The organism is Flavihumibacter sp., assembly GCF_036676075.1.
Classification (GTDB): Bacteria; Bacteroidota; Bacteroidia; order Chitinophagales; family Chitinophagaceae; genus Flavihumibacter.
The window spans coordinates 173,015-403,700 of sequence record NZ_JAKFDQ010000007.1 but is presented as its reverse complement, the minus strand read 5'-3'; the positions used below and the strand labels follow the sequence as shown (position 1 = coordinate 403,700).

The 230,686-nt window shown below is 43.1% G+C and carries 189 protein-coding genes, 1 tRNA gene and 1 pseudogene (2 of these 191 cut by a window edge); 106 read left to right on the top strand and 85 right to left on the bottom strand.

Translation table 11 applies throughout. The annotated features are described in order from the left end of the window. Positions 1 to 815 carry the 3' portion of a gamma-glutamyltransferase family protein gene (locus tag V6M43_RS04535; RefSeq protein WP_332732842.1) on the top strand. It extends 1,099 nt beyond the left edge of the window, so the window shows 815 of its 1,914 coding nt (coding positions 1,100-1,914); its start codon lies beyond the left edge, outside the window; the stop codon is at positions 813 to 815. On the opposite strand, the gene V6M43_RS04530 is transcribed toward V6M43_RS04535, so the two are convergent. Together V6M43_RS04530 and V6M43_RS04525 are read right to left on the bottom strand one after the other, a co-directional pair. Further along, entirely contained in the window at positions 797 to 1,888 is a 1,092-nt protein-coding gene (locus V6M43_RS04530; protein ID WP_332732841.1) for a sensor histidine kinase, read from the bottom strand. The genes V6M43_RS04535 and V6M43_RS04530 overlap by 19 nt on opposite strands. Before the next feature lie 31 nt (positions 1,889 to 1,919). Continuing rightward, positions 1,920 to 2,609, bottom strand: coding sequence for a response regulator transcription factor (locus V6M43_RS04525; protein ID WP_332732840.1), 690 nt, complete (start codon positions 2,607 to 2,609; stop codon positions 1,920 to 1,922). A 144-nt stretch (positions 2,610 to 2,753) separates the two neighbouring features. Here V6M43_RS04525 and V6M43_RS04520 point away from each other — a divergent pair, with 144 nt between their 5' ends. From V6M43_RS04520 to V6M43_RS04445, 16 genes are all read left to right on the top strand, one after another. Beyond that, entirely contained in the window at positions 2,754 to 4,952 is a 2,199-nt protein-coding gene (locus tag V6M43_RS04520; protein ID WP_332732839.1) for a hypothetical protein, read from the top strand. A 35-nt stretch (positions 4,953 to 4,987) separates the two neighbouring features. Next, positions 4,988 to 6,766: an ABC transporter ATP-binding protein gene (locus tag V6M43_RS04515; protein ID WP_332732838.1), complete on the top strand. Its 1,779-nt coding sequence runs from the start codon at positions 4,988 to 4,990 to the stop codon at positions 6,764 to 6,766. Between the two features lie 77 nt (positions 6,767 to 6,843). After that, positions 6,844 to 7,944 carry a F0F1 ATP synthase subunit A gene (atpB, locus tag V6M43_RS04510; RefSeq protein WP_332732837.1) on the top strand — a complete coding sequence of 367 codons (1,101 nt, stop codon included), beginning with the start codon at positions 6,844 to 6,846 and terminating at the stop codon, positions 7,942 to 7,944. 44 nt (positions 7,945 to 7,988) lie between these two features. Beyond that, the gene (atpE, locus tag V6M43_RS04505; protein ID WP_039127029.1) at positions 7,989 to 8,237 is read left to right on the top strand and encodes an ATP synthase F0 subunit C; all 249 of its coding nucleotides are present in this window, start codon (positions 7,989 to 7,991) and stop codon (positions 8,235 to 8,237) included. A 108-nt stretch (positions 8,238 to 8,345) separates the two neighbouring features. Next, the gene (gene atpF, locus V6M43_RS04500) at positions 8,346 to 8,849 is read left to right on the top strand and encodes a F0F1 ATP synthase subunit B (RefSeq protein WP_332732836.1); all 504 of its coding nucleotides are present in this window, start codon (positions 8,346 to 8,348) and stop codon (positions 8,847 to 8,849) included. A 25-nt stretch (positions 8,850 to 8,874) separates the two neighbouring features. Continuing rightward, the gene (atpH, locus tag V6M43_RS04495; RefSeq protein ID WP_332732835.1) at positions 8,875 to 9,438 is read left to right on the top strand and encodes an ATP synthase F1 subunit delta; all 564 of its coding nucleotides are present in this window, start codon (positions 8,875 to 8,877) and stop codon (positions 9,436 to 9,438) included. Between the two features lie 30 nt (positions 9,439 to 9,468). After that, positions 9,469 to 11,046, top strand: coding sequence for a F0F1 ATP synthase subunit alpha (gene atpA, locus V6M43_RS04490; protein ID WP_039127039.1), 1,578 nt, complete (start codon positions 9,469 to 9,471; stop codon positions 11,044 to 11,046). A gap of 292 nt (positions 11,047 to 11,338) precedes the next feature. Continuing rightward, the gene (locus V6M43_RS04485) at positions 11,339 to 12,052 is read left to right on the top strand and encodes a hypothetical protein (protein ID WP_332732834.1); all 714 of its coding nucleotides are present in this window, start codon (positions 11,339 to 11,341) and stop codon (positions 12,050 to 12,052) included. 36 nt (positions 12,053 to 12,088) lie between these two features. Then, entirely contained in the window at positions 12,089 to 12,535 is a 447-nt protein-coding gene (locus V6M43_RS04480; RefSeq protein ID WP_332732833.1) for a hypothetical protein, read from the top strand. 304 nt (positions 12,536 to 12,839) lie between these two features. After that, positions 12,840 to 15,071, top strand: coding sequence for a TonB-dependent receptor (locus V6M43_RS04475; protein WP_332732832.1), 2,232 nt, complete (start codon positions 12,840 to 12,842; stop codon positions 15,069 to 15,071). Positions 15,072 to 15,109: 38 nt separating this feature from the next. Continuing rightward, entirely contained in the window at positions 15,110 to 15,751 is a 642-nt protein-coding gene (locus V6M43_RS04470) for a hypothetical protein (RefSeq protein WP_332732831.1), read from the top strand. 50 nt (positions 15,752 to 15,801) lie between these two features. Next, entirely contained in the window at positions 15,802 to 16,476 is a 675-nt protein-coding gene (locus V6M43_RS04465) for a hypothetical protein (RefSeq protein ID WP_332732830.1), read from the top strand. Continuing rightward, complete coding sequence (locus V6M43_RS04460; RefSeq protein WP_039127061.1) at positions 16,469 to 16,759, top strand: winged helix-turn-helix domain-containing protein; 291 nt, start codon at positions 16,469 to 16,471, stop codon at positions 16,757 to 16,759. Before V6M43_RS04465 ends, V6M43_RS04460 begins: the two co-directional genes overlap by 8 nt. 66 nt (positions 16,760 to 16,825) lie before the next feature. After that, positions 16,826 to 17,761, top strand: coding sequence for an ABC transporter ATP-binding protein (locus V6M43_RS04455; protein WP_332732829.1), 936 nt, complete (start codon positions 16,826 to 16,828; stop codon positions 17,759 to 17,761). After that, positions 17,739 to 18,578, top strand: coding sequence for an ABC transporter permease (locus V6M43_RS04450; RefSeq protein ID WP_332732828.1), 840 nt, complete (start codon positions 17,739 to 17,741; stop codon positions 18,576 to 18,578). The genes V6M43_RS04455 and V6M43_RS04450 overlap by 23 nt, the downstream gene beginning before the upstream one ends. A gap of 1 nt (position 18,579) precedes the next feature. Beyond that, positions 18,580 to 19,272 carry a LolA family protein gene (locus tag V6M43_RS04445; protein WP_332732827.1) on the top strand — a complete coding sequence of 231 codons (693 nt, stop codon included), beginning with the start codon at positions 18,580 to 18,582 and terminating at the stop codon, positions 19,270 to 19,272. Positions 19,273 to 19,295: 23 nt separating this feature from the next. On the opposite strand, the gene pdxA is transcribed toward V6M43_RS04445, so the two are convergent. Next, the gene (gene pdxA / locus V6M43_RS04440) at positions 19,296 to 20,396 is read right to left on the bottom strand and encodes a 4-hydroxythreonine-4-phosphate dehydrogenase PdxA (RefSeq protein WP_332732826.1); all 1,101 of its coding nucleotides are present in this window, start codon (positions 20,394 to 20,396) and stop codon (positions 19,296 to 19,298) included. 72 nt (positions 20,397 to 20,468) lie between these two features. On the opposite strand from pdxA, the gene rsmA reads away from it, so the two are divergent. The 9 genes from rsmA (at position 20,469) to V6M43_RS04395 (ending at position 30,723) form a co-directional block, all read left to right on the top strand. Further along, complete coding sequence (gene rsmA, locus V6M43_RS04435; RefSeq protein WP_332732825.1) at positions 20,469 to 21,230, top strand: 16S rRNA (adenine(1518)-N(6)/adenine(1519)-N(6))-dimethyltransferase RsmA; 762 nt, start codon at positions 20,469 to 20,471, stop codon at positions 21,228 to 21,230. After that, positions 21,223 to 22,146, top strand: coding sequence for an NAD(P)-dependent oxidoreductase (locus V6M43_RS04430; RefSeq protein WP_332732824.1), 924 nt, complete (start codon positions 21,223 to 21,225; stop codon positions 22,144 to 22,146). Before rsmA ends, V6M43_RS04430 begins: the two co-directional genes overlap by 8 nt. Before the next feature lie 144 nt (positions 22,147 to 22,290). Further along, complete coding sequence (locus V6M43_RS04425; protein WP_332732823.1) at positions 22,291 to 25,530, top strand: SusC/RagA family TonB-linked outer membrane protein; 3,240 nt, start codon at positions 22,291 to 22,293, stop codon at positions 25,528 to 25,530. A 30-nt stretch (positions 25,531 to 25,560) separates the two neighbouring features. Next, on the top strand, positions 25,561 to 26,997 hold the full coding sequence (locus V6M43_RS04420; protein ID WP_332732822.1) for a SusD/RagB family nutrient-binding outer membrane lipoprotein: 1,437 nt from the start codon (positions 25,561 to 25,563) through the stop codon (positions 26,995 to 26,997). A gap of 32 nt (positions 26,998 to 27,029) precedes the next feature. Next, the gene (locus V6M43_RS04415; RefSeq protein WP_332732821.1) at positions 27,030 to 28,028 is read left to right on the top strand and encodes a DUF1735 domain-containing protein; all 999 of its coding nucleotides are present in this window, start codon (positions 27,030 to 27,032) and stop codon (positions 28,026 to 28,028) included. A 172-nt stretch (positions 28,029 to 28,200) separates the two neighbouring features. Next, entirely contained in the window at positions 28,201 to 28,674 is a 474-nt protein-coding gene (gene greA / locus V6M43_RS04410; protein ID WP_332732820.1) for a transcription elongation factor GreA, read from the top strand. Positions 28,675 to 28,818: 144 nt separating this feature from the next. Further along, a complete protein-coding gene (locus tag V6M43_RS04405; RefSeq protein ID WP_332732819.1) occupies positions 28,819 to 29,526 on the top strand; it encodes a hypothetical protein in 708 nt (235 codons plus the stop codon). Beyond that, a complete protein-coding gene (locus V6M43_RS04400) occupies positions 29,523 to 29,921 on the top strand; it encodes an HIT family protein (RefSeq protein WP_332732818.1) in 399 nt (132 codons plus the stop codon). The genes V6M43_RS04405 and V6M43_RS04400 overlap by 4 nt, the downstream gene beginning before the upstream one ends. A 244-nt stretch (positions 29,922 to 30,165) precedes the next feature. Beyond that, positions 30,166 to 30,723 (top strand): hypothetical protein, encoded by a 558-nt coding sequence (locus V6M43_RS04395; protein ID WP_332732817.1) that lies wholly within the window; start codon positions 30,166 to 30,168, stop codon positions 30,721 to 30,723. Positions 30,724 to 30,735: 12 nt separating this feature from the next. Here V6M43_RS04395 and ruvC read toward each other — a convergent pair whose 3' ends face one another. Beyond that, positions 30,736 to 31,305 carry a crossover junction endodeoxyribonuclease RuvC gene (gene ruvC, locus V6M43_RS04390; protein ID WP_332732816.1) on the bottom strand — a complete coding sequence of 190 codons (570 nt, stop codon included), beginning with the start codon at positions 31,303 to 31,305 and terminating at the stop codon, positions 30,736 to 30,738. 19 nt (positions 31,306 to 31,324) lie between these two features. Between ruvC and V6M43_RS04385 the strand changes: the two genes are divergently transcribed. Together V6M43_RS04385 and V6M43_RS04380 are read left to right on the top strand one after the other, a co-directional pair. Next, positions 31,325 to 32,368, top strand: a complete 1,044-nt coding sequence (locus V6M43_RS04385) for a hypothetical protein (RefSeq protein ID WP_332732815.1) — start codon at positions 31,325 to 31,327, stop codon at positions 32,366 to 32,368. Position 32,369: 1 nt separating this feature from the next. After that, the gene (locus V6M43_RS04380) at positions 32,370 to 33,167 is read left to right on the top strand and encodes a DUF3108 domain-containing protein (RefSeq protein WP_332732814.1); all 798 of its coding nucleotides are present in this window, start codon (positions 32,370 to 32,372) and stop codon (positions 33,165 to 33,167) included. Positions 33,168 to 33,174: 7 nt separating this feature from the next. Here the strand turns inward: V6M43_RS04380 and V6M43_RS04375 are convergent, their stop codons facing one another. From V6M43_RS04375 to V6M43_RS04355, 5 genes are all read right to left on the bottom strand, one after another. Beyond that, positions 33,175 to 34,068 (bottom strand): MBL fold metallo-hydrolase, encoded by an 894-nt coding sequence (locus V6M43_RS04375; RefSeq protein ID WP_332732813.1) that lies wholly within the window; start codon positions 34,066 to 34,068, stop codon positions 33,175 to 33,177. Continuing rightward, the gene (locus V6M43_RS04370; RefSeq protein WP_332732812.1) at positions 34,049 to 35,377 is read right to left on the bottom strand and encodes an MFS transporter; all 1,329 of its coding nucleotides are present in this window, start codon (positions 35,375 to 35,377) and stop codon (positions 34,049 to 34,051) included. Before V6M43_RS04370 ends, V6M43_RS04375 begins: the two co-directional genes overlap by 20 nt. Before the next feature lie 12 nt (positions 35,378 to 35,389). Further along, entirely contained in the window at positions 35,390 to 36,211 is an 822-nt protein-coding gene (locus V6M43_RS04365; RefSeq protein WP_332732811.1) for an undecaprenyl-diphosphate phosphatase, read from the bottom strand. A gap of 7 nt (positions 36,212 to 36,218) precedes the next feature. Further along, positions 36,219 to 36,482, bottom strand: a complete 264-nt coding sequence (locus V6M43_RS04360; RefSeq protein WP_052323782.1) for a DUF3098 domain-containing protein — start codon at positions 36,480 to 36,482, stop codon at positions 36,219 to 36,221. A gap of 88 nt (positions 36,483 to 36,570) precedes the next feature. Further along, positions 36,571 to 37,443: a cell division protein FtsX gene (locus V6M43_RS04355; RefSeq protein WP_332732810.1), complete on the bottom strand. Its 873-nt coding sequence runs from the start codon at positions 37,441 to 37,443 to the stop codon at positions 36,571 to 36,573. A 198-nt stretch (positions 37,444 to 37,641) separates the two neighbouring features. Between V6M43_RS04355 and leuS the strand changes: the two genes are divergently transcribed. Beyond that, complete coding sequence (gene leuS / locus V6M43_RS04350; RefSeq protein ID WP_332732809.1) at positions 37,642 to 40,431, top strand: leucine--tRNA ligase; 2,790 nt, start codon at positions 37,642 to 37,644, stop codon at positions 40,429 to 40,431. Between the two features lie 56 nt (positions 40,432 to 40,487). After that, positions 40,488 to 41,579, top strand: a complete 1,092-nt coding sequence (locus V6M43_RS04345) for a class I SAM-dependent methyltransferase (RefSeq protein ID WP_332732808.1) — start codon at positions 40,488 to 40,490, stop codon at positions 41,577 to 41,579. A gap of 8 nt (positions 41,580 to 41,587) precedes the next feature. Here the strand turns inward: V6M43_RS04345 and V6M43_RS04340 are convergent, their stop codons facing one another. Continuing rightward, positions 41,588 to 42,712 carry a hypothetical protein gene (locus V6M43_RS04340; protein WP_332732807.1) on the bottom strand — a complete coding sequence of 375 codons (1,125 nt, stop codon included), beginning with the start codon at positions 42,710 to 42,712 and terminating at the stop codon, positions 41,588 to 41,590. A 142-nt stretch (positions 42,713 to 42,854) separates the two neighbouring features. Then, positions 42,855 to 46,157, bottom strand: coding sequence for a S41 family peptidase (locus V6M43_RS04335; protein WP_332732806.1), 3,303 nt, complete (start codon positions 46,155 to 46,157; stop codon positions 42,855 to 42,857). 159 nt (positions 46,158 to 46,316) lie between these two features. On the opposite strand from V6M43_RS04335, the gene V6M43_RS04330 reads away from it, so the two are divergent. Then, positions 46,317 to 46,910, top strand: a complete 594-nt coding sequence (locus tag V6M43_RS04330; RefSeq protein ID WP_332732805.1) for a hypothetical protein — start codon at positions 46,317 to 46,319, stop codon at positions 46,908 to 46,910. On the opposite strand, the pseudogene V6M43_RS04325 reads toward V6M43_RS04330, so the two are convergent. Further along, positions 46,830 to 47,735 (bottom strand): annotated as a pseudogene (locus V6M43_RS04325) (LacI family DNA-binding transcriptional regulator); the annotation flags it as partial. The gene V6M43_RS04330 and the pseudogene V6M43_RS04325 sit on opposite strands and share 81 nt — an antisense overlap. Positions 47,736 to 47,998: 263 nt before the next feature. On the opposite strand from V6M43_RS04325, the gene V6M43_RS04320 reads away from it, so the two are divergent. The 4 genes from V6M43_RS04320 to V6M43_RS04305 all read left to right on the top strand — a co-directional run bounded on the left by V6M43_RS04320 (position 47,999) and on the right by V6M43_RS04305 (position 59,250). Continuing rightward, the gene (locus V6M43_RS04320) at positions 47,999 to 50,968 is read left to right on the top strand and encodes a SusC/RagA family TonB-linked outer membrane protein (protein WP_332732804.1); all 2,970 of its coding nucleotides are present in this window, start codon (positions 47,999 to 48,001) and stop codon (positions 50,966 to 50,968) included. A gap of 18 nt (positions 50,969 to 50,986) precedes the next feature. Then, positions 50,987 to 52,522 (top strand): RagB/SusD family nutrient uptake outer membrane protein, encoded by a 1,536-nt coding sequence (locus V6M43_RS04315; RefSeq protein WP_332732803.1) that lies wholly within the window; start codon positions 50,987 to 50,989, stop codon positions 52,520 to 52,522. 74 nt (positions 52,523 to 52,596) lie between these two features. After that, positions 52,597 to 55,911, top strand: coding sequence for a CRTAC1 family protein (locus V6M43_RS04310; RefSeq protein ID WP_332732802.1), 3,315 nt, complete (start codon positions 52,597 to 52,599; stop codon positions 55,909 to 55,911). Between the two features lie 9 nt (positions 55,912 to 55,920). After that, complete coding sequence (locus tag V6M43_RS04305; RefSeq protein WP_332732801.1) at positions 55,921 to 59,250, top strand: VCBS repeat-containing protein; 3,330 nt, start codon at positions 55,921 to 55,923, stop codon at positions 59,248 to 59,250. Here the strand turns inward: V6M43_RS04305 and V6M43_RS04300 are convergent. Continuing rightward, positions 59,244 to 60,029 carry a hypothetical protein gene (locus V6M43_RS04300; protein ID WP_332732800.1) on the bottom strand — a complete coding sequence of 262 codons (786 nt, stop codon included), beginning with the start codon at positions 60,027 to 60,029 and terminating at the stop codon, positions 59,244 to 59,246. The genes V6M43_RS04305 and V6M43_RS04300 overlap by 7 nt on opposite strands. 129 nt (positions 60,030 to 60,158) lie before the next feature. After that, positions 60,159 to 61,118 (bottom strand): GyrI-like domain-containing protein, encoded by a 960-nt coding sequence (locus tag V6M43_RS04295; protein ID WP_332732799.1) that lies wholly within the window; start codon positions 61,116 to 61,118, stop codon positions 60,159 to 60,161. Positions 61,119 to 61,183: 65 nt separating this feature from the next. On the opposite strand from V6M43_RS04295, the gene V6M43_RS04290 reads away from it, so the two are divergent. Together V6M43_RS04290 and treF are read left to right on the top strand one after the other, a co-directional pair. Next, complete coding sequence (locus V6M43_RS04290) at positions 61,184 to 63,229, top strand: glycosyl hydrolase family 95 catalytic domain-containing protein (RefSeq protein WP_332732798.1); 2,046 nt, start codon at positions 61,184 to 61,186, stop codon at positions 63,227 to 63,229. A gap of 10 nt (positions 63,230 to 63,239) precedes the next feature. Continuing rightward, positions 63,240 to 64,823: an alpha,alpha-trehalase TreF gene (gene treF / locus V6M43_RS04285; RefSeq protein WP_332732797.1), complete on the top strand. Its 1,584-nt coding sequence runs from the start codon at positions 63,240 to 63,242 to the stop codon at positions 64,821 to 64,823. Here the strand turns inward: treF and V6M43_RS04280 are convergent, their stop codons facing one another. Genes V6M43_RS04280 through V6M43_RS04265 form a run of 4 tightly spaced genes read right to left on the bottom strand, consistent with a single transcriptional unit; the run spans position 64,824 to position 70,340 of the window. Next, positions 64,824 to 66,908: a glycoside hydrolase family 97 protein gene (locus tag V6M43_RS04280; protein WP_332732796.1), complete on the bottom strand. Its 2,085-nt coding sequence runs from the start codon at positions 66,906 to 66,908 to the stop codon at positions 64,824 to 64,826. Between the two features lie 15 nt (positions 66,909 to 66,923). Beyond that, entirely contained in the window at positions 66,924 to 67,802 is an 879-nt protein-coding gene (locus V6M43_RS04275; RefSeq protein ID WP_332732795.1) for a carbohydrate kinase family protein, read from the bottom strand. Between the two features lie 17 nt (positions 67,803 to 67,819). Continuing rightward, entirely contained in the window at positions 67,820 to 69,001 is a 1,182-nt protein-coding gene (locus V6M43_RS04270; protein ID WP_332732794.1) for a glycoside hydrolase 100 family protein, read from the bottom strand. Between the two features lie 7 nt (positions 69,002 to 69,008). Then, complete coding sequence (locus V6M43_RS04265; RefSeq protein WP_332732793.1) at positions 69,009 to 70,340, bottom strand: MFS transporter; 1,332 nt, start codon at positions 70,338 to 70,340, stop codon at positions 69,009 to 69,011. A gap of 80 nt (positions 70,341 to 70,420) precedes the next feature. Between V6M43_RS04265 and V6M43_RS04260 the strand changes: the two genes are divergently transcribed. Both V6M43_RS04260 and V6M43_RS04255 read left to right on the top strand, forming a co-directional pair. After that, the gene (locus tag V6M43_RS04260; protein ID WP_332732792.1) at positions 70,421 to 71,167 is read left to right on the top strand and encodes a peptidoglycan DD-metalloendopeptidase family protein; all 747 of its coding nucleotides are present in this window, start codon (positions 70,421 to 70,423) and stop codon (positions 71,165 to 71,167) included. A gap of 134 nt (positions 71,168 to 71,301) precedes the next feature. Further along, complete coding sequence (locus V6M43_RS04255) at positions 71,302 to 72,534, top strand: OmpA family protein (RefSeq protein ID WP_332732791.1); 1,233 nt, start codon at positions 71,302 to 71,304, stop codon at positions 72,532 to 72,534. A gap of 79 nt (positions 72,535 to 72,613) precedes the next feature. Here V6M43_RS04255 and V6M43_RS04250 read toward each other — a convergent pair whose 3' ends face one another. Both V6M43_RS04250 and V6M43_RS04245 read right to left on the bottom strand, forming a co-directional pair. Beyond that, positions 72,614 to 73,504 carry an NmrA family NAD(P)-binding protein gene (locus V6M43_RS04250; protein ID WP_332732790.1) on the bottom strand — a complete coding sequence of 297 codons (891 nt, stop codon included), beginning with the start codon at positions 73,502 to 73,504 and terminating at the stop codon, positions 72,614 to 72,616. A gap of 43 nt (positions 73,505 to 73,547) precedes the next feature. Then, a complete protein-coding gene (locus V6M43_RS04245; protein WP_332732789.1) occupies positions 73,548 to 73,970 on the bottom strand; it encodes a MarR family winged helix-turn-helix transcriptional regulator in 423 nt (140 codons plus the stop codon). A gap of 98 nt (positions 73,971 to 74,068) precedes the next feature. Here V6M43_RS04245 and ruvB point away from each other — a divergent pair, with 98 nt between their 5' ends. Continuing rightward, positions 74,069 to 75,076, top strand: a complete 1,008-nt coding sequence (gene ruvB / locus V6M43_RS04240) for a Holliday junction branch migration DNA helicase RuvB (protein ID WP_332732788.1) — start codon at positions 74,069 to 74,071, stop codon at positions 75,074 to 75,076. A gap of 58 nt (positions 75,077 to 75,134) precedes the next feature. Here the strand turns inward: ruvB and V6M43_RS04235 are convergent, their stop codons facing one another. Next, the gene (locus V6M43_RS04235) at positions 75,135 to 75,842 is read right to left on the bottom strand and encodes a response regulator transcription factor (protein WP_332732787.1); all 708 of its coding nucleotides are present in this window, start codon (positions 75,840 to 75,842) and stop codon (positions 75,135 to 75,137) included. Between the two features lie 182 nt (positions 75,843 to 76,024). On the opposite strand from V6M43_RS04235, the gene V6M43_RS04230 reads away from it, so the two are divergent. Next, entirely contained in the window at positions 76,025 to 77,605 is a 1,581-nt protein-coding gene (locus V6M43_RS04230; RefSeq protein WP_332732786.1) for a helicase HerA-like domain-containing protein, read from the top strand. A 36-nt stretch (positions 77,606 to 77,641) separates the two neighbouring features. Here the strand turns inward: V6M43_RS04230 and V6M43_RS04225 are convergent, their stop codons facing one another. Together V6M43_RS04225 and V6M43_RS04220 are read right to left on the bottom strand one after the other, a co-directional pair. Beyond that, positions 77,642 to 79,537, bottom strand: coding sequence for a RecQ family ATP-dependent DNA helicase (locus V6M43_RS04225; protein WP_332732785.1), 1,896 nt, complete (start codon positions 79,535 to 79,537; stop codon positions 77,642 to 77,644). 14 nt (positions 79,538 to 79,551) lie between these two features. Next, on the bottom strand, positions 79,552 to 81,684 hold the full coding sequence (locus tag V6M43_RS04220) for a heavy metal translocating P-type ATPase (RefSeq protein ID WP_332732784.1): 2,133 nt from the start codon (positions 81,682 to 81,684) through the stop codon (positions 79,552 to 79,554). A gap of 116 nt (positions 81,685 to 81,800) precedes the next feature. Between V6M43_RS04220 and tsaE the strand changes: the two genes are divergently transcribed. Both tsaE and V6M43_RS04210 read left to right on the top strand, forming a co-directional pair. Beyond that, positions 81,801 to 82,205 carry a tRNA (adenosine(37)-N6)-threonylcarbamoyltransferase complex ATPase subunit type 1 TsaE gene (gene tsaE, locus V6M43_RS04215; RefSeq protein WP_332732783.1) on the top strand — a complete coding sequence of 135 codons (405 nt, stop codon included), beginning with the start codon at positions 81,801 to 81,803 and terminating at the stop codon, positions 82,203 to 82,205. A gap of 31 nt (positions 82,206 to 82,236) precedes the next feature. Continuing rightward, the gene (locus V6M43_RS04210) at positions 82,237 to 83,451 is read left to right on the top strand and encodes an alanine dehydrogenase (protein ID WP_039127173.1); all 1,215 of its coding nucleotides are present in this window, start codon (positions 82,237 to 82,239) and stop codon (positions 83,449 to 83,451) included. A gap of 20 nt (positions 83,452 to 83,471) precedes the next feature. Here V6M43_RS04210 and V6M43_RS04205 read toward each other — a convergent pair whose 3' ends face one another. The 5 genes from V6M43_RS04205 to V6M43_RS04185 all read right to left on the bottom strand — a co-directional run bounded on the left by V6M43_RS04205 (position 83,472) and on the right by V6M43_RS04185 (position 88,723). Beyond that, entirely contained in the window at positions 83,472 to 84,092 is a 621-nt protein-coding gene (locus tag V6M43_RS04205; RefSeq protein ID WP_332732782.1) for an ABC transporter ATP-binding protein, read from the bottom strand. After that, positions 84,073 to 84,879, bottom strand: coding sequence for an acyl-ACP--UDP-N-acetylglucosamine O-acyltransferase (lpxA, locus tag V6M43_RS04200; RefSeq protein WP_039127179.1), 807 nt, complete (start codon positions 84,877 to 84,879; stop codon positions 84,073 to 84,075). Before lpxA ends, V6M43_RS04205 begins: the two co-directional genes overlap by 20 nt. A 79-nt stretch (positions 84,880 to 84,958) precedes the next feature. Beyond that, positions 84,959 to 86,365, bottom strand: a complete 1,407-nt coding sequence (locus V6M43_RS04195; RefSeq protein WP_332732781.1) for a bifunctional UDP-3-O-[3-hydroxymyristoyl] N-acetylglucosamine deacetylase/3-hydroxyacyl-ACP dehydratase — start codon at positions 86,363 to 86,365, stop codon at positions 84,959 to 84,961. 43 nt (positions 86,366 to 86,408) lie between these two features. Then, positions 86,409 to 87,461: a UDP-3-O-(3-hydroxymyristoyl)glucosamine N-acyltransferase gene (gene lpxD / locus V6M43_RS04190; protein WP_332732780.1), complete on the bottom strand. Its 1,053-nt coding sequence runs from the start codon at positions 87,459 to 87,461 to the stop codon at positions 86,409 to 86,411. Between the two features lie 11 nt (positions 87,462 to 87,472). Next, on the bottom strand, positions 87,473 to 88,723 hold the full coding sequence (locus tag V6M43_RS04185) for an HD domain-containing protein (protein WP_332734365.1): 1,251 nt from the start codon (positions 88,721 to 88,723) through the stop codon (positions 87,473 to 87,475). A gap of 81 nt (positions 88,724 to 88,804) precedes the next feature. Between V6M43_RS04185 and V6M43_RS04180 the strand changes: the two genes are divergently transcribed. The 5 genes from V6M43_RS04180 (at position 88,805) to V6M43_RS04160 (ending at position 93,785) form a co-directional block, all read left to right on the top strand. Further along, positions 88,805 to 90,361: a T9SS response regulator signal transducer PorX gene (locus tag V6M43_RS04180; RefSeq protein ID WP_332732779.1), complete on the top strand. Its 1,557-nt coding sequence runs from the start codon at positions 88,805 to 88,807 to the stop codon at positions 90,359 to 90,361. Between the two features lie 38 nt (positions 90,362 to 90,399). Continuing rightward, on the top strand, positions 90,400 to 90,723 hold the full coding sequence (locus V6M43_RS04175) for a hypothetical protein (RefSeq protein WP_332732778.1): 324 nt from the start codon (positions 90,400 to 90,402) through the stop codon (positions 90,721 to 90,723). Positions 90,724 to 90,738: 15 nt separating this feature from the next. Next, entirely contained in the window at positions 90,739 to 91,509 is a 771-nt protein-coding gene (locus V6M43_RS04170) for an MBL fold metallo-hydrolase (protein WP_332732777.1), read from the top strand. A gap of 73 nt (positions 91,510 to 91,582) precedes the next feature. Beyond that, positions 91,583 to 92,563 carry a ComEA family DNA-binding protein gene (locus V6M43_RS04165; protein ID WP_332732776.1) on the top strand — a complete coding sequence of 327 codons (981 nt, stop codon included), beginning with the start codon at positions 91,583 to 91,585 and terminating at the stop codon, positions 92,561 to 92,563. Positions 92,564 to 92,645: 82 nt separating this feature from the next. Then, a complete protein-coding gene (locus V6M43_RS04160) occupies positions 92,646 to 93,785 on the top strand; it encodes an acyl-CoA dehydrogenase family protein (protein WP_332732775.1) in 1,140 nt (379 codons plus the stop codon). Positions 93,786 to 93,882: 97 nt separating this feature from the next. Here the strand turns inward: V6M43_RS04160 and V6M43_RS04155 are convergent, their stop codons facing one another. From V6M43_RS04155 to V6M43_RS04115, 9 genes are all read right to left on the bottom strand, one after another. Next, complete coding sequence (locus tag V6M43_RS04155; protein ID WP_332732774.1) at positions 93,883 to 94,083, bottom strand: helix-turn-helix transcriptional regulator; 201 nt, start codon at positions 94,081 to 94,083, stop codon at positions 93,883 to 93,885. Then, the gene (locus V6M43_RS04150) at positions 94,073 to 94,549 is read right to left on the bottom strand and encodes a hypothetical protein (protein ID WP_332732773.1); all 477 of its coding nucleotides are present in this window, start codon (positions 94,547 to 94,549) and stop codon (positions 94,073 to 94,075) included. The genes V6M43_RS04155 and V6M43_RS04150 overlap by 11 nt, the downstream gene beginning before the upstream one ends. A gap of 133 nt (positions 94,550 to 94,682) precedes the next feature. Then, positions 94,683 to 94,862 (bottom strand): hypothetical protein, encoded by a 180-nt coding sequence (locus V6M43_RS04145; protein ID WP_332732772.1) that lies wholly within the window; start codon positions 94,860 to 94,862, stop codon positions 94,683 to 94,685. Positions 94,863 to 94,885: 23 nt separating this feature from the next. After that, entirely contained in the window at positions 94,886 to 96,121 is a 1,236-nt protein-coding gene (gene clpX / locus V6M43_RS04140; protein WP_039127206.1) for an ATP-dependent Clp protease ATP-binding subunit ClpX, read from the bottom strand. A gap of 132 nt (positions 96,122 to 96,253) precedes the next feature. Beyond that, positions 96,254 to 96,877, bottom strand: coding sequence for a ClpP family protease (locus V6M43_RS04135; protein ID WP_332732771.1), 624 nt, complete (start codon positions 96,875 to 96,877; stop codon positions 96,254 to 96,256). A gap of 76 nt (positions 96,878 to 96,953) precedes the next feature. Then, on the bottom strand, positions 96,954 to 97,640 hold the full coding sequence (locus V6M43_RS04130) for a ClpP family protease (RefSeq protein ID WP_332732770.1): 687 nt from the start codon (positions 97,638 to 97,640) through the stop codon (positions 96,954 to 96,956). A 225-nt stretch (positions 97,641 to 97,865) separates the two neighbouring features. Next, complete coding sequence (tig, locus tag V6M43_RS04125; protein WP_332732769.1) at positions 97,866 to 99,251, bottom strand: trigger factor; 1,386 nt, start codon at positions 99,249 to 99,251, stop codon at positions 97,866 to 97,868. A gap of 148 nt (positions 99,252 to 99,399) precedes the next feature. Beyond that, positions 99,400 to 100,227 carry a universal stress protein gene (locus tag V6M43_RS04120; protein WP_332732768.1) on the bottom strand — a complete coding sequence of 276 codons (828 nt, stop codon included), beginning with the start codon at positions 100,225 to 100,227 and terminating at the stop codon, positions 99,400 to 99,402. Positions 100,228 to 100,400: 173 nt separating this feature from the next. After that, a tRNA-Leu gene (locus V6M43_RS04115) sits at positions 100,401 to 100,482 on the bottom strand. A 115-nt stretch (positions 100,483 to 100,597) separates the two neighbouring features. Between V6M43_RS04115 and V6M43_RS04110 the strand changes: the two genes are divergently transcribed. The 8 genes from V6M43_RS04110 (at position 100,598) to V6M43_RS04075 (ending at position 115,034) form a co-directional block, all read left to right on the top strand. Then, positions 100,598 to 102,862, top strand: coding sequence for a RelA/SpoT family protein (locus V6M43_RS04110; RefSeq protein ID WP_332732767.1), 2,265 nt, complete (start codon positions 100,598 to 100,600; stop codon positions 102,860 to 102,862). 82 nt (positions 102,863 to 102,944) lie between these two features. Then, positions 102,945 to 105,887, top strand: a complete 2,943-nt coding sequence (locus V6M43_RS04105) for a SusC/RagA family TonB-linked outer membrane protein (protein WP_332732766.1) — start codon at positions 102,945 to 102,947, stop codon at positions 105,885 to 105,887. Positions 105,888 to 105,897: 10 nt separating this feature from the next. Then, positions 105,898 to 107,208, top strand: coding sequence for a RagB/SusD family nutrient uptake outer membrane protein (locus V6M43_RS04100; protein ID WP_332732765.1), 1,311 nt, complete (start codon positions 105,898 to 105,900; stop codon positions 107,206 to 107,208). Positions 107,209 to 107,406: 198 nt separating this feature from the next. Continuing rightward, positions 107,407 to 110,385 (top strand): SusC/RagA family TonB-linked outer membrane protein, encoded by a 2,979-nt coding sequence (locus tag V6M43_RS04095; protein WP_332732764.1) that lies wholly within the window; start codon positions 107,407 to 107,409, stop codon positions 110,383 to 110,385. A 17-nt stretch (positions 110,386 to 110,402) separates the two neighbouring features. After that, positions 110,403 to 111,809: a RagB/SusD family nutrient uptake outer membrane protein gene (locus V6M43_RS04090; protein ID WP_332732763.1), complete on the top strand. Its 1,407-nt coding sequence runs from the start codon at positions 110,403 to 110,405 to the stop codon at positions 111,807 to 111,809. Between the two features lie 144 nt (positions 111,810 to 111,953). After that, positions 111,954 to 113,216, top strand: a complete 1,263-nt coding sequence (locus V6M43_RS04085; RefSeq protein WP_332732762.1) for an adenylosuccinate synthase — start codon at positions 111,954 to 111,956, stop codon at positions 113,214 to 113,216. A gap of 85 nt (positions 113,217 to 113,301) precedes the next feature. Continuing rightward, positions 113,302 to 113,733, top strand: coding sequence for a hypothetical protein (locus V6M43_RS04080; protein WP_332732761.1), 432 nt, complete (start codon positions 113,302 to 113,304; stop codon positions 113,731 to 113,733). Positions 113,734 to 113,741: 8 nt separating this feature from the next. Beyond that, a complete protein-coding gene (locus V6M43_RS04075) occupies positions 113,742 to 115,034 on the top strand; it encodes an anthranilate synthase component I family protein (protein ID WP_332732760.1) in 1,293 nt (430 codons plus the stop codon). 33 nt (positions 115,035 to 115,067) lie between these two features. On the opposite strand, the gene V6M43_RS04070 is transcribed toward V6M43_RS04075, so the two are convergent. The 8 genes from V6M43_RS04070 to pheT form a co-directional block, all read right to left on the bottom strand. Then, positions 115,068 to 116,168, bottom strand: a complete 1,101-nt coding sequence (locus V6M43_RS04070; RefSeq protein ID WP_332732759.1) for a lytic transglycosylase domain-containing protein — start codon at positions 116,166 to 116,168, stop codon at positions 115,068 to 115,070. A gap of 70 nt (positions 116,169 to 116,238) precedes the next feature. Next, entirely contained in the window at positions 116,239 to 117,714 is a 1,476-nt protein-coding gene (gatA, locus tag V6M43_RS04065) for an Asp-tRNA(Asn)/Glu-tRNA(Gln) amidotransferase subunit GatA (protein WP_332732758.1), read from the bottom strand. A gap of 69 nt (positions 117,715 to 117,783) precedes the next feature. Further along, on the bottom strand, positions 117,784 to 118,008 hold the full coding sequence (locus V6M43_RS04060) for a Sec-independent protein translocase subunit TatA/TatB (protein ID WP_039127227.1): 225 nt from the start codon (positions 118,006 to 118,008) through the stop codon (positions 117,784 to 117,786). 494 nt (positions 118,009 to 118,502) lie between these two features. Further along, positions 118,503 to 118,865, bottom strand: a complete 363-nt coding sequence (gene rplS / locus V6M43_RS04055) for a 50S ribosomal protein L19 (protein ID WP_332732757.1) — start codon at positions 118,863 to 118,865, stop codon at positions 118,503 to 118,505. Positions 118,866 to 118,949: 84 nt separating this feature from the next. Next, positions 118,950 to 120,515, bottom strand: coding sequence for a ribonuclease Y (gene rny / locus V6M43_RS04050; protein ID WP_332732756.1), 1,566 nt, complete (start codon positions 120,513 to 120,515; stop codon positions 118,950 to 118,952). Positions 120,516 to 120,650: 135 nt separating this feature from the next. After that, on the bottom strand, positions 120,651 to 120,941 hold the full coding sequence (locus V6M43_RS04045; protein ID WP_332732755.1) for a cell division protein ZapA: 291 nt from the start codon (positions 120,939 to 120,941) through the stop codon (positions 120,651 to 120,653). A gap of 2 nt (positions 120,942 to 120,943) precedes the next feature. Further along, a complete protein-coding gene (locus V6M43_RS04040; protein WP_332732754.1) occupies positions 120,944 to 121,234 on the bottom strand; it encodes a hypothetical protein in 291 nt (96 codons plus the stop codon). Between the two features lie 29 nt (positions 121,235 to 121,263). Next, the gene (gene pheT, locus V6M43_RS04035; RefSeq protein ID WP_332732753.1) at positions 121,264 to 123,687 is read right to left on the bottom strand and encodes a phenylalanine--tRNA ligase subunit beta; all 2,424 of its coding nucleotides are present in this window, start codon (positions 123,685 to 123,687) and stop codon (positions 121,264 to 121,266) included. Between the two features lie 117 nt (positions 123,688 to 123,804). Here pheT and V6M43_RS04030 point away from each other — a divergent pair, with 117 nt between their 5' ends. The 3 genes from V6M43_RS04030 (at position 123,805) to V6M43_RS04020 (ending at position 127,040) form a co-directional block, all read left to right on the top strand. Further along, complete coding sequence (locus V6M43_RS04030; protein ID WP_332732752.1) at positions 123,805 to 124,224, top strand: hypothetical protein; 420 nt, start codon at positions 123,805 to 123,807, stop codon at positions 124,222 to 124,224. 555 nt (positions 124,225 to 124,779) lie between these two features. Further along, complete coding sequence (gene dnaB / locus V6M43_RS04025; RefSeq protein ID WP_332732751.1) at positions 124,780 to 126,336, top strand: replicative DNA helicase; 1,557 nt, start codon at positions 124,780 to 124,782, stop codon at positions 126,334 to 126,336. 2 nt (positions 126,337 to 126,338) lie between these two features. Then, positions 126,339 to 127,040 (top strand): RsmE family RNA methyltransferase, encoded by a 702-nt coding sequence (locus V6M43_RS04020; protein WP_332732750.1) that lies wholly within the window; start codon positions 126,339 to 126,341, stop codon positions 127,038 to 127,040. An 8-nt stretch (positions 127,041 to 127,048) separates the two neighbouring features. Here V6M43_RS04020 and V6M43_RS04015 read toward each other — a convergent pair whose 3' ends face one another. Next, positions 127,049 to 127,870 (bottom strand): TerC family protein, encoded by an 822-nt coding sequence (locus V6M43_RS04015; RefSeq protein WP_332732749.1) that lies wholly within the window; start codon positions 127,868 to 127,870, stop codon positions 127,049 to 127,051. A gap of 46 nt (positions 127,871 to 127,916) precedes the next feature. Beyond that, positions 127,917 to 128,957 carry a quinone-dependent dihydroorotate dehydrogenase gene (locus V6M43_RS04010; protein WP_332732748.1) on the bottom strand — a complete coding sequence of 347 codons (1,041 nt, stop codon included), beginning with the start codon at positions 128,955 to 128,957 and terminating at the stop codon, positions 127,917 to 127,919. Positions 128,958 to 129,110: 153 nt separating this feature from the next. On the opposite strand from V6M43_RS04010, the gene V6M43_RS04005 reads away from it, so the two are divergent. The 4 genes from V6M43_RS04005 to V6M43_RS03990 all read left to right on the top strand — a co-directional run bounded on the left by V6M43_RS04005 (position 129,111) and on the right by V6M43_RS03990 (position 135,283). Next, positions 129,111 to 130,286: a thiolase family protein gene (locus V6M43_RS04005; protein WP_332732747.1), complete on the top strand. Its 1,176-nt coding sequence runs from the start codon at positions 129,111 to 129,113 to the stop codon at positions 130,284 to 130,286. Between the two features lie 85 nt (positions 130,287 to 130,371). Beyond that, a complete protein-coding gene (locus V6M43_RS04000; RefSeq protein WP_332732746.1) occupies positions 130,372 to 131,016 on the top strand; it encodes a response regulator transcription factor in 645 nt (214 codons plus the stop codon). Next, positions 131,013 to 132,848 (top strand): tetratricopeptide repeat-containing sensor histidine kinase, encoded by a 1,836-nt coding sequence (locus V6M43_RS03995; RefSeq protein ID WP_332732745.1) that lies wholly within the window; start codon positions 131,013 to 131,015, stop codon positions 132,846 to 132,848. The genes V6M43_RS04000 and V6M43_RS03995 overlap by 4 nt, the downstream gene beginning before the upstream one ends. Positions 132,849 to 132,913: 65 nt before the next feature. Beyond that, entirely contained in the window at positions 132,914 to 135,283 is a 2,370-nt protein-coding gene (locus V6M43_RS03990) for a TonB-dependent receptor (protein ID WP_332732744.1), read from the top strand. On the opposite strand, the gene V6M43_RS03985 is transcribed toward V6M43_RS03990, so the two are convergent. The 4 genes from V6M43_RS03985 to V6M43_RS03970 all read right to left on the bottom strand — a co-directional run bounded on the left by V6M43_RS03985 (position 135,275) and on the right by V6M43_RS03970 (position 141,401). Beyond that, entirely contained in the window at positions 135,275 to 137,044 is a 1,770-nt protein-coding gene (locus tag V6M43_RS03985) for an ABC transporter ATP-binding protein (RefSeq protein ID WP_332732743.1), read from the bottom strand. The two genes, V6M43_RS03990 and V6M43_RS03985, sit on opposite strands and share 9 nt — an antisense overlap. 93 nt (positions 137,045 to 137,137) lie before the next feature. After that, a complete protein-coding gene (locus tag V6M43_RS03980; RefSeq protein WP_332732742.1) occupies positions 137,138 to 138,679 on the bottom strand; it encodes a YifB family Mg chelatase-like AAA ATPase in 1,542 nt (513 codons plus the stop codon). 43 nt (positions 138,680 to 138,722) lie between these two features. Beyond that, positions 138,723 to 140,042, bottom strand: coding sequence for a MutS-related protein (locus tag V6M43_RS03975; RefSeq protein WP_332732741.1), 1,320 nt, complete (start codon positions 140,040 to 140,042; stop codon positions 138,723 to 138,725). Positions 140,043 to 140,060: 18 nt separating this feature from the next. Beyond that, positions 140,061 to 141,401, bottom strand: coding sequence for a dihydroorotase (locus V6M43_RS03970; protein ID WP_332732740.1), 1,341 nt, complete (start codon positions 141,399 to 141,401; stop codon positions 140,061 to 140,063). Between the two features lie 35 nt (positions 141,402 to 141,436). Between V6M43_RS03970 and V6M43_RS03965 the strand changes: the two genes are divergently transcribed. The 8 genes from V6M43_RS03965 (at position 141,437) to V6M43_RS03930 (ending at position 149,369) form a co-directional block, all read left to right on the top strand. Beyond that, the gene (locus V6M43_RS03965; protein ID WP_332732739.1) at positions 141,437 to 143,101 is read left to right on the top strand and encodes a hypothetical protein; all 1,665 of its coding nucleotides are present in this window, start codon (positions 141,437 to 141,439) and stop codon (positions 143,099 to 143,101) included. Beyond that, positions 143,091 to 143,975, top strand: a complete 885-nt coding sequence (locus V6M43_RS03960) for a UbiA family prenyltransferase (protein WP_332732738.1) — start codon at positions 143,091 to 143,093, stop codon at positions 143,973 to 143,975. Before V6M43_RS03965 ends, V6M43_RS03960 begins: the two co-directional genes overlap by 11 nt. After that, positions 143,968 to 145,056, top strand: a complete 1,089-nt coding sequence (locus V6M43_RS03955) for a type III polyketide synthase (RefSeq protein WP_332732737.1) — start codon at positions 143,968 to 143,970, stop codon at positions 145,054 to 145,056. Before V6M43_RS03960 ends, V6M43_RS03955 begins: the two co-directional genes overlap by 8 nt. Before the next feature lie 2 nt (positions 145,057 to 145,058). Then, positions 145,059 to 145,751: a methyltransferase domain-containing protein gene (locus tag V6M43_RS03950; protein ID WP_332732736.1), complete on the top strand. Its 693-nt coding sequence runs from the start codon at positions 145,059 to 145,061 to the stop codon at positions 145,749 to 145,751. After that, positions 145,738 to 146,883, top strand: a complete 1,146-nt coding sequence (locus tag V6M43_RS03945) for an NAD(P)/FAD-dependent oxidoreductase (protein ID WP_332732735.1) — start codon at positions 145,738 to 145,740, stop codon at positions 146,881 to 146,883. The genes V6M43_RS03950 and V6M43_RS03945 overlap by 14 nt, the downstream gene beginning before the upstream one ends. Before the next feature lie 3 nt (positions 146,884 to 146,886). Further along, entirely contained in the window at positions 146,887 to 148,344 is a 1,458-nt protein-coding gene (locus tag V6M43_RS03940) for a hypothetical protein (protein ID WP_332732734.1), read from the top strand. Between the two features lie 84 nt (positions 148,345 to 148,428). Continuing rightward, positions 148,429 to 148,797, top strand: coding sequence for a CoA-binding protein (locus V6M43_RS03935; RefSeq protein WP_332732733.1), 369 nt, complete (start codon positions 148,429 to 148,431; stop codon positions 148,795 to 148,797). A gap of 98 nt (positions 148,798 to 148,895) precedes the next feature. Next, positions 148,896 to 149,369, top strand: a complete 474-nt coding sequence (locus V6M43_RS03930; protein ID WP_332732732.1) for a ribonuclease H-like YkuK family protein — start codon at positions 148,896 to 148,898, stop codon at positions 149,367 to 149,369. A 12-nt stretch (positions 149,370 to 149,381) separates the two neighbouring features. On the opposite strand, the gene yihA is transcribed toward V6M43_RS03930, so the two are convergent. Further along, a complete protein-coding gene (gene yihA, locus V6M43_RS03925) occupies positions 149,382 to 150,017 on the bottom strand; it encodes a ribosome biogenesis GTP-binding protein YihA/YsxC (protein WP_332732731.1) in 636 nt (211 codons plus the stop codon). An 86-nt stretch (positions 150,018 to 150,103) separates the two neighbouring features. On the opposite strand from yihA, the gene V6M43_RS03920 reads away from it, so the two are divergent. Further along, positions 150,104 to 151,771, top strand: coding sequence for a pyruvate dehydrogenase complex dihydrolipoamide acetyltransferase (locus V6M43_RS03920; RefSeq protein WP_332732730.1), 1,668 nt, complete (start codon positions 150,104 to 150,106; stop codon positions 151,769 to 151,771). A 22-nt stretch (positions 151,772 to 151,793) separates the two neighbouring features. On the opposite strand, the gene V6M43_RS03915 is transcribed toward V6M43_RS03920, so the two are convergent. Then, complete coding sequence (locus V6M43_RS03915; RefSeq protein ID WP_332732729.1) at positions 151,794 to 153,269, bottom strand: glycosyltransferase; 1,476 nt, start codon at positions 153,267 to 153,269, stop codon at positions 151,794 to 151,796. A 193-nt stretch (positions 153,270 to 153,462) separates the two neighbouring features. Here V6M43_RS03915 and V6M43_RS03910 point away from each other — a divergent pair, with 193 nt between their 5' ends. Further along, complete coding sequence (locus tag V6M43_RS03910) at positions 153,463 to 154,518, top strand: hypothetical protein (protein ID WP_332732728.1); 1,056 nt, start codon at positions 153,463 to 153,465, stop codon at positions 154,516 to 154,518. Here V6M43_RS03910 and V6M43_RS03905 read toward each other — a convergent pair. From V6M43_RS03905 to V6M43_RS03880, 6 genes are all read right to left on the bottom strand, one after another. Then, positions 154,515 to 155,285, bottom strand: coding sequence for a rhomboid family intramembrane serine protease (locus V6M43_RS03905; protein WP_332732727.1), 771 nt, complete (start codon positions 155,283 to 155,285; stop codon positions 154,515 to 154,517). The two genes, V6M43_RS03910 and V6M43_RS03905, sit on opposite strands and share 4 nt — an antisense overlap. A 152-nt stretch (positions 155,286 to 155,437) precedes the next feature. Next, entirely contained in the window at positions 155,438 to 156,193 is a 756-nt protein-coding gene (gene porT, locus V6M43_RS03900; protein ID WP_332732726.1) for a type IX secretion/gliding motility protein PorT/SprT, read from the bottom strand. Next, positions 156,154 to 156,912, bottom strand: a complete 759-nt coding sequence (ubiE, locus tag V6M43_RS03895; protein ID WP_332732725.1) for a bifunctional demethylmenaquinone methyltransferase/2-methoxy-6-polyprenyl-1,4-benzoquinol methylase UbiE — start codon at positions 156,910 to 156,912, stop codon at positions 156,154 to 156,156. The genes porT and ubiE overlap by 40 nt, the downstream gene beginning before the upstream one ends. A 27-nt stretch (positions 156,913 to 156,939) precedes the next feature. After that, positions 156,940 to 158,790 carry a DNA polymerase III subunit gamma/tau gene (locus V6M43_RS03890; RefSeq protein ID WP_332732724.1) on the bottom strand — a complete coding sequence of 617 codons (1,851 nt, stop codon included), beginning with the start codon at positions 158,788 to 158,790 and terminating at the stop codon, positions 156,940 to 156,942. A 72-nt stretch (positions 158,791 to 158,862) separates the two neighbouring features. Beyond that, positions 158,863 to 160,035 carry a hypothetical protein gene (locus V6M43_RS03885; protein WP_332732723.1) on the bottom strand — a complete coding sequence of 391 codons (1,173 nt, stop codon included), beginning with the start codon at positions 160,033 to 160,035 and terminating at the stop codon, positions 158,863 to 158,865. A gap of 27 nt (positions 160,036 to 160,062) precedes the next feature. Beyond that, entirely contained in the window at positions 160,063 to 161,160 is a 1,098-nt protein-coding gene (locus V6M43_RS03880) for an AI-2E family transporter (protein WP_332732722.1), read from the bottom strand. A gap of 70 nt (positions 161,161 to 161,230) precedes the next feature. On the opposite strand from V6M43_RS03880, the gene V6M43_RS03875 reads away from it, so the two are divergent. The 3 genes from V6M43_RS03875 to V6M43_RS03865 are packed head-to-tail and all read left to right on the top strand — an operon-like array spanning position 161,231 to position 162,252. Then, the gene (locus V6M43_RS03875; RefSeq protein ID WP_332732721.1) at positions 161,231 to 161,482 is read left to right on the top strand and encodes a YtxH domain-containing protein; all 252 of its coding nucleotides are present in this window, start codon (positions 161,231 to 161,233) and stop codon (positions 161,480 to 161,482) included. 10 nt (positions 161,483 to 161,492) lie between these two features. After that, positions 161,493 to 161,879: a phage holin family protein gene (locus tag V6M43_RS03870; protein ID WP_332732720.1), complete on the top strand. Its 387-nt coding sequence runs from the start codon at positions 161,493 to 161,495 to the stop codon at positions 161,877 to 161,879. Further along, complete coding sequence (locus V6M43_RS03865; RefSeq protein WP_332732719.1) at positions 161,848 to 162,252, top strand: hypothetical protein; 405 nt, start codon at positions 161,848 to 161,850, stop codon at positions 162,250 to 162,252. The genes V6M43_RS03870 and V6M43_RS03865 overlap by 32 nt, the downstream gene beginning before the upstream one ends. Here the strand turns inward: V6M43_RS03865 and V6M43_RS03860 are convergent. Then, complete coding sequence (locus tag V6M43_RS03860) at positions 162,249 to 163,844, bottom strand: L,D-transpeptidase family protein (RefSeq protein WP_332732718.1); 1,596 nt, start codon at positions 163,842 to 163,844, stop codon at positions 162,249 to 162,251. The genes V6M43_RS03865 and V6M43_RS03860 overlap by 4 nt on opposite strands. Before the next feature lie 147 nt (positions 163,845 to 163,991). Here V6M43_RS03860 and atpD point away from each other — a divergent pair, with 147 nt between their 5' ends. Together atpD and atpC are read left to right on the top strand one after the other, a co-directional pair. After that, positions 163,992 to 165,491: a F0F1 ATP synthase subunit beta gene (gene atpD / locus V6M43_RS03855; RefSeq protein WP_039127325.1), complete on the top strand. Its 1,500-nt coding sequence runs from the start codon at positions 163,992 to 163,994 to the stop codon at positions 165,489 to 165,491. A 43-nt stretch (positions 165,492 to 165,534) separates the two neighbouring features. Continuing rightward, complete coding sequence (gene atpC / locus V6M43_RS03850; protein WP_039127329.1) at positions 165,535 to 165,792, top strand: ATP synthase F1 subunit epsilon; 258 nt, start codon at positions 165,535 to 165,537, stop codon at positions 165,790 to 165,792. A 322-nt stretch (positions 165,793 to 166,114) separates the two neighbouring features. On the opposite strand, the gene V6M43_RS03845 is transcribed toward atpC, so the two are convergent. Beyond that, positions 166,115 to 166,672, bottom strand: coding sequence for a YqgE/AlgH family protein (locus V6M43_RS03845; RefSeq protein ID WP_332732717.1), 558 nt, complete (start codon positions 166,670 to 166,672; stop codon positions 166,115 to 166,117). A 169-nt stretch (positions 166,673 to 166,841) separates the two neighbouring features. Here V6M43_RS03845 and V6M43_RS03840 point away from each other — a divergent pair, with 169 nt between their 5' ends. Then, complete coding sequence (locus tag V6M43_RS03840; protein ID WP_332732716.1) at positions 166,842 to 168,179, top strand: sensor histidine kinase; 1,338 nt, start codon at positions 166,842 to 166,844, stop codon at positions 168,177 to 168,179. Here the strand turns inward: V6M43_RS03840 and V6M43_RS03835 are convergent, their stop codons facing one another. Further along, complete coding sequence (locus V6M43_RS03835; RefSeq protein ID WP_332732715.1) at positions 168,180 to 169,421, bottom strand: S-adenosylmethionine:tRNA ribosyltransferase-isomerase; 1,242 nt, start codon at positions 169,419 to 169,421, stop codon at positions 168,180 to 168,182. Between the two features lie 291 nt (positions 169,422 to 169,712). Here V6M43_RS03835 and mraZ point away from each other — a divergent pair, with 291 nt between their 5' ends. The 14 genes from mraZ (at position 169,713) to V6M43_RS03765 (ending at position 187,107) form a co-directional block, all read left to right on the top strand. Continuing rightward, complete coding sequence (gene mraZ / locus V6M43_RS03830; protein ID WP_332732714.1) at positions 169,713 to 170,174, top strand: division/cell wall cluster transcriptional repressor MraZ; 462 nt, start codon at positions 169,713 to 169,715, stop codon at positions 170,172 to 170,174. Continuing rightward, positions 170,174 to 171,142, top strand: coding sequence for a 16S rRNA (cytosine(1402)-N(4))-methyltransferase RsmH (gene rsmH / locus V6M43_RS03825; RefSeq protein WP_332732713.1), 969 nt, complete (start codon positions 170,174 to 170,176; stop codon positions 171,140 to 171,142). Before mraZ ends, rsmH begins: the two co-directional genes overlap by 1 nt. 89 nt (positions 171,143 to 171,231) lie before the next feature. Further along, a complete protein-coding gene (locus V6M43_RS03820; protein WP_039127345.1) occupies positions 171,232 to 171,555 on the top strand; it encodes an FtsL-like putative cell division protein in 324 nt (107 codons plus the stop codon). A 73-nt stretch (positions 171,556 to 171,628) separates the two neighbouring features. Beyond that, on the top strand, positions 171,629 to 173,686 hold the full coding sequence (locus V6M43_RS03815; RefSeq protein ID WP_332732712.1) for a penicillin-binding protein: 2,058 nt from the start codon (positions 171,629 to 171,631) through the stop codon (positions 173,684 to 173,686). After that, positions 173,686 to 175,152, top strand: a complete 1,467-nt coding sequence (locus tag V6M43_RS03810; RefSeq protein WP_332732711.1) for a UDP-N-acetylmuramoyl-L-alanyl-D-glutamate--2,6-diaminopimelate ligase — start codon at positions 173,686 to 173,688, stop codon at positions 175,150 to 175,152. The genes V6M43_RS03815 and V6M43_RS03810 overlap by 1 nt, the downstream gene beginning before the upstream one ends. 158 nt (positions 175,153 to 175,310) lie before the next feature. Next, positions 175,311 to 176,585, top strand: a complete 1,275-nt coding sequence (gene mraY, locus V6M43_RS03805; RefSeq protein ID WP_332732710.1) for a phospho-N-acetylmuramoyl-pentapeptide-transferase — start codon at positions 175,311 to 175,313, stop codon at positions 176,583 to 176,585. Between the two features lie 103 nt (positions 176,586 to 176,688). Then, positions 176,689 to 178,029 carry a UDP-N-acetylmuramoyl-L-alanine--D-glutamate ligase gene (gene murD, locus V6M43_RS03800; RefSeq protein WP_332732709.1) on the top strand — a complete coding sequence of 447 codons (1,341 nt, stop codon included), beginning with the start codon at positions 176,689 to 176,691 and terminating at the stop codon, positions 178,027 to 178,029. Between the two features lie 37 nt (positions 178,030 to 178,066). After that, the gene (locus V6M43_RS03795) at positions 178,067 to 179,290 is read left to right on the top strand and encodes an FtsW/RodA/SpoVE family cell cycle protein (RefSeq protein ID WP_332732708.1); all 1,224 of its coding nucleotides are present in this window, start codon (positions 178,067 to 178,069) and stop codon (positions 179,288 to 179,290) included. Beyond that, positions 179,290 to 180,381: an undecaprenyldiphospho-muramoylpentapeptide beta-N-acetylglucosaminyltransferase gene (gene murG, locus V6M43_RS03790; RefSeq protein ID WP_332732707.1), complete on the top strand. Its 1,092-nt coding sequence runs from the start codon at positions 179,290 to 179,292 to the stop codon at positions 180,379 to 180,381. The genes V6M43_RS03795 and murG overlap by 1 nt, the downstream gene beginning before the upstream one ends. A 15-nt stretch (positions 180,382 to 180,396) precedes the next feature. Then, positions 180,397 to 181,767, top strand: coding sequence for a UDP-N-acetylmuramate--L-alanine ligase (gene murC / locus V6M43_RS03785; protein ID WP_332732706.1), 1,371 nt, complete (start codon positions 180,397 to 180,399; stop codon positions 181,765 to 181,767). A 1-nt stretch (position 181,768) separates the two neighbouring features. Beyond that, positions 181,769 to 182,749, top strand: a complete 981-nt coding sequence (locus tag V6M43_RS03780) for a cell division protein FtsQ/DivIB (protein WP_332732705.1) — start codon at positions 181,769 to 181,771, stop codon at positions 182,747 to 182,749. Positions 182,750 to 182,761: 12 nt separating this feature from the next. After that, complete coding sequence (ftsA, locus tag V6M43_RS03775) at positions 182,762 to 184,147, top strand: cell division protein FtsA (protein WP_332732704.1); 1,386 nt, start codon at positions 182,762 to 182,764, stop codon at positions 184,145 to 184,147. A gap of 50 nt (positions 184,148 to 184,197) precedes the next feature. Then, positions 184,198 to 186,063: a cell division protein FtsZ gene (ftsZ, locus tag V6M43_RS03770; protein WP_332732703.1), complete on the top strand. Its 1,866-nt coding sequence runs from the start codon at positions 184,198 to 184,200 to the stop codon at positions 186,061 to 186,063. Positions 186,064 to 186,177: 114 nt separating this feature from the next. Then, positions 186,178 to 187,107, top strand: a complete 930-nt coding sequence (locus V6M43_RS03765) for a TIGR01777 family oxidoreductase (protein WP_332732702.1) — start codon at positions 186,178 to 186,180, stop codon at positions 187,105 to 187,107. Between the two features lie 14 nt (positions 187,108 to 187,121). Here V6M43_RS03765 and V6M43_RS03760 read toward each other — a convergent pair whose 3' ends face one another. From V6M43_RS03760 to V6M43_RS03750, 3 genes are all read right to left on the bottom strand, one after another. Next, positions 187,122 to 187,943: an ABC transporter permease gene (locus V6M43_RS03760; protein ID WP_332732701.1), complete on the bottom strand. Its 822-nt coding sequence runs from the start codon at positions 187,941 to 187,943 to the stop codon at positions 187,122 to 187,124. A 5-nt stretch (positions 187,944 to 187,948) separates the two neighbouring features. Further along, the gene (locus tag V6M43_RS03755) at positions 187,949 to 188,842 is read right to left on the bottom strand and encodes an ABC transporter ATP-binding protein (RefSeq protein WP_332732700.1); all 894 of its coding nucleotides are present in this window, start codon (positions 188,840 to 188,842) and stop codon (positions 187,949 to 187,951) included. Between the two features lie 74 nt (positions 188,843 to 188,916). Then, positions 188,917 to 191,295: a 3-hydroxyacyl-CoA dehydrogenase/enoyl-CoA hydratase family protein gene (locus tag V6M43_RS03750; protein WP_332732699.1), complete on the bottom strand. Its 2,379-nt coding sequence runs from the start codon at positions 191,293 to 191,295 to the stop codon at positions 188,917 to 188,919. Positions 191,296 to 191,387: 92 nt separating this feature from the next. Here V6M43_RS03750 and V6M43_RS03745 point away from each other — a divergent pair, with 92 nt between their 5' ends. After that, positions 191,388 to 192,716 (top strand): glycerate kinase type-2 family protein, encoded by a 1,329-nt coding sequence (locus tag V6M43_RS03745; RefSeq protein WP_332732698.1) that lies wholly within the window; start codon positions 191,388 to 191,390, stop codon positions 192,714 to 192,716. Here the strand turns inward: V6M43_RS03745 and V6M43_RS03740 are convergent. The 3 genes from V6M43_RS03740 to metG are packed head-to-tail and all read right to left on the bottom strand — an operon-like array spanning position 192,685 to position 199,980. Then, positions 192,685 to 194,037: a GntP family permease gene (locus V6M43_RS03740; protein WP_332732697.1), complete on the bottom strand. Its 1,353-nt coding sequence runs from the start codon at positions 194,035 to 194,037 to the stop codon at positions 192,685 to 192,687. The genes V6M43_RS03745 and V6M43_RS03740 overlap by 32 nt on opposite strands. Further along, positions 194,038 to 197,784, bottom strand: a complete 3,747-nt coding sequence (locus V6M43_RS03735) for a hypothetical protein (RefSeq protein ID WP_332732696.1) — start codon at positions 197,782 to 197,784, stop codon at positions 194,038 to 194,040. Between the two features lie 42 nt (positions 197,785 to 197,826). After that, on the bottom strand, positions 197,827 to 199,980 hold the full coding sequence (gene metG, locus V6M43_RS03730) for a methionine--tRNA ligase (RefSeq protein WP_332732695.1): 2,154 nt from the start codon (positions 199,978 to 199,980) through the stop codon (positions 197,827 to 197,829). Positions 199,981 to 200,077: 97 nt separating this feature from the next. Here metG and V6M43_RS03725 point away from each other — a divergent pair, with 97 nt between their 5' ends. Beyond that, positions 200,078 to 200,848, top strand: coding sequence for an NUDIX hydrolase (locus V6M43_RS03725; protein ID WP_332732694.1), 771 nt, complete (start codon positions 200,078 to 200,080; stop codon positions 200,846 to 200,848). Position 200,849: 1 nt separating this feature from the next. Here the strand turns inward: V6M43_RS03725 and V6M43_RS03720 are convergent, their stop codons facing one another. Then, positions 200,850 to 201,689 (bottom strand): hypothetical protein, encoded by an 840-nt coding sequence (locus V6M43_RS03720; RefSeq protein WP_332732693.1) that lies wholly within the window; start codon positions 201,687 to 201,689, stop codon positions 200,850 to 200,852. A gap of 47 nt (positions 201,690 to 201,736) precedes the next feature. Between V6M43_RS03720 and V6M43_RS03715 the strand changes: the two genes are divergently transcribed. Beyond that, a complete protein-coding gene (locus V6M43_RS03715; RefSeq protein ID WP_332732692.1) occupies positions 201,737 to 202,756 on the top strand; it encodes a S66 peptidase family protein in 1,020 nt (339 codons plus the stop codon). A 222-nt stretch (positions 202,757 to 202,978) separates the two neighbouring features. Here V6M43_RS03715 and V6M43_RS03710 read toward each other — a convergent pair whose 3' ends face one another. From V6M43_RS03710 to V6M43_RS03695, 4 genes are read right to left on the bottom strand one after another with little or no spacing between them, the layout of a single operon-like run. After that, positions 202,979 to 203,446, bottom strand: coding sequence for a Spy/CpxP family protein refolding chaperone (locus V6M43_RS03710; protein ID WP_332732691.1), 468 nt, complete (start codon positions 203,444 to 203,446; stop codon positions 202,979 to 202,981). Beyond that, on the bottom strand, positions 203,443 to 203,775 hold the full coding sequence (locus V6M43_RS03705; RefSeq protein WP_332732690.1) for a hypothetical protein: 333 nt from the start codon (positions 203,773 to 203,775) through the stop codon (positions 203,443 to 203,445). Before V6M43_RS03705 ends, V6M43_RS03710 begins: the two co-directional genes overlap by 4 nt. 6 nt (positions 203,776 to 203,781) lie before the next feature. Continuing rightward, on the bottom strand, positions 203,782 to 204,360 hold the full coding sequence (locus V6M43_RS03700; protein WP_332732689.1) for an RNA polymerase sigma factor: 579 nt from the start codon (positions 204,358 to 204,360) through the stop codon (positions 203,782 to 203,784). Positions 204,361 to 204,407: 47 nt separating this feature from the next. Continuing rightward, complete coding sequence (locus V6M43_RS03695; RefSeq protein WP_332732688.1) at positions 204,408 to 207,308, bottom strand: outer membrane beta-barrel protein; 2,901 nt, start codon at positions 207,306 to 207,308, stop codon at positions 204,408 to 204,410. An 81-nt stretch (positions 207,309 to 207,389) separates the two neighbouring features. Here V6M43_RS03695 and V6M43_RS03690 point away from each other — a divergent pair, with 81 nt between their 5' ends. Further along, complete coding sequence (locus tag V6M43_RS03690; RefSeq protein ID WP_332732687.1) at positions 207,390 to 208,298, top strand: S66 peptidase family protein; 909 nt, start codon at positions 207,390 to 207,392, stop codon at positions 208,296 to 208,298. A 67-nt stretch (positions 208,299 to 208,365) separates the two neighbouring features. On the opposite strand, the gene V6M43_RS03685 is transcribed toward V6M43_RS03690, so the two are convergent. From V6M43_RS03685 to V6M43_RS03665, 5 genes are read right to left on the bottom strand one after another with little or no spacing between them, the layout of a single operon-like run. Continuing rightward, on the bottom strand, positions 208,366 to 209,172 hold the full coding sequence (locus tag V6M43_RS03685; protein WP_332732686.1) for an alpha/beta hydrolase: 807 nt from the start codon (positions 209,170 to 209,172) through the stop codon (positions 208,366 to 208,368). 33 nt (positions 209,173 to 209,205) lie between these two features. Further along, positions 209,206 to 210,303, bottom strand: a complete 1,098-nt coding sequence (locus V6M43_RS03680; protein WP_332732685.1) for a VIT1/CCC1 transporter family protein — start codon at positions 210,301 to 210,303, stop codon at positions 209,206 to 209,208. Between the two features lie 18 nt (positions 210,304 to 210,321). Beyond that, positions 210,322 to 211,107: an alpha/beta hydrolase gene (locus V6M43_RS03675; RefSeq protein ID WP_332732684.1), complete on the bottom strand. Its 786-nt coding sequence runs from the start codon at positions 211,105 to 211,107 to the stop codon at positions 210,322 to 210,324. After that, a complete protein-coding gene (locus V6M43_RS03670) occupies positions 211,107 to 211,400 on the bottom strand; it encodes a rhodanese-like domain-containing protein (protein ID WP_332732683.1) in 294 nt (97 codons plus the stop codon). Before V6M43_RS03670 ends, V6M43_RS03675 begins: the two co-directional genes overlap by 1 nt. After that, positions 211,397 to 213,388: a KUP/HAK/KT family potassium transporter gene (locus V6M43_RS03665; RefSeq protein ID WP_332732682.1), complete on the bottom strand. Its 1,992-nt coding sequence runs from the start codon at positions 213,386 to 213,388 to the stop codon at positions 211,397 to 211,399. Before V6M43_RS03665 ends, V6M43_RS03670 begins: the two co-directional genes overlap by 4 nt. Before the next feature lie 198 nt (positions 213,389 to 213,586). Here V6M43_RS03665 and V6M43_RS03660 point away from each other — a divergent pair, with 198 nt between their 5' ends. The 6 genes from V6M43_RS03660 (at position 213,587) to V6M43_RS03635 (ending at position 219,602) form a co-directional block, all read left to right on the top strand. Next, entirely contained in the window at positions 213,587 to 215,125 is a 1,539-nt protein-coding gene (locus V6M43_RS03660) for a hypothetical protein (RefSeq protein ID WP_332732681.1), read from the top strand. A gap of 14 nt (positions 215,126 to 215,139) precedes the next feature. Further along, complete coding sequence (locus V6M43_RS03655; RefSeq protein WP_332732680.1) at positions 215,140 to 216,129, top strand: hypothetical protein; 990 nt, start codon at positions 215,140 to 215,142, stop codon at positions 216,127 to 216,129. 72 nt (positions 216,130 to 216,201) lie between these two features. Next, a complete protein-coding gene (gene purQ, locus V6M43_RS03650; protein WP_332732679.1) occupies positions 216,202 to 216,876 on the top strand; it encodes a phosphoribosylformylglycinamidine synthase subunit PurQ in 675 nt (224 codons plus the stop codon). A gap of 77 nt (positions 216,877 to 216,953) precedes the next feature. Then, positions 216,954 to 217,406: a protein-disulfide reductase DsbD domain-containing protein gene (locus V6M43_RS03645; protein WP_332732678.1), complete on the top strand. Its 453-nt coding sequence runs from the start codon at positions 216,954 to 216,956 to the stop codon at positions 217,404 to 217,406. A 73-nt stretch (positions 217,407 to 217,479) separates the two neighbouring features. Then, positions 217,480 to 219,480, top strand: coding sequence for a protein-disulfide reductase DsbD family protein (locus tag V6M43_RS03640; RefSeq protein WP_332732677.1), 2,001 nt, complete (start codon positions 217,480 to 217,482; stop codon positions 219,478 to 219,480). Beyond that, a complete protein-coding gene (locus tag V6M43_RS03635) occupies positions 219,447 to 219,602 on the top strand; it encodes a hypothetical protein (RefSeq protein ID WP_332732676.1) in 156 nt (51 codons plus the stop codon). Before V6M43_RS03640 ends, V6M43_RS03635 begins: the two co-directional genes overlap by 34 nt. Positions 219,603 to 219,675: 73 nt before the next feature. Here V6M43_RS03635 and V6M43_RS03630 read toward each other — a convergent pair whose 3' ends face one another. After that, entirely contained in the window at positions 219,676 to 220,257 is a 582-nt protein-coding gene (locus tag V6M43_RS03630) for an RNA polymerase sigma factor (protein ID WP_039127448.1), read from the bottom strand. A gap of 291 nt (positions 220,258 to 220,548) precedes the next feature. Between V6M43_RS03630 and uvrA the strand changes: the two genes are divergently transcribed. Then, the gene (uvrA, locus tag V6M43_RS03625; protein WP_332732675.1) at positions 220,549 to 223,311 is read left to right on the top strand and encodes an excinuclease ABC subunit UvrA; all 2,763 of its coding nucleotides are present in this window, start codon (positions 220,549 to 220,551) and stop codon (positions 223,309 to 223,311) included. A gap of 88 nt (positions 223,312 to 223,399) precedes the next feature. Here uvrA and V6M43_RS03620 read toward each other — a convergent pair whose 3' ends face one another. The 6 genes from V6M43_RS03620 to glyA all read right to left on the bottom strand — a co-directional run bounded on the left by V6M43_RS03620 (position 223,400) and on the right by glyA (position 228,851). Continuing rightward, positions 223,400 to 224,239: a DUF5602 domain-containing protein gene (locus tag V6M43_RS03620; protein ID WP_332732674.1), complete on the bottom strand. Its 840-nt coding sequence runs from the start codon at positions 224,237 to 224,239 to the stop codon at positions 223,400 to 223,402. A gap of 135 nt (positions 224,240 to 224,374) precedes the next feature. Further along, positions 224,375 to 224,992 (bottom strand): response regulator transcription factor, encoded by a 618-nt coding sequence (locus V6M43_RS03615; RefSeq protein WP_332732673.1) that lies wholly within the window; start codon positions 224,990 to 224,992, stop codon positions 224,375 to 224,377. Between the two features lie 88 nt (positions 224,993 to 225,080). Then, on the bottom strand, positions 225,081 to 225,506 hold the full coding sequence (locus V6M43_RS03610; RefSeq protein ID WP_332732672.1) for a DUF4293 domain-containing protein: 426 nt from the start codon (positions 225,504 to 225,506) through the stop codon (positions 225,081 to 225,083). Positions 225,507 to 225,546: 40 nt separating this feature from the next. Further along, positions 225,547 to 226,221, bottom strand: coding sequence for a hypothetical protein (locus V6M43_RS03605; protein ID WP_332732671.1), 675 nt, complete (start codon positions 226,219 to 226,221; stop codon positions 225,547 to 225,549). Then, entirely contained in the window at positions 226,215 to 227,399 is a 1,185-nt protein-coding gene (locus V6M43_RS03600; protein WP_332732670.1) for a hypothetical protein, read from the bottom strand. Before V6M43_RS03600 ends, V6M43_RS03605 begins: the two co-directional genes overlap by 7 nt. Positions 227,400 to 227,570: 171 nt before the next feature. Beyond that, on the bottom strand, positions 227,571 to 228,851 hold the full coding sequence (glyA, locus tag V6M43_RS03595; RefSeq protein ID WP_332732669.1) for a serine hydroxymethyltransferase: 1,281 nt from the start codon (positions 228,849 to 228,851) through the stop codon (positions 227,571 to 227,573). A 249-nt stretch (positions 228,852 to 229,100) separates the two neighbouring features. On the opposite strand from glyA, the gene V6M43_RS03590 reads away from it, so the two are divergent. After that, complete coding sequence (locus tag V6M43_RS03590) at positions 229,101 to 230,099, top strand: sugar phosphate nucleotidyltransferase (protein WP_332732668.1); 999 nt, start codon at positions 229,101 to 229,103, stop codon at positions 230,097 to 230,099. Between the two features lie 42 nt (positions 230,100 to 230,141). Beyond that, a protein-coding gene (locus V6M43_RS03585; RefSeq protein ID WP_332732667.1) for an NAD(P)H-dependent flavin oxidoreductase crosses the window boundary here: on the top strand, positions 230,142 to 230,686 show its 5' portion. 409 nt of this gene lie beyond the right edge of the window; the window shows 545 of its 954 coding nt (coding positions 1-545); the start codon lies at positions 230,142 to 230,144; its stop codon lies off the right edge, out of view.

The following is a 230,686-nucleotide window of genomic DNA, read 5'->3' as shown; positions in this document are numbered from 1 at the left end:
ATGACAGAAATATGGCCCAGGCATCCCCCGGAGATCCTTATCCCTTTCAGGGGGGCACCAACCCATATCGGGAAATGCTTAAGAAAAGAGGTTTTACACTGGATACCACCAGCACAAACAGGCCAGCGGGTTTTATGCCCGCGCATGATAATCGTACCGGCGCAACAAATGCTGCTCAAAGTTTGCCCATTGACAGCGCCTATATGGAACGACTCTGGGCAGGTACCACATCAGTGGAAGCGGCCGATAAAGATGGTTGGGTTGTATCCATCACACCCAGTGGTGGTTGGCTTCCCGCAACAATTGCTGGTAAAACAGGAGTGGGGATGAGCCAGCGCCTCCAGAGCTTTGTTCTCGATTCAACCCTTAATCCCTTCAATGTTATTGAACCCGGTAAAAGACCCCGCGTTACACTCACACCTTCCATGGCCTTGAAAGATGGTAAACCATTTCTCTCATTCGCTGTTCAGGGTGGCGATACACAAGACCAGAACCTATTACAGTTTTTCCTTAACATGGTGGAGTTCGGTATGAACGTGCAGGAAGCAGCAGAAGCTGCTAACATCAACAGCAATCAGCTTTGGCTGTCATTGGGCGGTGAAAAAACTGACGACCGAAAGCCTCGTGCAGGCAGCATCCTCCTTCACGACAACACCCCGGTATGGGTACAGCAGGAATTACGAAGAATGGGTTATTCCATTTCACTGGATGATAGAACAAGCGGCCCTATCAATGCCATTTACTTCGACTGGAAACATAATAGTTTCTGGGGTGGAAGCAGTAATCATGGTGAAGACTATGGAATTGGTTGGTGAGTATTGCTATTGCGACTGCCTTCCTCTTCACGGATGGCCGATAGCGTGAATCCAATAGTGGTACCCACATCCGTTTTACTGCGAACATGCATGGATTCACCATGCGCTTCAATGATATGTTTACAGATCGCCAGGCCAAGTCCGGTGCCGCCCTTGTCGCGGCTCCGGGCTTTATCTGTGCGATAAAACCTTTCAAAGATCCTGGGAAGATGCTCTTCCTCAATGCCAATACCATCATCACTGATCTCTATCAAAACCTTAAACTCATCCGTTGTATATACGCTGGCTACAACTGATCCGCCGGCCTTACTATATTTTGCACTGTTTTCTACCAAATTTATCAGAACCTGCCGGATCTTTTCTTTATCGGCAAATACATAAGTTGGTCCCTCACATCCTTTTTTAATACTGACAGTTACCTGTTTTGTTACCAGGTTTAGTGATAGCGATTCAATAACCTCCCTTATGAGGGTCTGTATGATGAAATATTGCTTGTATAATATCTGTTCTCCACTCTCCAGCCGACTGATTTCATCAAGGTCATTCATCAGGTTCACCAATCGATCTACATTTCGGGAGGTGTTCTGAAGGAATTTTTTCCTCACATCGGGATTGTCCATAGCCCCACTCAGAAGAGTATCAACATAACCCTGGATGGCAAAGATCGGAGTCTTGAATTCATGCGCCAGGTTCTGTAAAAACTCTTTTCGGAATGCTTCATTTTTACGAAGTAACTCGATCTCTCCCTCTCTCTGTTCGGCCCATTGTTCCACATCCTCCTTTACCTCATCAATACTTTTCTGGGGGAGAATATATTTATTATAAAACTCTTCCCGTTTGGATGCCTTCGTCTGGTAAATGAATTTGTAGATCAGTTTGATCCGGCGATATATAAATTGTTGCAGGAAATAAAAAATCAGCAGGTAAGAAACCAGGAACAAAACCAGGAAAGAACCCATGGCTATTGTCCAGTTTTTTACCAGCACAAGATTGGCTAGTGCCACCAGCAGCGAAATTGCAAAAGCCAGCACGGCTGATACCTGGCGGGGAGAAAGACTCTTGAAATTGAACATGATACGAATTTAAGCCGAAAGCGGCGTCCAGCTAGAGATCAAACTTATAACCCACACCTTTTACCGTGGTAATACAGTCGAGGCCCAGCTTCTGCCTGATCTTACGGATATGAACATCAATTGTTCTGTCACCTACAATAACATCATTTCCCCAAACCTGGTTGAGGATCTCATTGCGCAGAAATACCCTGCCCGGCCGGGAGGCGAGCAGATAAAGGAGTTCAAATTCTTTTTTGGCAAGACTAACTTCATTGTCATCAACCTCAACAATGAATTTCACCGGATCAATTACCACATTGCCCACGGTCAGAATGCCGTTGGACCCACCTTCTTCTTTTTTACCCACCCGGCGAAACAATGCATTTACCCTGCTGAGGAGGAGCTTTGGACTGATAGGTTTGTTCACATAGTCATCTGCCCCGGTGTCGAAACCACGGACCTGTGAACTTTCGTCGTTCAATGCGGTTAGGAAAATGATAAGCGTATCCTTGAAAGCTGGTTGTGTTCTAAGTATGGAGCATACTTCAGTACCCGTTTTCCGGGGCATCATTATGTCGAGAATGATCAGGTCGGGATTCACCTGTTTTGCCCTTTGTAATGCCTCGTCACCATCCTTGGCAGTATAAACTGTATACCCCTCGGCCTGAAGATTGTATTGTATGATTTCCAGGATATCGGGTTCATCGTCGGCGATCAGGATCTTTTTTCCCTTGGTGTCCATTAACAATTTATTTACGCAAAGTTAACCCTCCGCGCTGAGGGGCCGATGTTATACTGATTATGAAATTGTTAAGGGCAATTTTAAGGTTAACACAACGTTATCCCTTTATCCAATGGTGTAATTTTGAACATAAGGCCTAAGGCTATGAATAAACTGCTACCCTTTTTACTGATTATTGCTGCATCAGTAGCGAAAGCACAAACCGCTGCACCCCTCTATTCAATCGACAGGAGTAGGGTGCTTTTCCATGAAAATATTGATAAGGAGCAGAAAAAGCTCTTTATACAACCCGGTAGCCATGTAAGGGGCTATATCCCCCTTTCAAAAGACGAGGCTTTCAATGCGCAGGTCCGTTTTGCAATGCTTGATAAGGTTGATGAATTGCAGCAATCCATCGAATTGGATACCCTCCTCAAAGACAATGAAAAGATCAAATACCTTAAGGGACTCGAAATAATGACCCGCCAGATTGGTTTGGGTACCCGATCCCGGTCTTTTTCTGCAGCCCTGGCTCCTGAAACGGTTAATGCCTATGCTGCCGCACTTGAACTTGACCGGGAGAATAAAGGTATCGACCCCGTAGTAAGAGATGCTCATTACTGGGCAGGTAAAATATTGGTTGATTGCTTCAGTTACCCCGAAAACAAGGGTATACCCGCAAGTAAATCGATCCTTCAGGTAAAATACCTCCAGCTCTATCCTGAAAGGACAATGCCTTTTCTAAAAACAAATTTTTCCTATCCCACCCGAGACAGCCTGATCGCTGCTGAAGCCCGTCGTGATCCCCGGAAGGTGTATGATTATGCGGCCGCCAATGATGCGCTGGCCCGCTATATCCGTATCCATCCAGATCCGGTGGTGAAGGTGATCGCAGAAATGGCTTCAAGCAGGAGTGGTCAACTTTACTTCCCCTTTATTGATGATATCTACCGTGGCAAAATGACCTTCGATGAAATAGACAAGGTGAAGAACAATGACCTTGAATATTATAAGCTCATGGTCAAAACCCGCATGCAGCATACTTCCCGGATGTTATCAAAAGATACCCCCATGGAGCGCAAAGCCCTGGTGGAAAGAATGGATAACAAGGCTCGGCAATATTTTATCAGCAAGATCAATGGCCTGCACAGCGCCTCTGATGCAGTGAGGTTTAAGATCCTGGAACCGCTGGCGCCACATGAACTTTATTACCTCTGTGTATTGGGCGAAGATGAAATTTATACCTCCAGCTACCGCGGTGTGTTCAGGAGAATCATCCAGCGACTCAAAGGAGTTCCAACCGATAGCCTGTTTATGACCATGAACTTCGACTATTTCAGGAAGTTCATCAAAATGGCCGCTGCTTACAATGAGCTTGACACCCTTCTTAAGCTGATGCCTGATTCAAATGCAACCGTTCTGATGAAGTCGTTCATGTTCGGTCTGGAGAAAACAACGGATATGAACAACGTGGAAGATGCCGTTGACGTTGCAGATGCCTATAGCTCCATCTTTGAAAAAAATAAAGTGCTTGCTGCCAATATGTTGGAAGAGGCAAGATGGAACTATGACAGGGCTCAGCGTAATGGAGACCCTAATGGTCAGAAAGTTTATTTCATTGAGAAGACCCTTTTTGAATCGGCCGACGCCAACGCCAATATTGATCTCTCCAAAGCCCTTGGTATTCCCCCTGTTTATACCGTTGATTATAATCGCCTGGCAGATTCATCCGGGCGTATCATCCAGCAGGTTTTCTTTTATGGGGATGATGATAAGGATGGACAAATGTCATATGCTAATTTCATGGGAATGTTTCGGGGGAAAGCCGACTGGAGCATTACTGAAAATGCGGATTTTGTCACCATCAAGAATACAAAGGGGAAACCAGTATGGATTTTCGCTAATAAACCGCTTTACGGTGAAGATGATCCTGATACGAAAGCCCAGGAAAAGCTCCGTGCTTACCTCGACAAAGAAGGTCTGGAACCTACCATATTCATCCACCGCGGACATAGCTACCATGTGAAATCATCGCTTGGGCAAATAACGCCTTCGGCCCGTATTGTGATATTAGGATCCTGCGGCGGATACAATAATCTGAATGATGTTCTCACGATAAGCTCAGATGCTCATATCATTTCTTCCAAGCAGATCGGTACGCGCACCGTTAACGAACCAATCCTGAACGCCATCAATACAAACCTGAGAAATGGACAGAATATTGAATGGATGCCCATGTGGAACGAGCTTTCCAAATTGTTCAGTGGTGAGGCTAAGGAAAGGTTTGATGACTATATACCACCATACAAAAACCTCGGTGCTATTTTCATTAAGGCTTACAGGGGCGTTGAAGAAGAAGAGTAGGTTTCTTACCGTTTACTGTTTCCTATATTTGCCGGATGTCATCTACCGCCGCAAAGAAGATATTTGATGTTGCCTTATTGAAACGCGTATTTCAACTGGCTGCACCTTATAAAAAGAAGGTCTTCCTTTCACTGGCTCTGGCAATTTTGCTGGCATTATTGTCGCCAGTAAGACCCTACCTCATTCAGATCACGGTAAATGATTATATCCGGAATGGGATGCTCGATTGGGTGATCAGGATAACCATTATCCAGGCGGCCTTCCTGCTGGTGGAGACTGTATTCAGGTTTTTATTCTCTTTTACAACTGCATGGCTTGGGCAATCAGTTGTTAAAGACCTACGGGTAACAGTTTTTAACCGCGTTATCAGGCTGAATCTTTCCCAGTTCGACAGGACCCCCATTGGTACACTCACCACCCGAACCATCAATGATATTGAATCGATCAACGATATTTTTGCTGATGGTCTCATTCCCATCATCGCTGATCTTCTTTCCATTATATCTATTCTTGCCGTTATGTTTTGGGTTGATTGGAAGCTGGCCCTGATTGCCCTGGCACCTTTCCCCTTCCTCATACTTGCTACCTATATTTTCAAGGAAAGTGTCAATCGCTCTTTTATCAGGGTGCGAAATGCCGTTGCCGCTCTTAACGCCTTTGTTCAGGAGCATCTGACCGGCATCCAGGTTGTCCAGGCTTTTGCCGCGGAAGAGAGGGAATATAAAAAATTCAAAAAGATAAATGCTGAACATCGTAGCGCCAACGTGCGCGCCATTTTCGCCTATTCGGTGTTTTTTCCCGTGGTGGAGATAGTTCTGGCAGTATCTACCGGGCTACTGGTTTGGTGGGGTGCCAGCAAGGCAATGCAATTGCCAGAATCGGAAGCGGCTGAAATGGCGGGGAAAATGATCGCCTTTATCCTCTATCTAAACCTCTTATTCCGCCCCCTCCGGGTTATAGCCGATAAATTCAATGTGCTGCAGATGGGTATGGTAGCCAGTGAAAGGGTTTTCAAGGTGATAGATAATGATGATTATATAAAAAATGAGGGCAGCTTCGCACCAAAAAAAGTTAATGGTAAAATAGAATTCGACCATGTATGGTTTGCCTATACCGAGGAGCGGTATGTGTTACGCGACCTCCATTTTACTGTTCAGCCCGGCGAAACAGTAGCGCTGGTGGGACATACCGGTAGCGGAAAAACTTCTATTATAAGCCTTATTAACCGACTTTACCATATCCAGAAGGGCCAGATCCGGATCGACGGTGTAAACATTGAAGATTATTCCCTCGATTCACTTCGTGCCCAAACCGGGGTGGTGCTGCAGGACGTCTTCCTTTTTTCCGGATCAGTTATAGACAATATCACCCTGCGTAATCCGGAAATTAGTCGCGAGCAGGTTATAGGGGCCGCCCAACTAATAGGAATGCATGATTTCATTATGGAATTGCCCGGTGGCTATGACTATAAAGTTATGGAGAGGGGTAGTACCCTTTCATTAGGACAGCGGCAACTGCTGTCGTTTATACGGGCGTTGCTCTATGACCCCAGTATACTGATCCTCGATGAGGCAACTTCCAGCGTGGATACAGAAAGTGAAAAATTGATCCAGCATGCCATTGAAACCCTGATCTCCGGCAGAACGGCCATCGTTATTGCCCACCGCCTGAGCACTATCCGAAAGGCAGATAAGATAATTGTGCTTGACAAAGGCGAGGTAAGGGAGATCGGTAACCATGAAGAGCTGATGCAAAAAGGAGGTTATTACCACTCCCTCTATGAAAGCCAGTTTATGAAGGCAATCCAGGATTGAGGAATCCAAACAATTTCCCTGAGATTTTTCTACATTCAACCACTCCTCCCTATCTTTGCGCAAAATTTAGGATCGGCATGGCAAAAAATAGCATCAAATCTTTACTGGTAGCGGCTTTCAGCGCAGTTTTATTGGTATTGGGAACGGCTGTTCAAGCCAATGAGGGCGAGGGTGAAGGCCAGAAAGCGGAATTCAATGCAGGTGAAGCCATCCTACATCATATTGCAGATGCACATGAATGGCATTTTTTTACAATAGGAGATACCCATGTCACGCTTCCCCTGCCGGTAATACTCTATTCTCCACAACGTGGACTGAGTGTGTTTTCCTCAGGTAACTTCCACCACGGCGAGTCGGCCTATAATGGTTATAAACTTGATCATGGCCATGTAGTAGCAGTAAATGAGAATGGATCGGTTGACGAATCGGTTAAGGTCTATGATTTTTCGATGACCAAGAATGTGGTGCAGATGCTCCTTGCCGTTATAACCCTGATCTGGCTCATGACCAGCATCGCAAAAAAATACCAGTTAAACGGCGCAACCAAAGCGCCCACTGGTTTGCAGAATGCAATTGAACCCGTTATCACCTTTGTTCGCGATGAAGTTGCTCGTCCCAACCTCGGCGCTAAGTACAAAAAATACCTTCCCTATCTGCTGACGGTTTTCTTTTTCATCCTTATCAATAACATATTCGGACTAATACCCGGTGCTGCAAACGTAACAGGCAATATTGCCTTTACAGCCCTGCTGGCACTTGTTTCTTTAGTAGTGATTCTTTTCAGCACGAACGGTCATTTCTGGGGACATATATTCTGGCCTCCGGGAGTACCCTTCCTGGTGAAACTGATCCTGATTCCGGTTGAACTGCTTGGAGTTTTCATCAAACCCGCTGCCCTCATGATACGTCTTTTCGCGAACATGACGGCAGGTCACATCGTGATCCTGAGTTTTGTTTCGCTGATCTTTATTTTCGGTCAGATGAGTACGGTAGCAGGATGGGGCTTCTCACCGGTATCAATAGCATTCTCTGTATTTATATATGTGATCGAAGTTCTGGTAGCTTTTATCCAGGCCTTCATCTTCACCAACCTTACCGCCGTTTTCATCGGACAGGCGTTTGAAGGTGAACACCATCATGAAGATGCTCACGGGCATGAAGCAGCGAAAGCACATTAATAATTAGAATAAAGATTTTTTATAAACATCAAAACACAAAGTGTATGTCAATCATGAACATCCTGTTGGAAGTAGGCCAGGCACAGTTGGGTGGTGCAATCGGAGCCGGACTTGCCGCAATCGGTGCTGGTATCGGTATCGGTCAGATCGGTAAAGGTGCGGTAGAATCAATTGCCCGTCAGCCTGAAGCTGCTAACGACATTCGTGGAAACATGATCCTGACGGCAGCGTTTATCGAGGGTGTTGCCCTCTTCGCTGTAATCGCAGGTCTGTTGGCCGTATTGACCAAGTAATCCACGTAAAAAAAGTGCTGCATCCGGAGCAAAGGGCCGAGGGTGCAGCCTTTACAGGTAAGATGTAAGAGGTAAGATTTAAGATTTGAGATAATTTAATATAATGCCATGGAATTATTACTGCCTGCCTTAGGGTATTTTGTCTGGACACTGGTAGCCTTCCTTATCGTGTTCTTCATTCTGAAAAAATTTGCGTGGAAGCCTATCCTGACAGCTTTGTCTGAACGGGAGAAAAATATTGCTGATTCAATTGCAACTGCAGAGCGTGTAAAAGTGGAGATGGCACAGATGAAGAGCGAGAATGAAGCGCTTATGCAGCAGGCACGGGAAGAGCGCTCCCAGATGATGCGCGAGGCCAAAGAGATCCGCGATAGAATGATCAATGAGGCTAAGGACCAGGCCAAGCTGGAAGCCGGAAAAATTCTTACAGATGCACAGGCATCCATCGAACAACAGAAGAATGCCGCCCTCACTGATATGAAAAACAGTATTGGTAACATGGTCATCGAGGTAACGGAGAAGGTTATCCGCCGCGAGCTTGCCAGTAAAGCGGAACAGGAAAACTATATCCGGACACTCGCCAACGAACTTGGCACCACAGCAAGGAATTAATTGAAACAACTAGAACAAGCGACCCATGCGTAATACACGTGTTGCCAAAAGATACTCAAAGGCCCTGATGGACCTTGCCGTTGAAACCAACCAGGTGGAAGCGGTTAAACAGGATGCCGACGGCATCCGGTTGGTCATCACTGGTGAACTGAACCAGGTACTGATGAGCCCCGTCATTAAGCATGAGAAAAAAATAGCCATTTTCAAGGCCATTTTCAGTGGAAAGATCACCCCGCTTACAGAATCATTTTTCAACCTGCTTTTTGCAAAAGGTAGAGAAGTAGGTACGGTAGATATTCTCAATGCATTTGATGAAGCTTACCGCGAACTGAAAGGTATCCAGATCATTGAACTTACCACAGCGGTGCCTGTTTCTGATGAAGTTAAGGAAGTGATCATCCACAATTTCAGCCAGCTCGAAAGGTTCAGGGACAAAAAATTGCAGATCAACGAAAAAGTGAAAGAAGAGATCCTCGGTGGCTTTGTTGTGCAGCTTGATGACCAGCTTTATGATGCCAGTATCCGCCACGACCTGGATGTGATCAAAAAGCAGTTTGTTGACAATATGTATATTCAGAAACTGAGATAAGAAATAAAAAAAACGTCTAAATAAAACGATATGGTAGACATTAAACCAGATGAAATATCAGCGATACTGCGCCAGCAGCTGAGCAACTTCAACACTTCTGCCGACCTGGAAGAAGTGGGTACCGTTTTGCAGGTGGGTGACGGTATTGCCCGTGTTTACGGTCTGAACAATGTACGTGCAGGTGAGCTGGTTGAATTTGCCAACGGTGTTAAAGCTATTGCATTGAACCTCGAAGAAGATAATGTGGGTGTGGTATTGATGGGTGAATCTTCCGAGATCAAAGAAGGCGATAAAGTTAAACGTACCGGAAAGATCGCTTCCATTAAGGTGGGGGATGGACTTGCTGGGCGGGTTATCAATACACTTGGACAGCCAATTGATGGTAAGGGTCCGATTGCAGGCGAATTGTACGAGATGCCGCTGGAGCGTAAAGCCCCGGGGGTTATTTTCCGTGAGCCAGTGAAAGAACCACTGCAAACAGGAATCAAGGCCATCGATGCAATGATCCCTATCGGTCGCGGTCAGCGTGAATTGATCATTGGTGACCGTCAAACAGGTAAAACTGCCATCGCGGTTGATACCATCATTAATCAGAAAGAATTCTTCAAAGCAGGTAAAACTGTTTATTGCATATATGTAGCTATCGGGCAGAAAGCATCCACCATCGCGGGTGTTATGAAGACCCTCGAAGAGCATGGTGCAATGGAATATACCACTATCGTAGCTGCATCGGCTTCAGATCCTGCTCCACTGCAGTTCTACGCCCCGTTTGCAGGTGCTGCCATCGGTGAATTTTTCCGTGATACCGGACGCCCGGCCCTCATTATTTACGATGATCTTTCAAAGCAGGCTGTGGCCTACCGCGAAGTATCGCTCCTGCTGCGCCGCCCGCCGGGCCGCGAAGCATATCCAGGGGATGTATTCTACCTTCACAGCCGTTTACTTGAGCGCGCTGCCAAGATCATAGGAAAAGATGAAGTGGCTCGTAACATGAACGATCTTCCTGATACCATCAAACACCTGGTGAAAGGCGGTGGTTCCCTTACTGCTCTTCCTATCATTGAAACGCAGGCTGGTGACGTTTCGGCATATATTCCAACTAACGTTATCTCCATCACCGATGGCCAGATATTCCTGGAAGGTAACCTCTTCAACGCAGGTATCCGTCCCGCTATTAACGTTGGTATCTCGGTTAGCCGCGTAGGTGGTAACGCCCAGATCAAATCAATGAAAAAAGTAGCCGGTACGCTTAAGCTTGACCAGGCCCTCTACCGTGAAATGGAAGCTTTCTCAAAATTCGGGGGCGACCTTGATGCCGCTACCAAAGTTGTACTTGATAAAGGTGCCCGTAACGTGGAGATCCTGAAACAGGCTCAGTATTCACCTTTCTCAGTGGAAAAGCAGGTTGCTATGATCTACCTCGGAACACAAGGTCTGCTTCGTGATGTTCCCGTTCGCCGTGTTAAGGAGTTTGAAGCCCAGTTCCTCCTGGAAATGGAGAACAAACTTCCAAATGTTCTGGCTGAGTTCAAAAAAGGAAACCTTCCCGAAGATGGCGTTGGGAAAATGGTTGACCTCGCAAGGGGAATTATGAACCAGTTTAAGTAAGGCAATAGGCAATAGGTAATAGACAATAGAAAATAGAAATATCAAAAAGGTCAACGGATACCATCTGTTGACCTTTTTTGCAGAAAATACGGTCCATTCGTCGAATTCTACGAGAACTGGCTTGCATATTCCGGATATCCATGCCATCTTTGTACTGCTACCAAGCACTATCCAATCCTCCTCTGAATTTCTCTTTTCAAGATCCCCATATCCCCCTCTCCCAATCCTAAGAATTACATACTGATCGTTTCCAATGCCTGTGAGCATCGTACACTACTTCTGATCATCGATTATGAATTTAAAGTACCCTGGCTCCATGGTTTCCCGTTTTGCAACAACATATGCTGCATTCCTAATCATTGCCACTTCATTTATAGCTAATAAAGTTTCAGCGCAGTCATTCGACCATAGCGTTAGTAACAAAACAGCGGCTTCCGCTTCAACAACCGGCGGCATGTCTTTTAAAGCCTTACTTAAACAAGGATTTGTATCACTCCAATGGAATGCTGTCGCCAATGATTCCATCCAGGAAGTGACCATCGAAAAAAGTCTGGATGGTATATTATTTCATACCCTTAGTGTGGTAGATCAAAGCATCAGCACTAATATTTCAGAACCCTTCGCATATAATGACGAACTTATTGCAGATAAAATGAATCCTGTATTCTATCGTCTCCGGGTAAAGCATCAGAATGGCAAGGAAACGATCTCTTCCGTGAAGAAGATTGATCCACAATCAGCTCCGCAAATGATCGTGATCTCCATTCCCGCCCAGGTTACAGGCGATAGTTTACAGTTTTCAATCCCCGACAACTGGGTTGATAAAAAAGTTGTGATCGAGATTTATAACAATGCTGGTGAACTGGTGCGTAGAATCACCGAACCGCAAGCAATGCAAATTATAGATGTAGAAATGTTTGACCTCGCTGCAGGTACCTACCTGATCAGGACAGGTTGTGAAAAACAACTTGCCGTAAATTATGTGGTGAACGCAGCACAGCTCTAGGCCTGTCATTTGCATCGGCATTATAAAATGTCTGAGATGAAAAGGTACAGTATGAAATTCCCCATAATGGGAACAGTGTGGATGACCATGGTTCTGGTGCTGATGCAGATATCGCTCATTGCGCAAACAGTGTCTATTGCAGAAAATGTAAATGATAACGGAAAAGCTTTCCGGGCTATTAAGCAAAAGGATAAAGTGATGCTGGAATGGGATGCGGTTACAATTTTAAAGGGAAGTCATTTCGCACTGGAGCGTAGCATTGATGGAAAGACGTACAAAACCATCGCACTGGTTTTTATGGCGGAGGATCCTGCGGCAATTCCAACATACGGGTACGCAGACCGTTCCGGGGTAAATGAAGGCGGGAATGTGTTCTACAGGCTTTTGGTCTTTGACCAGAATGAAAAGGTTGTCAGGAAAATGGAATGTAGCAGGGATGATAGGTTGGAAACAAACAAAGGTATTGCGGTTACAAAATTTTAATGTGCTTATATGTTGAAATTGTAAAATACGGATACGATATTTGTACTCCGCGTTTTTATCCAATTTCTCCGATTTACCAACTCATTACCAATATCATGAAATCCGTTTTGTTATTGGTGGGTTGGGTCCTGTTTAATACATCATTCACAATACAAGCATTCCTGTTCACAGCAACAGGTCTATATATTATTCAAGTCAGTTTTAAAGGGTACGATCAACAAGGCCTGGTTATTCTTAACCGGGCATTTTTTTAGGTATTTGGTTTATATCATAAACTGGTTTATATTTGTAAAAAATAGGAATTGTGAGAGCATTATGGATACTTTTTATGGGTTTAATGTTAGCCGGGTCAGTTAGCGGCCAAACTACTGTTCGTGGTAAGGTGAAAGACAATAGAGGGAAACCGTTACAGGGTGCCAGTATTACACTTAAGGGTAGTTATGATGGAGCTACCACTGATTCAACAGGAACTTTTCAATTCAGCACAAGTGAGAAAGGTGAAATCTTGCTTTTGATCAGTTCAATTGGCTTTGACCCACTTGAAAAGCTGATAACCCTGAACGGGCAGCCTATCGAACTTCAATTGCAACTGAAAGAAGCCGCAGATGAGTTGAAGGCCGTAGTTATAACCGCGGGCAGTTTTGAAGCCAGTGATTCCAAAAGAACAACCGTTCTGAATTCCATTGATATCGTTACCACTGCCAGTGCCAATGCTGACGTAACTGCTGCGATAAGAACCCTTCCAGGTACCCAGCAAGTAGGGGAGAAGGAGGGTCTATTTGTAAGGGGGGGCAGTGGTGAAGAAGCACGGGTTTTTATTGACGGCACTCTTGTCAACAACTTCTTTTTTACATCGGTTCCCGATATTGCTCAACGTGGTCGGTTCTCGCCCTTCCTTTTCAAGGGAACTGTTTTTAGTTCAGGCGGTTATTCAGCTCTTTACGGCCAGGCGCTATCCGGAGCACTCATACTTGAAACCATCGACATGCCCGAACAAAGCGCTGCAAGTATAGGCATATCAACCGTAGGTGTCAATGGTGGTTATCAATACCTAAACAAGGAGAAAACCTTTACCTGGGGCGCTAACTATTCTTATACCAACCTGCTTCCGTATTTCGAGCTGGTGAAGCAGAGACCCGATTATTTTAAAGTTCCCGCTTTACATTATGGAGATGCTAATTTCAGGATTAAAACCTCCAAAACAGGTATACTCAAATTTTATGGAACCTGGCAGGTTAATCAGTTGGGATTAAGATCTCCTGATATTGATTCTTCCCGGCTTAAGAATGCATTTAGTCTCTTTAACAACAATCTATATGCGAATTTATCGTGGAAGGAAAAATTAGGCAGTCAATGGAAACTTTTCCTTGGCAGCTCCTATAGCAATAACCTTGATGAGATCAGTAACCAGTTACAGGACGAAAATAATGATCCGGTTTTTAGTACACAATTGCCTTACAGATCAAAGAATTTCAACGGTGATATACGCGCAGAATTGACCCAGGTTAAAGGAGTACTCGATAGAAGGTTATGGGGTTTAAGTGTGGTTCGGTTTGGTGGTGAATGGCTCTACTTTCGCGATAAATTGAATTTCACTGATTCAATAAGTCGTAGCACCACCATCAATGATCATTTCAAGGCAGGATTTCTGGAAACCGATATTTATATCACCAATAATATTGCAGCTAAACTGGGAGCGAGAGTGGAGCATTCATCGTTGATGCAAAGATCAAATCTGGTACCGCGGGTGTCACTCGCATATAAGCTTGCTTCTAAAAGCCAGGTTTCACTTGCCTATGGGATCTTTTACCAGAAACCCGAACGCAACCAACTGGTAATAGACAAGGAACTTGATTTTACAAAGGCAACTCATTATATAGCCAATTACCAGAAAATTACAGCGCTGAATGTTTTTAGGGTAGAAGCTTTCTATAAAAAATACGATGACCTGGTAAAGACAGTCCCTTTATTGTCAAATCAAGGAAAAGGATATGCGAAAGGGATTGAGCTTTTCTGGCGCGATAAAAAAACATTGAAAGGGGTCGATTATTGGATTTCTTATTCCTTCCTGGATACTGAAAGGGACTACCTCAACTACCCCGGTTTGCTTAAGCCAAATTTCGCAGCAAGTCACACTGCCTCATTGGTTATAAAAAAATTCATAACAAAGCTGAAGACACAGTTCAATGCATCCTATTCCTATGCAACCGGCAGGCCATATTATAATATCCGCTATGATGAAAATGAGGGCAAAACGTTGATAGCCGATCGGGGAGAAACCATAGACTTTAATAACCTTAGTTTAAGTGTTAATTACCTCCCCAATATAGGCAGGCAGAATGCAAAAGCTTTTACGGTTTTTGTTTTATCTGTTACCAATGTACTCAACCAGGAACAGACCTATAACTATAATTATTCTTATAATGGTAGTATAAAGCAGGCTGTTCGCCCTCCTGCCAACCAGTTCTTTTTTCTTGGCTGCTTCATTAGCCTCGGTGTTGACCGGACAGAAGATGTAATCAATAGTAATCTCTAATTCATAAATCTTAATTCTTAATTCTTAAATCTTACATGATGAAAAAGTGTTTCCTGCTACTCTCCCTGCTTCTCCCTGCATTATCAATGGTGGCACAATCTGATAAGTATAAAACAGCGATGGTACAGCAGATCGCCAAATTAGATGGGGCCATGCAAAACGGTGGATTCACCGACCTTGCAAATAATTTCGAACGGATTGGTGACGCCGAAAAGGAACAATGGCTTCCTTATTATTATGCTGCTTATTGCCAGGTGATGAATGGATTTATGGAAAAAGATAAATCAAAGGTGGATCCACTTGCCGATAAAGCGGAAGCCCTCATCACCAAATCGGAAACCATTGCTGGTGGACCAAACAGCGAAACAGAAGTTATCCGGAGTATGATTGCTTCGAGCAGGATGATGGTTGATCCGCAGAGTCGCTGGATGCAGTATGGCCAGGTTTCTGCCGGGCATATGGAGAAGGCAAAACAACAGGACCCCGCCAATCCGCGCCCGGTTTACCTGGAAGCACAATCAAAGTTTTATACTCCGGAACAATTTGGTGGGGGAAAGGCTGTTGCAGCGCCGATCTTTGAAAAGGCAATCGCTATGTTCGATCAGTTTAAACCTGCCTCAGAAATACATCCTTCCTGGGGAAAGTCGGCGGCACAATACTTTTTATCACAGTGTAAGTAAGATGTGATAATATTGAACTTATCCAAGTATCAACAAATAAAACACCTGTAATGTCTCAACCCGAAATACCCGGTAACAGATCCCGCAATTTGATCAATCCGGATTCTGATCCACCAAATACAATGTCAGAATCGGAAAGCCTTGCACTGATCAGCCAGATGATTCAGACTGCCCGCGAAGAACATAATGAGAATGGATTGGGATGGAGGGTTTGGGGATGGATCCTTTTCATTGCCTCGCTGGGAACTTTCTTTATGTTGGAATATAATCTTAAAGGATCATTCTGGTTCTGGAACCTGGCATTGCCGGTTGGGGTGATCCTTATGATCATTACCTCCTACAGGAAGAAAAGTCATAAACGGAACCGTACCTATGCCCAGGACCTGCTCGACAGGATGGGAGTGGGATTTTTCGCCAGTGTGCTGTCAATGGTAGCCGGTATCAACTTTTATTATCAGGTTGCTGACAATCCGGGTGATATCGACTTCTGGGGTTTCTTCTTCATTCTCTATGCTTTCTGGATGTATATACATGGCAGCGCACTCAGGTTCAAACCCCTGATGGTGGGGGCTGCCCTGAATTGGCTTGCAGGTATCGCGATGTTTGGGATAGATGAAATGAAGTATGAAATGCTGATGGGTGCCCTGGCAATTCTCCTGGGATACCTTGTACCCGGTTACCTTCTCCTGCATCAATCTAAAAAGAAGTCAAACCGGAATGTTTAAAGACCTTGACCCCATATTGCACACGCCACTACGGCTCGCGGTTGTTTCCCTGCTCATCAGTGTTAAGGAGGCGGAATTCACTTTTATCCGCGAAAAAACCAATGCAACCGCAGGCAATCTGAGCGTACAGATGAATAAGCTGAAAGATGCCGGGTATATTGAGATCATAAAACAATTCAAGGAAAACTATCCGCAAACCATTTGCAGGATCACGCCAAAAGGCATAAAGGCTTTTGCAGAATATGTTGCCAATCTTCAATCTTATCTCAAAACGGATTCATAAATCGGGGATAGCTTTAAAAACAATCCCTCCAAATTACTGTTATAGGCAGTAACCAATTTTTCGAGGATGAGTGCTGTTATTGAAGTAAGGAACCTGGTAAAGGCTTTCGGCGACCTGCTGGCAGTGGATGATCTCTCATTCACTGTATATGAGGGGGATGTTTATGGATTCCTCGGACAAAATGGGGCAGGAAAATCCACCACCATAAGGATGCTGCTTTCTTTGATCAGGCCCGATTCCGGAAATATCAGCCTGCTTGGGAAATCACTTCTCACCGAAAGGCACGCAATATTGCGGCAGGTTGGTGCAGTAATTGAAAGACCCGACCTCTACAAATACCTCAGTGCCTATGAGAACCTCTCCATCTTTGCCCGAATGAGTGGCATAAAACCTGTCAATCGCAGATTGATGGATCAACTGGAACAGGTGGGTTTGGCAGAGCGTGCTCATAGTCGTGTTGAAACTTATTCGCAGGGCATGAAACAGCGCTTAGGTATTGCCGTTGCATTGATTCATGATCCGCGGCTGGTTATTCTCGATGAACCCACTAACGGGCTCGATCCGCAGGGTATTGCAGATATGCGCAATCTTATAATGGGCCTGAGTCGCGACCTCAATAAAACAGTACTTGTTTCTTCACATCTTCTAAGTGAGATCGAACAGATCGCTACCCGGATGATCATTATTGATAAAGGCAAAAAGATAGTAGAGGGTAATGTGGATGAATTATTTCATCCTGGTAACAACAGGGTGCACCTCGAAGTAGCTGAACAGGAAAAGGCCTGGCAACTGCTTTCTGAAAGCCGTTGGGGCAAGAACCTTGAAAGGGAGGATAATGCACAACTGGCCCTGCAAATGCCACCAGAAGACGTTCCCCTGCTGGTGCAGTTACTTGTAAAAAATGAGATCAGCATACTCTCCGTAAGAAAGGCAAATACACTGGAAGATTATTTCTTATCCCTAACCGCAGGAAAACAACATGTTGCAGCTTTTACAAATTGAACTATTTAAGATTTTTCGCAGACCCCGAACCTATATCAGTTTTGTGGCAATCGGCGCTATTGTAATGCTGATTTTGCTTGCATTCTATGTTGATGGGGCAAACTATATGGCATTTGGACTTCAAAGCCTCACGCAGAGTTTTGAGATACAGGGAAATGTTTTGAATGGATACCTGATCTGTTTCATCATACTCCAAACACTCCTGATACATGTGCCATTGCTGATTGCATTGGTGGCGGGCGACCAGGTGGCAGGGGAAGCCAATATGGGCACGCTTCGCCTTCTTATCACCAAACCAGTGAGCCGTACCAACCTCATGCTCGCGAAATTCTTTGCATCCACCGTGTATACATTAATGTTACTGGTATGGATGGCATTCCTTGCATTATTACTGCCCGTTCTGATCTTCGGTACTGGCGATCTGATGATCCTCAAAAGTGAAGAAGTTGTAGTGCTGTCAAAAGCGGATGTACTATGGCGTTATTTTGCAGCCTTTGGCTTTGCGGCAATTGCCATGACAACAGTGGCAGCACTTGCATTCCTGCTTTCGATATTTGCTGAAAATTCTATTGGTCCTATTGTTTCCACTATGAGTGTGATTATAGTGTTCACCATTCTGAGCACACTCGATATCCCCATTTTTAATGCTATCAAACCTTTTCTGTTTACAACGCATATGATTGGTTGGAAAGGCTTCTTTGATGAACCAGTATCATGGCAGCCCGTGTTACAATCGGCAGGAATTTTGATCATACATATAATTGGCCTTGTGTTGGCATCTGTAATAATATTTAGAAAAAAAGATATTCTATCCTGATATGAGAGTAATAAGAAAGCTGGCACTTATTTTTTTAATTATTAGTAACAATAACCTGCATGCGCAAGACGCAGTTGGATTATTATCTGATGTTAAAGCAAAGCTTCAGAAGGTGAAGGAGTACGTAGGTGAAGGCAACCTCGTAACAGATGTTTCATTTATAAATATTCCCGATTCAAAAGTGAAGGTCTATTTCAGGCAACCTGACCAGTTCAGAATAATCAAAGCTGATGGTATTTCGATTTTGCCTAAAGGTGGAATGAGTGTTAGTCTCAACTCACTTTTGTCAGGAAAAGACTTCGTGGCTGTTGCAGGTGGATATACAACCTACAATAAAAAGAAAATGGCTGTTGTGAAACTCTTGCCGGTGGCAGAAAATAGTGATGTGGTATTAACTACCCTGGTAGTTGATGAATCAACCGCGTTGGTACACAAAACCACCACCACAACAAAAGACAATGGTACCTACGAAACATTTTTGGAATATGGAAGATATGTATCCTGGGGCTTGCCTGATAGGGTCCTGTTTGTTTTCAATACCAATGCTTACAAGCTACCCAAAGCTGTAACTATGGAATATGAGGGAAGTAAAAAAGCGGCAGCTAAAAAACCTGCAGGTGATGGCAAAGGAAGGGTATCCGTTACATATGATCGTTACCTCATCAATAAAGGCCTGCCCAAAGGAATCTTTTAATCTCCATCCCTCCATCCCTCGAATCAATCTTCTTCGATCCGCTCATCCACAGCGTTGGCTAAAAATCGGTTGCTTACTTTTTTTAACGGATTGCTGCGATTGGCAATGAATTCCGCCCTCTGGCGGATTATATCCACACAGGTGAAAATGGCACTGAACATTGAACTTTCATCTGCCACATTCTTTCCTGCTATGTCAAAAGCAGTACCATGATCCGGTGAAGTGCGCACCACAGGCAGACCTGCAGTAAAATTCACACCCTCGCCATGTGCAAGTGATTTAAAAGGAATAAGGCCCTGGTCATGATACATAGCAAGCACAGCATCAAAACGTTCGTGGTAACCACGGGCAAAAAATGCATCAGCCGAAAATGGTCCCTGTACAATGCTATTGCCCTGTTGTTTAAATTCCTTGATGGCTGGTTTAATGATCTCCTCCTCTTCGTTTCCGATCAATCCCTCATCGCCTGCATGTGGATTAAGTCCCAATACTGCGATCTTTGGTTTATCTATTCCAAAATCCTTTCGCATACTATCCTCTACCAGCCTGAGCTTTGATAGTATATTCTGTTTAGTGATGAATGGTCCTACTGCAGTTACAGGAACATGTTCAGTTAACAGGGCCACCCGCATATTGGATGCCACCATAAGCATAAGAACTTCCTTCGCATTGAAAGCATCTTTCAGGTATGGGGTATGTCCGGTGAAAGGAAAGGATTCTCCCTGGGTATTTTTTTTGTTGATAGGTGCGGTAACCAATCCGTCGATATGCCCCTCCTTCAAAGCCTGCACAGCACTTGTGAGTGATATCACAGCAAATTTTCCACCTGCCTCCGTTAGCTGGCCGGGGGTAATGGCTACATCTTCCTCCCAGCAATTGAATATGTTCACCTGCTTATGGTTGAGGCGACCGAAATCTCTGAAGCTCTGGAAGTTTAAATTGTTTTCTGGCAATGCCTTCCGGTAAAAATTGATGGCCTTATTACTGGCAAAAACAACGGGGGTACATATTTCAAGAAGCCTGCTATTTGATATGGTTTTAAGGATCAGCTCCAGGCCAATACCATTGAGGTCGCCACAGCTGATACCTATAACGGGACGGTTATTATCGGGAATAGTTGACATGGTCTTTGATTAAGAAGGCGTAAAAATACAATATTCGGGGGGCGCGGGCAATACTGTATTTTTGCGGGCGCTATGTATACTCTTAAAAAATCACTGGGTCAGCATTTCCTTCGCGATGAAAATATTTGTCGCAGCATCGTAGCTGCCCTTTTGGAAAGGCCATTTAACAAGCTGCTGGAGGTGGGGCCTGGTGGTGGTGCGCTCACCAAACACCTGCTCACTATTGACGGTATGGAATTCAAAGCAGTGGAGTTGGATACGGAGAAAGTTGAATACCTGCAAAAGACATTTCCTATACTTGTAGGTAAACTCATCCACCAAAGTTTTCTGGATATTGATCCGCCTTTTGAAGGAAGCTTCACTGTAGTGGGAAATTTCCCTTACAATATCTCAACGCAGATACTTTTTAAGATCCTTGAATGGGACGGGCAGGTGGAAACGGTTATAGGGATGTTCCAGAAAGAAGTGGCACAGCGCGTTGCAGCAGCACCTGGCTCAAAGGTATATGGCGTTATCAGTGTGTTGATCCAGGCCTTTTACCGGGTAGATTATCTTTTCGATGTATCTCCCGAAAGTTTTATTCCACCACCTAAAGTTATGAGCGGTGTCATTCGCCTTGTTCCTGTTGATGATATACCTCTCATGCGTAGCCGAAAGGACTTTACACTGCTCGTGAAAACAGCGTTTAATCAACGACGTAAGACGCTTCGAAATGCAGTACGGGGATTATTTCCTCCCGAGACGCTGGCAGATTCTTTTTTTAACCAACGGGCCGAACAACTTACAGTGGCCGAATTCGCGGCCCTAACTTTCAAAATGAATGGCAATGGCTAAAGTGCTGATAACAGCTAAAGTGCATCCATGGATGGCTGAAACACTGGAAGGGAAAGGTTATGAAGTACTGTACCTTCCTGCGATCACGTATGATGAGTTGAAAGAGATTGTGAATGATGTAATAGGTCTTGTTGTAACCACCCGGCTAAAGATTGACAGGCACATATTGGATGCTGCTTCAAACCTCCGATGGATCGCCCGGCTTGGAAGTGGGATGGAACTTATTGATGTTAGCTATGCTGAATCGAAAGGCATAAAATGCGTTAGCAGCCCCGAAGGGAATCGTAATGCAGTTGCTGAACATGAATTGGGAATGTTATTATCACTGCTCAATAAGATAAACAGCAGCGCTTGTGAAGTGAAAGAAAGAAAATGGATCCGTGATGCTAACAGGGGAACTGAACTGACTGGAAAAACTGTTGGAATTATCGGCTTCGGGAATACCGGCGGTGCTTTTGCCCGGCTGCTGGAACCTTTTGGAGTAACAGTGTTGGCGTATGATCGTTATCGTTATGACTTTGCCCATGGTTATATTCATGAGGCCAACCTGCAGCAGATCTGCCGGTATGCGAATGTTATTAGCATTCATGTTCCCCTTACCGACGAAACATTTCATATGGCTGATGATGAATTTTTTGACAGCCTTCAACTTCAACCTGTATTTCTTAATACCAGCAGGGGTAAAGTTCACGATACATCTGCGCTTATACGTGCCCTTGAAAATGGTAAGATCCGCGCTGCGGGCCTCGATGTGCTTGAAAATGAGAAACTTGAAACACATTCCGAACTGGAAAATCAACAGCTAACCTGGCTTTGCAGCCAGCCTAATGTAATAGTGACCCCGCATATTGCAGGCTATAGCGTTGAGGCATACCTGAAAATGGCACAGGTGGTGCTAGAGAAGCTCGCATTATAGTAGATTCCAACGGTTATAGGGTAAATCTTATATATTTTTTATATAGTTAAAAAAAATATATAATTCTCCCCGCCTGAAATAATTAACCTTTTCTTGGGAATACTTAACATCCCTTATATTGCGACCTGTAAAAAATAACAGCACATGAGAAAATTCGCTTCATTATTGGCGATGTTACTGTTTTGTTGTGCAGTAGCGTTTAGCCAAATCAAAACCATTTCCGGTAGGGTTACAAATGACAAAGGAGAAGGTTTGCCTTATGCAACTGTGCAAATTAAGGGCAAGCCTACTGCTGTAACCACGGATGTGAACGGACAGTTTAGTATTAAGGCACAGCCCGGCGATGTATTGGAGATTACAGCTGTGGGTCAGCAGGCTGCTACAATCACTGTAGGTGAGAAAGATGTAGTTGCTGTTACCCTGGTTTCTTCCGGTACAGAAGCGCTAACGGAAGTTGTGGTTACAGGTGCCTATGGCACCAAAAGAACTGCAAGGTCTACCTCTTACAATGCACAACTTGTAAGTTCTGAGGACCTTAACGTTATCCGCCAGCCGAACCTGAACAATGCCCTCGCAGGTAAAGTTGCAGGTCTCCAGGTACGTAGCCAGTCAGCAGCTGCCCTCGGCAGGAATACTGCTATCAGGCTTCGTGGTGAAAGTGGACTTGGTGGTGGTGCTGGTGCTATCTATGTTGTTGATGGTACCATCCTGCCTAACGCGGACGATGTAAACATAGACGACATTGAAGACGTAACTGTATTGCAGGGCCCCGCGGCTGCTGCCCAGTTTGGTCCTCAGGGTGCGCAAGGTGCCATCGTTATCTCCCTTAAGAAGGGAAGACGTTCTGCAAAAGGATTTACCATTGATGTAAATACCGGTGTTCAGATCGACAAAGCTTACATTCTTCCTAACTACCAGAACTCTTATGCTGGTGGTGGTAATAGCGATCTGCAGAAGTATACATGGCAGGATGGTGATCCTGAAGAGTGGAAAGCACTTGATGGAAAGTTTTTCCATGACTATAATGATGATGCCAGCTGGGGTCCACGCATGGTAGGCCAGGAATATGTTCCCTGGTATTCATGGTATGGTGGTCACAAGTATTCTTACACTACTGAAAAATTGTTGCCTCAGCCCGATAACGCACGTGATTTCTTCAATACCGGCGTTACCCTGAACAATTCAATCAGTTTTTCACGTAATACAGATGCATCTAGCATCCGTGTTTCTTATGGTAACCTCGATGTGAAAGGTCTTATTCCAAACAGTAGCCTGAAAAGGAATAACCTCAACCTCGTTAGTACTTTTGACCTTAGCAGCAAGTTCACAGTTGGTGCCAATATCAACTATGTTACCCAAACGCTGAAAGGTGAAATCAATGATGGATATTCTAACCAGTCTACCGGTTCATTCAGCCAGTGGTTCCACAGGAACCTTGATATGGATAAAATGGAAGAACTGAGAGGTCTGCGCACTCCCGATGGTATCTATGCCAGCTGGAACCACGCCAGCCCTAACTCATATGATCCATCAAACCCACGCGCATTCTATGCAGGTAACTACTGGTATAATTTCTATACATGGTATGATCTTACTAACCTGACTAACCAGCGCGACAGGCTCTATGGTGATGTTTCCTTAACATACAATGTTACCAATGACCTGAAGATCAAAGGAACATATCGTAAGCAGCAGAACAATGTCTGGTCTGAAGATAAATTCAGTTCCGACCTGTTCAATTCCGGTCTGCAAACAACTGGTAACGAACCAAGAGCTAAAGGTTATTATTCAACCAACCAGTCTTACAGCAACAGGAGAAACGTTGAAGTGATCGCTTCTTATAGCAAGCAGATCAAAGATTTCAGTGTTGATGTGAATGCAGGTGCCGACTTCTTTAAGTGGGTTTTAAAATCTAACGGTGCAGCTACCAACAATGGTCTGAACGTTCCAAACCTTTACACTACTGCTAACTCAAGGGATGCAGCAAGTGTTTTCAACGACAGGATCGAAGAAAAATATAATGCTGTGTTTACAAGAGGAAGTGTTGGATTCAGGAAATTCCTTTATGGTGAATTCACCCTGAGGAACGACTGGTTCTCTACCCTGCCTCCAGCAGATAATGATGTATTATCAAAATCTTTTGGTCTCTCATTCGTATTCAGTGACCTTATCCGTGATGTAACACCATGGTTGAGCAGCGGTAAACTCCGTGCTTCATGGGGTGAAATTCCACAAACATTGGGGACTGGTACTACTTTCGGGGCCTATGTATATCCTGGTATGGCATACGGAGTTGGACAATTCCAGTGGAATGGTAACTTCCTGATGGGAACACCAAACGGTTTGGTTGATTCTTCAATAAGGGGTGCTGTTTCTCAGCAGAAAGAGATCGGTCTTGATCTCGAATTCATGAATGGCCGTGCCGGACTGAGTGTTACATATTGGGATGGTTCAGAAAAGGACTTCCCACGCGCTGTAACAATGAATGGCGCAAGTGGATTTACATCTAAACTTATCAATACAGGTTTGATCACTAAGAAAGGTATTGAGATCAAAGCTAACGGAAGGCCGGTTTGGCTTCCTAATTTCAAGTGGGAGATCAGTGGTACTTATGGCCGCCTCCTGGAAAACAAAGTGGTTGAAATTGCTCCGGGTACTTCCCGTATTACAGTACAGGGTGTATGGGGTGCAACTATGCCATACCTTGTTCATGAAGAAGGTAAGGAGTGGGGACAGATCTATGGTAATGGTATCAAGCGTCTGAATGGCCGCCCGATCCTTGCTTCTGACGGTTCTTATGTAAATGATCCCAACGTTTATTTCGGAAGCGTTCTTCCTAAATTCACTGGTGGATTGCAGAACAGCTTCCAGTTCCTGAAGCATTTCACAGCCAATGTGAACATCGACTTCCAGTATGGTGGTAAGTTCGCGTCTCTCTCTAACATGTGGGGATCATACTCTGGCCTTACTGCACGTACTGCAACAACCAATGACCTTGGAAACCCGATCCGCGACGCAGTGGCTGATGGTGGTGGTGTACACGTATTTGGTGTTGATGCAGATGGTAAGGATGTTGATTATTATGTTGAAGCACAGGATTACTTCCATAACCTTTATGGTAAAGCAACTTTCGATGAGTTCGTTTATGACCTCACCTTCGTGAAACTCCGTGAGATTTCACTTGGATATAACCTCCCGATCAAGCAGCTTGGAATGGACAGGTATTTCCGTAATATCACCTTCTCTCTGGTTGCAAGGAACCCGGTTCTGATCTATGCCAAAACTGATGATTTTGATCCATCTGAGATCAGTGCAATCAGTGGTGAAACCGGACAGCTTCCTGGAACAAGAGGTGTTGGTTTTAACCTTAAAATCGGATTCTAATTGAATTACTCAAAACAAATGATTTCATTTATGAAAAATAGATTTTTGATTCTTCTCTCCATTCCCCTGATTCTTGGTGCAAGCAGTTGCTCCAAACTGGAGGATTTCGGAGATACCAACGTGAACCCCGGCGCCACCAACGAACCTATTGTTGGTGCCCTAATGACCAATGCCCAGGCAAGTATTGGTGGATATGCGGCTCAAACAAGAGGTGGATTATACGCTCAGTATTTTTCTGAGACACAATACACCGATGCATCCCTTTACAGCCTTCCTCAACTTGATTTTACCGGAGAGTATTCAGGAGTTCTCTATGACCTGGAAAATATCAAGATCCAGAACAAGAGCAACAACATGAACCAGGTTGCTACAATTTTGCAGCAATACATATTCTGGACAATTACGGATCGTTGGGGTGATGTTCCATACAGCGAAGCGCTCAAAGGCAACGCTACACCGAAGTATGATCGCCAGGAAGATATCTATAAAGGTATGATCGCTGCACTTACTGCTGCAGTTGATGCTTTCGATAATAGCTCTCTAATTACAGGTGATGTTATTTTTGGAGGGAATGTTGATTCATGGAAGAAAACTGCTAACTCCATCCGTATGATGATGGCGCTGCAACTTTCTAAAAAGTTTCCTTCACCAAGTGATTATGCTGCTACCGAGTTTAAGGCTGCTCTTAACCACCCCGCTGGTTATATCAGCACTAACGCTGAGAACTTTGATGTCACTTACCCGGGTGGTAATTTCAAGAGCAACTGGTGGAATGTTTACGATGGTCGTAAAGACCTCGCTGAAAGCGAAACCATGACTGACCTGATGTCATCACTCGCCGATCCTCGCCAGCAGGCGTTTGGTGGTGAAACAGAAATCCAGGGTGCTCCTAACTCAAACACAACTTCAAATGTTGGAGTTCCATATGGTGTTGCCCGTGCAACTGCTGAGGCATTCACAAGTGCCAATCCAAACTGGGCTCGTGTACTTCGCGGTGATTTCCGTACAGAAACTGGCACAGTGATAATTCTTAGCGCCGGACAGGTTGCTCTAGCAAGGGCTGAAGCGGCTAACCTGGGCTGGACTACAGAGAACCTCGCTGCAGTTTATGCAGAAGGTATCCAATTGTCATTCGAACAGTGGGGACTTACCATGCCAGCTACTTACCTCACACAGGCAGGTGTTGCCGTGGGTGCGGTTGGTGCAGCATCAAATACCAAGAACATCGCCATCCAGCGTTTTATAGCAACTTATCCAAATGGATTGCAGGGTTGGAACATCTGGCGTAAAACTGGTTACCCTGAATTGGATCCGGCACCGGATGCTATCAATTCTTCAGGCGAAATTGTAAGAAGGTATACTTACTCAACTGGTGAATATGGTACCAACAAAGAGAATGTAGAAGCAGCAGCTGCGCTTATTCCCGGCGGTGATACACAGGATTCACGTGTATGGTGGGATCAGTAATTGATTAATTGAAAAAGAAAAAAGACTCGAACATGAAATTTTTATCAATAAAAAGTATCGCCGCTTTTCTTTTTGCCGGAATGGTTATGACCTCCTGCATCAAGGAAGAAGCTAACCCCCTGGGGTCTGAAGGGAATACGCTGGTGAAAGTATTGGAAGCTCCCGAGAAGAAAATTTTCTTCTCGCCCTTTGATGATGTTAAAACGGTAGACCTTTTCAGTCTTCGTCGTGATGCCAATTCTCAAACAGCTCTTAGCACTCCATCCACCATTAAACTCACATTCTCTCAGGAGATGATCGATGAGTACAATGACGCGAATGGAGAGAGCTTTGAAGCAATGCCAGACAGCATCTTCACCTTCAAGGAAAACTCCTCTATCGTTAAAACGGCGGATGGTTTCCAGATGGATTATGCAAATGGCGACTTCGCTAAGGAACTTACCATTTTGCTGAACGGTGCCAAGTGGGATATCTCCCACAAGTATGCCTTCGCATATGTAGTTTCTGAAGCCGGTGGCAATCAATTGTCAAGCGGAAAGGATTCTGTTATCGTCCTGATCAGTGTTAAGAACAAATGGGATGGTATCTATGATGTTACCGGTACTATGACCGATGTTGTCAATCCTGCTTTTGTTCATAGCACAGTAGCTTTGAATGGGGTTTATGGTATTGGTCAGGAATATCACCTGATAACTGTGAGCCCTACTGAATGTGCAGTTTATGATAACAGCGTTTTCGGTGATTATATCGTTCCTATCTCAACTGGTGGCGGTACCGGCCTCAGTGGTTATGGATCCTTTGCTCTGTTGGTGGAATTTGATCCGGAAACAGATGAGATCGTAAAGGTTAGTAACTATTATGGTACTCCTGCTAATACACGTGCAGCTGTACTTGATGAAAGCGGAGAAAATCGTTATGTGGATGGAACTATAAATATCAAGTTCCATATGTTGCAGCCTAGTGTTGTTCCGGCTGCTCCCCATATCCGGTCTTCCTGGAATGATACCTGGAAATATATCGGCTCACGATAATTGAATATCAAGGCATTCTTTGGGCCGTCTCATACAAGAGACGGCCCTTTTTTTAACCCTCTTGCTTGGTGGTTAGAACATAGTTGTCTATCTTTGACTTAATTAAGTGCAACGCTTTCGCATCAGCTGAAGGCGTTGTACTTTTTTTTACTTTAACCAAAGGAGGTTAACTATGACAGATGTAATTTATGTATCAAAAGAGACCCTCGAGCAGATGAAGGTAGAACTCCAGCACCTGAAAGGGGTGGAGCGTCCCGCAGCTTCAAGGGCCATTGCGGAGGCACGGGAAAAAGGTGACCTCAAAGAGAATGCAGAATATGATGCAGCTAAAGAAGCACAGGGCTTGCTGGAAGCAAAGATCAAGAAAATGGAAAGCGATCTGGCCCTTGCCCGTATCCTGGATGCCACCGATATCGATACAAGTAAAGTATCGATCCTTACCAAGGTAACTGTATCAAATATGGCTACTAAGAAAACCGTTACCTACCAGATCGTTTCAGAGAAAGAAGCCGATCTTAAATCAGGCAAAATATCCGTAACCTCACCTATCGGGCAGGGATTACTTGGTAAAACTATAGGCGAAATAGCAGAAGTGAAAGCCCCCGCAGGTATCCTGAAATTTAAAGTGGAAGCCATTTCCGCATAGATCTAACGAAACGCCATAAATATTCTTCTTAAAGACGACCCCTGGTGGTCGTCTTTTTTTGCCCATATCCCGATAACAATTTATTAATAGTCCGGTAACATTGGCTTCATTTTGAGATAACATTGGGTGGATAGCTTTGCACCCATGTTGCGTTTCATATTATTTATTCTGTTGATAATACCTGTAAGCATACAGGCACAGCGTACCATTAAATGGAATGGGCTCCACCTCAATGCAATCGACAAACAGGGACGTAAGCAGGGAGAATGGCTGTTCTTCGACAAAAAAGGCAACGCTGTGATGCAATGCAGTTTTAATAATGATATGGTGAGCGGGCCAAGGATATTCTTTAGTAATGGCGATACAATTCTGGTTAGGCTGGAAAGGAAGAATGACCGGGAACCATTCATTTATTATTATAAAAACCAACAAATTAATGGCGTCTTTGCCCATAAAGGGGATGACTTCAATATAGAGCTCGATCATATTCCTGCCGGCTTTACAGAATCAGATATCCGGGAATTAAAACGATGGTATGCAGTTAAAATTGAACCCGTTTATATGTTCGGTGTAGAGCGACTCGCAGATTATTTTAGTGCAGCTTATTATAAATCCAACGCCATTCCCAACTGGCACCATAACTTTGTACTCACCATCAATGCATCGGGTAAGGTAACCAATGTGGAGTGGGAAGAGAAAGACGAGTTGTGGACAGCTAACCTGGAAAGGGAAGTCTTTGATATGTTCTACAGCATGGGGCGCTGGCAACCATTCTTCGATACCTGGCAAACCCAGGAAATTAAAATAACGATGTCATTAGGTGCTGATTTGAAAGCAATCACAGCAAGATGACAATATTCACAAAGATTATCAACGGCGAGATCCCATCCTATAAGATCGCCGAAAATGACAAGTTTTACGCCTTTCTGGATGTATTCCCCATAACCCATGGGCATGTTCTGGTAGTGCCTAAAATGGAAGTTGACAAGTTCTACGAAGTACCTGACGCCTACCTTAGCGAAATCCTTGTATTCGCCAAACCTATCGCCAAAGCCATAGAACAGGCCTTTCCCTGCAACCGCGTAGGCTCTGCCGTAATCGGTATTGAAGTTCCACATGCGCATCTCCATCTTGTCCCCATCAATAATGCCGACGATCTCAACTTCACCCGTGGCAAAATCACTGTAACGGAAGATGAACTTAAGACAGCACAGGAAAAAATCCTGGCTTATTACAGGAATTTATAACATCCCTTTTTTTCATTCACATCGTTTTTTCAGCTTTTGGCACCTCTTTTTTGGCTGTTCTCCCCATTTTATTGGATATAATAATATTAATATATAATATAGCCTGTTGTTTTCAGCGCCGTGTATTTTCAAATCCGGAGGCATTCCGACGGATAGGGGCGATACGGTGGCCGCAGTATTGTCGAAGCATATTCGAAACATACGCTGAAAGCCGCTATTTTATTAATGTTTAAAGCAATATTCTATGGCAAAAAATGTAAATAATCCCTTTTTGGCTGGCCATGTCGGCAAAATCGCCGGTTTTATTTATCGCCGGAGAGGCAATAGCACACATGTGTATAAAGCGCCTCTTCCTTCAGGAAAAAAACCCTCAAAAGCACAGCTGGAAAACCGTCTTAAATTCAAAAAGGCAGTAAAATATGCCGCAAAAGTTAAGCGTACACCTGCTCTTCGGGCTCGGTATACCAAAAAAATGGAGCTATGGCAAAACATTAATAACCTGGCAATAAAGGATTTTCTTAAAGCGCCCAGGATCCTGAGCTTCGATACCAAAAATTACAAAGGGCAGCCAGGTGATAAGATATTTATTACTCCACAGGACGACTTTGCAGTTGCTAAACTCACTATTTCAATTTTTGACCCCCATGGTAATCTGGTTGAAAAAGGAAAGGCCTTTTCTGAAAGGGGAGTATTCTGGGAATATTGCGCCACTGTAATTAATGAACAATGGAAGGGAAGTACCATCTCCATGAAAGTTTTTGACCTTCCAGGGAATGAAGGAGTGGCCGATACTATTGTTTAGCTGGTCAGAAATTTATGGCTGCTTGATGCGATGGCTATTCTGCCTGATAAAGTCGTCCCAGCCCTTTGCCTTTGACTGAAGGGCTGGTATTACTGAACTGGTCTGGTAATGATGACAAATGGCAACTGCAAGGGCATCTGATGCGTCAATATATTCCGGCACTTCCGTTATGGTGAGTATGCGCTGTAACATCTGCCATACCTGGTGCTTATCGGCATTTCCATTACCGGTGATGGACTGCTTTACTTTTTTGGGTGAGTATTCACATACTTCCAGTCCCGCCTGTATAGCCGCCGCTATTGCCACCCCCTGCGCCCTCCCCAACTTAAGCATACTTTGTACATTCTTACCGAAAAATGGTGCTTCAATAGCGAAAGTAGTTGGCTTATATTCAGCTATCAACTCCACTACTTTTCTATGTATCAGTTCCAGCCGGATGTGCTGGTCCTTTTTTGCATTCAGTTTCAGCACATTCATATGCACCAACTCCAGTTGCTGACCATTAATCGCCAGGATACCATAGCCCATCACAATGGTACCAGGATCTATTCCAAGAATTATTTTAGAGTGCTTAACTGACAAGAGATTATTTTTATCGGGGATGATCAGTACCAAAAATATCAAAATCTTTCTCAACTACTGGCTGGGACCAATAATATTCCTCTGGCTCACATGGGCAATATATAACCAGGTGATCTCTCAACCTGATCTTCCACAGGCCTGGATCAATATTAAGACATCATTAAATAGCGGTGGACAATCACGAATAACCGCCGTTATACTTCTCATGGTTGTAAACTGGGGTATTGAAGCAGTAAAATGGCGGGAACTGCTTCGACCCCTGCATCATCTCTCATTATGGCGTGCCCTGAAGGCAACCCTTGCTGGTGTTGCTTTTGCCGTGAATACGCCTAACAGGATCGGAGAGTATGGGGGGCGCGTCCTTTACCTTCCTGATGATAAAAGGCTGCAAGCCGTTTCACTAACCCTTATCGGCAGCTTCAGTCAGTTATTGGTAACTATGATGGCAGGTACAGCCGGGCTCTGGTTATTATATTTTGGAGCCCTTGAAATTCATCCTCCCGCTTATTGGTCATCAAATGCTTTATGGATCAGGGTTCTTTGTCTTGTATTATCAACAACAACCATTTTGTTATTGTTAGTATACCTTCGCATCAGCTGGCTCGTCAGGCTTTTTGAACGCCTTCCGGGTGTTGATAAATGGGGTAAAGCATTGTTGGTGATTGACCACCTGCCGGTTAGAATTTTGTTAAGAGTGCTCGGATGGTCAATGATACGCTATACGGTATTTGTGATTCAGTATATATTACTGCTCCAAAGCTTTGAAGTAACATCATTGATCTGGGTTTCAAGCTGGATGATCAGCGTACAGTTCCTGATGCTCGCAGTTATTCCCACTATTGCTCTGGCAGAACTGGGATTGAGAGGTCAACTGGCACTTGAATTGTTTGGATGGATCAGCTCAAATACATTGGGTATTGTAACTGCCTCCATCGCACTGTGGCTGATTAACCTGGTAACACCTGCACTCATTGGCAGTTTACTGATCATCCGGATCAAGATCTTTAATCCTATGAATAAAAAGGATACCCCGGTTGGGGAGATCCCGAAAAATGAAATTTGAAATGAAGTTTAGTACCATAACTGCTACCTTACTGGCCCTTTTCTTTTCGCTTAAGCTGAATGCTGTAAATGAATTTTGTGGTATTCGTAACATCGCCTTCCGTGGTGGTGAATCTACTACTTATAAGGTTTTCTATACGCTTGCAGGGGTATATATTGGTGCTGGTGAAGCAAGTTTCAATGTGAACCTTACTAACCTAAATGGCAAGCCGGTGTATCATCTCATTGGGGATGGAAAAACTTATAGCTTCTACGATAGCTTTTTCAAAGTGCGTGATCGCTACGAATCTTTTATTGACACTGCCTCCCTTCAACCATACCGTTTTATTCGTAAGGTGGATGAAGGTGGATATAAAAAATTCCAGACGGTAAATTTCGACCATACAAAAAATAAAGCCGTTTCTAATGAAGGCACATTCAATGTTCCTGATTGTGTACAGGATGTGGTTAGTGCCATATATTATGCCAGGAATATCGATTTCAACAAGTACAAGCCCGGGGATAAGATCTACTTCAATATGTTCCTCGATAATGAGACTTTTAATCTTTATATCCGTTACCTGGGCAAGGAAACTATTAAGACGAAGTATGGAAAGTTCCGCGCCATTAAATTCAAACCCCTATTGGTGAAGGGAACCATTTTTGAAGGGGGGGAGAAAATGGTGGTATGGGTTAGTGATGATGGAAACAAGATTCCATTACGTATTGAAAGTCCTATCAGTGTAGGTAGCGTAAAAGTGGATATGATGAATTATAAAAACCTGCGTTACCCGCTCAGTAGTTTAATATCGTTGAACTAATTCCCGCTCAGAGCTCCGCGAGTGTAAAAACATCATGACTGCGTATACCCCTATCTGTAAGTTGTAATGTACAGCATTCTATTTGCGGATCATGTTCAAAGAAAAGGATATAATCATTCCGGACAGCTTCTTCAAGGAATAATCTCTTTTCAGTAAGTGTGGTAAGGGGAAACATGTCATAGGCCATCACATATGGCAGCGGAATATGCGCGGCAGCGGGCAGGAGATCAGCCATAAAAACAATGGTCTTATCGTTATAACGGATCTGTGGCAGCATCATGGAATTCGTATGTCCGCTTACAAACCGTAAATCAATATTTTCATTAAAAGGAGTTCTTAAAATATTCTCCGGTGGTGATGACATCCAGTTGTTCCGGGAACTTCCATTAGCATAGGGCAGGTCAATGAATTGTAGTTGTCCGCTTTCTTTAATGGGGAGAATATTCTCCTTCAGGAATGATGCTTTCTCGCGATCATTGGGTTCAACAGCCCAGGTCCAGTGTTCTTCATTACTCCAGTAAACTGCATTGGGAAATGCGGGTAGCAATTTCTCGCCCACACGAATTATACTTCCACCACAATGGTCAAAATGCAGATGTGTCAGAATAACATCAGTTATATCTTCCCGGTTAAATCCGTGCTTTGCCAATGATCTGTCAAGGCTTGCCTCGCCATGTAGATGGTAATGTCCAAGGAATTTGGCATCCTGTTTATCCCCTATTCCATTATCCACCAAAATCAACCTCTTACCATCTTCTATCAGCAGGCATCGCATACTCCAGCTGCAAAGATTGTTCTCGTCTGCTGCATTGAGTTTGTTCCAGATAGTTTTTGGAACAACTCCGAACATGGCTCCTCCATCAAGTTTGAAATTTCCCGTATCAATGGTGTATAGACGCATAATGCTTATCGTAAACTTTTTTGGTATAGAGTAATGCAAATAGGCCTAAGACAAAAAATACACCCAGTGCTACTATCGAATTGCGCATACTCCCGGTTAACTCTTCCATATAGCCGAATGTAAAGATGCCGATAACAATTGCGATCTTTTCGGTTACATCGTAAAAGCTGAAAAAGGAAGTTGTATCTTTTGTTTCAGGGATCAATTTTGAATAGGTACTTCTGCTCATACTCTGGATTCCCCCCATAACCAATCCAACTCCGCTGGCCAGAAAATAAAACTGCATATGCGTCTGAACAAAATATCCTCCTACACAGATGCCGATCCAGAGTATAACTGAAAGAATAAGAACATTCAGGTTTCCAATATATTTCGAAAGCCGGCTCATTATGATTGCTCCCACCATGGCTACCAACTGTATAAGAATAATGGTGATCAGCAATTTCGGTTCGTCATCCGGGTTGGGGAATATGGTCTTCTTGGCAAATCCGGCGGCTACCAGCATTACTGTTTGTACCCCCATACTATATAGGAAAAAGGCAAACAGGAAACGGCGCAGAGCAGGCATATGTTTTAATTGATTCCATACCAGTTGCAGCTCATGAAAACCATTCACCAGAACATGTTTTTTGGCCTGTCTTTCTTCCTTACTGGTCTCGGGCATCACACGAAGCGTTAGCTGCGCGAAACCAAACCACCAAAGTCCAACCAACAGAAATGATATCCTTGCGCCGATGGTTTTATCCGTTTCATCCAGCCCGAAGAGACCGGGTTTCAGGATCACAACAAAGCAGATTATCTGCAGTAATACACTTCCTATATAGCCCAGTGCAAATCCTTTGGCACTTATCCTGTCCTGGTCTTCAGGGGCAGCAATATCAGGTAAATAGGAATTATAGAACACTATACTGGACCAATAGCCCAGGGCAGCGATGGCGAACATGATGATACCGTATTCGATGCGCGTGGGGGTAAAGAAAAATAGTGATACACAGGCTGCCGAACCAAGAAAACAAAATGCCCGCAGGTAACTTTTTTTGTTTCTTTTATAATCAGCGATAGAAGAAAGTATGGGCGAGCTGAAGGCCACAATCAGGAACACCACCGCAAGTGCATAGTCTATGAGGGCTGTATTCACAAATTCGCGTCCGAAGAAGTTGACTTTATGGTCACCATTGCCGTTTCCGGTACTACTGATGGCAACAAAATAAGCGGGGAAAATGGTGGAGGTGATGACCAGGTTATAGGCACTGTTTGCCCAATCATACATTGCCCAGCCATTTATAACTTTCTTGGGAGCAGTAACCATATTTGAGGTTTGTTAAATGATACCCGTCCACAGCAATATAAGAAGAATTATCCCTGCTGCAATCCGGTAGTAACCGAACCAGCGGAATCCATGTTTCTGGAGAAAGCCAATAAAAAATTTTATGGCAAGCAACGCCACAATAAAGGCAACAATATTTCCTACCGCGAATGCCATCATATTATCTGGTGATGCAAGCAGCATTTCATATCCTTTCTGTTCCCGTCCACCGTCAGCCTGCCAGTTTTTAAGGATAAGTGAATATCCTGTTGCGGCAGCCATGGTTGGAACAGCGAGGAAAAAAGAGAATTCTGCAGCAACATTCCTTGACAATTTTTGCTGCATACCACCAATGATAGAAGCGGCACTACGGCTCACACCAGGTATCATTGCTATACATTGCCATGCGCCTATTATCATGGCCCGGCCAATGCTTATATCTTTTTCTTCCCTGATCAGCGGATGTTGAAAATACCTGTCAATAAAGATGAGAACAATTCCGCCCACAAGCAGTGAAATAGCCACTGTAAGCGGACTCTCCAGCATGGCGTCAATCTGGTCCGAAAAAAGGAAGCCTAATACCAATGCCGGTATCACTGCCATCACAAGCTTGATATAAAAGCTGAAACTTTTGAAATCAACAAACTTCTTCCAATAGAGTACCACAACCGCCAGTATTGCGCCCAATTGTATGGCTACTTCAAATAGTTTGGTAAATTCTTCTTTATGTATGCCCAGCAATGTGCTGGCAATGATCATATGGCCGGTAGAGGACACGGGAAGGAACTCCGTCAATCCTTCAACGATGGCAACGATGACGGCTTCAAAAATACTCATGTGGTAATCAGGCTTTTTTTGGCTTCCTGAAGATCGCTACCACTTCCAGGGCGAGGCCCGCCAAAATAAGAATGGGTGCGATTGTGATCCTTGTGGTGCTATAAACCTCTTTCTGGTCAAATACACCGGCATCTGAACTTTTACCACCTGCCATCAGGAGCATACCCAATGCAATTACTGCAATTCCAGCGATCATGAAAATATAGTTCTCTTTCCCAAACAAGCTTTCAGAAGTGTGGGTGTGAATGGTTTTGGTGGCTTTCTTCGACATAACTTATTTTAAATATTGCAATATAAATCTTACTTCTTACCTCTTACCTCTTACCTGTTTTACCTCTTACCTGTTTTACCTCTTACCTCTAGTAAAGGTCGTCCAGCTTCATCTTCAGGTACTTGATTACGCTGCGATGTGTACTTAATAAAGATATCAGGATACCCAGAATAATGATTCCTCCTCCAAGCAGTAATAACCAGGTCATATCGCGCATGGCCTTAAGCTCTGGCAATTGCTTTTCAGCGAAAATGATAAGGGCAATAATTCCCGCAACAGCAATGAGTCCGGCAAAAAGACCGTTAATGATCGCCCTCATATCCATTGGCTTGGCAATAAATCCACGGGTAGCACCTACCATCTGCATGGTTTTGATCAGAAATCTATTGCTGAACATGGCCAGCCTGATGGTATTATCAATAAGCACGATCACCACTATGCACAAAACAATGGCGATGATAAGCAATACAAGGCTGATTTTTTGAACATTCTGGTTAAGGTTATCAACCAGAGATTTCGGGTATTGGACATCGTTTACACCGATATTCTGCTCCAGGTCAGTAGCAATGGCTGAAAGAGAATCGGAATGAACATATTGGTTACGCAGCTTGAAATCGATACTGGCCGGCAGGGGATTGGCATCAAGAATATTCTTCCAGTCGTCATTGCCATCTGCCATGAATTTGTCACGCGCCAGGTCTTTGGTAACATATTCGTATTCTTTTACGTATGGCTTATCTGCTATATATTGTACCAGTGCAATACTGTCTTTAGCGCTGATATTTTCGCGCAGGTATACCCTTACTTCCACATTTTCCTTGAAGTATTGTCCCAGTTTGTTGGCATTGATCACGATCCAGCCAAGCAGACCAAGAATGAAGAGCACCAGCGAAACGCCCAGGATGGACATGAAGTAAGATGGTTGGGAACGTTTTGCGGATGATTTTCCGATTTGCGTCATGTTTTCAATTTTCAGTGGGTTAGTACCGTATCAATGGGGACAAAAATAGCGGTTTTACCGGTTCAGTTTGTATTTTTGTGCCCCACTAAACGATTGTGACCAGCAGTATTATTGCGGGTTTGAACGCATCCCCTCAATTTTAGGCTGGTTTTCACATTTGCGGAATTTACCGAATACCAATCAACGAGCAACAAATCAATGGACTACAGCTTCAGGCAGATCGAAAAAAAATGGCAGCAGCAATGGAAAGAATCCAATGCATACCAGGTATCCAACATTTCGGATAAACCGAAATGTTATGTGCTTGACATGTTTCCTTATCCAAGTGGATCAGGATTGCATGTAGGTCATCCGCTCGGGTATATTGCCAGTGATATCTACAGCCGCTTTAAGAGACTTAAAGGGTATAATGTGTTGCACCCGATGGGTTATGACGCGTTCGGACTTCCGGCAGAGCAGTATGCTATCGAACATGGTGTTCATCCTGCCCTGAGTACAGAACAGAACATAGCAACCTTCCGCAAGCAACTTGATAATATAGGCTTCTGTTTCGACTGGAGTCGCGAAGTGAGAACTTGTGAACCGGAATATTACCGCTGGACGCAGTGGATCTTTCTTCAGTTATTTAAATCCTGGTACAACAGGCAGCTTTCCCGCGCCGAGCCAATTGAGCAGCTTGTTTCGATATTTGAGAAAGAAGGAAATATTTCGCATATATGTCCGGGTGAACCTTCAATTGTTTTTTCGGCAACCGAATGGAAAGCGTTTACCGAGAAATACCAACAGGAGGTTCTCATGCATTACCGCCTTGCTTATTGTGGATATGGTGAGGTGAACTGGTGCGAAGCGCTTGGTACTGTACTTGCCAATGACGAAGTGATCAATGGATTGAGTGAAAGGGGAGGACATCCCGTGGTAAAGAAAAAACTCCGGCAATGGTATCTCCGTATCACGGAATATGCTGATCGCCTTCTGGAAGGTTTGGAACGGATCGATTTCTCTGATGCTATGAAAGAAATGCAGACCAACTGGATCGGCAAAAGCTATGGTGCAGAAATTGATTTCGAAGTAAAACTTTCCGGAGCGGGAAGTAATGCACCATCCTCCAAACTCAGGGTTTACACAACCCGTCCTGATACCATTTTTGGAGTTGACTTTATGGTTGTTGCACCAGAACTGGAAATCGTGGAATCCCTGAAATCAACAGAACAGGCAAACGATGTTGATGCATATCTTGATTATGTGAAAAGCCGGAGTGAAAGGGAGCGTATGGCTGAGAAAAAGATCAGCGGTGTGTTTACAGGTTCCTATGCTATCAATCCATTCAATGGCCGCGAGATCCCAATCTGGATATCAGAATATGTACTTGCCGGTTATGGCACGGGCGCTATCATGGCTGTCCCTTGTGGAGATGAGCGAGACCATAAATTTGCCGAGCATTTCAATATTCCCATCACTAACATTATCGGAGAATTCTATGATGGGAAGGAAGCCAATCCAACCAAGGATGCTTTATTAATGAACAGTGATTTTCTTACAGGTGTTCAGATGCGCGAAGCCATTCAGATCGTAAATGAGAAGATAGAGCTGATGGGTATCGGCAAACGCAAGGTAAACTTCCGTATGCGCGATGCAGCATTCAGCCGGCAGCGTTATTGGGGTGAACCATTCCCCATAAAGTGGAAGGATGGCGTAGCCATTTCTTTGCCTGAATCGGAACTTCCCCTGGAACTGCCACATGTTGATAGTTATAAGCCTGGTCCGGAAGGTGAGGGCCCGCTTGCCAATATTCCGGAATGGGTAGCAAGGGAACTTGAAACCAATACTATGCCTGGCTATGCCGGCTCTTCCTGGTATTTCCTGCGTTATATGGATCCGCAAAATGATGCTGCATTCTGCGATCGCAAAGTCAGCGACTATTGGGGGCAGGTTGATATATATATTGGAGGAACAGAGCATGCAGTGGGGCATCTCCTGTATAGCCGTATGTGGACCAAAGCCTTGTATGACCTCGGATACCTTGGTTTTGATGAGCCCTATAGGAAACTTGTGAACCAGGGAATGATACAGGGTAGCAGCCGCTTTGTATATCGCCTCCACGGATCCCAAACATATATCTCAAAAGGCTTGCTGAGTAATGAAGAAACTTACCAGGGTAAACCTGTTGATAAGATCCATGTTGATGTCAATATTGTTGATGGATATGAACTTGATATAGATGCATTCAGGGGTTGGAGACCGGATTGTTCTGCTGCTGAATTCATACTTGAAGATGGCAGGTACATATGCGGCAGCGAAGTGGAAAAGATGTCCAAGTCAAAATTCAATACGGTCAATCCGGATCATATCGTTGAAAGATTTGGAGCCGATACTTTCCGTATGTATGAAATGTTCCTTGGGCCGGTTGAAGTCAGCAAGCCATGGGATACAAAAGGCATTGAAGGGGTCCATCGTTTCCTGAAAAAATTATGGAGACTTTTTTTTGACGAGGAAAAAGGTTTACTGTTAACAGAATCCGAACCTACAGCTGCAGAACTTAAAATATTACATAAGACCATTCGGAAAATTGAAGAGGATACTGAAAGATTTTCTTTCAATACTGCTGTAAGTTCTTTCATGATCTGTGTTAATGAACTCAATGATCTGAAATGTCGCAAGAAAGCAGTACTTGAGCAATTGCTCATTCTGCTTACGCCTTATGCACCTCATGTCAGTGAAGAATTATGGCATCAGATCGGGAATGAAGGAAGCGTTCTGGATGCAAGCTTCCCTATCTTCAAAGAAGAATTTGTAAAGGAATCAGCAAAGGCATATCCGGTTGCTATAAATGGTAAAACCAGGACTGAAATTACCATTGCCCTTGACGCCGACCAACAGCAGGTTGAGAGCCTTGTGATGGCAGATGATACCGTCATTAAGTGGCTGGAAGGTAAACCAGCGAAGAAGATAATCTATGTAAAAAACAAAATGATCAATGTGGTAGTGTAGAGAAGGGGTTGAAATTGCGTAACTTTAAGGCAGTTCTTTTCATAAAATTCATTAAAATGGAAACAGCCGAAGTTAACCCCAGTACGTCAACTTCTCCCGCGCTGAACCAGGCTCGGATGGAGAAGTTTTTAGAAAGAGTTGTATCCGATTTTGGCGCCGCATTCAGCACTACGCTGAGCTTTATTGGCGACAAACTGGGCCTTTACAAAGCCATGGCTTTTGAAGGCCCGATGAATTCAGAGACCCTAGCAAAAAAGACCGGTACCACTGAACGCTATGTTCGGGAATGGCTGATCAACCAGGCAGCTGGCGGCTACATTGATTACGATCCTGAAACAGGCAAATATTCCCTCCCCGACGAGCATGCTATTGCATTAACTGACACCGAAAGTCCATTCTATGTTGCTGGTGGGTTCCAGGTAGTAAGTTCCCTTCAGAAAGCAGAGGAGAGAATTACTACCATTTTCCAGACCGGAGAAGGTATGCTCTGGGGCGAACACCATCATGATCTTTTTGAAGGAACAGAAAGATTCTTCCGGCCCAGTTATACCGGAAACCTGGTGCACGACTGGCTTCCCGCATTGGATGGAGTGGTAGAAAAGTTGCAGAAGGGAGCTATGGTAGCTGACATTGGATGCGGCCATGGAGCTTCTACAATGATCATGGCGAAAGCATTTCCTAATGCTGTTTTCACCGGCTACGACAATCATGGGCCTTCCATTGAAAAGGCTAAGGCCCATGCATCCGGCGAGAAGATTCCCAACGTAAAATTCCAGACCGCCTCCGCGCAGGATTTTCCTGATCATTCCTTTGACCTGATCTGTTATTTTGATTGCCTGCATGATATGGGCGACCCCGTTGGCGCATTGAAACATGCATATCAATGCCTTGATAATGATGGTACCATCATGGTAATTGAACCAATGGCAGGCAAACAGGCAGAAGAAAATTTCAACCCGGTTGGCAGGGTTTATTCCGGAGCCTCAGTACTTTGTTGTTCACCAAATGCAATGGCTTCAGGAGGTTATGTGCTGGGCACAGTTGCATCGGATTCTGCATTGGAAGAAGTGGCCCGTAAAGCAGGATTCACCCGGTTCAGGAGAGCAACGGATGCGCCATTTAACAGGGTATTCGAAATCAGGAAATAATGGGCTGATTATTGTTCACCTGGCTTTGGCCGCATTATCCTTACCATGGCACTACTTTGCTCATTGGCAAAGAGACGTGCCTCGTATCGCTTGTCACCAACAATTGCAACCATCAGGGAAGTGTTCGGAGGAATACTTCCCAAATTTTCTGCCACCATCACCAATTCATTGTCTTCACCCAGTTCGTCGGCATTCAGACGTATAGTATAGGGTTGATCAGTAAGCCGGATATGTTGAAACAATAATTTGCCATTCAGGAATAATGCAATTGAATCACCATCCACCTGGGCATTATCATAAAAGCGCAGTTCAATTGTTTGGGCAGTAATCGGAATAACTGTTTGCAGTACGTTTTTACGCGCTGTGAATTTTGTTTCATTTACCGAAGGGGTCGGTTTGGCAGGTGCGGCCACAACCTGGGTTTCAACTGTGTCGGGTTTTACCGTTGGGGGAGGGGTTATTACTGTTGTTGTTACTGCAGGTGTTGTTACTGCAGGTGTTGATGAAGCCGGAGCTGTGACTACAGGTGCGGTGCCATCATTTTTTTGTGCGCCGGGTTTAATGGCAACCGCATCAAGGGAAGGTTCTTCCGGTATCTTCGACCCGATTCCCATATTGCTGATGCTGTCAATTAATTCAGGATCATTGGTACCCACCAGATAATTGTCAATGATGAAATCCCATTCATCGGGGAATAAAGGTTTTTTTCTTTTCTCCAACTGAACGGAACCATTGCGAATGGATTTATTGTCGCGGTTGGAACTCTCACCATCAAGGTACATCTCTTCACCACCCGGACAATTGAAATCAGCCACCATCAATTGGGCTGCAGGGTCGGCGCTGATCTGCAATAATCCTTTTTTACCCTTTTCTTCCAACAGCATTTCATCCCACCAGATAACTGAATTGGTAGCAGGATCAAAATGACCTTTTATACTGTATCTTTTGAAAGCATTCCTGTTGTGATAATAATATGCAACACCCACAAGGTTATCGCCGCTTTTGATCAGCTTGATCTCCGTATTACTGCCATTGATCTTCCCCCTCCACACACCCGTAATATTCTGAGCAAAAAGATTGCTGCAAAGGGTGGTAAACAGCATTAGTGAAAAGACCAGGCAGAGTTGCTTCATGTTGCGATTGTTTCCATGCTAAGCTAACGAGTGGTTCTGATAACTAGTATAAACAATATCATAAAAAAAGACCGGACATTAGTCCGGTCCAAATCTTACCTCCAAATCTTACTTCTTACCTCTTACCTCTTACCTCTTACCTCTAAAAGGCTTTCTTCCCCTTATTCTCCTCAACGGTCTTCAACATTTCCTTAACAGCTGTTTCGATTTGTGGATCGCGACCATTCAGGAAATCTTCATATGATAAGGGTACCCGAATATCCGGCTCTAACTGCAGGTTTTCGGTTGGCCGGCCCTCTTTGCCAATTGTAGCAACCATAGGTATGCCGAATACAATGGTTGGATCAATCTGTTGCTCCCACCATACGGCTGTTCCTGTTCCGGGTACCGGCATCCCAATTAATTTACCAACTCCATTTTGCTTATAAACATAAGGGAAGATGAATGCATCACTATAATTGCTTTCACTCATCACAACACAACTTGGCTTTGACCACCGGCCCATTGGCTCACCATCTTTCAGGCGATTTCCCTGTGGAGCGAAATCCAGGTATTTTTTTCCACTTAAAAAAGTATAAAGGTCGTCATGCAGCCAGCCGCCACCATTAAAACGTGTGTCAACCACCAATGCCTCCTTGTCAAAATTCTTTCCCAGCACAGCATCAAAGGTGTTACGGAAACTTCCGTCATTCATTCCCTGTACATGTACATAACCAACTTTTCCACCACTTAGCTTGTTGACCATTTCGTCCATCTTCTTCACCCAGCGCTTATACATGAGGGTTGCTTCATCGTTGAAACTGATGGGCTTAACCGTTTCTTCCCACCGCTTGCCTGTTGAAGGATCATATACGTGCAGCAGTGTGTTCCTTCCTTCCTTACGGTTCAATAGGGCCGCCCAGTCATTTTTATCACTGATAGCTTCTCCATCGATCTTTTCAATCACCATGCCTGCTCTTAGCTTACTGGTTGATTTATCAAGAGGACCGCCTTCAATAACCTCTGTAACTTTCAATCCATCGCCCGTTGAAGTTTCATCATAAAGCAAACCTAAAACTGCAGTGGCATCCGGATTCTGCGCCTGTGGTGAATAACGGCCACCAGTATGGGAAGCATTCAGTTCCCCTAATAATTCACTCAACAGTTCCTGGTAGTCATAGTTGTTAGCTATATGCGGAAGGAATTTTGCATAATCGGTTTTTAAACCTTTCCAGTCGATACCATGAATGGAAGGATCATAGAATTTCTTTTGCACCTGTCTCCAGGTATGATCATAAATGTATTCCCGTTCCTTATACGCATTCAGTACCATTTCGCCATTAATGGAGATTGGCGTTACCTTACCTGCATCATCAACTTTTACAAGGGAACCTTTATTGGTTACGAATAATGATTTACCATCCTTGCTTACCCTGATTCCACTCGGCGTTCCACCGAGTTTAGCGAGGATCTTTGTTTCCCTGGTGCGCGGTTCTGTTACCCAGAGGTCATAGCCTTTTTCAAATGAAGCGAGATAAAAGATCTTACTGCCATCATTACTTACCACATAATCAGCAATAGTGGATGAATTAATGGTGAGTCTCTCCACCCTGTTCTCAAGATTATCAACCAGGGGTGTCCAGGAAGGTTTCTCAGGCGAAGGAACTTTATTATCCTGCTTTTTATTTTTATCTTTCTTTGCGTTATCGCTTGCCGAATCACTCTTCTCAGATTTTTGTTTTTCCTCTTTTTCTTTATCTTCTTTCTCTTTCAGAAGTGCATACTCTTCTTTGCTGAGTTTGAATTTATCATAGAGTTCCTGGTCAAGGAAACCTGCATAGATATCCACTTCCCGGCTTCCCTGCATGGCCAGCGATTTGCGGCCTTCCCTTGAACTTACCCATGTCAGCACCTTGCCATCCTGTGACCATTTCATATTGCCCTGCCCGAAACCACTCTTGAGCGGATGCATGATACCGTTAGAACCATCGGCTTTGATCAGTGCCATATTACCTGTGAACCAGTTGCCTTCTCCATCATCGGAAATGATCCACTTTCCATCCGGACTCCAATTGAAATTCCAGTCTCCATCCGCATAGGAATAATTTCGTCCTACTGGTAATAAGGTCCGGGTTTTCTTGCTGACAGTATTATACACCTTGAGGATGTTTCTCTCTGCCACATAAGCGATCTCTTTTCCATCCGGCGAAAATTTTGGCTGGTATTCTTCCTCCTCGGTTGCAATCAGCGGTTCCTCATTAATAACGGTGGATGCATAGAAATAGGGTTCTTCTTTTCTGCTAATCGTTGCCTTATATATATCCCAGTTATCATTTCGCTCAGCAGCATAAATCAGGCTTCTTCCATCGGGGCTCCACTGAACCATTCTCTCCTGCTGGGGAGTATTGGTGATTCTTTTCGTCTGTACTCCTTCCACGCTCGTTACAAAGATCTCACCGCGTGTAACAAAGGCGATCTCTTTTCCATTTGGTGATAGTTCAAATTGTGTAACATTACCATTGATGGAAACATTTTTTTCCACTCCTGCACGTCCATCATTGAATATCTGGATCGGTACTTTGGTGGGTGCTGCACCCTCTTTTAGTGTATAGATCTCACCATCGTAGGTGAAGCAAAGTGTATTGTCTCCTCCAATACTCAGATGCCTTACCGGATGCCTTTGCAGTTGGGTAATCTGCTGCTCTGCCATTTTATTTCGTACAGGTGTTTTATAAATATTCTGCGAACCATTTTTTTCACTCAGGTAATAAACAAACTCGTCATCCTTGCTAAAAACAGGTTCACGGTCTTCTCCTTCATAGCCGCTTATCTGGCGAAATGTTTTTCCTGTGGTCTCCATGATCCAGATATCACGGGTTACAGATGAGTTATGATGTTTGCGCCATGCATCTTCATAGCCTTTCCTGTCCTGGAATACGATTTGGTTTCCCTTGCTGTTATAACGGGCAAATTCCATTCCGGCGGATGTAATAAGTTTATTACGTCCACCATTAACCGAAACTGAATAGAGATTCATGAAAAGCCTCGGACTATAGAAACGGATATTCTTTTCCGGAATATTCCGTGCGCTTCCAAAAATCACTTCCTTATTGTCGGGTGTAAAATCATAGGGATAATCAGGAGCGCTATGCCAGGTGAGGCGGGTAGGAGTACCGCCTGTTGCAGGCATGGAGAAAACATCGAAATTTCCATGCCGGTCTGAAGAGAAAGCTATGGTCTTTCCATCACGGCTCCATACCGGCATCATATCATGTGCCTCGTGAATAGTGAGCGGAACGGCCACACCACCGCTTGCATCAACCCGGTAAATATCGCCTTTGTAACCAAATGCAATTGTTTTACCATCCGGACTGATAGCAGGGTATCGCATCCACAATGGGTTCTCCTGGCCAAGGGCAGGTGCCAATGCCATAAAAAAAAGCAGGGCAGATAATAACGATTTCATATTTCAGCTGTTTAGTACTATTAAAGTTATAGGTGAACCGGGCAATGAAGTGCAGCGCTTTCACAATCGTTCTAAAAAGATTATGAGTGGCAGAATCATTACTTAAACAAATGAAGCAGGCGAGGGCCGGCTTTCAGAAATTCATATAAAATTAGGATTATGGCATTTCCAAACCAGGAGTTGATAAGGGCATTGCGACAAACTGCGGACCGGCTTCGGAGCGGCGTTTATTATTCATGGGGTCATCATGGGGGATGCAATTGTGGCAATTTACTGCAGGTAGTGACGGACCTCAGTAAGGAAGAGATTCTCCGGCATGCCCATAACGGCACGGGTGAATGGACCGAACTGGCAGAGGAGTTTTGCCCGGTCACCTCCGCTCCTTTAGGACTCTTAATGACCCGGTTGCAGCAACTAGGGCTTACACCCACCGATATCCACAACATTGAATACCTCGAAGACCGGGAGGTGTTGGATTGGCTTCCCGGCGGTTTCCGGTGGCTAAAGCGGAATGTTCGGGAGGATGTGATCCTTTATTTCGAGGCTTTTGCAAACCTGTTATCGGCAAAGCTGGTAAGGCAGCGTTCATTGAACCAGCTCCACGTCAAGGAAATGGGTATCGGGAAGAAGGGGCATTTTCATGATCAGCTGGAGCAGGAGCAGGGCGGCAGCCTTTCCCAGCCCATATCCGGAGGTTCGTATATAAGGAATACGGAAAGGAAGGTAGCCCGGCAACTCGCCATCGCTGATTGATATCACATAAAGCTCTTCCGGAATGCGGATTTTAGATTCATATATCGTTTGCATAATGCCTGCCAGGATCTCATCACTCATAGCAAAAACAGCTGTGGGCCGGTTGTTACCCTGCCACTGTTCACGGAATAAACCGCCTGCTTCTTCTGCATTTGATGCAAAGACTATATCTGGTTCCCCGAGTGCATATCCCAGTTCCGAGAGTTTATTCCGGAAGCCTTTGATGCGGTCGTCAGTGATAGACATTCGGGGGTCACCAAAAATGCCAAGAATACGGCTGGCAGAAGGTTGATCTTTCCAAAGTTTTTCCACTGCCATCCTGGAAGCCTGTTCACCGGGAATAACCACTTTATGGGCAATGGATCCTGGAAGCACCTTGTCAAAAAAGACGATCGGTGTACCGGAAGCTTCCAGTTCCTGAAAATGTTCTATATCATGGCTCTGACGCGAAAGGGAAACGAGAACGCCATCCACCCCCATATTGGCACAGATCTCTGCATTTTCTATTTCCCTGTCTATGCTGTCATTGGAATGAAGGATCAGGAGATTGTATCCCTTTTCGTGGGTCACTTCTTCTACCGCCCTGATAACCGACGGAAAAAAGAAAGGAGAGATCTCCGGAATTATAAGACCTATAGTATGGCTATTTCCCCTTCGAAGGTTGATGGCCATATGATTTGGACGGTACCCGAGTTTATCAGCAACTTCCCGGATCGATTCACGTAAGCGGGCACTTACGTCAGGATGGCCTCTTAAAGCCCGTGAAACGGTGGAGGGATTGATATTGAGGCGTATAGCTATATCTTTAATTGTGGGTCTTGGCACAAATAAGGAATTTATTGGTAAATTTCAGTAATATTGTTCTAATATGTAACTTGTACACAACAAACGGTTGCGAAACCGTTTGCCGGACATAAGTTAATAAAGTATTAAAAAAAAGATTCAATTTGATTGCAGGTTGCTTGCCAGGTATTTCGTTGTATGAGCATTTTTTAATGCAGCGTTCTGTCCTGCCAAACTGCCTAATATACACTTCAATAAACGACTTTCATAACCGTCACGAAAACCAAAACTAAAATTTAAAAATTATGATTGCTGCATTGCCACGTTGGGTGAGAGGGTTGTCAACTCTCTTGCTACTGCTTTTCTTAGGCTCAGCCATTCAGGCGCAGGAGCGTACCATTACAGGAAAAATCACAGATTCAAAAGACGGCACTCCATTAATTGGAGCTACTGTTACTGTAAAAGGCTCAACCAGGGGCACTTCTACTGGTAGTGATGGAACTTTCAGTCTTGCGGGTGTACCTGCAAGTGCTACCAGGCTGGTTGTAACCTCCGTTGGTTTCACAACACAGGAAATTGATATTTCTAATAAGAGTGAAATAGAAGTTGGCCTTATAGCTTCAGATGCCGCTCTCAGTGAAGTGGTGGTTGTAGGTTATGGTACTGCAAGGAAGAAAGACCTTACCGGATCAGTAGCCTCAGTAAAAGAAAAAGATTTTAACCGCGGAGTAATGGCTGCTCCCGATCAACTTATACAAGGTAAGGTTGCTGGAGTTCAGGTTCTGAACAACAGTGGTCAACCCGGTGGAGCTACAACCGTTCGTATCAGGGGTAATGCCTCTGTACGTGCTGGTAACCAGCCCCTCTATGTAGTGGATGGTGTTCCTCTTGATAATAATAATGCCCGAAGCGGCGCAACTGGTGCAATTGGAAATACACCAGGTGCTAACCCGTTAAACTTTATCAATCCGAATGATATCGCATCCATGGATGTATTGAAAGATGCATCGGCTGCAGCCATCTACGGATCACGCGGTTCCAATGGTGTTGTGTTGATTACCACAAAGCGCGGTCAGAGTGGTGAACCCTCAATAACTTTCAATACCTCAGTGGGCTTTAGTAACCTTCTGAAGAAACTGGATGTGCTTGACGCCGGTGAATATGCCGCCGCCCTTGATAAGTATAATCTTACACAAGGCGATTTTGGAGATGATGTTGATGCTATGGATGCTATTACCCGTACAGCTATCACAGAAAATTATAACGCATCTATTGCAGGTGGTAATGATCGTGGCCGTTATCGTGTATCTCTCGGATATATGGACCAGGAGGGTATCATGCGTAAATCTAGATTCAGGAAGTATACCGGTAATATATCCGCTGGTTTTAAATTCCTGGAAAGCAAAAAACTAGGACTAGATGTTAACTTGCTTACTTCCCATAACGTAGAAGATATAGCTCCGATCTCAAATGATGCGGGCTTCCAGGGAAGCATGGTAGGCCAGGCGCTGCAATGGAATCCTACCCGCGCTCTCAGAAACCCCGATGGCACTTTATTCGTGGAAGCTGGTTCTACCACGGTGAACCCATTGGCAATGTCAGAAGCCTATAATGATTTGTCTAACCTTACGAACGTGTTGGGAAGCATTTCACCATTCTACCGCTTTAACAGCAACTTTGAATATCGCATGCTCTTCAGCGTTCGTTATGCAAGCGGTAACCGTAACCAGGAGATCAAGGATTGGATAAATATTCAGAACGTTACTGACAGAGGTATTGCTGCCTCAAGCAATAACCAGTTGGTAACAACACAATTCACCAATACTTTGAATTACACTAAAGATATCAATGATAATTTTAGTGTAACTGCGCTGGTTGGACATGAATACATGAAGTTCCAGAACAAGGGATTCTTCTTCGCTGCTCAGGACTTTGATGAGTTCGGTCTGAATTACTACGATTATTTCCAGTACTCTACAAATGCAAGCAGGAGCGTCTTTTCTTTTGCTGATCCAACCTCTGAGCTGCAATCTTACTTCGCAAGGGCAACCATTAATATGTATGATAAATACCTGCTTACTGCAACTTTCCGTGCCGACGGATCCAGTAAGTTTGGTTCTGATAACAAGTATGGTTACTTCCCATCTTTTGGTGCTGCCTGGAACATCACTAATGAAGAATTCATGAAGGGCAGCAATGTTTTCAATACACTGAAATTAAGGGCTGGTTGGGGTATCACTGGTAACCAGGAGTTTCCTGCCGGCGCCTCCCTTACCCGTTATCGCTTCACAGCTCCAGGACAGGCACAAAGAACAAACTTTGGTAATGATAAATTGAAATGGGAAACATCTGTAACTACCAATATTGGTCTTGACTTTGGCTTCGCCAATGACAGGGTATATGGTAGTGTTGATTATTTCAAAAAAGATACCGAGGACTTCCTGTTTGAGCAGTTCATTGCACAACCCGGCCCTGCTGGTAAATATTGGGTTAACCTGCCAGGTAATATCATCAATGAGGGTGTAGAAGTTGCATTAAACACTGCCATTATCCGCAGCTCAGACCTTAACTGGAACCTGGGTGTGGTGGCAACTTTCCAAAAAAATGAGCTCACCAACTTTGGTAGCCAGATCATTGAAACAGGTGGTTTGCACGGACAGGGTATTTCAGGAACTACTATTCAGCGCCTCATCAATGGTCAGCCTCTTAACGTGTTTTACCTGCGCGACTACCAGGGCATCAATAAAACTACCGGACAAAGTGATTATGGTAATGAAGGTCAGCAGATTTATGCTGGTGATCCCAACCCTGATTTCATTCTGGGAATCAGTACAGATGTTGCCTGGAAGAAATGGTCACTCGGTATTAACCTGAATGGCGCATATGGCCACCAGATTTATAACAATACTGCCAATACTGTACTACCAATTGGTAACCTCGGAACAAGGAATGTTGCGAAAGACCTGGTATCTACGGCTGACCTCGAAAGCCAGTCTAACCCAGTTGCTGCCTCTACACGTTACCTTGAGAAAGGAGACTACCTGAAACTTGCAAACGCAACACTGAACTATAGCCTGGGTAAAATTGGTAAGACCTTCAGGAATGTGAATATTTCTCTCACCGGCCAGAATCTATTGCTGTTCACAAATTACAGCGGTTTCGATCCGGAAGTGAATACGGACAAATCAATTGATGGCGTTCCATCATTTGGAATCGAGTATACTCCATTCCCATCTGCCCGTACCATATTGTTGGGTGTAAACTTTACTTTATAACGGAAAACCAAAAGCAAAATGAAAATCAAGAATATATTAATCTTAGCCACTCTTTCTACCTCATTGCTTTTCTCTTGTACAAAGCTGGAGGAAGAGTTTGATGACAGCCTTAGTGCTGTTGCGGAAGACGATATTGATCCGCAATCTATCCTCCAGGGAGCCTATTCTGCATTGAATAATCCCTTCCAGGACCAAAGCCGCTTCTGGGCTGCCCAGGAGCATACAGGCGATGCCGTGATCGGGCCAACACGTGGTGCCGACTGGGATGATAATGGTGTTTGGCGTGTACTTCACAATCACCGCTGGAATGCTGACCATGGATTTCTCCGTGATACCTATCGTGAACTTCAGCAAACACAGTATTTCTCAACAAACGTGATTGCATTATCTGCTGCATCTGCCCAGCAAAAGGCGGAAGCAAGATTCATTCGCGCACTCTCCATGTTCTGTACACTTGATGGATGGGACCAGGTTCCATTCAGAGAGGGTGAGAATTTTGAAGATCTTACCATCCTTCCTGAAACTAAAAAAGGAGTGGATGCTGCAAACTTTATCATTGCAGAACTTGAAGCTGCTGTAGCCAGCTTGCCAAACGGACCTATGATCAAGGCAAACAAGAATGCTGCAAAAGCGCTCATGATGAAGGTTTATCTTAACAAGGCCGTCTATAAGGATAGAACCAAGCAGCCAGCAGCTGGCGACTTCGATAATGCCGATATGGCCCGTGTTATAGCTCTTGCGGATGAGATCATTGCATCCACTGATCCAAAGTACTCATTACAGGCAAGCTATTTCGAAAACTTCGCACCAAATAACTCCGCCATTTCTAAGGAGATCATTTATGCTTTGGAAAATACACCTGGTGTGAGAGGTGGTAACGTAAGAAGCCGCTGGTTTGCACAACTGCACTATAACCAGAATCCAAGTGGATGGAATGGATTTGCAACACTCTCTGATTTCTATGACAAATTTGAAGAAGATGATGATCGCCTGGTTCAGAGTTACCCCGGCATTACTTCAGTAGGTGGTGTAAAAGTTGGATTCCTGGAAGGTCAGCAGTTTGACCAGAACAATGTTGCTCTTAAGGATAGAAAAGGTGCACCACTGGCTTTCACAAGGGAAGTTAAACTCACTGAAACAGGAGATAATCTTGAAATTACCGGTATCCGTGTTGTGAAATACCCTATTGACTATGTAAGCGGCGACCAGTCAGATAATGAATACGTGATATTTCGTTACGCTGATGTATTGTTGATGAAGGCTGAAGCGCTACTCCGTTCAGGTAATGAGCCTGCTGCAAGGGATATCGTAAATGAGATCCGTAATTTGCGTGGCGTGGATGATTTTACCACCCTTACATTAGACAATCTAATTGACGAAAGAGGTCGTGAATTGTATTGGGAAGGATGGCGTCGTAATGACCTGATCCGTTTCGGTAAGTTCCTGGATGCCTGGCAGGAAAAACCAGCCAGCGATGCGAAATACCTGCTTTTTGCAATTCCAAACGAGCAGCTCGCAGTTAATCCGAACCTCACACAGAATCCTGGATTCTAATAAAAACATAATCGGATAAAATTCAAGAGGTCATTCTAACAAATGACCTCTTTTTATTTGTAGATTGATCTCCTATGCGTAGATATTGGTGTACATTGATGATAATGCTTTCTCTCACAGCATGTAAGCAAAAGAAGAGCACTGAAACACTTTTTGAACTCGTTGAAAAATCCGGTATAAATTTTACCAATACGGTGAGTAATACCACCGACTTCAATATTTTCAGCTACAGGAATTTTTATAATGGCGGCGGATGCGCCATCGGAGATATCAATAATGATGGATTGGCTGATGTGTTCTTTACTGCTAATATGGGCAGTAACAAACTCTATATAAATAAGGGTAACTGGAAATTCGAAGATGTATCGGACAAAGCCGGAATTACAGAAAGCAATAAGTGGAGCACTGGAGTAGTGATGGTTGACATCAACAATGATGGCTGGCTTGATATCTATGTTTGCAATGCCGGCTACCAACGGGGCATGCGCCAGGAAAACGCCTTATTCATAAACCTGAAAAACGGAAGTTTCAAAGAGTCTGCCCGTGAATACGGACTGGCAAATGATGGTTATACTACCCACGCTGCTTTCTTTGATTATGACCTTGATGGTGACCTCGATTGTTATATCCTGAACAATAGTTTTATTCCTGTTAATACACTAAACTACTCCAACAAAAGGGATCTGCGTGCCAAAGATTGGCCGGTTGCAGATTTCCTCAAAGGCGGTGGCTCCTATCTGCTACGTAACGATAACGGTAAATTTATTGATGTTAGCGAAGCTGCTGGTATTTATGGTAGTTTGATAAGCTTCGGACTTGGGGTTACGGTAGGAGATGTTAACGGTGACCTATATCCGGATATATATGTTTCCAATGATTTTTTTGAACGTGATTATCTGTATATAAATAATCGTAATGGAGGGTTTTCAGAAGAGCTGGAAAGCTGGATGCAACATATCAGCCATTCATCCATGGGTGCGGATATGGCCGATATTAATAACGATGGCTATCCCGATATTTTTGTGACAGAGATGCTCCCTGATGATGAAACCCGCCTCAAAACCACCACTGCATTTGAGCATTATGATGTTCAACGCCTTAAGGAAAGATCAGGCTTTTACAACCAGTTCATGCAGAATACTCTCCAGGTAAATAACCAGAATGGCAAATTTATGGAAACCGCTTTTTTCAGTGGTGTAGCAGCATCCGACTGGAGTTGGGGTGGATTGATATTTGATGCCGATAATGATGGCTGGAATGATCTCTATGTTAGTAACGGAATTTATAATGATGTGACCGATCAGGATTTTATTGACTTCTTTGCTAATGATATCATTCAGAAAATGGTGCTTACAGGGCAAAAAGAAGATATTGAAGGAATTATCGGAAAGATGCCTTCAAGGGCCATACCGAATAAGATGTATCGAAATAATGGACGATTACATTTCACCGATATGGCAGGTGAATGGGGGATAGCGATACCTTCCTTTTCTAATGGTGCTGCTTATGGTGATCTTGACAATGATGGTGATCTTGATCTGATCGTCAATAATGTAAACCAGGAATCATTCGTTTTTCGGAATAACAGCCGTCAGCAAAACGGGAATGCATATATAGCATTTTCCCTTGAGGGCGATAGTTTGAACCGCTTCGCCATCGGTGCCAAGATCAACTTATACAATAGTGACCAAATCATGAGCCGCGAGCTGGTACCAACTCGAGGATTTCAATCTTCTGTTGAATATAAAGTGAGTTTTGGCTTAGGTATTACAAATCCGGATTCCGCAGTTATTACATGGCCTGATAGAAAAAGAACAGTAATCATTAGGCCGGAAGTAAACAAACTTCATGTTGTAAAGAAAAGTTCAAATGCTATCCAGGGTATTTTACTACCAGAAAAATCAACTCCGCAATTATTTGTTGTTGATAGCACGGTATTCAAAACGCACCAGGAAGATGATCAAATTGATTTTTATAATGAACGTAATATTCCGGTTATGCTTTCACGGGAAGGACCTAAAGCAGCTGTGGCAGACCTGAATGGAGATGGTAAAGAGGATATTTATATATGTGGCGCAGAAGGACAGACAGGGAGCTTATATATTCAGGGTGATAATAGATTTCGGCTGGTTAATATAGCAGGAGCCGAAGAATTTGTTTCCGTAGAAGAAACTGTGGCCTGCTTCTTTGATGCCGATAGTGATGGTGATAATGATCTCTTCATTGGTGCAGGCGGTAATCATCATCCTCCTAATAGTAAAGAACTGCAGCACAGGCTTTACCTCAATGATGGGAAAGCTAATTTTACGATTGCTGCAAACCGCTTTTCGAGGAATAGTGTAAATATATCAGTGGCAATTCCAAATGATGTGGATGGGGATGGTGATCTTGATCTTTTTGTAGGTGGCAGGTCGGTACCTTATCAATATGGAATTGCGGCAGATAGCTACTTGTATATAAATGATGGTAATGGAAATTTTATTGATCGATTAGCAGATTGGAACAAAACATTGGTAAAAGGCGGAATGGTAACCTCCGCCGTATGGGTTGACCTTGATAAGGAGGGGAATAAGGAACTTGTAATAGTAGGCGAATGGATGTCGCCAGGCGTTTATAGAATTCGCAATAATAAACTTGAACCTGTTTTAACGGGATTGGAACATTTATTAGGATGGTGGCAAACAGTTACCACGGCCGACCTGGATAATGATGGTGATCAGGATCTGGTAATGGGGAATTTTGGAAGTAACTTTTACCTGAAGCCCGACAGTGTCAACCCTGTTAAACTATGGAGCAGTGATTTTGATAAAAATGGGAATGTAGATAAAGTATTTACAAGGAGCATCGCCGGAAAGGATATGCCAGTTTTCCTGAAAAGAGAACTCACCGATCAGATCCCATCATTAAAAAAGCAGAATCTTCGCCATGAACAATATGCAACCAAATCTATCCAGGATCTTTTTAACCCTGAAGATATTAAAGAGGCTGTGATGAAGGAGTTTAATTATAGTTTGTCCATCATTGCCATCAATGATGGCAAAGGAGGGTTTAGTATTAAGGAGATGCCCTACCAGGTTCAATTGGCGCCTGTAAATGCGATCGTTTGTACCGATTTGAATGGTGACGGAAAAATTGATTTGCTAATGGGGGGGAACAATACATTTTTACAACCCCAGTTTGGAAGGCTGGATGCAAGCTATGGGCATGTGCTTATCAATGATGGGAATGCAGGTTTCAGTTGGTTGCCGCCGGCGAAATCCGGTCTTCAGGTAACAGGGGTAATCAGACAGATTCTTCCCTTGAATCAAAAAGGTAAATCGTCCTATTTACTTCTTCGTAACAATGAAAAACCTGTTCAACTTACTCTAAGGACCAAATCGAAAATATAGACCACCACCATGGAAAGGATCAATCCATATTTCTTCATTTTTTCTTTACTTTCTGTCATCCTGTCCTGCGGCAAGAAGCAAGATCAACCCAATGTATTTAAAGTACTTTCAACCGATCAAACAGGCATATCCTTTTCAAATACACTAAAGCCATCCTCAGAACTCAACATGTTCAACTACATGTATTTTTATAATGGAGCTGGAGTAGCTGCCGGAGACTTTAACCAGGACGGAATGGTGGACCTGTTCTTTGCAGCCAATCAGCAGGGAAATAAGCTCTACCTGAATAATGGTGAGTTCAATTTCCGTGATATAACTGCAATGGCAGACATACCACAAGACGGAGGTTGGTCAACGGGTGTTTCAGTTGTAGATATTAATAATGATGGACTACTTGATTTATATGTGTGCAGAGTAGGCTCTTTTGGACCATTGAAAAGCAGGAACCAACTACTGGTAAATAAAGGCAATCGCAATGGTATTCCAATATTCTCAGATAGCGCAGCGGCATACGGACTTGATTTTTCGGGTTTCAGCACCCAGGCAGCGTTTTTTGACCAGGACCTTGATGGTGACCTTGACATGTATCTGATGAACCATTCATTGCACCATAATGGAACTTTCGGTGAAAGAAAATTGTTTACCGGAACGTATCATCCCCTTTCAGGTGATAGATTTTATCGGAATGATTCGGGAACATTCAGGGATATGACCCGTGAGATAGCTATTAATAGTTCAGCAATCGGATATGGTCTGGGCATGGTAATAGCAGATATCAATCTGGATGGATATCCTGATATCTACATTGGAAATGATTTCCATGAAAATGATTACCTGTATATAAATGACAGGAAGGGTGGATTTCTGGAACAATCCGAACAATCACTAATGCATACATCACAGTTTTCAATGGGTGTAGATGTTTCGGATATAAATAATGATGGAGCTCCTGAAATTTTGTCCGTAGACATGTTGCCAGCTGATTATAATATTCTTAAACGGTCTCTGGGTGAAGATGAATACAACCTCGCACAGATGAAAGTTAAATATGGTTATCAATATCAGTTTACACGTAATAATCTTCAGTTGAACAGAGGCAATGGCCATTTTAGTGAGATAGGTTTATTTAGTGGCATTCATGCCACGGATTGGTCATGGGCCCCGCTCTGGTTTGATATGGATAATGATGGGTATAAAGATTTGTTTATCTCAAATGGCATTCCTAAACGGTTAAATGATATCGATTACGTCAATTATATTTCAAATGGGGAGATCCAGCAAAAAATTGGTGCAGGTAAAATGGAAGAAAGCGATATGGCTGTTATCGAAAAATTTCCCCAGATCAGGTTGAAGAATAAATTTTTCATCAATGATAAGAATCTTCGTTTCCTTGATATGGAGAAAAAGATTGAAAATGAAAAACCCGGATTCTCTAATGGTGCTATATATGCCGACCTTAACAATGATGGATACCTCGATATAGTTGTAAACAGTATTGACGCACCTGCCACAATTTATCAGAACACAAGTTTCGATAGTACCCACAAAAATTGGCAATTCCATTTAAAGGGCTCCCCGAATAACCTGAATGCATTGGGAGCACGGGTGGTTATGTTTTCAGGTGATAAAATACTTACAACTGAGAAATCGCCTGTGCATGGCTTTCTTTCTTCTATGGAAATACCTCTTCAAATTACGGCAGGACGATCGGTTATTGACTCGGCTTTTTTAATATGGCCCGATGGAACCTATGAGCCATTTAAAATTGATACACTTGCTAAGCAGCCACGATTTAACTGGCGCCCTAACCTACCCGCTTTTGACTTTCGCTCCCTTTCTGTAAAGGGCAAACCGGAACCCCCTTCACTCACATTTGTTGAGAATGAATTAGGCATTAAATTCAAACATGAAGAGAATCAGTATGTTGATTTTAACCGCGAACCACTTACTCCAAACATGCTGTCAACTGAAGGTCCCGCTTTAGCAATAGGCGATATGAATGGAGATGGGAGGGAAGATATTTTCATTGGAAACGCAAGGAATAAAAGGCCATCTGTTTACATACAGCTTCCGGATGGCAAGTTTAACTTATCTGTACAACCAGCCCTTGATGCTGATAGCGCTTTTGAGGATATTAACGCTGCCTGGGCTGACATGAATGGTGATGGCGCCAACGATCTCATTGTGGTTAGTGGTGGGAATGAATTTTATGCTAAAGATCCAATGCTGGCTCCCCGCCTTTACCTTAATGATGGAAAAGGCAAACTTAACCGCTCTGTCAATGCCTTTACAAATATTCACCTTACTTCATCCAGGGTGCTGGTGTGTGATATAAATAAAGATGGATTCAACGATCTTATTATCAGCGGCCGTGCTGTTTCTTTTGCCTATGGCGAAATTCCGCGTTCATATCTCCTGTTGAATGATGGTGGTTCGCGATTCAAAGATGTTACAAGCACCCTTGCACCGGAACTCACAAATTGCGGCATGATAACCGATGCCCGTTGGATTGATATGGATAGTGATGGTGATGAGGATCTTCTGGTGGCAATGGAATGGGAGCGAATTACCTGGTTTGAAAACAAGCTGGGAAGGTTATTTAAATTAAAATTGGGTAATGAATATGGCTGGTGGAATATGGTCACTCCTTTTGATGCGGATGGAGATGGTGATATTGATGTACTGGCTGGAAACCTGGGCCTCAACAGCAGATTGAAAGCAGATAAAGAGCACCCGGTAAGGTTGTACTATAATGATTTTGATGGCAATGGCCGTAAAGAAACTATTCTCACTTATTTTCATGATGGCTTCGAAAAACCATTTGCTAATAAGTTTGAGTTGGAAAAGCAATTACCGGTACTAAAGAAAAAATTCCTCTACGCTGAGAATTTCGCTAAAGCCACTCTCGAAGAACTGTTTAGTGTAGAGAAACTCAAAAGTTCCATTGTTCATCGTGCAGATCATTTTGCAACAACTCTCTATATCAATGAGGGTAAAGGTAAATTCAGACCAATAATTATGGATTCTCCATTGCAGTGGTCCCCTTGTAGAGCAGCATCAATAATTGATATAAATGGTGATCAATTACCAGATATTCTTACTGGGGGTAATTTTTATGGGGCAAACATTGAAATGGGCCGTTATGACGCAGATTATGGAACTATGTCGGTTAATCTCGGGCAAGGTAAATTCCAGGTATTAAAACTTCAGAACCTGGCGTTAAAAGGCCAGATAAGAGATCTTCAAATCATCAACACTGTAACGGGGAAACACATCGTGGCTGCTTTCAACAATGACAGCCTCCGGATTATCCGGATTTCCCCTCCCAATGTTCAGTAAACAGGGTAACAAACTTCAAGTCTTGTTATTGTAGAATCTGCCAATGACAACTCAGGTGCCGTGATTCGGTGATATGGAATCGCCATACTTATATATTGATGGTCGAGCTTGAATTGTTCTATGGCGGCATAAGCCTGTTCAACACGCATATAGGGCCCTTCAAAAGGAGTCACCAACAGGTTCTTTCCAAAAGGCATTCTCTTTAAGGGATAGGGACTGTTATTTGGTATTGTTTCAGGATGATTGATTCCGATGCTACCATACAACCTTATAGAATCATCACCTTCGCGTGTAAAGTGAAAGATCCTCTTACCATTGAAGCCTGCATTTTTTTGCTCCGCGTAATCAATCAGCACTTCAAATATTTTTTGCATGGTTTTCTGCCTGTCCTTATTTGTTGTAGTTATGGCATGGTAGAGGAATGTGCTGTCAGGCACTTTGGCTTCGTGTATATCATAACCATAAAATGCAAGCGGACTTTTCACCAGATTTTCAAGTTTACTGAAACTATTCACCATAGCAGTCTGTTCTTCATTAAAATCAATCATTTTTTGCCATAAGCTCGCATTAAATGATAAATGAAGATCTGTTTTTGCTTCATTGGTTTTAGCTGGCTGAGCGCTTAAGAGGAATCTTTTGCTTTTACTTTTTTCCCTGATAGTATATACAGCCATACTGGTACCCTTTGTAGAAACTTTTAGCACGCTGTCATGATGCATCTGACGTAGTGTCTTGTTCATCCACCGATCATAATTGACGGGCATTATAAGTAGCTCCATGAGTCTGCCCGATTTTAAAGGGAAGGTCTTTTTCTCGACATGGGTAAATAATGGCAGGTAAAATAAAGCCCAGATGAACCCAAGGACAATTAAAATAAGAATGAAGATGTTCCTTTTACGCATACTAAATCAATTGATAGGGTAGCAGACCTTTATTTCAACCACTTCATCGGGATTAAAACCATAACCTGCTGTCTGGAAATCTTCAAAAGGAATGGTTGTACTCACCAATGCATAATCACTCCTGTATTTTTCCAGGGCCCTGTAAACAGTCTCAATATTCTTATAGGGACCTTTGAAATTTGCTACCAGCATTTTGCTGCCGGTTGGAATGGTTTTTTTTGTGATACCATCTGAAGGCTTCGGTGTGACGGTGCTTTGCACAGAAAGACCTGCAAAGATTTGTAACTCGCCTGCTTTTATTGGCTGGCTATAAAACAGCCTTTTACCATTATGCGCGATCCCGTTATTTTTAACATAAACCAATAAGGAATCAAAAAGAATGCGTGAGGCTGCAGCTTTTTGTGTTGGCTCAATTGAGGTGGTAATAAATAACAAACTACTATCCGTAATATTATCGCGCCTAATCTCGTAGCCATAAAAACGCCTCGTATCATTAGTAAAAGATTCAAGGTTTTTCAGGCTCCTGATTACTTCTTTTTCCACCTCATCCTGGTCAAGCATCTGTTTCCAAAGCGTATTTGAAAGGGTTAGGCTAACCACGGAAGCGCCCTTTTTTCTGCTATCAGGTGAAGCAACAAATCGAAACCTTCTCCTGTCATCCTCATGCTGGAAAGAGATTACAGCTTCTGAGGGTGTTGCGGAAATAAGTTTGAGCTCGTGAGCAGGGGCTGTTATTGATGGCGAAGGCAGTGCTATGATTCTATATCTTGTACTGTCCTGGTTTGCAAACGGAAGAAACCACCGTGGGAGTTGAACCGCACTCGTTAATTGTTCCATGGTCTTGTGCAAAGAATAAGGTACACTGGCCCTGGTAGTAAAATTAATGGGGATGGTCACAGAAAGAAGGAGCACCATGCTCAGTATTCCCAGGATCATAACGGATAATAACTTTCTTTCTTTTCGCATAAAACCGGATTACATCGTAATCTGTTGGTAAATTTAGTACTCCTTCTCTTTAAAATATGCTGCATATGCAATTACTATTGAAATTAATCACTGTTAAAGCTTTGCTGTTTGCCGGCTGCTTATCCGTTATGGCCCAGGAACCCGATCCATGGTCAATTACTGCCAGAACAATCAATGCTGCAGATTATTATGGAATCACTGTTGCCAATGGTATGATCGGCATTGTTTCCGCGCCTGAGCCCTTTAAGGTGAAAGATGTGGTGCTAGCAGGTGCTTATGACCAATATGGCCGGGGGCGTGTGAGTAATTTTCTCCGAAGCTTCAATCTACTCAACATGACGCTCGACATAGACGGGAAGCGCATGGATGCGAAATCGGCAACAAATTTTACTCAGAAACTAGATATGCGCAAGGCTTCATTCACGGCTTCCTTTGATTATGCCGACAAAGCCAGTATTACCTATAGCTATTATTCACTGCGGCAGTTACCTTTTACGGTACTCATGGACGTTAGTATAACACCTAAGCAGGATATTAGTATCAATGCTGCTAGTGTGATGGAGGCCCCTGATGCACTTAGGGATGTACAGAATTATTATAATGAAATTGACAGGCCGCATGTTGTTTTAAGCCTTCTGACCTCTTCAGCTAAAAGTCCTACCGGGAAGTTGCAGCTATGTGCCTCAAATACCTTTCTGTTTGAGGAACACCATGGCGAGGAACCGCGGGTTGTTCATGAGATGTGGGATAACAATATGCACCTGATGAAATTTAGCCGGAAGTTGAAGGCTGGCCAAACCTACAGGTTTTCTATTGCCGGTTCATCCATAACTTCCGCCCACCATGATGATCCGCTTAATGAAGCAGAGCGTCTAACAATATATGCGAAACTGGAAGGTCGCGACCGGCTGCTTCGCTTTCATGAAGCTGCCTGGGAGGAACTCTGGAAATCGGATATCATCATTGAGGGTGACCCGCAGGCACAACAGGATATCCGTAGCATGATCTACCATCTTTATTCTTTTACGCGCGAGGGTACAGCACTTTCGCCATCGCCTATGGGGCTCAGCGGACTTGGTTATAATGGCCATGTTTTCTGGGACACAGAACTCTGGATGTACCCGGCACTGCTGGTATTAAAACCCTCTATTGCCAGAAGTATGGTAGAATACCGGTTTCAACGCCTTGATGCCGCAAAAAGAAATGCCTTTTCAAAAGGCTTCAAGGGGGCGATGTATCCATGGGAAAGTGCAGAAACCGGAGTGGAAGAAACACCTGTTTGGGCATTGAGCGGTCCTTTTGAACACCATATAACTGCCTGTGTTGCGATTGCTGCCTGGAATTATTATTGCGTTACGCAAGACAAGCAGTGGTTGAGGGACAAAGGATGGCCCATCCTTTCTGCTACCGCCGATTTTTGGGCAAGCAGGGTAGAACGCAACGGGACGGGAAAATATGATATCCGAAACGTTGTTGCTGCAGATGAGTGGGCCGAAAATGTTGACAATAATGCATTCACTAATGCTGCCGCAAAGGCCAACCTTAACTTTGCGACCGAAGCTGCCATTATCCTGGGAATTACTCCCGATGCAGATTGGAAACATGTTGCCACCAATATTCCTATACTGAAATTTGAAGATGGGGTAACACAGGAACACGCTACCTATAAAGGTGAAGGTATTAAGCAGGCAGATGTAAATCTACTTTCCTATCCATTAAAAGAAATTACCAATCCACAGGCAATACGAAAAGACCTTGAATACTATGAAAAGCGCGTTCCCAATGAAGGAACTCCGGCTATGACACAGGCCGTATTCACAACGCTCTATGCAAGGCTGGGCGATGGCGAAAAAGCGTATCATTGGTTCCAGGATGCATATGTTCCCAATCTGAATCCCCCATTTCGGGTGATTGCAGAAACCAAGGGAGGAACCAATCCTTATTTTGCCACAGGTGCCGGAGGTATTGTACAAAGCGTTCTTATGGGATTTGGCGGGTTGGAGATTACTTCCAAAGGTTTGGTACAAATTAAATCAGCCCTCCCTAAACATTGGAAGCAGCTAACACTGAAAGGTGTGGGAACGCAGATGAAAACATATACTGTCAAATAAACCATCTTCTATGGTACGCAAATTTCTATTGAGTTTAGTGATCATGTCTAATCTTGAATCATTGGGTCAGGATACTATTCCACCTACTCCGGATAGAGTATATGGGGAACTGTTTATTGATGTGCAGGAAGCGCGAATTTTTCCCGATGGCAAAACCTTTGTTGATTGTGTGCCCCGTCGCGACCCTGCTGAAATTGTCAAAGATTATCTTGCCGCTAAACGTAATCCTGCCATAAAATTTGCCCTTGATTTATTTGTAAAGGAAAATTTTGATCTGCCTGTAAATCCTGCAGGAAATTATAAGAGCGATCCAAATGAAGATATCAGTACCCATATCAAAAGTCTGTGGAAAGTTTTGAGAAGGGAACCCGACCAGGCTGTAAAAGGCTCCTCCCTTTTGGCTTTGCCGCATCCATATATTGTACCCGGCGGTCGCTTCAGGGAGATATATTACTGGGATTCATATTTTACCATGCTCGGTCTTAAAGAGAGTGGCGAGAATGATATGATAGAAAATATGGTAAAAAACTTTGCCTGGCTTATTGATACCTACGGACATATTCCAAATGGTAACCGCTCTTATTATCTAAGCAGGTCACAACCACCTTTCTTCTCCATGATGGTTGAACTGCTTGCATCTGTTAAAGGCGACCAGGTTATGGTAACTTATCTCCCCCAGCTTGAAAAAGAATACCAATACTGGATGGCAGGAGCTGATAAACTGGAACCAGGTAACGCTTCAGGAACAGTTGTTAGATTGAAGGACGGCACCATCATGAACAGGTATTGGGATGAAAAATCAATTCCCCGTCAGGAAAGTTATAAGGAAGATCTTGAAACCGCCATCTCGTCAAAGCGTAATAAACCAAATGTATACAGGCATTTACGCGCAGGGGCAGCAAGTGGCTGGGATTACAGCAGCAGGTGGTTTTCTGATAAGAGGAACATCAGCACAATTGAAACCACTGATATTATTCCGGTAGATTTGAACAGCCTGCTTTACAAAACAGAGCAGGTTATTGCAAGGGCTATGCTTATTACAAAGAATGAGAAGGGCGTTGCATTGTTTGAATCTTATGCAGAGAAAAGAAGGCAGGCGATTGATCAGTATTGCTGGCACAATGAAATGAAATTCTACACGGATTACAATTTCAGGAAGCAGAAGATGACAAATACAATAACTCCTGCAGGACTTTTCCCATTCTGTTTTTTCCCTCAACGCCAGGGCTACCTTAGTGTAGTGGCAAGACAAGCTGCAGAGGTGGTTCAAAAAAAGCTGTTGCAACCGGGTGGATTGCAATGCAGCGAATACAATACGGGCCAGCAATGGGATGCTCCTAATGGATGGGCTCCCTTGCAATGGATGGCTGTAACTGGTTTGGCCCGCAGTGGACAAATCGGCCTCGCAAAAGAGATCGCGAACAGATGGCTTCAGCTTAATGAAAAAGTGTATAAGGAAACCGGAAAATTAATGGAAAAATACAATGTTGCAGATCTTTCAAAGCCAGCCGGAGGAGGTGAATATAAGGCACAGGACGGCTTTGGTTGGACCAACGGAGTTTACCTTGCTATGAAGGAATGGCTTAAAGAATAATTATGGCAGTCGGCGTATATGTATGGCAGCGCCACCTCCTTTTGCAAGTTTAACGGGCAGTATCGTTCTGCTTGTTATTTTCTTTTTTTCAATCCGATAAGATGCAGGGTTTGTTTCCCAATGGGCAGCCTCACCATCGCGGTACATCGTTGCTTCATACCTCACGCCCGGCTCAAGGAATTCAAAACTAAATGAAACTGATCGGTTGTTTTCATCTGTTACTGCCGCAGCAAACCATTCATCTTTATTCCGGGCTTTTCTTGCCATCACTATATAATCACCAGGTTCAGCAGATAATATTTTAGTTTCATCCCAGTCTACTGCCACATCCCGGATAAATTGGAAGGCATCCGGATATAATGCATAATTCTCTGGAAGGTCGCCAGCCATCTGGAGAGGGCTATATATAATTACAAAATTGGCCAATTGTTTGGCGAGTGTGGTTCGAACCCTTGTGGTTCGGGAAGAATCATATTGATTAAGCCTGAACCTGAAAAAACCGGGCGTGTAGTCCATTGGTCCGCCCATCATCCTTGTAAATGGCAGAATAGTTTCATGCTCCGGATTTAGTCCCAGCGTGGGTGCATTATTGAATTCATTTCCCCTTGCGGCCTCATTTGATAGCCAGTTTGGATAAGTGCGGTGAAGGCCTGTTGGACGTACAGATTCATGGGCTTCGATCATTATTTTGTACCGGGCTGCCTTTTCAGCAACTCTTTGGAAATGATTCACCATCCACTGTCCATCGTGGTATTCACCTCTTGGGATGATTCTTCCAACATACCCTGTTTTCACCGTATTGATATCATGGGCGAGCATATACCTGAACGCTGTATCCATATGACGCTCATAATTGGTTACAGAACCAGATGTTTCGTGGTGCATTATCAGTTTAACTCCCCTTGATGAGGCATATTCACTTAAACTTTTAATGTGATAGTCGGGGTATGGTGTTACAAAATCAAATACATTTTCCTTCCAATTTCCAAACCAATCTTCCCAACCTTCGTTCCATCCTTCCACCAGCACACCATCAAATCCGTTTTTCGATGCGAAGTCGATATAGGTTTTTACATTTTCTGTATTGGCTCCATGCTTTCCATCCGCTTTTTGCCAGTTGGCTTTCCCAATATGCATCTCCCACCACATACCAATAAATTTCTGAGGTTTTATCCAGGATGGGTCTTTAATTACAGAGGGTTCATTGCAGTTGATGATCATTCTCGATGAAAGCATCTCTGTGGCTTTGCCGGTGATGATGATAGTACGCCAGGGAGTACGGAAAGGGGTCTTGAGATAGGCTTTATTCCCAACTGCATCAGGCACCAGGTGGGTAATAAATGAATGATCTGTTTTGTTTAAGTGAAGCTGCATTACCGGATAATTGATCAGAGCTGCTTCATGAATATTTATAAATACGCCTGCATCAGTTTTTAAGAGGAGTGGGGTTTGTACGGCATTGCTGTCATATACAGATTTAAGTGCAATATCTTTTTCCTTTGCGGAGGCGGTATAAGCATTGATATCTTCCAGCCTGGTTTTATTATATTGGTATTCATTGCTGTCATAGTCGCCCGGAATCCAGAAAGCGGTATGGTTTCCATTCATTTTGAAGGTAGTGTTTTCGTCTCCAAGAATAAAGTGAGCCAGTGCCTGCTGTTCGGGAAATTCATATCTAAAAGCCACCCCATCATTATACACCCTGAAATAAAGATTAACCAGTATGCCTGATCCAAGACGATCACGCATGGAATATTTTATTGCTTTATAACTGTTGTGAACAACTTTTTCCTCTCCCCAAACAGTTTCCCAACTTTCTTCTGTTGAAGAGGTATCTATACTCAGCCTGTCAAATTTTTGGAGTGAAACAGCGGGTTTATTAAGCCTGAATCCTATATGTGAAGGGGCAATTATTTCTTCTCCCATATAATTAACAGTATAATGGAAGTTACCTTCGCCATCGTTTTGAAGTACAAGTTGTATGCTGGCATTTTTCGAATGGATCACAATCTTCTCCAATGCATAAACTGGAAAGGCTACCATGAAGGAGCTAAACAATGCTACCAAGTATTTTATTATTCTCATTTTGCAGATTGATCATTATAACTGGCCCTGAAGTCGTTTGGAGGCTGTTGAAATTGCATTATTGATACATTCATTGATGGAGGCATTCTTCAAATATGCATGAATAAATCCTGCCCAGAAAGAATCTCCCGCTCCTGTACTATCCCTTACTTCAACCGGAGGAGCAGGAACATGGTCCCAATTCATGTTTTGCATCCTGAACCAGACACCATCCGCGCCGCAGGTAAGGCAGGTAACATCTGTGTTGAACTGACTTAACCATTCAATCGCAGCTTTAGCATCCAGGTCTCTTCCTGTAAAACGGGAAGCATCATCGAGGCTGAATTTTAATAGAGGAAGCAGTTCTGTAATTTGCCGGAAAACAATGTCGGCATTATTAGGCTTTCCCCATATATTTTCGGCATAGTTCCAGTCTATACTGATCTTCTTACCCAGGCCTTTTGCCTTATGCATGGCCGTGAGTATAGTTTCCCGTGCCGGCAATTTGCTCATTGCAAATGCCGTACTGTGAATTATGCTGCAATCATTAATAAGTTGATCATCCACCTCAGCAATTTGCATATCAGCATCACGGTAGGCACTGAAATCTGGTGTGCCTTTGCTCTTTCCTACTACAATAAGCGTGGTAGCATGCTCTTTCATCACCTGTATATATTTGGTGTCAATGCCCTTTGCCTGCATATCATCCATTATGATCTTTGAAAATCCATCTTCACCAATAGCTGCAACCAGTTGAGCAGGTGTGCCAAGCTGGTGAAGAAACCGGCAGAAGTTTGCCGGACTTCCACCTGGCTTTATTTCCAACTGGCGGGCATAAGAGAGATTATCAACAAATTCGGTTGATACTGCATCTATCAATGCTTCACCGATGGCCAATACAAAACTGTTTTGCATCTCGAATTATTTATTGGTTAACCGGAAGACCGCATGATCAATCTTTTGCCTGCGAGGTAATTGATTGCCAAAATATATCCACCAGCACTCCAGGTACATTGGGGTACCCCAATTGGTTGGCCTGTTTGTCCATGTATGCATTCATTAAATTCATTATTGTGCAGACTGTTGGCGAGGGCTATTTTTTCTGTCACGCTTTTAGCAAGATCTTCCTCCTCCATGGTGCATAAGGCGGCAGCCAGCCATCCATTCCACACTGCCCATAAGCCACCGTTATGGAATTCACCCGGGAGATTCCGAAAACTATAGGCATAGTTGTTCTCTAATTCCTTCATGTCGGGATCACCCTCTGTTATGGTTGGATAAAAAGATGGAAGCATATTACCGTGCTTTGAATAGAAACCTTTTAAAAGGCTTACTAATGTGTTATCCTGTTCCTTGTTACCAATTCCTAATAATAATATAAGCAGGTTGGCCTGCAGGTCAAACTGTGCATAAATTCTTGAAGGGTTAAAGCCCATGAACCAGAAATCCATAGGCGCATGCTCTAACTGATGTTCCAGGTTAGGAGCATAGAGCGAAGCAGAATGCTGATTATTCCAGAAGTTGTTTTGCACTACTTCTGTTATCTGATCTGCCTTTAGTTGCCAGGAAGGCATATTGAAAACTTTTGCAGCCGATCTTAATGCCCATATTCGTAACAACTGGTTAAAAAGTACATAACCATGCTGGATATATTCATCCGCCCAGTCGCCGCTTTGCGGAACATACATTAAGTGTTTCCCGTTGAACTCCCAGGCATCCATGACCGAAAAACATTTTTCAACTTCTCTCCTGAATCGAATCGCGAGGTTGAAATCATTCTTCAGGAGGCAATATTGGCAAAGTCCGATCACAGCCCAACTGGGATTATCAGCCCTGCCTACCGTGCCTCCATAACTCACTCCACCGGAGGGTGTAACATTGGATGGCATGAATCCATGCGTATGCTGATGTAGAAATATCGTTTCAATTGTTGCTTTCGCCGTTTCTATCAACCCGGCATCTTCGCTGAGCAATGCAGCAAGACTGTTGATTGTACCATCACGGGTCCAGATCCGACGATAATTATCATGTTCCTGAACACTTGCAACAAATCCGAAGGGCGTTGATGCCATTCGGAGAAGGTCTAACGATAAGTTATATGCGCTGTTGTTCATAGTTATCTTAATGTCCGCCTCCTGCGGGTATGATTTTTTCCCCAGCTATATTTTTGGGCTTAATTCGAATTGTTGCCAAAGCGGCAAGCAGAAGGAGAGTGCCTGCAAAACTTATTGCCTTACCCGGGTCGCTTGCAAGGAAAGTTTTGTATACCCAGCCGAAAGAAAGCGTTTGGAGGATCATCGGAATTACAATCATCATATTGATTATGCCCATATATACTCCATATCGTTCTTTGGGGATACTACTCACCACCATTATATAGGGTACTCCCATCATACTGGCCCAGGCGATACCAAAACCCACCATAGGTGCATATAACAGGTCTTTATCGGTAATATGCGGGAATACGAGTAATGCTATCCCTGCCATCAGTAAGCATAAAATATGAACAAGTTTAGCGCTGAATCGGTTGGCCAGCCATACAAGGCCAAACGCTGAAACAAAGGTGATGATATTATAGAATCCGTTTACTTTTCCGGCTAATACCACGGCCTCTTCATAAAGTTCGCCTGTTGCACTTGTATTGAAAACTGATTTGGCAATACTTAATGAAACGAATTGCCAATAGCAGAACATCGCATACCATTGGAAAAGATATATGAGTGCAAGTTGCCACATCACTGGAGGCATATCACGAATAGCATGGATGATCTCTTTCATTGGTTCAAGCACACCCGATTTTCTGGCCTTTAATTCCTGCAGCTCTTCTGCGGTGGGTGGTATCTCCGGGGTTTTTAAAACTGACCAAAGCACGGAAAGGATTGAAGCTATTCCACCCACAAAGAAAGAGCCATACACCCAGTAAGGTATGCCGGCAGCTGATTTCCCATCAATCAATTCCCTGAAAAAGCCCAGCGATAAATTAGCGAGGGTAATTCCGAGCCCTGTAAAGAAGCTTTGGGTCAGAAAACCCATGGGCTGCTGTTTGGCATCAAGTTTATCGGCAATGAAAGCACGGTATGGTTCCATGGCAGTATTGTTGGCTGCGTCGAGCACCCAGAGTAATCCCGCCGCCATCCAGAGCGCCCTGCTGAACGGGAACGCAAAAAGGCAAAGACTACAAAAGATGGCGCCAATCAGGAAATATGGCTTTCGTCTTCCCCATCGCGGATGCCAGGTGCGGTCGCTCAAAGCACCGATAATAGGTTGAATCAGCAATCCGGTCATAGGCCCGGCAAGATTGAGAATGGGAAGCTCTTCGGGTCGGGCATCAAGAAATGTGTATAGGGGATTAATGGCAGTCTGTTGCAGGCCAAAACTATATTGGATTCCGAAGAATCCCACATTCATATTGATTATCTGCCAAAAGGATAGACGGGGTTTTGGAATGGTCATAAGCAATCGTTGCGTTGGTACTTAAATTTAAGTATTCCATCGAGGCTTTATATTATTATAGGCATCTTAGTTCTATTTAAATGTCCACAGCAAACCGTTGCGCTATCTTTGCCGATATGGTAACAGCTCTTTCTGCATTGTTGAAACGCCATCAGCATGAGTATCATCAGGTAATCGCTTTTGATCCAAATAAGGAAGCCATAGCGCCTGTTGATCTTCGACGTGGTGGAGACCTGCCCGAGGATATTGCTGATGATACAGAAACGTTTTGTCGTTTTATGGAAGATCTCCGCATTAAGCGGGAAGCAGCATTCCTGATAGGAGGTTACAATGAATTGCGGCATATGTACAGCCGGAGCACTCTCTTTACTGAACGAGATGAACCTCGCCGACTTCATCTGGGAACTGATATATGGGGACCGGAGGGAACACCTGTTCATGCCTTCCTTGGGGGTATGGTACATAGTATCGGATACAACGAGGGATTGGGTAATTACGGAGCAACTATAGTTTTACTCCACCAGCTTGAGGCCCTTCCATTTTATACATTATATGGACATGTTTCTATTTCTGATATTCAGCAATTAACAGCAGGACAATACATCAATCGTGGCCAGGTAGTTGCTCATTTCGGCAACCCTGCTGAAAACGGTGAATGGCCTCCACACCTGCATTTTCAGATCATTGAGGATATTGGTATGCATGTAGGCGATTACCCCGGTGTATGCCGATATTCAGATCGGGAGGCATGGTTGTTGAATTGTCCGGATCCAGATCTGGTTTTACAAATGAACAGGCTATTGGTATTCGGTCAGGCAAAACCGTAATGAAATATTCTTTTTTCTCTATACATACAATTGAAAATTTCGATAATTTGTGTGCCATCCTGTCAAAGACCTGGCCTGGTTAACCCCTGATCGTTTAAGCATTTATTCATTAATCAATCATTAAACTGGAAGCCATGGCATTTAACATTCTTGATGCGGTTAAGGGATTTCTATCGCCCGACACCGTTGGCAAAGCAGCCTCTTATCTCGGTGAATCAGATTCTTCTATTGGAAGGGCTTTATCCGGTCTTATTCCTACAACACTTTTAGGAATCACCAGTAAGGCAGAAATGGATGGTGGTGACTCCATTATGGACCTTGCCAAGCGTGCTCTTAACACGGGGATCCTTAATAACCTCGGCGATACTTTCAGCAGTGCCGGTGGAGGTATACCAGAATCATCACCAGGACTCCTTTCGGCTGTGCTGGGTGATAAAGTAGGAGGGATCGCAAATGCAATCGCCCAATTTGCAGGTATCAAGGGATCTTCCGCAGCTTCCCTTCTTGGTTCGATCGTTCCGCTGGTTTTGGGGGTGCTGGGAAAACATGCAGGTGATAATGGACTATCCGGTTCGGGATTGTTGTCGCTGCTCAGTGGTCAGAAAAGCAGTTTTCAAAATGCTTTGCCCGGGGGGTTAAATCTCTCAGGATTATTTGGGGGGCGTGAAACCGAAAGGCATGATGCTACTCATGCCACTACGCACACGCATACGGAAACTGTTCACACCGAAAAAAAATCCGGCTCATGGCTTATGCCTTTGTTACTAGGCCTCGCAGCCGTGGCACTCTTACTATATCTTATGAAAGGATGTAATGGAGCAGATAAAGAGGAGATCAGAACTGAAACACCTGTTGCCGTGCCCGATACTACAGCCACTACTGTTACGCCTGTTACACCAACCCGCGAAAGTTTAAAAGTTAAGCTTGCTGATAATTCTGAAATTGACGCTTACAGGGGAGGAATAGAAGATAAATTAGTTAACTGCCTGAATGATTCATCCTGCACAGCAGGAAAAGATCGGTGGTTTGATTTCGACAATATCAATTTTGAAGTTGGAAGCGCAAGGCTTACAGCTGAAAGCCAGGCGCAGGTAAATAATATTGTTGCCATTTTAAAGGCATACCCCAAGGCAAAGATCAAGATCGGGGGATATACTGATAAAACAGGGGATGATGCTGCCAATAAGAAGCTTAGCCAGGAAAGAGCTGATGCCGTACTTGCAGCTATAAAAGCAGGAGGTGCTAATGCTGCTCAACTGGAAGGGGCAGAAGGATATGGTGAAGACCTTGCAAAAATTGCAGAGGATGCCTCGGATGAAGAAAGAAGAGCGGATAGAAGAATTTCTGTACAACTCAGAGAGAAATAGTTGAAAAACCTAAAAACAAGAACTAAGCCGTCTCCAAAAGAGACGGCTTTTTTTGTAGACCAGGTTCTGTCTCAAATCATCAGGCCTCATATGCTTCTTTAAATTGACGAGCAAAATCTTCCAGTTTTACCTTCCCGGAAACAGAAGGCCGGTTTAGCTGGAAATCCTCCTGTAACTTTCCAGAACGGATTGCGCCACCCATTTCGGTATAATTACTGGCAACTTCCCGGGGTAGTCCTGCTGCCAATAATCCGTCTAACATTTGTTCATCAGTGAATGCAACCCAGGGTAGATTTTTATTTCCAATTGCCTCCCCGATTACTGCTGCAATTTCAGATGTTGTTCTTTCATCACTATAGAGGTAACGGTACGAATGGCCTTTAAAATCAAGGTCAAGCAATGCCCTCGCAGCTTCTGCTGCTATATCAGATGTGTCAGAAATAGCAAGACTGAATGTTTCATGGCCAAAATTACTTCCTATGATCTGCATTCCTTTCACCATTGGAATGGAGGCCAGGAAATTGTAATAGAAATAAGCAGGCCGAAGGTGAAGGATATTTACTCCCTCCAACGAATTTAAAGCTTCTTCTACCTTGAATAATCCGGAAACGGGTCCGCATCCATCACGATTGTGTGCCCCAATGCTACTGAGATTTACAACATGGCTGACACCCGCTTCACGGATTGCTGTTGCATACTTACTGCCAACTTCTGCAAAATAACCCTTCCAGTCTTCTGCTTCCATAGTAGGCGGAACCATTGTATAAACGGCATCCGCTCCTCTGAATGTTTGCACCAGGAAATCCTTGTCATTAATTGACCCAATTGCAGCTTTGGCTCCTTCTCTAACAAGCGCAGACAGGTTTTCAGCACTGCGTCCAATTACAGTTACTTCATGACCCGCAGCGAGTAATTGCATGGCCATTGGTTTCGATATGTGGCCGGCGCCACCAAGAATTACATACTTCATAACTTTATGTTTGTATATACAAATGAATAGATAAAAAAATATATTATAGTTTGTCTGTAATACGGTTAATATTATGTATCAGCTTTGTGCTTTCTTCCTTTCCAAGCACAGATCCAAAACGTTCATTAAATTCAGCAAGGCATTGTTTCATCTGAGGTAATAATTCCTTTCCCCGGGGGGTTGGATATACATTTGTGAGTTTCCCTTCGGTGGTTCGGATAACTAGTTTTTTCTCTTCCAGTTTTTCAATAAGGCGTGTAATGGTACTGGGACTCAGTTGTAGTTCATCCGCCAAAGCTCCTGGTTGCATTCCCGGATCTTCCAGAACCATCAGAAGTAAGTATGCATGACTAGGTGAAAGATCGATTTTCTTCCAGCTTTCAATGGCTAGTTTCTCAATTTTTCTCGCAAGGGCACCACTGGAAAAATACATGCATTTACTAAACCTGCTTTCTGTCGTCTTCATCAAGACAAAAATACGAAATTTTCATTTGTATATGCAAATAAAATTATTGTTTTAATATTGGATTGAACATGAGCAATCCAAATCTTCATCAAGATCCCATGCAACTCAATCCTGTTGAAAAGGAATTTGAGAATAGTTTGCGGCCAAAAGAAATCGCTGATTTTGCGGGTCAATCCCAAATCATTGATAACCTTAAAATATTTATAAAAGCTGCGAAGATCAGGGGGGAAGCATTGGATCATGTTTTGTTCCATGGGCCTCCCGGACTGGGAAAAACCACACTTTCACGTATTGTTGCCAATGAGATGGGGGCGCAGATCAGGGAAACTTCCGGCCCCGTGATTGAAAAGCCGGCTGATCTGGCCGGACTCCTTACCAATCTGCAACCCAATGATGTATTGTTTATTGATGAGATCCATAGGTTAAGTACCGTTGTAGAAGAGTATCTCTATGCAGCTATGGAAGATTATAGGATTGATATCATGATTGACAGTGGCCCCAATGCCCGCAGCATCCAGATAAACCTCAATCCCTTTACCCTCATTGGAGCCACTACACGTAGCGGGTTACTTACCGCCCCACTATTATCGAGGTTTGCAATCAAATCAAGGTTAGAATATTATACTGCTTCCACACTTGAGGGGATCATTCTCCGTTCTGCCAATTTACTGAATGTTCCTATCACAGCTGATGCAGCTAAAGAAATTGCGGGTAGATCAAGAGGAACCCCCCGAATTGCAAACGGCTTGCTGCGCAGGGTTAGGGATTTTGCCATGGTTTTGAACGACAGCCAGATAGATATCGGCATAACAAGGCATGCACTGAAAGCATTGAATGTTGATGAACACGGACTGGATGAGATGGATAACCGGATTCTATCTGCCATAATAGAGAAATTTAAGGGTGGTCCCGTGGGTATTACCACCATTGCCACTGCAGTAGGTGAGGAGGCAGGAACCCTTGAGGAAGTATATGAGCCCTTCCTGATCCAGGAAGGTTTTCTTCAAAGAACTCCGAGGGGACGCGAAGCTACTTTCAAGGCTTACGAACACCTTGGTAAGCAGGGAAAGAGGAGCGGGGATGGACCGAACTTATTTAATGTTTGATGAATAAAAAAACACCAGCCTGCCTGGTGTTTTTTTATTGAAAATATTCAAAGCACTTTTACTCAACATCCTGTGGAACTACAAGCCTGAAACCATTTCCATGGATATTCACAATCTCAATATTTGTATCCTCTTTCAGGTATTTGCGAAGTTTAGCGATATAAACGTCCATACTGCGGCCATTAAAATAAGTGTCGCTACCCCAGATCTTTTTCAATGCCTGCTCGCGGGGAAGGAGATCATTCATATGTTCCGCCAGCATTTTTAATAATTCATTCTCTTTTGGCGAAAGTGTTTGCATCTGGCCACCATGGCTGAGTTCGCGAAGCTTTGGATTGAAATGAAAGCTGCCAAGATCGAACTCCCTGTTCTCCTGTTCCTTGTTCAACTCCTCATTGCGCTTAAGTATAGCCTTTATCTTCATCAACAGTACTTCACTGTCAAATGGTTTGGTGATATAATCATCGGCCCCAAGCTTATACCCTTGAATGATATCTTCTTTCATCGTTTTGGCACTCAAAAAGAATAATGGAATATCAGGATCAATATCACGTATTTCTTCCGCCAGCGTAAAACCATCCATATTTGGCATCATGACATCCAGCAGGCAAAGGTCAAATTTTTCACGCTGGAATGCGGCCAGTCCCAACCTGCCATCTCTTTCCAGCACAACATCAAAATCATTCAGCTCAAGGTAATTTTTCAAGACCAGTCCAAGGTTCTGATCATCTTCGCACAATAGTATTTTCGCTTTCTTTTCTTCCATAGCAATTATTTTATGGGTGATAAAATAAAATTAAATCATTTCTACCGCTAAACCTATGCGGGATAATCTTTTGTTAAATGGCTTTAATTTGAATTTCACCCGATTTACAATAATACGACCATTATTGTGCTCCGGGGTTTACTGCCATTATTTTATTATTTTGGTAACTAAATTCAACGATCATGGCTGACAGTGTAGTTTTTACTGAATCAATAAAGAAGGGATATTCATTCAAAGGTGAGGCCGCGAAAATTGGTATAGGGATGTTAAATGGTCTTCCTGTTCCCGATGCAGATGTATTGCTGCCCCTGAAGACGATGAACCGTCACGGCCTTATAGCAGGCGCTACAGGCACTGGTAAAACAAAAACCCTGCAGGTTTTGGCCGAAGTTTTAAGCGATAACAGCGTACCTGTATTGTTGATGGATATAAAAGGAGACCTCAGCGGTATTGCTGCCCCTGGGGCTGAAAATGATAAGATCAGGGAACGCTACCAGCACCTGGGTATGAATTACCAGCCAGTTGCTTATCCCGTTGAATTATTGTCGCTGAGTGGGGAACCCGGCGTGCGCTTAAGGGCTACCGTTAGTGAATTTGGTCCGGTTCTTCTCAGTAAGATACTCGGTCTTAATGATACACAGGCGGGTTTCGTAGCAATGATTTTCAAATGGTGTGATGACCAGCAGCTGCCCCTGCTGGATCTTAAAGATTTCATCAAAGTGCTTCAATATATCAGCAACGAAGGAAAGGCAGAACTGGAAAAGGATTATGGAAAGATATCTTCTACCAGTACTGGTACCATTCTCCGTAAAGTAGTGGAGTTGCAACAACAGGGTGCTGATACATTTTTTGGCGAAAAGAGTTTTGAAGTGGATGATCTCATGCGTATTTCTGATGATGGCAGGGGAGTTGTTTCTGTTCTAAGGGTTACGGATTTGCAGGACAGGCCTAAATTATTCTCCACTTTTATGCTGCAACTTCTGGCAGAATTATACGGTTCCTGCCCTGAAGAGGGTGACCTGGATAAACCCAAGCTGGTAATCTTTATAGACGAAGCCCATTTAATTTTTGAGGAAGCCAGCGATGCCCTGCTGCAACAGATAGAAACGATCATTAAGCTTATCCGTTCTAAAGGCATAGGGATTTTTTTCTGCACGCAGAACCCAATGGATGTTCCTAAAGATGTTCTTGGCCAGCTAGGCCTGAAGATCCAACACGCCCTTCGTGCCTTTACCGCGGCAGATCGCAAGGTTATTAAACAGGCTGCTGAGAATTATCCGGAAACAGAATTCTACCAGACAGATGAATTGCTCACTCAACTCGGAATTGGAGAAGCACTAGTCACCATGTTAAATGAAAAAGGCATTCCCACACCACTGGTGCATGTTCTTCTTATTTCACCAAGGAGCCGCATGGATATTCTTTCTGAAGATGAAATTGGTAATCTTGTAAACAGTAGCAAACTGGCAAAGAAGTATAACCAGGTAACAGATAGTGACAGTGCATATGAAATGCTTTCAGCAAAGCTTGAGGAAGCAGCTGGTAAAGCAGAGAAAGAGGCAGCTGAAAAAGAAGCTGCAAGAACAGAAAAAGCTAAGTCCTCCGGCGGTCGTACCAAAGAAGATAAATCAGTTCTGGAAGAAATGCTCGATAGCTCCGCTGCCCGCCAGGTAGGGCGTACCGCTGCAAGTGTCATAACCAGAACTTTACTTGGCGCACTTGGGCTTGGAGGTAGGACCACCAGGAAAAAGAGCCTTTGGTGAGCTTGATCAACACCGGAACAACAAAATTGATGTTGCTCAGGTCTTTCTGATCTTGCCGCTGGTTTCAATTCTTATCAGTGCTTCACTTTCAAGAATTCTGATACAATCCCATATATTTTTTTCATCGCATGCATAGGGAAGACCCTTCTTTAAACTTTCGTAGGTATGCTCATTTGTACTTAACAGGCTAAGCATATCCTTACACACTCTTGCTGCTGGAATACTCCGCTTTTTCTTAGAAATGCAATTATCACAAATACCACATTCTTTCATTGTTTCATCACCAAAATAATTTCCTATATAAACGCTTCTGCAGCCATCCCCACTGATATATTTTTTGAGCGATGAAATTCTTTCTGTGGCCAGTGCTTTTCTTTTATCGAGTGCCTGCTTGTTGATGATCACATATTCTGCCTTCATCCTTTCTGCCAATAATAACAATTGCGGCTGATCTTTCTGCGGGTAATAATGTATAAGACCGTATTGATGTAACTCATGAAGCTGGTTGCGTATAACGATCTTGTCTACGCGCAAAATTTTGGCGAGGTAGGATTCACTGATAATCGCCGGATAAGAAAATATCCCTTCATAATTTCGAAGCATTGCCTTGATCAACATTTCCATGTCTGGATGTTGGTTTTCGTATGCTTCGAGCCATTGCCGGTCACAGATGAACTGTACCCGCGGTGGTGTATAAACAGATTCGTTCAGCGCACAATAGCCTTCAGCCTGGAGGGTTTGCAGTGCATTTATGGTAGTGGTTCGGTCAAATTGGAAATTATTGCAAAACATGTTGAGGTCGAAATCAAATGTGTTTCCCTCTCCGGTGCCCGTTGGAAGATGAAGAAAATTCGCAATCGCCTGGTAAACTTTACGGATAGTTTCCGGCGAGGGATATTTTTTCTCCAGTTGCATTTCCAACTCTTCCAGTTCACGGACATTATATAATAGAACAGCATAGGCCTTTTCGCGGTCTCTGCCAGCCCTGCCTGCCTCCTGGTAATAATTCTCCAGGCAATCGGGTACATCATAATGTATCACTGTTCTGACATCTGGTTTGTCGATGCCCATGCCGAATGCATTCGTACTTACCATCACCCTCACCTGGTTGGTAGTCCATGATCGCTGACGTTCTGAACGTTCCTCCTGGTCTAATCCTGCATGATAATAGGTGGCTGTGATTCCCTTTTCCTCTAAATGCCTGCATACATCAACAGTTCTTTTGCGGCTCCTGCAATATACAATAGCACAGCCCGGAACGTTTTCAATGATATTAGCCAGGCGCTTCAGTTTGTTATCATCTTCAAAGCAGCTATAGGAAAGCGCTTCGCGGGCAAAAGAACCTTTAATGATTGCCGGATCCCGAAGCTGTAATTGGGTTGCGATATCCTCCTGCACCAACGGTGTAGCGGAAGCAGTTAATGCCAGCACAGGAACCTTTGGGAGATACTCCCGCAAGGCTGCGATCTGCAAATAACTGGGGCGGAAGTCATAACCCCATTGTGATACGCAATGAGCTTCATCAATTGCCAGTAGTGAAATGGGAAGGGAGGGAAGGAATTCGCGAAACAATTTTGTCTGCAGCCTTTCCGGGGAAACATACAGTAGTTTGAGCCTGCTGTTATTGGCCATTTCCATGGTCTTCATCACCTCTTTATATGACATCCCGGTATGGATGGCAAGGGAGGTTATCCCTTTATGTTGCAACTGCCCCACCTGGTCTTTCATCAATGCAATGAGAGGACTTACTACCAGGCATATCCCGGGCATTTCTAAGGCGGGTACCTGGTAGCAAACCGACTTACCACTACCTGTAGGAAGCAATGCTAATGTGTCACGCCCATAAAGTACCGACTTTATAATGTCTTCCTGTAAAGGCCTGAAATTTTCATAGCCCCAGTAGTTTTTTAATATGGTATGGATACTGTCCAAATCCTTTCGTCTGCCTAATATACACGCTTCACAAATAATCGAACAGAATTGATAGCCAATACAACATCACTCAGTCCCATTACAAGTGCCCCAAAAGTTGGGGTCAGGTAACCAAAGGCAGCAATAGGAATGGCAATTATATTATAGGCAAAAGCCCAGGCCAGATTTTGTTTAATGGTAATTAGTGTATGCTTGCCTAATCCCAGCGCGAGCGGAAGATTTTTTAAACCATGATTCATCAACACCACATCAGCGGTTTGCATTGCAACCTGTGATGCATCGCTTAATGACACTCCTATAGTTGCTTTTGCAAGGGCAGGTGCGTCATTGATTCCATCACCAATCATGGCTGTTGGTGTTGCTGCATTCAGGTCTTCAATGATCTGTAATTTTTCTTCTGGGGATCGCTCCGCTATAACGGTATCGATTCCAAGTGTCTTCCCAAGTTCCTCAGATTTTCGCTGCCTGTCTCCACTTAGCAAAATCGTTTTTACATTCTTTGAGTGCAGATAATTGATTACAGTACGTGCTTCTTCTCTTATCTCGTCTTTTACATCGATCCAACCGATAAGGTGGTTATTGCGAATGATATAAACATTATGATGATCTTCATCTGTGTGATCATTTGCCAGCGCATACGAGGATGCCCAGTATTCATCGACGTCCTTACTGAATGCATGCATACCTCTGCCTTTTACCTCCTCAATTTTTGCCCAACGGATTTCATTGGAACTTTTGAAGGCTTTTGTTACACATTGTGCAATGGGATGGTTTGAATACCGTTCGAGTGAATATGCTATACGCTTAAATTCTGCTTCCTCAATCCCCATTGCCTGAAACCCTGCTAATTCAAAATTGCCAGTTGTGAGTGTACCTGTTTTATCAAAAACCACCTGCTTGATTTCGCGGAATGCTTCTAATGATTTTGCATTGCGGAATAATATTCCATTCTTCGCTGCCCTGCCTAGTCCCACAGCAATGGCTGCAGGTGTTGCCAATCCCATAGCGCAGGGACAGGCCACAACCAGAACTGCAATACTTCGCATGAGCGCCGGGGTTAAATCATCGAGATAAATATAATTACCAACAAAAGTTATCAGTGAAATAACCAGCACTACCGGTACAAAGATGGCACTGATACGGTCCGCAAGTTTCTGAACGGGAGGCTTATCTCCCTGTGCTTTCTTGACCAGGTTGATTATATTGGCCAGTACAGATTGATCTGCAGCTGAGATCACCTGCGCTTTTACGGTTCCATCGATGATAAGGCTGCCCCCTATCAGCTTGTCCTTCGCTTTTTTTTCAACCGGAAGACTTTCTCCGGTAATGATGGCCTCACTCACACTTGCTTGTCCCCAAAGTATCTTTGCATCTGCCGGTACCTGTTCCCCATTCTTTACCAGTATCAGGTCGCCACTCTTTAGTTGTGTATTCTCTATCGGAAAAATAATTTCCTGGTGTTTGTCATCAAAGGCAATCATATTAGCCATCACCTTCTGGCTTTTTGCAAGTTTATTTAATTCGCGTTGGGTACTTTGTATGGATACATCTTCCATATAATTGCCAAGAAAAACAAGGGTGATGATGCTTGCTGAGGTCTCATAGAAAAGGTATTGATCTCCCTGGCCCATAAGTGTTCCGATAAGGCTGTATACAAATGCAGCAGTTGCACCGATGGCGATCAGTACATTCATATTTGGACTTCCGCTCACCACGCTTTTGATAGCACTACGTCCGAAGAAAGACATCCCAACTATATATACCGGTAAACAAAGTGCAAATTGTAACCAGGGATCCATCAGCCAGTGAATGTGGATTCCTGGTATCATATGTAGCATCATTACAATGGTGAAAGGCAGGCAGATCAACAGGTACCGCAGGTATTTATTCATTGGTGGCCTTGTAGTAGCGGAACTGGTGGCAAGCTTTTCATCCACAACTTTATAGCCTAGTGATTCAATGCCACGGGTTAGCGATTTGCTAACACCTTCATCTAGTTCAACAACCTCAAAATGCACATCACCATCAATCGGGTTTACTTTTACATTCTTCATACCCTCTTTCTCCAGGAACTTAGAAACACTTAATGCGCAGTTTGCACATGACATCCCCTCTACCTTCCAGTTAACCGATTCCATCTCTTTCATCTTAAATTCTTTATGATTGCACCTGCAAATTTACGGAAGAGATCATGGCAACCTTGTACATCACCGTAATAAAAAAGATACTCTGTTGCAGCTTCTCATTTAATTAACTTTGTTTAATGCATTTGAAGTTTTCTTTAGGAGAATTGCCCGCTGTTGTTTCCAAACTTATATCTGAAGCCGGTACTAAAAGAACAATAGCACTCCAGGGTTCAATGGGAGCAGGAAAAACCACTCTTGTTCATGCATTCTGTGACTCCCTTGGTGTAAGAGATGCGGTGGGTAGCCCCACTTTTTCCATCATTAATGAATATGGCACCACGGGTGGCCCGGTTTACCATATCGATTGCTACCGTCTTCGAGATGAGCAGGAGGCTATTGATGCAGGTGTTGAAGACTGCCTTTATAGCGGAAACTGGTGCTTTGTGGAATGGCCCGAGAAAATACCCCACCTTCTGCCAACGGATACAATGAGGATATTCCTGGAACAGCAGGAAGACGGTAGTCGGTTGCTAACGTTTTAATTTGTAATTTCCCATCCCTTTTAACCATTACATGGCCCAGCAGAAACCTTTTATCAGCCCATCTTTCAGTTATGAAACGCTGGAAGAAACACTTGATGTTAAGCCCCGAGGGGCCCAACTGCATATTGGTATTCCCAAGGAAATCGCCTTCCAGGAAAACCGCGTTGCCCTTACCCCGGATGCGGTGGGGGTACTTGTCAGCAATGGTCACCAGGTTGTAATTGAACACAATGCAGGCGATGCTGCGCATTATCGCGATAAGGATTATAGTGAAGCTGGGGCCAGGATTGTTTATGACAAAGCCGAAGTTTACAAGGCTCCCATCCTCGTCAAAAGTGCACCTGTTATTGAAGAAGATATTTGTCATCTTCAGCCTAATCATATCATCATTAGCCCTATGCATATCGGCTTGCTGAAAGCAGAGTTGTTGGAGAAGATGATGGAGAAACGTATTACCGCACTCTCTTTTGAAAATCTTAAAGATGAGAACGGAACATTCCCGATTGTCCGGAGTATGAGTGAGATTGCTGGAAGTGCTGTAATGCTGATAGCGGGACAGTACCTGGGATCTGCCAATCACGGTAAGGGTGTTTTATTGGGAGGTATAACCGGTATTCCACCTACAAAGGTCATAATTCTTGGTGCCGGAATCGTGGGAGAGTATGCTGCCCGGGCAGCTATGGCGCTTGGCGCATCAGTAAAAGTATTCGACAATAGTGTCTATCGCCTCAAGCAATTGCAGGATAATATAGGTCACAGGCTCTGGACTTCCGTACTGGAACCTAAGATACTGGCCAAACAATTAAAGACCTGCGAAGTAGCTGTTGGAACGCTGCGTAGCAATAGTGGAAGAGCTCCGGTGGTGGTAACAGAAGAAATGGTCAGCAATATGCGTCCTGGCAGTGTGATCATAGACGTTAGCATTGATAGTGGCGGATGTTTTGAAACTTCTGAGATTACCAGCCACGAGCAGCCGATCTTCATGAAGTATGGAGTAATTCATTATTGTGTTCCGAATATCCCTTCAGGTTTTGCCAGAACGGCCTCCCATGCCATCAGTAATGTGCTCATGCCGCTTTTACTTGAAGCCTCGGAAGAAGGGGGGATAGAAAACCTCATCTGGCATAAAGTTCATCTCAGAAGCGGAATATATCTTTTCAAAGGGGCTCTTACTCATTTCCATTTGAGCCAACGTTTCAACCTAAAGTATACTGATTTGAATTTATTGATTGCCAGCAGAAGATGAAGAGGGGTATCTTTTAGTACTCACTTTTTATAATCGCTGATCATTATTTCTTCCCCGCAAAAACCATATTCCTGTGGGTCATTGCTGCTAACTATTACCAGCCTGTCCTTACAATATTCTGAGATCAATTGCTGATAAAGCATGATACCACTTGCATCGAGATTGGTGCAGGGCTCATCAAGAAGCAAAACCGGTGTTTCTGAAAAGATTGCCTGGGCGAGTTTGATGCGTTGCTTCATGCCCGAGGAATAATACCTTATTTGTTTATGGGCCGCTTTTTCAAGTCCCACAATTTCCAACACAGATGATATAGAATGTGTGGGAAGGAGTGGTTTGAAGCCCTGGTGGAAATGCAAAAGTTCCGTTGCGGTCATTTCTTCTATGAGTTCGAGATATGGGGCTGCAATTGATAGGTGTAGATAGGCATTCTCGGCTTCTATGGCTTTTGCTGAAGAGCTATAGGTGACTGTTCCCGCAGAGGGAGCAACAGCACCGGCGATAACTTGTAATAATGTTGATTTTCCTGAACCATTTGGGCCGGTAATGGCGTAAGATCTGCCGGATTCAAAACGATGGCTGAGTCTCCGGAAGATCCATTCACGGTTGAACCGTTTACCTGCATCAGATAGAGATATCGTCATCACTGCTGCCTTTGGTGAAGCGCTTGATGATTCCACGGCCACTCTCCCGAACAAAGGTCACGATTTCATCCCGCTCATCTGTGGCGCTGAACTCTTCTTCGATATATTCCAGGGCCTGGGAGGTATTCATACCCTTATTATAAAGTATCCGGTATATATCAAGAATATGATTGATGCGGTCAATATTGAAGCCTCGGCGCTTAAGGCCTACTGAGTTTACTCCCGCATACGATAGGGGTGTGCGGGCGGCTTTTATATAGGGCGGAACATCTTTACTTACAAGTGATCCCCCGCTAACAAATGCATGTTGGCCAATGGAAACAAACTGGTGAACTGCGCTTACACCTCCAATAATTGCCCAATCGCCAACAGTTACATGACCTGCCATCTGCACATTATTGCTCATGATGACATTATTCCCAACCATACAATCATGTGCCAGATGGCTATAGGCCATTATAAGGCAATTCTTTCCCACAGACGTCTTGCCCCTGTCTTTGGTTCCCCGGTTGATAGTTACAAATTCCCGGATGGTGGTTCCATCACCGATCTCGATATTGGAATATTCACCTTCGAACTTAAGATCCTGGGGAGTGGCGGCTAATACAGCACCAGGAAAGATGCGGCAATTTTTGCCAATACGTGCCCCTTCCATGATTGTAACGTTGCTCCCAATCCAGGTGCCTTCCCCAATTTCAACGTCCTGGTGGATCACGGTAAAGGGATCTACCTTAACGTTAGTGGCGAGGCGTGCATTCGGATGTATATAAGTATGAGGATGAATCATATTAAAAAAAACGTCAGACTTTTAATCTGACGTGCAAAAATAGGGTAAATAAGGTATTTATCGCTTTTGGCTCCTTCCACTAATCCCTTTTGACGACCTGTGCTACCATATCGGCTTCAGCACAAAGCTTGTTGCCTACATATACAGTTCCCCGCATTTCACATATACCCCTGCGAATAGGAGCAGTGAGTTCCATCTTCAGCAGCATAGTATCACCAGGTACGATTTTCTGCTTGAATTTACAGTTGTCGATCTTAAGGAAATATGTATCATATTGCCCACCCGGCATAGAATTAATTGCCAGAATACCTCCGGTTTGGGCAAGTGCCTCACAGAGCAGAACACCCGGCATCACGGGGTTATTAGGAAAGTGACCCTGGAAAAAGGGCTCATTAAATGTTACATTTTTTACTCCCACTATTACCTTATCTGTTAACTCAATGATCTTATCTACCAGCAGGAAAGGATAACGGTGAGGGAGTGTCTGTTCTATTTGCTGTGCAGTGAAGATGGGCGGCTGGGTGCAGTCATAAACCGGAACATCTTTAAGATGACGGTTCTTCTTTATGTACTGTTTGATTTTACGGGCAAACTCTACATTGGTGCTGTGCCCGGGACGATTTGCAATGATGCGTGCCTTTACAGGATAACCTATCAAAGCAAGATCTCCCACTACATCAAGCAGTTTATGGCGTGCCGGTTCATTGGGAAAGCGAAGTGTCAGGTTATTGAGATAGCCTTCATGTTTTACCTCCATTTTATCGCGGCCAAACGATTTAGCCAGCCTTTGCATTTCCTGTTCGGTAACTGGTTTGTCAACCACAACAATCGCGTTGTTGATATCGCCACCTTTAATAAGGTTGTTATCCAGCAGCATTTCCAGTTCATGAAGAAATACAAAAGTGCGGCAGGGACTAATCTCCTTTACAAACTCACGCATATTCTTGAGGCCAGCATGCTGGGTTCCTAATACAGGTGAATTAAAATCGATGAGCGTGGTGATCTGGTAGTCCATGGAAGGCATAGCCACCATTTCCACCCTTTTCTGCTCATCATAAAAATATATATTCTCATCAATGCTGTACCAGGCTTTGGCGGCGGGTTGTTCCTGCACACCAACTTCCTGCAAGAGTTCCACGAATGGCTGGCTGCTACCATCCATGATGGGGGTTTCAGGACCGTTAATTTCGATCAGGCAGTTATCAACGCCCATACCTACCAATGCTGCCAGTACATGCTCTACGGTACTGACTCTTGTTCCATTGTCTTCGATTGTAGTTCCTCTTGAAGTGTCAGTAACAAGGTCACAATCCGCTTTAATAATTGGTTGTCCAGGAAGATCGATACGTTGGAACTGGAGCCCGAAGCCAGGTGCTGCGGGACGAAAAGTCATATCAACTTTTACACCGGTATGGAGGCCGGTTCCTGATATACTAATTTCTGCGCCTACTGTATGTTGTTTATCGGGATTGAAATTTGCTTGCATGCTGCTGATGTAGTTCTTATATAATTTATTGTTTCCAGCTCTTCTATATTGCTGTTCTTTCAGCTAAAAGCTGCTTTACCATTTGTTCCAGTTCCTTAAGTCTTTTCTCCATTTCGGGAAGATTACGGCTTAGTGCCTGGCTACGGAGGGCACTTGTATAATCATATGCAGGTGAACCGGTTACGGATGTATTAGGTTCCTTGATAGACTTACTTACTCCACTTTGTCCATTGATCTTGGAGCCATCGGCTATTGTGATATGTCCAACTATGCCTGCCTGCCCCCCTATCATAACGTTATTACCGATTTTTGTACTTCCGCTAACTCCAACCTGGGCGGCAATTACGGTATTGTTTCCCACTTCAACATTATGTGCAATCTGTAAAAGGTTATCCAGCTTCGCCCCTGATCGAATGATGGTGCTGCCGATGGTTGCCCGGTCGATGGTGGCATTGGCGCCGATCTCTACACGGTCTTCTATTACAACATTACCGATTTGTGGTACTTTTTTGAAACTGCCATCGGGCTGGGGAGCAAAACCAAAGCCGTCGCTACCAATTACAGTTCCCGCATGAATAGTAACCTGCTGGCCTATTTTACAATCGAAATATATTTTTACACCCGGATGAATAATACTGCGGTCCCCAATGCTTACATTATTTCCAATATATGTATTGGGATAGATTTTCGCCTGGTTGCCAATAATCACATTATCCCCGATATAGGCAAAGGCACCAATGAAAACGCCCTCTCCAATGGAAGCGGATGGGGATATATAGGAGGGTTCCTGCCTTCCTACCAACTGCATTGCCTTCATTTCCTGGTATTTGGAGAGAAGGGTGGCGAAAGCAGAATAGGCATCTGATACCCTTATAAGGGTGGCAGTTACCGGTTGGCGTAATTGAAGACTTTCATTCACGATAATGATGGAAGCCGATGTGCTATATAGATAGTCTTCGTATTTTGGATTGGCCAAAAACGAAAGTTGCCCTTCAGCTGCCTCTTCAATTTTACCGAAAGACCCAACCTGGGTGTCGGCATTTCCTTCAACTCTTCCATTGATCAGGACAGCGATCTGCGCGGCACTGAATTGCATATGATATTAATTTAATACGGCATGCTATCAAATAAACCGGATGCCGTTTCCGGATTAAGGAAACAAAAGTAATATTTTTTAACAGGGCGGGATAAATTGTGCTGAATGAGCGCATTATCTACCTGTGAAATATCCCTGACAGTACCATCTTTAAAAAGAATATTTATCCTTTCTTCAGAAGGGTCATAGGTTGTATTGCTTGCTTCCCCGCTAAATACAAGATAAGAAGCGTCCTCTACAGAAATTCCGGCATATGCAGCAATGGCATTGCGTTTCTCCTGTATCAACGAGTCTGAAACAGGATCGGCCTGTAGGCGGACCTTCAGCAATCTGCGGTCCACGATCATCCGGCATAGAGCTGCCAAAACTTTGTCGGGGTGGTTAGTCCAGCTTTTAATAGCCCCCATAACATCGAAATCATCCAATTGGCAAAAACGGTCTAGTTGTTCACTTAGGTCGGGGGGCGACTGCTTTTGAAGGAAAAAATCCAGCACATCTGAGGGAGCTGTTACAGCGGTACCATAATTGATGAGGTAGCGCGCACGACGGATAATATTTACCAGCATTTTCTCTGCGCATAGTACCGTCTTATGCAAGTAAACCTGCCAGTACATCAGCCGGCGTGATACCAGGAATTTCTCAATTGTATAAATAGCTTTTTCCTCTACTACCAACTCACCATCGTGTACTGCCAGCATCTTGAGGATCCGGTCATAGCCTATTACACCTTCAGAAACACCTGTAAAAAAACTGTCGCGGGTAAGGTAGTCCATACGGTCCACATCCAGCTGACCCGATATTAGCTGATGAAGAAATGGTTTATGGTAATTACCCCTGAAGATGCAGATGGCGAGTGAAAGGGCTCCATTCATTTCTTTGTTCAAAGCTTCCATGATAAGGACCGAAAGCTGCTCATGATGAATCCCTTCTATAAGCGTTTGTTCGAGTGCGTGAGAGTAGGGGCCATGACCCACATCATGAAGCAGAATTGCAATTTTGGCAGCAGTTTCTTCTTCAGCAGTTATCTCTACGCCCTTGCTGCGAAGCTCGGCAAGTGCATTTCCCATCAAATGATAAGCCCCAAGTGAATGATGAAGGCGGGTATGCACTGCTCCCGGGTATACGAGCTGGGCGAAAGCCATCTGTTGGATGCGCCTTAACCGCTGGTAATACCTGTGGCTGATGACCCTGAAAACAAGCGGGTCATTGATGGTAATGAAACCATACACGGGGTCATTCACAATTTTCCTGCCTGTCTGCATCACCTTCCATGTTTTGTTAAATTCGTTAAATAGTAGCCGGCAAAAGTACGAAGCCGCAACAGATAAATTACATTTGGATTCATGCCATTAGCAACTATACTCTGGGTCGACGACGAAATGGAAAGCCTTCAAAGCCAGAAGCTTTTCCTGGAAACAAAAGGTTATGTAGTGCATACCCTTACCAATGGCTTTGATGCCATTGATTTTGTAAAGGCCAATCCGGTTGACCTGGTCCTCATGGATGAAACCATGCCCGGGATGACAGGACTGGAAACATTGGCCCAGATCAAAGAGATCAGCCAGCAGATACCAGTGGTGCTCATCACCAAGAATGAAACGGAGAACCTTATGGATGATGCCATCGGTTCGCAAATAAGCGATTACCTGATCAAACCGGTGAATCCCAACCAGGTATTACTTAGTCTGAAAAAAATTCTTGATAATAAAAGGCTGGTTGCAGAGAAGACCACATTCGCCTACCAGCAGCAGTTCAGGAACCTTTTTATGGCACTCAATTCCAATCCTGATTATAATGACTGGATGGATATCTATAAAAAACTGGTTTATTGGGAACTGGAAATGGAGAAAAGCGATTCGCCTGAAATGCAGGAGGTTCTGCAAAGTCAGAAGCAGGAAGCTAATACAGAGTTCTGCAAATTCGTATCAAAGAATTATCTGAGCTGGGTAAATCCCAAATCCAGCGAGTCGCCCATTATGTCTAATACCGTTTTTCGTTTTAAAGTATTGCCGCATATAGAACCTGGCATACCTACATTCTTTGTGTTGATAGATAATCTTCGATTTGACCAATGGAAGGCCATCCAGCCAATTTTTTCCGAATATTTTCGCATTCTGGAAGAGGATTGTTTTTATAGTATACTACCAACTGCCACCCAGTATGCGCGTAATGCAATATTTGCGGGACTAATGCCCGTTGAAATAGAAAAACAATTTCCCCAGTTATGGCGGAATGATGAAGATGAAGGTGGGAAGAATTTACAGGAGGAGAGTTTTTTTCGTGCTCAGCTGAAACGTCTGAAAAGAGAGGATATTAAGTTCTCCTACATAAAGGTTGTTAATCACCAGGCAGGAAACGAACTGGTTAACAATATGCATAATCTCCTGAGTAATGACCTCAATATTATCGTTTACAATTTTGTTGACATGCTGAGCCATGCGCGTACGGAAATGGAAGTATTGAAAGAGCTGGCCAGTGATGAAATCAGTTATAGAAGCATTACCGCCAGCTGGTTTGAGCATTCGCCACTTTTCCAGGCACTCAGGAAAATTGCAGACAAAAAGTTCAATCTTATACTGGCCACAGACCATGGATCGGTACGGGTGAATACACCCCATAAAGTTTTGGGCGACAAGCAAACTACCACCAACCTGAGGTATAAACATGGGCGTAACCTCAATTATGAGGCGCGGGATGTGATGGCGATTCGGGATCCCCGTGAGGCGGGCCTACCGGTACCCACGGTAAATTCATCTTATATTTTTGCCAAAGAAGATGGTTATCTCTGTTATCCAAATAATTATAACCATTACGTTAATTATTATCGCAATACGTTTCAACATGGTGGAATCAGCCTGGAAGAAATGATCGTACCTGTCATTAAGATGTCAAGTAAGTAATAAGTGACAGTACATTATCTTTGATCATCATTTTGACCATGAAATATACGCAGGCAACAATCAATAAACTTGAGCAAATACTTGATGAAGCATCATATATTGTACGCTATGAAAGGGGAACCTTTCAAAGTGGTTATTGTATCCTGGAGCAAAAAAAAGTAGTGGTTTTGAACAAGTTTCTTCAGCTCGAAGGGAGGATCAACACAATGTTAGATATTATTCCACAACTCCGCATATCAAAGGAAGAGTTGAGTGCCGAAGCGAGGAAAACATATGAAGAGGTATTGGAACGAGCCCGTGTAGCTGCAGAAGAGGCAGGTAACAACCCAACTGACAATATTGAAAATCCCGCAGAACAATAATCAAATCAAACATTTTTGTCGCCACTTAAAATAACATTCCTTGGTACCGGTACCAGCAGCGGGGTGCCAATGATCGCATGTGAATGTGAGGTGTGCACATCTCTGGATAAGCGGGATAACAGGCTTCGTTCCAGCATACTTGTTCAATCGGCTACCACTACAATTGTAGTAGACTCTACTCCCGATTTCCGTTACCAGATGTTACGGGCAAAGGTTAAGCATCTTGATGCCATTATTTTTACACATCCCCATAAGGATCATATAGCGGGACTTGACGATGTTCGGGCCTATAATTTTTTTTCGCATAAACCCATGAATATTTATGCAAATGAAATGACGCAAATGGCTATCATTCGAGAGTTTCCTTATGCATTTGCGGAAAGCAAATATCCAGGTGTTCCTGACATTCAGATACATGCCATCGACCTTGAGCCTTTCAGCGTTGGTGATATTGATATAATTCCCATCCTGGTATGGCATATGCAAATGCCTGTACTAGGATTCAGGTTTGGAAATTTTACTTATATCACTGATGCCAATCGAATTGATTTGGCAGAACAGGAGAAAATTCAAGGAAGTAAATATATAGTTCTGAATGCTCTCCGGCATGAAAAACATATTTCCCATTTCACCCTTGGAGAAGCTGTAGCTATGGTGGAATCGCTTAAAGTTCCCATTGCTTATTTTACACATATCAGTCACCAATTAGGCCTGCATGCAGTAATTAACCAGGAACTTCCAGCCGGAATGCAACTTGCGTATGACGGATTAATGGTAGAGTGCTGATAATCTTTTTATATTAAGGAAATACCGTTAAATGACGGTTGACCGACCTCTTGAAATCCTCTAGATTGTGCTGATGAAGAGGTCTGAAATAAAGGAATTAATTATTGCATACTTTACTTTTTCTGCAAGGGAAAGAATCGGTGTATTAGTTTTGGTTTCACTGATATTGATACTTTTTATAGCTCCGGATTTTCTTCCCGAGCCAAAAACTTCGATAAGTATTGATGATAGTGCTGTGGTGGCATTGATTGACAGATGGAGGGTTGATACCGGAAGCAGTTTTGAGTACTCGTCTCCATCACCACAAAAAAAGCAAACCGGATTTTCATCAGGCGGGCCTATCGGTAACCGTGAGAATCATACAGGAAAATTATTTCTTTTTGATCCCAATACTGCAAGTCATGATGAATGGGTTGCCTTAGGTGTTCGCGACAAAACAGCTACCACTATCATCCGATACCGTGAGAAGGGAGGTCGATTTCGAAAACCAGAAGATATAAGCCGGATTTTTGGTCTTTCACCATCTCTTGCCATGCGGCTTCAACCGTTTGTAAGGATAAAAGCAGCGCTAGTTGATCAATACAATGAGTCAGCTTTTATAAAGTCAGGCAAGGTTCGGGGCAATAATAATATGCCGGTTCCATCTTCTGCTACCCTGAAGGTTGAAATTAATTCAGCCGATAGCTTGCAATGGTTAGCGCTTCCTGGCATTGGGCCGAAATTGACGAGCCGGATATTAAACTTCCGGCAAAGTTTAGGCGGTTTCAATTCTGTGCAACAGGTTGCAGAAGTATACGGACTGGCAGATTCAGTTTTCCGGATCATACAACCTCTGCTTGTAGCAGAGGAAGGGCAGGTAAAACAAATTTCTATCAACGGGGCGGCTAGAGCTGAACTGGCTGAACATCCATATATACGTCAGCAATTAGCAGGTGCCATTGTTCAATACCGGGAAGTGCATGGTCCTTTCAGGCAGCTTGAAGATCTCAGGAGGATACACCTTATAACGGAACAGCTGTTTGAGAAGATAAGACCATACCTGAAAATTCCCTAACTAACACTTGTTAGTGATCTAAAAAAGACCTTATATTGCATTTGCAAAGGGAATCCTTTGCGGGAAATCAGTAGAACAGAATATGAATTTTGAACAATCGGAGCTGACAGAACAAGTAGCACAAACGGCCAGAGAATTTGCAAAGCAACACATTTTACCACATGTGATGGAATGGGATGAAAGCCAGCATTTTCCGGCAGATGTTTTTAAGGAAATGGGCAAACTGGGACTTATGGGTGTACTAGTTCCCGAAGCATATGGTGGAGCTGGCTTGAGCTATTTTGAGTATGTCGCTATTATACAGGAGGTTGCAAAGGTATGTGGGTCGGTTGGCCTCAGTCTTGCTGCTCATAATTCATTATGTACAGGTCATATTCTTACTTTTGGAAATGAAGAGCAGAAGATAAAATATCTCCCCAAACTGGCTTCTGCAGAATGGTTAGGAGCCTGGGGATTAACAGAAGCAAATACTGGCAGTGATGCTGGCAATATGAAAACTACCGCCGTTCGTGACGGCGAAGATTGGCTACTTAACGGCACAAAGAATTGGATCACACATGGGAAAAGCGGTGATATAGCAGTGGTAATTGCGCGTACTGGTGAACCTCGTACTAAAGACAATGCCACTGCGTTCATCGTTGAGAAGGGCACACCGGGTTTCAGTGGTGGAAAAAAGGAGAATAAGCTGGGCATGCGTGCAAGTGAAACAGCTGAGATGGTGTTTGATAATTGCAGGATTCCAGATGCCAACCGCTTAGGAGAAATTGGTGCAGGGTTCAAGCAGTCAATGAAAGTACTTGATGGAGGTCGTATCTCCATTGCCGCCCTTTCATTAGGCATAGCAAAAGGTGCATTGGATGCGGCGCTCAAATATTCCAAAGAAAGACACCAGTTTGATCAGCCCATCTCTAATTTCCAGGGTATTTCATTTAAACTTGCCGATATGGCAACAGAGATCATGGCAGCCGAACTATTGACAAATCAGGCTGCTGATATGAAAGATAAAGGAATGAAAATGACCAAGGAAGCTGCAATGGCTAAATATTATGCCAGTGAGGTTGCTGTTCGTGCAGCCAATGAGGCAGTGCAGATTTTTGGGGGATATGGTTATACAAAGGATTTTCCAGTTGAAAAATTTTACCGCGACGCTAAACTATGTACCATCGGAGAAGGAACTTCTGAGATTCAGAAAATCGTAATTGCCCGTGAAGTACTACACTAATTGTCTCTTTCGTTTGCTTGCTATAAATGAAGCCGCACCATTCCTGGTGCGGCATTTTTTTATATAGACAACGATCAAATAAGTAAGTGAGTCCAGCCTATTCGTTTTCCTCTAAAAAAAATATGCTCTCTACAGGCTTTTTAAACACCCTTGCAATTTTTAATGCAAGCACTGTTGATGGCACATACTTGTTGGCTTCCATCGCGTTGATGGTTTGGCGGCTCACAGATACTTTTACAGCCAGTTCCTCCTGTGTTAACCCCAGCATAGCTCTTTCTACCTTGATATTATTTTTCATCGGCCAGGGCTTTAGATGTTCTGTAAATAAGATAGTTGAATCGTATTATGAAAAGTATCAGAATCGTGAACATGTTATATATCATAACATGCATGAAAGGCATTCCATAAACGAAAATAAAAGCTAGTATCAATAAGATATAATTGACAAGAACAGCCCACATCCAACTCGATAATCTGAGTTTCGCAATAAATTCATCTTCCTGTTTTTCCCTCGAAAATGCTACCAGCATACCACCTACTATAAAAACAGTACCTATGATGGTATTGCTGATATCAGTTGTTATAAAGGCAAATAACTGGTCTTTGGTAAACAATTCTTCATTCCAAATGGCAAAGACCCGGGCTGTCATCCATTTGGCGTCAAATCCAAGGGAAGCCAGAATTATACCGCATATGGTAGCTGGAATCAAAACGAACCATCCAAGAATCTTGTATTGGTTGGGAAGGAGTTTAGGGGTAAACATTGGAGTAATATTTAAAACAAAGTAAAGAATACTTTACAATATGTAAAGTATAATATACATTTTGTAACAAATATTTTACATTATTGACTATAAGAAACCCCGCTATGCGGGGTGCCTATATTTTTTGCGCGTTTCAATCCAGGAAGTCGTCGGCTTCCTTTTCGCGGGTATTATATTTGTCGAAAAGGCGGTCGATAGCTCCTCCAAAAATGGGGAACTTCTCTTTTGCGAAATTCTTTATTATCTCAACTGCCTTATAAGCTTGGTCTTCAGTTAGTCCCTCTGCTTTTAATTGTTCTATTAGCTCCTTCATAATTTTCTGTTTGAAATTATTGGCTATGCCACTTTCAAAAGGCTCATCTTACTTTTATCAAATTTCTTTTCCGCATATTCCAATGTAAGATGGAATTTTGTTTCCTTACTGGACGGGAGCTCAAACATTGCATCCGTAAGAATACTTTCGCAGATAGATCTTAATCCCCTTGCACCGAGCTTATACTCCATTGCTTTTGATACCATGAAATCAAGCACATCATTATCGATCTTTAATTCAATACCTTCTATCTCAAATAGTTTTTTGTATTGTTTTATCAATGCATTCTTAGGTTCTGTGAGTATCGAACGAAGCGTTTCTGTATCAAGCGGATTTAAATATGTTACAACTGGAAGTCGGCCGAGTAATTCTGGTATCAGTCCAAAATGTTTCAGATCCTGTGCGTTTACATACTGCAACAAATTCTTTTTTGCTGCCTCCTGTTGTTCCTTATTTACATTAAAACCAATAGCATTGGTGTTCACCCTACGTGCTATAAGTTTATCAACACCATCAAAAGCACCGCCACAGATAAACAGTATATTCTGGGTATTGATCTTTATAAGCTTTTGTTCAGGATGTTTACGCCCCCCCTGTGGTGGTACAAGAACATCAGTACCTTCCAGAAGTTTTAAAAGACCTTGCTGTACACCTTCTCCGCTTACATCACGGGTAATAGAAGGATTGTCGCCCTTACGTGCTATTTTATCGAGCTCGTCAATATAGACTATCCCTCTTTCAGCAGCAGTAACATCATAATTACATACCTGAAGAAGACGCGTCAGTATACTCTCTACATCTTCACCAACGTAACCTGCTTCTGTAAAAACGGTCGCGTCCACTATTGCAAAAGGAACATTCAGCAGTTTAGCAATGGTTTTTGCTAAAAGGGTTTTACCCGTGCCGGTTTCTCCTACCATTACAATATTGCTCTTCTCGATTTCAATATCTCCTTCAACCGCGGGTTTTTGTTGTAAACGCTTATAGTGATTATAAACTGCCACTGCAAGAACCTTCTTCGCATCATCCTGTCCTATTACATATTCATCAAGAAAACGTTTTAGTTCAATAGGCTTTTTAACGGTGAGTTTAAATCCTGTACCTGTAGTTTCATTACGGGTCAATAATTCCTGTTCGATGATCTCACGAGCGTGATCAACACAGTTCTCACAAATATGTCCATCCTGCCCGGCAATAAGGATTTTCACCTCATCACGGCTTCGGCCGCAGAAAGAACAATGTAAAGTATTTTTTGCCATACGCGCTGTTGCTAGAGTGCAAAGTTATCTATTCCATTAGATTGTAAAAGATTAAAAAACCGTTCCTTCAGTCGGAACGGTCTTTTACTATATTGTTTTACGGGTTTTACCGTATAATTTCTGTTAAAACAACTATACATTCTCCATAATACCATCAACAATGCCATAATCTATTGCTTCTTTGGCATCCATCCAGTAATCGCGATCGAAATCCTTCATAATCTGTGCCATTGTTTTACCGCAGTTTTCAGCGAGGATCTTTGCGCCTAATTCTTTGACTCTTCTTGTTTGTTTGGCCTGTATTTCCAGATCAGCACTTACTCCCTGCATATAACCACCAAGGCTGGGTTGATGAATCATGACCTCACCGTGGGGGTAAATGAACCTTCTGCCTTTCACGCCGCCACTCAGTAATATAGATCCCATGGATGCTGCCAGCCCCATACAAATTGTACTCACCGGGCTCTTCAGCATTTTCATAGTATCATATATGACCATGCCACTTGTTACCACGCCACCCGGACTATTGATATAAAACTTTATTTCATTGTTATTATCAGCATCCAGTAACAGCATTTTTGTAACTACCTCCCGGGCCGATTTGTCATCAACAGGGCCCCACAGATATACAGCACGCTGGTCAAAGAAATATTTCTCCAGACGCTTATTTAGCATCATGAGTTCATCTCGCTTATCATCCCTTTGTTTTTCTTCTTCTTCTTCCATTCGGAAGTGATTGTATTGGGCGTTATACATGATCAGGTTTGAAATTTGATTTTTAAGTTTTGATGTTCATGCATTTTATGCACTTCTCAATTCCAGGATGGATTAATTAGTCGCGGTGTTCTTTCCTTGGGTTTACCAACAGCACTTCATCAACAAGTCCATATTCTTTAGCTTCGGTGGAAGTTAGCCAGTAATCCCGATCACAATCCTTCTCCACTTGCTTCAGTGGTTTTCCTGTGTGATGGGCTATGATTTCATATAATTCTTTTTTCAGCTTTCGGATCTCATTAACCGTAATTTCAATATCCGAAGCCTGACCGCCAATAGCGCCGCTTGGCTGGTGCATCATCACTCTGCTATGTTTTAAGGCTGTCCGTTTACCTTTAGTTCCTGCACACATCAGTACTGCGCCCATTGAAGCCGCCATACCCGTGCAGATAGTTGCCACATCAGGTGTAATGTACTGTAGAGTATCATACATGCCGAGGCCGGCATATACACTTCCTCCCGGGCAATTTATATACATCTGGATATCCCTTGTGCGGTCAGTACTTTCAAGAAACAACAATTGTGCTGTAACGATATTTGCCACTTCATCATTAATTGGGTATCCCAGAAAAATGATTCGATCCATCATGAGCCTGCTATATACATCCATAACAGCAATATTCATTGGACGTTCCTCGATGATATTGGGAGTAAGATTAGTGACCTGGTGTTTCTGGTAATCGTGCAGTGTGAGGCTCGATATACCCCGATGCTTGACAGCGTATTTTTCAAATTCTGAACTCATAATTCCGGGTTATTTTGATAAAAATAAGGTACAACTGCGGTGCAAATACCTTTCCAATTGAAATTCATGACAAAAATGCCAGGAAAATATGACAAAAAAGGACTTGGTGGCAATGCAGGCAGTCGAAAGCCTGATAAATTCAACTAACCTAATGAAAATAGAGTGTCATTACTGACACTCTATTAATATTTAGAATAATATAAGAGATGGGGCTACCCCTTCATATTAGTGATGATGCTGGTGTTGAGCCTGCAGCTTCTGGAAATCTTCCAGTGTGATCGGTTTTTCATCTTTCTGCACTAGATTCTCCGCTACTGCAAAAAGTTTATCAGTTTGAATACGGTGGAAACTGTCATCAATGAACTTACGATCCTTCATCATGCGTTCAACATAATCGTTGACCCATGGTTGTTCAATATCTAATTGTCCCATATTCATATTCCCCATGTAGCTGAATAGTTGCGCCTTAGCAAATTCCCTGATATCTTCTGGTTTAACCTCGATATTATTTTCCTTTACCAATTGATCAACAATGAGGGTCCATTTAAGTGAACTGGAGAAAGATGGATATTCTTTTTCGGCCTCCTCTTCGGTTTTTGGTTTATCTCCGCCATTCTGCATCCAGCGTTTCAGGAATGATTCAGGGAAACTTATTTGTGTTTGATCGATCAGGTGATGGTAGATGGCATCGAAAAGCTGGTTTCTGCTTTGTGCATCAAACTGCAGCTGGATATCTTCTTTTAAAGCTGAGCGAAAAGCTGCTTCGTCAGTTATATCTTTTCCAGGGAAAACGCTTTTGAATAAATTTTCATCCATGGGTGCTTTTTCAACCAAACCAACTTTTGTGATCAGTAGGTTGAAATATTTGTCAGCAGCGGCAGGGTCATCTTTTGAAAGTCCCAGATCTCCAAGGATCCACTCTCTTTCTTTAGCATCAAAAGCCTGGCTTAACTGTACATTTACCTGATCATCTTTCTTCTTCCCAATCAGGCTGGGGCGGAAGCTTTCTGAGAAATATTTAACAAGAACCGAGTTCTCTTTAGTTGCTCCACCTTCCAAAACATTACCCTGTGAATCGGTTTCAGTGAAAGTAATATTCAATACATTATCATCACCGGTTACAGTTTCGGGTTCAGTCATATTGCCATTGCGCAACTGCAGGCGCTCGAGTTCCTCATTGACCATTTCGTCAGTAACAATAATCTTGTGGAAAGGTAGTTTTGCAGATGCCAGGTCGGCAACTTTGAAATCAGGCTTAAGACCCACTTCAAATGCAAATGCATATTCATTGGGATTGTTGAAATCCAGTTGACGGCTGTCATTTTCAGGCAGTGGTAATGGCTGGGCGAAAATCTCAAGCTTCTCATTCACCATAAAATCACTAAGCTGTTTTTCAACAGAGCGTAAAACCTCGTCAGTGAAAACGGACTGGCCATGCATCTTCCTGATCATTCCGGTGGGAACCATGCCCTTGCGGAAGCCAGGTATATTTGCTTGTTTGCTATAATTCTTCAGTGCTTTTTCGAAGGATGGCAGATAATCTTCTTTTGCCACTTTCACGGTGATCTTGTCATTCAAGAGACCAATATTTTCCCTCGTAACGGTTGCCATGCTATGCAATTTTTATTTGATACAATACGGCCAACGGTTATGCCGCTGCCTTTATTTTTGGGGGGCAAAGGTACGGATTTGTTTCAAGTTCCGGCAGGAAATTGGAAACCTCGAATGGAAAATCTGGAGGGCACTAAGCACGCTATTATCAATCCTTGTCTTGTAAAACCAATAGGGGGATATCAGAACGATAGGCCATTTCACGTGTATGACTTCCGCTTACAAGGCGCTCCCACCAGCTATGTTTATGGGCAACCATTACCAGCAGCTGGCTCGGGTGTTGTACAAGAAATGACTCCAATCCCGCCTCCACACTGCTGTGTTCAACTGTATGATACTGATGTGGAAGATGTTCCAGTATCGGTTCAAGCCGAACTTTTCCACTGATCTGTTCGGGCGACATGATCTCAGCCGGGCGCTGGATGTTAACTATATTCAATTGTGTACCTGGGTGGTTCTTTACAAGATCGGCCAACATATTCAGGCAACGCAGATTCATTGTGTAGCTGAAGTCAGTAGCATACACAACTGAGGTCCATCCTGTATAACCTGCTCCTTCCGGCACTACAAGAACTGGTATATGTGATTTCCTGATAACAGCTGCAGTTGTACTTCCTATAAGTTTATCAATGGCCTTGTTTTCTCCCCGCATTCCGATCACGACCAATTCGGCACCTGTTTCCTTCGCCTGGTAAACCACTTCGTCTGCGGGTAACCCGATATTAACCATCACTCTGGGAGTTAAACCGGTCTTTTCCTGGATGCTGCCGGCAAGCTCCCGGGCCATTCGCTCATTGTCTTTCTGGAGTTCTTCAACAGAAACCATTACATAAGGTACTTCACTTACGGGTGTGGGAAGCAGGTAGGCATGAAGAAGCGTTAACTCAGCTCCCAGTGTCTTTGCCAGATGTGCTGCATAGAGCGCCGCATCTTTTGCCGGGGCAGAAAAATCTGAAGCAACCAGGATAGATTTCATATTTGCAATTTTATATGATATGAAATTACATTATCCCACGGGATGTCAAAATGATAAACGTCAGTATATCAACTGATGCATTCCCGAATCAGATGTGGATGCGGTAAAAAATAAAACGGAAGCCAGGTCTGATCAGGGATGTCCTTCTCTTTGCTGTCTTCCGTTTCTAAGTGTGCGGGCGATAGGAATCGAACCTACATGCCTTGCGGCGCCAGATCCTAAGTCTGGTGCGTCTGCCAGTTTCGCCACGCCCGCTTTAATTCCCCATTCAAAACCTTTGGGGTTGCAAATGTAGGGGTTTTGATGAAAAAACTAAAAACACCTTCTTTTCTGTAAATTCGTATACTGCCTAAGACGATAACAGAAAAGAATGGAAACTGTAGCTGCGATCCCGAAATACAACCTTACCGATGACCAGGAAAAGAAACTTATCCTGCGGGAATACCGTGCTCTGCTGAGATGCCTGAAACCAAAACTCAAAACCAGGGATAAAGAACTGGTTCGTACAGCTTTCGCCATGTCGGCCGACGCACATAAAACCATGCGCAGGAAAAGCGGTGAGCCTTATATCCTTCACCCCCTGGCAGTAGCGCGGATTTGTGTGGAGGAGATCGGTTTGGGTGTCCGTTCTACCATTTGCGCTCTTTTACATGATACAGTTGAAGATACTGACATCACCCTCGATGATATTGAAAGAACATTTGGCCAGGAGATCGCTCGTATAGTTGATGGACTTACCAAAATTGCCAACGTAATTGATGTTAATGCCTCCCAACAGGCAGAGAATTTCAAGAAGATACTTCTAACCCTCACAGATGATCCACGTGTAATACTGATCAAACTCTCTGACCGCCTTCATAATATGCGGACCCTGGAGAGTATGAAAAGGGAGAAGCAACTCAAGATATCCTCGGAAACGGTTTATGTATATGCCCCCCTGGCACACCGCATGGGACTCTATAATATCAAGACCGAGATGGAAGACCTGGCCATGAAATACATGGAGCCGGACACCTATAAGGAAATTGCCAAAAAACTTGCAGAAACCAGAAGGGAACGTACCCGCTATATAAACGAGTTCATACGGCCTCTGAGAGAGAAAATGGAAAAATCGGGATTTGATTTTGAGATCCACGGCAGACCAAAAAGTATTCATTCTATCTGGAATAAGATGAAGAAAAAGGGAGTGAGCTTTGATGAGGTTTATGATCTCTTTGCCATTCGTGTGATCCTGAATTCGCCTCCGGAACGCGAAAAGGAGGAATGCTGGAAAGTGTATTCCATGGTAACAGATGAATATACTCCATCCCCTGAACGTCTTCGCGATTGGCTTTCCAATCCAAAAAGTAATGGATATGAAGCACTTCATACAACAGTGATGGGGCCCCAGGGGAAATGGGTGGAAGTTCAGATCAGGACTAAACGGATGAATGAGATCGCAGAAAAGGGTCTTGCCGCACATTGGAAATATAAAGAAGGTCAGGCCGATGAAAGCCGCTTCGAAAAATGGTTTCACCAGATAAGGGAAGTTCTGCAGTCGCCCGATAATGATTCTGTTGATTTTCTGCAGGATTTCAAAACTAGTTTCCTCGCAGAAGAGATTTATGTGTATACCCCCAAAGGGGATGTAAAAATGTTACCGGTAGGTTCTACTGCACTGGATTTTGCCTTTTCTATCCACTCGGCTGTTGGAGCTAAATGTATAGGTGCAAAAGTGAACCATAAGCTTGTGCCTTTAAGCCATAAGCTTCGCAGCGGAGACCAGATTGAGATCATCACTTCCAATAAACAAAAACCTTCTGAAGACTGGTTGAATTTTGTTGTTACGGCAAAGGCCCGCACCAAAATAAAAGATGCTCTCAAGGAGGAGAAACGCAAAATTGCTGAGGATGGAAAGTATTATGTGCAACGCAAAGTAGAAGGAATGGGAGCGGGTTATAACAGCCACAATATTGATATATTGGTAGACTTCTATAAACAACCATCCACGCTTGATTTCTTTTACCAGGTAGCAACTAAAACAATAGACCTCAAAGAGCTGAAAGATTTCCATGTTCTGGGCGATAAACTGGAAGCACCCAAACCACAACGCCCGGTAATGGAGTTGAAACCGGAGTACACCGGTGCATCGGAGTATGGGAAAAAGGATGCTGAACTTATAATATTTGGTGAGAGTAGTGATAAGATAATGTATCATCTTGCCAATTGCTGTAAGCCTATTCCGGGTGATGATGTATTTGGTTTTGTAACAACCGGTAAAGGCCTTACAATCCATCGGACCAATTGCCCTAATGCTTCCAAATTGCTGGCCAATTATGGCCACAGGGTGGTAAAGACAAAATGGGCTAAGAACAAAGAGATTTCTTTCCTCACCGGGCTTAATATTATCGGATTGGATGATGTAGGTGTTGTGAATAAGATCACTAACCTGATTTCAGGTGAGATGAAGATCAATATAAGTGCATTGTCTATTGAAGCAAAGGAAGGCATCTTCAGGGGCGCCATTAAAGTATTTGTTCATGACAAAGAAGAGCTGGATGAACTGGTTAAAAGGCTTAAAGCTCTTACCGGAATTCATACAGTAGACCGATTTGACGCCGAACTCCCGCTCAACTCATCAGGTACAAGCCATTAGTTTAAATAATAAAATATTTTGAAGCATCGAACTTACTGGTTTCGCTGCCTTTACATATATTTATTATTCAAAATCGCTTGCTATGAGAAAATTGCTTGGTTATTTTTTGCCAATGCTAATGGCATTGGTATGTCCCGTCCTGGTTTGGGCACAGGTAACCGTCAGCGGTACTGTTACCGATGGCAAAAATAGCCCCGTTGTGGGTGCCTCAGTTAAATTAAGGAATGTTCCAGGCGGCACGGCTACAGATGCCAGCGGCCGGTTTAGTTTTACCATTCCTTCCGCATCCGGTGTACTGGAAATTTCATCTGTAGGGTTTAAAACACAAACATTAACCCTCACCGAATCAAATCTCACAAATATCTCTATCCAGTTAACTGAAGATGTCGGCAAACTGGATGAGGTTGTTGTAACTGGTCTTGCCACCAGTGTAAAACGGAGAAACCTGGCGAATGCCATTGCAACAGTCAGTAGCAAAGAACTCTCCGGTACTGCTCCTGCCCAAACCCTTGATGCAGCCCTGAACGGTAAGATTCCGGGTGCCTATATCAACTCCAATACCGGTGCTCCCGGTGGAGGCATTTCCGTGAAGCTAAGGGGGGTCACTTCCATTTTTGGTAATACCCAGCCGCTTTATGTGGTGGATGGTGTTTTTGTGGATAACAGCTCTACGCCGGGTGGATTGAATGTTGTTACAGAAGCTTCGGGAGCTGGCAATACATCCAATCAGGATAACCCCTCAAATCGTATTGCGGACCTCAGGCCTGAAGACATTGAAAATATTGAAATTCTGAAAGGCGCATCCGCAGCAGCAATCTACGGCTCAAAGGCCGCCGCGGGAGTTGTACTGATTTCAACAAAAAGAGGAAAACAGGGTAAAACAAAGTTCAATGTATCGCAGGACATTGGTTTTGTAAAAGCCAGAAGATTACTGGGAGCCCGCACACTTACCGAAGAGCGTGTTGAAGACATGGGCTGGAACCTGGAAGAATACCAGGCCGCTGTTGCTGCAGGAAAAATTTATGATTATGAAAAAGAGATCTATGGTGAAACCGGCCTTACCCGTAATACGGCATTAAGTATGACCGGAGGTAGCGATAAGACAAGTTTCTACTTTTCTGCTGCTCAAAAAGATGAAGAAGGTATTATTAAAAGAACGGGCTATCGCAATAATAGTATCCGTCTCAACCTCGATCATCGTATAACAGAAAATATAAAAGTGGGTATCAGTTCCAATTATGTCAACTCTTCTTCTGACCGTGGACTTACCCAGAACGACAATGCCGGTGTTACCTTTGGTGTTGCTTTATCTTCAACGCCCGGCTTTACTGATCTGTTTCCTGATGCTAATGGCAACTATCCAAGAAATCCTTATGGAGCGTCAAATCCTATAGAAACACGTGATCTTATTACCAACAACGAAAAGGTAAGTCGTTTCGTAACAGGGGTTAACCTGGATGCATTATTGCATAAATCAGATAAATCAAACACAAGGATGATTGCCAGGGGTGGTGTTGATTATTATAGTCTCAAAACAAATGCCCTTTTCCCCTCATCCATGCAATTCCAGCAAGTGCCAAAAGGTACGTCCATACAGGGCTTTGCAAATAACCTGAATACAAACTATATTTTATCGCTGGTGAATAGTTTTATGCCAAATGATAACCTGGGTTTCACTACTTCAGTTGGTATAACCCAGGAAAAAAGAGAATTTGATAACCTGCTGAATATTGCCCGGCAAGTAATCTCCGGCCAGTCTAATGTTGACCAGGCAGGTTCACTTTCCGCCACGCAATTCCGTACAAAAAATAAAGATGATGGTTTTTTCATCCAGGAAGAGGTGAGCCTTTTTGATGCTATTACCCTCAATGCGGGAGTGAGGATGGATAAATCTACCAATAATGGTGACCCTGATAAATATTATGCTTATCCGAAAGCAAGCGTATCGTGGAATATCACCCGACTCGGACTCACCAACAGCAGTTTCTTTGATAACCTTAAGATAAGGGCTGCTTATGGGGAAGCAGGAAACTTCCCTGCCTTTGGATCTAAATTTTCATCGCTGTTAGTAAGCAATATCGATGGCCTACCAGGCTCGCTTGTGAGTACCCAGAGAGGAAATGCTCTCATTGAACCAGAGCGGCAGACTGAATTTGAAGCCGGACTTGACTTCACCATTTTAGACAACAGGTTAAGTGTTGAATTCAGTGTTTATAATAAAATCGTAAAAGACTTCCTGCTGCAAAGGACTATCCAGCCCTCTTCCGGATTTAGTACTGAATGGGTGAATGCTGGTGATCTCCGCAACCGTGGTCTTGAACTTGGAATCAATGCTTTGGTGGTGAATAAAGCAAACCTTAGGTGGAACTCCACAGTCAATTTCTGGAAGAACCGCTCAAAGGTTACCCGCCTTGATATCCCAACCACAGTTTTGGGTGCCTTCGGAAATACCCTGGGAACATTCAGAATTGAAGAAGGAGCTTCAGCAACACAAATCGTGGGTATTGATAATGGTCCCGCCCGAAAGTTAGGTGACCAGGAGCCTGATTTTCAGATGAACTTCTGGAATGAACTGACTATGTTCAAAAACCTAAGCCTACGTTTCCTGCTCCACTGGAAACAGGGGGGTGATAATATAAACCTTACTGAACTTCTAACTGATTTGGGCGGAACAAGTCCGGATTATGATGATGATGTAACAGGAGGAGATGATGGCAAACCCAATGGTGTACCTGATGCACTTGACCGTATAGGGGCATTGGGTAGTACTGCAAGAGTATTTGTTCAGGATGCGTCCTACCTGCGTTTAAGGGAAATAGCGCTCTACTATAACATACCTGTTCCAGGTAGTTTTATAAAAGGAATGCGCGTTGGCGTTTCTGCCAACAATTTCTGGACCCGCACAAGGTATAAGAGTTATGATCCCGAAACATCCAACTTTGGTTCGGGATTCTCAACCGGTGTTGAGGTAATGCCATTCCCGGCATCAAAACGTGCAACTCTTCACTTATCCATTGATTTCTAAAAAAATGACCATGAAAAAGAACCTAATAATATTATGTTTCATCCTGGTTGCAAGCTGGGTACTGCCGGGATGTAAAAAGGAAATCGGTAACCTGAATAATCCGACAATTGAGGATTTCCTTGAAAATGCCAGCAAACCGGAATTAAATAACCTTGTAACTGGTATCGAGGCAGGAATGCGAAACAATACCGTCATGTACCTAGATGTGGTGGGACTGATCGGCCGGGAGATGTATCGGTTTACTGCTGCCGATCCAAGATATCTGTCTGATCTGCTCGGTGCAGGTGATGCGCAGCTTGATAATAACACTTTTTACCTGACAAATCCTTGGGGTTCAAGGTACAGAGTAGTGAAAAATTGTAATATCCTGATCGAAGCGGCTACCAATTCTTCTTTACTTACTGAGGAAGAACGCAGAGGTTACTTAGGGTTTGCAAAGACTATTAAGGCCTACCAGCTATTGCTGAATCTTAACCTGACCTATACCAATGGCATTCGGGTGGATGTTGCGGATCCGGATAATCTGGGACCAATTCTGGGATATGATGAGTCGCTTGCCGCCATTGCCGCTCTTCTTGATGAAGGCAAGGCTGATATTGAGGCAGGCGTGGAAGCATATGAGCTAACATCCGGCTATAATGTCAATGATTTCCCGGTAAGTATGCTCGAATTAAACCGCGCATTTGCTGCCCGGGTAGCTGCTTATGCTGAAGAATGGGGTACTGTACTTTCTGCACTTGACGAATCCTTTTTGGATCTGAATGGTGATTTCTATGGGGGTGCCTACCATGTATATTCCACTTCATCGGGTGATGTACTTAACCCGGCTTTTGTAAGACAGAATGAGGGTGGAGAACTAAGACTTGCGCATCCCACATATGATAACGATTTGCAGCCAGGTGATGACAGGATAGGAAAGGCAACTGAACGGATAAACCCCGCCAGTTCCAGTGACCTAACGGGTGATCGTGATGTTTGGGTGTATACCAGCTCCACTGCACCCATTCCGATGATAAGGAATGAAGAGCTCATACTTTTATATGCTGAGGCAAAAGTTCAATCTGGTGCTGCTGGTTTTGAAGATGCGGTAGAAGCCATTAACATCATAAGGCAGGGTCATAATCTTCCTGTTTATGCCGGAGCGCTTAACCAGACAGCATTGATAAACGAGATTCTTTACCACCGTCGCTATTCCCTTTTCTTTGAGGGCCATAGGTGGGTTGATATGAGGAGGTATGACAGGCTCGCAGAATTGCCGATTGATCGTACAGGTGATGATGTGTGGACAGCCTTTCCATTGCCATTAACCGAAGTGGATTAAAATATAAAAACTCGCATCTCCCAAAAGGGACTTCTCCGGAAGTCCCTTTTTTTATTCTTATCAAGTGAATATCAAGAACTTATCGTGTAGTGTTTTTTCTTGATGAGCGGCAATTTCTCCCCGCAACGGAATAGTAGAAAAAACAGTCAAGCTACCTCGTTAACAAATTTGTTGGCTATTAAATCAAAATTGAATTCAATGAGAAAAATCATGAGGCAATTGTTGCCAATCCTTTTCGGGTTGGTACTGCCTTTGCTTTCCGCTGCCCAGCAGCAGGTTAAGGGCAGGGTAACAGACGAAACAGGAGCGCCATTGGCAGGGGCAACTGTTACCGTTAAAGGAACCAAGATTGTTGCGCAAACCGATGTGAATGGTAACTTTTCCCTTAATCTTCCTGCCAATTATTCAAAATTGGAGATATCCTATGTAGGATTTTCCGCACAAACCATAACTGCCGGTGCTGGTGAAACCATTGTTGCCCTCAAAGAAGATGATACCAACCTAAACGAGGTGGTCGTTACGGGATTAGCATCTTCCATCAAGCGCTCAAATGCAGCTAATTCAGTAGCCCGTATTGGTGCGAAAGAACTGACGGGCTCAACCCGTCCGCCAACCATCGATGGTGCTATGAGTGGAAAGGTAGCCGGTGCCCAGATCACTGCTAATACAGGCGCTCCCGGTGGTGGATTAAGTATTCGCCTTCGTGGTGTTTCAACGGTTGCAGGTTCCTCAGAGCCGCTTTATGTGATCGATGGAGTGATAGTTAGCAATGACCAGTTTGCTACAGGAGCAGGAACCAGGGCCTTTAATGGCGCTACAGGATTGAATGCCGGATCGCAGGACCAGGCACCGAATCGTATTTCAGATATCAATCCCGCTGACATTGAAAGCATTGAAGTATTAAAAGGACCTTCAGCCTCAGCAATTTATGGATCGCGTGCCGGTGCAGGTGTTATTGTAATTACCACCAAGAGAGGGAAATCAGGAAAGTCGCGCATTAATATCAGCCAGGACCTGGGTTTCAGCAAAGCAAGCAAGCTGCTCGGTTCATCAGACTGGAGCTCCGAAAAAATTGCCCAATACGGAGGTATTTATGGTGGTATTTCAGAAGAGGAAGCACTTGAGCTTTATAACGCTGCTGGCGGAAAAACCTGGGATTATGAAAAGATGATCTGGGGTAATACTGGTTTTATTTCCAATACGAATCTCAATATTTCCGGAGGTAATGATCGTACTAAATTCTATATCGCCGGATCATACCAGAATGAAACAGGAATACAGAAAAAAACAGGTTTTACCAGGAAATCATTTCGGGTGAATGTGGATCATAAATACAATGATTTTATAGATTTTAAAGTCAGCAGTAGTTTCATAAATTCCAACAGTTCGAGGAGCTTTACCGGTAATGATAATAATGGAGTATCGCTAAGTTATTCCATTGCTTATATACCCAATTTCCTCGATATCGCCCGCCGTCCAGATGGTAGTTATCCCACAATACCTGGCCGCAACCAGAATCCGATGGAGATAGTAGACAGGGCAGAGAACAAAGAAAAAACCAACCGCTTCCTGAATTCAGGTGAGTTAAACATCGCATTGCTTAAAAGGGAGAAAACTACACTGAAGCTGGCATTCCGCGGTGGTGTGGATTATCTCTTGTCGGAACCAACAACCTATGTACCGGAAGACCTCCAGTTCATGGCGGATGTAGCAAATAAAGGAGCAATCCGGTTAACAAACAACAAAGCCCTGTATACTTACATGCAGGCTGGTTTGAACTTCAGCACCAATGTTGGAAATAATATTGACCTCACTACCGGATTGGTATTCCTCCGTGATGACCAGAAAACGGATCAGTCTTTCATCCAGGGTGAAGGTCTGCTGCCTGGTCAGCGAAATCCAAGCACCGCTCTTGTTAAGCTTACCGATAATAATCAAACCCGCAGTTCTGTGGTTGCCTTTGATGCAAGCCAGGAAATGAACTGGGATGATAAAGTAATTGGAAGGGTTGGTCTTCGTGCAGATAAATCAACACTTGCCGGACTGAATTTCGACAAGTATTACTATTATCCAAGAGCCGCCCTGGCAGTAAATATTGCCAATTTCGGTTTTTGGAAATCAGGTGTTGTTAACCAGGTGAAGCCAAGGATAGCTTATGGGGAGGCATCTGGATTTCCTTCTATAGATGCTGTTTACTCTAACCTGCTGGGTGTTACATATGGCGGATCACTTGGATCAGTTCCACCAACATTGCTTGGGCTCAGTGCACTTGATCCGGAAAGGGCAAGAGAGATTGAAGTGGGGCTTGACCTAGGCTTCTTTAATAATAAGATCAGTTTGGAAGCCACCTGGTACAATAAAAAAGTGGTTGATTTTCTGTTCCCCTTTACCCTTTCACCAGGGAGTGGTGTAACCTCATTTAAGCTATATCCCGTGGGTGATATCGTGAACAAAGGAATTGAGATCGGATTAAATGCACAAATTCTCAAAAACAGAAACGTTGAATGGTCGAGTGGAGTTCAATTCTGGACCAATAAATCAGAAGTTACCCGTCTAACTATTCCGCCATCCTTTGTTGCCGGATCGGGCTTTGGCGCGTTTGGCAGAAAGCGTATTCAATTAGGCAAATCGCCTACTGCCTGGTGGGGCTTTGATGAGGATGGAAACCTTATTGATCATAAAGACTACCAGCCCGATTTCCAGCTTAGCTGGAACAATAATTTGAGATTTGCCAAAAACCTTGAATTTAATATGCTCTGGCATACCAGTCAGGGTGGCCACAATTCATCTCTTACCCGCTTACTGAAAGATGAGGGAGGTACTACACATGACTGGAGTACAGTGGGAAAATCAGGAGAACCTTTAGGAGTGGAGCGCCAGGATGGAGTAATCTATAATTACATCTTTGACGCCAGCTATATACGCTTGCGTGAAGCAGGATTATATTATTCCTTGCCTTCAAGCATTATCAAGGGAAGTTTCAGGGAGCATGTACAGAATATTCGTATTGGATTTTCCGCACAGAATCTGGTAACCATTACCAACTATTATGGATATGATCCTGAAGTTTCCAACTTCAATACAGGTAATGCCGGTGGCGCATTAACAGGTGGGGTTGATCTTTCTCCCTTCCCCATGGCCAAACGCTTTTTCTTTCATTTGAATATCGGTCTGTAATTATAAAAATTGAATCAATGAATAAGTATTTATACAAGGGCAGTATGCTGATGCTGGGAGCTATTTTACTGCTCAGCAGCGCGTGTACGAAAACCAGCTACGTGCCAAATCCGAATGCCCCTACCCAGGAATCAGTATTGAATAATGCCACGCGTGACCAGATCGCTCAACTGGGCGTGGGTATTCAGTCGGTGGTAAGGAATGGATTATTTTCCTTCTATACCTGGTCGGGCTCAATCGGAAGGGAAGTGGTCTATTTTGCTCAAACCGAAAGCCGCTATTACCGCGAATTGCAGGGTGAAATTCCACTCGATCCCGCGGGTATAATGTATGACTGGTACAATACCTCCAACCAAACCAGGCGCAGGGCAGAAATTCTTTTGCGTTCAGCCCAGAATACCAACTCCATTACAGAAGGGGAGAAGGCTGCTGCTAAAGGTTTCGCCAAAACCATCCAGGCATATGCAATGCTCAATGCCCTTAATATGATGGGGAATAATGGTATCCGCACCAGCTTCAGTGATCTTAGTACACCAGGCGACTTACTCAAGCCTGGTTGTTTTGGAAATTATGCTGAGTCACTGGCCTACCTGAAAGGCTTAGCGGATGAGGGATTAGCTGCTCTTGACCAGGCGGGCACTGCAGGTTTTCCATTCCCTATGGTGGCCGGATGGAATGGATTTTCTACTGTATCAGATTTTAAAAAGGTGAACAGGGCCATTGCAGCAAGAATTGCAATGTATCAGAAGGACTGGACTGCCCTCGAAACTGCTCTGGCGGCATCTTTCCTGGATATAGAGGGTGCCCTGAACGCAGGTCCATACCTGATGTATTCTACAGCAGCTGGTGACCTGACAAACCCATTATGGCGTGCACCTGATAATGCAGGCACTCCCATTTTGGTGCAGTCAAAATTTGTTGCCGAGGCAGAAACTGGTGATAAGCGGGTATTTGGTACTAATATAGCCGAAGGAGGACTTGCCCGTGTTCGCCAGCGCACAACGCCTACAGCACCACCGGACTACCCTTCTATGACGCATGAGGTTCAGATGTATGCTACCAACGAATCTCCCGTAAGGTTCATCCGAAACGAAGAGTTGATCCTCATGTATGCAGAGGCTAAAATCCAGCAAAATGATCTGGATGCTGCGGAAGAAACATTAGATATAATCCGTGAAGCCTATGGATTAGCAAAGCTAGCCGTTGCAAAGCCTGCGGTACCAGGAAATAAAGATCGGCTGATAGACGAATTGTTGCACCAGAGAAGGTATTCTCTCTTCATGGAAGGCCATCGTTGGTTCGATATGAGAAGGTATGAGAAACTGGCCAATCTGCCACTCGATAAACCAAGCCATTCTGTTTTTACACAGTTTGCCATGCCAAAAGCAGAATCCGACTGGGATAGTGTTTATCCATGTGAATAAAATTTAAGACAGAAGTTTAGGTTGAATAGGGGTGTCTCTGATGAGATGCCCTTTTTATTGCCGGTGCATTATTGAGTTTTTTATTTGCTTGCGTTACGCCTATTTTTGCAGCCTGATTATCAGCAAGCATACAAAAATCAATACATGGTAGACGCAATTTTAGGCCTCCAGTGGGGCGACGAGGGAAAGGGTAAGATAGTAGATTATTTTGCACCCCAATATGATATCATCGCACGTTTCCAGGGAGGGCCCAATGCCGGGCATACACTCTATGTTGAAGGCAAAAAAGTTGTCTTGCACCAGATTCCATCCGGCGTATTTCATCCACACACCATTAACCTGATAGGCAATGGAGTTGTGCTAGACCCCGTTACGCTAAAACGCGAATGTGAAACGGTTGCCGGCTTTGGAGTTGATGTTCGCAAGAACATGTTTATTTCTCATCGCACACATTTAATCCTTCCAACGCATCGTGCGCTGGATAAAGCATCTGAATTACAGAAAGGAAATGATAAGATCGGATCCACGTTAAAAGGAATTGGTCCAGCCTATATGGACAAGACCGGTCGTAACGGCTTACGCGTGGGTGATCTTCTTGATAAAAACTTTACCACTTCTTATATCCGTCTTCGTCTCAAGCACCAGCGGATGCTTGACAGCATGGGTTTCCAGGAAGATATTACGCCCTGGGAAGAAGAATTTTTTGATGCGATTGAATTCCTCCGTAGCCTCAATGTTGTAAATGGAGAATATTTCATCAATGAAAGTATCGTAGCCGGTAAGAAAGTTCTTGCAGAAGGCGCTCAGGGAAGTATGCTGGATATCGATTTTGGTACTTTTCCTTTTGTAACTTCTTCCAATACAACTACTTCAGGCGTATGTAACGGGCTAGGCGTGGCACCACAGAAAATCAGGGATGTTATGGGCGTTACAAAAGCCTATTGCACCCGTGTTGGCAGTGGCCCATTCCCCACAGAATTGCATGATGCGGTGGGAGAAGAATTAAGGAAGCTGGGCAATGAATTCGGAGCTACCACCGGGCGCCCACGCCGCTGCGGCTGGATCGATCTGATTGCACTAAAATATGCCTGCATGATCAATGGTGTCACCAAGGTGATCATGACCAAGGCTGATGTGCTCGATAAATTTGAAACACTCGAAGTATGTACTGCATATAAGATTGACGGAAAGGAATCCGAATATGTACCTTTCCAGATGACAAGGCATCAGATAGAACCAGTATTACGTTCCTTCCAGGGCTGGATTACTGATACTACTGAAGTAAAAAATCATGCTGACTTACCCGTAAAAATGAAGGAATACGTAGATTACATAAACAAGTTTATTGGTGTGGATGTATCACATATTTCTAACGGACCTGGACGCGACCAGATTGTAATTGTATAAGGGCCAACTGTTTTAAAAATATTTTTTAAAAATTTGGTCATTTAAAAAGAACCTTGAAATTTTACACCGTAATCCATTATGAGTTATGGCTGCTAAACCTGATAATAAAAAGACTACCCGCACGCCTGCTGAAAACGCAGACGAGCCCGTGAAGAAAGCATCTTCGAAATCTAAAAAGAAAGAAGAGGAGGAGGATGATGACCTTGAAGATGATGAGGAAACTCCAAAAGCATCTGCCAGGAAATCAGCTAAAGCTTCAAAATCTAAAACCGATGAGGATGAGGAAGATGAAGATGATGCCATCGAAGAAGATGATGATTGGGAGAAGGTAGAAGAAGAAGATACCTGGGATCCGGATTTTGAAGAATTCGATCTTCCCAAATCAAAAACCAAGAAAGGTCCTGCTCCCGGCAAGAAAGCGGGTAAGGATGAAGAAGATCTTGGTATCGATGATGAATTCAAAGAACTGGACCTGTTTAATGATTCCGGCTTTGATGATGACGATGATGATTTTTAATTATTACTATGAGTAATGCTGCCGGGCGGTCGTTTAAGTCTTATGCCCTGACCGTAACCCCGGCTATAAAATTGCAGATGTTGAATTGGGTCAGCCAGTTCAACATCTGTTGTTTTATGGATAGCCATCAGTACAGCGGCACACAGAGCAGTTTTGATTGTTTAGTTGCCAGCGGTGCCTGGAAATGGATCAAACTTTCTGCCGGCAATGCTTTTGGAATGTTACAAGCCTTCAGCAAGCAGCAAGGGGACTGGCTATTTGGTCATTTTGGTTTTGATCTTAAACAGGAAACCTGCAACTCTCCTTCATTATTACACGACCCTCTTGGTTTTCCGGATTGCTATTTTTTTGTTCCCGAACATCTTATCCTTATTTCAGGGAACGAGGTAAAGATCAGCAGTTATTCTTTAGATGAAGACGCCCTGTTTCGCGATATCCTTAATACAAAAATAAAAACAGGTAACCTATCTAAAATCATTCTTTCTCCTGCCATGAGTCGTGAAGATTATATCAGCAGGGTAGAAATATTAAAAGCACATATACATAGGGGTGATTGTTATGAGATCAATTTTTGCCAGGAGTTTTTTGCTGAAAATGTAACGGTTGATCCCGTATTACTTTTCCGAAAATTAGCAGAAGTTTCACCTAATCCCTTTTCAGCTTATTATAAGATTGATAGTCTTCATTTGCTTTGTGCCAGTCCGGAAAGATATCTGCGTGTAAAAGATGGAAGGGTGATTTCCCAACCCATTAAAGGAACTGCAGTGCGAGATCACCTGAATGAAAAACATGACAGGGAACTGGCCGAAGAACTTAACGCCAATCCAAAAGAAAGATCCGAAAATGTAATGGTTGTTGATCTTGTACGCAATGATCTCTCCCGGGTTTGTGATGCGGGCTCTGTACAGGTTGATGAATTATTCGGCATTTACAGTTTTCCGCAGGTTCACCAGATGATATCTACTATCAGCGGCAATCTTGCATCGGGTAAGAATTGGATTGATGCTGTTGAAGCCAGTTTTCCTATGGGTTCCATGACCGGCGCTCCCAAGAACAAAGTTCTTGAACTTATTGAGCGATATGAATTGGTGCGACGGGGAATATTTTCAGGCGCCCTTGGTTATTGCGATCCTGCGGGCAATGCTGATTTCAATGTTGTTATAAGGAGCATTCTCTATAATGATCAAAATCAATACCTGTCCTGTCTTTTTGGGTCCGGCATCACCTGGTACGCAGAACCTGAAAAAGAATATGAAGAATGCCTGCTAAAAGCTATAGCAATAAAAAAAGTGCTGGAATGATACCAGCACTTTTAAGCTTAAAATTCAGGATAACTATTTAAGAATACCAGTTTGCTTTCTGTTGGTGGCTGATCCATCATTCATTACAGCTGCGCTGCTCAGGAGAACCTGTACTGATTCCTGAAGAATATTATACTTGCTTGCATTAAACATCTCCATCTTTTCAAGCGGAAGTTTCATTTCGTAGCTGTTGGTAGTGCTTGACATTACCTTATCAAAGTCAGGATTGAAACGATTGAAATCACCCAGGTCCATAACAATGTGTTTAGCGATAACGGCAGACTGATACTTGCCGGAAACATGTTGGCTCTTAGACCCATCTTCTTCTTCCTTGGTAATTTTGCGATGGAACGCATAGAGGTGAGGACCATAATGCGCCTTGGTTTCTGCTTTCGTAAGAGTGGTTAACCCCCCCTGCCCTTCAAAAATATAGTGCGTACCGATAAATTTTTTAACGTGGTTACGCGTTTCAGCGGGAAGGTAATACTGAAGATCCCAGAAATTACGGCTGCCACTTCTTGCGATCGCTTTCTGAACATTACCCGGACCGGCATTATATGCTGCGATTACCAGGAGCCAGTCGCCATAAATTTTGTAAAGGTCTTTCAGGTAGAGAGCGGCAGCATTTGTGCTCTTAAGATAATTTTTTCTTTCATCTACCTTGCTATTTACTTTCAGACCCATTGTAATAGCCGTTGGTTTCATGAACTGCCAGGGGCCTACCGCACCCATATGAGATACAGCTCCTGATTTCAATTTTGATTCGATAACAGCCAGGTACTTTAATTCGCGAGGCAGACCATGCTTACGAAAAACCCCATCCATCATGTTAAAATAAGGACGAGCCCATGATTTGAGGTCCTGTAATGACTTGGTGTGTTTTTCGATGTAATCTTCCACAAAATTCACTGCCCGGGGATTTAGCCTGGGAGCATTGGAAGTGTTTGTTCCATCTTCTTCAAAAAGATCAGAGATCTTTTGGGTAGGAGTTGCTGCCTTCAAAGTGTTATCAGCAGCGTTTTCAATGGTGGTATCAGCTATTGCCGGACCACTGGTAGGATTCGTTGTTTCCTGGGCAACGGAGAAGCCAAGTGACACCACAAGGATGGCACCTAACATGAGAAATTTTTTCATGTTCCAGATTTTCGTTCACAATTAATGAAAGCTTCTCAAAGGAGACTTTGGCCGGTTTTCAACGGAAGGATTAATTCTTGTAATGCACCAGTAACTCTGAAACCTTGAGCAAAGATAATTCTTCAAATCGGTTTGTCATAGCCTGGAGGCCGTATGGCATACCATTACTGTGCCAAAAAATGGGGAGAGAAATGGCCGGAATGCCCGTTAAATTGGCAAAAACTGTGTAAATATCTCCAAGATACATTTCGATAGGATCGTCAGTTTTTTCGCCGAAACGGAAAGCTGTAGTGGGAGCCGTTGGACTAAGGATTACGTCGAAGTCCTTGAAAATCAATTGTGTTTGGTTGTATAGCTCGCGCCTGACCTGCTGGGCTTTAGTGAAGTATGCATCATAATAACCGGCACTCAGAACGAAGCTTCCAAGCATGATTCTTCTCTTTACCTCCGAGCCGAATCCGGCGGACCTATTATGTGCATAAAATTCTGCTAAATCATCCACTTTAACATCTTCGCGGCGGCCATAACGAACACCATCGAAGCGGGAGAGGTTAGAAGATGCTTCTGCGGTTGTTAATATATAGTAAGTTGGAACGATATAATCAAGGTAGGTAAAATCGACAGCTGTAACGGTATGTCCCTCATTTCGGAGCCGGTCAAAGTAATTTAGCAGGCTAGCTTTAATCTCGGGATCAAGGGATGGATGCTCAACTGCCTCTTTGAAGTAGGCGAACTTTAGCGGTTCCCGGGATTTACCACCGTTATTTGAAATGTCAGAATCAAATCCTGACAAATTCGAGGAATAGGGTGGTACCGGCCTGTCAGCAACGGTGCTATCGAATTCGTCAGCCCCTGCGATAGTTTCCAGTATGAGGCCAATATCATGCAGATTGTTGGCTAAAATGCCGATCTGATCGAAAGAAGATGCATAAGCGATCAGGCCATACCGCGAAATACGTCCATATGTTGGTTTGAGACCAATGATACCACAGAAGTCGGCTGGCTGCCTAACTGAGCCTCCTGTATCAGTGCCAAGGGTAACCATACAGAGCTTCGCCTGCACGGCTACTGCAGACCCCCCTGAAGAGCCCCCCGGAACACGATTGTTGTCCAGCGCATTTAAAGTAGGACCATAACAGGAGTTTTCATTAGAGGAACCCATGGCGAATTCATCACAATTAAGTGTTCCAATTATGATTGCACCGGCATTCAAAAGTTTCTGCACTGCACTGGCCGTATAGGGAGCTATAAAGTTTTCCAGCATCCGGGAGGAGGCACTGGTACGAAATCCCTTGTAGCATAAAACATCCTTAATACCAACCACTACTCCATGGAGGGGTAACAGATGGCCAGTTTCTGCTATTTGTTTATCAAGCCGGTTTGCTTCCTCCCTGGCAGATTGTTCAAACACTTCAACGAAGGCATTCAGGTGTCTGTTTTGGGTGATTTGCTGCAAATAAAACTCCACTACCGCAGAGCAGGTAGTGGAGCCATTTTTCAATTCTTTATGATATGCTGCTATTGATTCGTATTCAAACAAGACCATTGCGTTTCTAATGTTCAACTAAAGGGTAGATCCGGATTAATACCTAAGTACAACAGGCATTGAATTGAATTAAGGTTGAGAGGAAGGAGTTTTTTCTTTTTCCTTGATCCCTTCTTCAATCTCTTGCTTCACATTGTTTTTTGCGTCCTGGAATTCACGGATACCACGACCCAGACCGCGCATCAGTTCAGGAATTTTCCTGCCACCGAACAAAAGTAATACAACCAGACCGATCAGGATCAGCTCGCTTCCGCCCGGCATTGAGATCAGTAAAAATGGATTAGCTTGTACCATGCCAAATGATTTAAGTTGTTTGTAAAGATACGATATTAATAAGGCAATAGTTTCAATAACAATTCATAAATGTGCAATCGATTCCGTTGATTTGAAATAGTATTTTTTTGCACTATCCTTTCCATCAATTCCTTTTCTTATTTCAACTCATTACAAAGCGTACAGGCAGTAAAATGGTTCGCCCCATATAACATTGTTGTTTGGAGTATGCTCACTTGTTTCACCATGGTTGGGTTTTCTTACGGTACTTTTAGGGTTATCCTAGGGTATTATAGGCTAAAAACCCTAGGATAACCCTAGGATAACCCTAAGATAACCCTAGGATAACCCTAGGATAGATTTTAGGTAACCATCCTATCAGGCCGATCGGATACAATCAAAATGGTGATAGTGGGGATGGCTTCCATGCTTATTTTAATAGATGGAAACCGTAGAAAATAAAAAGGCCGCCTCAATGATTTGAGACGGCCTTTTTGTTATAACCCGAAGGTTAATTATTTCGCAACAACTGCTCTTTTCTTTTCTTTAATTCGTGCACTCTTACCGCTACGCTCACGAAGGAAGTAAAGCTTGGCGCGACGAACCTTTCCTGCTTTATTAAGCACGATAGTGTCAATATTTGGCGAGAAGAGAGGGAAAGTTCTTTCCACACCCACACCGTCAGAGATCTTACGGACGGTAAAAGTTTGGGTTGTGCCCTGGCCCTGGCGCTTGATCACATCGCCTTTAAAGCTCTGGATACGCTCTTTATTTCCTTCAACGATCTTATAGTTAACGGTAACGTTGTCACCGGCTTTGAACTTCGGGAATTCTCTATTCGGTGTTAACTGCTCGTGAACAAATGCTACTGCGTTCATGATTCTTAATTTTATCGGACGGCAAAGGTAGGAGGAAACATCGAATATCCAAAAGAATTTTCTGTCTTCTCCTACTGATTTTTACTACCTGGCAACGTTCACAGCCCTTTTCTCCCGGATTACCGTAACCCTGATCTGGCCGGGGAAAGTCATTTCCGTCTGTATCTTCTGTGCAATTTCAAAGCTGAGCCGGTCGCTGTCACTGTCGGTTACCTTATCGGCCTCTACAATTACACGCAACTCGCGGCCAGCCTGAATGGCATATGCCTTTTCCACCCCGGGATATGCCATCGCCATATTTTCAAGGTCCTTAATCCGCTGCAGGTATTGCTGCATGATTTCCCTGCGGGCACCCGGACGGGCACCACTTATGGCATCACAAGCCTGGATAATAGGACTGATAACATACTGCATTTCCATTTCGTCGTGGTGGGCTCCGATAGCATTCACCACAGCGGGGTTTTCACCATATTTTTCAGCCAGCTTTGCACCCAGTAAGGCATGGCTTAATTCTGATTCTTCATCAGGAACTTTACCAATATCGTGTAATAATCCGGCCCGTTTAGCAAGCTTGGGATTCATTCCCAATTCTGAAGCCATGATACCACATAAATTGGCGACTTCCCGGCTGTGCATAAGCAGGTTCTGACCATAGGAAGAGCGGAATCTCATCTTTCCCACTATCCTGACAAGCTCTTTATGTAAACCATGGATACCGAGCTCAATTACTGTACGCTCACCGATCTCCATCACCTGGTCTTCGATCTGGCGACGTGTTTTTTCTACTACCTCCTCAATACGGGCGGGATGGATCCTGCCGTCAGTAACCAGCCGCTGCAAACTCAGTCGGGCGATTTCACGACGAAGGGGGTCAAAAGATGAAAGGATAATTGCTTCGGGAGTATCATCAACAACGAGGTCAACGCCTGTTGCAGCTTCAATTGCACGGATATTTCGTCCTTCACGGCCAATGATCTGACCCTTGATCTCATCACTTTCCAGGTTGAATACCGTTATGGAGTTTTCAATGGCCTGTTCTGCAGCAGTTCGCTGGATGGTTTGAATAATGATTTTCCTTGCCTCTTTATTGGCTTTTTGTTTGGCATCATCAATTATTTCCTGTTGTACGCCCAGGGCCTGGGTATGCGCTTCCTGCTTCAGGCTCTCCACTAATTGGGTCTTCGCTTCTTCGGCAGTTAACCCCGCGATTTTTTCCAGCCTCCGGATATGTTCTTCCTGGTGCTTTTCGAGCTCAGTACGTTTAAAATTGACCAGCTCAATCTGACGGTTCAGGTTTTCTTTGATCGCTTCGTTCTCCTTGATCTGTTTGTCGAGGTTGGTTTCTTTCTGATTTATTGACTGCTCTTTTTGCTTGATCCTGTTTTCTGTGTCCCCAAGTTTGCGATTGCGATCCAGAACTTCCCTGTCATGATCAGCTTTTAATTGTACAAATTTTTCTTTGGCCTCTAATAATTTTTCCTTTTTTAATGTTTCCGCCTGCGACTGGGCGTCTTTTAGAATTTTCTGAGCCTGTTGCTCCGCTTCATTAATCTTCTGTTCTGTGTTCGCTTTAAAAATGAATTTGCCTGCCACTATGCCCACAATCAGGGCAACAAGGGCAGCGATCAATATCATTATAGTGTCGTTCATTTAGTTGTTTTTTAATGCTTTTGACAATCGTATATATATTCTGCACATACCTCATAAGTGATTGAGTAAGATGCTAATTCGCGAAAATACGAATTCATTGGAGAAAAGCGAATGGCATTTCGCAGGGCCATCAGATCAGGTACCAGTGCGGTCAATCATCCCTTCAAGTTGGGTGAGTTTGTCTATGATGGATTGCTTTTCAAGGGTGCTTTTAGTGAGTTGGCTTTGTTCGGTGGCATACCATACCAGTACCATGGCAATATAGTCCTGCATGTCTTTAGCAGAGAATTGCGTTTTGAACTCAATAACCTTATCGTTAATGATCTTAATGGTATTTCGAACCGCTTCTTCGTCCTGGGCCCTGATTTTGATCCGATAGGTCCTGTCACCAATTACAATATTTAGCGGTATTAGCTGGTCAGACATGGTTATTCATTAAGCAGGGCGATACATTTATCGATCTCCCTGAGGTATTGATTGATCCTTTTCTCGAGCGCGTGCTTGTCAACTTCGTTGGTGCCTGCACCGCGGGTAGCCTTTAACAGGTCTAATTGCTGTTGCAATTCTTCCAGGCGATGTTGCTGTAAACGGTCTTTCTCAACATAGCTCTGGTGTTGTTGAAGGAGTCGTTCATTTTCGCGTTGAATTTGCAGGAACTGTTTCTGCAAAACGCCCAGTTTATCCTGGATCCTGGCGATATGGTCAAGCAATTCCTGCATATATTAAAGGTAAGGAAATGAAGCAAGGCTCATTTCCGGATCTCTGCGCCAATCTCTTTTTCAATTGCTCCTATGATCTTTTGCATCATGGAGTCTATCTCCTTATCGGTCATTGTCTTCTCCTCGTCCAGAAAGGTAAACCTAACAGCCAATGATTTTTTCCCTGCTCCTAATTTATCGCTTTCAAACAGATCAAAGAGTTCCAGTTTTTTAAGCTTTGCGATTCTTTGTGAGTGAATCACATTATCTATTGCGCCATAAGCAGTTTGTTTTGGAACCACGAGGGCCAGGTCGCGTTGTACAGGCTGTTGTTTTGGTAATTCACGAAAGCTGATCTTCTGGCGCAAAACCAATGCCATAAGTACCTGCCAGTAAAGGTCTGCAAAAAATACAGGTTGCTTAATATCAAACTGGTTCGCCTTCTTTTTGGATACCTGTCCGGCTATTCCGATAAGTTGATTTCCTGAATAGATATGAAGGGCATCTGACAAACCTTCTGCTTCTCCGGCTTCAAATCGAATGGATGGAACTCCTGCCATAAGGCTAATCTTCTCAACAATTCCTTTCAGCGTGTAAATATCTGCAGCAGCACCCTTATTACGCCAGGAAGTTGGAGTGAAATTGCCACTCAGGTAAATACAGCAATGAGGCGTTTCGGTATATTTTCCTTCGTTTTCAGTTAGATATGTTTTACCCCACTCAAAAAAACTAATATCTGTATTCTTCCTGTTATGGTTATAAGCAATCACCTCGAGACCTGTTTCAAGCATCGCGGGCCTCAGTACATCCAGTTCAATACTAAGGTTGTTAAGCATTTTGACCGCAGCTTTCATTTGTTGTTCAGTAAAATAAGCGCTGTTCGAAATGGAGTTGGTCAGTATTTCACGGAAACCGGCACCCGCCAGGTATTGGGCGATCTTCTCTCTAAGCTTTCCATCAATATCATCCTCAACAGAGGGAGTAATTGTAATAGCCTGTGGTATTTCTACATTGTCGAGACCATCGATCCTGAGTATCTCCTCAACAATATCGGCTGGAATACTAATATCAGGTTTGCTGAATGGTACGGAAACCCTCATTTCGTCAATTCCATCCTTCAATAATTCAAAGCCCAGCGCCTCAAGGATTTTTTTAACCGTATCGGGATGGTAATTTTTGCCACTCAGTTTTTTCAGGTAATGGTATTTTATCGCGACTTCATTCTTTACTGCCGGTTCGGGGTAAACATCTGTTATATCAGATGAAATGGTACCTCCGGCGATCTCCTTTATCAGCAGGGCTGCGCGCTTCAATGCCTGAACTGTTTGTGAGATATCCACACCCTTTTCAAAACGTGTAGCCGCATCGGTTCGAAGTGAATGCCGGAAAGATGTTTTTCTGATGGAAGCAGGATTGAACCAGGCACTTTCGAGGAAAATATTCTGGGTTTTGTTTGTTACACCACTTTTAATACCACCGAATACCCCTGCAATACACATGGGTTCGTCTTCATTGCAAATCATCAGGTCTGTGGCGTGCAGCTTTCTTTCCTTTTCATCAAGGGTAACAAAAATGGTTTGATCAGGAAGGGTTTTGACGATCACTTTATTGCCCCTGATAGCATCCGCATCGAAAGCATGAAGGGGTTGGCCCATTTCATGAAGAACATAATTGGTGATATCTACAATATTACTGATGGGCCGCACGCCAATGGCCTGCAGTTTATCTTTAAGCCACTGGGGCGATTCAGCTATTTTTACCCCTGTGATACTTACCCCGGCATAGCGCTTACAAGCCACCTTGTCTTCAATTGTGACTGCAATAGGTAATGATTTATTCTGCGCTTTGAAAGCGTTAACGGATGGTTGTTTTACACGAAGCTCTTTTTTATCGTGGTGGGTAAGATAGGCACAAACATCTTTTGCCACACCCAGATGACTCATGGCATCCATCCTGTTGGGGGTAAGGCCGATCTCAAAAATAATATCCTGGTATGTGTGGAAATGTGTTGCGGCCGGTGTGCCGGTTTTTAGAGTTGATGGTAATACAATGATGCCGCCATGGTCTGTACCCAGACCAATCTCATCTTCAGCGCAAATCATACCATGGCTTTCAACACCCCTGATTTTAGCGATCTTCATTGTTACCGGATCACCTGAGCTGGGATAGATGGTGGTGCCCACCGGTGCCACTACAACCATTTGTCCGGCTTCCACATTTGGTGCTCCGCATACGATTTGAAGTGGTTCGCTTCCCCCTATATCAACTGTGGTTAATTTGAGTTTATCTGCATTCGGATGCTGATCACTGGTAAGTACCTTTCCGATCACCAGGCCCTTCAATCCCCCCTTTACGGATTCATATTGCTCCATGCTCTCTACTTCCAATCCAATTGCCGTCAGTATTTTGCTCATGCGTTCCGGGTCGATCGATACCGGGATATATTCAGCCAGCCAATTATAAGAAATTGTCATGTATCGTATAAATATTAGGCAGCAAATATAACTGTTTACACAGGCTTGTGTTGTTTATGCATTACAGCTTAATAAATTTGGCTGGTACTCGATTAATTTTAAAGTAAAATGCCGTCAATGAAAGTATTGGTGATGGGGATAATTGTCATTATGATGATGCTGGCAGATGGTTGCCAGGCTGAAAAACCTATTGGCGAGCCTTTTAAGGACCTAAGTGAGCAAATGGATGTATTAGCAATCCTGCAAGGTTCAATAGGTACCGATCTGCAAAAAAATGATTGGGAAGGAGCCAGCAATATGACAAGAAGTATGGACAGCGTTTTAAAGATATGTAGCGAGGATTTCATAAAACACCAGCGTTTGAAGGAGCCTTTCCGGGAGTTCTATGAAAGAAAAATGGAAAGGTCCATTGGAAGCCTGTTAAGAAGCATCCGCCGCCGAGATAGTGTGGCAGCAAGAAAGAGTTATGAATTCCTGGTTAAGCGATGTAACAGCTGCCATAATGAAAATGACGTTGCAGAAAGAGCTCATTTATAGAAAAAATCATGCCGTGAAACTATAGTGAAACAAACTCCTCAGGAAGAATGGGTGTTTTAACGGTATGTTTTTAAGAGGCTATTAATAGCCATCATACAGTATTCTGCCTTATTCACTGTTTATGCACAATTTCTGAAAGGCAAGCTGACACAATGTTTCATGCGAAAAACAGATATGGAATTCTATGTCATTTGACCTGAAAGCCCATCATGGTGATAGATTATTACAGCCAAGTATACCTGCCAAATTCTTTATGCACAACCCGTGTGTATTTCGTAAAAGAATGCTGGGAAAACTTATTTAAATTGTGGATAGCCTGAAGATGATGGTGAATAAGCGTCAAAAAGCTGTGGATAACCATCTTAATTACTATAGAATAAATTAACGCTGCAAATAATTTTTTTAAAAGCTAGGGTTGGAGATATATTCGCCCTCCTGAATAGGTGTTAACACCCGCGTCATAATTAATTAATCATTTGGTAATGTCGTTTTGTGGATTATTTTCTCCATTTCAGGGAATTATTTTTTAACGTTTTTGACCCTTGTTTACTATAAATGGATCTAACTAATATCAATAAGGACCGGAAAAACCGCAGGAAAGGATCAATTGATCTGAGTACTATGATGTACGGCAAAGTACCACCCCAGGCAAAAGATCTTGAGGAAGCTGTACTCGGAGCAATTATGTTGGAGAAGAGTGCTTTTGACACGGTGGTTGAAGTGCTTAAGGCAGAATGCTTTTATGTGGATGCCAATCAGCGCATATTCAAAGCCATGCAGGCACTTTCACAGAAAACACAACCCATTGATATTCTTACTGTAGTGGAAGAACTTCGGAAACGCGAAGAACTGGAGATGGTGGGAGGCCCTTATTATGTTACCAAGCTCACTAATACGGTAGTGTCTTCGGCCAATATTGATGCACATGCCCGAATCATTTTACAGAAATTTATCCAGCGCGAATTGATCCGTATCAGCGGGGAAGTTATAAGTGATGCTTATGAAGATTCAACTGATGTATTTGATTTACTCGATTCTGCAGAGAGCAAGCTTTTCGAGATAACGAATAATCACCTTCGTAAAGATTATAATTCTATTGACTCGGTACTGGTTAAAGCGGTTAAGCGAATAGAGGATCTCCGCAACCAGAAGGAAGATATTTCGGGTGTGCCATCCGGTTTCCCAAGCATAGATAAGGTTACATACGGGTGGCAGAAGACTGATTTGATCATCCTCGCAGCACGCCCTGCTGTGGGTAAAACCGCCTTCGCACTTAATTTGGCGCGTAATGCGGCTTTGCACCCCGTCCGTCCCACAGCAGTGGCCGTGTTTAGTCTTGAGATGAGCGCTGGTCAATTGGTACAGCGTATTCTTTCGGCCGAATCGGAAATATGGCTGGAAAAGATAAGCAGGGGAAAGCTTGAAGAGTATGAAATGAAACAGCTCTATGCCAAAGGGATCCAACGGCTTTCTGAAGCGAAGATTTTTATTGACGACACGGCAGCGCTTAATATTTTTGAACTAAGGGCCAAATGCCGGAGGTTAAAGAACAAACATGATCTTGGCCTGATCATAATAGATTATCTGCAGCTAATGAGTGGTGCGGGAGGAAATACGAACCGCGAACAGGAGATCAGCCAGATTTCCCGTTCTCTGAAGCAGCTGGCTAAAGAATTGGAGGTGCCGATAATTGCACTTTCTCAGTTGAGCAGGGCGGTCGAAACACGAAAAGAAGGTAATAAAATGCCTCAGTTAAGTGATCTCCGTGAATCAGGGGCCATCGAACAAGATGCTGATATGGTTATGTTTATTTATCGCCCTGAATATTATGATGTAAATGCCAATGAACACGGAGAAAGCGTAAAAGGTGAAACCCATGTGAGGATAGCAAAACACCGAAACGGATCTCTCGAAACAATCAAACTCAGGGCCCAGCTTCATATTCAGAAATTTGTTGATGAGGGAGTGGAAGGTGGTGAAGGTGCGGCGGGTAGCGGCCCTTCCTGGAAGCCGATAGGGCCTTCTGGAGCCCCGGCAGACAATAGCGGATACCGACAGATAGGCAGCCGGATGAATGATGTGCCATTTGAAGATGATGAAACACCGTTCTGATAATGGCCTTACCCTTCTTTTATTTATCAACTTATGATGGTGGCAGCCTGATTGATCTGGATGAGCCTACTTCAAGGCATATCGTTTCTGTTTTAAGAATGCAGATGGGGGAACAGTTGCACCTTACTGATGGCAAGGGTTTGCTTTTAACTGCTACTGTAACAGAAGCTCATAAGAAAAGGGCAGTTGTAAAAGTGGAAAATCAAACTTTTTTTGAAAGGCAAACTGCAATTGTAAGTATTGCCATCTCACTGGTAAAGAATAATACAAGATTTGAATGGTTTCTTGAAAAAGCAACAGAAACCGGCGTGGCAAACATTTATCCGATTATTTGCCAGAGAACAGAAAAGCAAAACTTTCGTTACGACCGAATGCACCAGATTCTTGTGAGTGCCATGTTGCAGAGTCAGCAGGTTTGGTTACCGGAATTATCAACCCCCGTTCCATTTAATATCATAGTGAAGGAAAGTGATCACAATAAAAAATGGATTGCCCACTGCATAGAAACTAATAAAGAATCCCTTCGGAAACAAGGGCCTGCTAAGGGTAAAGAGATCCTGTTAATTGGTCCGGAAGGTGATTTTACCGAAGCTGAAATTGCCCATGCGCTAGCACATGGATTCGCCCCCGTGGCACTTGGTGAAACCAGATTGCGAACAGAAACAGCCGGTATGGTGGGCGCTACCCTTTTAATGGTGAATTAAAGATATTTTTATCGGGCCATATCATCATAATGATCGGGATGTGATGAAGCGATGTTTGGATCTTCCAGTACAGGCTCCCTTAATGCTACGGGTTTTGCAACAGCATTTTTACGCATGAACATATTTAGCATTTCTACTGCGAAACTGAATGCCATACCGAAATAGATATAATTTTTCATTCCCAGGTTATGTGCCGCCTCACTATCCCATCCTTCAATTACCAGGCTTAATCCTATCATCACCAGAAAAGAAAGTGCCAGCATTTTCAGGGTTGGATGTTTATGTATGAACCCGGAAATTTTTGGGCTGAAAAGAAACATGACTGTCATGGCAATAACCACGGCTGCAATCATTATTTCAACATGCTTGGCAGTTCCCCCTGCTGTGATAATACTATCGAAAGAGAAAACCGCATCAATCAATAATATCTGACCTATGGCCTGACCGAAGCTAAGGGTTGGTTGCTGGTTGCCGGCTGCATTTGGATCATCACCTTCCAATTTGTGATGGATCTCCTTAACCGATTTATAGATGAGGAACAATCCCCCTGCAAGCATTACAATACTAGCCAGGTCAAAGCCTTTGCCTGCAATGGTGAATACTGCTTTTCCTTTTTGTGCGAGTAGCCATCCCAACCCCAATAATAAAAGGCTCCTCATAATAATTCCTGAGATCATCCAGAACCTTCTCGCTTTTTTATGGTCTTTCGCTTCCTTCAACCGGTTCATGATAATGCTTACGAAAATGACGTTATCTATTCCCAGTACCACTTCCAGTACTACCAGGATAAGAAAACTAATCAGGCTTTCGGTCGTGAATAAATGTTCCATATTAAGAAGCAGGGGTTTATTATTAAGGGGTTAAGGTCTGTATAATTTATATATGTTCACTGATGTCTTTTGCAATTGATGGACCAACATAAATGAAACCCGTCCAAACTTGTACCAAACAGGCACCCGCGTCCAGCTTTTCCATTGCATCCTGTGCTGTAAAAATGCCTCCGCTGGCAATAACGGGGATGCGGGAATCCGAACGCTGGTGGATATAAAGGACCATTTCGGTTGCTCTTTCCCGTAGTGGTGCCCCACTTAATCCACCTGCTCCGATCTTTTCAAGCTCTGCCTCGGTAGTGCGAAGGCCATCCCTTCTTATGGTGGTATTTGCCGCAACAAGTGCTGCCAGCTGGAGCTCAATTGCGAGGTCAATTACATCATCCACCTGACCTGTTGTAAGGTCGGGTGCTATTTTAAGCAATAGTGGTTTGGGCCGCGGGTATTGGTTGTTTATGGTTTGCAGGTGGGAGAGTATTTTATGTAAGGCGTCCTTTTCCTGAAGTTCCCTCAGTCCGGGTGTATTGGGTGAACTTACGTTTACTACAAAATAGTCTACGACATCAAACAATTCTCGGAAGCAGATTTCATAATCTTTCCAGGCCTCTTCATTTGGGGTAAGTTTATTCTTTCCGATATTACCACCTATGATCAGTTTTGGGTGAAGGTTGGCGGGATGGGCAAGCTTCCAACTCTTCAGTCTCTCAGCTACTACTTTCACCCCTTCGTTATTAAAACCCATCCTATTGATAAGTGCCTCATCTTTAGGTAAGCGGAATAAGCGGGGACGATCATTTCCCGCCTGGGGTTGAGGTGTTACGGTTCCGATTTCAATAAACCCGAAGCCTAGTGATTCCAGCTCCCGCAGGTACCTTGCATTTTTGTCAAATCCTGCGGCAAGGCCAACTCCATTTTTAAAAGATAATCCAAAAGCCTCTATTGGTCTGGCACCCCGGGCTGTAAAGCGGCGGGTGATGTATTTGCGGATATAGGGAAACGAACAGGCCAGCTGGAGCATGTTCATGGAAAAATAGTGGGCTGTTTCAGCAGATAACCTGAAAAGGATAGTGCGGATGATTGAATACATATTTGTCAAAAAAAAACCTTTGGAGGGGCTTTTCAAAAAATTATTTTTCATGGATAGTGAGAACCACTTAAATTTGAGTAATAAGGTTGTCTATGCAACTATTAGGGCTAAGCCCTGATGCAGCCTATTTTCTAGTCATATAAAATATTTTTCATGCAGGAAGCATATATAGTAGCTGGATTCAGGACTGCCGTTACCAAGGCAAAGCGTGGTGGGTTCAGGTTCGTAAGGCCCGATGATCTGGCGGTGGATGTGATAAAAGGCCTTTTGGCAACTATACCACATCTGGATCCCCAGCGGGTCGATGATTTAATAGTTGGCAATGCGGTTCCGGAAGCTGAGCAGGGCTTGCAGATAGGAAGGATGATATCGGTTAGGGCACTTGGTATCGAGGTTCCTGGAATGACCGTTAATCGCTATTGCGCCAGTGGTCTTGAAACAATTGCCATTGCTACCGCCAAAATCCGGACTGGTCAGGCAGAGTGTATAGTGGCAGGTGGTACAGAAAGTATGAGTCTTGTTCCAACCGCAGGATGGAAGACTGTTCCGGCTTACAGTGTTGCCAGTGAAACGCCTGATTACTATCTAAGTATGGGATTAACCGCAGAGGCTGTCGCAAAGGAATATGGCATCAGCCGCGAGGCGCAGGATGAATTCTCCTACCAGAGCCATCAAAAAGCCATTCGTGCTATACAGGAAGGTAATTTTAAACCAGGTATTTTACCTGTGAAAGTGGAACAAGTTTATCTTGATGGTAAAGGCAAGAAGCAAAAAACAGATTTTATAGTAGATACCGATGAAGGTCCACGTGCCGATACCAGCATAGATGCCCTGGCTAAACTTAAGCCTGCTTTTGCAGCCGGTGGTGTTGTAACGGCTGGTAATTCATCGCAGACGAGTGACGGGGCTGCTTTCGTTGTAGTGATGAGTGAGCGGATGGTTACTGAACTTGGCCTGAAACCTATCGCTCGTTTGGTGGCTTGCACAAGCGCTGGAGTTCATCCTCGCATAATGGGCATTGGTCCGGTAGCTGCCATCCCTAAGGTATTAAAGCAAGCGGGTTTGAATTTGTCGCAGGTAGATCTTGTAGAATTAAATGAAGCCTTTGCTTCGCAGGCATTAGCAGTGATACGCGAAGCCGGTCTTGATCCATCTATTGTTAATATAAACGGTGGAGCTATTGCTCTTGGCCATCCATTAGGTTGTACCGGCGCCAAACTGACCATCCAGATAACCCATGATATGAAAAGGTTAAACAAAAAATATGGCATGGTTACGGCGTGTGTAGGAGGAGGGCAGGGGATTGCAGGTATTATTGAAAACCTTTGAAAATTTTCAGACATAGCAGGCCGGGTTAATCCCGGCTTTTTTTATGATGATCGGATCATATTAAAATATAGTTTCTTTGTATCCTATGACCAGGGTATTCATTACAGACGATCATGAAATGTATCTGGAAGGCCTCTCGCTATTATTGCAAAAGCAACCCTCCGTGGAAGTTACCGGCATCAGTAGTTCAGGATCAGGTTTGCTGGATAAGCTTAATAACCTGACAGCGGAAGATATCCTCCTGCTTGATGTTAATCTTCCAGATACAGATGAAGAAGAATTGATAAAAAAGATACGGGAGATAAGGCCTAAACAAAAGGTAATATATCTCACACTTATGCGGGGCACTCGCTATGTACACAAGTTACTCAAATATAACGTTCAGGGATATGTGCTGAAGAATGCATCCGTGGAAGAGCTCGTTACAGCAATTAAAACAGTGGCTGAAGGGGGAACATGGTTTAGCAGGGAAATTGACGTGATGAGCGATGACGATTTCAGAAATACCCTGACCATTGAAGATAAAAAAGTTGATGAGATACTTTCCAGGCGCGAAATTGAAGTGTTAAAGCTGGTGTGCAAGGAATACAGCAATGCCGAGATAGCACAACGGTTATTCCTTAGCGTTAGCACAGTAGAAACACACCGTAAAAACCTTATTGCGAAATTAGGAGTTCATAATACGGTAGGCCTGGTAAAATTTGCCCTAAGGAACAACCTGATCGATTGAGAAATATTTTACTGATATCGGTTTTGTTATGCTTTTTTAACCGGGCATTTTCGCAAATCGCAGATACTAATACAATCAAGCGATTGTATGATAAATCGCTCGGCATTTCAGAAGACAGAGTGGATTCAATACTGGCAAATGCCGCGTTCATTGAAGAGCAATCGGAAAAGTTGCAATATAGTAAGGGACAAATACTTGCAAAACGATTGAGGGGCCTGGCCAGCGAGTATTCAGGTAATTATCAGGAAGCAATCAATCACTATCTTGTAACCCTCGACCTGGCGCGTGTGGAGAAAAGCCGGGAGTATGAGATCGCTGCCCTGAGTGATATCGCCATTGTTTATTCTGAAATCAAGCAACCGCAAAAAGCACGTGAGGTTTACCTGCAATGCCTGAAAATTGCCCTTGAACAGGGAGAAATTAATACAACAATATCCAGTTATACAAATATCGGAGCAATTTATAACCAGCTGGATCAGCCAGATAGTGCATTATTTTTTCTTAATAATGCACTGGAATTAAGTAACCGGTATAATCTCAAACAAACACTCCCTGTGATTTATAATAATACGGGCAATGTTTATTTCCGTAAAAAGAACTTTACCCGTGCGATAGAATACTTTCGTCTGAATAAACAGATTCATGATTCCACCGGTAATAAATCTGATCTCTGGTATGATAACCTGAATATTGCTGATTGCCATCTGGAAGCCGGAATATATGATTCGGCAACCCATTATTTAGATATAGCTCTCGATATTTCCCGGCAACTTAAGAGCCGTCAAAAGGAAGCAGACAGTTATTCACTTTATACCAAACTTTATGAAAAATTGGGGCGGTATAAACAGGCCTATACTTTCCAGAAAAAGTGGTATACGCTGGATACTGCTTTGGTGAATGAAACTTCAAGTAAGACGATCGCAGAAATGCAGGAACGCTTCAATGCCCGTGACAGGGAAAAACAAAATAAATTACTTGTATCGGAAGTAGACCGGGAGAAATTAAAAAATAAAAACCTTAGCCTTCTGGTTCTGGCGGCATTCATTATTGCGCTACTGGTGGGTATCTCTTTATTGGTCTATAGAAGGGCTAATTTAAGATTGCAGGAAGTAAATATCCAGATACAGAAACAAAAAGAAAAAATGGCAATACTCAATAAGGAAAAGAACACCCTTATCGGTATAGTCTCTCACGATCTCGGTGCACCATTGGCAAGCATTGGTATGTGGAGTAACCTGCTTGCTAAAGAAGATAATCTGACAACTGACCAACAAAAAGCATTGGAAAGAATTCGCGCATCGGCCCAGGATGGTGAGAAACTTATTCGTAATATCCTGGAGGTGGAGAGGGAAGGTTCTAAAAGAGAGAGAATTGAGTTGGAGGAGACAGATATTGCATCCTATCTGAACTGGATAGTTGGTGAATTCCGGGGTATGGCGGATGCTAAAGGGATAAAGTTGGAATTTCCTGAGACTGTTTCGGGAGTATTCCTGCTAACAGACCAGGCAATATTTCGCAGGATTATTGAGAACCTGGTATCGAATGCCATAAAATATACTGAACCAGGGAAATCTGTTTATGTTAAGCTGGTAAATACAGATGGTCATGTGGAGCTGATAGTTGAAGATGAGGGAGTAGGGATTCCGGAATCGAAGCAAAATCTACTTTTCACCCCTTATGCAAATATTGGCAATCGAACTACTGATGGCGAGGCTTCCAGCGGGTTGGGACTATCAATAGTAAAGCGGTTGGTAAATGAACTGAACGGCACTATTCAATATCAATTGGCAAATCAGGGAGGGAGTGTTTTTAAAGTTCGGTTTGGAAAATAAAAGCATCGTGGTTGCAAAAATGTAAAATCCCCTTATATTTGCAACGCAGTTTCAAAATTATATTTATGCCAAGGCTAGTGATGTTTACTATTTCCATTTTCCTGCTTATAAGTTCTGTTAGATCACAACCGCGGAATTCAGTATCAGGCAAGGTAACTGACGCAATCAGCGGTCAACCCCTGGCCGGTGCATCTATTATTATTTCAGATCTGAGAACCGGCGTGGTAACCGATGAAAATGGCGCTTTTTCATTCAGGAATGTGGCTGCTGGCAGGCACCTCTTTGAGGTTTCATATGTTGGCTATGCTTCTTTTTCAGAGTATATTTTTATTTCACCAGGTACTGTAAGGGATTTTATGCTGAGTCCATCGGTGGTAGAAAACGATGAAGTAGTAGTTACAGGGATAAGTGCTGCAACGCAGGCAAGAAGGAATCCTGTGCCAGTAAATATTGTCAAAAAAGTTGATCTCAATCGAACAGTATCCACCAACCTGATTGATGCGCTGAGTAATAAACCCGGGATTTCACAGATCAGCACGGGACCGGCAGTTTCCAAACCAGTAATCCGTGGGTTGGGATATAACAGGGTTATTGTGCTCAATGATGGTACCAGGCAGGAGGGGCAACAGTGGGGTGATGAACACGGCATTGAGATTGACGAGTACAGTGTTCAAAAGGTTGAAATCTTAAAGGGCCCTGCTTCACTTATGTATGGAAGTGATGCCATGGCGGGAGTGATCAATATACTAACCAATGTTCCGGTTCAGGAAGGGGTGTTTAAGGGTTCAGTGACTTCCGCTTACCAAACAAACAACCGGCTACGCGGATTAAATATTAATCTGGGGTCAAATAAAAACGGATTCAGCTGGAATGCCTATGGATCATTAAAAGCTGCGGCGGATTATGAAAATAAGTATGATGGTAAGGTCTACAACTCCAAATTCAATGAAAAGAATTTTGGGGGGTACGTTGGGTATAATGGTAACTGGGGCTATAGCCATTTAATGATCAGCAAATTCAACCAGAAGCTCGGAATGGTAGAAGGGGAGCGGGATGAAAACGGAAATTTCCTGAAATTAATGCCAGGAGGAGTGGAGGCGGTTGCAGGACCATCGGACTTCAAAAGTACTGATCCGCAGGTGCCGATGCAGGAGATCAGCCATTTCAGAATCACCTCAGATAATAGCATTCAGGTGAGGCAGAACAGGCTTGCTTTAAAGCTGGGATATCAAAGAAACCAGCGTATGGAATTCGGCAATCCTGATGATCCCACCGATAAGGAATTATATTTTGATCTTAATACGCTAACCTATTCTTCCATCGTTCATGTTAAGCAGTTTAGTGGGTGGAATGCAAGTGTTGGAATAAATGGTATGTTCCAGGAGAATAAGAATAAAGGGGAAGAAGTTCTTATACCAGAATACAATACTATAGATGCTGGAGTATTTGCTTTTGTGCAGAAGAATCTGGATAAATTCAGCTTCAGCGGGGGGCTGCGATTTGATAACAGGAATACCAAATCGAAGGCTTACCAGGAAGGGAATGAATTAAAGTTTGAATCATTTACAAGGAGTTTTTCAAATGTTTCGGGTAGTGCCGGACTCAGTTATCTTCCAACATCTGCATTAACATTCAAATTCAATTTATCGCGCGGTTTCAGGGCTCCCAGCATTCCTGAACTCTCCTCGAATGGTAGTCATGAAGGTACCAATCGATATGAGTATGGAAATCGTAGCCTGGTTTCGGAAACAAGTTTACAAACAGATCTGGGTGCAGAGTTTAATTCTGAACATATATCCGTTTCTGCCAGTTTGTTTAATAATAGTATTAATAACTACATTTTTTATCGCAAGCTTGAAGCAGTGGGAGGTAGCGATTCGCTAGTGGATGGTAATATGGCTTTTAAGTTTGACCAGCGCAATGCATCATTAACCGGATTTGAGGCAGTAATAGATATACATCCCCACCCCCTGGACTGGTTACATTTTGAAAATACTATTTCCTTTGTAAGGGGCAGATTTCGTGATGGCATTGAAGGTAATCGCAATATTCCCTTTATGCCAGCAGCGCATTGGGTATCCGAAATACGAGCAGATTTTGAAGGTGAATCAAAATTCATCGGGAACCTGTCCCTTAAATTACAATTTGACAATACATTCCGTCAGACGGAAGTATTTACCGTTTACAACACTGAAACAGTTACCGAAGGCTATTCACTGTTGAATGCAGGGTTCAGCACATCCATACATTCAAAGAAAAAAAGCATCGCCAATATATATTTCAATGTTATGAACCTGACAGACAGAGCATACCAGCACCACTTGAACAGGTTAAAATATACTGCTGAAAATCCATTAACCGGACGTACTGGTGTATTCAATATGGGAAGAAATTTCAGTATCAAACTGGAAATACCTTTTTCAGGATCACTGTGATGCTAGCATCTCGGTTCCGATAGCCTTTCTTTCACCAATTTGCTGGCGCCACATGGCGTAGTAAAGTCCCTTGTCTGAAACCAGTTTATTGTGGGTTCCTGTTTCTACAATTTCTCCTCTTTCCAAAACATAAATTTGATCAGCATGCATGATAGTAGATAAACGGTGAGCAATCATCAGGGTGATCTGATTTCTTTGTGCTGATATATTTCGGATTGTACGCGTGATTTCTTCTTCAGTGATTGAATCAAGTGCTGAGGTGGCTTCATCAAAAATCAGCAGGTCAGGTTGGCGAAGAAGGGAGCGGGCGATACTAAGTCGTTGTTTTTCGCCACCACTAAGTTTTAGTCCTCCTTCTCCTATCATTGTATTAATACCATTTTCGGCTCTCAATAAAAGATTCTGGCAACTTGCTTTATCCAATGCATCCTGTACATCTTCATCGCTTGCGCCAGGTTTTACAAAAAGAATATTTTCTTTTATGGTACCGGCAAATAGCTGTGTATCCTGGGTCACGAAACCGATTTGTTTTCGCAACTCTTCAAAGTCAATTTCGTTTTCATTGATACCATTGTATTCAATAGATCCTCCCTCCGGGCGATACAGGCCTACCAATAATTTAACCAGTGTCGTTTTGCCAGCACCGGATGGACCTACAAAAGCAATTGTTTGCCCTTTGGCTACTTCAAAACTGATATCCTGTATGGCATGGTGTTGGGCAGTTTTATGTTTGAAGCTTACATTCCGGAATGCGAGCGTAGATATAGCATCGAGCGCTTTGGGATGTTCAGGGCGAGCTTCAGGTTTCTTTTGCATCAGGGTCTTAAAGTTATTAAGGGATGCTTCCGCCTCCCGGTAAGAAAGGATGATATTTCCAATTTCCTGTAAGGGACCAAAGACGAAAAAAGAAAAGATCTGCATGGTAACCAGCTCTTCGGGATTCATTTTTTCCCGATAAATCAACCACATCAGTAGAAAAAGGATCACCTGCCTCAAAGTATTAACAAATGTACCCTGAACAAAGCTCAGGCTCCTGACTCTTTTGACCTTGGTAAGTTCAAGCCCCAGAATCTTATACGTATTGCGGTTAAGGCGCGCTACTTCCTGTGTAGTTAAGCCAAGGCTCTTAATGAGTTCAATATTCCTGAGCGATTCAGTAGTAGTACCTGCCAGAGAGGTTGTTTGGGAAACGATATTTTTCTGGATAGTTTTTATTTTCCGGCTTAGAATATTTGTCAGGAATGTAAGCAACAAAATACCACTGAAATAAACAAGAGGCAATGACCAGTGAATTGTAAAAGAATAGGCTGCAACAAATAAGACCCCTATGATCACACCAAACAAAATATTTATAAAATTGGAAATGAACTTTTCCGTATCGGTTTCCACCTTCTGAAGAATGCTTAAGGTTTCGCCGCTGCGCTGATCTTCAAATTCATGAAAAGGCAGTTTCATTGCATGCTGGAGACCATCAGTGAATACTTTGGCGCCAAATTTCTGGGTAATAACATTAAAGAAATAATCCTGGAATGCTTTGGCAATTCGACTGATCATGGCTACCGAAATTGACAACAGTAAAAGCCATCCTACTGCCTTTCCAAATTCGGGCCATGTGTAATTTTTATAATCAAAAGCGATCTTGGTCATCTTCCCAAATATGATCGGATCAATTAGAGAGAAACCTGTATTGATGCCCGCAAGTAAAAGGGTAAGCAATACAAGCCATTTATATGGTTTGAGGTATTGAAGCAGTATTTTCATAAATGTGGTGGCTAAAACTAAAATTAGATAAAACCTGGCAATGTCAACTTTAGCAGTATCGAAGCTATCCTAACGCAATGAGAGCGGTTTTGTTTAACGACCCCATGTTTCTCTGTCAAGGCTCCTGTATTGTATGGCTTCTGCAAGATGTTCGGGATAGATTTTTTCTTTTCCTTCCAGGTCTGCAATAGTCCTGCTTACCTTGAGAATCCTTTCATATGCCCTGGCAGATAGGCTAAGTGTTTCCATAGCTTTTTTGACTAGTTGAAGGCTTAAATTATCAAGTTCGCAAACCTCTTTTAAATGCTGGTTTGTCATTTGCGCATTGCAATAAATTCCATTAAACGAAGAAAACCTTTTTGCCTGTAGTTGCCGGGCCGCTATCACCCTCTGCCTGACAGTTCCCGAGCTCTCCTGTTGTTTTGCAGTTTGTAGATCGCCGAAGGCAACCGGCGTAACTTCCACATGCAGGTCGATCCTGTCCATCAATGGTCCGGATATTTTATTAAGGTATTTAAGTACTGCACCGGGAGGGCAGCAACAAGATTTAAGGGGATGATTAAAATATCCACAAGGGCAAGGGTTCATGGAAGCAATCAGCATAAAACTTGCTGGAAATTCAAGCGACATTCGCGCGCGGGAGATGGTTAAGCGCCTCTCTTCCATAGGTTGTCGCATCACCTCCAGTACCGTTCTGTTGAATTCGGGAAGTTCATCCAGAAATAAAACACCATTATGTGCGAGTGAAATTTCTCCTGGTTGCGGCATACTGCCACCACCTGCCATGGCCATATGAGAAATGGTATGGTGAGGGTTTCTGAAAGGTCGCTTACTCACGAGAGAAGAATGGTCAGGTAATTTTCCGGCTACGCTATGGACCCTTGTAGTTTCAAGAGCTTCCTCGAGGGAAAGTGGGGGGAGAATTGAAGGGAGTCTTTTAGCAAGCATGGTTTTTCCTGAACCTGGAGGGCCAATAAGGATTGCATTATGTCCGCCGGCAGCTGCAATCTCGAGGGCTCTTTTAATATGTTCCTGTCCTTTTACATCCTGGAAATCGGGAACATTCTCCTGCTGTGCATTCAAAAAAACATCAAGTGTGCTGAGGTGAACGGGCGTGGATTCGGAAGGCTTTTCCAATAAACGTACAACCTCATTCAAATGATTGACGCCAAATACATCAAGCCCGTTCACAACAGCTGCCTCATTAGCATTACTTTCGGGAAGAACCAAGCCCCGGAATGATTCACGGAGAGTGGTTAGGGCAATGGGTAATGCACCCCGGATAGGCTGAATTGATCCGGTAAGTCCCAGTTCCCCCATGAGTACATAATGATTAAGTGATTCAATATTAACCAACTGGTCGGTGGCTGCCAGAATACCAATAGCAATAGGCAGGTCAAATGCTGATCCCGATTTTCGGATATCAGCCGGTGCCAGGCTGATGATCACTTTGGTTCGGGGCATGAAGTATCCATTGGATTTAATGGCGCTTTCCACACGAAGCATGCTCTCCCTCACTGCATTATCAGGAAGGCCAACCATGAAGGTGTTGGTTCCTAATGTAACATTCACTTCAATTGAAATAGTTATTGCTTCTATGCCATAAACCGCACTGCCAAAAGTCTTCACTAACATGATGGAAATTTACAGTCAGCCATTGAACTGTAAAACGGTGCTTTCACGGAATATTGTCGAGCATTTCCACAACCTTTTCCCGTTTAAGTATTAAATATCCCAACCTGTCGTTGCTAATCCCATCACGCAGCTGGTAGCTGAAATAAAGTAGGTCATCCAGGACCTCAGTCTCAAAAAATCGGAAGAGAATATTTGGATATTGTTTTAGTTCTTCCCCGATCTCATACAAGTGGGTAGATAGAATGAAGAGTGAATTGGGGATTCTTATTAGTCCCCTAACTACTGTTAGAGAACATTTCATGGCATCCTGTACATTAGTGCCTTTAAAGAGTTCATCAATCAGCACTAGCCATTTTCTGCCATCATTTATTTTAATAATAGTGTTTTTGATTCTTTGTACTTCATTAAAGAAATAGCTTTCTCCTTTTATTATATTGTCCGTTACGTTGATATTGCTGAGAATTCCTTCAAACAATGAAAGCGACATTTTTTGTGCAGGTACGCCCATTCCAAGATGAGCAAGATAAACCGAGGCGCCCACTGATTTTATGAAGGTACTTTTCCCTGCCATGTTTGCTCCGGTGAGAAAAAGGAAATTGTGTTTAATATCAAGGGTAAGGTCATAGGAAACAGGCTGTGGTAACAATATATGATAAAGACCTTTTGCTTCTATATATGGCTGTTCGCTAAGATTTATTTCCGGAAAATGAAGATCCAGATGTTTCATAGCTGTTGCCATGCTATACCAGGCATCGATCCGGCTATAAATTTCGATAAGCTCTTCTGACTGGTTCTTAAAACGATACCGGAGGTAAGAACCAAAACGGATTGTTTCTCTTGAATCATATTTTTTACCCGGAGTAAGTTGGGATAGTTCCTGCAGGGTCTCATTTTTCAGCAAATAAGCAGCTCTGTCGAGCAATGCACGAAGTTTTGCAGGGCATTCAGGAGAATCCAGTAAGGCGGTAAGTTCCTGAAAACCTCGAATGAAATCAGCAAAGTGGCCAACACTGTAACGTACAATAGCGAAATCCGGACTATGGAATAGCTTATAGCTTATACCGTTGATAAGGCTATGGTCACCGGGAATAGTATCGATGGGAGACTCATAAAATTTACCCATCACCATGATAGTACCATTGCTGATACTCTGGGGCCAGATTTCTAGTTTCTGGCCAATGATGGTCAATATTTTTTGGGTTTCCATGATTTGATGAATATCATGGAAAGGTTCACGGAACATCCTACGAAGCCACTCCTTACCATCAAGTGTACGCGTAAAGTTCAACCGGTGGAAGATCGAGGACTCTTCATCCGGGTGGAATATGTTGAGGTCAAGTAAGGAAGTCTTGTCTATTTCCATAGATTTCTAAGATAGCAATTAGCGGTTAAACCTGAGTCGCATACCTTTAGAGGATTCATCAAACTTCCTGTTTCCATAAACAAGATGCCCGTTAACAAAAGTATTTGTTATGACTGAAGATAATGTCATGCCTTCCAATGGGCTCCATCCGCATTTGTAGAGGATATTTTCTTTATTTACGGTTTGGGTTTGGTTCCGGTCAACCAGAACAAGGTCGGCGTAATAACCTTCCCTTATAAATCCCCTGTCTCGGATATTGAAGCATTTTGCGGGGGCGTGACTCATTTTATTCACAACCTGTTCAATCGTGATCCGGCCTTCTGCAACATAGGATAGCATTAACTGTAATGAGTGCTGCACCAATGGCAAACCAGCATGAGCATGCAGGTAGTTTTCCTGTTTTTCAGACCATGTATGAGGGGCATGATCAGTAGCAATGATATCAAGGCGGCCATCCAGAAGGGCCTTCCATAAAGCAGACCGGTTATGGGGTGCTTTTATAGCCGGATTGCATTTGATGAGGTTTCCCAGTTGCGCATAATCATCACTGCTAAAATGGAGATGATGAACACAAACCTCTGCCGTTATTAGTTTGTCTTCAAGAGGAAGCATATTGGAGAATAGCTGTAGTTCCTTTTCAGTAGTTATGTGCAGTATATGTAATCGGGTATTAAATTTTTTGGCAATCTGCACAGCATAAAATGAGGATTCAAAGCAAGCCTCTTCACTTCTGATATGAGGGTGGTCAGATGCAGTAAGTTCCCTTCCATTATTCATGAAAGAATCGAGATTTCTTTTGATTATTCTTTCGTCTTCGCAGTGAGTAGCTATCAGCAATTCAGATTCGGAGAAGATCTTTTCGAGTGACAATGGGTTATCAACCAGCAAACCTCCGGTAGAAGAACCCATGAAAATCTTAACACCACAAACATCTTCTTTCTTTTCATTGGTTCGCAATACCTCTTCAATATTATCATTAGAGGTACCCATGAAAAAGGAATAGTTGGCCAGTGAATCTGATGCGCCAATACTATATTTCTGTTCTAGCAACTCCTGTGTGAAAACCGGGGGTTGGGTATTTGGCATTTCCATGAAACTTGTGATGCCTCCGGCTACAGCAGCTTTTGCCTCGGTGTAGATTGTTGCTTTGTGGGTTAGTCCCGGTTCACGAAAATGTACCTGGTCGTCGATTACGCCTGGTAGTAAGAATTGGTTCTCTCCATTGATCTCGGTGATGGCACCAGAACTGCTGAGTTGGGCTCCTATCTTCTCGATACGTCCGCCACTAATTAATACATCCCCCGAATAAACGACCCCCTCATTTACTATTTGCGTATTCTTAATAAGGTATTTTTGCATAATTTGTTGATTATCCTATTAAAACAAACTGACCAATGCAAGTTATAAAAAGACTGCTTTACACTGCCTGCTTAATGATGCCCTCAATGTTGATGGCCCAGTCGACCCTATTGCCGCAGGGTTACAAGCATCAACAATTGATGGATCGCCTTGAGATTCGTTTCCGTGATAGTGCCCTTAGCTTTCAGCATCTTAAACCTTTTGACAGGAGAGGGTGGGTTGCAGCCCTGGAAAGTGTTGATACCACCACCCTGGGCGCTGTGGATGCTTTCAATTTACAGAATGCCCTGATGAATAATCAGGAATGGGTGACAGGTTCTAAGGATGGATTTATAAGTAGGAGACCATGGTTTAATACATTCTATAAAACCAGGGCTGATTTTGCCCTGGTTGATGAAAAGGATTTTTTTCTGAGTATCAATCCTGTCATACAACAGCAGCAATCTAAAGAGTCTGATACAGATGAAAGAGTTTTTTTGAATAGTAAAGGGCTTCGAGGGCGGGGACTTATCGCCCGAAAAATTGGATTTGATTTTTACCTGACCGATAACCAGGAAAGGCCCCCCTATTTCGTACGTCAGTTTGAAGATAGTTTCCGCGCCGTTCCGGGTGCAGGTTTTTACAAGCCCTTCAAAACAAGTGCATACGATTATTTTGATGCCAGGGGTTCTGTTTTTTTTGGGGTCACAAAATATATTAACGTACAGTTTGGGTACGATAAGAATTTTATTGGTAACGGTTATCGTAGTATGTTTCTTAGTGACTTTGGGAATAATGCTCTTTTCCTGAAACTGAATACCCGGATCTGGAAGCTTAATTACCAGAATATCTTCATGGAGCTAACGCCTACAAGCCCCGCCCGCAGTGGAGATCAGTTGTTGGATAAGAAGTATGCAGCCATGCATCACCTCAGTTGGCAGGCAACCAAATGGTTAAATGTAGGTTTGTTTGAGTCGGTTATATTCGGGAGGGCAAACCGCTTCGACTTCACCTATCTGAATCCGATAATTTTCCTGCGTTCGATTGAGCAACAGAATGGAAGTCCGGATAATGCTAATATTGGTTTTGATTTCAAGGCCAATGTGGCAAAAAAAATCCAGTTCTATGGACAGGTGTTGTTTGACGAATTTAAACTAAGCGAGATTAAGGGTGGCAACGGCTGGTGGGCAAATAAATTCGGGCTTCAACTTGGTGGAAAGTATATTGATGTTTTGGGTGTCAAAAACCTTGATATACAAGGTGAGGTCAATATTGCCCGGCCTTTCACTTATACATTCCGTGATTCCGTTGCCAGTTACACGCATTATAATCAACCCCTTGCTCATCCAAAGGGAGCCAATTTTGTTGAATTTGTGGGAGTGGCCCGTTACCAGCCCTATCCGAGGTTGCATATGCAGGCGAAGCTCATTGCCTGGAAACAGGGTATAGATTCTGCAGGTATAAATTTCGGTAACAACCTCAATAGCCTATATATAACCAGGCCTCGCGATTATGGATGGTCTATTGGCGAGGGACGCAAATTTACCGGTGTGAATGCTTCGTTGTGGCTAGGGTATGAATTACTGGAAAACCTCTTCGTGGATGCATCCCTGATGTTAAGGAAGGCAGACGTTCCGGATGATGCCAGGTTGACTAGAAACAGCAGTATGTTCACGGTGGGTTTAAGGTTAAATATGTTCCGAAGGGAGTATGACTATTAATATAAATAGTATGTTGCAACCTTCCACGATACAATTGTTGCGCTTGCCGTTTTCATTTTTTCTTCTCCCAGTATCCCTGTTTGCCTTAAGCCAGCCACTGGAAACAAATTGGTGGAATGCGGGGTTGCTTCTTATTATTCTTCATTTACTTGTATTTCCTGCAAGTAATGGTTATAATAGTTATATGGATCGAGATGAAGGTCCGGTTGGCGGCATACAAAAACCTATGCAACCAACGCGCCAACTTCTCATTATCGTGTTTGCAATGGATACACTGGCATTGCTTCTCTCTTTATTTGTAAGTGGTTGGGTATTTGCCGCATTGTTAATCTATATTTTAGCATCACGAGCTTACAGCAGCAGGAATGTAAGGCTTAAGCGATATCCGATATTAGGATTTCTGGTTGTGATTTTATGCCAGGGAGCGCTGGTGTTCTGGATGGTTTATCATGGGTCACATGCGAATCAATCATTGAATGTTCCAATTACCGCATGTATAGCCTCCACCCTGCTCATGGGAGGGGCCTACCCACTCACCCAGGTTTACCAACATGATGCTGATGAACGTGATGGAATTTACACAATCAGCATGCTTACTGGAATAAAAGGAACTTTTATACTATCCGGTGTGTTATTTACTTTGGCTTTCCTGGTTCTGGGATTGCATTTTGCACTTCAGCTGGAGGCAGATCGTTTCCTTGTGTTGCTGGTTTGTTTCCTTCCAGTGCAGATTAACTTCTTTTCCTGGGCAAAAAAAGTATGGCGAAATCAGAACGAAGCCAACTATGAAAACCTGATGAAAATGAACCGGGTAGCTGCTCTTGGCGGCAATTTAGGTTTCTTAATTATCCTAATCTGGAAAATAATTGGCTAAAATCATCTCTATTGGAACAGCGGTACCTCAATACCGTCATCCTCAGGCAGACATTCTTAAATTCATGCAGCGCATTTATGCACTGGATGCATCAGAAGAAAGAAAGCTCAGATTTCTTTATGGACAAAGTGGGATAGAATCGCGCTACAGTATCATTCCTGATTATGGACGGCAACCGGGTGGGTGGGAGTTTTATAGTCCCGAAGAAGCACTGGAACCTTTTCCTTCCCTGGAATTGCGGATGAAGTGGTATCAAAAGTATGCACCTGAGCTGTCGATTGCTGCTATTGAAAATTGTTTATCTCAAACTGCCATTGAGAGTTCAGGTGTCACACATTTAATCACAGTAAGCTGTACAGGTATGAGTGCTCCGGGTCTTGATCTCCAGATTGCTGAATTGCTTGAACTGCCTTCATGGATTAACCGAACATCAATCAATTTTATGGGTTGTTATGCGGCATTGCAGGGCCTTCGCCAGGCTAACCTGATTTGTAATGCCGACTCTACAGCGAATGTCCTTTTAGTTTGTACAGAATTATGTACCCTTCATTTTCAAAAGCTTTCCACTCCCGATAATATTGCATCCGCCTTACTTTTTGGAGATGGAGCAGCAGCTGTTCTGATAAGTGGTGCCACAAACATGAAGGGAACAACAATACACGATTTTTATTCTGAATATATTCCCAAAGGCAAAGGTGATATGTGTTGGGAGCTTTCATCCACAGGCTTTCTTATGACACTTAGCGGTTATGTTCCCGATCTTATATCAACCGATATAGCACCTTTTATGCATCGTGCATTAGGTAAGTATGGAATTTCCCGGGAGGATGTTAATGCATGGTGTATTCATCCAGGTGGTAAGCGCATATTGCAGTCGGTTAGTAAAAGTCTTGGACTCCCAAATGAATCTCTTGATGCAGGTTACCAGGTATTACAATCATATGGAAATATGTCATCCCCCACAATACTTTTTGTACTTAAAGAAATGCTTGCAAAAGGGGTTACTGGAAATATTATTGGTACCGCATTTGGTCCGGGCATCACAATTGAAAGTTGCTTGCTGGAGGCGGGTGTATCGTGAACATGCGCAACCGATCCTTTCAGCCGGAAATGCTCGATGGCGTTGACATCCCCTTTGAGGATATTCGCCAGAACATGGTTGAACTTGAAACAGTTAATAAATTACTGGGAGGTCATTCAATCAATAAAAAGGCTATCGGGTATTTGATGGGGAAGAAAAATGAATTGGTGATTTATGAAATAGGTTCGGGAGGTGGCGATAACCTGGCAGCTATCAATAACTGGGCTAAACGGAGAGGGATTAATGTTTCCTGTACGGGAATAGATGTCAATATTTCATGTGTAAGATTTGCCTCTGACCGATATCCTGATATAAGGTTCATATGTAATGATTATCGGGAACATATTTTCGATCAAAAGCCGGATATTATTTTTTCCTCATTATTTTGTCATCACTTTAAGGATGAAGATTTGATTGAACAGCTTCATTGGATGCGGCATAATTGCAGTCTTGGTTTTTTTATCAATGATCTGCATCGCAATATTGTTGCATATCACTCTATAAGGTTACTAAGTTTATTATTCTCGAAATCTTATCTTTTGAAAAACGATGCCCCGCTATCAGTTGCCAGGGGTTTCCTTAGAGAAGAATGGGAAAACCTTCTGAAATGTGCAGGTATTAATTCGGCTGAGATAAGATGGCATTGGGCTTTCCGCTGGTTAGTTACATTCAAACATGATAATGAACCCAACTAAGCATACATATTTTGATGTGGCTGTAGCGGGAGGAGGGCTTGCCGGCCTCTCAACTGCTATCCAACTGGCAAGGGCAGGCCATTCAGTTGTTCTGGTAGAGAAAAATTATTATCCATTTCATCGGGTATGTGGTGAGTATATCAGTGAAGAAAGCAGACCCTTTTTACAACAGCTTGGTGTTCCTTTTAAATCGCTGCAATTACCTGAGATCCGCAAATTGATTGTTAGCTCCCCCAATGGTAGGATTGTGAAGATCCCTCTTACTCCAGGTGGATTTGGAATAAGTCGACATCTCCTTGATGGTATTCTGGCGGGTTTCGCGAAATCGGCAGGGGTAATGTTATTGGAAGGCTCCCGTGTACAGGATGTATGGTTCGATAACGGTAACATGTACCTGCAAACTCCCGGACAACTTATCAGTAGTCAGGTTGTAGTTGGGAGTTTTGGAAAAAGAAGCAGGCTCGACCTTAAATGGAAAAGACCCTTTACCCAGGATAGACAAGGGAAATCGAGCAATTATATTGGAGTAAAATATCATATTCGAATTACTCATCCACAGGATACTATCGCCCTACATAATTTCAATTACGGTTATTGTGGGGTATCGGCCATTGAGGAGGGTAATTATTGTTTGTGTTACCTGACAAATGCTAATAACCTAGGCCTAAGTAATAATTCGATTCACCAGATGGAGGAAAGAATTCTCTGCCGCAATCCATTGATCCGTAAACTTTTTGATTCGGCTGAAATGATCTGGAAAGAGCCCCTGAGTATTTCAAATATTTCATTTGCAGCAAAAACTCAGGTTGAGCAACATGTGATGCTAGCTGGTGACGCAGCAGGTATGATAACACCTTTATGTGGTAATGGCATGAGCATGGCTTTGCATGGCAGCAAATTATTATTTCAACAGGTTGATGCATTTTTAAACGGGAAGATTAGTCGGCAGGTGATGGAACAGCAATATTCAAAACAATGGCGGCACGCTTTTGGCATCAGGCTGAAGGCCGGTAGAATTATACAGGAGTTTTTTGGTGATCCCGTGCTTTCTCGGCTTTTGGTAGGGTTATCTGACAAATTACCGGGTTTGGCAGCTTACCTGGTTAAGCAAACGCATGGGAAGCAATTTTAAAAAATGAGAGGAATCAGTTTATCGCGGATAAAATTCATGGTTTTTGTTTGGTTTGCATTTAATCATGCCGCATTGGGCCAGGATTACCATGCAGTCCAGGGTTCCAACTATTCAGGCGCTCTTAGCGTTCACAACAACCCCGCTTCTATAGTAAATGTTCCCTATCCATGGGATATAACGGTGATCGGTATCCAATCAAAGTATAGTACGAATGCTATTAAGATAATCGATTATTCACTGTTGGGAAGTCCGGTAAATTCTAAATTCCAGATTCTCGGTGGCAATTACAGGCGTTTTGCTCATCAACAAACTAATATTAACCTGGTGAATACGCGGATAGCTATTGATCAGAGAAAAGCCGTGGCGTTTGGAGTTAATTTTAAAACTTTCGGTAACAGCTCAACCAGTGTATATAATTTTCGGGATAGTATTCAGACCTTCAACAGCTTTTTATCTATTAATGAAGAATCTGAATCATTTAATGTTGAACTGCGTGGAAGCAGTATAATAGAATTTTATGGGGCATATGCGCAAACGGTGCTTGAGAATACCGACATGCGGCTCAATGCAGGCTTGACACTTAAATTGAACAGAGGTATTGCAGGGGGGCGGGCCGATATCATTGACATTGAGCACCGCCGTCGTGAATCAGGTGGTTATGATGTTGCAGGTGGGGATTTCCTGTATGGTTATTCATCCAACCTTAATGAGTGGGCAGAGAATGGGGATGGAAGTAGTAATCCCGGCAAACTTTTAGAGAATACGAGAACAGGCTTTTCTTTTGATGCGGGATTAGAAATTGTTTTGAAGCCGGGTGGCGATCCCGGTGTTATGGATGATGAGGAATCATATTACGACTACGACTGGAAGATAGGCGCGTCACTTATAGATGCCGGATGGGCAAAATATAATTATGGATCCCAAAGTAAAATTGGGAAAATGCCCACTGAGGGTGTTACAGGTAGTATACTGGATTCAAAGCTCAATACAGCGTTTGGTAGCCTTACGCAGTTAAATGATTCTATATCAACATTTACAACGTTAGATCCCCTTGGTGGTGATTTTCATGTTTTTCATCCCGGGCGTCTTGTATTGAATGCGGATCGCTATCTATTTGATGCATTTTACCTGAATGGAGAAATTAGCCTGAATGTTGGGAGTGTTCTCGGAAAGCAGAGGCTTTATCTGAGGAATATGAATGTGTTTCGGCTAACACCACGATGGGAGACCCGGAGATGGGGTATTTACCTTCCTATGCTGTTGAGTAATGAAAATCAATTTTGGGTTGGGGCGGGTTTTAAGGCGGGCCCACTACTGATAGGTTTCCATAACCTTGGCAATATTTTTTCAAAGGATAGAATGGCCAACGGCGGGGGATATATAACATTAAATATCAGGCCCGGTAAAAAAGTGACGGGCTCAAAAGGAAGCAGATTTCTGGATTGTCCGCCGCCACCATAAGTGGTACAAAAGAAATGAATACTTCATGTTTTACAGCATATATAAGGATCCTGAAATACATTTAGAAATAAATCAAGTTGATCTATGTCGCACACAAAAAAAACATTGGTTCTTGGTGCTTCGGATAATCCATCCCGGTATAGTTACCTCGCAATAAAAAAGCTCAGAGCATATAATCACCCTGTTGAAGCCATTGGCCGTAAAGCTGTTACAGTAGGGGATGTAGTGATACATAAGGATAAGCAGGATTTTGATGGTATTGATACGGTAATTTTATATTTATCACCGAGTAATCAACAGGAATACTACGACTACATTCTTTCATTAAAGCCCCGGAGAATCATTTTTAATCCGGGTACGGAAAATGAGGAATTGTATGAATTGGCGATGGCCAATAAGATATATCCGCAGGAGGGATGTACTCTGGTGATGTTAAGTTCAGGCCAGTATTAGTATAAGTTGTTCACTTATGTGAGAAATTAATTTATCCATAACAGGCGCAAAGACAGGTATTAAGTGGGTTTTTCATTAAATTAGTAAAACCCATTTTTATGTTATGGAGAAAATTTAATGGCGATCCGATCGATATTCCGATCCGCGACGCCGTAGAAAAAGCCATCAGGCGTGAAACCGCAAATGGTTATCATCTGAAAGTTTGCATTGGAACAGACTCGCAGGTGAAAGGCGCCGAAACCGAATTCGCAACTGTGATTGTTTTCCTGCGGGAAGGTCATGGGGGATTCATGTTTATTCACAACGAGAAAACCAGGCAGAAGTATACCATTAAGGAACGAATGCTGGTGGAAGTGGCCCGGAGTATAGAGATCGCATATGAGCTCTGTAACCTGTTCACAGAATACAATGTGGACATGGAAGTGCATGCGGATATAAATACTAATCCAAATTTCAAGAGTAATGATGCACTAAAGGAAGCAATGGGTTATATTCTGGGAATGGGATTTGCTTTCAAGGCTAAGCCCGAAGCTTTTGCAAGTAGCAGTTGTGCAAACAAAGTTGTGAACTAATCATTTGTTCTGCTATTCACCGGATACCTGTTGATTTGTTTGCTCAATCATTGAAAGGATTTTCTCTCTTCCCATTTGCTTAATAGCGCTCGTTACAACGTTAGCTGGTAGAAATTGCCATGTTTTTCGCATCTCCTCCAGAAAGGATTTTACATTTTTTGATACAGTTCTCTGGTTTTCCTTATCTGCTTTGGTAAAAACCAGTGTAAAGGGAATCTCCCATTCTCCGAGCTGATTAACAAAATCTAAGTCAAGCTTTTGGGGTTCATGCCTGCTATCAATAAGTATGAAGACCATTAACAGGTTTTCACGCTTGCGCAGGTAATTTTCTATCATCTGCTCCCATTTACGTCGGTTCGATTGTGACACTTTGGCAAAGCCATACCCTGGAAGGTCAACCAGATACCAATGGCTAAAATCCTTTGCACCTTCTTTCGAAACACTGGTTATCTCAAAATGATTGATAAGCTGCGTTTTCCCCGGGGTACCGGAAGTTTTTGCAAGTTTCTGGTTTTTGCAAAGCATATTAATCAGGGATGATTTGCCCACGTTTGACCTGCCGATAAATGCGTATTCGGGTTTATCGGGAGGCGGACATTGGGCAACTTCGGGACTGCTGATCAGGTAAACGGCTTTTGTGATATGCATTTGGCAAAGATAGGGAGATGGGGGAAGCGTCTTTTTCCTTAATTTCGGCCTCTTAAAAGCAATCGAAAACTAAACTCATAAGTCAAATGGCAGAAGTGATATTGATGCCCCGATTGAGCGATACCATGACCGAAGGCGTTATCGCAGCCTGGCATAAGAATATTGGTGATTCCGTGAAGAAAGGTGAATTGCTGGCTGAGGTTGAAACCGATAAGGCTACTATGGACCTTGAGAGTTATAAGGATGGCACCCTGTTACATATTGGGATTCAAAAAGGTGGAAAATTACAGGTCAATGATTTGCTGGCTATTATTGGTAATCCCGGGGAGGACATTTCAAGCCTCGTTGCTGCCAATAGCGGAGGTTCTACATCTAGCCCTGCTGCTGCTCCTGTAACCGAGAAAGCTCCTTCTTCACCATCTAAGGAAGTGCCAGCTTCGGCTGCTCCCGCTGTATCTTCAGCTTCTGCCGGATTAGATCTTACAAAGATCGAGGAAGTAATTCTCATGCCAAGGCTTAGTGATACTATGACAGAGGGAGTCATTGCTGAATGGCATAAGAAAGTGGGAGATAATGTAAAGAAAGGAGAACTCCTGGCCGAAGTGGAAACAGATAAGGCGACAATGGAGCTCGAGAGTTACAAGAATGGTACTTTACTATATATTGGAGCGGATAAGGGTGCTAAGGTTCCAGTCAATTCACTGCTATGTGTTATAGGAGAGGAAGGTAAAGTGGATCTAGAGGCTATTAAAGCTGCTGCCAGTGGTGGACAGGTTTCTCCCCCCGCTTCCCAGGACGCTTCGGCGGTTTCTGAATCAGCCCCCGCAGCATCTGCGTCACCTACTGCTAATACTAATGAAGCATCCTCCACCACAAATGGACGCGTAAAAGCCTCACCACTTGCTAAAAAACTTGCTGCTGATAAGGGCATAAGCCTGAATGAAATTCAGGGTTCAGGAGATGGTGGCAGGATTATTAGATCTGATATAGAATCTTACAAACCTTCCCCTCAAAAAAGTTCTGCTCCGTCTGAGGCACCAAAATCAGTAATGGCTTCGGCACCGGCGGGAGAGGTAAGTTTCGAAGATCGTCCCGTTTCACAAATGCGTAAGGTTATTGCCCGACGCCTGGCAGAGAGCAAATTTTCCGCTCCACACTTTTATCTGACTATGTCTATTAATATGGATAAAGCTGTAGCAAGCCGTGCCCAGATTAATGAAGTTGCACCAGTAAAGATATCATTTAATGATATGGTCCTAAAAGCAGTTGCACTGGCGCTGAAGCAACATCCTGTTGTAAATAGCAGTTGGCTTGGAGATACCATACGCACAAATCATCATGTAAATGTGGGTGTGGCTGTTGCTGTTGAAGAAGGCCTACTTGTTCCTGTGGTTCGATTTGCTGATACAAAAGGTTTGGCGCAGATCGCGACAGAAGTAAAAGATTTTGCTACTCGTGCAAAAAACAAAAAACTACAGCCTTCTGATTGGGAAGGAAGCACTTTTACCATAAGTAATCTTGGCATGTTTGGTATCGATGAATTCACGGCCATAATCAATCCACCAGATAGTTGCATATTGGCTATTGGTGCTATTCAGCAGGTACCCATTATTAAGGATGGGAACGTTGTGCCAGGTAACGTTATGAAAGTTACCCTAAGTTGTGATCACCGGGTAGTTGATGGTGCCAGTGGTTCTGCGTTTCTCCAGACAGTAAAGTCTTTACTCGAAGAACCACTTCGCATGTTGGTTTAACGGGAGTGCACTTAAAATCATATCAACCCGCCTGAAGTGGCGGGTTTTTTTTATCTTTTTGGAGGAATGTGTAGTAAGTAAATACCGACACTGCAGTTAAAACCAGCACTGGCAACACATATTGTGAAGACTTTTGTGGTCGGAAAGAGGAGAGAGCAAACCTCGCATTATTCTTCTTGCCGGGTGCATGGTCGAGCAGAGATAGAATATCCGTACCATCGAAATGGTACCCAATACTCGCCAAATCAAGACATTCCTGATCATTGTTATCCGCTGTAACATATATAACATTGGCGCGGATTGGTTCAAGGCGTTTATGAATGTGGGAAAACATTGAGGATTTGTTATAGGATGTTTTATCATCGGGAGCGGTAAAAAAGGGAGCTATTACCACTTCACCAGTTACTAAACCATGTTCTAATTTCATCTGATTACTTAGTACAAAATCAAATCCCAAAGTGTTTTTTAAATGATTTGCAACAAAAGAAAATTGTTCTGATACCAATCCACAAGAGTACCCGCGTTTTTTTAATTCTCTAAGTAGTTCGCAGATTCCTGGTACCAGAGGCATTGCATCAACAATTTCCAAAAGGCATGGAAGGCTCTTGTCCCTAAACAGAGCAGCAGTTGCACGAATTCTTTCTTCAGGATCACTATATAAAAGGCGGACAGCTCCCAGGCCTTCAGATAATCCTTTTCGGGAAGCTGCCGTTTCAGTAAAATTATCCCTTAGCACTACATGATCCATTTCAAATAAGACTATCTTCTCCATTTTTTCGATCGATTCAAGAACTGCAGATTCCATCTGCCTGTTAATTAAATCTATCTGGCCAATCTTTTCGAGAATATGATCTCCAAGGGCGTTTGCTTTATTTAAGATAGTGCGGCTGACCTCTTTCGACATTTTACCGAGCTGCTCAAGATTCTGCATGGCATTTTGAACTTTCCCAATATTCACTTCAAGAATTCGTGCACCCATTCGATGCATATCAATTAATAAACCAATATCGACCCCGTAATCTTTCTCAAAATGGACTTGTTCCAGGTAAGATTTTTTTCCGGCAATCATCCCGCTGAGGGGTTGATCCAGATGACTAAGCTCGGGGAATAAAATACTCAATAAGGGCTTGGCAACTAGTTGGGTAACCCGGCCGGCCTGGCGTTTGAATGTGCTTTTTACAAAATCAGCTTCATTCCGAAGTATTGGTCCGGCCAGGAGATCCACAATATCAGAGGGGTATGTTGTAATGTCGCCATCGAGATAAATAATTACATCATGCCGTGCTGCAAGTAGGCCTTCCCGCATAGATAATCCTTTTCCCCGCCTACTGCTTGTTACAATCCTTACGGATTCTTTCATGGCTTCCGCAATTGTATTGTCAGATGAGTTATCATCCACAACAATTATTTCTATTGGTAGGGTTGTCTGCCGAATAATTCGGATCACTTTTCGGATTGTGGATCCTTCGTTCAGGACGGGAATAATAATTGAAACCATGGTATTCATTTAACTGGGAGATAGAGCAGTCTTTAAAGATAAAACCTAATCGAAAAATCTATGCCATCATTTTATTATATTGTATAGGAAAAATTATCATCATATGAAACAGATTGCCCTTCTATGTTTTATAACGTCAATGATGTTTATAATAGCCTGTGGATCTAACAGAAAAATTTCCAAAAGGTACACCATGGAGGATAAGACTGTTTTTGAGTTGGTAAAAAGGCTTACAGACAATCCGGCAGATAAGGAAGCTGCGGAATTGTTACCAGCTGCCTATGAGGCTGCAAGAATCAAAAGAAAAGCTATTACGGATAACCTTGTTCAGACAGGCGCACCGGGTGACAAGTATATTGAAATGGCAAGAGAATGGATGGTGCTAAAACAAATGTATAACCAGATAAAATCGTCACCCGGGGCCAATGCGGCATTACCCGATCCATGGGATCCCAGTCTGATGATCCAGGGGGCTAATAAACTTGCAGCGGAGGATTATTATAATGCTGCTATGACTTTTCTTGGATACAATACCAGACAGTATGCGCAGAAAGCTTATGATAATTTTCAAAAAGCTGCAAAAGCATCACCAGGGTATAAAGATGTTGACAACATGCTTTTAATAGCTGCAGAGAAAGCAACTACCAGGGTCCTTGTAAACCCAGTAAATTACAACAGTTACAGTTATGGTTATTATGGATTTCAGAATGATTGGATGCAGCAGCAAATGGTTCGCGATCTAAATGCCCGTTCTTATGCAAATACGCGGTTTTTTACAGAATATGATTTACGTGCACAGCAATTAGTTCCAGACAAAATAGTAGACTTGAATTTTACAGATCTTTTCATCGATAATGTTCATACCGATTCCAGATCATACCAGCGTTCAAAAGAGATAGTTACCGGACAAACCAAAACAAACCCTCCCCGAGCAGTTACACAAACTGTTTATGCAACCGTTACGATTAGTCGGAGATATATGTCAAGTTATGCTACCCTGGAATGCAGGATTTATGATAGAGAAACCAATAATAATTCTTTGTATGATCGTTTTTCAGATCGCATTGAGTGGGTTCAGGAAAGGGCTACCTACACGGGCGACCGTCGGGCTTTAACCCCACAGGATATTGCCTTAATCAGTAATAGATGGGATGATTATCCACCAAATAGAGAACAGCTTGCTGAAAGCCTTGTTCGGAAAACTTACCAGCAGCTGCTTAGCAGGATAAGCAGCGGTGTAAACTTTTAGCGAAACCATCCGCTATTCTGCTTCGTGACTATAGGTTTTGGTTTACCCTTATCAAAAATTTTGACAAGAATAAATCCAGCTATAAATCCCCCGATATGGGCCATATAAGCCACACCGTCTCCATGGCCACCAATTGTTCCAAAGCCACTTACTACCTGCAATACGATCCATAAACCAAGTGCCACCCAACTAGGTATGGCAATTATTATCCATCCCAACAGCGCATTTACTTTTCGGGTAGGATATAGTAAAAGGTATCCTCCCATAACGCCAGAAATGGCCCCTGAAGCACCGAGGCTGGGGATCAAGGGATTTGCACCAGTGAATTGAGTAAAAAAAACATGGGCAAGCGATGCAATAATTCCTGTCAGAAGGTAAAAGACGAGGTAACGTAAATGACCCATTCTATTTTCAAGGTTATCGCCGAAAATCCAGAGATATAACATATTACCTCCAATATGTGCAAGGCTGCCATGCATGAACATTGAAGTGATCAACGTGAGGTATACCGGAATTGGTGTTACCTGCAATCCAGGCATTTCAAAGCTTTCACCGGAAGCTACATCTCTTACTATCCTGGATTCCGTAACCCAGTCGCGGCTGGTCAGTATTTCAGCAGGAACAGTTGAAAAGGCATATGTGAATCCCAGATCTGATCCAAATGCCTGCCAGTAGATAAATACAAAAATATTAATGGCAATTAGAGCCCAGCTTATATAAGGCGTAATATGCCGATCGCGGTTATCGTCGCTGATAGGTAATAGCATGATATTTATAATTTACATCAGAAAGGAAAACCGTTGGAATTTGCCAACGGTCATATTCCCTGGTGGTATTCAATTGCTATACCAGTAAGTTTGATATAATCAAATTATGTAATTAGTATGATAACTTGAAAATAATTTCTACAGGTTTGATGTCAGCCTTCAAAAATGAGTGAAAAAATGATCTGGCGACTTTGGATCCTGTCAATTACATTGGAAAATTTAAGATTTGCATCACGGGCATGCACATCACTTATGCCATTACTGATTTTTATTTCCGGGGAAAGGATGAACATTTTATTGTAAAAATTGAAGCCAATTCCTGCTTCAATACCATAATCGGATTTTTTAAGCTTTACAAAGTTTTCTGCATTGCGTGCATTTGCTTTGGAACTGAGATCAGTTTCAAACTTAAATCCCCCCATCATATAAACCCTGAAGTTTCCTATCCTGTCTGACTTGAGTTTAAGCTGCACTGGTACGCCCAGCAGGATTGATTCAACATTCTGGTTCATTACCTCTGTTTCCTGGTTTGAAGATTCAGGATATCTGAGATGGTAGTTAATTGATTTGTTGACGAAGAGAAGCTGGGGAAATACTACGCGTGCTTCGAATCTGTTACTAATGCGAAATGTGTGCATTCCGCCTATACCAAAGCCAAAACTATTATTGGGATTTGTTACCAGAACGCTGTCACTTTCAAGAAAGCGTGGATGTTGGCTGATTTGAAACCGGTTAGATGTTCCCATGATTACAATACCTATGTGGTACCATTTATCATCATTATCAGGAAGATTTAATGAATTCCTTAGCTGTGCCGTAGATGTGTTGGCAAAAAAACATGTACTGATCAGTACGACCAGGAGTGTGTTTATTTTTCTGATGATCTGGTTCCGCAATAAATTGTACATATTCCTAAGCTCAGCGTTTTAAGGTAGGTATTTGTAAAACCCGTCTCCTGTAAAATTTTCAAAAAATCATTTCCCTCGGGGAAAGCTTGCACGGAATCATTCAGATATTGGTATGCAGCCCTGTTTTTTGATACCATTTTTCCTATGCCAGGAGCAACAAGGTTCATGTAGATTTTATACAATCCCTTGAACCCTTTTGATTTAGGCCTTGAAAATTCGAGTACCACCAGCTTGCCACCTGGCTTCAAAACGCGAAGCATTTCTGAAATCCCCTTGTGAAGATGTTCAAAATTGCGGACGCCAAATGCCACAGTTACGGCATCAAACGTGTTGTCGGGGAAGTTTATTGTTTCGCTATCTCCTTCCAACAGCTCAATCCGATCATTTAACATTGCTTTGGCAATTTTTTTCCTGCCGAGTTCGAGCATTCCTGTAGAAATATCTATGCCAATTATTTTTTCTGGTGTTAAATATTTCATTGTCATGAGTGCAACATCTGCAGTACCAGTTGCTACATCAAGTACTTTTTTAGGTTTAAGAGTACGTAATTCACTGATTGCCCTCTTTCTCCAGTAGATGTCAATCCCGCCGCTAAGAAAGCGATTTAGGAAATCATACCGGAATGCGATCTGATTGAACATATCTGCCACCTGATCTTTCTTACTCCTATTCTTATCACCATATGGCAAAATTGTATCATGCGGAAGCGAGTTACTCATGGGGGGTAAAGATAATTCCTTTCATACTTAATAATCAAGTTCCAGTTTAAGCCTGTCCTTTAGCTCCTTTACTAATGGATATTGAGCTACCATTTGTGTAAACCTTTCCCTGGAGTTTGGTGGGATCTCTATTTTTATTAATAGATCCTCCCGTTGTTCAACAATTAGTTGATATGTAAGGTTGCGATTATGGAATCTGGTTTGTAAAAATTCAGAAAGTGGGATCCTTTCGCCATCAATAAATTTCTGCTGTAGATTATTGGGCACTATTACCGTAAAGCTGGAGGCATCATTCATTCGCAGCTCAGCCAGTTCAAAACTCTGCACAGCCGGATTCCGAAGAGTTTTAAGTTGATCAATATATTCCTGCCAGGCAAGTTTTAATAATTCATCCGTAAGAGTGATGGATTTGATTGCTGTACCACCCTGATTTGTATTACTAACCTGTTGGCGCAATCTCGCGAGCGAGCCAAGTTTCCCGGTTGAAGGCATTGAAACTGGCTCTATCTGGGCAGGCCTGGATGCAATGGTTGGGTTAGCAACATTTTGTTCGCCAGCTGCTTCAGCAATTTTTATAGTACTATTTTTGGTTTTTGAAATAATGCCTTCTTCAATGATGAGTCGGGCCCCAGAATTCGTATTTCCTTTCTCACCTACTGTAGTAACTGCTTCTGATTTTTTATTGGGTTGAACTTCCTTTTGTATAACCGGTTGCAGTAACCGAAAATTAAGCGGTTTAGATTCTGTCAATTTTTTCCGGGATCCATCGTTTACCACTTCAATGGCTTGTTTAAGGTAGCAAAGCCTTATGAGCAACATCTCAACATGTAACCTTTTATTCCTTGCACCTTTGTAATGTATTTCCGCTTCATTTAACAGGTTGAGGGCAGTTACAAGAAAACCCGCTTCCAGTTTTGAGGCAATATCTATATAACGATTTCGGAATGTTTCAACAACTTCAACCAATGATGCCACTTTAGAATCTTTACTGAGTAAAAGATTACGTATAAACTCAGCGAAACCGTTTAATACCATGTCTCCCTCAAAACCTTTTCGATTTATATCATCAAACAAAAGCATAGCGCCTGAGAGATCCTGAGCCAGCATGCAGTCCATCATACGAAAATAATATTCGGCGTCAAGGATATTCAGGTGTTCCAGGGTGTTCTTATAGGTGAGCTCCCCATTTGTGAAGCTGACGATTTTATCAAGGATGCTTAGCGAATCACGCATGCAACCCTCACTTTTCTGGGCTATCACCTGAAGTGCAGCAGGTTCTGCCTGGATGGCCTCCTTATCACAGATCTCTTGCAGGTGTTCAACTGTATCAATTGTAGTGATTCTTTTAAAATCGAAAATCTGGCAGCGTGACAGAATGGTAGGTAGTATTTTATGTTTTTCTGTGGTGGCCAGAATAAAGATTGCATAGGGAGGTGGTTCTTCCAATGTTTTAAGAAATGCATTAAATGCACTTGTACTCAACATATGGACCTCATCCACTATGTATACTTTGTATTTTCCGGCTTGTGGGGCAAACCTAACCTGCTCCACAAGAGAACGTATATCATCGACAGAGTTATTGCTGGCGGCATCGAGCTCATGGATATTCAAAGAACTTCCCTCATTAAATGAAATGCAGGAAGAGCAGGTATTACATGCTTCTCCATCATCTGAATGGTTTTCGCAATTGATGGTTTTTGCCAGTATCCGGGCGCAGGTGGTTTTACCAACCCCTCTTGGTCCACAGAACAAAAAAGCATGGGCTAGCTGTTGGTTGCGGATAGCATTTTTTAATGTAGTTGTAATATGCTGCTGTCCCACAACGGTTGAAAAGTTCTGGGGACGGTATTTTCGGGCAGATACTATAAACTGATCCATAGGAGGCTAAATTAGGCAAATGTTTTGACCCTGCTTTCACTCTATATGGGAGGAAGGCAGGAATAAATCTGATTAAAGTAATGGATGTCTCCTGAATTCCTTATTCCTGTCAAATAGATATCGATATGTTATCAGGATGCGACTTTTTACAGGTGTAATAGATTCAGCAACGGCAATCATTTTAGGGTTAAAATCACCGATCCATTGCATCTCATACTCTTCATAATCCAGATGGTGCTGAATTATTTTTGCGGCTTCTACAACGATATAACTATCCACACCTTTCCCATGCCATTCCGGGACTACACCAAATGCCAGTCCGGCAAATCTTTTGTTTTTAACCGTTGCGCGCAGAAGCAGGAATTTGATTTTATGTAGGAGGTCGAACTTTCCATTTAAGTATCTAAACCACTGGTTGAGGTCGGGTAGGTTAATGAACATGGCGATAGGAGCGTCATTATAATAGGCGAACCATATTACTTTTTCGTCCATGACTGGCTTCATCTGTCGAAAAAGCATTTTACATTGTTCCAGGCTCAGCTCTTTATTGCCGCCATGGCCGGCCCAGGCCTTATTGTAGACTGTATGGAAGTCGGCGGCAAATTTATCAAGTCTTTTCTTATCAGCATGTTGTGCACTTAAACCCCTGTCAGTTGTCAATGCTGCATGCCTATCAAAGAATTTTTTGGCAAGTGTTTCTTTAGGATGCATCCCATAGCAATACTGGTAGAAGAATGGTTGGAATCCATAATGCTCGAACAGGGATTGATAGTAAGGAGGATTATAGTTCATGCAATAAAGCGGTGATTGAAACCCCTGGATAACAAGTCCCCACCATTTATCTCTTTCACCAAAATTTATTGGTCCATCCATAGCCTCCATACCTTTATCGGACAGCCATTTTTTTGCTGTATCGAACAATAGATTGGCCGCATCCTGGTTGTTGATACATTCAAAGAACCCGCATCCTCCTACCGGAACATCATCCCCCCTTGTTTTATATTTTTTATTTACAAATGCTGCGATACGCCCAATGGCTTCTCCTGAATTGTTGAAAAGAACCCACCTGATCACTTCTCCAAACCTGAATGCCTTATTCAGGGTAGGGTCAAAAACGGCTTCAATATCCTTATCAAGGGGCCTTATATAATTAGGATTGCCTTTATATAATAGAGCAGGCATCTCAAGGAAAAGACGACGGAGTTTGGGAGTATCTACGGGCTCGATCTGCATATTCTGGATCATACTGGCCGCAAAAATAGTGTATCAATTCTATGGTCGATAGCGATCTTTCTTTTCTGGCCCAAGAAAAGGAAGATTAAAACGTAATGGCCTGGCCTTCTTTCGTTTCACTACAGGAGAAATAGTTTGATATTCCCAATAATATATTTTGAGGAGAATGATGAAATAAGATATTAGCAAAGGACCGAATATAAGTCCTGGTATCTGGAAATATTTAAGTCCCATTATTACCCCGAGTACAGTTACGATGGGATGTGTATCAGCCATTTTCTTGGCTAATAGAAATCTTACCACATTATCTGCACTTCCCAGAATGATTGCGCCCCAACCTATTATAAATATGCCTTCCCATGCATGGCTTGTTGCCAATTGGTAAATTGCTGCAGGCACCCAAACAAGTGCGGTACCAACAATAGGAATAATAGAGGCGAAACCGGTTACCACTGCCCAAAAACCTGCTTCAGGCAGACCGGTAATTTTGTAAGCTGCAAATCCACAGAGTCCCTGAACTACAGCTATAAGTGGAACGCCTACGGCATTTGAGAAAGTTTGCGCCACTAATTCCCTTCCAAATAATTCGATCTTGCTGCGTGGAAATGGAAGGTAAAAAACAACAGCTGCTTCCATGCGGTTTACATTCATCAGCATGAAGTAGAGGAAGAAATACATCATCGATATAGTGGTGAAAAAATTGAGGCTATTATTAAGCACCTCACTCATCAGATTGGTGGATGTGGTTTGAATTTTAGCCATATTGGTATTTGAAAGCAAGCGAATACCAAATCTGGAGCTTAGCTGCTGGTCAAAACTTTTAAGTGTGTTTAATATTATATCCGGGTTATTTACAAATGCGGAAATTTTATTATATACCATGGAGGCAAACAGCGTAAGCGGGGCTAATATGATAATCACGCTGATTGTAATGATCAACACGGCGGCCCAGGTTTTGCTCCAGCCCCTCCTTTTTACAAGGTATTCGAGGGCGGGCTTGCTGAGTACATATAACATAACAGATGCCAGAAAAGCAGTGAAGAACTCAATCATGCTGTAAAGCAGGAAAAAAGCAAAAATCAGTATGATTCCGAGAAAAAAGTATTTGTTGATCTTATGATCAGATTTGATTTCCATGGTTTAGGTGCCTGTTTTCCGTTAGTTAGCTGTAATTTTAGGAACAAGTTAACCCGTAAAATATTATGCCATGAATGATCAGTCAAAATTTATAGCCGGTTTATTGCTGGGGGCTGCCGCGGGTGCGGCATTAGGCTATTTCCTCACAACGGATAAGGGAAAGGAGATCGTGGATGAAATTAAATCTGCTGCAGCCAATGCAGGTGAGGATGTAAAGGAAAAAGTTAAGCAATTTGAGTCGGAGATTGAGACGGCAGTGGAAAAAGGAAAGAAATGGGCCAATGATTTTGGAAAGGAAACAGATACATCTACAACAACCTGATACTTTTTTTATGGAAAAACAGGAAACCGGGTACTTCGAAAAGACCGAACAACTTGTACAGGAGTATCTGCAAAACAGGTTATTATTGTTGAAGTTACAAGGAACTGAGAAGGCCTCCAGGTTGGCTTCCGCTATGGTGATATTCCTGGTTGTTTTACTGCTAAGCTTCTTAATACTCATATTTATCAGTATGATGGGGGGATATTATTTTGCCGATCTAACCGGAAGCTTGTTTTATGGTTTTGGAATTGTGACGGGAATTTATGTGATATTGTTAGTTATAGTCTTTGCTCTTCGTAAAAAATTTCTCGACCCTTTCATAGCCAATACTGTGGTGAAAATTCTATTTGATAAACATTCCGAACATGAACAAGTTGATACAGAACACGCAGAGTAATCTCGGAGGTATAAATAATCTTCAGGATCTAAGAGCCGCTGAGAAAGTGCTCCGCAACAAAATCAAAGTTCAGGAATATGAAATAAGGCAAAACCTGAAGTCACTTCCTTCAGAAGCAGTGAAGGCTGGAGCAGGGGCTGTTATGCCCTCGTTACTTACTGGAAAAACCGCCGCACTAGCATTAAGCGCTGGTGCAGCTATTGCCGGTGGCTTTCTGGCGCGAAAGAAAACCTCTAAACTTGCCAGTGTGGCTGCAGCAGCTACAGGTGTTGCAGGGGGATGGAAGGTTGCAGGTGTTACTGCCCTCGCCCAGCTGGCTTTTAAATTACTATCCAATAGAAAGAACAAGAAACTGACTGAAAGAAAATCTTAATCAAACATTTTTTTGATCATTTTCTTATCATGCCCATATATGTCATCCCGAAAATTCAACCTTCCATCAGCATCAACCCAGGTTGTGAAATAACCAATGAAAACAGGTACATTCTGTTTCAGCGTTACATATTTTTCTTTTCCTGAATGCATAGCTGAGAATATTCGTTCCGAAGTCCATGTACTGTCAGCTCTCAGCAACCATTCGGCCAGGCGAACAGGTTCAGAAATCCTTATGCAACCATGACTAAATGCCCTTTTGGTTTGTTTAAAAAGTGTTTTAGAAGGTGTGTCATGTAAATAGATGCTATAGTTATTGGGGAATAGGAATTTGACCAGACCCAGAGGATTTCTATCTCCGGGCCTTTGCCGGATACCACCATTATACCATTCCATATCGTTTCGCTCGAGATAGGAGGGATTCCTCCTGATTGCGGGCAATACTTCGTTTTTCAGGATTCCAGGGGGAATATTCCAGTAAGGACTAAATACAACATATTTAAGGTTTCCGGTAAAAATTACTGTATTGTTACTAGTGGTACCCACCACTACTTCCATATCAAATATCTTTTTTCCGGCTTCATAAACATGTGCTTTAAATTCGGGGATATTTACCAGAATATAATCACCCATGGGTTGTTCCGGAACCCAGCGCATTCGTTCCATATTTACAAGGATTTGCCTGATTCGGTCGCTAATTGGTTTGTTAAGTTCTCTAAGGGTACTTCCACCTAAAATTCCGTCAGCTGCTAAACCATAACGGCTTTGAAATCTTTTTACTGCTTGAAGAAGAGTATCGTCAAACAAGGTAATGGTGTCGGAAGAATTAAGGTCTCCAGTGAGGAGAAGTCGTCTGCGGATTTTATGGATAATCAATCCGCTATCACCAAGCCGGATTTTTTTTTGGTTAATTTCAATGGGATTCCAGGCACTGTCTCTTTCTATATCATAATATCTTTTCAATTGATTCCTGAGCAATTGATATTGCTGATTAACTGGTTCATAACGACTAATTTCCTTGCCTTTTTCTTTTACAAGGGTATCAAGCATTGAAAGAAGGTTCGCTTTTTTGCGAGGTATGAACCACTCAAGATCGGCCGCGTTCAGACTACGTCGACCGCTATAAGCTCGGTTGGCATAACGAAAAAACTGAAAAGTGAGTCCCCATTCTACACCCAATCGGGTTGAATCAGGTAATGAGCTTACGCCATTACTACTGATTGAATCCATCCAACGGTTCAGGTAAACATTGTAAATGGCACTATCACCGCTATAATCTATATAATTTGATTGAAGGCTCCAGAAATTCTGGGCTTGTTCAGCAAGTCCGGAACTGTCAAACCATGCATACTGGAAGTTTCTTTGAGTATAAAAATTTCGAAAAAGTTGTTTGGCCGTATCAGGAACGGCGCGCTGTTTCAGGTAGTTTTCCATTCTTACACTATCAAAAAAGAGACCTGAAAAAGCATTTTGGATGGTAATTGCTGTATCCCTGGTGTTTTTCTGGAGATGCTGAGAATTGCCATTCCTACATCCGGAAATTAATATAATATGGACATATACAATACCTAAAACAGATAATATCCGCTTCATTATCAAGAGTTATCATTCAAAAATAACCATTAGATGGGGAGAAGGTTTTTCTTTCGTCCAATTTCCTTTCTGATTTGATGAATTTTACCTGCCATACCTTACCTTTGCGGCAAAATTCGAAAACCTCACCTAAAAAGGTCTTCATATATGTCAACTAAAGGAAAGATCAAACAAATCATCGGAGCCGTACTGGACGTGCAGTTCGATGGTAAATTGCCCGAAATTCTGAATGCACTGGAAATTAAGCGTCCGAATGCAGAACCACTGGTTCTGGAAGTCCAGCAGCATCTTGGAGAGGATAGCGTTCGCTGTATCGCCATGGATGGCACAGAAGGCCTCGTACGTGGTATGGAAGTAGTTGACACCGGCAAACCGATCGCTATGCCAATCGGTGAAGGTATCTATGGACGTCTCTTCAATGTAACTGGAGATCCTATCGATGGGTTACCGCCGATTGATAAAAGTAATGGTCGGCCGATCCACAATAAACCGCCCCTGTTTGAAAATCTCAGTACCTCAACTGAAATACTATTTACCGGTATCAAGGTAATTGACCTTATTGAGCCATATGCAAAGGGTGGTAAAATTGGATTGTTTGGAGGTGCGGGTGTAGGCAAGACGGTCTTAATCCAGGAGCTGATCAACAACATCGCAAAAGGTCATGGAGGTCTTTCTGTTTTCGCTGGTGTAGGTGAGCGTACGCGGGAAGGAAATGACCTGATGCGCGAAATGATTGAAGCAGGTATCATGAAATATGGCGATGCATTTAAGCATAGCATGGAAGAGGGCGGTTGGGATCTTGAGAAAGTAAATATGGATGATCTGAAAGATTCCAAAGCAACTTTTGTATTTGGTCAAATGAATGAGCCTCCAGGAGCACGTGCACGCGTTGCACTGAGTGGATTAACAATAGCTGAATATTTCCGTGATGGAGATGGTACAGGAAAAGGAAAAGATATCCTATTCTTCGTAGATAATATCTTCCGTTTTACCCAGGCTGGTTCTGAAGTATCGGCACTTCTAGGTCGTATGCCTTCAGCTGTGGGGTACCAACCAACGCTTGCAACTGAGATGGGTCTAATGCAGGAAAGGATTACATCAACAAAAAATGGTTCTATTACTTCGGTACAGGCTGTTTATGTGCCTGCTGATGACCTTACCGATCCCGCCCCGGCAACTACTTTTGCTCACCTGGATGCAACAACAGTTTTGAGTCGTAAGATTGCAGATCTTGGTATCTATCCCGCTGTTGATCCGTTGGATTCCACTTCCCGAATTCTTACCCCGCTGGTGGTTGGTGAATCACATTATGATACAGCCAACAGGGTTAAATTGATCCTTCAGCGCTATAAGGAATTACAGGATATCATTGCTATTCTTGGTATGGATGAGCTTAGTGATGAAGATAAAATGACTGTTCAGCGCGCCCGGAAAGTTCAAAGGTTTTTGAGTCAGCCCTTCTTTGTTGCTGAACAATTTACGGGACTTAAAGGTGTATTTGTAAGTATTGAGGATACAATCCGTGGATTCAATATGATCATGGACGGTGAAGTTGATGAATATCCGGAAGCAGCATTTAACCTTGTAGGAACCATTGAAGATGCCATTGAGAAAGGAAAGAAACTTATGGCACAGGCACAAGGATAATATTATTTGAGGGCCACTCAAATAGAAAACGACAAATTGATTTATGAATCTTGAAATATTAACACCTGAACGTAAGCTATATTCCGGGGATGTATACGGGGTGCAATTGCCAGGTGTGGATGGTTTATTTGAAGTGCTGGAAAAGCATGCGCCTATGGTGAGTGCGCTGAAACCTGGTAAGCTGAAAGTGCTGAAGGATAAAGGGCAATCAGATATTGCAGTATTTTTAATCCAGGGTGGCTTTGTGGAAGTATTCCATAATAAGGTTACAGTATTGGTTGAAGGTGCAGTGCCGAGCTAGTTATCCGTATAAAATAACTGATCTTCATACCCACAGGAAGATATTCCAGGATCTTTAGAAATTACCAGACCCGCTGTCTTCATGCAGCGGGTTTTTAATTTAATAAAAGGTTGAACCGTGATTTGACAGTTTAAATACCGTGAAAAAACGGTTTTTTTCATTTGTAAATGTTCCTAAAATTGTATCACGAACAAGGGTCAACATAAAGGCAGAGGAATTGAATCAGAAGAGGTAAAAGCCAGTGTTGATCTGAAGTTGGTAGGGTATAGTAAGAGGAACAAAAAACCGGGCTCCATTGGATGTCCTGGTTTTTTGTTTTTAGTTAATTCAGTTGGGGATCAAGCGGATAATTGATTAGTTGTTCATAATCTCCTCCCAGATCAATAAGGGCATCTTTCCATATCTCATTCATGTCTTTATGGAAGATCAACTTTCTGGTTCCTTTTGAAGTAATCCATGATTTTTCTTTAAGCTCTCCCTGTAATTGACCCTCAGACCACCCGGAATATCCGATAAAAAAACGGATGCTCGAAGATTCTACATCACCAGTTTTAAGAAGTGAGATCGCGGTTTCAAAATCACCTCCCCAATATGTTCCATCAGTTACCTCAAATCCACCTGGGATTTTATCGGGGTATTGGTGAAGAAAATGTATAGTATCTGGTTGAACAGGACCGCCAAAATACACCGTTAATGGCATGCCTTCTGCACTTGCCATGAGTTGGTCAAGTGTATAAGAATATGGCCGGTTGAGTACAAACCCAAAACTGCCTTCATCCTGGTGTTCACAAAGCAGAATTACCGTCCTCTTAAAATTCGGGTCTTTTAAGAATGGATCAGCAATTAGCAGCACCCCTGGCGCTGGTAAAATTTGTGTCATGGCATTAATTTATAGAATATTGTGGAATAAGACAAGAAATGTTTACTCTTACAATCAGGTACTCTGATCAAAGAGTAAGTTGCTTAAATGCTTATAAACTCCTGTTAATTCAGAAGTTTAGGGGCAGCGGGCAATACATTAAATATTTACCAAAGCTATTTTTGCTGTAATGAAGCGGATCTTTCCCCTAATCATCTTATTGGTTACCCTTTCTTTGGTAGGTATCATAGTGATACAGCTATCCTGGTTTCGTTCTATGCTTGTCATAAAGGAAGACCAGCTATCCGAAAGAGTTGTAAAGGCTATGTATGCAACTGGCCAGGAATTAATGGAACAAAAAGGCACATTGCCTTCCTTAAAGAACCGGAGGATGCGACCAAATATAACATGGCCATCCGATCAACTTATGATGGAGTTGATGAAGCCATCAACCATATCCGAAAAATTTACAACTTTTGAGGTGGAGGAGAAACTGCGTAAAAATTTTGACGCTTTCGGGCTCCAGGACACACAGTTTGAATTCGTAATTACCTCCGATGCCGGATTTCTAACCTATGATGAACTTCGCTCCCGAAATTTTGATGCAGTGGTTGACGACACTGTTAGAAACTTAAGATTTATAAATCCTTTACAGATACCGGGGGGAAGCAATCTGGAGGGATTAGTACCTGAGGAAGTGATGATGGTAGTGGTGCCCAATGTAAAGCATATTGTTTTCCGGGAGTTAAGGTGGATGTTGGCAGGAGCCATTCTTTTTACCCTAATATTACTTGCCGCCTTTTATGTTACGGTTAGTGCCCTTCTCCGTCAGAAAAAACTCAGTGAAATCAAAAATGATTTCATCAATAATATGACTCATGAGTTTAAAACACCATTAGCTACCATTTCATTAGCCGTTGATGCTTTGCGAACAGAAAAAGTGTCGAACGATAAGGATAAGATGCAATATTTCACAGGAATTATTAAAGAAGAAAACAAGAGAATGAATAAGCAGGTGGAAACCATTCTCCAGGCTGCATTAATGGACAGGCAGGAAATTCAATTAAGCCGAAGGCCGGTGAAGGTTCATTCTATCATAGAGCAAGTGTTGGAGAATTTTGATTTACAAATGCAAAGCCGGAATGGGCAGGTAGATGTGCAATTAAATGCAAAAAAAGATGAGATCATAGCCGATGAAGTTCATTTTACCAATCTGATCAATAATCTGGTGGATAATGCTGTTAAATACTCAAAGGATAATCTATTACTTAAAATCCAGACCAGCAGTAATAGCAAGGGAGTGCAGATTCGAATTGAAGATAATGGAATTGGCATGTCTAAGGAAAGTCTAAAGAGGATCTTCGAAAAGTTTTACCGGGTACATACCGGTAATTTGCATAATGTTAAAGGTTTCGGCCTGGGATTGAGTTACGTAAAAAATATTGTAGATGCACATAATGGAAAAATAAAGGTGGAAAGCACCCTTGGGAAAGGAACTACATTCATCATTGATATGCCATTTTCATAATTAGTTACCCCAAAGAAGAGAACCATCCCCGTAGCTAAGGAACCTATATCCATTTTCAAGGGCATAATTATAAACCTTTCTCCAATCTTCACCTATAAGTGCTGCTACCAAAAGTAAGAGCGTTGATTGAGGCTGGTGGAAATTAGTGATAAGTGCTCTCACCATTTTTACTTTATACCCAGGCGCAATAATTATCTGTGTTTTACAAACTATCCGGGTTAGGTCATTACTATCCATCCAGCGTAAGAGATGATGAATGGCCTCAGCTGGGAGAATGTCATTTTCCAGTTTTTGTATATAGGGATCCCATTGTTTTACAGATATGTCTTCCAGGGTTGCCTCAGGGCAAACAGCAACTTTAACCCCCATCCAATATAAGCTCTCCAGTGTTCTCATCGATGTTGTACCGGCTGCAATAATATTCCCATCATACCGAACTAGTTCTTCAAGGATTTGCCTTTGAACATCAATAAATTCAGCATGCATTTCATGGTCGCCGATTATTTCCGACTTCACAGGTTTGAAAGTACCCGCCCCAACATGTAAAGTAACAAAGGTTGAAGTGATTCCCTTTTCTCTAAGGCTTTCAAAAACATGATCTGTAAAATGTAATCCAGCAGTGGGTGCAGCAACAGAACCTTCCTGATTCGCATATATAGTCTGGTAACGCGTTGTATCAGAATCTTCACTTTTTCGGTGCAAATAAGGTGGGATAGGCATCTTCCCTGCTATATTCAGGATTTCGGCGAAAGTTATTTCGACCGGGTTCCAGCTGAAATGAATGGTAAAACTGTTGTCATTCCGGGAATAAATAGATGCGGATAAATGAACTGGAATTCCATCATGCTCCAATTTCTTTTCCAGAGTCATTCCTTGTTTCCACTTGCTGGCACCTCCGACCAAACAATTCCAGTACACTTCTCCTGAGGTTGCCATGGCGGAGCTGATATCAGAATAACGCTGATCAGGTTCAAGGCAGAATACCTCAATATCACTACCACTATTTTTCTTAAAGACAAGTCTTGCTCTTACCACCCGGGTATCGTTGAACACCAACAGGCTTCCTGCGGGAATTTCGTCGGCTAAATCGCGATATACTGATTCAGTTATTTCACCCTGACGATAAATAAGAAGACGGGAAGCATCTCGCTCTTCGAGAGGAAATTTCGCGATAAGGTCATCTCGTAGTTCATAACTGAAGTCAGCAATTTGAAGTGTATATGGGTTTTTAATATTCTTCATGAGGTGCAAAGTTGCATCAAATAATGATTAAAAGGAGGGATGTTCTCTTAGTAAGACGTGTACCATACAAGGGTTTCAAAGCCTATCCACAGGTTATGAACATCAATCCACATTTAACTCACAAATTATTCTGAGAATATAATAGTAAAATCGGCTACAACGTACAACTACTAAGGGTTTGAACGTAGTTCTACCATGTGGAAAAAATTAAAATTCCAAAACTTGTATGGTAAGTGGGAAAAAGTGTTATTTTGTGGTAATAAATGTCAGAAAGGTGTCATAAACGTATAAATGAAAGGTTTTCTAGGTGAATACGAAGCTACATTGGACGCCAAAGGGCGTTTCCTCCTTCCAGCAGGCCTTAAAAAGCAAATGCCTGATGGAGAGATGAAGTTCGTCATCAACAGGGGGTTTGAAAAGTGTCTGACATTATACCCCGTACAAAGTTGGGATCCTATATATGCGGAGATAAGCAAGTTGAACGATTTTGACCCGAAAGTACGTGAATTCAGGAGGTATTTCATGAACGGCGCAACAGAGGTAGAACCGGATACAGCAGGAAGAATCTTATTACCACCAAACCTGAAGGAGCACGCAGCATTAGATAAAGATATAGTTCTGGTTTCCGCATTTAACAAAATTGAAATTTGGGATGCGGGTCAGTATAAAAAGTTCTTTGAATCCTTCTCTTCTGAAACTTTTAGTAACCTGGCACAACAAGTAATGGGAAAGGCTAATGAAGCGGGAATGTAATGGCAAAAAAAAATCACATACCTGAGGAAGGTCTGTCTGCTGGTGACCATTTTCCACATAGTGGTAATGATTATCATGTGCCGGTATTGCTGAAAGAATGTATAAATGCCTTGTCCATACAGCGTGAAGGTGTATATGTTGATTGCACTTTTGGTGGTGGCGGACATTCTTCCGAAATACTTAGGAATCTGGGACCCACTGGAAAACTTTTCGCATTTGACCAGGATGCTGACGCACAGCGCAACTTGCCTGATGATGACCGGGTGGTATTCGTACCCCACAACTTCAGGCACCTGCAGAGGTTCCTTCGCCTTCACAGGCAAGATGCAGTGCATGGTGTGTTAGCGGATCTTGGTGTTAGTAGTTTCCAGTTTGATGAGCCTCAACGGGGATTCTCTATAAGATTCGATTCGGAGCTTGATATGAGGATGGACCAGCGTGGTACACTGAAAGCCTCGGATGTGCTTGCCAGTTATACTGAACAGAAATTGCATAAAATTTTTGAGCAGTATGGTGAAGTCACAAATTCGAAGACGCTGGCACGCACCATTGTTGAATTGAGAGGGAAGGTTCCGATGAATACGATTGGTCAGTTCAAAGCCGCGTTGCAGCCTGTAGTTAAGGGTAATCCAAATAAATATCTGGCCCAGGTGTTTCAGGCATTGCGCATTGAAGTAAATGATGAATTAGGTGCACTTAAAGACCTGCTGCAACAGCTGCCATTAGTTTTAAGACCAGGCGGAAGAGCGGTAATAATAACCTTCCATTCCCTGGAAGACAGGCTTGTGAAAAATTATTTCCGTGATGGAATCTTTGAACCTGAAGAAGATGATAATCCCTTTGAAAACAAGAAGAAACATTCAATGTGGAAAGTGATTACGAAGAAACCAATCTTGCCTTCTGATGCTGAAATGAAGCGAAATCCAAGGGCACGGAGTGCTAAACTCAGGGTTGCAGAAAGGATCTAAATAAGTTGAAATAGAAAGTTATAGTATAAGAATAAGGGTTTTGGTGAAATGTTAATGTCCTAATGAACAACCATCCATAATTATTAGATATGGAAAAAGAGAAAAACCAAAGAGAAAAAAGGTTTGGTATAAACTACCAATTCATAATCCGGAACCTGCCCTTTTTCCTTTTTCTGAGTATGCTTGCAGTTGTTTATATATATAACGGTCATTATTCCGATAAGTTGATAAAAGATATAAACAAAACGGGGAAGGAGTTGAAAGAATTGCAATATGAGTACAAGACTATGAAAAGTGAAGTAATGTTTAGGAGCAAACAGTCAGAGCTCGCAAAGGTTGTGGAGCCCATGGGCTTGAAGGAATTGATCACCCCGCCGGTTGTTATAATTGACAGTACAGACAATGAAAATTAAATAACATAAATCAGCTGCCGCATTGGAAGTTAAACGCGACATACTGTGGAGAGTTTACCTGTGTTTCATCGGTATGGTGGTTTTGTCAGCGGCTGTTCTGGGAAGAGCTCTTTACATACAAAATGCTGAAGGTGAATACTGGCGTAGTAAAAGTGATAGTCTGCATACCAGGATAATAAACCTTGAAGCAGACAGGGGTACTATTTTTAGTTCCGATGGCAGCATGCTAAGTACCTCTATCCCGTATTTCAATATCTATATTGATTTTGGTGCAGAAGGACTTCGTGAAAAAAATGGAAAGCGATTCAGGGAGAACATTGATTCACTGAGTCTCTCTTTATCAGGTCTGTTTTCAGACCGATCAACTTCAGAGTATAAGAAATTGCTACAGGCTGGTTTCCGGAAAAAAGACCGATATTTTTTATTGAAGAAGAACATTGATTTTAGTCAATATAAGCAATTACGTCAATTCCCCCTTGTGAGGCAGGGTCGCAATAAGAGTGGGTTTATTGCAGAAGTAAAGAGTAAACGCTTAAATCCTTTTGGACTTTTGGCAAACCGGACGATTGGCCTGGCAAGAGAAAATGCACAGAATGTAGGATTAGAGCGAACCTACGATAGCTTATTAAGAGGAGCTACTGGAAAAAAGTTAGTAAGGTTTATTGCTGGTGGAGTGGCTGTTCCGGTTGAGGGATATGAAATAGAACCGGAAAATGGAAGGGATCTGGTAACAACACTGGATGTAAACATTCAGGACATAGCTGAAAACGCACTCATGAAAATGATGGTGCAGAATGAGGCAGTGAATGGTACATGTATCGTCATGGAAGTAGCAACAGGTAAAATAAAAGCTATTGCTAATCTTGGAAAAAGAAAGGAAGGTGAATATTGGGAAGACCTGAATTATGCAATACGCGCTTCAGAACCAGGATCTACATTCAAGCTAGCAACAATGTTAGCAGTTCTTGAAGACAAGAAAGCTCATATTGGAAATCATGTGAATCTTGAAAATGGGGTTTGGAAAGTTGGAAGGAGAACAGTTTACGATAGCGAAAGACATAAAAGAACAGAGGTTACTTTACAACAGGCTTTTGAACTAAGTAGTAATGTGGGGATGGCGAAGCTGGCAATGAACTATTACGCGAAAAATCCGATGCAATATATTAATCATCTACGGAAATTGAAATTGCATGAAGGATCTGGTATTGACCTCGTTGGTGAAACTCGACCGGTAATAAAAACTCCAAAATCAAAAACATGGAGCGCCACTTCATTACCCTGGATGTCTTTTGGTTATGAAGTAATGGTAAGTCCGCTTCAGACATTGATGTTATACAATGCTGTTGCGAATAATGGAACGATGATGCAGCCCTATCTGGTAGAAGAAATCCAGAAGGATGGATTGAAGCTCATTGAAAATCAGCCGAAAATTATGGTGGAAAAGATTGCAAGTGAATCAACCTTAAGTCAATTGCGTACATGTTTAGAAGGAGTGGTAAAGAATGGTACCGGGAAAAGCTTGCAGTCTCCATTTTACAATATAGCAGGAAAAACAGGTACTGCTTTGGTAGCAAATGGTAACAGGGGATACTCTGATCATATATATCAGTCATCGTTTGCCGGATATTTTCCAGCAGATAATCCAAAGTACAGCTGTATAGTAGTTATTGTAAATAAGCCACATGCACCTGTGTACTATGGCGGATCTGTAGCAGGACCAGTTTTTAGGGAAGTGGCAGATAAACTTTTTGCATTGCAAGCACAGCAAATTCCGGTAAAAACTGCCTTGCTGCCACCCCAGGATAGTACATCATTTTATTATTCGGGTAATACCAGTGAGGTACGGACGATTCTTGGAAAGATGAAAATACCATATCGGGATAGTGTTGGAAACGCAGATTGGGCGTCGGTTCAGATGGATACGAATTTTAAGACAGTACTTCATCATAAACCGATTGCTGGTAAAATTATACCCGATTTAAGAGGTATGGGTTTAAGAGATGCCCTTTATGTTCTTGAAGAAATGAAAGTTAAAGTAGTGGCTAAAGGAACTGGAAAAGTAAAGGCACAATCTATAGATGCGGGAAAACCTGTTACTAAAGATCTTTCCATAACACTCGAACTGAACTGATGGCCATACTACAAGACATATTGTACCAGGTTAAGCTTCGTTCTGTGAATGGTGATTTGCAGACTGATATCAATTCACTTCAAATCGATTCAAGAAAAGTAGTGCCTGGGGCTTGTTTTATTGCTATTAAAGGCACCGAATCGGATGGGCATAATTTTATCCGGAATGCTGTAGATAATGGAGCTATTGCAATTGTTTGTGAATATTTACCGGAAGAACTGCATCCTGATGTTACATACGTAGAGGTTAATAATAGTAGCGAGGCGGTAGGATGGATGGCTCATCATTTTTATGATCAGCCGTCACGCAAATTGAAATTGATTGGTGTAACAGGCACTAATGGAAAAACTACAGTTGCAACCCTGTTATATAAGCTCTTTACAGCGCTGGGATATGATTGTGGACTTATAAGTACTGTCAATATTTTGATAGGGGGGGAAGTGATTGCCTCAACTCATACAACACCTGATGCAATTAGAATAAATGAGCTCTTGTTTAATATGACTAAGGTAGGATGCAGCTTCGCTTTTATGGAAGTTAGCTCACATTCTATCCACCAATATAGAGTAGCCGGATTGCAGTTTTCAGGTGGAGTATTTACCAATATCTCACATGATCACCTTGATTATCATAACACCTTTGATGAGTATATAAGGGTAAAGAAAAAGTTTTTTGACAATCTGCCTGTTACAGCTTTTGCTATTTCAAATCTTGATGATAAAAGAGGTGAAGTGATGTTGCAGAATACTATGGCAACGAAATATTACTATAGCCTTCGGACTATTGCAGATTTTAAAGGAAAAATATTGGAGAATAGCCTGACGGGTTTAAACATGATGGTTAATGATCAGGAAGTCCATTTCAGGATGATTGGTGAGTTTAATGCCTATAACCTGCTTGCAGTATATGGGACTGCAATTTGCCTGAACGAAGATAAAAATGAAGTACTGCGATGTCTTAGTGTATTGAGTGGTGCAGAAGGGAGATTTGAGTACGTTATATCATCTATAGATAAAATAATAGGAATAGTTGATTATGCACATACTCCGGATGCTCTGGAGAATGTACTAAAAGCTATTAATCAATTGCGAAGTGGAAATGAAAAGGTGATAACAGTTGTGGGGTGTGGAGGTAACAGAGATCGGACAAAAAGACCTCTGATGGGCCAGGTAGCATGCGATTATAGTAACAAGGCAATCTTTACTTCTGATAATCCTCGGAATGAAGATCCGCGGTTAATTCTCAAAGACATGGAAAGTGGATTGAATACTGCTGCAAAGAGAAAATTTATTTCAATTGAAGATAGGTATGAAGCGATTAAAGCTGCGTTTAGTATAGCTACTCCAGGTGATATAATTCTGATTGCTGGAAAAGGTCATGAGAAATACCAGGAAGTCAATGGAGTAAGAAATCATTTTGATGACAGGGAAGTAATGTTGAAAGTGATGGAGGAATTGGAAAAATAAATAGAATAGGTTTAAAATATTGAGGGAACCGAACATAGAAACGAAAGATAATTGACTGTTTCAAATTTTGGTTCTTCCTTCTTAAAGTCTTAGGACGGTTACAAACAAAACGCTGCACGGCTGGACACCGCGCGGCAGCCAGTAAACAAACAACCATCATGCTGTACCACTTAATTGATTGGTTAAAGGAAATGGGTTTCAAATTCCCGGGAAGTGCGCTGTTTCAGTTCATCACTTCCCGGGTATTACTGGCCGTGATTTTATCATTAATTATCACAACTGTTTTTGGAAAAAAGCTAATAAACTATTTATTACATAAGCAGGTGGGGGAGAGTGTACGTGATTTGGGGCTCCAGGGTGAACAACAAAAGAAAGGCACTCCAACAATGGGTGGTCTTATCATTATACTGGCCATTCTGTTACCAACTCTATTATTGGCAGATCTAAATAAAGCTTATGTAAGACTCATGATTTTCAGTACCATCTGGCTGGGGATCGTTGGATTTATTGATGATTACCTTAAACTAAGAGCAAAACGGATAGCCCAACAACAAGGTGTAGCTTATAGAAAAGGAGATAAAGATGGCTTAGCGGGATGGTTTAAGATATTAGGACAGGTTGGTTTGGGTCTGATCATCGGATTGACATTACTCTTCAATGATAATACAAAAGCATGGCGGGAATATAAAGGAACACCCGGCAGTAATGAAGCAGTTAAAACTGTGAAGTTCCAGGAAAAGGAACGCTATTTTGTTGAAGCTGATGAACCCATTTCAACAATTCCTTTTGTTGCCGGTCATGAGTTCAATTACGCAAAACTGCTTCCCGAAGCACTGCGTGGATTTACCCCTGTTCTGTATATACTAATTGTGATTTTTATTGTAACTGCAGTGTCAAATGGAGCAAATATTACTGATGGGCTTGACGGTTTAGCTACAGGGGTGAGTGCATTGATCGGGATTTGCCTGGGAGTATTCGCATACGCAAGCGGCAACCTGCTTCTTGCCGATTACTTGAATATCATGTATATACCCAATCTTGGGGAGCTGTCTATTTTCATTGGTGCAATGATAGGTGCATGTGTGGGCTTTCTCTGGTACAATGCTTATCCAGCCCAGGTATTTATGGGTGATACCGGAAGTCTTACACTTGGAGGAATCATAGCCGCCCTTGCTATCATTGTGAGAAAAGAATTACTGATCCCCATTTTTTGTGGTGTTTTTCTTGTAGAGAATTTAAGTGTTATGGCACAGGTAAGTTATTTCAAATATACCCGCCGAAAATATGGAGAAGGTCGAAGAATATTTTTGATGAGTCCTCTTCATCACCATTACCAGAAGTTGGGTTATCATGAAAGTAAAATCGTAACAAGATTTTGGATCGTTACCATATTATGTGTGATTTTTTCGATTGTAACATTGAAGATCCGTTAAGGTAGTATTGAAAAACCGACCGTTGCTGTTAATAGAATTTGTGGTGCAGTTGATCCTATGCTTTTGAAAAACCCCCAATCCGTGGAAGACCATTATTTTATTAATGAGTAAAGAAATTATCATATTAGGGGGAGGCGAAAGTGGCGTAGGTGCTGCTTTATTAGCAAAGCAAAAGGGGTTGCCCTGTTTTGTGAGTGATGGTGGCAGGTTAAGAGAAGAACACAGGAAGGAACTTTCTGCTGCAAGTATCGAGTTTGAGGAAGGATCTCATAGTGAAGAAAGAATAATGAATGCTCACCTGGTTATCAAGAGTCCTGGTATTCCTGAAAAGAATGAACTGGTGAAAAAGATTCGGTTGAAAGGAATAGAGGTGATCAGTGAAATTGAGTGGGCAAGTAGATTCATGGGTGATAGTAAAGTGATCGCCATCACTGGAAGTAATGGCAAAACCACCACAACAGCTTTGACATTCCATATATGCAGGCATGCTAATTTGGATTGTGCGTTGGTGGGTAATATTGGGACTTCCTTCGCAAGACAAGTGGCGGAAGATCCAAAACCCTGGTATATAGTTGAGGTCAGTAGTTTTCAGTTGGATGATATTGTTCATTTTCGACCGCATGTTGCGATTCTGACAAATATCACAGAAGATCATTTAGACCGGTATGAATACATCTTCAATAATTATATCAGGAGCAAATTCCGGATAACAATGAACCAGCAGGCAACTGACCATTTTATTTATTGTGAAGATGATGAAGTTACCAAAACACATATAAAAGAATTTTCGATCCTATCTAACCCATTACCATTCAGTATGAGAAAAGAAGTACTCCAGGGAGCTTTTATTAAAGACCAGGAAATGACCGTAGTTACAGGCGATGAAAAATTGCAGATGAGCATTTATGATTTTGCCCTTAAGGGTAAACACAATCAATACAACACCATGGCAGCAGGATTAGCAGCCTCCGTTATTGGGCTGCGGAAGAATAAGATTCGGGAGGCGATTCAGTCTTTCGAGGCGTTGGAACACCGGATGGAACATGTTGCATCAGTAAGGGGTGTTGAATTCATAAATGACAGTAAAGCAACCAATGTTAACAGTACCTGGTATGCATTGGAAAGCATGACGGCTCCGGTAATCCTGATTCTTGGTGGCGTAGATAAGGGTAATGATTATTCGCTTATTCTTGAATTAGTGAAAGAGAAAGTAAAAGGCATTGTTTGTATGGGAACTGATAACACGAAGATCCATCAAGCATTCCAGAATGATGTTGCTGTAATAGTCAATACGACGAGTGCCGCTGAAGCTGTTCATTCCGCTTTTCAGCTTGCTGACAAAGGTGATGTTGTTTTGTTAAGTCCCGCCTGCGCCAGTTTTGACCTTTTTAAAAATTACGAAGATCGGGGTAACCAGTTCAAGGATGCTGTGAAAGCCTTATAGTGCTTTTATTGCCCTTGTCAATTAGAAATAAGTGAAGATGAACCATCTGCTAAATAAAACACGTGGCGATAAAGTTATCTGGACACTAGTAGTGATCCTGGCCATGATGTCATTACTGGTGGTATACAGTTCTACCGGCTCATTGGCATATAAAATGTATCGAGGTAATACTGAAGTTTATTTATTTAAGCAGGTTGTGTTTATTGCAATTGGACTGATGTTGATTTATTTTGCTCACCTTATAAATTATACGCTTTTTTCAAGAATAGCCCAGGTACTCTTTTGGATCACAGTGCCACTACTTTTATATACATTATTTTTCGGAGTTAAGCTTAATGAAGGGAGTCGTTGGATTCGATTGCCCATAATCAACCTGACTTTCCAGACCTCTGATCTTGCAAAGCTTGCTTTGTTTATGTATCTCAGCAGGATGCTCAGTAAAAAGCAGAACATTATAAAGGATTTTAAAACAGGTTTTGTACCCGTGATTATCCCAATAGCAATCACGTGCCTGTTGATAGCGCCAGCCAATCTGTCGACCGCTCTTCTTACAGGCGCTACCAGTATGATGTTATTGTTTATTGGAAGAGTAAGAATGAAGCATCTTTTTCTCACAGGGTTGGTTGCTATGATTCCTGTTCTCCTGTTGATCTTATCAGCAGTAATCCAACATAACAGTAATGGTATAAAAGCAAAAGCAGAGAACCGATCAAGACTAACAGCAAGGGTTAGTACATGGGTGAACAGGGTTGAAACCTTTATGTACGGTGGCAATTCCCAGGATGATGAGGATAATTATCAGGTTAACCAGGCTAAGATTGCCATTGCGAAGGGAGGAATAGTTGGTTTAGGACCCGGTAATAGTGAACAAAGAAACTTCCTTCCCCATCCTTACTCTGATTTTATCTATGCAATTATAATTGAAGAATATGGTATTGTAGGTGGGGCTGTTGTAATGTTTGTATATCTGATATTCCTTTTCAGGAGTATACAGTTATTTAGGAAATGTCCATATGCCTTCGGGGCATTTCTCGCATTGGCTTTAAGTTTTACACTGGTTATTCAGGCAATGGCGAATATGGCTGTTAATGTTAATTTATTTCCGGTTACCGGCGTCACGCTTCCTTTGTTAAGTATGGGAGGAAGTTCTTTCCTGTTTACCTGTGTGGCAATAGGCTTGATTTTAAGCGTATCGAGGTATGTTGAAAAAAGTGAACTGAAACCAGCTGTGCAATCTTCACCCGAAAATGAATTAAGCTGATGGGTAAGAAGATAATTATAGCAGGTGGAGGTACCGGGGGACATATTTTCCCCGCAATTGCGATTGCTAACGCCTTGAAGAATCAGGATCCCTCAGTTGAGATACTTTTTATTGGAGCAAAAGGTAAGATGGAAATGGAAAAAGTACCTCAATCCGGTTATCAGATAAAGGGCTTAGATATTGCTGGCTTTAACAGGAGCTCATTGATAAAAAATATAAGCTTGCCATTCAAACTGATCCGAAGTTTTTTCCAGGTTCGAAGCATTTTCAAAAATTTTATGCCCGATGCAGCAATTGGGGTGGGTGGATATTCAAGCTTCCCGGTTTTGCGCTATGCCCAACAAAAAAGAATTCCAACTTTTTTGCACGAGGCTAACTCATTTGCAGGGAAAACTAACCAGATGTTAGGAAGGAAAGCTACACGGGTTTTTGTTGCAACTGGTGGGATGGATAAATTTTTTCCTGTAAACAAGATCAAGGTGACCGGAAATCCCGTAAGGGCCTCTATAGTTCAGGCTGCGATCAAACGTGATGATGCATTACGTTTCTTTGGACTTGATCCGGAAAGAAAAACAGTTTTATCCATAGGAGGCAGCCTTGGGGCGAAAAGTATAAATGAAGCTGTAGAGGCCGGGCTTTCAGAATTTGAAAAGAATGACCTTCAATTAATTTGGCAAACAGGGAAACCTTTTGCACAAAGGGGTAAGGAAGCTGCAAAAGGTCATAGGGGCATTTGGGTAGATGAGTTTATTACACGTATGGAAAACGCCTATGCGGCTGCCGATCTGATAATTTCAAGGGCAGGCGCTATGGCCATCGCTGAAATATGTGTAGTGAACAAACCAGTTATACTGGTGCCCTATCCACATGCTGCAGAAGATCACCAGACAGTGAATGCCAGGAATCTTGTGGGTAATAATGCAGCTTTGATGATTACTGATAAAGATGCTGCGCAGAAGTTAGTGCCAACAGTAATTGCTCTAGCTAAAGATCAGGAAATGCAGAAGAAGCTTATTGAAAATATCAAACCACTGGGTCTTATGGACGCGGACGATGTGGTAGCAAAAGAAGTTCTGAGTTTAATTGTTTAAATCATAAAATTTATCTTGATTAATTTAAATGACATAAAAGAAGTTTACTTCCTTGGAATAGGGGGAATCGGGATGAGTGCCCTTGCCCGATATTTTTATGCACTTGGTAAAAAGGTAAGTGGCTATGATAAAACAGCTACTCCACTTACGACCGAATTAGAGAACGAGGGTATCAGGATTCACTTTCGGGAAGATATTGGAGCAGTTCCTGCGAGTCCTGACCTGGTTATTTACACTCCTGCAGTACCTGCAGAACATATTGAATATGTCCATTTCAAGCAAATGGGTACTTTAATGATGAAAAGGAGTGAAGTGCTTGGACTAATCAGTAATAATACATTTAATATCTGTATAGCAGGAACGCATGGCAAAACAACCACCTCAAGTATGACAGCTCATTTGTTACGTCATACGGGCTACGGATGTAATGCTTTTCTCGGAGGTATTACCGTCAATTATAATACTAATTTCTGGAGTCATCCCCGCCAGGTTGCGGTTATAGAAGCTGATGAGTATGACAGAAGTTTCCTGAGATTGAGTCCGGATATTGCTGTGATCAGTTCTATGGATGCGGACCACCTGGATATCTATGGAACAGAGGAATTACTGCAGGAGGCGTTTGTTGAATTCAGCAGGAGGTTGAAGCCTGAGGGAACATTGTATAGTAAATATGGATTAGCCAAATCAGCGTCACTGTCAGCATTCAAACATTATACCTACAGCTTAAATGATGCGTCAGCAGATATTTACGCTACGAACATAATAATGCAGGAAGGTGGCTATCGTTTCTCGGTAGTATTTCCTGATGGCGTCATTGACAATATCATTCTTAACATGGGTGGCCTCCATAATGTTGAAAATGCAGTTGTTTCTATTGCTATAGCGAGAAACCTGGAGATTGGTCAGGTAAAGATCAAAGATGCAGTAGAGGCATTCAGGGGTGTAAAAAGACGATTCGAGTATGTACTAAAGAATGAGAAGCTGGTATTTGTGGATGACTACGCCCATCATCCCGAGGAGCTAAAAGTACTTATTACTGGAGCGAGATCTTTATTTCAAGGCAGAAAATGTACAGTGATCTTTCAGCCACATCTTTTTTCAAGAACCAGGGATCTTGCTGAAGCATTTTCTGCAAGCCTTGATCTGGCAGATGAAGTGATATTGCTACCCATATACCCGGCAAGGGAGTTGCCGATCGAGGGCGTTAGTAGTGAAATAATCAGCCGTAATATCAGTAGTGAAAAAGTTAAACTCTTGAATAAAGAGCAACTGTTAAATCATTTAGCCAGCAATTATTTGCATGATGATATTAATAGATTAATTATTACCGCGGGTGCAGGTGATATTGACACGCTAGTAAAACCTATAAAAGAATTATTCAATTGAAATGAATAAATCCAGGATCAATATCAAAAAAATTATTGCTGCCTTTCTCTGGCTGATAGCCACCATTTCTTTGGTGGTGGTTCTGGTGGCAGCAATCAATACGAGTAATGATGCTACTTGTGCAGGAGTAGAAGTAGAGATCCGGAACGATGAAAATTTCCTTTTCCTTGATAGTAAGCAAGTTCTCAATCTTCTTACTGATTCAAGGAATGGGGCAATCAAAGGAAGGCCTGTCGCAGAAATAGATTTGCGAAAGCTCGAAGCAATTCTCAGGAAAAATATATGGGTAAAAGATGCCCAGTTATTTTTTGATAAAGACCGGGTGCTACAGGTACTTGTAAAGCAGAAGGAGCCAATTGCACGGATATTTACTCAGGCGGGAAACTCTTATTACCTCGATACGAGTGGTACTTACCTGCCCTTATCACAGGGAAGGCCTGCAATAAAATTACCTGTGTACACAGGACTACCCACGAAACTGAAATTGTCGCGGCAATCTGATAGTTCGTTGTTAGCCGATATTTTGTCCATTAATAAAACCCTGATCGAAGATTCGTTTTGGTCTGCCCAGATAAGCCAGGTGTCTGTGACACCCTTATATGAATTCGAAATGGTACCATTGATTGGGGATCATATCATACTCTTTGGAGATGGGAAGGAGAGTGTTAAAAAGTTTCGGCAACTGGAAATATTTTACAGGAATGTGATGGCTAAAACAGGATTCAATTATTACAGTGAAATCAATGTGAAATATGCTCAACAGGTAATTGGTAAAAGACGAAATGCAATATCCACATCCGTGGATAAAAAAAGATGGATGGTTAATGTTAGTGCAGCACCTTTAGCGGTTAGTAGTAATGCGCAGGCCGCAGAAACTACTACAGCCAATCTATCCCATCCCTCTGGAAAAACTAATCCGGCACAATCCGCATCCAAACCTGTTGCAATTCACAAGGCGATAATGAATAAACAAAACAACTAAAAACAACATAGCATGAATTACGAACAGCCCATTATTGTTGGACTCGATATTGGAACGACCAAGATCGCTGCCATTGCGGGTCGCAAAAATGAGTTTGGCAAACTAGAGATCCTGGGATTTGGTCGTGCAAACAGCAATGGCGTTAAACACGGCCAGGTTTTAAATATTGATGAAACAATCAAAGCTATAGCTGCAGCGCTTGAAAATTGTTACGCCTCAAATCCTAATCTTGAAATAAGTGAGGTGTATGTTGGTATAGCCGGGCATCATATTAAAAGTCTCCAGACACGGGGTGATATTGTGCGTCAGACAACTGAGGAAGAGATTTCCCAACGAGAGATCGACCAGCTGATTGCTGACCAATACAAGACTTATATCCCTGCAGGTGACCAGATAATTGATGTGATACCGCAGGAATTCACAGTAGATAATTTTCAAAACATTCCTAACCCCATAGGTTATGGTGGTGTGAAAGTGGGAGCTAATTTCCATATCATTACAGGTGATAAGAATGCGATTCGAAATATTAACAGGGCTGTAGAGAAGAGTGGATTACATACAAAAGACCTCGTGTTGCAGCCTCTTGCTTCTGCAGCAGCGGTAATGGGGCAGGAAGATATTGAAGCCGGTGTAGCCATTGTGGATATTGGAGGTGGCACTACAGACCTCGCTGTGTTCTACGAAGGAATTCTAAAGCATACAGCCGTCATACCTTTTGGAGGCGAGAATATCACTAACGATATTAAAACAGGGCTGGGTGTATTAAAAACGCAGGCTGAGCAGATGAAAGTACAGTTTGGCTCAGCTCTTGCTAATGAAGCAAAGGCGAATGCATTCATAACTATTCCGGGTATGCGCGGACTGCCTCCTAAGGAGATCAGCGTAAAGAATCTTGCAAATATTATCCAGGCAAGGATGAGTGAGATCATGGACTTTGTGACCTATCATCTTAAACAGGTGGGTATGGATAGTAGAATGCTCAATGGTGGGATCGTACTTACAGGAGGTGGATCACAACTAAAGCATCTTATCCAATTAACTGAATATGTAACCGGATTAAATGCGCGTATCGGTTATCCAAATGAGCATCTGAAATCCGGACATATTGATGAACTCACCAAGCCTGTATATGCTACCTGCATAGGTCTTATACTTAAGGGATACGATGATTATGAAAGAAATCGTAAGCAGTTTGATCAACGTTACAAAGCAGTTGAGATACCTAATGATCTGCGAAAAGCCATAGAAGAAGATTCAGCCAATGAACAGGAAGATAAAGTTGAAGAAGTAGTGTCAACCGGAAAGCGAAAGGCAGGATTAAATGTAAATGGATTCTGGAACAAGTTCAAAGACAACCTGATTGATCTTTTTAAAGAAGAGGAAGATCATAAACTATAATATCGCCTGATCCATTTTAATTTTTCGATTAACCCATTAATAATTGTGAAATGATACACTTTGATTTACCAAAAGAAAAATCATCCATCATTAAGGTGATTGGTGTTGGAGGTGGGGGCAGCAATGCTGTCAACCATATGTTTAGTCAAAGTATTGACGGGGTGAATTTCATCATATGCAATACTGACGCCCAGGCTATAGCGCTGAGCGACGTTCCCAATAAGATCCAGCTTGGTCCGCATCTTACCCAGGGCTTAGGGGCTGGCGCAAATCCTGAAATTGGCAAACAGGCAACTGAAGAAAGTTTAGAAGAGATCAAGCGCATTCTGGAAGTGAATACCAAGATGGCATTTATTACCGCCGGAATGGGCGGTGGCACAGGTACCGGAGGTGCACCAATCATCGCAAAGATTTGTAAGGATCTTGGAGTACTTACAGTCGGTATTGTTACAACACCATTTTCATATGAAGGAAGGAAGAGGCAACTCCAGGCCGAAGAGGGTATTCAGCAATTAAAACAGAATGTAGATACCTTACTTGTTATCAGCAATGACAAGCTCCGTCATCAGTACGGTAACCTGAAAATGAAGGAAGCATTTGAGAAAGCTGACAATGTACTGGCAACAGCAGCAAAATGTATCACTGATGTTATAAGTAGTACCGGTCAGATCAACGTTGACTTTGCAGATGTGTGCACAGTAATGCGCAATGGTGGCGTAGCCATACTTGGAAATGCAGCATCTAATGGAGAGAATCGCGCTCAACGTGCCATTGAGGAAGCACTTAATTCACCATTACTTAATGATAATGATATCAGGGGTGCAAGATGGATTCTGATAAATATAAATTCTGCGGAGGGTGAACACGAATTCACTATGGATGAAGTGGATATCATTCAAAATTATCTATTGAACCAGGCGGGTGAGGACACGGATGTTATACTTGGTTTGGGTTATGATAATTCATTAGGTGACAGAATTGGTATAACCCTGATTGCTACCGGGTTTGAGTATAAGGATCCATTTAATAAGAGGGAGGTAAAACAACCTGAGCAGAAGAAAGAAGAGAAGATAGTTATGACATTGGTGTCGCGTACGGAAGAACCAAAGGTTTATGACCAGCCTGTACTGCCTTTTGTTACGGATGAGAAAATGACGCCGGATCCGGTTAAGATCAGGGAGGAAAGAACAACCTCTGTAATAATGCCTGAAATTAAGGATACCCTTGCAGAAGACCTTCAACCGAAGTTGGTAGAGGAAAAACCTCAAATTTCGGAACCTAAAGAAAATAAGGTTCCGGTAATATTTTTCTCCGATGAAGAATCAGAGGCAGTAAAAGAAAACGAGGAAAAGATCGAATTTAAACTTGTTGAAAATAATTCTTCGGTGTCTGCAGCATCCGGAGGATACTTGGCCAAGCCTTCCAATATTTATGCAGAACCGGCTACCAGGCCGGAAACAAATTCCAGGCCCCAATACACGTCTCCTGTGAACGAACAACCAATTGCTCAACAGTTGCCGGCATTGCCACAGAAAGAGGAGGAACCCTCGTTCGATATGCAACTGGTGATCAAGGATCATTCTCCTGCGGCGGATAAGCCAGGGGCACCATCAGCTCAACCTAAAGAACATGTTCCTGCTGAGGAGCCGGCAATGCCGGACGAAGCGGAAGAACAAAAAAGGAAAGCCGCTGAAAGAATACAGAAACTAAGAAATCTGTCATTCAACATCAACGCTGCCGACCCTAATAATGAGTTTGACACTGTGCCAGCATATATCCGCCGCAATCTTGAACTCTATAATACTGTTTCACCAGCTGAGAATTTCTACAGCAACTATACGGTGAAAACAGATGAGCATAATAATACCCAGATCAGCACCATCAATACTTTCCTTGATGGTAAAAAACCGGACTAAGCAGATGTATTCCGTCTTTGAAAACAAAGTTTGTTTTTAGTTGTTTATCCGTATGGATAGCCGGCCCCACGCTTTTGCGAGGGGCCTTTTTTAATTCCCAACCACAATAGTGATATGCAAACAATCCTTATTACCGGCGGTACAGGCCTTATTGGTAAAGCACTTACAGAACTTTTGATCAGCCGGCATTACAAAGTGATCATACTTACCCGGGAGCCATCGCGATATAAAAGCAGGAATGTGGAAGGTCTTAGTTATGCCTTCTGGGATCTGCATAAAGGAGAAATGGATAAATCGGCGCTTGTTGCTGCCGATCACATAGTTCATCTGGCAGGGGCTGGCGTTGCTGATAAAAGATGGTCCGCAAGCAGAAAGAAAGAAATTGTAGATAGCAGGGTCAAAAGCGGGGAGCTGATTTGCCGCGTACTAAGAGATATACCTAATAAGGTCCAGTCCGTTATTAGTGCATCTGCAATCGGATGGTATGGGAAAGATCCATCGATCCCTAATGAATTTCCCTTTAACGAAACAGATACTTCCTCAAATGATTTTCTGGGCGATACCGCGCGTCAATGGGAGAGTAGCGTTCTTCCAGTTGAAGATATGGGGAAGCGACTGGTTATTTTGAGAACCGGAATTGTTTTGTCAAGAAATGGAGGCGCCATGGCAGAATTCATTAAGCCCATTCGGCTTGGCATTGCAGCGATTCTTGGTAGTGGTGAACAGATGATCAGCTGGATCCATATCAATGATATGGTTCGTATGTATGCCGATGCTTTAGAGCAGCGCGACTATAAGGGCGTTTATAATGCAGTAGCGCCTCATCCTGTAAGTAATAAAGAACTTACAGTATTACTTGCCCGGAAAATGAAAGGAAATGCCTTTCTTCCAATTCATGTGCCTGTATTTATGCTAAAACTGATCTTGGGAGAAATGAGTATAGAAGTCCTGAAAAGCACCACAGTTAGTGCGGCAAAGATCAGTAAGGCAGGATTCCAGTTTGCATATCCTGATATAAATGCAGCAATAAATTCACTTGTCTAAGCTTTTGAAGCATTTTAAAGATCCCTCTTAAAGTAAATTATATAATTAATAAGCCAGGTAACCATTATTAATATCAACGTGTATATTGTATGGGTTGAAACAGCCTCCAGGCTTGCCTTGTAGGCTGATTCATCAAACCTGCTCAGGAAAGCAGGAGGAGGGAGGATCCTGTCAGAAATTTCAAGCGGGAAAAACTGGCCCATATCATTTTTCAGAAATTTATACTTGAAGAGATTTACAGCAATAGGTTCGGCAACAATTGAATAAAAAAGAAAAATTGCCATTGCTATGAATGATTTTTTCACAAGTAATCCAACAAGAAATGCAATTGATAACTGTGAAAATGTCTGCAGAGCAAACAGCCCGATATAAGATGATTGCTCCCACTTGTTTGAGTTAATATCACTAGTATTTGTATTGCCAATAATTATGGTCACAATCGTATAAAGGATTGTGAAAATTATTGTTATCAATACAACATTCAGAAGTTTGGCAAGAATAAACTGGTTCCTGCTCCATCCATCAATTATATTCTGCCTGTTGGTTCGATAAGTATATTCATTTGTAATAAGCATTATCACCACTACCGCCGGAATGAATACTACCATTGATGAAAAGTAAGCAGTGGTGCGCCATACCTCGGGAAAACTAAAGGGATTGCCAATGAACATCTTAAAAACCTGTCCCGCACCTGATTTTTTTTCGCTTATCGTGTGATAGATATTCAGGAAAATATAATTGACCCCCGGATAGGATAGTATACATAAGCCAATTAGTAACCAGAATATTGGGTACTTGTTTATTTTGAGCCATTCCGTTCTTAAAAGTGATGCCATGATGATCAATTTCCCGTTAATTCAAAGAATCTGGTTTCTAGTTTTTTCTTTTGTATAGAAAGGTGATGTAAAACGATTCCTCTTTCAAAACAAAACTGGTTTAAATCTGCCGGGTTAATTTTTCCCCTCATACAATACACCTGCAGGTAAGGGCCTTCCCGCTTAATGTTTACAATATCTATATATTCTTCCAGTACTGCTTTTAGTGAGTTGTTGTCAGATGAAGCTATCTCAATTATATCTTCATCTGATAAGACCTCATCCACGGGACCGGTTGAAACGATTTTACCAGTTTTCAAAATAGCTACATGAGTGCAAACTTTTTCCACTTCATTAAGAAGATGGCTGGCCATGATGATTGTATGTCCCCTTTCCTGTAGTTCGCGGATTAGCCTCCTAACTTCTGCTATCCCAACCGGATCGAGCCCATTTGTGGGCTCATCCAAAACCAATACTCCGGGATCTCCAAGTAGCGCGGCAGCAATTGCAAGTCGTTGTTTCATTCCCAAACTATAGGTGCTGAAGCGGCTGTTGCGCCTGTCATAAAGATTAACTGCGTACAATACTTTTTCTATATCCTCGCGGTTACCTCTGCCGCTGATGCTTTGGGTTATTTTAAGATTGTTTATGGCTGATAGATAATGGTAAAAATTGGGCGTCTCAAGCAGAGATCCGATATTTTTACGCTGATCATTATTGCTGGCTTGTCCAAACCAGGAAAAATTTCCTGCATCCTGATTCAGTACGTTGAGGATGATACTTAGAAGAGTGGTCTTACCGCTACCATTGGGCCCGAGGATTCCAAATACACTTCCTTTTGGCACCTGCAGACTAACGCCTTGCAGTGCCTTAATTGAGCCATATGATTTGGAGATATTTTCAATTTCCAGGACAGGCATTTCTTTTTTATCAATTTATGCCTTGTATCACAGACATAGAAAACATTTTTATGAATGGCATAAAAAGCCGGCAATTAATTTCTGACAGGTTTGCCTGTTTTCAGCACACCCTGGATTCTTTCTAATGTTTTTTTCTCTCCGCAAAGTGATAAGAACGCTTCTCTCTCCAGGTCAAGCAGGTATTGTTCTGTCACCAGCGTTGGCTCACTCAGATCACCGCCACACATCACATAAGCAAGTTTGCGGGCTACCAGTGCGTCATGATCTGTGGCATAGTTTGCACGCCACATCCCGTTGATGCCCGCGTATAATGCACCTAAGGATGAACGGCCGAGTACTCTGATATCTGTTCGTTGTACCGGAGTAATGTAGCCGCTTTCACTAATTTCCAACACCGACCGTTTTGCTTCTGCAATTCTTCTTCCCTGGTTATAAACTATCTCGTCATTTCCCTTGCGAAGTATGCCCATATCAAATGCCTCATGTGCTGATGTTGCAACCTTTGCTGTGGCGATTGATAAAAAGCGATTTTTCAGGGTTATATTCTCGGGCTCATCTTCATGCATTTCATCTGCTGCCCTCAACACAAATTCTTTGGTTCCTCCGCCTCCAGGTATTAATCCCACACCCAATTCAACCAGGCCAATATATGTTTCAGCGGCTGCGCATACCTTATCGGCATGCAGACTAAGTTCACAGGCACCCCCAAGTGTAAGCGCATGTGGCGCTACCACTACCGGAACAGAAGAGTATCGTGCACGCATCATTGTATTCTGGAACATGCGTATGGCCATATCCAATTCATCATATTCCTGCTCAATAGCGAGCATAAAAATCATACCCACATTTGCTCCCGCACTGAAATTAGATGTGTCATTGGCTATGACCAATCCTTTGTATTTTTCTTCTGCCAGGCCAATGGATCGTTGGATGCCTTCCAGTACTTCCCCTCCTATGCTTCCCATTTTGGTGTACCATTCCAACCCAAGCACATCATCACCCAGGTGATAGGTTCTGCAGGCACTGTTTTTCCATACAGTCTGTCCTTCAAAATTCTTCATTACAATAAATGCATCTCCACCCGGAAGTGATTTATAACCTTTGGATGAAACATCATAGTATAATCGCTTGCCATTTTCGATCTTGTAGAATGTTTTGGCTCCTGACGCAATCATATCTTCAATCCATGGAGCTACAGAATAGCCAGCCTCCTTCATCTTTTTGACAGTCTTTTCCACTCCCATTACATCCCAACTTTCAAAAGCCCCAATTTCCCATCCAAAACCAGCCATCATAGCATCGTCAACCCGGTACAATTCATCTGAAATTTCGGGAATGCGATGCGATATATAAGAAAATAGCCCATAATGGAAATGCCGGTAAAATTCACCCGCTTTATCAGTTCCCTGCACCAGCATAGACAACCTTGTTTTCAGATCGTCAACTGGCTTAGCTGCTTCCAGCGTGGCAAATTTTGGTCTCTGGCGCGGACCATATTCCATGGTGGATAAGTTAAGGGTCAGGATCTCTTTTGCCCCGTCCGGTCCCTTGGTCTTTTTGAAGAAGCCCTGGCCGGTTTTATCGCCCAACCAATTATTGCTGACCATCTTGTTGAGCCAGGCAGGAATATTGAAAACAGCACGCTGTTCATCAGCCGGACAATTATCAGCAACTCCGGCAGCTACTTTTACAAGGGTATCAATTCCTACAACATCTGCCGTGCGAAAAGTAGCAGATTTCGGACGCCCGATCACCGGACCCGTTAAGGCTTCTACTTCATCAATGGTTAGTCCAATCTTTTCCACCAGACCAAATATTGCCATGATTCCATATACCCCAATTCTGTTGGCAATAAATGCGGGTGTGTCTTTGCATAGTACAGTTGTCTTACCTAATTGAAGACTTCCGAAATCCATCAGAAAATCAACAACTTCCTGGCTGGTATGAGGTGTGGGAATTATTTCCAGCAATCGAAGGTAACGTGGCGGATTGAAAAAATGTGTTCCGCAAAAATGCTTCTGGAAGTCTTCCGACCTTCCCTCAGCCATCATATGTATAGGTATACCAGATGTATTGGAACTAATGATGGTACCGGGCTTGCGGAATTGTTCCACCTGTTCAAATATCTGTTGTTTTATATCGAGTCTTTCAACCACTACTTCTATGATCCAATCATAGCCACCGATTTCTTTCATATTATCAGTGAAGTTGCCTGTGCTTATCCGCTTCACAACATCTTTGGAATATACAGGAGATGGGTTGCTTTTGAGTGCGGCCTGCAGTGCATCATTTACCAGTTTATTCCTTGCTGCTTTCTCAGTGCTTTCAACCGCTTCCTTTGGAACCATGTCAAGTAACAAAACTTGCAAACCAATTCCTGCAAAATGACAGGCAATCCGGGATCCCATGACACCACTTCCTAATACGGCAACTTTTTTGATCTTTCTTTTCATATGGAAAAAATAGTTAGCTAAACAACTAATATGTTCGAAGTTAGGTATTTTTAATTTTCAAACTAGAATTGCTTTATTATAAATTTAACCGAATGAACAGTGCCAGAGATGCTATATCGGTTTTTACGGAGGGCTATATGGCTGTCCATCCTTCCGTATTTATTCCTCCCTTTCTTGAAAAAGATAATAGTGGATTCAGAATAGGGGAATCACATTATAAAAATGAAGATTTTAGGAGAATATATGTTGCTGCCGCAGGAAAAGCAGCCTCTGCCATGGCGTTGGAAGTAGAAAGAATTCTTGCTGAATTAGTTAGTGATGCATTGGTTATTACTAAATATGATCATAGTTTGCCAGGGTCTACCTGGAAAGTATTGGAAGCATCACATCCGGTTCCCGATTACAGGAGTGTAGAAGCCGCCGATGCATTAAAGGCCCTTGCTTCAAAAGCGGGTGAAGGCGATCTTTTTATCCTCTTATTGAGTGGAGGTGCTTCCTCATTGATATCAGATCTGCCTGATGGAATCAGCCTTGAAGACCTGCAGACAACTTTCCAATTATTATTAGGATCAGGGGCAGCAATTGAAGAGTTGAATACTGTCAGGAAGCACCTTTCATTACTTAAGGGTGGCCAGCTTGCCGGGGCGGTTTATCCCGCAAAACTTGAATGCATTCTGCTTAGTGATGTTCCTGGTGATGATCCCGCTGTGATAGCCAGTGGTATGGCGCATCCTGATCCCACCTCTTTCGCAGATGCTAAAGCCATTATCCAAAACTATGGTCTGTCACATAAAACGCCTGCATCAATACTTAAACGGCTGAATGATGGAATAGAAGGTCTTGTTGCAGAAACCCCAAAGCCTGGTGAAATGATTTTTAAAAATGTAAGGCATCACGTACTTGCAAGCAATGGCATTGCCCTAACCGCCGCGGCTAATAAGGCACGCAATATGGGATATGATGTTGTGATATATCCTCAATTGCTTACGGGTGAAGCAAAGGAGATGGCCAGGAAGTTTATTACTGAAGCTTATTCAAAACCAATCAATAAGCCAACCTGCTATATTGCGGGTGGTGAAACAACCGTAACAATAAAGGGGAAAGGAAAGGGAGGACGTAACCAGGAATTTGCATTAGCAGCATTTATTTGGCTCGGGGAACAAAATACCGAACATTGGCCAGTGCTGCTTGCTGCAGGAACAGATGGTACAGATGGTCCTACAGATGCTGCGGGGGCTATTGTTTCACCTGATATTTTTCAGATATCAAAGGCGAAGGCCCTTGACCCTGGTTATTTTCTTGAAAACAACGATGCCTATAATTTTTTTAATGCATGTGGTGGACTGGTAAAGACGGGTGCTACCCAAACCAATGTAATGGATATGGTCATTATGATAAGGATGCCTGATACCAGCCAATAAGGTAATGTAATAAAATGCAGGTGAGCATCACAGATAGTCCCATTAATAAGGTAGCCACAGAATAATACCTATACATATCTCTGACAGGAATCTTGCCATATTGGTTCACTACCCAAAAATAACTGTCATTAGCATGGCTGATAGCCATAGCCCCTCCCGATATACTCAATAGAACCAAAACATTTTGTTGTAATGACAATTCGAAGGCCCCGAGTATTGGATAGATCATTGCCGAACAGATGATCATTGCAGCTGTTGAGGAACCTTGCGCCGTTTTGAAAATTGCTGTTAATAAAAATGCAAAGGGGTAGATGGCAATTACAGGTATATTGCTACCATCCAGAAATCTTGTGATCTCCTTTTGTAAGGCGGTAGCTTTGAGAATAGCCCCGAAAGCACCACCTGCCGTAGTAATTAGAATTATGGGGCCCGACTGAACTAAAGCTTTGGAGATCCATTCTGCCCATTCCTTCTTTTGTTTACTCCCGAGCAGCACCATGGCAATGATGGCGCTGATGAAGAGAGCAATTGCGGGGTGCCCCAGGAGTTTACTGGTTTTTATTAATGCATCATTGTTGGTTAATGATGGGATGATTACTCCGGAAGTAATAAGTAGTAAAGGAAGTAAGAGAACAAACAATGCTTTGCCTGCATTCTTGTGGTTAGAATTTGCGGGCCTGTGATCAGTAGTATCAGTCACAATAGGGAAATCAATTTTTTTCACCATCCATAAGCCTGTGATTATGGCTGGTACGCTTACCATGATTCCTAACAATATTACCCAGCCGAGCGAGGAAGAAAGTCCCAGATTACCTGCCGCAGCCATAGGTCCGGGAGTAGGAGGGATAATTACATGCGATGTATAAAGTCCGGTTGCCAATGCTAACTGCATCGAACCTGCCGGATGGCCAGTAACATTGGCCATGGCTTGAACAAGCCTCGTTAGTACGATGAAACCAGAATCACAAAATACCGGAATACCTACCAGCAACCCTATCGCAGCAGTTGCAGGAAGTATTTTCTTTTTACTGACACTCCCCATTAACTTATCAGCAAGCCCGGCAGCCCCGCCTGTTTTTTCAAGAACTTCCCCTAATAAAGTACCTGCTACTATTATATATCCAATTGCCGCAAATACTGTACCCGCACCATTAAAAATTGTTGTGATTGTTTTATCAGGTCCCAGCCCCGTGGCTATTCCGGTTACTAAAGCTGTCATTAATAAAACCAGCATGGGATGCCATTTCATTACGGCACAGGCCAATACTATAAAAACTAATGCTGCCAGAATTATTAGTAAAAGTATACTGCCTGTCACCATTTAATTTTGCTTTTTATAAGCTCTGATTTTTCTCTCATTATTTTGCAGACCCAGATTGCCTAACAGGCCACTTAATGCGATCTTACCCCAGAAGTTAAAAGTAGATCGGTCACGCATTCTCTCCTGGAGAATGGCCGCCGTTCTGTCATTTTTATTCCGCAATATGGTATTTGCAAGAAAGGTTAATGCACCCTTTCTTTTACCGTCTTCCCTGCTAAGCTGAATCCGAAGGTTGCGATAGTCGAGATGCATTTTTCCGATGGCCAAATGATCATCCCCCTTTACCTCCACAATAACACTATCAGTATGGCCTTTTAATATCTCCAGCCCGAATAGCGGTTTCAGCATGGGAGTAAAACTTTTAAGCTCCATTTTTCCTAAATCTGCACGCATTTGAAAACGCTGCAAACTATCAGTGTATGCCTGATTAAAATAGAAACCTATTTGACCCTCATCCATCAACAGGGCATTGGCAATTATTTTAAGGCTATCCTCCTTCGTAATTGAATTATTGCGGATGTTCAGGATAGTTGCATCCAGGTTTGCAAACAATATGCTTCCTTCAGCGCCGGTTTTCTCGGAGATCTCGTTATATCTTACTAGTGAATTTTTCAGGGTGATACTGTCAAGTTCAAATAGAAATGGAATATTTTGGAGCGTTTTTGCAAGCAGGGGTCGATAGCTGATTGAATCGCGGGGAACTCTTTTGTCGCGGTCAACCTGCAAATTTAAATTAGTAAGATCAAGGCGATTCATTTTCCAAACTGTGTCGTTTGAAGAAGGCAGCATTTTAAGGCCATTTATCACGCCAATTCCGCTGCTTAATTGGATCAGATCAGTTTGGAATGGTTGATTTTGAAAAAAATCTTCCCGGGTAAGATCACTGCTCCAGGAGAGGCTGTCAAAACTAAGCGTTCCATTAGCCGGATTCAGTTTTAATCCCCTTAGATCTGTTATTCGGTCTTTGTTCTTTTGTTTGAAATGGGATACTGTAGCTTCAATTTTCGGCAAGGTTACCAGCAATGCTTTCAATGAATCACGATGGGAGTTGAACCTCATATTACTAGTGAGCTTTCCCGTGATCCCTTCCAGCGTAAAGCTATTGGCACCCTTTTGATGTTGCAAGCCAGCATTTGCAACCTCCAGGAAGGCCAGACCAGATTTGAATGATTCGCCAGTTGGTATTCTTGCATCATTCATTTTAAAATGCAACAGGGGAAAATCGACTTTAAAATTTCCTGGATTTGCTTTTAAATTCTGAAACCTCGCATCAATACTGTCGCTTTTCCATTCACCATCTGTGAGTGTAAATGCGGCAGTATTAACCAATCCGCCATCAAGGCTGGCTATCTGTTTTTCCTGGCCATCCTCATGACGGCTCAAAACTATTCCGGGGTCTTCGAGGCTTATAGACGGGATTAGGATTGTTGAAGATGTCGATTCTTTATCAGTAGGCGCTGTTAATGGCAGGAGGTGAATTTCAGCATGGGGTTTTGAAAATATTAATCTGGAAATCTGTCGGGGTATATCTTTACTTGTTTCGATATTATGTATTACCCGCGTGTTGGGAAGATTTACAGAAGCGTAAATTTTATCAGTAAAAATTTCCCAGTTGCCATTACTGATTTTATTTTCACTGTTCCCACCTAACTCATATTCACCGGTAGAACCTTTTAATTTTTCAAGTTGAATGTTTAGCGTTCTTCCTTTCAGATAAAGATTTTTCCAGTAGAAATTTCCAGCCGCTTCATACAAGTCATCGGCCGAAACTGAATCAGTTATGGCAAGCACATTTATTCCCTTTCCAGCTATCTTTAACCTGAGTGGACCTGACCGGAATTTGCTGGTATAATATTGCGTATTGCCGGTGGCACTTGTATTTTTTTCTTCGGGGAAAGTGATATCAATATTACCCGATCCGATCGTCAATGCTTCCAGCCAGTTGTTCTCTGAACCCTTGATAATTCCTGCTGCATTTGTTTTTTCAGCAACTATATCTTTTAAATTAAACTGAATATTTCCATTATTCATATTTCCACGGGCAGAGGTGGCTGAAATAGATTGCCTGCGGTATATCACTCCTTTCATACTGGCCCATCCCCCTGGTAACTGCATTTCCAATGATGGCAGATCGATGGAGTTGTTGCCATTCATAAGGGCTTCCAGTGTTCGTGAATCCAACAGATTTTTACCACTGATTACTGCAGAAAAAGCAGTTGCATTTACAAGTGCCGATCGCTGGTCTTCTTTTGTTATCAGCAGATCTGCATCCAATATCCTGATTGTATTTATTTCCAGTTTTCTTCCTATAGCACGTTGAATACGTCGCCATGGTACGCGATTGTTCCTGTTCTCTCTCTGCTGTAGCTGCAATTTTACATTTGCTCCGGAAACAATCAATTCCTCGGCTTTTAGTCTTCCCTGTAATAGTTCCGGTATGGAAAGATCCGTGAGCGTTAGTCTTTTTACATCAATCCGGTTATTTCCAAGCCTGCTTTTCTGCCGGGTCTGAAGAAAATAATCATAAAGTACCAGGTCATTCTTATTTATATTCAATTCTCCAAAGCCCGATGAAAAATTCTTGCTGCTGTCCGATTCGAGGTAGGCTTTGACCTTAAGCTGCAACTCCTTAACAGCGATCTTGTTGGGAATATTTTTATCTACAACAAGTTCTTTTACATCAAAGGCATTTCCTTGCACACGAAAACTTTCTTTTCCTCTCGGGGTATGCGAATTGCCGATGAATTCAATATCGTCTATACTAAGTTGTTTCACATAAATGGGACCTATGATATCCAGTAAATTGGCATCGTCTTTTTCATCAGTAGAGTCCTTTTTACGACGAATCCTGAAGTCATTGCTTGAAAAGAAACCTTTTGATGCTTTCAGCATGGCAAGTTCCACCACTCCTTCTGTAAGAAGTTTATTCCAGTTCAGTGAATCCAGTTCAATTCCTTCCAGCCTGAAGCCTGTACTGTCTCCAATGGTAGTTATTGTTTTATGGAAGCCGAGGCCGTTTAATTCAAATTTTCGTTGCCGGTTATCCCAAAGCAATTGATCCAGATTAACTCTTATGGTTGTATCCGGATATTCAATAAGGGGATTTTGGAGTTCAAAGCGGATACTCACTTCATTGTTGTTGTTCCAGTTTGTGACACGTTTTAACAGGTGAAGATCTGTTATGTTGAGATGTAGATTGTTAATGAAGTAGCGGCTGTTGTTGTTATTCAGGTCGGGGTAATAAGCAATTGTTGCCTGGCGGATATCACAACTTTTTACCTCCAATGATTGCAATACATCAAAGAAAACCGTCTGAATTTTCGAAACCTGTTGGTGAAGGGGGATTGGTACACGGTTACCAATGCTATCCTTTTCATAAACCCTTAACTCAAGAGTTGGACGCACCAGTGAAAATGATTCAACATTAAGTCGCTTGAACAACAGGAGATTTATTACATCCCGAAGATTAACCGATATACTGTCGGCCATAAAGCGAAATTCATTATTGGCTGTTGCAGGGTGAACGGGGTGAATATCGAAACGTGCAACTTTTATCGTCATCCTGGTTGGATCTACCCGGATAGCACTTGCATCCAGGGCGTATTCGCCACCGGATAAGGTTTTTACTAACTGTTTGGCTGCTGCTACAGATCGTAATCTCACGAGTAATCCCATCGATAAGAGAAGGCCGAGGAGCAACAGCCCAACACCATAGAGTATCCATTGTTTCCTCTTAAGCCTGGCCATGGATACAAATTACAATAAAATTTACAAGGGCTGATGAAACGCTTAACTCACTCCGGCACCCGCGTTTATAACGGATTCAGGTGATACAAAATGAAGTTTACCCTGCTGGTCTTCTGCCATCAGGATCATTCCATTACTTTCAATACCCCGCATTTTTCGGGGTGCCAGGTTGGCAACCACCACCACCTGCTTACCAACAATATCCTCGGGCTTAAAATGTAAGGCGATACCACTTACAATAGTTCTCGTTTCAAAGCCCAGATCAATGGAAAGCTTTAGCAGTTTATCTGCTTTTTCCACTTTTTCAGCCGTTACTATGGTTCCAACTTTCAGGTCTATTTTAGCGAAATCATCATAAACGATCTCTGCTTTTTGAGGTGCGACTATAGTTTTTGCAGCCTCAGTCTCAGCAGGAGGAATTGTTTCAACTGTTCCGGGTACTTCAGGGGGCATGCTGTTTGACTTTAACTTTTCAATTTGTTCCTGTATTTCCACGTCTTCAATTTTTCTGAATAATAATTCCGGTGCACGTAAAGAATAACCAACACTTAATAGTTTGGTTTTACCTGCATTTTCCCAGTCGAGCATTTTATCAACCACCTTCATCATATGCAACATTTTACGTGCTGTATGAGGAAGGAAAGGATTTATGTAGATGGCCAGGTTGGCACATAGCTGTAGACTAATGTGCAAACAATTATCGATCTCCTGCTGTAATCTTTCTGTGTCGGTTTCTCCTTCCTGTGTTAGTTTCTTCGCTTTGATCCAGGGCTCTTTTTCCTGCATATATTTATTTCCTTTCCGAGCCATATCGATCACTTCAAACTGTGCTTCCCTGAACTTGTAACCTTCAAGCAATTGTTCGATTCTTTGTTTTGATTGCCTGATCTCTTCCAGCATTACATTGTCCGTTTCATCCTGGATGGCAACATGAAGGGCTGGAACTTTTCCTTTTGTGAGCTTATGCATCAACACGAAAGCCCTGTTCACAAAATTTCCGAAGATGGCTACCAACTCACTATTCACCGCATCCTGAAATCCTTTCCAGGTGAACTCACTGTCTTTGGTTTCCGGCGCAATCTGCGTGAGGTAATAACGCAATGCATCAGCCATCTGCGGACCGCCATTTTCTTTTTTCACAAAATCATTGATATAATCCTGCATATCCAGTTTCCAGTTCCTGCTGGTGCTCATCTTATCACCTTCCAGGTTCAGGAATTCATTACTCGGAACATTATCCGGTAAGATATTTCCATGCAGCTTTAGCATTACCGGAAATATGATACAATGGAAAACGATATTATCCTTGCCTATAAAATGGACAAGTTTTGTTTCTTTATCATACCAGTAAGGTTCCCAATCGCGGCCCTTGTTCAATGCCCATTGTTTGGTGGCACTGATATAACCTATAGGCGCATCAAACCATACATATAATACTTTCCCTTCAGCTTCGGGCAAGGGAACTTTAATGCCCCAGTCGAGGTCGCGTGTTACCGCACGGGGTTGAAGACCGCCATCTATCCAACTCTTGCACTGACCTACCACGTTGGCTCTCCAGTCGCTGCCATGTTCATCAATGATCCACTTGCGCAGAAATTCCTCATGCCTGTTGAGTGGAAGATACCAATGTGTTGTTTTCCTTTTTACAGGTGCTTCACCACTAAGTGTACTTACCGGGTTGATCAATTCATCCGGACTCAGGCTTGTGCCACATTTTTCACACTGATCACCATAAGCCCCATTGAATCCGCAATTTGGGCAGGTGCCTTTAATATAGCGGTCGGCCAGGAATGTTTTGGCAGATTCATCAAAATATTGTTCTGTTTCTCTTGTTTCCAGTTCCCCGGCATTGTTCAGCATGGTGAAAAATTCCTGCGCCGTTTCATGGTGGAGTTGGGAACTGGTTCGGTGGTAGATGTCGAATGATATTCCAAGGTCACCGAAATTTTCCTCAATTATAGCGTGGTACTTATCAATAATTTGCTGCGATGTGGTGCCCTCTTTCATCGCCTGTATCGGAATGGCAGTACCGTGCTCGTCACTTCCACAGATAAAGGCAACATCCCTTTTCTGCGCCCGCAGATAACGGACATAAATATCCGCCGGGAGATAACAGCCGGCCAGATGGCCAACGTGTTTTAACCCATTTGCATAGGGGAGGGCAGCCGTTATGAGATATCTTTTTGGTGATTCCATGCTAAATTTCTTTAATGTCTTCGTTTGGAAGGGAGGGCAAAGTTACGTACCAGATATTAAAGTTTATTTTTTCTGTTTCATCTGCTAGTTTTGGGCGATGGCTTTTAAAGATGAAATAAAAGATCTCTTTGAGAATGGTCACCACACCTATCTGCGAAATGTTTCGGTGGATTGTATCATTTTTGGATTTCACGGCAGTGAACTCAAAGTTCTTTTACTCAAGGCCAATTATACAGAAGGATGGGCCCTGCCGGGAGGATTTATAAAGCTCAACGAAGACATGGCTGCCTCGGCCCACCGAATCCTTAAGCAGCGGACCAACCTCTCAGATATTTTCCTGCAGCAGTTCGGGGTATTTGGGGAGGCCGACAGGGCTACCCAGAAAATGAATAAGAAGATCCTTAGAAAATATGGTATACATTCAGAGAGCAGCTGGTTGTTTGAGCGCTTCATAACGGTAGGTTATTACGCTTTGGTAGATTTCGAAAAGGTAGATCCCAGCAGCGATGAGTTTTCTACCGCATGCGAATGGTTCAATGTATATAATCTTCCACCCCTCATGATGGATCACGCAAATCTTGTACAGGAGGCCCTTGCTTACCTGCGCATGCAGCTTAATTATCACCCCATAGGACATAAATTATTGCCGGAAAAGTTCACCATGCCGGAACTGCAGAAATTATATGAGGCGATACTTGGCCGCAAACTCGATCGCAGGAATTTTCAACGAAAGATACTAGGGGTTGGAATCCTGAAAAGACTTGAGGAGAGAAAGGAAGGCGTTGCACATAAATCACCCTTCTATTACAAATTTGACCTTCGGAAATACCAGCGTGCAGCCCAGTCGGGATTAGGATTTCAGCTTTGAATTAATCTTTCTGAGGCCATCGGAATTCTATCGTTGCATTCCGGCTAAGGTCAGCCGAAAGAAAAACCTGTACCAGTTTACCATCAATGATCATGGTTAATGTACCAGTATTGGGGGGAATACTGCCAAGGTTATGCGCTATGAAAGAAAGTTTATTTACCTCCAGGTTCCGGTCGGGATAAATGGTAAAGGATCTCATCGATGCAGTGATGGGAACCCGTACTGCAATAGGTTGGCCATTGAAGATCAGGGATACTGTATCACCATCAACCTGCCCGTTATCATAAAGTTTTACAAGTATGCTGTCATTGTCGATCTCAAGGCTGCGAACAGTAAAATCAGACCGGCCCATTGCCATTTTCAGGTAAGCAGCGTCGGCATTGAAAGCTGGACTGCCAGGAACAGGCAGAGGGGAAGGAATGAATTTCGTTAATTCATATTCTGCATCTGCACATTTGATCTTTAGTAATCCTCTTGACCTGTTTTCGGCTGATCCCTTGAGTTGGGTTCCCAGACTTGATTCAGAAATACGGAAACTGTACATGCTAAAACAATTCACATCTATGGCAGGTTTAATAGCTCCCAGCAGTTTGATCTCTTTGAGAATTATGACTGAATCAAGCGGCGAATAACTTCCTTCCAATGAATATCGCTGGAAGCGGTTATCCCCGAAAATGTATAAAGATTCACCCCTGATAATATTGTCTGTCTGTGTAAGTTTAAGTTCAACATAAGCCGACTCGCAGGAAGTCCACCCGAGCCCTTTCCATGTTCCATTCAGCAGCTGCGCATGGAGAGCGCAGGAGAAGAGGGTTAGAAAACATAGAAAAACGGGCCTCATGGCTTATTATTTATAGTAATTTACTCAACATCAGGATCATTTTTACTATGGAAAGAAAGGAATTTATCAGAAATGGTTTTTTAGCAGCCTTATCGCTGCCTGTTGATACCGGAACTAAAGAACCCGACCCGCATTCTGTGGCCCTGAAAAGGCCGCCCTACCTGAAAGCAGGAGACACCATAGCTATAAGCTCACCCGCCGGCTATATCACATTGGAAGAGCTTGAACCTGCAATCAGGCAGATCTCATCATGGGGACTAAAAGTGAAGCTGGGTTCTTCAATCGGTAGGAGAGACGGAACTTTTGGGGGAACGGATACGGAAAGACTGGAAGATCTGCAGGCTTTGCTCGACGATCATTCGGTTAATGCAATTCTATGTGCAAGAGGAGGGTATGGCCTGGTTAGGATCATAGATCATATTGATTTCAACAGATTCCGCCGACATCCTAAATGGGTGATCGGATTCAGCGATGTAACTGTACTGCATGCTCACCTGAATTCAGTGGTTCGTGTTGCATCCATTCATTCCAAAATGTGTAACAGCTTTCCTGATGTTTGGGAAGAGGCAGACCAGTTGCAGAAAGATTCCATATTATCGATCCGCGATTTACTATTTGGAAAAAAAATGTATTTCAGCGTTCCCCCTTCTGAATATAACCGCTATGGACAAGCGAAGGGTGAGCTTATTGGTGGAAATTGTAAGACCATTGAATCAATCACAGGATCGGGTTCTGACCTTTTGACAAAAGGAAAGATCCTTTTTCTGGAAGATACAGGTGAATATCTCTATAGTATTGACCGGATGTTCTGGAACCTGAAGAGAAGTGGTAAGCTTGATCATCTTGCCGGCCTCGTGATAGGTGGATTTAAATTCAAACCTTCCGAAGATCCGGAAGAAGAGTTCAACAGGAACGTTTACCAAATTATCATGGAGAAGCTTGTTGATTGCCATTACCCGGTTTGTTTTGAATTTCCCGTTGGCCACCAGAAGAATAATTTCGCCCTAAAATGCGGAGCAATGGTTAAACTGGATGTTAATGCTACAGGATCTGTTCTTCAGGAATGATTTTTATTTTATTTTTATGGTATGCTGACATTATTAGTTTGGCTTGTCCTTTTTATACTTTGCTGGCCATTGGCCATTATCGCTCTGATATTGTATCCAATTGTATGGCTTCTCCTGATTCCTTTCCGGATCCTGGGGATAGCGGTGGATGGAATACTAGAAGCGATCAAAGCCTTGTTCCTTTTGCCCGCGCGTGTCCTGCGTAATTAGTAACGGAAAAAATCATTGGCCTTTTTTTCTTGCAGTTCTTCTTCCCATTCTTTGAATGAGTGTGTCCAGTTCCAACTGCTGCTCCGGATTGCAGATAGCCCTCAGTTTTCGAAAATGCTCATAATTATTAATGGTGAGCGCGGTTTCTATTTTCCCAATGGTGTTTGCATACCTAAGGATTATGGAGTCAGGTTGAGGTTCTGCTTTGAGATTTTTATAAAGAGATTCCCTGCTTGTTCTCATCGAATCCAATAGTGGCTTATTCTTCTGTTTAACTGTATCCAGCATTTCTTTGAATGCCGCAGCCTGTTTATCATCCAGCGCCAATTCTTTCACCATGAACTCAATGGGAGATCTTTGGCTCCGTTCTCGTGGCCGGCGTTCTTTGGTGCCAAACAGATACATGCCTACCATCACCAGGTTGGAGATCAGTAATACACCAATAATAAACAGAAGTGATTTATTTTTTATGCTGGTCATGGCAGAATGGTGTTTTGGTCAATCATGGAATTTCGTTCAAAATGGTATTCCTGTGCCAGGGCGGTCATATGATCAACATTATCCTCTGGCACGGTAGCCTTATTGCTGAATAGTATAAATAAATTGATTGCAAGCAAAAGCACGATAAAGGTTAATGCTACAGGTGGGCGGCTGATATATGCAGCAATTTTTGTCCATACACCTTCATCATTCTCCATCCTGCCTCTAAGTCGGGTATAGAAATGTGCCTTTGTGTGGGCTTGAACAACATTGTCTAAACTGCCCAGGACCTCTTCCACTCTTTTTTCTGTATGCTCATTGGCTCTCATGGTCATTTATTTATTTTCGAAATATTCATTTAGTTTCTTTCTCAGGTTGGCTTTGGCCCTTTGCTGTAACGATTCAACGGCACCAATGGTTGTTTGCAGTATTGTGGCTATTTGCTCATTTCCTAATCCTTCCAGTTTCTGCAGACTGAATACCACCATTTGCTTTTCGGGCAGTTGCCGGATGGCTTTAAACAGTAAAGCTGCATCCTGTTTTTTTTCCAGTGCCACGCCGGGATGGTAAAAATCTGATGCCTCTTTTTCCTCCTTTCCTCCCCCCGCCCAAAATGATCGAATAAAATCCAGTCTGATTCTTCGGGTCTTTTTTCTGATCAGGTCCAGTGAACGATTCACAGTTATCCGATAAAGCCATGTGCCAACTGATGCATCTGCACGAAACTCATCTATGGAGTTCCAGGCGGAGAGGAACACTTCCTGGGTCAGGTCTTCCGCGTCCTCGGCATGTTGCAACAGCCCCAACGCAGTGTTATAGACCTTATCTTTCCAGCCATCCACAAGTTCCCTGAAAGCAGATTCCTCCTTCCTTTTCAACCGTATGATGAATTCAGTTTCGTTGAATGATCCCATGTTGTTGCGATGGTACTATCCTGCTAAAATAACGGATCTGCATTTCATCATTCCATAGTGCTGTCGCCATAGGCAATCGGCATTGAAGGTCCTCCTCCAGGTCCACCATCACCTCTCTGTCCGCCAGGTGCTATTGGTCCACCAGGTGTCATAGGATTCATTGGCCTTTGCATTCTTCTTTCTGCAGGAGCCGGCGCCTTGCCAAAATTTCTCAGCCTGTAAGAAAATGTAAGCATGAAATATTGCTGCAGTACCTGTGTCCAATTGTCTTCAATGCCATCACTAGATACGGTTCTGCTAATACTTCGGTTCTGTTTCAACAGATCAAATACCGAGAGCCGGAGATCACCTTTCTGATCTTTCAGGAATTTCTTCCCGATAGCAGCATTCCATAGCCAGTAATCCTGGTTGAATTCAGCTGTCAATCCCCTGTATAACATATTGTTCAACTCATTATCAATATACCATCCCGATTTGCTTAAGAGATTAAGTCTTACTCCTGCAGACTGTGAGAAATATTTATTGTTGAGATTCTGCTGAAGATCATTTTTTACAATGCTCCTGCTTGCGTTGTAGTTGATATTGAAATCAACATACTCACTAATATTGCTCGCCAGAATTATACCACCGCTAAAGGTTGAATTCCTGGTTTCATTCAGCATATTATTTATCAGTCCCGGTGTCTTCACATAATTGTAACCACCATTAAAAGTAATATTCGATTTTATGGACTTGAAAGGGAATGAGTAGGTGGCAAATGTCCGAAGGTTCCAGTATCCATCGAGGTTTACGGGCTTGGAAAGACGAGATCCCTGTTTTAGTGTGAATGTTGGCGTTAGTACTGAATCAGAGGTTGCAGTAAAAGTTGCATTTGTTACATAGTCCATCGTATTTGTAGCAAACAGGTTGAAAAAAAAACTGTTTCCTTTTCTTGAATCCGAATAGGTATATCTTGTGCTGAGTGTATTAGAATATGATTGGTCGAGGTTAGGATTACCAGTTGTGGGAAATAATACATTGTTGATATTGATCACATTCTGTAACTGGTTTACCGATGGGGTACTGGTAGAAGCGCGGTAGAACATCATGAGGTTGCTTTTTTCTCCGATCTTTCCCCTGAACATTGCATTCGGCAGAATATTGCTGAATGATTTTTTTAAATTCCCTTTTGCAGGATAGGTCTGATCATTATCCAGCTCGGTATTTTGCAGGTCAACACCAATGGCAAACATTCTCTGCCGGTCGCCCACCCGGTAATTTATACCACCTCTTTGTGTGGTAACATTATTGGTGAACACATTAGAAAGGGATGTGTCAAGTATGGTGTATTTGCCTGCATTGTCATCAAACCGGTAGGCCCGGGTATCTGCTTCGTTTTTGGAGTAACCCGGATTATACCTGAATTGTAATGATCCTTTTTTACCTATTGGTTCTGAGTATTCGAGGTTGGCGCTATAATTCTGGCTTCTTGTTTCCGATAAGGATTGCTGGAAGGTACTATCATATTCGGGCGTCAGTGCCTTAAAAAAAGTAGAGATCGTTTGTTGTTCACGAGTACTGTTCCGGTTACTGAATCCGGTAGTCAGTCCTATACCAAAACTCCTTCTTGTTTTACCCAATGCCTGGCGGTAAAAGATATTGTTATTGAAATTATATCCATTGCCTTTAACCCTGTTTGGATCAACGGTTCTGCTGGTAACGGTACCATCCAGGTTCGTTTGTTCACCACTGGTATAGGATCTAATATCATTTTCCTGGTAGCTGAGGCTGGGGGTTATGATCAATGATTTCTGAGAGTCAATTTTATATTGCATCCGCATGTTGAAGCGGTGACTGGTGGAGATATTTATGGATTCAGCGTTCTCAGTATAAAAACTATTGGGAACATTGGTATTGAACTGCTCCCTGTTGGTAAGCTGGCTTCTGTTATTGGTATTGTTATTAAAGAAATAGCTTCCGCTGGTTTCAAGTTTTTTACCCCAGAGGTCGCTGTAGTTGAGCCCTAATGCATTTGTTTTTGTAATACCGTTCTGCTGGCCTGTCTGGAAGTTACCTGACCCACCTCTGCCCATTCCTCCGCCTCTTCCACTGTTGCCGCCAGAAAGACCAAGCATATCCGAAGAACTGAAGTTCTGCTGGTTGATATTATTGAATAGTCCAACTACAGAGATCCGTCGGTTTTTATTAAAGAAGTTCACCGCACCGCCAGCCTGGTAGCGGTCATCAGTACCATATCCTGCATACACCCGTCCGAACTGTCCGTTTCTCCGGTCTTCCCTGGTTACTACATTAATGGCTTTAACGCTGTTGCCATCATCAACACCTGTGAGTTGTGCCTGGTCGCTCAGCCTGTCAAATACCTGTATCTTATCAACAACTTCTGCCGGCAGGTTTCTTAAAGCGGCGGTTGCATCATCACCAAAAAATTCACGACCATCAATGGTGACTTTTCGAACTGTTTCTCCCTGCGCTTTTACTTCGCCATTTTCTATCTGGATTCCAGGCATTTTTTTCACCAGGTCTTCCACGTTCGCATCAGGGTTTACTTTAAACTGGTTGGCATTAAATTGAACCGTATCACCTTTTTGCTGGGTAGGAGGGGTGGTTGCCTTGATCACTACCTCAGTTAGTGTTTTGCCCGATTTTCCCAATTCTATAGTGCCGAGGTCAATATTATTTCCCTGGAGAGTGATCGTTTTTTCATAATTATCAAATCCCACAAAGGTGACCGTTAGTTTATATGACCCATTGGGAATTTCAGCAAAGCTGAATTCACCTGACATTGCAGATACGGTACTTCTTGAAAAACTGGTATTACGCAGCTGGATCGTGGCACCTGAAAGCCCGCTCCTGGCGGTACTATCCTGGATTTTTCCTTTGACTGTAGATTGCGAATAAGCACAAAACGATAAGGTTAACCCGGTCAGCAGAATCATAAAAATCTTCATATAGATAAGCTTGTCTTACTCATTAGACGAACAGTGATCAGTATTCCTACGGTGCTTCGCTATTTATTTTTATTTTGCAACATGCGCATCCCCCCATACCTCAAAAAAGGTGATACCATTGGAATGGTTTGTCCCGCCGGCTATATGCCTCCTGAAAAATGGCAGACTGCTGTTGAAGTATTGCAACAGGAAGGCTATTCTATCAGGCTTGGAAATACCATGCAAAGCAAGTCTGAGAATTATTTCTCCGGCACCGATGCGGAGAGGCTGGCAGACCTGCAGGAGATGCTGGACGATAGTTCTGTAAAAGCAATTCTTTGCGGAAGGGGAGGTTATGGGATGGGAAGGATCATCGATCAATTGCAGTTCAAAAGCTTTCGCAAACATCCCAAGTGGATAATAGGCTTCAGTGATATCACCATTCTCCACGCTCATATTAACCGGCAATTAAAGATCGCAAGCCTGCATGCTCCCATGGCAGCAGCCTTCAATGAAGGTGAGTATGCGAATCCTTATGTACAGTCGCTTCTTGCCGCTTTAAGAGGTGAAAAATCCGTTTACAGGAAAGCCCCCCATCCATACGACAAAAAGGGTAAAGCAAGTGGCAGACTAGTAGGAGGAAATCTCGCCCTGGTAAGCCATCTTATCGGAACCCGATCGGCTTATAAAACAAAGGATAGGATTTTATTCCTGGAAGATGTTGGTGAGCAATTGTACAATATTGACAGGATGATGATTCAACTTAAGCGCTCGGGTATGCTTGAAAATCTATCAGCACTTATTCTGGGTGGATTTACAGATAACAAGGATACGGACCGGCCATTTGGAAAAGATATAGAAGATATTTTTAAGGATTTGCTGGATGAATATAAATATCCTATCTGTTATGGATTCCCGGTTAGCCATGATAAAGAAAATTATGCGCTCAAAGTAGGCTTGAACCACACACTCATTGTAAGTGAGGAGGGATCCATTCTGTCTGAAAAATAATTTCCTCTCGATTCCCATTTTCACGATCTCTTCTATTCCCTATTGCCTATTGCCTATTGCCTACTCCCTACTGCCCCCCCAACACCGAATCCACCACCCTCCTATATTCCGGATAGGTTGTGAGATCATTATGCGTGCCCCCTTCTATAGTGATAAATCGGTCTTTGGGTTTCAGCATTGGTATCAGTTTTTTTGCATTGCGATAGGGCACCACACCATCATCTGTACCCTGGAATATTATTATAGGCATCAGCACTTCCGGAAGATATTTATAAGTGGGAAGTTCATAATGGATCATCCTGCTGATAGGATAGAAGGGGAGATAATAACTGAAAAGCGAATGGATACTATAATAAGGTGTTTCCAGCAACAACAATTTGGCATGATGGGTGGCTGCAACCTGTGCAGCGATTCCGGTGCCCATACTCTTTCCATAAAGTATTATACTATCTCCTGAATATGATCTTTTAGCAAGCCGGAATAACTGGTCGGCATATTCATATAATCGTTTTTCTGTAAGCGGACCGGTGCTTTTGCCAAAACCAGGATAATCTATCATCCAGACCTGGTAACCTTTTGCTGTTAATGATGGAACGTATTTCGCATACCAGGAGATGTTTTTCCGGTTACCATGAAAATAGAGAATGACGCCTTTGTTTCCTTTGCTGCTATCTGCTAAGAACTGAATAATATTCAGATTGCTCTCTTTATCGAAGGGTATATTGATTTCCTTATGCGGCAGACCAAAATTATAATTATCCGTTTTCAACAGCGGCTCGGGATGGAAAAGGAATTTATCCTGCAGGTAAAAGATACCGATACCCAGTAGAGCATAAACAAGGATGATGATCTTGATCCAGCGCAATAATTTCATGCCGCAAAGCTAAAGCAACTGCCCATTACTTAATTACCCTGCCAATGAAACACCTATGAGTTTTCCAATACCAAAAGTTATGGCAGCGGCAGCCAGACCAAACAAAACCTGGCGGAATCCTGAAAACCATAGATTCTTCCCGGTAAACAATGTTATGGCTGCTCCAATCAGGAAAAGGCCAATTGCGCTGAATGTAACACTGAGCCATATAGCATTCATTCCGGTAAGGAAGAAGAAAGGTATCACAGGTATTATGGCCCCAACGGCGAATAGTCCAAAAGAATATAGTGCTGCTTCAACCGCAGAACCTTTTAGCTCTTCTGCATTAATACCAAGCTCTTCACGTACCAGCAATTCATGTGCATGGTCTTTATTTTTCAGGATCTCTGTAGCCATTTCATGTGCCTGCTCTTCCGGAATTCCTTTCGCCATATAGATCAGCGCAATTTCGCGACGTTCTCCTTCAGGGTTGGTTTCAAGCTCCTCCATTTCAAGTTGCATCTGGTTTTCATACAATTCCTGGCTACTTTTCACTGATATCCATTCACCCAATGCCATTGATAGGGCACCAGCTAGTAGTCCCGCCAATCCAGCCATCAGCACTGTGTCCTGACCGGTAGTTGCGCCCGCTATTCCCATTACCAGACTGAAATTGGAAACCAATCCGTCATTGCCTCCCAACACACCGGCCCTGATAGCATTACCACCAACAGAGCGGTGTTTTTTTTCAAAGCGGGTGAATTGTGCGCCGGTAACCCTTCCTTCTTTTTCGAGTAATGAACGAAGGATCTTTACATGATATGTTTCGCTGCCATTAATCTCCTGCTTGTTTTCTTTTTTGGCGACGATAATAGCATTGGATATACTTTTCTCTGTATCCATTAACACTCCCAGAACATATTCATAGCCGAAGATCCGCCCGATGCGGTTGATTGTTCGTGCCCGCCAGGAGGGTGGTGGAAGTTGGGCTGCACTAATCTTTTCCTTTGCTGCAAAAGCCTGCACATGGCTGTTTTCAATTTCACTCATCTGCCTGAACACATTGGCAACGGTGGCATCCTCTTCATTATCTGCAAGTTTTTTATAGAGCCAGGATGCATCTATTTCTGTTTGAAGGTTTTTTAAGCTCATGGCGGGGGTATTAGGGGTTCAGTATTTCAGAATATCTCTGATAAAATTATGGTATTCCGGAAAGGAAGTGAGGTTATTGTGGCCACCACCATGAATGCGAATCAGTGTGATCTTTGAAGGATTGATACGCTGCAGCTTTTCACTGTGATGAAGGGGGATGAGCCAGTCGCGCGTGCCATGTATTATATAGGTATGGCAGTTAACATGTCTTATCCATTTGTCGGTGCGAAGATGGTATCGCAAAACAAGACTTACCGGAAGTATGGGCAGAAATCGCTCCACCACTTTTTTAAAACTATAATAAGGTGCATCCAGTATCAGGTAGCGGGGTTTATTATCTGATGCGATCTTGGCAGCAAAGCCGCTGCCGATACTTCTTCCATAAACAATGATATGATGTTCGGGATATTCAGCGGTCAGCGTATCATACACAAACTGTATATCCTGTAACATATCTTTCTCACCCCGCTTGCCGGTACTCTTACCAAATCCCCTGTAATCAACCAAAACCACATCATAGTTATAGCGGTAAAAGTCCTTTGCATATTTTGCCCATCCCTTTATACTTCTTGAATTACCATGAAGATATAGTACAAGGCCAAGGGGCTGTTCGCGCTGGAAGTGAAGACCGTTTATCCGCACACCCGGACCAATATCAAAATTCAGCTCTTTAAAAGGGATATCATAGGCAAACTGAAAATCCTGTTTGAGTTTCTCCGGCTTGAAGATGAATCTATCCTGCAGAAAATATCCGAGAATACTTAATGCCGCAATTCCGATAATTATATAGAGATAAAGGGACATTATTTTTTCCACTCTTCGAGCCCGCCCCTGAGATTGATCAGGTTGGTGAAATCAAACTTCTCCTGTAGCCGCTGTATCGCAATGGCGCTCCGGATACCTCGTTTGCAGTAGAGCACTACCTTCCCTGTTCGTGGTATTGCATCAGCCATCTGCATGATCTCTCCAAGTGGCAACAACATACCGCCAATATTGAATGCTTCATGCTCTTCGTCTTCTCGCACATCAATTAGCAGGATCTTTTCTCCCATGCCGAGCAGGTCCCTTAATTCACCCGGACTAAGCTGCGTTATCAAAACTGGTGATGTTCTTCATGGAAGATCCTTTTCAGTCTGATTGAAGTAACCGGTGCTACTATCAGCGGGAATTTCTCCACTACAACATTTGAAGGATCGAGTCCAAAACCTCTTTCCTCTGAAAGGCTGATCTCCTTTAACCAGAAATAAAACTTCATGATGATCCTTTCAAAAAAGGGAAGTTCATTATCCTGGCTGAGGTATTTTTCCATAACAATGAACTGGAAATCACCCACCACATTATTGCGCTCCAGGCTCTCATAACGGCTATAGATATTCACTTCCTTATTGTTCACCAGTTCTTCCACAACTTTCCTGAAAAGGAGATTGATCTTGGGTTCCATCCTGAAACCAAGGCGAAACTCAACCCTGATGATATCATTGGGGATGATATGGTCAACTACATATTCGCAGGTATAAGGATCATCGAGCGTGTCAACATGAATGAACCAATAGATATCTGCTCTTTTAGGTTTTTTATTAAGGATGGAGTAAATGATCTTATGCTCAATTTCCTTGGGATTGTTGGCACTGGTCATATACACCAGGTGGGTCGCATGTTTGGGAACTGTTTTGTCGTTGCTCAATTCCTGGATCATGGGAACATAATGTTCCATCCGTACAAATTCAACATAACGGTTCTTGATCTTCCTGCTTCTGTAAGAAACATACATCACGATAAACATGGCTGCGCCGATTAGCAGCGTGATATAACCACCATGAGTGAATTTCTCCAGCAGGGCGATAAGGAATGTTATCTCGATTACAACATAGGCAACTATGAAAAGATAGATAAGGGATGATGGAACTCTTTTGGCTACCATGTAGTTGGCGAATAACATGGTGGTGCTGATAAAGGTAACGATGATGGCGAGGCCATATGCCGCTTCCATCCGCGATGATTCTTTGAAATAAAGCACTATGCCCACGCAACCTATGAACATCATGGTATTGATACCCGGAATGAAGAGCTGTCCTTTTTCTTCTGAGGGATACCTGATCTTTAGTTTAGGCCAGAGGTTAAGACGCATGGCCTCACTTATGAGTGTATAGGCACCAGAGATCATGGCCTGGCTGGCGATGATGGCGGCAGTGGTGGCGATGATAACTCCCGGAATGATGAACCATTGTGGCATAAGGTCATAGAAGGCATTGATACCCAGGGTGGCTTTCATGTCGGGGGTAACGGTGATGCCTGTGCGGTTCGCCAGCAGAAAGGCGCCCTGTCCGAAATAATTCAGCAGCAGGCAGATCTTAACATAGATCCAGGAGACCCTGATATTATCGCGGCCGCAGTGGCCAAGGTCACTATATAATGCCTCCGCCCCGGTAGTACAGAGGAATACAGCGCCCAGCAGCCAGATGGCCTTAGGGTAGGTTGCCAGAAACTCTATTGCATAATAGGGGTTAACAGCTTTAAGAATTGAAAAATCATCGGAGATATGCATCACTCCTAATATGCCGAGCATGGTAAACCAAACCATCATGATGGGACCAAACATCTTTCCAATAGATGCAGTACCAAACTGCTGCATAAAAAAGAAAGCAGAGATGATACCCAGTACGATGTAAACAATCGTATTGGTTTGGAGGTGATAGAATATTGGCAGTTCCTTTAGTCCCTCAATTGATGAGGTGATGGTCATGGGAGGGGTAATGATACCATCTGCTAATAATGAGGCACCACCTATCATAGCTGGTATCACAAGCCATTTTTTTTGTCGCCTTACCAGTGCATAGAGTGCAAAGGTTCCACCCTCACCCCGGTTGTCGGCCCTTAGTACGAGCCATACATATTTTACGGTAGTGATCAGGGTTAGTGTCCAGATGATACAGGATAATGATCCGATAATAAGATTATCAGTAACCTCTCTCCCGGAAATAATGGCATTGTAAACGTAAAGGGGTGAAGTACCAATATCACCATAAATGATCCCAAGCGCAATCAATAATCCCGCCGTTGAGACCTTATTAAGATTTTTTCCCACAGTTGATCAAATTTTGCCAGGGCAGATCCCCGGCAGGTAAGAAACAAAAAAAGCTCGGTTTCCCGTAGCCGCATTGCAAAGGTATAGTTAAAAATATGATACAATGAGTATATGTTATCCCCTTAACCAACCAGCTTGTTCGTAAAATTGTCTCTGTAATGTATTTATAGGATATTAACTTTAATAAAAGCGTACGTCATGAAAATCAGGCTTAGTGTTCTGGGCTTATTCCTGCTTGTTGGTTCCATCCTGCAGGCCCAGGCTCCCCGTGTCATATATTCAGAACCTGAAAAAGAGGATAGCCGCCGCACCAATTTTGAGATTCTCGGTAAACTGGGTAACAACTTTCTTATTTATAAAAACAACCGGAATGAGCATGACATCAGTTTGTATGATGCCGAAATGAAGCTCAATGAAAGGGTGCCCCTGGATTTTATGCCAGACAGGGTTATCAACCTCGACTTTATCAGTTTTGCCGACAAGATCTACCTGTTTTACCAGTACCAAAAAAAGCGTGTGATCTATTGCGATTATGTGGCCATCAATGAAAAGGGAAGACCAATGGCAAATCCTGTAACCCTTGATACTACAGAGGTCAATTACTCATCCAATAACAAGATCTATTCGCTGATCAATAGTGATGATAAGCAGCGTATCATGCTTTTTAAAGTGAACAGCAGTGACCCTAAGAAATTCTTCATCACCTCCTTTCTATATGATGATCGCATCAACCTGCTCACAAGGAATTTCACCATGATGAACATGGAAGGCAAGAATGAGAACTTCGCCGATTTCCATCTCACCAATGCGGGTGAACTGGTAACGGCAAAATATACCCGCGCAAGTAATAGCAGCGACTTCATCACCGGGGTGAACATGCTCATTAAACATCCGGATTCACTGGGTTTCAGCATCCGTAATGTTGATATCGGTAAGCAGATATTGGATGATATCATTCTGAAGGTTGACAACAATAATAACCGTATTCTGCTGGCCTCATTCTTCTCACGTCAGAAAAGGGGGAATATGGAAGGACTATATTTTGTGAATTGGGATACCCGCAGCAACCAGAAGATCAGTGATACGGCCATTGTATTCAATGATGAGTTAAGGGTATTGGCCAAAGGCAGTGAAACCAATAAGAAAACGGCTTTCAATGATTTCTTCATCAAGAATATCTACACCCGCAAGGATGGTGGTTTTGCTATAGTGAGCGAGGTGCTGTATACAACATCGCGCTATAATAATTTCAACAGGTGGGATTATACGGGTTGGGGTAATCCTTGGATGAGCCCCATGAATTATAATTACTGGAGCCCTCTTTATAGTCCATGGCGTATGCCATGGGGAAGGTACGGATGGAATAATTCCACCGCCCAGCGCTACTTTGCGGAGAATGTAATGTTGTTGTCTTTTGACCGTGATGGGAAGTTGGAATGGAGCAATGTTATTGCCAAGAACCAGTTTGATGATGAATCGGATAATCTTATTTCTTACGGAAATATGAATACAGGTGGTGAAGTACACTTTCTTTTTAATACTTTCGAAAGGCGGACTTTCGTGCTGACCGATCAAAGTGTTGATGCAACAGGTAAGATCACACGATATCCGACGTTGAAAAACCTTGACAAAGGGTACGATTTCATGCCAAGATTCGCCAAACAGGTTAGTGCAAGGCAGATGATCATACCTTGTTTATACAGGAATTACCTGTGTTTTGCCAGGGTTGACTATTAAAAAACTAACCCATTGTGATAGGAGTCTTCAAGCAAAAGAACCCGGCCAACGCGTTCGTATTGCTGATCTATGCTTTGATCCTGAAATTCCCGGTTTTCCTGAATTACCCTGCTCCTTTACGGCAGGAGGAAGATAACTATCTCTATAAGCTTTTACTCAATATACTGGCTCCCATAGGGGGAAAGGAAGGTATACTCTATGGGATGCTGGCATTTATTTTTCTTTTTCTGCAGGCCAGCCTGCTGAATCGCATTGCCAATACCATCAGGCTTCTGCCCCGGCATAATTACCTGGTGGGGATGGCATTCCTGCTGGTAAGTTCCCTTTTACCCGAATGGAACCAGTTCTCCAGCACCATGATCGTGAATTTTCTGTTGACCTGGATCTTTTATGGTATGTCCGGATGGTATAATAATAACAGGCCACTTTCCGCGATTTTCAATATAAGCTTGCTGGTAGGAGTGCTGCCATTGTTTTACAAACCGTCGGTAGCCTATATAGTGCTGATATTACTGGCTATCATCATCACCCGGCCGATGCGGATAGGAGAGTGGGTGATAGCCATCATCGGATTTCTTTCACCCTATTATTTCCTGCTGATAATATTATTCCTTACCGACCAGTTGGAGCCCGGGGCCCTGGCGCCGATGGTTAATTTTCACCTGCCCAGGATCCCTTCCTCACTCTGGGTTACAGGAGGTATTCTTTTAATGGTGGCACCTTTCCTCACCGGCGCATGGTTTGTTCAGGATAATCTTACCAAAATGCTTATCCAGGTCAGGAAATGCTGGAGCCTGCTACTTTCGATGCTTTTGGTTGGGCTCCTCATCATTCTTGTAAACCCCGGGAATAATTACCAGCACTGGCTTTTGTGCATTACCCCCATCGCATGCTTTCATGCCGCCACCTATTATTATCCGGCCAACAGGTGGTTCCCGGTGGTGGTGCACTGGGTGATCTTTGCTTTTGCCATCATCGTCAATTATTTCCCCCACCTCACCTAGGGGCATTTGCCGGCAATCGACTAACTTTGCGGGCCTGACAGATCCATATTTTCACCTTTTGATCTATTATATATGAAATTCGGTGTAGTAGTTTTTCCTGGTTCCAACTGTGACCGTGACATGAAGGATGCCCTTCAGAACGACCTCGGTCAGGAAGTGATCATGCTCTGGCATAAGGATAAAGACCTTAGCATGTTCACAACAGAAGACTGTATCGTTTTGCCGGGAGGCTTTTCTTACGGCGATTATCTTCGCTGCGGCGCTGTTGCCAGGTTCAGTCCCATGATGGAATCGGTGATCGAATTCGCCAACCGCGGTGGTAAGGTGCTTGGCGTATGCAATGGCTTCCAGGTTCTCTGCGAAGCACACCTGCTGCCAGGGGCGCTATTAAGGAATGCCAACCAGCAATTCATCTGTAAGAATGTTTACCTCAAAGGTCTGGATACCGATAAGCCACTGATGATCCCCATTGCCCATGGCGAGGGAAGATACTATGCAGATGAGGCCACGCTCGATAAACTGGAGGCAAACGACCAGGTTATATTCCGCTATTGTGATGAAAACGGGGAGATAACAGATTCTGCCAATCCAAATGGAGCGAGCCGAAATATAGCAGGTATCAGGAATGAAGCCGGTAATGTATTCGGGATGATGCCACACCCCGAAAGGGCCTGTTCTGCCGAGCTTGGAAATATTGACGGCAGGCTGATACTGGAGGCACTCCTGAGGAGCAAACAACCTGCCTGATCATTCTTAACAAAAGCTGTAAGGCAAACTGGATAATTTTAGATTTTCATTAGAACTAATTGATGGATTTTTGCATCATGAAAAAAATCTTCGTAACAGTCCTTGCCCTGGTAGTAACCGTAGCCCTTTTCGCGCAGAGCGATAAGCAGGTAAAATGGTCATTCCAAACAAAAAAGATCGCTGAAAATACCTACGAAGTGCGTATGACCGCAGATATCGGAGGTAATTATCATATCTATGCACAGGACGGCGGAGATGGCCCTGTTTCCACTTCTTTCAATTTCACCAAGAACCCGTTGGTATCCCTTAATGGAAAAGTAGCAGAGCAGGGAAAGGTGAAGAAAGTATTTGAAGAAGCCTTCGATTCTGATGTTCGTTATTATGAGAAGAAGGTTGAATTCATCCAGGTGGTGAAAGTAAAAGGAAAGGCGAAGACCAACCTCGCTGGTAAGGTGGAGTTCATGGTTTGTAATGAAAAAGAATGTCTTCCACCTGCCGTTGTGAATTTTAAAGTTCCCTTAGGAGGATGATCCTCTTAGTTTGAATAATTGAAACGAGTTCTTTTCCGGAACTCGTTTATTTTTAACTGCCAACCCTTCTCTGATGCGTAGCCGAATTCTACTCGCCCTGTTTTCCCTTTTCGCATTTCTATCTTCAGGTGCCCAGGATGCCTCCACCGGAACAACGCCTGTGGTGAACTTCACTTATGATGCCACAGCACAACCGGGAAAAGGCGAATACACCCTTCGCTTCCGCGCGGCAATACAACCAGGGTGGAAACTATTTTCCACCACCATGACCGATGATGAACCTAATACAAGGATCAATCTCGATTCAGCATTCAGCGGCAAAGCCGGTTCGGTAAAAGAGAGCGGAAAATTGGTGGAAAAACCCGAGCCCCTTTTCGATAATATGCAGATCCGCTATTTTGAAGGAGAAGCAATATTTGAGATGACCGTATCGGGTGTAGAGCCGGGAACAGATATCAAAGGCAGCATAATCTATATGGCTTTAAAGGGAGAAGAAGTTGCCGGTCCGGAAGAAACGCCCTTCCGTTTTACTGTTTCTGAAAGCGGTGCTATAAGCAGCAAAGCGGCGGGGCCCCAGGAATCTTCAGAAGCAAGTAACCAGATCAGGCGTACTGCCATTGACCTGGAGAACCCGGTTGCCAATTGTGGTGGAACTGGATTGGAAGAAAGCGGCGATAAGGGCCTGTTAAATATTTTTGTGCTCGGTTTCCTGGGTGGACTCATCGCCTTATTCACCCCCTGCGTATTCCCCATGATCCCTCTCACCGTATCCTTCTTCACCAAAAAATCGCAGGATCGTAAAAAAGGAATTGCCAATGCATTACTCTATGGCTTCTTCATATTCCTGATCTATATTTTACTAAGCGGACCATTTCATTTTCTTGACAGCCTTAACCCCGAGATCCTGAATAATATCTCCACCAACGTTTGGCTGAACCTCCTGTTCTTCGTGATCTTCGTTGTATTTGCCCTCTCTTTCTTTGGGCTCTTTGAGATCACGCTGCCCAGCAGCTTTTCCAATTCGGTTGATCATAAATCAGGCATAGGCGGCACTGTCGGAATATTCTTCATGGCGCTTACGCTGGCACTGGTTTCTTTCAGCTGTACAGGTCCAATTTTGGGATCTCTGCTGGCAGGATCACTTTCCACCGATGGCGGCGCCATGCAGCTTACCGTGGGTATGGGTGGATTTGGATTAGCACTTGCACTACCTTTTGCCCTCTTTGCCCTCTTCCCGAACTGGTTGAATGCAATTCCTAAATCAGGAGGATGGCTTACCACCGTTAAAGTGGTGCTCGGTTTCCTCGAACTTGCACTCGCTATTAAGTTCCTCTCCAATGCCGACCTGGTGAAACACTGGGGACTCCTAAAAAGAGAAACATTCTTTGCGATTTGGATATTGATAGGCGTTGCACTTAGTCTATACCTGTTTGGACTAATCCGCTTCAAGCACGAGGGACCAATAAAAAAACTTGGCAAGCTCAGGATCGCCGCAGCCATATTCTTTAGTTTGTTCACACTATACCTGGTACCCGGACTTACCAATACAAAGTATGCCAACAGGGCGTTGATAAGCGGATTTCCACCGCCCCTGAATTATAGTTTATATGCTCATGAAGAAGGGGAAGGAAAAGGTGTGGAGGCCAATGTGGTGAATGATTATGAGAAAGCCTTGAAAATGGCCAAGGAGCAGAATAAACCGCTACTGATCGATTTCACTGGATGGGCCTGCGTCAATTGCCGGAAGATGGAAGAGAACGTGTGGACCAAGCCGGAAGTGAAGGAGATGATAGAGAAAGAATTTATCCTTGTTTCACTTTATGTGGATGACCGCCAGAAACTTCCTGATGATGAACAATTCATATATACCAACGAGAAAGGGGAAAAGAAAAATATCATAACCATCGGTGATAAGTTTGCCACCATGGAAACGGAGAATTTCCGAAATGCCTCCCAGCCGCTTTATGTGATAATGAATGGTGATGAAAAGCTGCTCAATAAGCCGGTGGGATATATGCCGGATGAGGTTGAGTATCTGGAGTGGTTGAAGTGTGGGCTGGGAGTGGAGAGATAGAGGGATGGAGGGATGGAGATGGAGGGATGGAGGGATGGAGAGATGGAGATGGAGAGATGGAGGGATGGAGAGATGGAAGGAATAAAAAAAGCCCGCTCGGTGAGAGCGGGCTTTTTAATTAGGCGTCATTCTGCAACAACCTTCTAACGGGCAAGCGAATCGATTTGTTAGAGGGAGCCACAGAATGACAATATGTTAAAGAGCAATGTTCTTTTCAGCCATCATCTTACGCAAGTTGATCAGTCCATAGCGCATACGTCCGAGGGCAGTATTGATGCTGCAATTGGTGAGTGCTGCTATTTCTTTGAAGCTAAGCTCTGCATAATGACGCAGTATGATCACCTCGCGCTGGTCTTCGGGAAGAAGGTCAAGCATTTTGCGAACGCGTTCATGACTCTGGCGCTTCATCATGGTAACATCGGCTCCATCTTCAGTGAAGTTGATCACTTCAAAGATGTCACGCTCATCGCTGGTTTTGATAGCAGGAGTGCGTTTAACCTTGCGGAAATGATCTACACATAGATTGTGTGCAATACGCATTGCCCAGGGAAGGAATTTTCCTTCTTCGGTGTAACGGCCTACACGCAATGTGTCGATGATTTTGATAAGCACATCCTGGAAGATATCTTCGGCAAGGTATTTGTCCTTAACCAGGAAGAGGATGGATGTGTAAAGCTTGTCTTTGTGACGCAGGATAAGTGTTTCCAGTGCGCCCATGTCGCCATCCATAAACATATGGATCAGCTCATTGTCTGTTTTGATAGAAAGTGATTTCATAAACTTCTACGGTTTTTAAAAGGATTTAAACAAAAAAGGGATATTGGGAACTAGTTTAGGGAAAAATACGGTCAGTGTAGTAGATGTACTATAGGCGTGAGTTTTAGGTTTTTCTAATAGGACGGTAATTGAATACCAAGATAATATTTTTTTATATAAAACAAGATTTTGTGAAAACTTTTTTTCTGCGCCTATACTAAATTAAATTTTCGCTTCTGCACAATAAATTACCAATCCCTTTTTCCGGTGTTATTCTACTCATAGTTTATTCCAATACTTTTGTGCTCTCGTATGAATGATATTTACATTAAAGGTGCAAGGGTTCACAACCTGAAAAATATTGACGTTACCATTCCCCGTAATAAACTGGTAGTAGTGACCGGTGTTTCAGGTTCGGGGAAATCTTCTCTTACCATCGATACACTTTTTGCAGAAGGGCAGCGCCGCTATGCAGAAAGTCTTAGCGCATATGCAAGACAGTTCATGATGCGGATGAATAAACCCGATGTGGATTATATCAAAGGTCTTTGTCCCGCTATTGCCATTGAACAAAAAGTGATCACCCGAACACCGCGTTCTACTGTAGGCAGTATGACGGAGATATATGATTACCTCCGCCTCTTATTTGCCAGGGCAGGTAAAACAATATCTCCGGTATCGGGCCGCGAAGTGCGCAAGGATGATGTAACAGATGTTGTGAAGGCCATACAGGGAGGAAAAGAAGGCGATAAGATATTGGTACTTGTTCCCTTCCGCCAGCACCATAACCGTTCTGTGGAGGAGGAGTTGAGTATCCTCTTACAAAAAGGATTCAGCAGACTTTATAATGGTGAAGTACTGCGCATTGAAGAGCTGCTGGAAAGTTATGCCGAAGGAAAAGCATGGAACCCCACAGCAAAGAAGCCGGCATACCTGCTGGTAGACCGGCTTGTTGTGAAAGAATTTACAGAGGATGATCTGCATCGTATGGCTGACTCCGTTAGTACAGCATTTTATGAAGGTGAAGGCGAAATGTTATTGCGCATCAATGAAAAAGAATCGCTTCCCTTCAGCAATCGTTTTGAACTTGACGGAATTGTATTCGAAGAACCTGTTCCAAACCTTTTCTCTTTCAATAATCCATTTGGAGCCTGCCCAACCTGTGAAGGATTTTCGCAGGTGCTCGGCATAGATGAAGATCTTGTTATTCCCGATAAACGGTTAAGTGTATACGAAGGCGCAGTTGCTCCCTGGAAGGGAGAGAAGCTTGGATGGTGGAAAGAACAATTCATCAAGGCCGCCCGCAGCACCGGCTTCCCGATCCATAAAGCAATAGCCGACCTCACCAAAGAACAATACCGTCAATTATGGAAAGGCGTTTCTCCCGCCCTTGGAATAGATGATTTCTTTAAAGAGGTGGAACAGAACCTTTATAAAGTTCAGTACCGTGTACTCCTCTCGCGTTTCCGCGGCCGCACCACCTGCCCCGATTGCGAAGGTTACCGCCTTCGTAAAGAAGCACTCTATGTGAAGGTGGGAGGGAAACATATTGGTGAACTTTGTGAATTGCCGGTGAGGGACCTGCAGCAATGGTTTAAAAAACTTAAACTCAGTGACTATGATAAGCAGGTAGCAAAAAGGATCCTGCTCGAAATAGAAACAAGGATAGGCACACTGATGGATGTTGGACTGGGGTACCTCACACTATCGCGACTTGCCAATTCACTGAGCGGTGGTGAAAGCCAGCGTATACAACTTACCCGCAGCCTGGGAAGCAATCTCACGAATTCATTATATATTCTGGATGAGCCATCCATTGGTTTGCATTCAAGAGATACGGCAAGGCTTATCAATGTACTCAAATCGCTCCGCGACCTTGGCAATACGGTAGTGGTGGTTGAACACGATGAAATGATGATGCGGGAAGCCGACCATATCATAGATATGGGTCCACTCGCCAGTCACCTCGGCGGAGAAGTGGTTGCCGCCGGCGATTATAATGCCATCGTAAAAAACAAGGAGAGTCTAACCGGAAAATATCTAACAGGCAAGTTGGCCATCGATCCACCGGCAGCAGTTAGAAAATGGCGTCGCTCCATTACAGTTAAAGGAGCGCAGCAGCATAACCTCCAGAAAATTGATGTGGAGTTTCCCCTTGGTGTTTTCACCGTTGTGAGCGGTGTAAGTGGAAGCGGAAAGACCACTTTGGTAAAACAGATCCTCTATCCCGCCCTGCAGAAGATAAAAGGAGAGGCGGCTGATAAAGTGGGAATGCACCGTTCAATAGAAGGGGATATTGATTTCATCACCCAGGTGGAGATGATAGACCAGAACCCCATCGGCAAATCATCACGCAGTAACCCGGTCACCTATATCAAAGCCTGGGATGGCATCCGCGATCTATATGCTTCACAGGGACTAAGTAAGACGCGTGGCTTTTTGCCAAAGCATTTTTCTTTCAACGTGGATGGTGGCAGGTGTGATGCCTGCAAAGGGGAAGGCGAACAGGTGGTGGAAATGCAGTTCCTTGCCGATGTACATCTAACCTGCGAAGTATGTGGTGGAAAACGTTTTAAGGAAGAAGTGCTTGAGGTAACTTATAAGGAGAAGAATATTTACGAAGTGCTGGAGATGAGTGTGGAAGAAGCGCTTGAATTTTTTGCCGATGAAAAAGATGTTCTGAATAAGATCAGGCCGCTAAGTGAAGTGGGGCTGGGCTATGTGAAACTCGGACAATCGTCAGACACCTTATCAGGCGGTGAGGCGCAGCGTGTGAAGCTTGCCTCTTTCCTGGGAAGGGGAAGAGCGCAGGGGCATATACTTTTTATCTTTGACGAGCCTACTACCGGACTGCATTTTCATGATATCAAAAAACTACTCGCCTCCTTTAATGCATTGGTAGAGCAGGGACATACCATTCTTGTAATTGAACACAATACGGATGTTATCAAAAGCGCCGACTGGGTAATAGACCTTGGTCCGGAAGCCGGTGATGGTGGTGGTACGCTTGTGTATGCCGGCTTGCCAGCCGGACTCAAAAAAGTAAAGGAAAGCAAGACCGGTCAGTTCCTCTGAAAGTCGCCCGACCAGCACAAAAAAAACTGGCATATGAAGCATATGCCAGTTGAAATCATAAAGGTCAATGGTGTTCTGGTATCTGCGCTTATTCAAGCGGGAATTTTATGAAGTTGCTTAGTGAAACATAGTAGCGGTCGTGCTTTTCATCATGCCACATATTATAAGCTGATGGATAATAGCCCGGTTCTGGATAGGCGAGCGGGGTAGGGAAAACATTATTCATACTGTTGTTCGCTGTTATATAGGCAAGTGTAATCATTGGCTCAATAAAATGCACCTTTCCTGCATAGGAACCATAGATCATAATTTTTGTGAATGGCAGGAAGGCGCCAAGGTTTACCGGAACCCAATGGGATCCCATCTCAGGTTCTGCCGTTCCGCCAAAAGGAGGATTAAAGTATTGTTGCGGCGCGTAATCTCCCACGGGCTCATTATCAAAGCCGGTTGGATCTTCAGCATAAGTTGGGATAGCCATCCTTTCTTCATTGCTGATCATATAAAAATGAAAATCAAAATGGGGAACAGTAAATACTCCTGGAGGGGGATGTCCGCCCGGGTTCCAGTTAATGCCGATATGCTCAAAGGCAGTGGCGGCAATGGCTTTCTGGTGCAGGGGGAGAACAGTTGTGTGATGGTCTTCAATGGCATCAGGATGGGATCCAAGGGTATTGATGGCATCTCCGGTAATTTCAATGCCGATTTCAACAGGAACATCATCATGGGTAAGCGTTATCCATGACCGCGCATAGCCATGCCCCCACTCAACCTGAGGCCCTTTAAAGGTGTTGGACTTAGGATCGGATTGCTTTAATAATGCATCATCAGCAATTTGAACTGAACTTTCCAATGATTCTTTCTGGCAGGAGGCAAGCATGATTCCTCCGCAGAAAAGCACCAGCAGCGGCTTTAAATTAAAATGATTCATAACCATTTAGTTTAAAAAAGTGAACGATAAGGTTGTAGAAGAAGGGGGGATTCTGTTGAGGGATCAAACGGTTCGGAGTACTCCTAAGTTATACAATATAATTATCATATCAAAATAACCCATATGGGTGAGTCCTCAGATGATCTTTTCAGCCATTGCTTTAGCTACGGCCTCTTTGCTGGACCTTACCTGTAGTTTCAGGTATATATTTTTAATGTGCACCCGAACCGATTCAATGCCCATGTTCAACTCTTCAGCGATCTGTTTAGAAACATGGCCTTTTGAGAGTAGTTTCAATACGCAGCGCTCAGCATGTGAAAGTTCATAACTGCTATTCTCCCTTGCATCCTGGAAACTAGTAAAGAGTTTTATTGCAAGGGCCCGGCTCATGGGAGCCCCGCCATTAAGCACCAGTTTTATGGCGCAGTTCAAGGCATCGGGAGTTGTTGATTTGGCGAGGTGGCCATTGGCCCCTGCACATAGACAGAGGAATATTTTTTCCTCTTCTTCAGCAGATGAAAAACTGATAATAGAAGTTTCGGGCCAGGCATTTTTTATCTGGTGAATATTGGTGATAATGTCTTTAGACTTCATGTCTAAGTCGAGCAGCACTATGGCAGGTTGCTTTGCGCTGGCGATCTCGAAAATATCCTTGCAGCTATTGTATTGTCCCATCAATTCATATTCCTCGTTATCCTGAAACAAGGAATCAAATAGTTTCCTGATCGCCCCATCGGTTTCGAATATGATCATCCCCTTGCGCATTAAGGGAAGGTATTATCCTTAATGCCGCAAAGAAATCCTCCAATGGGGGATAAGCTGGTTTATTATGCGCGAGGATTTATCTGAGGCGATCCAGGCTCTTGATGAGTTTTTCATCCTTTCTTATTCCGGCAGATGCCAGGAAGAGGAAGATCATCATGGCAATGGGTAATAATCCACCCCATTGGTAGGTTCCCTGCACTATTGCATTTTCCTTTTTGAAATCTTCAATGTACCAGACCTGTAATCCAATCACTACGGCCGATAGCAGCGCGCCGATGATCGCCATCTTGTATTGTGTCTTCCGATTCTTGTACATAAAAATTGCCACGGTAGAAAGAACAGCAATTCCCACGGCCAGTGCAAAGGCGAGCAGACTTTCAGCGGCCAGGATGCTTCGCTTTGTTTGATCAGCAAGTGTTGCAGTAAAAAGGGGAGTATTGGCCATAGCAAAACCACAAATGGCGGCCGCGGCCAGCCAGATCGTTTGTACACGTTGAATCATAGGTCTTTTTTATTGGGCGTAAAGATATAGAAAATGCCCTTCAGCGGGTAGGCTGTTGTAACTGGTAATAATAAAGAGCCACCTCGGCATAATTATACCGGTTGGTGCTAAGTGCCGTGGTCTTATAATGCTGCCGCTGCATCATGCCCTCGATATAAGATTCGGGATGCCAGTAGCCACAGTTATAGGCCGTGGCATAGAAGCGGAGTTTCTCTTCTCCCGAACGCCATTTTTTGCGCGCATATTTATGATCCATCAATTGCAGGAAATACCTGAGGTAAAGAATCTGTCCGGATATACTGTTGAGCCGATTGATCCTCTCTTCCCTGTTAATGCTGGCGGGATGAGATTTTTTAGTGCTTATCCTTAAAATATCTTTTTCTATCCTTTCTGCGAAGGAGGGTTTGATCTGGAAGGGACCGATGGAAAAGTCGGCATAGTCGTGGCCAAAATTTATATAGAGCACCTGGAGTGCCATCAGTTCGAGTTTGTTTTGAAGCTGGTGGAACCGCACTAATTCGGGGGCAATAATAGCTTCTGCAAAACCGGTATCAGCAACCTTATTGCCCAACTGTTCCCAGTTCACTTTTTGTTGCCGCAGTACCTGCCTTGCTTCTTCCAGCTGTGGCCGGAGATCAGGGGCCAGGGTTCCCTGGCCCCTTACCGGTGCTATATATATTAGAAGAACGAATAGTATGATAAATGATCTTACCACGGAATGGTGGATTGAACTACTTCCTTATTTGCATTGATATGGAGGAAGTGAAGCTTCAATCCGCCGGAGGTTCTTTCCACTGTTGGAAGTATACCTGTTCGCACGGTGCTGCCTTCAGAGAACTTTAATCCACCTGAACTTGCCACTACATATGCTGATGCGTCATGGTTAAATATTACGGCGTCATCATAGTTCACACCTTTCAGTGTATATAATTCCTTGCTATCCTTATATACGGTGGTGCCTTCTTCAGAATCGCTGGAAGATGACATCACGATATAACTCTTACCATCGTGCAGCGCATAGGCCTTACTGTTCTGGTGGTAGGGACCAGAGCTCACACCATCTTCATTCATGAAATATTTCATGGTGATATCTTCTGCCGCATAGCTATACATTAGCTCTCCCGTTACCGGGTTCTGCAGTATCTGCGCCATGATGGTATTCAGGGGGATATCTTTCTTTGGAGCGGGCTGGTGTATAACGGCGCCCATCTTATCGCCCTGCAAACTCATAGTGATATATATGAGCTTGTTATTCTTTTTATCATAGTAATGCCCCATGTACTGCGTTCCGGCAGGAAGTGTCTCTATTACTTTTCCTTCATGCTTTATCAGCACTTTTCCCTCCATGGTATAACCGAGATCGCGCTCACTATGGCCCTTTAATTCTTCGAAGCTATAAATGCCACTGCCAGCAGTAGCCGCGCGCTTAGGAAGCAACTCAGCCGGCACCTGTTTGAAGGGTCCCTGCCTGCCCGATTCTGTAATGGCATAGAAATCATTTCCACTCTTCACGATCAGCGTATAACCATTGCCGCCACCTGGTGTTCCTATCTTAATTGTCGATTCATCGGCAATTATATATTCTCCTTTATTGAGGGTGGCAAGTGTTTTCTCTGTGCGGGCTGCCCCACCTGGCATAGATTCGGTTTTACCACTATTACCCGGTACAGCTTTTCCTTCGCTGTCATCATTTACTCCGCGGCTTGAACCACTGCCTGAACCATTGCTGTTTCCACTGGTTGTTTCACTTGTATCTGAATCTTTTTTGGTGGTCACTTTATTCACCGTTTCTGTTGCCTTGTTCTTGAGTTTCTTGATCAGTCCCTGTGAATGGGAGATCCCCGGCTGAAGGCCAAGGACAAATAATAATAGAATGGTTGGTTTGAAATTCATCAGAATAAAATTTACTGGTTTAAATAAATGATGAACCAACCAAAGCCTCGGGGTATTTTCAGGGGGGTGAGAAGAATGTAAATTTAATCTAAAAGCGAAGAACCGCAAAGTGCAGCCCGATGGCACTTGCGGTTCTGTTGTATGAATCAATTAAATGCAGGTATGAATTGATCAGCCCAGTTCAGGATAAAGCGGGAACTGCTGCATGAATTCATTCACTTCCATCCTGATGGTGGCCAGCAGCGCTTCATCATCGGCGTTCATCAGCACCCTGTCGATAGCGTCTACCACAAATTCCATGTGTTCTGCCTGCATGCCCCTGCTGGTGATAGCAGGTACGCCTACCCGAATACCAGAGGTAACGAAGGCGCTTTTATCATCAAAGGGAACCATATTCTTATTCAGCGTGATCTCTGCCTTTCCAAGAACCTGCTCGGCTTTCTTGCCACTGATATTTTTGTTGCGGAGATCAATCAGCATCAGGTGGTTATCGGTTCCATCGCTGATGATCTTATAATCACGGCTCACCAATGCTTTCGACATGGCCTGCGCGTTCTCCACGATCTGCTTTGCATAGCTGGTGAATTCATCGCTGAGCAGTTCACCGAAGGCAACAGCTTTAGCCGCAATCACATGTTCCAGCGGACCGCCCTGTGTACCGGGGAAAACCGCCATATCGAGCAGGTTGCTCATCAGGCGGGTATTGCCTTTTACATCTTTGAGTCCAAGTGTGTTTTCAAAATCCTTGTGCATGAGGATGATACCGCCTCTTGGTCCGCGGAGTGTTTTATGGGTAGTGGAAGTAACAAAATGACAATGTTCAAAAGGAGAATTCAGGAGACCCTTGGCGATCAGTCCGGCGGGGTGGGCCATATCGCAAAGCACGAATGCACCCACTTCATCGGCCACTTTCCTGATACGCGCATAATCCCAGTCGCGGCTATAAGCCGAGGCGCCACAGATGATCAGTTTAGGTTTCACCGCGCGTGCCTGCTGCTCCAGCATTTCATAATCCACCAGTCCGGTTTCTCTTACCACGCCATAGAAATGCGGATTGTAGAGTTTACCTGAAAAGTTCACAGATGATCCATGAGTGAGGTGACCGCCCATGCTGAGATCGAGGCCCAGGATATTATCACCGGGTTGAAGGATGGCCAGCATAACGGCAGCATTGGCCTGGGCGCCGCTATGGGGTTGAACATTCGCATATTCACAACCGAAGGCTTCTTTGATGCGGTCAATAGCCAGTTGCTCTGTCTGGTCAACGATCTCGCAGCCGCCATAATAGCGCCTTCCCGGATAGCCTTCAGCATATTTATTGGTAAGAACACTCCCCATTGCCTGCATAACCTGCAGGGAAGTGAAGTTTTCAGAAGCAATCAGTTCAATACCATGACGTTGGCGTTCCAGTTCCTTGCGGATGAGATCAAAGACTACAGCATCTTTTTGCATGAATAAAAATTTGGCGCAAAAATACGGCATCCAAAGAGAATAATAAGACAAAAGGCCGTCCCGAAAGGGATGGCCTTTTTATTTAACCAACTGCAACTATCAACGAAGTGTAAAGGTGCATCATTAAGATCCTTAATCTGCTTACAATGGTCAGGCGCTCAACTGATTTTGCTCATGGCTGCATATTTTTTTCCTATTTTCACGCCTGTTAAGGCCTGCCATACCCTGGCCTTCGAAAAATACTTTCGCATGAAAGCGATCATTCCCGTAGCCGGTGCAGGCACCAAGTTGCGACCCCATACATATACCCAGCCTAAGGCACTTATTCCACTCGCGGGAAAAAGTATCCTGGGCATTATCATAGACCAGCTGGTTGATGCAGGCGTTAATGAGTTCATTTTTATCATTGGCTACCTGGGCGATAAGATCCAGGACTTTGTAGAAGAAAAGTACCCTCATCTCCAGACGCATTTTATACAGCAGAACGACCGGCTTGGAATTGGTCATGCCATCCTGCTCACCCGCGAAAAGGTGGCAGATGATGAGGTTATCATTGTGCTGGGCGATAGTATCTGCGAATATGATGTACGCGGTGTAATTGAGAGCAGCCAGTCGGTACTCTGTGTGAAGAGGGTTGATGACCCCCGCGATTTCGGTGTTGCCGAGATCGGTGAAGATGGTGTAATAACCCGGGTGGTGGAGAAGCCCCAGATCCCAAAATCTAATATGGCGCTGGTAGGCATCTATCGAATCCGCGAAACACCGCTGATGTTCGAATGCCTGGATAATAACCTCAAGCAGGGACTCACATCTTATGGCGAGTTCAACCTCACCGATGCACTTGAGTGCATGATAGGCGGGGGTACGCTCATTAAGGCGGTGAAAGTGCAGAACTGGTTCGACTGCGGCAAGAAAGAAACACTCCTCGAAAGCAATGCAACATTGCTCAGGAAGATGGGACAGAATATTTCAGCAGAGCACCAGTTTGAAAATACCATCATCATTCCACCTGTAAGTATCGCTTCAGGTTGTGATATTACTAATAGCATTATCGGTCCCAATGTTTCCATTGGAGAATGTGTTACCATAACCGATTCTATCATCAAGGATTCGATCATCGGAAGTTTCGCCGACCTGAAAGATATCGTGCTCACCCATTCGCTGATCGGTTCCGATACCGAGGTAAGAGGTGAGAGCAGGAGTCTGAATATTGGCGATAATACCGAGATAGACCTCGGTAAAAGGTAAGCGCTCTAACTTTATACCAGAAGCATTTACAAACCTTCATACATGGACCTTTCCAATAACCGCATTGTTTCCCTTTTCGGAATTGAATACCCCATCATACAGGCCGGCATGATCTGGGCCAGCGGATGGCGGTTAGCCTCTGCCGTTAGTAATGCCGGTGGGCTTGGACTACTGGGCGCTGGCAGCATGTATCCCGATGTGTTGATCCATCATATCCGCAAATGCAAAGAGGCCACTGATAAGCCTTTTGGTGTGAATGTGCCGCTGCTCTATCCCGATATAGAGAAGCTGATGCAGATCATTATTGAAGAAGGCGTGAAGATCGTTTTTACTTCTGCAGGTAATCCAAAAACATGGACAGCTGTATTGAAAGAAAAAGGTATCACGGTGGTGCATGTGGTGAGCAGCAGCAAGTTTGCGCAGAAAGCAGAAGCGGCGGGATGTGATGCGGTGGTGGCGGAGGGTTTTGAAGCGGGGGGACATAACGGCAGGGAAGAGACCACCAGTTTTGTACTGGTACCTGCTGTGGCATCGGCGGTGAAGATACCCGTTATAGCTGCCGGTGGAATTGCAACCGGTCGGCAGAT

Excerpts from the sequence above, each read along its gene's own strand:
- V6M43_RS04530 (WP_332732841.1), bottom strand. The coding sequence starts at position 1,888 with ATGTTCAATTTCAAGAGTCTTTCTCCCCGCCAGGTATCAGCCGTGCTG.
- V6M43_RS04525 (WP_332732840.1), bottom strand. The coding sequence starts at position 2,609 with ATGGACACCAAGGGAAAAAAGATCCTGATCGCCGACGATGAACCCGAT.
- V6M43_RS04520 (WP_332732839.1), top strand. The coding sequence starts at position 2,754 with ATGAATAAACTGCTACCCTTTTTACTGATTATTGCTGCATCAGTAGCG.
- V6M43_RS04515 (WP_332732838.1), top strand. The coding sequence starts at position 4,988 with ATGTCATCTACCGCCGCAAAGAAGATATTTGATGTTGCCTTATTGAAA.
- atpB (WP_332732837.1), top strand. The coding sequence starts at position 6,844 with ATGGCAAAAAATAGCATCAAATCTTTACTGGTAGCGGCTTTCAGCGCA.
- atpE (WP_039127029.1), top strand. The coding sequence starts at position 7,989 with ATGTCAATCATGAACATCCTGTTGGAAGTAGGCCAGGCACAGTTGGGT.
- atpF (WP_332732836.1), top strand. The coding sequence starts at position 8,346 with ATGGAATTATTACTGCCTGCCTTAGGGTATTTTGTCTGGACACTGGTA.
- atpH (WP_332732835.1), top strand. The coding sequence starts at position 8,875 with ATGCGTAATACACGTGTTGCCAAAAGATACTCAAAGGCCCTGATGGAC.
- atpA (WP_039127039.1), top strand. The coding sequence starts at position 9,469 with ATGGTAGACATTAAACCAGATGAAATATCAGCGATACTGCGCCAGCAG.
- V6M43_RS04485 (WP_332732834.1), top strand. The coding sequence starts at position 11,339 with ATGAATTTAAAGTACCCTGGCTCCATGGTTTCCCGTTTTGCAACAACA.
- V6M43_RS04480 (WP_332732833.1), top strand. The coding sequence starts at position 12,089 with ATGAAAAGGTACAGTATGAAATTCCCCATAATGGGAACAGTGTGGATG.
- V6M43_RS04470 (WP_332732831.1), top strand. The coding sequence starts at position 15,110 with ATGAAAAAGTGTTTCCTGCTACTCTCCCTGCTTCTCCCTGCATTATCA.
- V6M43_RS04465 (WP_332732830.1), top strand. The coding sequence starts at position 15,802 with ATGTCTCAACCCGAAATACCCGGTAACAGATCCCGCAATTTGATCAAT.
- V6M43_RS04460 (WP_039127061.1), top strand. The coding sequence starts at position 16,469 with ATGTTTAAAGACCTTGACCCCATATTGCACACGCCACTACGGCTCGCG.
- V6M43_RS04455 (WP_332732829.1), top strand. The coding sequence starts at position 16,826 with ATGAGTGCTGTTATTGAAGTAAGGAACCTGGTAAAGGCTTTCGGCGAC.
- V6M43_RS04450 (WP_332732828.1), top strand. The coding sequence starts at position 17,739 with ATGTTGCAGCTTTTACAAATTGAACTATTTAAGATTTTTCGCAGACCC.
- V6M43_RS04445 (WP_332732827.1), top strand. The coding sequence starts at position 18,580 with ATGAGAGTAATAAGAAAGCTGGCACTTATTTTTTTAATTATTAGTAAC.
- pdxA (WP_332732826.1), bottom strand. The coding sequence starts at position 20,396 with ATGTCAACTATTCCCGATAATAACCGTCCCGTTATAGGTATCAGCTGT.
- rsmA (WP_332732825.1), top strand. The coding sequence starts at position 20,469 with ATGTATACTCTTAAAAAATCACTGGGTCAGCATTTCCTTCGCGATGAA.
- V6M43_RS04430 (WP_332732824.1), top strand. The coding sequence starts at position 21,223 with ATGGCTAAAGTGCTGATAACAGCTAAAGTGCATCCATGGATGGCTGAA.
- V6M43_RS04425 (WP_332732823.1), top strand. The coding sequence starts at position 22,291 with ATGAGAAAATTCGCTTCATTATTGGCGATGTTACTGTTTTGTTGTGCA.
- V6M43_RS04420 (WP_332732822.1), top strand. The coding sequence starts at position 25,561 with ATGAAAAATAGATTTTTGATTCTTCTCTCCATTCCCCTGATTCTTGGT.
- V6M43_RS04415 (WP_332732821.1), top strand. The coding sequence starts at position 27,030 with ATGAAATTTTTATCAATAAAAAGTATCGCCGCTTTTCTTTTTGCCGGA.
- greA (WP_332732820.1), top strand. The coding sequence starts at position 28,201 with ATGACAGATGTAATTTATGTATCAAAAGAGACCCTCGAGCAGATGAAG.
- V6M43_RS04405 (WP_332732819.1), top strand. The coding sequence starts at position 28,819 with ATGTTGCGTTTCATATTATTTATTCTGTTGATAATACCTGTAAGCATA.
- V6M43_RS04400 (WP_332732818.1), top strand. The coding sequence starts at position 29,523 with ATGACAATATTCACAAAGATTATCAACGGCGAGATCCCATCCTATAAG.
- V6M43_RS04395 (WP_332732817.1), top strand. The coding sequence starts at position 30,166 with ATGGCAAAAAATGTAAATAATCCCTTTTTGGCTGGCCATGTCGGCAAA.
- V6M43_RS04385 (WP_332732815.1), top strand. The coding sequence starts at position 31,325 with ATGATCAGTACCAAAAATATCAAAATCTTTCTCAACTACTGGCTGGGA.
- V6M43_RS04380 (WP_332732814.1), top strand. The coding sequence starts at position 32,370 with ATGAAGTTTAGTACCATAACTGCTACCTTACTGGCCCTTTTCTTTTCG.
- V6M43_RS04375 (WP_332732813.1), bottom strand. The coding sequence starts at position 34,068 with ATGCGTCTATACACCATTGATACGGGAAATTTCAAACTTGATGGAGGA.
- V6M43_RS04370 (WP_332732812.1), bottom strand. The coding sequence starts at position 35,377 with ATGGTTACTGCTCCCAAGAAAGTTATAAATGGCTGGGCAATGTATGAT.
- V6M43_RS04365 (WP_332732811.1), bottom strand. The coding sequence starts at position 36,211 with ATGAGTATTTTTGAAGCCGTCATCGTTGCCATCGTTGAAGGATTGACG.
- V6M43_RS04360 (WP_052323782.1), bottom strand. The coding sequence starts at position 36,482 with ATGTCGAAGAAAGCCACCAAAACCATTCACACCCACACTTCTGAAAGC.
- V6M43_RS04355 (WP_332732810.1), bottom strand. The coding sequence starts at position 37,443 with ATGACGCAAATCGGAAAATCATCCGCAAAACGTTCCCAACCATCTTAC.
- leuS (WP_332732809.1), top strand. The coding sequence starts at position 37,642 with ATGGACTACAGCTTCAGGCAGATCGAAAAAAAATGGCAGCAGCAATGG.
- V6M43_RS04345 (WP_332732808.1), top strand. The coding sequence starts at position 40,488 with ATGGAAACAGCCGAAGTTAACCCCAGTACGTCAACTTCTCCCGCGCTG.
- V6M43_RS04340 (WP_332732807.1), bottom strand. The coding sequence starts at position 42,712 with ATGAAGCAACTCTGCCTGGTCTTTTCACTAATGCTGTTTACCACCCTT.
- V6M43_RS04335 (WP_332732806.1), bottom strand. The coding sequence starts at position 46,157 with ATGAAATCGTTATTATCTGCCCTGCTTTTTTTTATGGCATTGGCACCT.
- V6M43_RS04330 (WP_332732805.1), top strand. The coding sequence starts at position 46,317 with ATGGCATTTCCAAACCAGGAGTTGATAAGGGCATTGCGACAAACTGCG.
- V6M43_RS04320 (WP_332732804.1), top strand. The coding sequence starts at position 47,999 with ATGATTGCTGCATTGCCACGTTGGGTGAGAGGGTTGTCAACTCTCTTG.
- V6M43_RS04315 (WP_332732803.1), top strand. The coding sequence starts at position 50,987 with ATGAAAATCAAGAATATATTAATCTTAGCCACTCTTTCTACCTCATTG.
- V6M43_RS04310 (WP_332732802.1), top strand. The coding sequence starts at position 52,597 with ATGCGTAGATATTGGTGTACATTGATGATAATGCTTTCTCTCACAGCA.
- V6M43_RS04305 (WP_332732801.1), top strand. The coding sequence starts at position 55,921 with ATGGAAAGGATCAATCCATATTTCTTCATTTTTTCTTTACTTTCTGTC.
- V6M43_RS04300 (WP_332732800.1), bottom strand. The coding sequence starts at position 60,029 with ATGGAGCTACTTATAATGCCCGTCAATTATGATCGGTGGATGAACAAG.
- V6M43_RS04295 (WP_332732799.1), bottom strand. The coding sequence starts at position 61,118 with ATGCGAAAAGAAAGAAAGTTATTATCCGTTATGATCCTGGGAATACTG.
- V6M43_RS04290 (WP_332732798.1), top strand. The coding sequence starts at position 61,184 with ATGCAATTACTATTGAAATTAATCACTGTTAAAGCTTTGCTGTTTGCC.
- treF (WP_332732797.1), top strand. The coding sequence starts at position 63,240 with ATGGTACGCAAATTTCTATTGAGTTTAGTGATCATGTCTAATCTTGAA.
- V6M43_RS04280 (WP_332732796.1), bottom strand. The coding sequence starts at position 66,908 with ATGAGAATAATAAAATACTTGGTAGCATTGTTTAGCTCCTTCATGGTA.
- V6M43_RS04275 (WP_332732795.1), bottom strand. The coding sequence starts at position 67,802 with ATGCAAAACAGTTTTGTATTGGCCATCGGTGAAGCATTGATAGATGCA.
- V6M43_RS04270 (WP_332732794.1), bottom strand. The coding sequence starts at position 69,001 with ATGAACAACAGCGCATATAACTTATCGTTAGACCTTCTCCGAATGGCA.
- V6M43_RS04265 (WP_332732793.1), bottom strand. The coding sequence starts at position 70,340 with ATGACCATTCCAAAACCCCGTCTATCCTTTTGGCAGATAATCAATATG.
- V6M43_RS04260 (WP_332732792.1), top strand. The coding sequence starts at position 70,421 with ATGTCCACAGCAAACCGTTGCGCTATCTTTGCCGATATGGTAACAGCT.
- V6M43_RS04255 (WP_332732791.1), top strand. The coding sequence starts at position 71,302 with ATGGCATTTAACATTCTTGATGCGGTTAAGGGATTTCTATCGCCCGAC.
- V6M43_RS04250 (WP_332732790.1), bottom strand. The coding sequence starts at position 73,504 with ATGAAGTATGTAATTCTTGGTGGCGCCGGCCACATATCGAAACCAATG.
- V6M43_RS04245 (WP_332732789.1), bottom strand. The coding sequence starts at position 73,970 with ATGAAGACGACAGAAAGCAGGTTTAGTAAATGCATGTATTTTTCCAGT.
- ruvB (WP_332732788.1), top strand. The coding sequence starts at position 74,069 with ATGCAACTCAATCCTGTTGAAAAGGAATTTGAGAATAGTTTGCGGCCA.
- V6M43_RS04235 (WP_332732787.1), bottom strand. The coding sequence starts at position 75,842 with ATGGAAGAAAAGAAAGCGAAAATACTATTGTGCGAAGATGATCAGAAC.
- V6M43_RS04230 (WP_332732786.1), top strand. The coding sequence starts at position 76,025 with ATGGCTGACAGTGTAGTTTTTACTGAATCAATAAAGAAGGGATATTCA.
- V6M43_RS04220 (WP_332732784.1), bottom strand. The coding sequence starts at position 81,684 with ATGAAAGAGATGGAATCGGTTAACTGGAAGGTAGAGGGGATGTCATGT.
- tsaE (WP_332732783.1), top strand. The coding sequence starts at position 81,801 with ATGCATTTGAAGTTTTCTTTAGGAGAATTGCCCGCTGTTGTTTCCAAA.
- V6M43_RS04210 (WP_039127173.1), top strand. The coding sequence starts at position 82,237 with ATGGCCCAGCAGAAACCTTTTATCAGCCCATCTTTCAGTTATGAAACG.
- V6M43_RS04205 (WP_332732782.1), bottom strand. The coding sequence starts at position 84,092 with ATGACGATATCTCTATCTGATGCAGGTAAACGGTTCAACCGTGAATGG.
- lpxA (WP_039127179.1), bottom strand. The coding sequence starts at position 84,879 with ATGATTCATCCTCATACTTATATACATCCGAATGCACGCCTCGCCACT.
- V6M43_RS04195 (WP_332732781.1), bottom strand. The coding sequence starts at position 86,365 with ATGCAAGCAAATTTCAATCCCGATAAACAACATACAGTAGGCGCAGAA.
- lpxD (WP_332732780.1), bottom strand. The coding sequence starts at position 87,461 with ATGCAATTCAGTGCCGCGCAGATCGCTGTCCTGATCAATGGAAGAGTT.
- V6M43_RS04185 (WP_332734365.1), bottom strand. The coding sequence starts at position 88,723 with ATGCAGACAGGCAGGAAAATTGTGAATGACCCCGTGTATGGTTTCATT.
- V6M43_RS04180 (WP_332732779.1), top strand. The coding sequence starts at position 88,805 with ATGCCATTAGCAACTATACTCTGGGTCGACGACGAAATGGAAAGCCTT.
- V6M43_RS04175 (WP_332732778.1), top strand. The coding sequence starts at position 90,400 with ATGAAATATACGCAGGCAACAATCAATAAACTTGAGCAAATACTTGAT.
- V6M43_RS04165 (WP_332732776.1), top strand. The coding sequence starts at position 91,583 with ATGAAGAGGTCTGAAATAAAGGAATTAATTATTGCATACTTTACTTTT.
- V6M43_RS04160 (WP_332732775.1), top strand. The coding sequence starts at position 92,646 with ATGAATTTTGAACAATCGGAGCTGACAGAACAAGTAGCACAAACGGCC.
- V6M43_RS04155 (WP_332732774.1), bottom strand. The coding sequence starts at position 94,083 with ATGAAAAATAATATCAAGGTAGAAAGAGCTATGCTGGGGTTAACACAG.
- V6M43_RS04150 (WP_332732773.1), bottom strand. The coding sequence starts at position 94,549 with ATGTTTACCCCTAAACTCCTTCCCAACCAATACAAGATTCTTGGATGG.
- V6M43_RS04145 (WP_332732772.1), bottom strand. The coding sequence starts at position 94,862 with ATGAAGGAGCTAATAGAACAATTAAAAGCAGAGGGACTAACTGAAGAC.
- clpX (WP_039127206.1), bottom strand. The coding sequence starts at position 96,121 with ATGGCAAAAAATACTTTACATTGTTCTTTCTGCGGCCGAAGCCGTGAT.
- V6M43_RS04135 (WP_332732771.1), bottom strand. The coding sequence starts at position 96,877 with ATGTATAACGCCCAATACAATCACTTCCGAATGGAAGAAGAAGAAGAA.
- V6M43_RS04130 (WP_332732770.1), bottom strand. The coding sequence starts at position 97,640 with ATGAGTTCAGAATTTGAAAAATACGCTGTCAAGCATCGGGGTATATCG.
- tig (WP_332732769.1), bottom strand. The coding sequence starts at position 99,251 with ATGGCAACCGTTACGAGGGAAAATATTGGTCTCTTGAATGACAAGATC.
- V6M43_RS04120 (WP_332732768.1), bottom strand. The coding sequence starts at position 100,227 with ATGAAATCTATCCTGGTTGCTTCAGATTTTTCTGCCCCGGCAAAAGAT.
- V6M43_RS04110 (WP_332732767.1), top strand. The coding sequence starts at position 100,598 with ATGGAAACTGTAGCTGCGATCCCGAAATACAACCTTACCGATGACCAG.
- V6M43_RS04105 (WP_332732766.1), top strand. The coding sequence starts at position 102,945 with ATGAGAAAATTGCTTGGTTATTTTTTGCCAATGCTAATGGCATTGGTA.
- V6M43_RS04100 (WP_332732765.1), top strand. The coding sequence starts at position 105,898 with ATGAAAAAGAACCTAATAATATTATGTTTCATCCTGGTTGCAAGCTGG.
- V6M43_RS04095 (WP_332732764.1), top strand. The coding sequence starts at position 107,407 with ATGAGAAAAATCATGAGGCAATTGTTGCCAATCCTTTTCGGGTTGGTA.
- V6M43_RS04090 (WP_332732763.1), top strand. The coding sequence starts at position 110,403 with ATGAATAAGTATTTATACAAGGGCAGTATGCTGATGCTGGGAGCTATT.
- V6M43_RS04085 (WP_332732762.1), top strand. The coding sequence starts at position 111,954 with ATGGTAGACGCAATTTTAGGCCTCCAGTGGGGCGACGAGGGAAAGGGT.
- V6M43_RS04080 (WP_332732761.1), top strand. The coding sequence starts at position 113,302 with ATGGCTGCTAAACCTGATAATAAAAAGACTACCCGCACGCCTGCTGAA.
- V6M43_RS04075 (WP_332732760.1), top strand. The coding sequence starts at position 113,742 with ATGAGTAATGCTGCCGGGCGGTCGTTTAAGTCTTATGCCCTGACCGTA.
- V6M43_RS04070 (WP_332732759.1), bottom strand. The coding sequence starts at position 116,168 with ATGAAAAAATTTCTCATGTTAGGTGCCATCCTTGTGGTGTCACTTGGC.
- gatA (WP_332732758.1), bottom strand. The coding sequence starts at position 117,714 with ATGGTCTTGTTTGAATACGAATCAATAGCAGCATATCATAAAGAATTG.
- V6M43_RS04060 (WP_039127227.1), bottom strand. The coding sequence starts at position 118,008 with ATGGTACAAGCTAATCCATTTTTACTGATCTCAATGCCGGGCGGAAGC.
- rplS (WP_332732757.1), bottom strand. The coding sequence starts at position 118,865 with ATGAACGCAGTAGCATTTGTTCACGAGCAGTTAACACCGAATAGAGAA.
- rny (WP_332732756.1), bottom strand. The coding sequence starts at position 120,515 with ATGAACGACACTATAATGATATTGATCGCTGCCCTTGTTGCCCTGATT.
- V6M43_RS04045 (WP_332732755.1), bottom strand. The coding sequence starts at position 120,941 with ATGTCTGACCAGCTAATACCGCTAAATATTGTAATTGGTGACAGGACC.
- V6M43_RS04040 (WP_332732754.1), bottom strand. The coding sequence starts at position 121,234 with ATGCAGGAATTGCTTGACCATATCGCCAGGATCCAGGATAAACTGGGC.
- pheT (WP_332732753.1), bottom strand. The coding sequence starts at position 123,687 with ATGACAATTTCTTATAATTGGCTGGCTGAATATATCCCGGTATCGATC.
- V6M43_RS04030 (WP_332732752.1), top strand. The coding sequence starts at position 123,805 with ATGAAAGTATTGGTGATGGGGATAATTGTCATTATGATGATGCTGGCA.
- dnaB (WP_332732751.1), top strand. The coding sequence starts at position 124,780 with ATGGATCTAACTAATATCAATAAGGACCGGAAAAACCGCAGGAAAGGA.
- V6M43_RS04020 (WP_332732750.1), top strand. The coding sequence starts at position 126,339 with ATGGCCTTACCCTTCTTTTATTTATCAACTTATGATGGTGGCAGCCTG.
- V6M43_RS04015 (WP_332732749.1), bottom strand. The coding sequence starts at position 127,870 with ATGGAACATTTATTCACGACCGAAAGCCTGATTAGTTTTCTTATCCTG.
- V6M43_RS04010 (WP_332732748.1), bottom strand. The coding sequence starts at position 128,957 with ATGTATTCAATCATCCGCACTATCCTTTTCAGGTTATCTGCTGAAACA.
- V6M43_RS04005 (WP_332732747.1), top strand. The coding sequence starts at position 129,111 with ATGCAGGAAGCATATATAGTAGCTGGATTCAGGACTGCCGTTACCAAG.
- V6M43_RS04000 (WP_332732746.1), top strand. The coding sequence starts at position 130,372 with ATGACCAGGGTATTCATTACAGACGATCATGAAATGTATCTGGAAGGC.
- V6M43_RS03990 (WP_332732744.1), top strand. The coding sequence starts at position 132,914 with ATGCCAAGGCTAGTGATGTTTACTATTTCCATTTTCCTGCTTATAAGT.
- V6M43_RS03985 (WP_332732743.1), bottom strand. The coding sequence starts at position 137,044 with ATGAAAATACTGCTTCAATACCTCAAACCATATAAATGGCTTGTATTG.
- V6M43_RS03980 (WP_332732742.1), bottom strand. The coding sequence starts at position 138,679 with ATGTTAGTGAAGACTTTTGGCAGTGCGGTTTATGGCATAGAAGCAATA.
- V6M43_RS03975 (WP_332732741.1), bottom strand. The coding sequence starts at position 140,042 with ATGGAAATAGACAAGACTTCCTTACTTGACCTCAACATATTCCACCCG.
- V6M43_RS03970 (WP_332732740.1), bottom strand. The coding sequence starts at position 141,401 with ATGCAAAAATACCTTATTAAGAATACGCAAATAGTAAATGAGGGGGTC.
- V6M43_RS03965 (WP_332732739.1), top strand. The coding sequence starts at position 141,437 with ATGCAAGTTATAAAAAGACTGCTTTACACTGCCTGCTTAATGATGCCC.
- V6M43_RS03960 (WP_332732738.1), top strand. The coding sequence starts at position 143,091 with ATGACTATTAATATAAATAGTATGTTGCAACCTTCCACGATACAATTG.
- V6M43_RS03950 (WP_332732736.1), top strand. The coding sequence starts at position 145,059 with ATGCGCAACCGATCCTTTCAGCCGGAAATGCTCGATGGCGTTGACATC.
- V6M43_RS03945 (WP_332732735.1), top strand. The coding sequence starts at position 145,738 with ATGAACCCAACTAAGCATACATATTTTGATGTGGCTGTAGCGGGAGGA.
- V6M43_RS03940 (WP_332732734.1), top strand. The coding sequence starts at position 146,887 with ATGAGAGGAATCAGTTTATCGCGGATAAAATTCATGGTTTTTGTTTGG.
- V6M43_RS03935 (WP_332732733.1), top strand. The coding sequence starts at position 148,429 with ATGTCGCACACAAAAAAAACATTGGTTCTTGGTGCTTCGGATAATCCA.
- V6M43_RS03930 (WP_332732732.1), top strand. The coding sequence starts at position 148,896 with ATGTTATGGAGAAAATTTAATGGCGATCCGATCGATATTCCGATCCGC.
- yihA (WP_332732731.1), bottom strand. The coding sequence starts at position 150,017 with ATGCATATCACAAAAGCCGTTTACCTGATCAGCAGTCCCGAAGTTGCC.
- V6M43_RS03920 (WP_332732730.1), top strand. The coding sequence starts at position 150,104 with ATGGCAGAAGTGATATTGATGCCCCGATTGAGCGATACCATGACCGAA.
- V6M43_RS03915 (WP_332732729.1), bottom strand. The coding sequence starts at position 153,269 with ATGGTTTCAATTATTATTCCCGTCCTGAACGAAGGATCCACAATCCGA.
- V6M43_RS03910 (WP_332732728.1), top strand. The coding sequence starts at position 153,463 with ATGGAGGATAAGACTGTTTTTGAGTTGGTAAAAAGGCTTACAGACAAT.
- V6M43_RS03905 (WP_332732727.1), bottom strand. The coding sequence starts at position 155,285 with ATGCTATTACCTATCAGCGACGATAACCGCGATCGGCATATTACGCCT.
- porT (WP_332732726.1), bottom strand. The coding sequence starts at position 156,193 with ATGTACAATTTATTGCGGAACCAGATCATCAGAAAAATAAACACACTC.
- ubiE (WP_332732725.1), bottom strand. The coding sequence starts at position 156,912 with ATGAGTAACTCGCTTCCGCATGATACAATTTTGCCATATGGTGATAAG.
- V6M43_RS03890 (WP_332732724.1), bottom strand. The coding sequence starts at position 158,790 with ATGGATCAGTTTATAGTATCTGCCCGAAAATACCGTCCCCAGAACTTT.
- V6M43_RS03885 (WP_332732723.1), bottom strand. The coding sequence starts at position 160,035 with ATGATCCAGAATATGCAGATCGAGCCCGTAGATACTCCCAAACTCCGT.
- V6M43_RS03880 (WP_332732722.1), bottom strand. The coding sequence starts at position 161,160 with ATGGAAATCAAATCTGATCATAAGATCAACAAATACTTTTTTCTCGGA.
- V6M43_RS03875 (WP_332732721.1), top strand. The coding sequence starts at position 161,231 with ATGAATGATCAGTCAAAATTTATAGCCGGTTTATTGCTGGGGGCTGCC.
- V6M43_RS03870 (WP_332732720.1), top strand. The coding sequence starts at position 161,493 with ATGGAAAAACAGGAAACCGGGTACTTCGAAAAGACCGAACAACTTGTA.
- V6M43_RS03865 (WP_332732719.1), top strand. The coding sequence starts at position 161,848 with ATGAACAAGTTGATACAGAACACGCAGAGTAATCTCGGAGGTATAAAT.
- V6M43_RS03860 (WP_332732718.1), bottom strand. The coding sequence starts at position 163,844 with ATGAAGCGGATATTATCTGTTTTAGGTATTGTATATGTCCATATTATA.
- atpD (WP_039127325.1), top strand. The coding sequence starts at position 163,992 with ATGTCAACTAAAGGAAAGATCAAACAAATCATCGGAGCCGTACTGGAC.
- atpC (WP_039127329.1), top strand. The coding sequence starts at position 165,535 with ATGAATCTTGAAATATTAACACCTGAACGTAAGCTATATTCCGGGGAT.
- V6M43_RS03845 (WP_332732717.1), bottom strand. The coding sequence starts at position 166,672 with ATGACACAAATTTTACCAGCGCCAGGGGTGCTGCTAATTGCTGATCCA.
- V6M43_RS03840 (WP_332732716.1), top strand. The coding sequence starts at position 166,842 with ATGAAGCGGATCTTTCCCCTAATCATCTTATTGGTTACCCTTTCTTTG.
- V6M43_RS03835 (WP_332732715.1), bottom strand. The coding sequence starts at position 169,421 with ATGAAGAATATTAAAAACCCATATACACTTCAAATTGCTGACTTCAGT.
- mraZ (WP_332732714.1), top strand. The coding sequence starts at position 169,713 with ATGAAAGGTTTTCTAGGTGAATACGAAGCTACATTGGACGCCAAAGGG.
- rsmH (WP_332732713.1), top strand. The coding sequence starts at position 170,174 with ATGGCAAAAAAAAATCACATACCTGAGGAAGGTCTGTCTGCTGGTGAC.
- V6M43_RS03820 (WP_039127345.1), top strand. The coding sequence starts at position 171,232 with ATGGAAAAAGAGAAAAACCAAAGAGAAAAAAGGTTTGGTATAAACTAC.
- V6M43_RS03815 (WP_332732712.1), top strand. The coding sequence starts at position 171,629 with ATGGTGGTTTTGTCAGCGGCTGTTCTGGGAAGAGCTCTTTACATACAA.
- V6M43_RS03810 (WP_332732711.1), top strand. The coding sequence starts at position 173,686 with ATGGCCATACTACAAGACATATTGTACCAGGTTAAGCTTCGTTCTGTG.
- mraY (WP_332732710.1), top strand. The coding sequence starts at position 175,311 with ATGCTGTACCACTTAATTGATTGGTTAAAGGAAATGGGTTTCAAATTC.
- murD (WP_332732709.1), top strand. The coding sequence starts at position 176,689 with ATGAGTAAAGAAATTATCATATTAGGGGGAGGCGAAAGTGGCGTAGGT.
- V6M43_RS03795 (WP_332732708.1), top strand. The coding sequence starts at position 178,067 with ATGAACCATCTGCTAAATAAAACACGTGGCGATAAAGTTATCTGGACA.
- murG (WP_332732707.1), top strand. The coding sequence starts at position 179,290 with ATGGGTAAGAAGATAATTATAGCAGGTGGAGGTACCGGGGGACATATT.
- V6M43_RS03780 (WP_332732705.1), top strand. The coding sequence starts at position 181,769 with ATGAATAAATCCAGGATCAATATCAAAAAAATTATTGCTGCCTTTCTC.
- ftsA (WP_332732704.1), top strand. The coding sequence starts at position 182,762 with ATGAATTACGAACAGCCCATTATTGTTGGACTCGATATTGGAACGACC.
- ftsZ (WP_332732703.1), top strand. The coding sequence starts at position 184,198 with ATGATACACTTTGATTTACCAAAAGAAAAATCATCCATCATTAAGGTG.
- V6M43_RS03765 (WP_332732702.1), top strand. The coding sequence starts at position 186,178 with ATGCAAACAATCCTTATTACCGGCGGTACAGGCCTTATTGGTAAAGCA.
- V6M43_RS03760 (WP_332732701.1), bottom strand. The coding sequence starts at position 187,943 with ATGGCATCACTTTTAAGAACGGAATGGCTCAAAATAAACAAGTACCCA.
- V6M43_RS03755 (WP_332732700.1), bottom strand. The coding sequence starts at position 188,842 with ATGCCTGTCCTGGAAATTGAAAATATCTCCAAATCATATGGCTCAATT.
- V6M43_RS03750 (WP_332732699.1), bottom strand. The coding sequence starts at position 191,295 with ATGAAAAGAAAGATCAAAAAAGTTGCCGTATTAGGAAGTGGTGTCATG.
- V6M43_RS03745 (WP_332732698.1), top strand. The coding sequence starts at position 191,388 with ATGAACAGTGCCAGAGATGCTATATCGGTTTTTACGGAGGGCTATATG.
- V6M43_RS03740 (WP_332732697.1), bottom strand. The coding sequence starts at position 194,037 with ATGGTGACAGGCAGTATACTTTTACTAATAATTCTGGCAGCATTAGTT.
- V6M43_RS03735 (WP_332732696.1), bottom strand. The coding sequence starts at position 197,784 with ATGGCCAGGCTTAAGAGGAAACAATGGATACTCTATGGTGTTGGGCTG.
- metG (WP_332732695.1), bottom strand. The coding sequence starts at position 199,980 with ATGGAATCACCAAAAAGATATCTCATAACGGCTGCCCTCCCCTATGCA.
- V6M43_RS03725 (WP_332732694.1), top strand. The coding sequence starts at position 200,078 with ATGGCTTTTAAAGATGAAATAAAAGATCTCTTTGAGAATGGTCACCAC.
- V6M43_RS03720 (WP_332732693.1), bottom strand. The coding sequence starts at position 201,689 with ATGAGGCCCGTTTTTCTATGTTTTCTAACCCTCTTCTCCTGCGCTCTC.
- V6M43_RS03715 (WP_332732692.1), top strand. The coding sequence starts at position 201,737 with ATGGAAAGAAAGGAATTTATCAGAAATGGTTTTTTAGCAGCCTTATCG.
- V6M43_RS03710 (WP_332732691.1), bottom strand. The coding sequence starts at position 203,446 with ATGACCAGCATAAAAAATAAATCACTTCTGTTTATTATTGGTGTATTA.
- V6M43_RS03705 (WP_332732690.1), bottom strand. The coding sequence starts at position 203,775 with ATGAGAGCCAATGAGCATACAGAAAAAAGAGTGGAAGAGGTCCTGGGC.
- V6M43_RS03700 (WP_332732689.1), bottom strand. The coding sequence starts at position 204,360 with ATGGGATCATTCAACGAAACTGAATTCATCATACGGTTGAAAAGGAAG.
- V6M43_RS03695 (WP_332732688.1), bottom strand. The coding sequence starts at position 207,308 with ATGAAGATTTTTATGATTCTGCTGACCGGGTTAACCTTATCGTTTTGT.
- V6M43_RS03690 (WP_332732687.1), top strand. The coding sequence starts at position 207,390 with ATGCGCATCCCCCCATACCTCAAAAAAGGTGATACCATTGGAATGGTT.
- V6M43_RS03685 (WP_332732686.1), bottom strand. The coding sequence starts at position 209,172 with ATGAAATTATTGCGCTGGATCAAGATCATCATCCTTGTTTATGCTCTA.
- V6M43_RS03680 (WP_332732685.1), bottom strand. The coding sequence starts at position 210,303 with ATGAGCTTAAAAAACCTTCAAACAGAAATAGATGCATCCTGGCTCTAT.
- V6M43_RS03675 (WP_332732684.1), bottom strand. The coding sequence starts at position 211,107 with ATGTCCCTTTATCTCTATATAATTATCGGAATTGCGGCATTAAGTATT.
- V6M43_RS03660 (WP_332732681.1), top strand. The coding sequence starts at position 213,587 with ATGAAAATCAGGCTTAGTGTTCTGGGCTTATTCCTGCTTGTTGGTTCC.
- purQ (WP_332732679.1), top strand. The coding sequence starts at position 216,202 with ATGAAATTCGGTGTAGTAGTTTTTCCTGGTTCCAACTGTGACCGTGAC.
- V6M43_RS03645 (WP_332732678.1), top strand. The coding sequence starts at position 216,954 with ATGAAAAAAATCTTCGTAACAGTCCTTGCCCTGGTAGTAACCGTAGCC.
- V6M43_RS03640 (WP_332732677.1), top strand. The coding sequence starts at position 217,480 with ATGCGTAGCCGAATTCTACTCGCCCTGTTTTCCCTTTTCGCATTTCTA.
- V6M43_RS03630 (WP_039127448.1), bottom strand. The coding sequence starts at position 220,257 with ATGAAATCACTTTCTATCAAAACAGACAATGAGCTGATCCATATGTTT.
- uvrA (WP_332732675.1), top strand. The coding sequence starts at position 220,549 with ATGAATGATATTTACATTAAAGGTGCAAGGGTTCACAACCTGAAAAAT.
- V6M43_RS03620 (WP_332732674.1), bottom strand. The coding sequence starts at position 224,239 with ATGAATCATTTTAATTTAAAGCCGCTGCTGGTGCTTTTCTGCGGAGGA.
- V6M43_RS03615 (WP_332732673.1), bottom strand. The coding sequence starts at position 224,992 with ATGATCATATTCGAAACCGATGGGGCGATCAGGAAACTATTTGATTCC.
- V6M43_RS03610 (WP_332732672.1), bottom strand. The coding sequence starts at position 225,506 with ATGATTCAACGTGTACAAACGATCTGGCTGGCCGCGGCCGCCATTTGT.
- V6M43_RS03600 (WP_332732670.1), bottom strand. The coding sequence starts at position 227,399 with ATGAATTTCAAACCAACCATTCTATTATTATTTGTCCTTGGCCTTCAG.
- glyA (WP_332732669.1), bottom strand. The coding sequence starts at position 228,851 with ATGCAAAAAGATGCTGTAGTCTTTGATCTCATCCGCAAGGAACTGGAA.
- V6M43_RS03590 (WP_332732668.1), top strand. The coding sequence starts at position 229,101 with ATGAAAGCGATCATTCCCGTAGCCGGTGCAGGCACCAAGTTGCGACCC.